The following is a 230,686-nucleotide window of genomic DNA, read 5'->3' as shown; positions in this document are numbered from 1 at the left end:
TAGATGAAGATCTTTTTGACGAGCTTTTTAATGTGTTGGTAAAAGGTTCTTTTTTTACAGTTCAACAAATGTTGCCATTGATGAAAAAAAACGGAAGCTCTGTCATCTTTAATACTTCTGTTGCAACAGAAATTGCAATGCCTAATTTTTCTATTTATTCGGCGGCAAAGTCAGCGGTACAGTCTTTTATCAATACGTTTGCAACTGAGCTCACGGAAAGAAGAATTCGTGTAAATGGTATCAGCCCGGGACACATCAAAACAAATATTTTCAACAATACAGGCCTGAATTCCGAACAAATTGATGAAGCTGTGAAGAATATTATTCCCACCATTCCTTTTAAAAGACAAGGCGATCCTTCAGAAATTGCTAATGCAGTGCTTTTCCTTGCTTCGGATGAAGCTTCCTATATTCACGGTACGGAAATAAAGGTTGATGCAGGGATTTCTGTTGTGAGATAGTTTATTATTTAATGATTCCGTCACTTCGATTTCTATGAAAGTAGGTCAATAAAATATTAGACATCGAAGTGACGAAATTAAGCCTCAAATAGATGAAGTTTTTTCCTGATCTGTTTCTACAGTTTCAACCTAACTTTTTATGTAATAGATATTTCTTATTGCGGGAAGTAGAATACTCTTTGCGGGTGCAAGGTTACTTTTTGCGGAATTAAAAATACTCTTTGCTGGAATCAAAAAACTGTTTGCGGTAATGAGAAAACTCTTTGGGGTGACAAGGTTACTGTTTGCGGTAGTGAAAAGACTGTTTGTAATAACAAGAATACCAATTGCGGTAAGAAGAAGACTTTTTGTAGTAATGAGAAAACTGTTTGCGGTAGCAAGATTTCTTTATAAAGCAAGCGAATTCTTTAGCGAAGTTTTGGTTATTTTAATCTTGGTGCACGAGCTTGGAAGCTCGCGAGGGCGGAGGGGGAACAAAACCCTTTTTAGAGTTAGCTCTGCTTTTCAGTCGATTATTTTTACTACATTATCTAAATTGCCAACCACTAACTTAAAAACAATTTTATTCTGTGGATATAATGATTGTAAGCTATCTTTTAATTCAATAAATGGTTGTAATGCTTGACTGTCGTTTGCAATACCGTCAATAGTAGAAAATGATAATTCAAAAGTATTGTTTACTTTTTCTACATAAACATATTTTGTGACTGTTTGGTCAAAAAAAGTAGTTCTAACTAATCCATCTGCAATTTTATCAACTTCTCTTTCTGTTATATTGCTACTGTCAAAGGCAATTTCATGTTTCATTATCCCATATGATTTGGCAGAAATTGGAGCATTAGCAATGTTATCAGACAAAATTGCAAAACCAAAAATTGGAATAATAGTAATTGCAAGTCCAATGATGCCGACTGCAATTGTTCTCCACCAACTAAATAATTGTCCACCTGAATTTATGTGTGACGAAATATTTTGCCCTTGAAAATGTTGAACAAGATAATATGCAATAGCAGTATATATTAATGGGATGATGTAATTTGGAATTTTAATGTTTTCTGGTATTATAAAAACACTACCAAAAACTATAATTGTTGTTAAGATTGCGTAAATCCAAGTTTTTTTGCTTTATCAGTTTCGTTAAATGCTTTGAAATTCTCAGCAATCAAATAGCCTGCCACCAAAGGTCCACCGAGAAAAGTCCCAACCCATATTGCTCTGTCTTTGTAAATTTTCTGTGTTGGTTTTTCAATGTCTAATGTTTGTTCCATCGTTGTAGTTTTTTAGAGTTAATTGCAAAGTTTATTCACCAATTGTGTAAATAAAACTTTTTACTAAAATAACATAATTTCCGATGAAAATAATTTAAATTATTGTGAAGAAGTTATAAATAAAAAATCTGTTTCAAAGAAACAGATTTATATAATTAAATTAACGATCTATCTTTCACAACCAGTTCCGCTTCAAAAACATCCGCAAAATGTTTTCTGATCTTCACTTTAATATCTTCCATTTCTTCAGAAGTCAATTCTCTTTCAAGTTCTCTTTTTAAAGAGGTCACCTGTTTATCTTTGATCCCGCAAGGAATAATATATTCAAAATAACGCATATCTGTATTTACATTCAACGCAAAACCGTGCAAAGTTACCCAACGTGAAGCTTTCACGCCCATTGCGCAGATTTTTCTGGCATAAGGTTTTCCGACATCCAGCCAGACTCCTGTTTCGCCTGGCGAACGTTCGCCTTTTAAGCCGTATTCGGCGATGGTTCTGATGATGACTTCTTCAAGATTCCGCATATATTTGTGAATATCTGTAAAGAAATTTTCAAGGTCTAAAATAGGGTAGCCAACAATTTGACCGTAACCGTGATAAGTGATATCTCCACCACGGTTTACTTTCACAAACGTAGCGTCAATTTCCTTTAGTTTATCAATTCCGGCCAGCATATTTTCTTCATGTCCGCTCTTTCCCAAAGTATAAACGTGAGGATGCTCGACTAAAAGAAAATGATTGGAAGTTGTAATGTGCTGTTCAGCAGCGAGATCACGATTTTTGATTTTGGTATCGATAATATCTTTCATCAGTTTTTCCTGATAATCCCAGGAAGGCTGATATTCTTTTACGCCCAGATCTTCGAATTCGACTACTTTATTTTGATGTGTGTTCATACCTTTTGTTGAGATACAAATTTAGTGAATTTTAAGCTTTTATGGAATTTATAAAATCTATGGCTTTTTTCTTCCAATCTTTATTCTGCAGCAAAATATTGACGAATGCCGTTCCGATGATTCCGCCGTCTGCTTTTTCGGTAACGTTTTCAAAGTCTTCTTTTGATTTGATTCCAAAGCCGATCATTACAGGATTTTTCAAAGGTAAAGAAGCTAATCTTGAAAGGTAAGTTTCGTTTTTTAAAACTGTATTTTCTTTTCCTGTTGTGGAAGATGAGCTTACTGCATACAAAAATCCTGAACTTAAGGAATCTAAATATAAAATCCTTTCATCAGAAGTTTCGGGAGTTACCAAAAACGTGAAATTCAAATTGTATTTTTCTAAAATTTTCTGATAATTTTTTTCAAATTCTATAGGCGGAAGATCAGGAATGATCAATCCTGAAACGCCACTTTCCGAACATTCTCTACAGAAATTGTCAAATCCAAAACTTAAAACAGGATTAATATATCCCATCAAAATCACCGGAATTTTAATTTCGTGTTTAATTGATTTCAACTGAGAAAAAAGTGTTGAAATCGTCATTCCGTTTTTCAAAGCCAGTTCGTGTGCTTTTTGAATGACAGGACCATCCGCAACGGGGTCGGAATAAGGCATTCCGATTTCCATCATATCGGCTCCGGAATCCTGAATTGTTTTTATGATTTCAGCAGTATCTTCCAATTGTGGAATTCCTGCTGTGAAGTATATGTTCAGTTGTTTTTTAGGCTGGATGTTGGAAGCTGGAAGCTCGAAGTTATTGTTGTTCATAGATTTAAATTGAATTTAAGTTAACAAATTTTCGTTTTTATTACTGAATTAAATTTCCATCTTTAATCTTTCATCTTCCGACTTCCATCTTCCAGCACTTTCAAATACGTTTCCATATCCTTGTCGCCACGACCGCTTAAGCAAATCACAACAATATCTGTTTCGTTAAATATCTTTTTATCTAAAACCGCTAAAGCATGCGCGCTTTCCAAAGCAGGAATAATGCCTTCTAATTTTGTCAGTTCAAACGCAGATTGTAAAGCATCATCATCATTAATACTAAAAAATTCTGCACGTTTTTCTTTAAATAAATTAGCGTGAAAAGGCCCGATTCCGGGATAATCCAAACCTGCAGAAATAGAGTGAGGTTCGATAACCTGGCCGTCTTTTGTCTGCATTACCAAACTTTTGCTTCCGTGCAAAATACCTAAAGTTCCCAAAAAAGTGGTCGCTGCCGATTTTCCTGAATCAACACCAAAACCTCCGGCTTCAGCGGCAATGAGTTTTACGTTTTCATCATCTACAAAATGATAAAATGTTCCTGCCGCATTACTTCCGCCGCCAACACAAGCAATCACATAATCAGGATTTTGTCTTCCGATTTGTTCCTGAAGCTGTTCTTTAATTTCCTTTGAAATAATACTTTGAAATCTCGCCACCAAATCCGGAAACGGATGCGGACCAACCACACTTCCAATTACATAATGTGTTGTATTTGAATTGTTGATCCAATCTCTTAATGCTTCATTTACAGCATCTTTCAAGGTTTTTGAACCTGAAGTTGCAGGAATAACTTCTGCGCCCAACATTTTCATTCTTGCAACATTTGGAGCCTGTCTTGAAATATCGATTTCGCCCATGTAAACGATGCATTCCAAACCTAATAAAGCGCAGGCTGTAGCTGTTGCGACACCGTGTTGTCCGGCTCCGGTTTCGGCAATTATTCTGTTTTTCCCAAGACGTGTTGCTAATAAAACCTGCCCCAAAGCATTGTTGATCTTATGCGCTCCGGTGTGATTAAGGTCTTCTCTTTTTAAGTATATTTTGGTATTGTATTTTTCGCTTAAATTTTTCGCAAAATAAAGTGGAGTAGCACGCCCAACGTAGTTTTTCAGTAAATCATGATATTCATTTTGAAAATCTTCAGATTCTATGATTTCGAGATAATTTTTCTGTAATTCTTCTACATTCGGATACAGCATTTCAGGGATGAATGCACCTCCGAATTCACCATAATATCCGTTTTTATCTGGGTTTTTATAATCCATAAGTTTATTTTTTAAATTGTGAAGAGTCCCGAAGGGACGATTTAATAAAGGATTGGATATAATCCAATTGCAACGTATTGTAGTAAATTAATCCCATAAATATTTCTCATCATAATTAATTTTATGTTTTTCCAATATTCCAATCAATTCATTTTCAAAGTTTTCATTTTGATGATGTTGACGTTGATTCTTTATATAATTGATTGTTGGGTAAATATTTTTTTGACTCACAGAAAAGGCACCATAACCATCTTGCCAGAAAAAATTTTCATATTTACTTCCTTTTGTTTTTATCCATTTTGATGAATGAGCTTTAACTTTCTGAACCAATTTCATCAAAGCAATTTTCTTTGAAAGTAAACAAAGAATGTGTATGTGATTATCTGTGCCTCCGATTTGTAATGCAGTACTTTCAGAATCTTTGCATATTGCAGCAATGTACGAGAAGAGTTCTTTTTCTATGCTTTGATCGATAAAATCTTCCCTATGTTTTGTACTAAAAATAACATGGATGTAGTTTTTCACCAATGATTGTGACATTTTTTGTGTTTATTTATAAATTTAATTTTAATTGGACTGCATCCAATTCTCTGTTAAATCGTCCTTTCAGGACTCATTCATTATTAAAGCTTTAGACTTTTTTATTTTTTCTACATCTTTATTTCCGGGTTCAATTTCAAATTTTGAATTGATATCGAGAGCAAATGGTTGATGATTGATAATTGAAAGATGAATGTTTTCCAAAGAAATTCCGCCGCTTAAAAAATAGGGAATTGGGATTTCAATTTCATTTAAAATTTTCCAATCAAAGGTTTCCCCTGTTCCGCCAAATGCTTTTGAATCGGTGTCGAATAAGAGATAGTTGATGGTTGATAGATGATGGTTGATGGTTTTTTGCAATTCGTTGGAAGATTGGTTTCCGACTCTTATTACTTTAATAATTCCGATTTTAGAATCTAACTTTTTTCTTAATTCTGAAATAAAATTTTCATTTTCATCACCGTGAAGCTGGATGAAATTCAAATCTGCATTTTCTGCTATTTCTATTATTTTATTTACATTTTCATTGACAAAAACTCCAATTTTACCTGTATGCGGAATATTTGAAATTTCCCTTAAATTCAAATGATTCAAAACAAATCGTGGAGATTTTTCATAAAAAATAAAACCAAGAAAATCTATTTTCATGGAAATAAGCTCATTAACCTGATCTATTTTTGTTAAACCGCAGACTTTGAGTTTCATAAAGTGTTTTTTGTAAATTCTTCAAAAGCTTTTGCGGGATTTTCATTTTTCATAAAATATTCGCCCATTAAAAATCCGTCAAAACCTTTTTCTTTTAAAAATTTGAAGTCTTCAATATTGTAAATTCCGCTTTCGGCAACAGATAAAACGTCTTTTGGAAGGAGGTTTTTTAAGTTTACGGAATGATGCAAATCAACCTTAAAGTCTTTTAAATTCCTGTTATTTATTCCAACCAAATCGATTTTTGAATTGTAATGTTTTAATTCTTCTTCAGTATGGATTTCTAGTAAAACCTCCAAATCTAATTCATGAGAAAGCTCGGTAAATTCCTGAACCTGAGCCGGCGAAAGACAAGCTGCAATCAATAAAATGACATCGGCTCCAATTGATTTTGCTTCATAAAACTGATATTCATCGATCATAAAATCTTTTCTCAGAATCGGAATATTTATTTGATTTCTCACATTTAAAATATCATCAAAACTTCCACCGAAAAAGTCTTTATCCGTAAGAATTGAAATTCCGCTTGCCCTAAATTCTTCATAGGCTGAAACCACTTTCAAAGGCGAAATGTTATTATTTATGATTCCTCTCGACGGTGATTGCCTTTTGAATTCTGCAATAATTCCGTTTTTATTTTTTAACGATTTCTTTAATGAAATCGTTTTTCGATCAAAAAATTCTGAATCTTTTAATTGAGACAAAGGAACTTTAGATTTTGCAAACGCAATTTCTTCTGCTTTTCTTTTGATAATTTTATCTAAAATGGTCATTCTATTTGGTTGTTTTATGTCTGTCATTCAGAACGAAACGAAGTGTAGTGAAGAATCTCTTAGTAGATTTCTCACTTCGTTTTATTCATTCGAAATGACATTGTTTATCATTCAAAACGAAATGCGGTTCAAAAACCTATTCAATTTTTCATTCAGAAAATCCCAATTTGGATTACATTTATTAATCAAATTCTCTTTCTTCATTCTTGAATAACCTTTAATTTGTTTTTCTCTGGCAATTGCTTGTTCTACATATTGAAAATGTTCATAATAAACAAGATTAAAACATTTATACTTTGTTGTAAAATGAAGTTTATTTTCTGCGGATGGATTTTTATGATAATATATTCTTGTTTTTAAATCATTTGTTATACCTGCATAAAGAACTGTTTTAGTGTAATTTGTTAATATATAAACATAATAATTATGCGTTCCTAATGTTTTCATCAGATTATGTTTTAGTTTAGATTCTTCACTTCACTACGTTTCGTTCTGAATGACAAATAAAAAATTTAATCGTTTAATCCAATAACAATTCAAGACTTTTTAATGCCTTTCCGCTTTCCAGACTTTCTTTGGCGAGTAAAAGGCAATCTTGATAACTGCCGAATTTATGCGTGTAATAAAGCGCAACTGCTGCATTTGCCAAAACAACAGAGCTTTGCTCGGCTGTACCTTTTCCCTCAAGGATATTTCTGAAAATTTTCGCAGATTCATAAGGAGTTTCACCGGCTTTTATACTTTCCGGACTTAAAGTTTGAAAACCTAAATCTTTAGTTGTATAAATTTCTTCAGAACTTTTTGTAATTATTTTACTGTCGCTCGTTAAGCTTATTTCGTCGTATCCGTCTAATCCATGAATGATTGTAAACTCGCGATTGTCTTTTTGCAAAAGATATTGATATATTCTTGCGATTTCCAAATTGTAAACTCCAATTACCGAAAATTGTGGTTTAACAGGATTTACAAGCGGCCCCAAAAGATTGAAGAAAGTACGCAAACCCAAAGATTTTCTTAAGGCACCGACAGATTGCAAAGCCGGATGAAAATACGGAGCGTGTAAAAAACAAATATTTGCTTTTTCCAAATCTCTATTCAGACTTTCAGAATCATTCCTAAACTGATAACCCAATTCTTCTAAAACATTGGATGATCCGGTAATCGTTGATGCTCCGTAATTGCCGTGTTTTGTTACTTTTTGTCCGGCTCCTGCAATTACAAAGCTTGCCAAAGTAGAAATATTAATGGTGTTTTTTCCGTCACCGCCCGTTCCTACAATATCTAAAGCATCATTTGCCTCAATTTCTACAGAAACTGCCATTTTCAACAATGCTTGTCTGAAGCCGTCAAGCTCATTTAAAGTAATATTACGCATCAGGAAAACACTAATAAAAGCGGTGACTTCTGCAGTATTAAATTTATTTTGAGCAATCTCAATCATAATCGCTTTCGCTTCAGACTTTGATAATGTATGATGTGTAAAAAGATATTCTAAAATTTCTTTCATTGATTTGTTTTTTTGTTTTAATGCTTTTAAATATGCTTAGTTTAAAAGAAAGTTTCGCATAATTGCATTTCCTTCAGGCGTCAAAATACTTTCCGGATGAAACTGAACACCATGAACGTCATATTTTTTATGCTGCAAAGCCATGATCATTCCGTCTTTATCAACTGCCGTGATTTCCAATTCTTGTGGAAAATTTTCACTATTTACGGCCCAACTGTGATATCTTCCTACTTCCAATTCTTCCGATAAATTTTTGAATAGCTTGGTGTTTTCTTTAATGGTTTTTGATGTTGTCGCCACTCCGTGAAAAATCTCCGAAAGATTAATAAGATTCCCACCGAAAGCTTCTGCAATAGCTTGCTGACCAAGACAAACACCCAAAATACTTTTTGTCGGAGCATATTCTTTAATTAAATCTAAAAGAATTCCGGCTTCTTCAGGAATTCCCGGTCCGGGTGAAAGTATAATTTTATCATATTTTGCAATTTCTTCGAGTGTGATTTCGTCATTCCTGAACACATCTACTTTTTCACTAATGATTTTTTCAATCATCTGAACCAAATTGTAAGTAAAACTGTCGTAATTATCAAAAACTAAAATTTTCATTAATTTTATTTTAAATATATTATTTGTGGTTGATAATGAGTCAACTATATAGGTTGTGTTTTTTTGAAATTTTGTTTGTCAACCCATTATCAAAATATCAGCATATTTGCTTTATTTATACCACTATTATTTTATTGTTGTTGCTTTTTGTACTGCTTTTTTTAAGGCATTCAATTTATTATTTACTTCTTGCAATTCGTTTTCGGCGATCGATTTTGCGACCAATCCGGCGCCGGCCTGATAATAAAGTGTGTTGTTCTTGCTTAAAAAAGTTCTGATCATAATTGCATGATTGCAGCTGCCGTTTAGCCCGATCATTCCGATGCATCCGCCATAATATCCCCGCGAATCTTTTTCATATTTATTTATTAACTGAAGTGCTTTATGTTTTGGAGCACCACTTAAAGTTCCTTGCGGAAAGGTTGCAGAAACCATTTTGAAAGGGCTTGTGTTTTCAGGCAAATCAGCGGTAACTTCACTCACCATGTGAATTACATGTGAAAAGAGCTGAATTTCTTTAAGCTTGGTCACGGTTATATTTGTGCCAATTTTTCCTAAATCATTTCGGGCCAAATCAACCAGCATTGTGTGTTCTGCATTTTCTTTAGCATCATTTTTTAAGCTTTCTACGGACTGCATATCTTCATCAAAATGGCCTGTTCTTTTAAAAGTTCCGGCAATAGGATGTATAATCGCTTTGTTGTTTTTAATAATTAGTTGACTTTCAGGGCTTGAACCGAATAATTTGTAATTTCCATAATCAAAAAAGAAAAGATAAGGAGATGGATTGATGTTTCTCAAGGCCCGATAAACATTGAATTCGTCACCTCTAAATTTTTGCTGAAATCTTCTGCTCAAAACCAACTGAAATACATCACCACGCATACAATGCTTTTTGGCTGTTTCCACAAGCTCAAGGTATTCTTCATCGGTAAGATTGGAAGTTTCTTCCTCTTTTTTCTCAAATGGAAAAATGACAGAATTTTTATTTTTGATTAGATTTTCTAAAGTATATGCTTCAGATTTTACGCCATCAATATGGTTTTCAATCAAATGCATTTCGTCATTATAATGATTGATTGCAATCACGTATTGATACAATCTGTATCGAAGAATAGGAATTTCAACTTCAGAAGTCTGCGCCTTAAGCTCAATATTTTCAAAAAACTGAACAGCTTCAAAACTTGTGTAACCAAAAAGGCTTTGAGCCGTTTCTTCTACCGAATCCGATGGTTTTTCGCATATAAATATTTTAGAAAATTGATCAAGAAGATCGGTTACATTTAGATCAGTTAAAGACCTTTTTTCAGGATTTTCATTGGGAAGTTTTATTTCAAATTCGTTAAGATTTTTAATTTCAATTCCGGCAATTGCGTTGATAGCAATAAATGAAAAATTGTTGTCAATATTCTTAATATCCGAACTTTCCAGAAGAATGGTGTCACGGAATTTGTCTCGAATCTGAAGATAAATATTCATCGGCGTTTGAAGATCGCCTAAAGATTTTCTGGATGTGGTTTGTATGTTAATAGTTTTGCTAAACATTGTGTTTATTTAAATTGTGAACAAAAAAAAGACCTCAACGGAATCCGTCAAAGTCTATATATTTTCTATAATATTCTAGTTGTGGTTTAACAACAGGATAATAGCTTCAGACCCGACGAAGAGTTTGAATGCCACCACCAAAAATTTTTACTTGTGTTAAACATGTGACAAATGTATATAATTTTTTTTAATACAAAACATAAAAATCATGAAAAATTGAAATTTATTTTTGCAAACGCTGTAATTCTTTTTTCAGCTCAATAATTTTTATTCTATAATCTTCATTCTCATAAATCTCTAAATAACCTTCCAGGGCCGAAATATATTCTTTGATAAATTCTTCATTGGTACTATCTGCTTCATATTTTATTTTTGCTGAAGTCACCGGACGTTGCTTTTCATAATGCTGAAGATTTCTTCCTTCCTCGGATTGATAATAAAGAATAACAATGTTTTTTTCATATCCCGGAATATATTTTACAGGAAAGGGCTCGTCAATCTGCGGAATTCTTATTGAATTTTCAATCGGATAAATAGCTGCCGAAGTTGTAGAGAAATAAGTGTCGACATACTTTCCATCCTTTTTCTTTACAATAGCTTCATAATCATGGATGTAGTGATCATTCAAGGTTGAATTGGTCTGAACATCGGAAGTTATAATTGCGCTGCTTTCGACGCCATATTTATTAAGAAACCAGGCGTTCAAAAACTGGCTTGCAAAACCGTTTGCTATTGATAAAGGAAGGATGAAAATAAGCAGCCAAGCCTTTTTTGTGATTTTTGCAAGCAATCCGAACAAAAAAATAATGATAAGTACGGTGTAAAAACCGTGATGGCTGACAAAAAACAAAATTTTTGAAATCAAGACCATAATTTCTGCTTTAAAATTACACTTTAAATATAATCATTTTTCAATTGCAGAATAATATTAAAATTTGCTTTAAAAAACGATTGGAAACCTCTTATCTAAAAGTTTATTTTTATATTTTTGCTTCATATTAGAAACAATTAAATCGCTTTGATGTTAAATTTAAATATCTTAATTATATGCGGTTTATTTAATTTGAAAAAATAGATAATTTATGAAAAAAGTAGTAGCAATTGCATTCATCGGAAGTTTATTTGTTGTAAACTGTTCAAAAAAAACTGACAAATCATTACAAGACAGCAATATCATGCTTGAAGAGCCTGCAGCACCTGTGGTTTCGGATTCTGCAGTTAAAACGGATAGCACGCCTGCTGCTGCAATTCCAAATCCTTCTCCTTCAACAGATTCTACAGCTACAAAATAGATGAAAAAACTGTTTTTAGCAGGAAGTTTTGCTTTATTAATCGTTTCCTGTTCAAAAAAAGAAAATCCAGAAGTTCAGTCTACAGATTCCACGGATATTTCAACGCCTGTTGCTTCCAATGTTTCGGGAAAAGAGCTGATTGAAGCATCCGACTGTATGGCTTGTCATAATGCTGATGAAAGAATGATAGGACCTTCTTATAAAGAAATAGCAGAAAAATATTCTGAAAAGGATATCGAATTGCTGGCTTCAAAAATCATAGAAGGCGGAAGCGGAGTTTGGGGAAGTGTTCCGATGCAGCCTCATCCGCAAGTGTCAAAAGCTGACGCAAAAAAAATGGTAGAATATATTTTGAGTCAGAAAAAATAAAAATGACTACTGAAAAATCAAACCTGCACGCAAGAAATCTGCATCGCAATCCGTATGATTTTGAACAGCTTATTTCTTGTGTGCCGGAATTGAAGCAGCATGTTTTTTTGAATTCTTATCAAAATTTAACCATTAACTTCAGTATTCCAAAAGCCGTAAAATTGCTGAATAAAGCTTTATTGTTAAAGTTTTATGATGTGAAAAATTGGGATATTCCTGAAAATAATCTCTGTCCGCCAATTCCGGGAAGGGCAGATTATGTACATTATATTGCTGATTTGCTGGCCGAAGAACATAATAAAGTTCCAACAGGAAATTCTGTGAAAGGCCTGGATATCGGAACCGGAGCAAACCTTGTTTATCCTTTAATTGCCCACAAATCTTACGGCTGGGAAATGTTGGGAACGGATATCAATAAAGATTCTTTGGAAAATGCTCAGAAAATATTAGATCATAATCCTGATTTTTCGTCTTCTGTTCAATTAAAATTACAGCCAAACGCAGACAATATTTTTAAAAACATCATTAATTCTGAAGACCATTTTGCCTTTTCTATGTGCAATCCGCCTTTTCATGATTCTGAAGAATCTGCAATGAAAGGAAATCTCAGAAAAACAAAAAATCTTAATCAATCGAAGGTCACAAAAAACAATCTCAATTTTGGGGGACAACAATCTGAATTGTGGTGTGAAGGCGGGGAATTGGCTTTCATCTCAAGAATGATCGAAGAAAGCATTTTGTATTCTTCACAAGTGCTTTGGTTTACGTGTCTGGTTTCCAAAAAAGATAATTTATATAAGCTTACAAATCAATTAAAAAAAGTAAAATCAATAGAATTCAGAACGATCGACATGGCGCAAGGCCAGAAAATCAGCAGAATTTTAGCATGGACTTATATTCCTAAAAATATGAGAAAAGATTGGTTTTGATTAATTTGATATAAATATTTTGTTTTGAGATTTAAACCATTAAGATTTATTTAGTTATTAAGTTTCATTAAGATTTAAATAAATTTAAAATTTAGCACAGCACTTAAAAAATATCTTTAGATATCTTTTTAATAATTCTTAACTCCTGAATAAAACCTTAATGGTTTAAAATTAAATCTTCAAGGTAATTTTTAAAAGAATTTAAGTCAGAAAATTTAAGTTTCATAAACACTTAAAATTCACTATTTTTGCAAATCGAAAAATTGAATTACAATGCAATTATCAGAACAGGAAATCATTAGAAGAGAAAAGCTGAATAAGCTTGTTGAAATGGGAATCAACGCATTCCCGGCAGAAGAATACACGATTACAGATACTACAGAATCTATAAAGCAGAATTTTTCTGAAAGTAAACAGGTGAAGATTGCAGGAAGATTGATGTCGCGCAGGATTCAGGGGAAAGCTTCTTTTGCTGAATTGCAGGATTCCACAGGAAAAATTCAAGTCTATTTTAATCGTGACGAAATCTGTACCGGAGAAGACAAAACTTTATATAACGACGTTTACAAGCACCTTTTAGACATTGGTGATATCATCGGAATCGAAGGAGAATTGTTCACAACTCAGGTTGGTGAAATGACTGTTTTGGTAAAAAACTTTACGTTGCTTACTAAATCTCTCCGCCCACTTCCACAAGCAAAAACTGATGAAAATGGAGTCGTGCATGATGCATTCAACGATCCGGAAATGCGATACAGACAACGTTATGTAGATTTAACGGTAAATCCGCAGGTGAAAGAAATTTTCGTGAAAAGAACAAAATTGTTCAATGCGATGAGAACTTTCTTCAATGATGCAGGATATTTTGAAGTTGAAACTCCGATTTTACAGTCAATTCCCGGTGGAGCTGCGGCTAGACCATTTATTACGCATCACAACGCTTTAGATATTCCTTTATATTTAAGAATTGCAAACGAATTGTATCTGAAAAGATTGATCGTTGGTGGTTTTGACGGTGTTTACGAATTCTCAAAAAACTTCAGAAATGAAGGGATGGACAGAACGCACAATCCTGAATTTACGGCAATGGAAATTTATGTAGCCTACAAAGACTACAATTGGATGATGGATTTCACCGAGAAATTATTGGAATTCTGTGCAACTCAGGTTAACGGAAATTCAGAATCAACTTTTGGCGAATATACAATCAGCTGGAAAGCGCCATATCCAAGAGTTTCGATGACGGAAGCTATTCAAAAATATACAGGTTTCGACATTACAGGAAAAACAGAGCAGGAACTGTTTGATTTTGCTAAATCAATAGGAATTGATGTAAACGAAACGATGGGTAAAGGAAAATTAATTGATGAGATTTTTGGCGAAAAATGTGAAGGAAACTTCATTCAGCCGACTTTTATTACCGATTATCCGATTGAAATGTCGCCTTTGACGAAGAAACACAGAAGCAAAGAAGGTTTGACCGAGCGTTTTGAATTAATGGTTTGCGGTAAAGAAATTGCAAACGCTTATTCAGAACTAAATGACCCGATTGACCAAAGAGAGCGTTTCGAAGAGCAATTGAAATTAGCTGAGAAAGGTGATGATGAGGCGGGACAATTCATTGACGAAGACTTCTTAAGAGCTTTGGAATATGGGATGCCGCCAACTTCAGGTTTAGGAATCGGAATGGACAGATTGATTATGTTTTTGACCAATAATCCATCAATTCAGGAAGTATTGTTCTTCCCGCAAATGAGACCTGAAAAAACCGTTCCGCAAGTTGAATTGGGAGAAGATGAAAAAGTAATTTTAGAGATTTTAAATTCTCAGGAAGAAGCATTTTCTTTAGCCGAAGTCAAAGAAAGAAGCCAGCTTTCAGGTAAAAAATGGGACAAAGCATCAAAAGTTTTAACTAAAAATAATTTGGTGAAAGTTGAAAAAATTGATGAAAATGTTTTAATGAAATTGGTTTAAAAACTTAACTACAAATAAATATAGGAATTCCTGAAAAAACAATTTTCAGGAATTTTTTTATACAGATAAACTACAAATAAATATTTCTCGTTATAAAGAAAAAACTAATGAAAACTCTTATATTTTCACTTTTGTTTTTCATTTCGATTACAATGAATTCCCAAATGATGAGTTCCATTTATTTTAAAAGCAACAGTCACGAACTTGATCAGGAATCTAAAAAGAAACTCGACAGTTTGGCACAATTAAAAGCTAAGCTTACATTCAGAATTTTCGGAAATTGTGATCCTTCAGGAAACCGAGATTATAATAAATCGTTGTCGGAAAATCGCGCAAACACAGTTAATAATTATTTGCAGACAAAAATTGGGAACAATATAAAATTAGAAAGCACAGTTGGTTTAGGAATAGAAAAACAAATCAATGATAACAGCACAGAAGAATTGCGCGGTAAAAACAGAAGAGTAGATGTGTTTATTGAAAAGACATTTGTTTCCGGAGAAAAAATTTCCAGGAAAAAACTTCCAAGCTTTTTAAATACGAAAACTTCTGAAATGAAAGTAAAAGATACTTTTGCACTTCCGGATGTCAATTTTATCGGAGGCCGTCATGTCTGGCTTTCGCAAGGTAATTCAACACTTGTGCGGCTTTTAAAAATACTAAAAGATAATCCGGATTTTGAGATTGAATTACAAGGCCATATTTGCTGCGATTACGAAAATTTCGATGGTGAAGATATTGATTTGGGAACTTTTAACCTTTCGTGGACAAGAGCCAATGAGATTAAAGAATTTTTGCAAAAACAGGGAATAAATCCGTCGCGAATAAAAACAAAAGGATTGGGTCATCTTAATCCAGTCGTTTATCCTGAATTGACGGAAAAAGACCGAAGCACAAATAGAAGAGTAGAATTGGTTTTACTTAAAAAATAGAAATTTATCTCTTTTTATTGATTCACTTTTACATATCTCCGTTTATATTCTTCATCATAACAATAATAAGAAAATATTCCTGCGATTTTTTCAAGCCCGGAATTTCCTTCTTTTTCATATAAAGAAATTTCTTTTTCATTAAGCTTTACCCAAACCTGCCAAATTCCGTGCATTCCGCAGGTTACTTCCAATAAAAATACATTTTGATTATCTTTAAAAAGTTGGTAGACATAAGGTTCAAAAGTTATTAATTCAAAATCTTTCAAATGATATTCTTTATTTAAATCCATTTTAAAACTTAATGAAATTGAAAATTAAATTTACTTTCTCTGCTTGCTAAACGAAAACATGAGATAAAACAAAAACGGCAAAATAAATATTGAACCCAACATCAAAGCCCACGCTAAAGCTGAAATTGTTTTCGAAGCTGCCACATGTTCCAATAATGAAAGATGCTGTCCGTTTGCGAGTAAAATAATGTCAGGATAATGCTGATATGTGGCCGCAACCAAAATCATAATTACCTGAAATCCCGCCAAAGCACGAACAGGAAGTAGCTTTCGGTTGTGCATTGCGCGCAGAATCAAGCCCAATGCAATAGTTGCAAAAGCAGTCGCCATAATTCCTAAAGATTTGGAGAAAACCCATGTTACTAAAGGAATGTCAGAAAGATAAGCAGTAAAAAACACCAATATTCCTGTAATAACCACAAAAATCATGGTTTGTTTTGACTTTTTGATCATTAAAGTTAATTCCGTTTGATCTTTTGTTTCTCTTAAGGAAAAAATAGAGGCAAGATAAGCGCAAAGAGCAACCGTGAAAAAACCTACCGCAATCCCGAAACCATTAAGCCAGCTAAAAATATATAAATCTAAAAATGTTTTCGCCTCCGGATCGATTGAATGAGAAACCGTTGCAGCAGCTATTAATCCTAAAAAAAAAGGCGTTAAAAGACTTGCATAATAGAAAATCTGAGTATATAAAACCTGCCAGTTGTCTTTCACCGCGTCGTAATGCCTGAAGGTAAAAGCTGTTCCTCTTGCAATAATTCCTACAAGCATCAAAACCAGCGGAATATGAAGATAAGTAGACATTGTCGTATAAATTTCGGGAAAGCCGACAAACAGAATTACAATTGCAATAATCAACCACATGTGATTGGCTTCCCAAACAGGCGCAATTGATTCGTACATTATTTTTTCGGTGTATTTCCGTTCTTTCTTTTTGGTCATTAATTCTACAATTCCGGCTCCGAAATCTGCACCGCCTAAAATCACATACAGACAGACTGAAACCCATAAAAAGCCTATTACAACGTAGATCATGATTTCTTGTTTTTAGAATTATACTGAATATCGGTTGGATCGTAAAGCTTCGGAACCATTTGTATTTGCCTTCTTAAAAGGAAAATAATAATTAAAGATAAAGACACAAAAATTGCAGTGAAAAAATAAAAAGAATACTGAATTCCCGGCATTGGTGTAACAGCGTCTGCCGTTCTCATAATTCCGTAAATAATCCACGGCTGGCGACCGACTTCGGTGACCGTCCAGCCCGCTTCCAAGGCAATGTATCCGAAAGGCGTGGCGATCATAAAAGTTTTTAGCAGCCAGCTTTTTGTAAGCCATTCTTTTTTGAAAAATACGGCGTATAAATAAACTGTTCCTATAATAATCATCACAACACCAAAAAATATCATAATCTGAAAAGCATAATGTACAACTGCGATTGGCGGCCATTCATCTCTCGGAAAATCATTCAGGCCTTTTACTTCAGCATTAAAATCATTGCTTACCAAAAAGCTCAGCACTTTTGGAATTTTTAATGCATATTTTACTTCACCTTTTTCTTCGTCAGGAATTCCTCCCAGAATAAATGAAGCGCCTTTTTCGGTTTCAAAATGCGCTTCCATTGCAGCTAATTTGATAGGCTGTCTTTCTGCAACAGACTTTGCGGCAACATCACCGCTCAATGGCGCTCCGAAAGCACCAATCAATGCAAAACCGGCTGCAATTTTAAATGCTTTTGTATGAAATTCTACATTTTTCTTTTTCATGATTAAATAAGCATGAACCCCAGCTACCGCAAATCCTGTCGCGCAAAAAGCAGCAACCGTCATATGCAACGCCTGCGGAAACCATGCATCATTGAACATGGCTTTGATTGGATCTATATTCACATATTGTCCATTGATATAATCAAATCCTGAAGGAGAATTCATCCACGCATTGGCTGCGACAACCAGAATTCCTGAAGCTAAACCGCTTAAACCCACTAAAAATCCGCAAAACCAATGAAACCATTTATTGAATTTGTCCCATCCGTAAAGAAAAAATCCGATGGCGATCGCTTCAATAAAAAAAGCAGTTCCTTCAAGAGAAAATGGCATTCCGAAGATCGGGCCTGCGTGCTTCATAAATCCGGGCCAAAGAAGTCCCAATTCAAAAGAAAGCATCGTTCCGGTAACGGCGCCTGTTGCAAATAAGATGGCAACTCCTTTACTCCAGGCTTTTGTGAGGCCTTTGTAAATTTCATTTCCGGTTTTTAGATACTTCCAGTGTGCAAAAGCCATAAGAAACGGCATCACCATTCCTACACAGGCAAATATGATGTGAAAGCCTAGTGAAAGTGCCATTTGAGCACGGGCAGCCATGAAATCGTCCATACAGATAAATTTTTCAGTTTAAAGTTATGGATAAATTGTTGACATTAAACATGATTTAAAACAGTGATCTTGAAATCGGAATGTTTTAACTTTAATACTTTTTGTTGATAAAAAAGTGGTATATTCATCACTGAAAAAAAACATTAAAAACACAATTATGAAAAATATTTTTTTTTAATTACTCTATGTATTTACAATGGAGTTTATTCTCAAGTGACTTTGACTAAAGACACTTCTTATGGTAATAACGGAACGGTAGATTTCCCCGTAAATGATGAACTCAATTATAATAGATATTTTATTACATCCAATAATTATCTTACAACGTGTATGACGGATTTCAATGTTACCTATGCACGTTATATAAACTATGATGCTAATGGAAATTTAATACATACCGTAACGATACCTAATATGGGTGGTATCATGTCTTTGCTATATGCGGATAATTCTAATGTTTTCCTGTTATTGACGGCAAGCTGTACAAATACTCTTGGAACGGAAATAAAGATGCTTCATTTGGAAATAATGGTGAGTTGCAAGTAGGAGACAATTTTTCTGCAACTAACTATTTACCGGCATCCTATTTATCTGAAGATAAAATTTTAGTAAGAAACCAAAACAGTTTTATGCGATATAATCCTAACGGAACTCTCAATACTACTTACGGAAACAACGGAATAGTAAACGTTTCAGCATCTACGGACCCTTTTGTTCTTCTTGCTGAAAGAATTGATATTAATTATTTCTTTGAATATTCTAATGGGAGAAGAAAGATTAATGCCTCTACAGGAGCTTTGGATTTATCATATGGAAATAATGGATATTCTGATTCAAATATTCCGGGTTTTGCATCTTTTGACCTTGGAGTTATGACTGATAATCATGAAATTATTACTTTGCTTTATAATGCAAGTTCATCATTTGATTATGCTCTTTCCAAAACAAAAACAGATGGCAATTTGGATACAACTTTCGGAGTTGCCGGAAAATTAGATTTATCTGAAACATACAACAGCAAAGTACTTTATTACGGATTGACATTGAGTATGGCTTTTTGGAACAATAAATTTTTTATTCCATTAATAATAAGAATTCAGCAGGGAAATGATACCGACTCCAAAGTAGGTATTTTATCTTATTCTGCAAATGGAAATCTCGTTTTAATCAATGCGGGAAATGTTTTTGAATCTGATATCGAAGGTAACGGAAATAATGTAAGTATAGAAATTAAAGGAAATTATTTATATGTATTTAAATTAACTTCTGTAACCCGATATATTATAAGTGAAGCAAATTTAAATATAAATGAAGCTAAAATTAATAATCAAATCAGCTTTAATAATCCATTTTCTGAAGAACTCAATTTTAACTCAAAGGAAAGAATAAAAAAAGTTGAAATTTTTGATGAAAGTGGACGTTTAATAATCACTGAAAACGCAAAAAATAGTATTAATGCTTCATACTTAATAAAGGAATCTATTTCATAAAAATAACTACTGATTCCAACAAAATAATCACTAAAAAAGCCCTGAAAAACTAATTGAAAAAATAGAAACAATTATGTTCAGTAATTTGCTTTTTTGACACTTTTTAACTTTCATAAGTCGAAAAAAATCACGATATTTGTGGGTCTTTGCATTAAGCAAATTCTAAAATTTTATATGAGTCAAAAACAATATACAGCTAGTAGTATCCAGGCTTTGGAAGGCATGGAGCACGTTCGATTAAGACCATCTATGTACATTGGTGATGTAGGAGTAAGAGGTCTTCATCATTTGGTTTATGAAGTAGTAGATAACTCTATTGATGAGGCTTTAGCAGGGCATTGTGATACCATTTTGGTAAAAATTCTTAAAGGAGAAGCTATCTCTGTAAAAGATAATGGTAGAGGGATCCCTGTAGATTTCCACGAAAAAGAACAAAAATCTGCTCTTGAAGTTGTAATGACAAAGATCGGAGCAGGAGGAAAATTTGATAAAGATTCTTACAAGGTATCCGGAGGTCTTCACGGAGTTGGGGTTTCTTGTGTAAATGCACTTTCAACTTTATTGGTTGCAACGGTAAGCCTTAACGGGAAACTTTATCAGCAAAAATATTCGGAAGGTAAAGCCTTAACTGAAGTTGAAGTAATCGGAACGACAGAAGAAAGAGGAACGGAAGTTTTCTTCCAGCCCGATGGTACTATTTTTCAGGAATTGGTTTATAATTATGATACGCTTGCATCGAGATTGCGTGAATTGTCTTTTCTTAATAAAGGAATTACTATCACTCTTGTTGACGAAAGAGAGCCGAACGAAGATGGATCTTTCCCTACAGAAATTTTCCATTCTGAAGGTGGATTAAAAGAATTTGTTGAATTCATCGATGGAAACCGTGAATCAATCATGGAAAGCGTGATTTTCATGGAAGGCGACAGAGATGACATTCCGGTGGAAGTTGCGATGCGTTACAATACATCTTTCAGCGAAAATCTTCACTCTTATGTAAACAATATCAATACTCATGAAGGGGGAACTCACTTGGCGGGTTTCAGACGTGCTTTGACGAGAACTTTGAAGAAATATGCTGATGATTTGGGTATTCCTGCAAAAGAAAAAGTAGAAATTACCGGAGATGATTTCCGTGAAGGTTTGACGGCCGTGATTTCTGTAAAAGTAATGGAGCCGCAGTTTGAAGGACAAACTAAAACTAAACTTGGTAACTCTGAAGTTTCCGGTGCTGTTGATAAAATTGTAGGGGAAATGTTGACTAATTTCCTTGAAGAAAACCCGAACGAAGCAAAAATTATCGTTCAGAAAGTTGTTTTAGCAGCAAAAGCCAGACAGGCAGCGAAAAAAGCCCGTGAAATGGTTCAGAGAAAATCTCCGATGGGAGGTTCAGGACTTCCGGGAAAATTATCTGACTGTTCATCAAAGGATCCCGCAGAATCTGAACTTTTCTTAGTTGAGGGAGATTCGGCAGGTGGAACTGCAAAGCAAGGAAGAGACAGACATTTTCAAGCTATTTTACCATTAAGAGGTAAGATTTTGAATGTTGAAAAATCCATGCTTCACAAGGTTTATGATAACGAAGAAATAAAAAATATTTATACCGCACTGGGTGTTTCTGTAGGAACTGAAGAAGACAGCAAAGCCTTAAATATGGCGAAGTTAAGATACCATAAAGTAGTAATCATGACCGATGCCGATATTGATGGTTCTCACATTTCGACTTTGATCCTTACATTCTTCTTTAGATTTATGAAAGAATTGATCGAAAACGGATATGTTTACATTGCTCAGCCGCCTTTATATTTATTGAAGAAAGGAAATAAAAAAGTATATGCATACAACGAAAAAGAGCGTGAAGAGTTTACTTTAGAAATGGCTCCGGATGGAAAAGGTGTTGAAGTTCAGCGTTATAAAGGTCTTGGGGAAATGAATCCTGAGCAGCTTTGGGAAACAACTTTGAATCCTGATCACAGAATGCTGAAACAGGTAAACATTGATAATGCAGTAGAAGCAGATAATGTTTTCTCAATGTTGATGGGTGATGAGGTACCGCCGAGAAGAGAATTTATCGAAAAGAATGCAAAATATGCTAAAATTGATGTTTAAACTTTTTATTTAGTATAAAATTTACAAAGGCTTCATATTTTTATGAGGCCTTTTTTTATTTTTAATATTTTAATGATAATATTTTAACATTTTATTAAGATTTTTCCTATTTTTGGCAAAAATTAATAACGATGATGAAAATACTAAGTATTGGAGCTCTTTCCTTAGCTTCCTTATACTATTCTCAGAATTATCCCGTCTCTGAAATCAGCGAAAACTTAAAGAAAAATGCAAGTGCTGTCATTCGTAACGAAAATACGCTTGTCGAGATCAATAAAATTGATGAAATTGTTTATAAAAACATTTCTGTAATCACTGTTTTAAATAAAGATGCTGTAACGTATTCCATTCCAAGGATTTTTTATGAGAAAGGTGATGCAATATCAAATGTGAAAGTCACGGTTTATGATGAAAAAGGAAGTAAACTTAAAAGCTTTTCAAAAAGTGATTTTTCAGATATAGCGGCCAATTCTCAAGGCACATTTTATTCGGACAGCCGAATGATGATTTTGCCGTATACGCCAACAACTTTTCCTTACACGGTAGAATTCAGTTATGATCATAAGGATCAGAATACTGTTTTTATTCCTGATTTTGTGCCTTTTAATTTTTACAATATTTCTTTAGAGAAAAGCAGCTTTAAAATCATCAATAAATCAGGAATCAACCTTCGTTCAAAGATATACGAATCACCATTTAATTATGCATCGGCGCAGGTAAACGAAAATACTTATTCGTATCAAAATATTCCTGCAATCGATAATGCGGAATTGGTTCCGAGCCCGGAAAAAATCTTACCGAAAGTCAGTTTTTCTTTGGATCAGTTCAGTTTGGTTGGCAAGCAGGGAAATATTACTTCGTGGAAAGATTTCGGACTTTGGTATTATAAGGATTTGTTGACACCGGTTTCCGTTTCAACACCTCAGATAAAATCTGAAATTGCTGCTCTCAATCTTTCAGGCACAACCGAAGAAAAAGTAAAAAAAATATATCAATACATGCAAAGCAAAACCAGATATATTTTTGTGGCGTTGGGAATTGGTGGCTGGCAGCCAATGATGCCGGATGAGGTGCAGAAAAAAGGATACGGAGATTGTAAAGGGCTCAGCAATTATATGAAAATTTTGTTGGATGAGGCAGGAATTCCATCGTATTATGCAATTATTAATTCAAATTCTTCACCGTTGAGTTTTGATGAAAGTTTCCCTAAAATGGCTGGTAACCATGTGATTTTAGTGGTTCCAACAGAAAAAGGGAATATTTGGCTCGAAAACACTTCGCAGGATATGGCTTTTAATCATTTGAGCTACAGCACGACAGACAGAAATGTTTTAGTGGTAAAACCGACGGGAATTGAACTTATCGAAACGCCAAGCTATTCTTCCAAGGAAAGTAAAGAAAAACAGATTATAAATATTCAAATCAATCCGGATAAAACAATTTCAGGAAAAGGAAAATTTTCTTACACAGGAAATCAATATGATTTTAATTTGAATTATGTTGTTCTTTCACAAAAAGAAAAAAACGACGCCGTAAAATCCAGATTTTCAAGCCTGAATTTTGAAAATGCTGAAATGACCAACTTTAAAAACAATAAAGATCTTGCAGCTATCAATTTCGATCTGGATTTTAAAGCGACCAATTATTCAAAAATGATGGGCGACAGCTATATTTTCAGAGCGGTTCCTATTTATTCGGCCGGCTTTTATCATGAAGATGAAAACAGATCATTACCTTTTGAAAACAGGTTTGCGTACGAAGATGAATATGAAATTACATACCAACTTCCGGCTGGCTACACAATAGAAGAAATGCCGCAAAACGGAATTTTGGCTTCAGATTTCGGCATTTACAATATTTCGTTTGAAAAGAAAGAAGATCAGCTGATTGTAAAACGATTGATAAGCATTAAAAAAGGTATTTATTCTAAAGAAAAATACAACGATTATGTCAATTTCAGAAAAAAAATAATGAATGCTGATAATTCTAAAATTCTAATTTCCAAGAAATCTTAAAATGAAAAAACTAATTTCCTTTGTATTCCTGATTTTGCTGTGCATAAAAATGTATTCACAAAAACAGGATTTTCTTAAAATGCCAAAATTCGACATTGAAGATCTAAAGAAAACAAAATCAAATATTGACGAGAAAGCTCCTGCGGAGATTCTTTACCGCTCGGTTCATTACCGCGTTGATATTTCGTCGGGCATTCTTGTGAAGAAATATGCGTACAGAATTAAGATTTATGATAAAGACAAAGTAGATGAATGGTTGAATTTGGAAGTTTCTTTATACGATAATAATTCCGGAAGCCGCGAAACGCTGAATTCTATGAAAGCGTATGTTTATAACCTTGAAGACGGAAAAATAGGTGAAACGAAAGTTGATAAAAGCTCAAAATTTAAATCAAAAGAAAATAAATATACAACCGTAAACAAATATGCTTTTCCCAACATAAAAAATGGCTCTGTCATTGAATATCAATACGAAGTTTCTTCGCCATTTATGTATGAAATTCCTTTAATCTATATCGAATTGGATATTCCGTCGGTGTATACGGAATATGTTTTAGATTCGCCTACCAATATGTCTTATCATGTTGATTACACGGGAAGCCTTGCACCAAAATACAAGAAACTTGCTAATGAAATGCTTTACGGTGTAGATACGAAAACATACAGATTTGGATACGAAAATCTTAAGCCTTTTAAACAGGAAAAATTTGTAAAAAATAACGACAATTACAGAACAAAAATCAGGGCTGAGCTGCATTCTACTTTTTTTAATAATGGCTTGAAAACTTATACATCGACTTGGGAAGATATCAGAAAAAAACTTTGGGATCATGAAGAATTTGGTCTTCAATATAAAAGAGACAGATTGGTGAAAGATCTGATTCCAAAAAGTATTTCGGAAGAACAAGATGAAATGACAAAAGCCAATGCTATTTTTGATCTTGTGAAAAAAACATATACCTGGAATGAAACCAATGGTTTCTACACAGAAAATGGTATTAAGGAATTAGCAAAAACTAAAACCGGAAATACAGGTGATATCAATCTGATGTTGATTAATATGTTGCGCAGTGAAAAGATAAATGCCTATCCGATTTTAATTTCGACTGTGAAAAACGGATATGTAAACCTTACATTTCCAAACTTAGGAAACTTCAATTATGTAATTGCAGCTGTAGAAATAGGCAAGAATGTATACCTTTTTGATGCTACTTCAAAGCAGGCAAAAGAAGGCATTCTTCCGGGCAGAGTTTGGAATAGCAACGGACTTTTTTTAAAAGATGATAAAGCAGAGTTGATTTCTCTCAATAATATTAAAATGAGCCATTCTTCACACACAACAAAGGCAAAAATAAATCCAGACGGTACCGTAACAGGACAATATCAAGATCAGGATGAAGGTTTGTTAGCTTTAAACGCAAAAGAAAATTTCGACGAAAACCCGGATAAATATGCAAAACAATATAAGGAAAACTTTTCAGTAGATTTTTCTAATATCAATTCAAGAGTTTTGGATAATGGAGAATTTAGATCTACAATGAACTTTGCATCGAGTAATATGATAGATGATTTTGGAAAAAGAAAAATTATCAATCCACTTTTATTTTTACATCAGACATCAAATGATTTTGATCAGCAAGAGGAGAGAAAATATATGATTGATTTTATTTCGCCAATAAGTAAAACAAAAATTGTAGAAATAGAAATTCCTGAAGGATACGATGTTGCTGATTTACCAAAAAGCAAAAAAATTGTAACTGAAGATAAAGAAATAAGCTATTCCTATACCGTAGAAAAGAAAGAAAATAAGATCATTACAGTTTCTAAATTTGAGATAAAAAGTGCAGATTATCCGAAAGAATATTATCCTGCTTTCAAACAGATCTGGAAAGTGATTTCGGACAGTGAAAATCAGGTAATAAGCTTAATTAAAAAATAATAAGATGAAAATTAAAAATACTATTTTACTTTTATGTGCAGTAATTTCAAATTTGATCTTTTCTCAAAACCATAAATTTCTTTCACCACCAAGTTTTAATGAAGCTGATTTGATAAAAAAGAATTCATTAATTGAAAAAAATGCTCCTGCCGAAATACTTTATAGTAGCGTAAGATATAATATTACAGGTGCTTCTGCTGAAAAAACATACTATTCTAAAATTAAAATATATGATAAAAAACGATCTGAAGAATGGTTAAATATTGAAATTCCGGTAATGATGGGCGAAAGCTTGTCTGATTTTGAGGTAAATGTATATAATTATTTGAATAGTAAAGTAGAAAAAATAACTCTTAATAAAAAAGATCAGCTTAAGGAGAATTTTATAAAAGGGTTGATATTTTATAAGCTAGCCATTCCAAATATTACGGATGGCTCAATAATAGAATATTCTTATAAGCTGGATACGGGGATTTTTAATATGACTTACAATTTGCAATATACTATTCCTGTTATATATCAAGAATACAATCTGGAAGCTCCTGATTCAATTACATATTTATTTAATAATGTAGGAAGTCTGCTTAAACCTCAATATTATGTTTCTACGTCAGAAGATCGTTTAAGGGTGAAATACAATATTTATAGATTCGGTTTTGATAATATGAAATCTATTCAAAACGAAGAACATGTAAAAAATATTGATAAGTACAGACTTAGAATAAAACCAGAACTAAAGAGATTTTTCGCCTTTGAAGCAGCAGGAAATTGGAGTAAAATTGCTAAAGGACTGAATCAAAATGAAAGTTTTGGAGGCTTTCTAAATGGTAAGGTGAAAGACGTGCTGCCCGAAAACATAAAGACATTTTATAATCCTCTCGAAAGAGCAAATAAAATTTTTGATTTTGTAAAATCTAATTATAAATGGAATAGACAAACAGGATTTACTACAAGCCAAAGTTTGAGACAGTTATTGAAAGAAAAATCCGGTAATGCAGCTGATATTAATTTGTTTTTGATTTCACTTTTTAGAGATGCAAAACTCGAAGCTAATCCTCTTTTAATTTCTACAGTTGATAATGGAATATTAAATATCATTTCACCAAATTTAAATAATTTGAATTTTGTCATAGCCACCGTTAAAATTAATAATGAAAGCTATTTCTACGATGCTACTTCCTTTAATTCTAAGGTAAATATGCTTCCTGAAAGAGATTGGAATGATTTCGGAATATTATTAGATGAAGATAAAGCAACGGATATATTGTTTTCAAACACCAACGTGAGCAAAAAAGAATTAATAATTAAAGCAAAACTTGATGCAGAGAACTCGGAAATTAATGGAAGTTTTTCTAAAAAAGAAAGCGGTTTATACGCGATTGAATCTTATGATGCTTATGATCTTAACAAAGATAAATTCAATCAGTCTTTTAAAACAGAATTTAATTCAGATATACAAAATGTAGAATCTAAATTGCATGATAACACGGATTTTGAATCTCAAATGAATTTTTCAAGTAATACGATGATAGATGTAGTAGGAAATAAGATTATTTTCAATCCTTTATTATTTCTTAATGGTGGAAATGAAAAATTTGACCAAACTGACGAAAGGAAAAATGAGATAGATTTTATTTCTGCATTTATAAAAGAAAAAAATGTTGAAATCTCTATTCCTGAAGGTTATGAGGTTTCTGAACTTCCAAAATCAAAAAAAATTAGCACAGATGATAAACAGATATCATATAATTATGAAGCTTATGTTGTGAACAATAAGCTTTCTATAATTTCTAAAGTGAGCGTTGCAAGTCATCAGTATCCTAAAGAATATTATACGATATTCAAAAAAATTTGGAAAGTGATTTCGGACAGCGAAAACCAGGTAATAAGTTTAGTTAAAAAATAAAATTCGATAATTTTAATAAAAGAAATTAAAAACCATTCATCTTTTGAATGGTTTTTGCATTGCAAATCAAAATAATAAACAATTATGAAGAACACAATTGCAATTCTCGCATTTTCGACTCTTTTTGCTGTTTCAGCATGTAAAAAAACTGATTCGGCGAAACAAACCAATGTTGAAAGCAATATCCCTCCAAAATTCAGCATAGATTCTGTACAGGTAAATGATTCCGTTAAACTCAACAATTTCCTTTCGGTAAAATATGCATCTAAAATGCTTGTATTGCCCGACATTAAAGATAAAGCTTTGCTCGACAGTATTTATTTTCATCATAAAGGAATTACAGATTTTTCTAAAAAAGGCCTGCAGGAATACTTGGAAAAAGATAAAAACGAATATTTTTCTTCAATAAAAAACGACACCAAAGGCTGGGCGGCAGATCTACAAAGAGAGCAAACGTGGGATTCGGCTTCTAAAATGAGCCTTAAATCTAATAACAATGATTTTTTGCATGTTCAATATTTATTCAGTTCTTATGAAGGTGGCGCGCATAGTAATTATGGTTTTAACGAAAGAGTTTTTGACCTTAAAAACAATAAAAAATTAGAGTTAAAAGATATTACCACAATTCTAAAAGCAGATCTTGAAAATTTGTTAAAGAAAAATATCGACAAAATGCCAAGCGGAACTACAGATTCGCAGGGCCAGGTGAAAAATTCAGATATGCTTTTAGTAGATGTGATTCCGGCAAATGACAACTTTTATTTTGATGAAAAAAACCTGTATTTCCATTACAGTCCTTACGAGATTGCAGCTTTTGCGGCGGGAGATATCATCATTCCGGTTTCTTGGGAAGAGCTGAAAGGAACAATTAATCCGCAATTTAAAGAAAGAATCAAAATTAAGTAATATTAATGCTTCCAAATCAGGAAGCATTTTTTATTTTTGTGGCAATGGAAAAAGTCGCTTTCATCATTAATCCTTTCTCAGCCAAAAAAAATTATCAGCCTTTTTTGGAAGAGCTTAAATCGAAGGTTGAAAACCCTTTGTATTACATTTCAGAATCAATTTTTGGAACCGACGAATTTATCCAGAAATATTTCCACCAAATTGACGTTTTTGTTGCAATAGGCGGCGATGGTACCATTTCTACCGTAGCAAAAAATATCATCAATACGGATAAAATTTTAGCAATTTTCCCGGCCGGATCTGGAAATGGCTTTTCGAATGAGACGCAATTTAGTAAAAATCTCAGCGAATTATTAGATAAATTAAAGCTTGGAAAATCCAGAAAAATTGATACTTTTACCGTAAATGGCAGGCTTTCGATCAACGTTTCAGGAACTGGATTTGATGGAAAAGTGGTTAAAGAATTTGAAAAAACAAGCCGAGGATTCAAAAACTATATCAAAGTTTCCTTAAAGACATTTTTCAGTTACAAGCCAATCAAGCTTAAATTTTTTGATGAAAACTACCAAAAATATAACGGAAAATATTTGATGGTGAATATTGCCAATACGAGGCAATTTGGCAACAATGCTTACATTGCTCCGATGGCGAGCAAAAGTGATGGCTTGGTCGACATGGTTTTGGTAAAGAAATTTCCGATTACTTATTCTCCGCTTTTCGCATTCAGAATGTTTACAAAAAAGCTGAAAGAAGACGATTATATCACGTATCTTCCTGTTTCGGAAATCGAATTTAAGGTCAATACAAAAAATTGGCATTTGGATGGCGAATTCAACAAAATAAAATCACCGATTCACATCAAAGTACAGCCTTCGAGCCTGAATATTTTAATTTAAGCCTAAATCAAACTTCAAGTTTTTCCTCAATTTTATTCGGATTATCCAAAGAATATTGTAATTGATTTTTATCTAATTGCTTTTCCCAGTTCGCCACAACAACCGTTGCTACAGAATTTCCTATAACATTTGTTAAAGCTCTGCATTCACTCATAAATTTATCTATTCCTAAAATTAAAGTCATTCCCGCGATCGGAATTTCGGGTACGACAGCCAAAGTCGCCGCCAATGTCACGAATCCTGCTCCGGTAACTCCAGCCGCACCTTTTGAACTCAACATTGCCACCAGAAGAAGCATCAATTGTTTTTCTAAAGAAAGATCGATATTTAAAGCCTGCGCAATAAAAAGGGAGGCCAAAGTCATGTAAATGTTGGTTCCGTCGAGATTAAAAGAATATCCTGTCGGCACCACCAAACCTACAATTGCTTTTGAGCAGCCGGCTTTTTCGAGTTTATCCATTAATCCCGGAAGTGCCGATTCTGATGAACTTGTACCTAAAACTAAAAGAAGTTCTTCTTTCAGGTAATACATTAATTTAAAAATGTTAAAACCATTATACCAGGCAACAGCTCCCAAAATCAAAACAACAAATAAAATAGATGTAATATAAAATGTGCCTACCAGAAAAATTAAATTCAGAACAGAAGCTAAGCCGTATTTTCCTATTGTAAAAGCCATTGCACCGAATGCACCAATCGGGGCCAGCTTCATCAGCATGTGTACAATTTTGAAAATTGGAGTAGCTAAATCCTGTAAAAAATCTGTAATTCGCTGGCTTTTTTCTTTTGTTAAAACTAAAGCAATTCCCATTAAAATAGCGACGAGAAGAACCTGAAGAATATTGTCACCAACCAACGGACTGAATAATGTTTCGGGAATAATATTCATGATAAAGCCTGTAAGCGTCGTGTCATGAGCTTTCTGCTGATATTGCGAAACATCACCCGAAAGACTTGCAGGATCAATATTCAGGCCCGATCCCGGCTGTAATAAATTTCCAACAATCAATCCGATGATTAAGGCCAAAGTTGAGAAAGTAAAGAAATATATCATTGCTTTTACAGCAATACGTCCTACTTTTTTGAGATCTGTCATGTGCGCAATTCCCAAAGTAAGCGTAATGAAAATCACAGGTGCGATGATCATTTTGACCAACTTGATAAATCCGTCACCTAGAGGTTTCATTTTTTCGCCAAGTTCAGGATAGAATTTACCTAAAAGAATACCTGCAATAATGGCAACAATTACTTGAAAGTAAAGCTGTTGATAAAATTTTTTTGCTTTCAAAGAAGAATTTTTTAAGATTTTGAGACCGGAAAATTATGAAAATTTATTTTAAATATGACAAAAGTCATAAAAAGTTTCGGCGGGCTGAAAGCCCGCCGAAACTAAAGATTAATTATTTTTTTATTCTAAGATGTTTTAGCAAACTCAAGCTTGATATTGCTGATATTTTCTGTTATTTAGTCAATTTTTTAGCGATGTCAGGCTGAGCGGAGTCGAAGCCTTTAATTATTTAGATTCTTTGAATAATAAAAGTATGTTTAATAATTTAAAATCATTCCACCGCCACAGAATCATCTCCGCGGCCATCTGCAACCGCATGAATATTTCCATTGTCATCAATTAAAATCATTTCCGTTCTTCCAAGCTGACTCCATCGCTCTGTTTTATAGCCTAATTTTTCTAAATCTTTAATAGTTGTTTCAGTAAAGTTTTTTTCAAAAGCAACTGTTTCAGGAAGCCATTGATGGTGAAATTTTGGAGAATTGACAGCAATATTTGCATTTAATTTAAAATCAATCACATTCACAATTGACTGATAAACAGATGTTGGAATGGTTGTTCCACCCGGAGTTCCCACGATAATGTAAGGTTTTCCGTTTTTTAAAACAATGGTCGGAGTCATTGACGAAAGCATTCTTTTATTCGGCTGAATCGAATTGGCTTCACCGCCCACCGCGCCAAACATATTCGGAACACCGGGCTTCACGGAAAAATCATCCATTTCGTTATTTAGGAAAAATCCGGCTCCCGAAACGATCACTTTACTGCCGTACAATCCGTTGAGAGTTGTTGTTACTGCTGCTGCATTTCCGTCTTTATCAATGATGGAAATATGCGTGGTTTCTGTAGATTCTTTAGCTTGATTAATGATTTTTCCGACTTCAGAACTTGGTGTGGCTTTATTGAAACTAAAGCTTTTCCATCTTTTTCTCAGATATTCTTCTGAAATCAAATCATTGGTTTTATCTTCAATAAAGTCGGGATCGCCCATATATTCGGCTCTGTCGGCGAAAGCTCTTCTTTCTGCTTCTACCATAATCTGAACCCCCTGCGTTGAATTTTGCTGATATTGCTCTAAATTTTCAAAACCCGACATTTTCAGCATTTGAGCTAAAAGAATCCCGCCGCTGGAAGGTAAAGGCATCGAAACAATCTTATTTCCTTTATAATCAAATTCCAATGCTTTTCTTTCAACAACTTTGTAATTTTTAAGATCTTCAAAAGTAATGATGCCGTTTCCTTTTTTCATTTCCGAAACAATAAGTTCGGCAGTTTTTCTTTCATAAAAGCCTTTTAAGCCTGATTTCTGAATTAATTTTAAAGTTTCTGCCAATTCTTTCTGTATTAAAATATCACCGATTTTCCAGTTGTCGTTTTTTACGAAAGAATTGGGAGTTGTGTTGTATTTCTGAAAATATTCTTTGCTTGAATTCAATAAATTAGCTTCCTGTTGAGTAATTGCAAATCCTTTTTCAGCTAAATCAATTGCAGGCTGAATCAGTTTTTCCATCGGAAGGTTGCAGTATTTTAAAGTCGCAAAAAATCCGGCCACACTTCCGGGAATACCAACCGCCAATCTTCCGTTTTGGGATAAATCTGTATTGGCATTTCCTTTTTTATCGAGATACATATCTCTTGAAGCGCTTTTAGGAGCTGTTTCTCTGTAATCTAATGCGAATTTTTCTCCATTATTCTTTACACCGACAAGAAATCCGCCTCCTCCGATATTTCCTGCTTGAGGATAAACAACAGCCAAAGCATATTGCGTTGCAACAATGGCGTCATAAGCATTTCCGCCCATTCTCATTACTTTTGCGCCGGCTTCGCTTGCCAACGGATGTGCAGAGACGACAACACCTTTATTTTTTACCTTTACTTCTTTTACAATATTAATGTTGGTGTATTGCGCTGAAAGTGTATTTGAAATAATAAACAGTATCAGTAAAATCTTTTTCATGATAAAAATTATAACCTAATTTACAATTTTGTTTTCTTATAGTATGCAAAATATTTACTTTTGCTTCGAATCAACTAATAATAAATAAATATGGAGTCCTTCACGGAAAAAATATTGATTACCGGAGCTTTAGGTCAAATCGGGACCGAGCTTACCAACAGACTTGTAGAAATTCACGGTGCTGATAATGTGGTCGCTTCGGGCCTGGACAGATGGCAAAAGGGAATTACTTCTGCAGGCTATTACGAAAGAATGGATGTTACCAATACTCAACTGGTAAAGCAGGTCATCAAAGATTACGAAATCACAACGGTTTATCATTTGGCATCTCTTTTATCGGGAACTTCAGAAAAGCAGCCGATTTTTGCATGGAAACTAAATCTTGAACCTTTACTTCAGTTTTGCGAAATGGCTAAAGAAGGTCTTCTTAAAAAGATTTTCTGGCCAAGCTCAATTGCCGTTTTCGGGAAAGGAATTCCAAAAGAAAATGTAGGTCAGGATGTCGTTTTAAACCCTACAACAGTGTATGGTATTTCTAAAATGGCAGGTGAAAAATGGTGCGAATATTATTTTGATAAATATGGAGTTGATGTAAGAAGCATCAGGTATCCGGGATTGATTTCATGGAAAACTCCGGCAGGTGGAGGAACTACAGATTACGCCGTTGAGATTTTTTACGAAGCGGTGGAAGAGGGGAAATATACAAGCTTTATTTCTGAAGATACGGCAATGCCAATGTTGTACATGGACGATGCCATCAATGCAACTTTGAAATTAATGGAGGCTCCGAAAGAAAATTTAACGGTTCATTCATCATATAATTTAGGTGGAATGTCTTTCACTCCAAAAGAATTGGCGCAGGAAATTAAGAAAGAAATTCCTGAATTTGAGATTGATTATCAACCTGATTTCAGACAGGCAATTGCAGATTCCTGGCCTTCATCAATTGACGATTCTGTGGCAAAAAAAGACTGGGGTTTGACTTATGATTTCGGAATTTCTGAAATGTCAAAAGACATGATCAAGAATTTAAAAGTAAAATTGAATAAAAATTAATTATCTAAAGTTTAACTTTAATTAAATTGCGTTTTAATATTTGATTTTTAATTACTTATATGTTTTATATAAAATTTAGTTTAAATGATTTTATTAACCTTTAACATTATAAATATTGAAGCGGACGCCAAAAACGGTGTTCAAATCAATGATGATGAAAGGTTAAAAATTACAGAATCGAATGTGAAATCAATTTTGAGAATTTTAGATATTCATGAAATAAAAGCAAGTTTTTTTATTGAAATTTCGATTGTAGAAAAACTGCAAAATCTAATAAAAGCAATTTCTGCTCAAGGGCACGAAATTGCTTTTTACAATAAAAATTCTTCAGCCTTTCAAATTGAAGAAACAAAAAAGTTTTCTGAAAATTTTCTCAAAAAACAAATACGCGGCATTCGACAAAAAGAATTCAAAATTGCTGATGCCGATCTGAAATTGATGGGTTTCAACTTTATTTCAAATATTGACAATGCTGATATTTTGTTTCCTTTTAAACGTCTGAAAAGAGATTCTGACATTTCAGAAGAAAATGGAATCAGCATCGTTCCGGAAAGTATTTCACCTTACAGCCAGCTTCCGTATAATGATTTTGTGTTTCAGGTTTTGCCTATGAAATATTATCAGAATATGGTTTTTGAAACCTTAAAAAGCGATGAATTTGTGCTTGTTTATTTAGAATCCTGGCAATTTACCGATGTTAAAAAATACAAGTTTAAAGTTCCGTTTTACCGAAGCTATAATTCCGGCAAAAAAATGGAGGATAAACTGGAGGCTTTTCTTTCTTGGATTAATGAAAAAGAACTGGCAACTTCGAGGATGAAAGATTATATATTTTAAGTTAACATTCAAAATTTAGGTGTTTTGAGACTAACAAAACCTCGAACGTAAAACCTTAAACTAACTTAATTCCAAAAGTGTAATTTCAGGCAAAACACCAACTCTACCCGGATAACCTAAAACCCCAAAACCTCTGTTGACATACAGTAATTTGCCTTCGCTTTCGTACAGATCTGCCCATTTTGGATAACGATATTGTACAGGAGACCATTTTATATTTTTCAGATCCAAACCAAACTGCATTCCGTGCGTATGTCCTGAAAGCGTAAGGGCTATGTTTGCGGGATGTTTTTTTACCACATAATCAAAATGTGTAGGATCGTGGCTCATTAATATTTTTGCGGCAGTTTGAGGGATGTTTTTTAAAGCTTTTTCTAAATCACCAAATTGCGGAAATGGTTTTAGCCCCCAATTTTCAACGCCCAAAATGTATAGTTTTTCGCCGTTTTTTTCGATAGCGTGATTTTCATTTCTCAACATTTCGAAGCCTGCTTGTTTTTCATAAGCAATAAGTGTATCAAGATTTTGTTTTTTAGCATTGATAGAAGGCCATGTGACGTAATCGCCGTAATCGTGGTTTCCCAATACGGCAAACTTACCGTCTTTAGCTTTAATTTTAGAAAAAAGAGGAATAAACGGCTTAAATTCGTCCGAAACATTATTCACCATATCTCCGGTAAAAAGTACCAAATCAGGATCTTGTTCGTTTATAAGATCAATTGCATGCGCCAATTTATCAGGATCTGAAAAACTTCCGCTGTGAACGTCGGATATCTGAATGATTTTGTATCCTTTGAAGCTTTTTGGAAGATTAGCTATTTTTACTTTTACTTTTCGCACTTTGTGGCGGTATCTTCCGAAAGTAATTCCGTCGATAAATAATGCCGAAAGCACTCCGCCCAAACCTAATCCGATTAAGCTTAAAAATTTTCTTCGCTCCGGGAAAAAGTTTTCTTCAGACGAAAAAAGTCCTGCAAAATAAGCTCCTGTTCTGAAAATATCGTCAATCAACAAGAATAAAACAATAAATATTTTAGGCAAAATAAAGATTAGAAAAAGACTGATAAGCAACTGCGGCCTTCCGTCTCTGTCCGTTCGCTGGAAATGTGATAATTCGTAGACGAACAATCCGTATACAGATAATGATAAAACCCAATAAGCGAGCCTTATCCAGAAATTGTCGGTTAAGGTTCTTATTGCCTGATAAATGTAGATCTCCAAAAACAAGAAGATTGCAGTAATAATCAAAAAGTTTCTTTGCATAGCCAAGTTTAAAAAAAGCACAAAAGAAAATCCCTTGTGCTTTTATATTTTAAATTATTTAGTCTTAAGGAAATTTATAAACGATAGCATTGATGTTCATTCCGGCGCCAACCGAAGCCATTACAACATTACCTTTATCTTTAAACGAATGACCATCCATTTTTCCTTTAATTATTAAATCAAACATGGTAGGAATGGTAGCAACTGAAGAATTTCCAAATTGCTGAATCGTCATCGGAGCGATCGAATGATCATATTCTTTGATGTCATACAACTTGTGAAGCCTGTCGATCATTGCATAATCCATCTTGGCATTTGCCTGGTGAATCAATATTTTGTCTACATCTGCAATAGAAAGACCTGCGCCGTCAATAGTTTCTTTAATGGCTACAGGAACGTTTTTCAGGGCATATTCGTAAATCTTTCTTCCCAACATTCTGATATAAAAAATCTTTTGATCAGCTTCTTTATTTAGCGAGGTTGCGCTTACTAAATATTCCAACTCCGGACCATTGTCACAAATCGTATTGTGAGCAATGATGCCGACATTTTCTTCGTCAGTAGCCTCAACTACAACTGCGCCAGCTCCGTCTGCAAAGATCATTTTATTTCTGTCGTAAGGATCTGTAACGCGGCTCAGGGTTTCGCTTCCGACTACAAGAATAGTCTTGGCAACTTTGGCTTTTATTAAATTATCTGCCAAAATCATGGCTTCAACCCAACCCGGACATCCGAAAATCATATCGTAAGTGATACATTTCCTGTTTTTTATGCCTAAATGATTCTTTACTCTTGCCGCCATATTGGGCATGAAATTCACAAGGCCTGCCGTGCTTACTTCACCAAAATTGCTTGCATATATTATATAATCCAATTCTTCGCCATCTACTTTTGCGTCTTCCAAAGCTATTTTAGCGGCTTCATATCCGATCTTTGAGTTTGAATTGTCTTCCTCAATATATCTCCTGTTTTCAATTTCTGTAATTTCTACAAATTTTGAAATGATTTCTTCTGTCGGCTTGTCTATCTTGTCACCTTCATCTGTGTAGAATTCAGAATTTATAAAATAATCTCTACCAATAAGTCTGTTTGGGATGTAAGATCCTGAGCCAATAATGATCGTATTCGGCATTCGTTTAAATAATTTTTTAAAGAGGCAAAGTTAATAATTAATATTAATAAGAAAGAATTAAAAATATTATTAAATTTGCAAAACTTGTTGTTAAAAATCTATGAAAAACAATCCATCTTTAAAGGGCTTACTTATTGCTGTTGCGGTTTTTATTCTTGCCTTTGGGGTTTACTTCTTTCTTTTGGCCAAGAAAAATTATTACTTGGTAGATAATCCGACTCCGAATACGTATTATTATAAGATCAACAATGATGATGAAGGGATTATCTCTGCGGGGCAATACGTCAAAGTAGACCTTAAACAGGGAAAAAATTCGATAAAAGTTTTTGACCAAAACAAGAAAATGCTCTATGATTCTGCTTTTGAAGTAAATAAAGTAAGAGGGCTTTTGAACATCGCACACGAAGATTATTATATCAATCGTCAATTTTATGGGTACAATCTTAAAAAAGATTCATTACTTTTGGCGTTGGATAAAACTATTATAGACGGAAAACCTTATTTTGGCGGTGCTAAACACTTCAATAAGCTTTATACAGAAGATTTTTATTATAATGTAGATGAAGATTATGATAAATTGATTAAGAATATTGATAAAGTAGAATCCCGTACAAAGATTTTCAGAAAGCAAGATTATCTTAACTATTATAAAGAATATTACAAGTTTTGACAAACGATATCAACAAAATAACTCCTTACAATTCTGAGGCTACGAAAAAAAGCCAGGTAGAGGACATGTTCGACAATATAGCTCCAAAATACGATTTGCTAAACCATGCTTTATCTATGAAAATAGATGTTTTGTGGAGAAATAAGCTCGTAAAAATGATGAAGGAAGATGCGCCGCAGGAAGTGCTGGATGTGGCTACAGGAACGGGAGATCTCGCGATTGCAGTAGAAAAAGGAACCGGTGCAAAAGTAGTTGGTTTAGATTTATCGCAACAAATGTTAAATGTTGGCGTTATTAAAATAAAAAAACTTAATTTAGACGGCAAAATTTCCATGCAGAAAGGAGATGCAGAAAATTTACCTTTCGAGGACAATAGATTTGATGCTGTTTCCGTTGCATTTGGAGTGAGGAATTTTGAAAACCTTACCAAAGGTTTGGCAGAGCTGAGAAGAGTAGTAAAAGAAAACAAGAGCGTTTATATTCTTGAGTTTTCAAAAGTAGAAGGTTTTTTAGGACCGTTTTATATGTTTTATTTCAAAAATATATTACCGGCAATCGGAAGATTGATTTCTAAAGATGACAGGGCGTACACCTATCTTCCGGATTCTGTAAATGCTTTTCCGTTTGGAGAAAAAATGAGACAAATACTTTTAGATACAGGATTTAAAAAAGTAGAATATAAAAAATTAAGTTTAGGTATAGCCACAATTTATAAAGCAACAAAATAACCTATGAATAAATTTCTATTAAAAGCTCTGGTTTTAGCCTCAGTGAATATTGCAATTTTTGCAGATGCTCAATTTAGAACCCGTAACAGGATGGATAAGCTGGAAGATTTTGACCAGCAGAAATTCAGTTGGGGATTTTATTTGAACGGAAATATGCTAGACTATCATACCGTACTTAATGCTACCTATGGAATGAACGGGAATAAGAACCTTGTTACTGCCAAAGAAAGTATTAGTTTCGGTGCCGGTCTTATTGCAAAATTCAGGTTGAATGATTATCTGGATGTGAGAGTAGAGCCAGGTTTACAGTTTGCTCAAAGACAATTGACGTTCAATACCCAATCCAATGATTTTTACAAAGATGGAAGCTTAACCAATCCGCCTTTTATCCCGATCGCATTGACGGAGAATGACAAAGTAAGAGAAATAAAATCTACTTTGGTTGACATTCCTGTGTTATTGGAACTGCATGGCGAAAGATGGTACAATTCAAGACCTTATGTGGCGGCTGGGGTAAATTATATTGTTAATTTACAGTCAAATTCCGACTCGGAAGATGATAACTTGCAGCAGGTTTTCAGATCTACAACGCACAATTTTGCATGGTCTGCAGAGATGGGAGTTCAGTTTTATTTTAATAAATTTAAATTGACACCCGCGATCAGAGGAACATTCTTTATGAACAACGAAATTGTAGCCGATAATGCTACCACGCCGCCTTATTGGACGGCTGCGGTTTCCACCTTACAGACAAGAGCAATCATGTTTGTTTTGAAATTTGAATAATATAACAATAAATTAATATTTAAAGGAGGTGCATGGCATCTCCTTTTTTTGTTTTAGCAAAATATAGAAGGTTTTATTTTTGTTAGTCTTAATATTTTCATATTTTTGCTAATAGTTAGAATATTATTAAACCTGAAATGCTTCAAGACTTAGAAAACAATTTTTCAGAGCTGGAAAAAAAGATTTTGAATCTTCATAAAAGCTATCAAAGTCTTTCTGAAAAATTTTTAGAATTAAATAAAGAGCATGAAGAGCTGAAGATGAAATATGATGAAGAAAGAAAAAAAAATCAGGTATTAGCAGAAGAAAAGAAAAATATAAAATTGTATTCAGCAATATCAGGGAATCCTGAGCACAACAGACTCATGAAAAACCATATCAACAGATTGGTAAAAGAAGTAGACTTTTGTATTGCGCAGCTTCAAAACACTGGATTATAATGGAGGTAAGGAGAATAACCATCAATATTGCAGGAAGAGTATATCCGCTGAATGTACCCGCAGCAGAGGAAGAAACTCTGCGCAAAGTGGGGAAGCAGATTGAAAATATGATTAAAGATTTTGAACAAAATTTCGATGTGAGAGATAAACAAGATGCTTTGGCAATGTGCGCCCTTAAATTAGGAACCAATGCAGAAGTTGTAAATCTGAACTACGAAAAAAATATAAATTCTACCAACGAAAGATTAGTAAACATAAATCAGACGTTGAATGAATTTGGGAAGTAAATTTCCCGGAAAAACTGCCTACAGTAATTCTAACACATTAAGGTAAACTCAACACTAAACAATTAATGTTCGAAAGTCTTTTCAATGGCGTGCTGCATTACGCAGATTACAGAGAGAAGGAATCAGATCAAATCGTGGAGATCAGGAGTTTACTCTAAATCACTGAATTATTGTAGGTTTTTTTATTTTAAATTTAGACAATTAAAACTCAATATATATATGACAACAACCGCTATTATTATAGGCGTGATTTGCTTGGTATTAGGTGCTGTTTTAGGAATGGTTTTTTCTAAAAGCTCGTTGAATACCAAAGCCAAATTTATTATAGACGATGCCAAAAAAAATGCAGAAAACCTTATAGAAAAAGCCAACGTACAGGCTGAATCAATAAAGAAAGAGAAAAATCTTCAGGCTAAAGAAAAGTTTTTGGAGCTCAAATCTCAGCATGATGCAGACATTCAGGTTCGTGAAAAGAAAATGCAGGAAGCCGAGAAAAGAGTAAAAGACAAAGAAAATAAACTGAATGACGAACTTAGCAAAGCAGGAAAATTAGAAAAAGATCTTGACAAACAAATTGCCGATTATGCTAAGAAAAACGAAATCTTAGAGAAAAAACAAAGTGATTTGGATACAGCAACAGCAAGAAAAGTTGAAATGCTGGAGAAAATCTCAAATTACACCGCTGAAGAAGCTAAAGCAGAATTGGTGGAAACCATGAAAGCAGAAGCCAAAACAAGAGCTCAGGCGCACGTTCAGAGCATTATGGAAGAGGCTCAACTGAATGCCAAAAGTGAAGCGAGAAAAATCGTTGTACAAACCATTCAGAGAATTGGAACGGAACAGGCGATTGAAAATTCAGTTTCCGTTTTCAATATTGAATCTGACGAAGTAAAAGGTAGAATTATCGGTAGAGAAGGTAGAAATATCCGTGCATTGGAAGCGATGACAGGTGTAGAAATCATCGTTGATGATACTCCGGAAGCTATTCTTCTTTCATGTTTCGATCCGGTAAGAAGAGAAATTGCAAGATTATCACTTCACAGATTGGTAACAGACGGTAGAATTCACCCGGCAAGAATCGAAGAAGTTGTTGAGAAAACAAAAAAAATGATCGAAGAAGAGATCATTGAAGTTGGTAAAAGAACCATCATCGATCTTGGAATCCACGGTTTACATCCGGAATTGGTGAAAATTGTCGGTAGAATGAAGTACCGTTCGTCTTACGGACAAAACCTTCTTCAGCACTCAAGAGAAGTAGCAAATATCGCTGCGACGATGGCTGCGGAATTAGGATTAAACGTAAAGTTAGCGAAAAGGGCAGGACTTTTACACGATATAGGTAAAGTTCCTGAACAGGAATCTGAACTTCCGCACGCTTTATTGGGAATGCAATGGGCTGAAAAATTTGGAGAAAATCCAGAAGTAATCAATGCGATCGGTGCTCACCACGACGAGGTGGAAATGACATCATTACTATCTCCGATTATTCAGGTTGCCGATGCAATTTCAGGAGCAAGACCGGGAGCAAGACGTCAGGTTTTGGAATCATATATCCAGAGATTAAAAGATCTTGAAGCTGCAGCATTAAGTTTTGAAGGTGTTTCAAGTGCTTATGCAATTCAGGCTGGTAGAGAATTGAGGGTAATGGTAGAAAGCGGAAAAGTAAATGACGAAATCGCTTCTCAGCTTTCTTACGACATCTCAGAGAAAATTCAGAATGAACTGACTTATCCTGGACAAGTAAGAGTTACAGTAATCAGAGAAACAAGAGCTGTAAATATCGCAAGATAAATAAAGCTTAAAAAATAAATAGTAAACCTTTCAATTTATTGGAAGGTTTTTTTGTGAAAGGTAAATTTAATAAAAATCTGAAACCTTCCAGCATAATTGTATTATGAACTATTTTAGAATAAATCAAATTATGTATGAAAATTTAATAATATTTGTTGTTGATTTGCGTTATATTTATAAATAATTCTTTAAATTTGATCTTAATCAAACTAGATATTGTTTAATAAAAAAATCAAATCACATGTCAAACAACATTTTAAAGAACGCGAAAAAATTAAAAAAAGATGATCTTAGAAACATCATCGGAGGAGTAGCAATAATTGAAAACCCGGACTTATCATTATGTGGCTGCAGTTGCTCAGGATCTGTAACAGGACCTAAATATTGCATAAATTATATCGCCTGTCCGCAAGTTTATACTTGTGATAATGCGGCTATATAATAATTTAAAATTGTTCTAAAATTTATATTAATATTCATTTAAAACCAAATCATTATGTCAAACAACATTTTAAAAAACGCTAAAAAATTAAGAAAAGATGATCTTAAAAACATCGTCGGAGGAGTAGGAAAAATAGGAACACCCGATTTGTCACTTTGCGGCTGTAGCTGCACGGGAGCTGTTACAGGGCCTTTATATTGTTCACAATTTATGGGTTGCCCGCAAGTGTATAATTGCAAGGATTAAAATATTTAAACCTTCCGGATTTTCGGAAGGTTTTTATTTTTATGTAAAGAAAAAATGTTTTTTAAGAATATAATTCCTACTCATTTCTATACTTTTAAAAATATCTTTATCGCTGGAATCCTGTTCTACAAACCAGTATTTAAGGCCTGCTTTTTCTCTCTCGGCAAAAATCCTTTCAAAATCAATTGTTCCGTTTCCTACTTCCGCAAAATCTTTTGTTCCGGTTTTCATGTCTTTTACATGCCACAATGGGAAACGTAGAGGATGCTTCTCAAAATAATCTAAAGGATCAAGGCCTGCTTTTGAAATCCAATACAGATCGAGCTCCATTTTCACAAGATCTGAAGAAGCTTGATGTAAAATAAAATCATAAATATTTTGATTATCATCAAATTTTTCAAACTCGAAATCGTGATTATGATACGCAAACTGAATTCCTGCTTTCTTTGTAAGCTCACCTGATTTTTCCAGTAATTGCGGAAGCTTTTTATATTTTTCAATTGATCTTTCTTCGGGAAGAAGATAAGAACAAACCATAAATTCTGTACCTATAAAATGGAGATCCTCAACAGATTTTTCCCAGTTATTGGTCAAAGTTCCAGCTTCATTTTTAATAACTCCGGTTTGATGGTGCGAACTTATAACTTTTAAGCCTGTATTATTTAAAACAGACAAAAATTCATTTTTGCTTTTGCCAAAGAAATTGCCGTTGTAGCCATATATTTCCAGTTCTGTAAAGCCAAGAGAAGCCAGCTTTTCCAATGCTTTTTCCAAATTATCCGATACTGCATCGCGAACTGTATATAATTGTATTGCTAAAGGCCTTCTGATACTTTTCACATTAGAAATTCCACAAGAATATAAACCTAAAAACCCTAATGAAGAAAGTAGTATAAAATCTTTTCTAAGCATTGAAATAAGTTATAAAAATGGCTTCATCTCGTTTTCGATCTGGGATCTCAGATTCATCAGTCTTTGAGCGTACATTTCCTGTTGTTTTTCTTCTTCCGTTTCCGGAATCCATTTTGGAACAGGCAATTTTTTTCCGTTTTCATCAACAGCTACAAAAACAATAATGCAGTGTGTTTTTTTGTCAAAAGTGGGCTGCTTCAAATTTCTTGAAAAGACGTTAATCGAAATATGCATACTTGATGAACCTGTATAAATCACCTGCGCTTCCACTTTTACAATTTCACCAATCTTGATGGGCTCATAAAAACGGATTCCGCCAACATAAACCGTTACAGAATAATTTCCGCTCCATGTCGTTGCGCATGCATAACCTGCTTGATCGATCCATTTCATCACACTTCCTCCATGTACGTTCCCGCCATAATTCACATCCGAAGGCTCAGAAATAAACTGAAAAGTAATAGGTTTGTTGTCCATTTTTATAAATTTTGACTAAAGATATTTAATAATTTTTAAAAAGTCGGATTAAATTCTTTTTTTGAGCAATTAAAGTCTTATATTGTCAAAATGTTCAATTTGGGGACATTAATGTTAAATTAATAAATATATTTATATAGATGAAAAAAGTGTTTTATCTTAATAGTTGTGACACCTGCAGGAAAATATTAGCAAAATTTGATCTCAGAGACTGGGAACTTCGCGAAATTAAAAAAGAGCCTATTACCGAAGATGAAGTGGAGGCAATGTATAAAATCACCAATTCTTATGAAGATTTGTTCAGCAAAAAATCTACTCAGATAAAATTGAGAGAGCTTGATTTGAAAACAATGGGAGAAGATGATTTTAAAGAATTGCTTTTGGATCATTATACTTTTTTAAAGCGTCCGGTTTTCCTTACAGATAAAGAGATATTTATAGGAAACGACAAGAAAAATATTGAGGCTCTAAGAGCGCATTTCAACGGAAATTAATCCTTAGACTTTTCAGGAAAATAAAAAACCACAGAAACAACTTCTGTGGTTTTTTATCATTAAAAACAATTTGATTATTGTACAAAAGGCATTTTCACCACTTTTGCAGGAATGTTTTTATTTCTTACCTGAATGAAAATTTCAGAACCCAGCTTGAAATGCGGTTTATCAACATAAGCAATTCCCAAACCGATCTTTTTCATCGGAGACTGCGTTCCGGAAGTTACTTTACCAATTACATTTCCTTCCGCATCTACCACAGGATAATCGTGTCTTGGAACTCCTTTATCCTGCAATTCAAAACCGACCAATTTTCTGGTAACACCTTCTTCTTTTTGTTTTGCAAAAATTTCTTTAGAAACAAAATCTTTATCAAATTTGGTGATCCAGCCCAATCCTGCTTCAATTGGCGAAGTCGTATCATCAATATCCATTCCGTATAAGCAGAAACCTTTTTCAAGCCTCAAAGTATCTCTGGCAGCCAATCCGCAAGGAATAATGCCTTCACTTTCTCCAGCTTCAATGATTGCATCCCAAAGTTGTACTGCATTGTCGTTTTTAAAATAAATTTCAAAACCACCGCTTCCTGTGTAACCAGTGTTTGAAATAATCACATCACTTACTCCAGCCACCGAACCAACGGTAAAATGGTAATAAGGAATTTCTGATAAATTGGTTTCAGTTATCTTTTGAAGAATTTCAGTAGCTTTCGGTCCCTGAACTGCCAAAAGAGACATTTCATCCGACGCATTTGTCATTTTAGCACCGAAAGTGTTGTATTTTGAAATGTGATTCCAGTCTTTTTCGATGTTTGAAGCATTTACAACGACAAAATATTTATTATCTTCCATTTTGTAAACAATAAGGTCGTCTACAATCCCGCCGTTTTCGTTCGGAAGGCAAGAATATTGAGCTTTTCCGTTTTCCAAAGCGTCTACATTGTTGGTTGTCACATATTGTAAAAGATCTTTTGCGCCTTCACCTTCGATGAAAAACTGTCCCATGTGAGATACGTCAAATAATCCCGCTTTTTCTCTTACTGCAAAATGCTCTTCCGTAACACCGGAATATTGTACAGGCATTTCAAATCCTGCAAAAGGTACTATTTTCGCTCCCAAAGAAACGTGTTTGTCGTACAAGGCTGTTTTCTTCATGTTTATTTTTATTTCTTAATTTTAAAACTGTTGAAAGTCTCATTAAAAACCTTCATATAATTTCCATTCCAGTATTTTTGCTGGCAATTGATGCTCAAAAGATATAAATCTTTATCTTTTTGAAATACTTTTGTGATCCAGAAAAGATTTTCTTTATCATCAAAGTATTCATAATGATATTCTGTATATCCTTTTTTACTGCTTCCGCTTTTTATTTTTTTCTCGTCATCTTTAGAATTGTAAAGCGCAAGAATAAATTTTTTGGTTTGGTCTTTTGGCAAATCAAGGCCGTGATATTCGGAAATAGTAATGGCGCCAATTTGGTTGGTTGGGAAAATATTTACAATTCCGTCGTCATTGGTTGCTTTCCAGGTATCGGGAATTGTGATCGAATAATTTTCGCTGTCAAAAACTTCAGTATCAAATTTTTGTGAAAAAGCCCATAAACTGATTAAAAAAGCGAACAAAAAGAGTGTTTTTTTCATTATTTGCTAAAAGTGGTGTTTGTATTCTTCTAAAATGATTTTAAACCATTCTGTAAATTTTTCAGGATTTTCAGACATTTCTTTATCTAGATTTTCCATAGAAATGTAGCGCACTTCTTCTACTTCGCTTTTATTCAGATCAAAATCAGAATTATAATATCCTGTGAAAACATGGTCCAACTCGTGTTCCCAAAGTCCGCCACCGACATCGGCTTTATAAATGAAATCAAATTTTTCGGAAAGTTCAACTTCAATTCCCAATTCTTCCTTCAGCCTTCTTTTGCCTCCTTCAAGATAGGTTTCGCCATCACGCGGATGCGAGCAAACGGCATTCGTCCATTGATTTGGCGAATGATATTTTTGTGAAGCGCGCTTTTGCAGAAGCATTTCGCCTTTATCATTAAATAAAAACACAGAAAATGCACGATGAAGCAAACCGTTGATATGAGCCTGCTGTTTTTCCATCAAACCCAAAACTTCATCATCAGGATTTACTAAAACTACATATTCTTCCATTCCTACAAATTTAAGTTTAAATCATGATTTTGTAAAATATTTGTTTAAATTTTTTAATATTTAAGAAATATAGTCGAAAATAATAAAGAAAAAAATCAACTATATTTATGAATAATACACGGCTTTAGATGAAATTGTTTTGAAAAAGCCATTTTCATGGTTAAAATTTTAACATAAACTAAGATTAATGTAAAGGTTTGTGTGATAAGCCGTAACTTTGCCATTCAAAATTTTGCAATGGAATTAGAATATAAAGAACATATCAGCCCTATCCTGAAGGACGGTGTAAAGAATTATCTGATAGATATTGACGGAACTATTACAGACGATGTTCCCAACGAAGAGCCGGAAAGAATGGTAACCTGCGAACCTTATCCGGATGCTTTGGAAACTATCAACAAATGGTATGACGAAGGCCATCAAATCTGCTTTTTCACTTCAAGAACTGAAAATCTAAAGCAAATCACAATAGATTGGTTGGATAAGCACGGCTTCAAATATCACAGTGTATTATGTGGAAAACCAAGAGGCGGAAATTATCATTGGATTGATAATCACTTGGTAAGAGCTACGCGATACAAAGGTAAATTTACCGATTTGGTTGAAAAACAAGTAACCATTGAGGTTTTTAAAGATTAAAAAAATCAATTGAAAAGATTTAGAAGTTGGAATATTTAAGCAGTTTAAATTCTTTAATTTTTTAAATCTTTAATTTTTAAAATATAAAAATATTTATGAAAGTTTTAGCAAACGACGGCTTAGACCAATCTGGAATTGATGCATTGTCTGGGAAAGGATTTGAAGTGATTACTACAAAAGTTCCGCAGGAGCTTTTGGTTGATTATATTAATGAGCACAAAATCAGAACGATTTTGGTACGAAGCGCAACACAGGTAAGAAAAGATATTATAGACAATTGTCCGTCGATCGAAATCATTGGAAGAGGTGGAGTAGGAATGGATAATATCGATGTAGATTACGCCAGAGAAAAAGGAATTCATGTGATCAATACACCTTCAGCTTCTTCAGAATCTGTTGCTGAGCTGGTTTTTGCGCATTTATTTTCAGGCGCAAGATTTTTGCAGGACTCGAACAGAAAAATGCCTTTAGTTGGTGAAACAGAATTTGCTAATCTTAAAAAATCTTATGCAAAAGGTATTGAATTGAGAGGTAAAACCATCGGAATCGTTGGAATGGGAAGAATCGGACAGGAAGTAGCAAGGATTGCTTTAGGTCTGGGAATGAGAGTTGTCGCTGCTGATAATAATGTAGGAAGAGCAAGCATTAAAGTGACGTTTTACAACAATCAGTTTATTAATGTTGATATTGAAACAGAGCCTTTGCAGGATGTTTTGAAGCATTCAGATTTTATCACACTTCACGTTCCGGCGCAAAAAGAAGGCTTTATGATTGGGAAAAACGAATTTGGAATCATGAAAGACGGCGTAGCAATCGTAAACTGTTCAAGAGGCGGAGTAATCGATGAAGCAGCTTTGATTCAGGCTTTGGATTCAGGAAAAGTGAAGTTTGCCGGTCTTGATGTTTTCATCAACGAACCGACTCCTTCAAAAGAGATTTTAAATCATCCTAAAATTTCCTTGACTCCGCATACAGGAGCTTCAACTTTGGAAGCTCAAGACAGAATTGGTCTTTCTTTAGCAGAACAGATTTCAAGTATTTTGCAGATACAATAAGTTTTTAGTTAAACTTTAAATAAAAAATGCCGCAATACTGCGGCATTTTATTTTATATATTGTTTTTACTTTTCAGCAAATCCCGGATTTCCATTAATAGTTTTTGATCTTCAGTCGGGCCTGCTGGAGCCGCTGCAACTTCTTCTTTTCTGCTCAATTTATTGGCTCCTTTGATAACCCAGAAGAGAACCATTGCAATACACAAAAAGCTGATCACTGCTGAAAGGAAATTGCCATATTTGACTCCGTTCCAGGTAAGTGTAGCAATATTTTCTGCACCCGCCGCTTTAAGGGCCGGGTTTAATAATAGAGGCGTGATCACGTCTTCAACCAAAGATGATACAATTTTTCCGAAAGCAGCCCCGATGATAACACCGACAGCCAAATCAAGTACATTTCCTTTGAAAGCAAAGGCTTTGAACTCACTTACAAATCCCATAATTTATATTTTTAATTGTTTATTACAAAAGTATAATTTAAAAATAATAATCTTTACTGTTTTCGTAATTATTTTATCGTTAATGTGGCATAATTTTTAAATTATAATGATTAAATTTAATAAAAACTTGCTATATGAAAATTTTTGAAACTGAAAAGATTCGATCTGCAGATGAATTTACGATTAAAAACGAACCGGTTTCTTCTATTTTATTAATGGAAAGAGCTGCAATTGCCTGTGTAAACTGGATTTCTCTGTACTGTAAAAACCATACTAAATTTGCAGTTTTTTGTGGAAACGGAAACAATGGAGGAGATGGCTTTGCGATTGCAAGATTACTTTACCTGAAAGGTTTTGACGTTGATGTTTTTATTAATCAATCAAATAAAAAGTTTTCAGATAATACTCAGCAGAATTATAAAAGATTGAAAGAGATATCTGGAATTTCTTTAAAAGATTATAGTGAAATCGAAAAATATAATTTTGACGAAAAAACAATCATTATAGATGCGCTTTTCGGAACGGGTTTATCAAGAAAGCTTGAAGGAATTTATAAGAAATTAATTGAAAGCTTAAATTCAAAAAATAGTCCGAAAATCTCGATCGATATTCCATCCGGAATGTTTGCAGATAAGCTGAATAAGGCCAATGACATTCTGTTTAAAACAGATTTTACTTTAACTTTCCAGTTTTGGAAAAAGGCTTTTCTTCATCCCGAAACCGGAAAATTTTCCGGAAAAGTAATTGTTTTGGATATTGAATTAAGCAAGGAATTTATCGATAAAACTTCGACTGATGATTTTGTGATTGATGATGATGAGATTTTAAAAATTTTTAAACCTCGGGAAAGTTTTACGCACAAAGGAACTTACGGAAAAACAATAATTGTTGCTGGAAGCTACGGTAAAATCGGTGCAGCGGTTTTGGCCGCAAAATCTGCATTGAAAGTTGGTTCCGGGCTTACGTTTGTACATTCTCCGGCTTGCGGTTATGAGATTCTTCAGACCAGTGTTCCTGAAGCAATGTTCATTTCCGGCGGAGAAAAATGTATCGAAAATATAGAAATTCAAAAGGATTCAACGTATGGAATTGGCTCAGGATTGGGAACGGAACCTTTGACTGAAAAAGCTCTTTTACATTTTTTAAAACAAGCTTCTGAGCCTTTAGTTTTGGATGCGGATGCTTTAAATATTATTTCTAAAAGTAAAGAAAACTTAAAACTGATTCCAAAAAATTCAATTATAACTCCGCATCCAAAAGAGTTTGAAAGGCTTTTTGGCAAAACAGAAAATTCTTTCGAAAGATTAAATTTAGCCAAAATAAAATCCCAAGAATTAAACATTTATATTGTTTTAAAAGACCATCATACGCAAGTCGTAACCCCAAACGGACAGGTTTTTTATAACATTACAGGAAATTCGGGATTGTCGAAAGGAGGAAGCGGCGATATTCTTACAGGAATTATCACATCGCTTTTAGCTCAGAAATATTCAGAACAGGAAGCTGCTGTTTTTGGAGTTTGGCTCCACGGAAAAGCGGCTGATTTTGCTGCTGAAAAAATATCAAAAGAAGCGATGCAACCGACAGATGTGATTGATGAACTGGGAAGTGTTTTCCTTGAATTAAACAAAAAAGCCACAATTCAATTGTGACTTTCTGATTTGTATTTTAGAATTAAATTATTCAGGTTTGGCATTTTCTGCTTCCGTAATTTTAAACTTTTTGGAAATGAACATGATCACAACTCCGGCAAGCATAAACGGAATAGAAAGAACTTGTCCCGTATTTAATCCTGCAAAAGAAATGAACTCGTCTCCTTGCGGCTCCTTTAAGAATTCTACAAAGAATCTGATTGCCCAAAGAATAATAAAAAACAATCCAAACAACCAACCTTGCTGATATTTTTTATTAGTTTTTCTGTACAAAATCCAAAGCAGAACAAAAAGAGCAACGTATCCTGCGGCTTCAAATAACTGGGTCGGATAACGTGGCACAGTCACACCATATTCGCTGCTTTGCTGAGGAAAAAGTAAAGCGAAAGGTGAATTTGGATCTGCCGGTTTTCCGATGATTTCAGAATTGAAAAAGTTACCCAATCTTACAAATGCTCCGCCTAAAGAAACCACGATTCCTAATCTGTCGTATACCCAAAACGGATTTTTCTTAATGATTTTGAATGAATAATATAAAGTTGTCAAGATCAAAGCAATGGTTGCTCCGTGGCTTGCCAGTCCTGAAAATCCTGTGAATTTGAATCCATTTTTTGTGCTGATTGGTAAAAATACGCTCCAGAAATCTTCTTTAAACAATTCCGGCTGATAAAAAATAACGTGCCCCATTCTTGCGCCAAGAATAGTTCCGATTAGTGTCCATGTAAAAAGTGGCTCAAGATATTTTTGGTTAATGTTATCTATAGTAAAAATTCTTGTCATTAAAACATAACCCAACCCAAAAGCCAAAATGAACATTAAGCTATAAAAATGTAATGTCAAGGGCCCTAACTGAATTCCTGTTGAAGGATCCCAGATTTTAAAAGGAGTTTCCAATTCAACCTGATCCGAAGACTTGATAGGATTTGGAGTTTTTATGGCATATTTTAGTGTTTCAATGTTGTCTTCAGTAATTTTGACACCTTCAATTAATTTCAGGTTTTCATCAAAAAACTGATAATTTCCGTTTTTATATTTATCTAAAATCATTGCGTTGTTGACAAAATACGCAGGTTCAAGATTTGTTTTGTTTAAGATGACCAAAACACTTTTGTTCGCTTTATTGTCTGCAAAAGAAATTAAATCTACAGGCTCAGTTGTTGAAAATATTTTTACTGGAATTTCCGAAGAATTTACTTTTAAAGTACCGTCAGACAATCCATCCGGATAATTTTGTGCAAAGAAACATTGTGTGATCAATGCGAATGCTGCAAGGTAAATTCTAAAAAATAGAGTATTCATTTTTAATTTTTTAATAGTTCGTTTTTTGAATTTTTTCCTTTTTTGGTGGAACAGGATCGTAACCGCTTCCGCCCCAAGGATGACATTTTGCTATTCTTTTTAATCCGAGCCAGAATCCCTTAAAAATACCGTGAACCTGAAGAGATTCTACCATATAATGCGAACATGTAGGCTCGTAACGGCAGTTTTTTGGAAGTAAAGGCGAGATAAACCATTGGTAAAATCTGATTAAAATTACCAATGGCGATGTAATGATTTTATTGAATGTAAGTTTCAAAACAATGCAAAAATAGGCTAAAAAATTGAAAATTAGTTTAAATTTGTTGGAAGTTTCAGCAAGTCGATATGATTGGTTTTGCTGAAAATTTATAAAAGAAAATAAAAAATCTGAACAATTTTGAGCAGCAATATTCCTTTAGCAGAAAGATTGAGACCTAAAAATCTGGACGAAGTTTTGGGGCAGGAGCATCTTACCGGCGAAAAAGGGACGATTCGGAAAATGCTGGAAAATGATGCTTTAAATTCCCTGATTCTTTGGGGACCTCCCGGAACAGGAAAAACAACGTTGGCGGAAATTATTTCGGAAAAATCTGGAAGGAAATTTTTCAAACTTTCAGCGGTTTCATCGGGTGTGAAAGATGTGCGCGATGTAATTGAAGAAGCCAAAAAGCAAAATCTTTTTTCAGGGAAATCACCAATTCTTTTTATCGATGAGATCCACCGTTTCAACAAATCACAACAAGATTCGTTGCTTCATGCCGTAGAAAAAGGATGGATAATTTTAATCGGTGCAACAACGGAAAACCCGAGCTTTGAAGTGGTTTCGGCTTTGCTTTCGAGAAGCCAGGTTTATATTTTGAAAGCCTTGACTTATGAAAAACTTGAAGAATTAATTGATATTGCCCTTGAAAGATTTAATAAAGAAGAAAAAACCGATTTCAGCATTAAAGATAAGCAGGCATTTATTCAATATTCAGGTGGCGACGGCAGAAAGCTGATCAATTCTGTCGAATTGGTTTTGAATCAGTTTAAAAATTCTGACAATAAAGAAATTTCCAATGAAGATGTGATGTCTGTTCTTCAGGAAACGATGGCGCTTTATGATAAAAATGGCGAGCAGCATTATGACATTATTTCCGCTTTTATAAAATCTATGCGGGGAAGTGATCCGAATGGTGCTGTTTATTGGCTCGCAAGAATGATTGCCGGCGGTGAAGATATCAAATTTATTGCACGAAGAATGCTTATTTTGGCTTCCGAAGATGTTGGTTTGGCCAATCCTAATGCTTTGGTGATTGCCAATAATTGTTTTCAGGCGATCAATGTAATAGGAAATCCGGAAGCGAGGATTTTATTAAGTGAAACCGCTATTTATCTTGCCGTTTCTCCAAAAAGCAATTCGGCTTATGCTGCAATCAACGATGCGTTGGCTTATGTGAAAAAGACCGGAAATCTGCCTGTTCCGTTACATTTGAGAAATGCTCCGACAAAGCTGATGAAAGATCTTGATTACGGAAAAGAATATAAATATGCACATTCTTTTGAAGGTAATTTTGTGAATCAGGATTTTTTACCGGAAGAAATAAAAGATGTGAAATTCTACGAACCCGGAAATAATGCTACCGAAAAGAAAATCTACGAAGAACTTAAGAAAAAGTGGAATAATAAATACTAAAAAAACGGATATTCAGCTGAATATCCGTTTTTTGAATTATAATCTTAATGTAATTATTTTTTAATGGTCGTAATCACTAAAGCTTTTTTGCCATCCACAAGACCTACTCTGTAATCAGACATCATATCTGCAAAAATAATTGTGTCTGTATTGCTGAATTCGTAACCTTCAATAAATACGGGTGATTCCTTTGGAAGGCCATTCTGAATATTAAGCTGGCCAAGCGATATAATATCTAAAGTGCCAACATCTTTTTTGAATTTTACTTCAGCTAATCCGTTTTCAGCTAAGTAATCGTATTTCTTCAGATTTTGTGGAAGATTTGCTTTTGGCTTAAATATATTAACGCTTTGAACATAATCTTTTCTTGCCTCAAACATGTCAACAGTGCCGACAGCGTCGTTACAAATTGCAAATTTTACGCTGGTATTTTTCTGAGCAAACAATGTTGCCGAAGCAAAAATAAGTAAAGAGTATAGGATTTTTTTCATAGTCAAAAATATAAGTATTAAAAACTTGATAAATATACTTATTTTTTACAAATAGTCAACAAAAAAATAAAATAAATTATAAATTGTTGATGAATAATGACTTTTATTGATTTTTTATTCGTTGTTTGATGATTTATCTTCTTTTTTGTCGACAAGGCTTTTAATCATATTTTTAAATCTTTGGAACATAAAAGAACTCAGCAGCAAAATAACGCCCAATATGATAAATGCAATGATTCTGGATATATTATCCATTTGCCAAATGTCATAAACATATAATTTTAGAATCATGATCCCAAGTAATGTGAAACCTATTTTGTTATAAACGGACATGTTTTTTTTCAGTCCAAAATAGATGAAAATACATGACAAAACAGCCCAGATTATTGGCAGATACAAAATGCTGAAATGGTTTTTTAAAGAATCAATACCAGTAAAGCCATTTGCGTTGAGCAATAAATAAGTACGAAAAAATTCTAAGCTAAAGCATAAAACAATCACGAAAGAAATCAGCCAATGTGAAAGCTTCGTTTTAATAAAGTCTGATTTTGGAATATTTCTTAATAAAAGGAAAATAAAAGGTAAAAGATATACAAGATGCACAACGAAAGAGCCGGATTCCACTTTGTTGCCGATGATTTCTGTTGCAATCTGCGATGATGAAATATGAAGAATGATTAAAAACAAAAAGAGATAAATCATGCCCGTTTCAAAGTCTTTGCTGATTCCAAGTTTTCTGCCGAACAAAAGCAATAAAAAGACATAATAAATACTGAATAAAAAGCCAATCGCGGCAATAATGACTAAAGGCTGAGCTGAAATATGATAAATTATTTCAAACAAAACCGACAAATAAATAATTCCGAAACATAAAATTTTCAGCAGGTTTTCATAAAATTCATTTTCAGTTTTATGCTCTTCTGAATCTTTTTTCAGCAAAATCAAATTCATCAAAACGCTTCCAATCACAACCAAACTCGTAATAAAAACCGGATTGAAAACTATTTGCAAAGGCGCCGGATCAAAATATTTTGCCCAAGTCATCATTTGAGAAATAAAAACCAGCGGAAACAAAATGTAAAAGAAAGTTTTAAAGATTTTATGATCGGTTTTTTTCCAGATATAAAGAAGAAGGCTTGCTTCAATTGCCCAAACGCTGGTAATAAGATGTGTTTTGAATTCGAGTGCCAAAGCCAAAGTGATAAGACTGATCGTAATGCCCGCAAATACTGAATAATCGATCCCGAAATTTTTCTTTTGAAATTCTCTGTAAAGACCGACAGAATTGATGATTGCGAAAATAACAGGAAATAAAGCCGCCGGAGCAAGCTTTAGTTCATTGGAAATATAAACCAATCCTGCAACGCTGGAAAAATTAATCAGGACAAGCATTAAAATATCCGGTTTCAGAAGCGAATTTCTTTTAATATAATTCTGAAGTGCAAAAGCATAAAAAATAACGTATGTGATTATATAAAAAGTAATGCTTGAAATTTGTGGTTTTTCAACAGTCCAGAAAAATAGATAAATGCCTGTAAATATGAAAGATATCCATCCGATGCTTTTCCATTGTTTCAGATAAGCGATGAGAAGCATTCCGCAATTGAGCACAGAAATATAAGTGAAGAGGAAAAGATAATTGCTTTGTCCGGTACTGATCATCAAAGGGGCCAGAAAGCCGCCGAATAAAGAAAATAGAATTAAAATTTCACTTTTATAAAGATAAGAAAGAGCAATTGAAAGAACGGTAATTGCGCAGGTAATCGCAAAAGCGGTATTTTGAGTAAAAAGATGGTATTCCCGAAATGCAATCGTTGTCGTAAAATAAAGAACAGCAACGCCGCCACCCGTAATAATAGAAGAGAAAACCGTATAATTTTTTCTCAGAAAATGACCAATTATAATGATAATTGTACCAACCAAAAAGCCAATTCCGGCTCTAGAAGTTTCACCGATCCAGTTTTTATCGATTGCATATTTTACAAAATAGCCGATTCCTAAAACCAATGTAAAAATACCAATAATTGTAAGCGCATTCTGCTTTAAAAAATCAAAAACAGGAGCCAGTAAGTCTTTCTGCGGCTTGGTTTCTTGGAATTCCGGTGTTGAAACTTCCGGCGTTTTGGAAATAAAATCCTGACTGACGATATCTGTAACAGGTTCAGGCTGATTTTCCTGAGTAATATTTTCTTTATCAGTTTCTTTTTTAGACAAATCGGAAACCTGTTTTTCTAAAACCTGAATTTTTTGGTTGAGTCTGGTATAAACCCAACAGATAGCTCCAATTAGTATAAAAATTAAAACTGATAAAGTCATTGATTCTATTTGTGATCAAAGATAGGAAATTGAAAACAGGTTTAAAAAAATCTATTTTATAGTTTTTTGCATATTATTATTTTTATTCTTTCCAGTTTTCTTTGATGAGCTGCATCAAAATTTCGGGGCATTTAATAATTTTATTGGTGCTGGCTTCCAAAAAGAATAGAGTGGTACGGGCTTCTGTGATTTTTATTTTTTCTTCGTTGTAAATTTCATATTCAAATTCTATCCTCACTCCGGGGATTTTTTTTAAAAAAGTATGAATTTCTAATTTTTGATCGTACAAAGCTGGTTTTAAATACTTAATATTGTATTCGGAAACAGGAAGCCAAATTCCCGACTTTTCGATCTCGTCATATGATATTCCTATGCTTCGGAAAAGCTCAACTCTTCCAAGTTCAAAATATTCAGCATAGTTGCCGTAATATACATATTTCATTGGGTCTGTTTCTGCGTAACGTACTCTTATTGAGTGAGTTGTATGTATCATTTTAAGTTCTGAATTATACATACAAATATATTTTTAAATAATCAATACCCGCAATATTTTTTTTTAAAAATAAAAAATGTGACCTTTGTCTTCCTAATAAAATTAACTAACCAAAGAATTAATCAGGGCATAAAATGGATGAAAATTTAGTAATGATATGGCAGAATTGCCTTCAGTTTATGCGAGACAACCTAAACGCGGCTGAAGATAATTCTGATCTTAAAAAACTTGAAAAATCTTTTGATTTACTGTTTGATAAAGTACAGCCGATTTCGTTGGTTGACAATAATCTTACATTAATGGTTCCAAGTGATTTTTATAAAGAATATATTGAAGATAATTACTTATCGTTGCTTTCTGCTGCCCTGAAGAAAAACATCGGTAAAGGAGTGAAACTTTGGTATTCGGTAATGGAAAATAAGCCAAGCGGTTTAGAAAAGCCCGTTACGATGAATATGAAAGGTAAAACGGTTCCGACTCCAAAAATGCAGGAAACAATGCCTCAGGGTTTTTCGTCCAATATTGTCAATCCTTTTGTAGTTCCGGGAATCAAAAAAGTAAATATAGATTCAAACCTTAAAGCAGATTTTTCTTTTGACAATTATGTGGAAGGTGAAAGCAATAAATTTGCGTCAACGGTGGCAAGATCTATTGCCAAAAGACCTGGAGCAACGGCTTTCAACCCATTATTTTTATACGGAGGTTACGGTGTAGGAAAAACCCACCTTGGGCAAGCGGTTGGTCTGGAAGTGAAAAGCCAGTTTCCCGATAAAGTCGTTCTTTATTTGTCTTCAGAGAAGTTTATCCAACAATTTATTTCTTCGGCTAAAGCTCATAAACAGACAGAATTTGCCAATTTTTATCAAATGGTAGATGTTCTGATCATTGACGATATTCAGTTTCTTTCGGGTAAATCTGCAACGCAGGATAGTTTCTTCCATATTTTTGATTATTTGCATCAAAACGGAAAGCAGATCATTCTTACTTCAGATAAAGCTCCGGTTGACATTATGGATATTCAGGACAGAATTGTTTCCCGATTCAAATGGGGACTTTCTGCGGAAATTAAATCTCCGGATCTGGAAACCCGTAAAAAAATTATCGTTGACAAGCTTAGCCGTGACGGAATTGTCTTGACAGACGATATGCTGGATTTCCTTGCTGCTGAAGCTAAAACTAACGTAAGAGAACTGATCGGGGTCATCAATTCGGTGATTGCTTATTCTACAATTTATAAATCAGATTTAAGTCTTGAATTATTAAAAGAAACGATCAATAAAATTGCTGCCAATCAGAAAAAAATCATCAATATTCCTTATATTCAGGAGGTTGTTTGTGATTATTTCGGGATTAAAAGAGAGCAGCTTTTATCTAAAACTAGAAAAAGAGAAATTGCGCTTCCGAGACAGTTGGCCATGTATTTTGCGAAAGAATTTACCAATGCAACTTTCACGAAAATTGGCGAAGAAATGGGCGGAAAAGACCATTCAACCGTAATGTACGCCTGTGAAACCATAAAAGATGTTTCGAAGATCGATAAGGAAGTTAAAAAATACGTAAAAGAGCTTACCGAAAAAATTAAGCATTAATTTAATTACGCATAAAATCAAAATGGAGAATAGGATTATTCTTCATTTTTTATTTAGTTTTGTCAACCGAATATTAATTAAATCTTTAATCAGAAAATATGAAAATATTAATGGTCTGTTTGGGAAATATTTGCAGAAGCCCTTTAGCAGAAGGTATTTTGAAGACGAAGCTTTCTGATAAATTTTTCGTCGATTCTGTAGGAACAATTTCTCAACATGAAGGCGAAAATCCCGACAAAAGAGCCATAAAAACAGCTTTAAAGCATGATATTGATATTTCAAATCAAAAATCGAGGCCGATCAACAATTCGGATCTTGAGAATTTTGATAAGATTTATTGTATGGATATTGATGTTTACGAAGATGTGATTTCAAAAGCTAAAAATGAAGAGCAGCGGCAAAAGATCAGTTTGTTTCTAGAATCGGCCGGAAATCATCAGAATGTTGAAGTTCCGGATCCTTATTGGGGCGATATGCAGGATTTTGAAAATGTTTATCAGCTTTTGGATGATGCCTGCAATAAGATTGCCCACAAATTGGAACAACAAATGATTACCGAGAAAAATTAAAATAAAGAATAATTATCAAGATATGCTTTTTTTACTTCCTGCTTATTTATCTGAAAACACGCCAATCAGTCATTTTTCACCTGTTTTGAAAGAATTTATCATGCAGACCAATTACTTTTTTGTGGAAAATGAAAAAACGGGAAGAAAAATAATTAAATTTTTTGCTCCGGAAAAAAAACAGGCCGATCTGAAGCTTTTTCTTCTTGATAAATACACAGAAAATGCCGATATAAAAGAAGCTCAGGACAGAATGTTGAATGGCCAGGATTTTTGTTTACTTTCCGAAGCCGGACTTCCTTGTATTGCCGATCCCGGAAATTTGATTGTAAAATGGTGTCATGAGAAAAACATCAGAGTAATTCCTGTTTCGGGACCTTCGTCTATTATTTTGGCTTTAATTTCCAGTGGTTTTAATGGGCAAGAATTTACCTTTCACGGTTATCTTCCGATTGATAAAAGTGAAAAGAAAAAACAAATTCTGCAACTGGAAGCTTTAGTTCAAAAGACGGGCTATTCGCAGATTTTTATGGAAACACCATACAGAAACAATCAGCTTTTGGAAGATTTGTGCAAATTTCTTTCACCGAATACCAAGCTCTGTATTGCCGCCAATATCAACGATTCCGAACATGAATTTATTAAAACTTTAAGTATCAAAGACTGGCAGAAAAATAAGCCCGAACTTCATAAAATTCCTGCAGTTTTTGTTTTGGGAAAATAATTTTAACAATCATTAACGTAAACTTTGCATTGTTTTTGCCTATTTTAAAACATAACTTAATAAAATAAATAAATTATGTCAGAAAAAAAATTAGCAGGACTTTGGATAGATTCTGAAAAAGCAATTGTAGTAAAAAATCATGATGCTCAACATGCATTTAAATTCTTTCTTTGCAGCCCTGTAAAAGCAGAAATACAACACGGAAATTCAAGTGAAAATGCAGGGAATAATGCAGAAAGAACCAATAAAATAAAATTTTTCAAGGAAGTTGAGAATTTATTGACCAATTCTCAGGAAGTTTATATTACCGGACCCGGAAATATTCAGGAAGAGCTGAAACATTATCTTCATGATACCGCTCAATTTAAAAACTTGAAAATCACTTTAGATACTTCACAGCAAATGTCTGAAGAGAAAGTTTTAGAAACAGTTAAAGAACATTTTAATGCTTAAAAAGTAAACTTAAAAATCCGAATATCAGATTTGATATTCGGATTTTTTTATTTTTTTCTCCTATTTTTCCACTTTCTCCAAGCAAAAACAATTAATGGAATCAACAATAAAAATGGCCAAAATGAAATAAGACCCAATACAAAACTCACAAAAATATTCCAACCTTCAGTAACAGAATCTCCGAAACGGCTTCCAAAACCGATTTTTGAAGTTGCTGAACTTCTTATTTTTTCTTTGTATAAACTTAAATTTAAAGTACTGTAATTGACTTTGTCATCAATAAATCTCAACCGTCCTTCCGAAACATCTATTTCATCTTCCAGCTCGCGTATGTTTTCCTGAATTTCCAGAATATCTTTCGTTGTGGCCGCATTTTTCAGCATTTCTCTATATTTTTCAAGATAGATCTTTTTATTAGCCAGTTTGATAGCGACATCGGTATATTCTTCGGTTACATCGTCTGAAGATATATTTTTAGACAAAACAGAGCCAACTCCATTTGAAAAAGAATTGATAAGATCATCAAAATTTTTATGTGGAACACGTATAATAAATTCTAAATTTTCCTCTGTATCACTGTTTCTGAAACGTTCAGTTTGTATGTAAGCGTTATTTTTCTTTATAATTTCATTGACCTGATTTTGAGCTTTTTTAATATCTCCAACATGAATGGCCATTTCACCATTTTTTATAATTTTTTTGGAAATTGTATCGGTCTTTTTAGAAGATTCTGTCTTGTTATTATTACTTGTAACAGAAGAAACTATTTTCTCACTTATTTGCGGTGGAGGCGGAGGCATATTTTTATCTGCCGAAACAGCGTCTTCAATTAAATCCATGTGTACTGCTTCCTGGCTTTCAGATTTATTACAATTCATGAGAACAAGGAAAGGTAAAAACAAAATAATTCTTTTCATATAGTTATTGCTTTTTCTCAAAATTAAAAATTAATTATCATTCTTGAGTGATTTTATGTTTATTATTTCAGATTTCGTTTTAATTAAAGTCAATTTATTTCTTATTTTTATTGAATGAAAAAAAATCTTTTAGCAATTATATTTTTTCCTGCTTTATTTTTTGCTCAAGAAGCTCCGAAATTGACGCACGAAATGGCATTAAAATTATCAGAAAAACCTCTTCATTGCATCAATCAGGAATATCCGAACAAAACAGCTCATATTATAAATAATGAAAAAGAAGTTCCTTTAAGTCCGAAAGTTTTGCATCCGAGTTTTTACGGATGTTTCGACTGGCACAGTTCTGTTCATGGACATTGGATGCTCGTAAGGCTTTTAAAAACCAAACCAAATCTTGCTAATGCCAAAGAAATTGAAAAAATTCTTGATGAATCTTTCCAAAAGGAAAAACTGCAGTCCGAAGCAGATTATTTTATAAAATATCAGTTAACTACAACATTTGAAAGAACTTACGGTTGGGCTTGGTTGCTCAAGCTGGACGAAGAAATGGCAACTTGGAATCATCCTAAAGCAAAAATCTGGCATCAGAATTTAAAACCTTTGACGGATAAAATTTTAATTGCCTGGAAAAAATATTTACCCAAGCAAACGTATCCCAACAGAACCGGCGTTCACCCCAATACCGCTTTTGCAATGGCATTTGCAATTGACTGGGCAAGAGCAAATAATGATAAAGAATTTGAAAATCAATTAATAGACAAAGCGAAATATTTTTACTTAAAAGACGAGAACACGCCTGCTTATTTGGAGCCGGACGGTTCGGATTTCTTTTCACCAAGTTTAGAAATTGCAGATTTGATGAGAAGAGTTCTTCCACAAAAAGAATTTGTAAAATGGATTAATAAATTCTATGAAAAACGAAGTTTAGAAAATATTGAGAAAATCCCTGTGGTAAGTGATTTAAGCGATTATCAAACGGTTCATTTGGTTGGTTTGTCGTTTTCTAAAGCATGGTGCATGAAAGGAATTGCAAAATCACTTCCCGAAAAACATCCGCTAAAAAAAGATTTTCAGAAGACAGCAGATAAATTTTTAGTCAACGGATTACCTTTACTGTTTCAGGGAAATTACGGCGGCGACCATTGGCTGGCGAGTTTTGCAGTTTATGCCTTGGAAGATTAATATCTGATTCCTGTTTTTTTCAGGATAAAGCTTAAAAGCCAGATCGGCCCTATCAAAAGAAACTGAAGGTCTTTCAGGAAAGATGGCTTTTTACCTTCAATTTTATGGCCTACAAACTGTAAAATCCAAGTGATGATAAAAATGCCGGCATAGATCATCCACGATTTTTTGCCAAAATTAATATTTATAGCATACGCAAAATGTTCCATTAATAGCATTATAATAATCATAAGAAAGCTTATAAGCAGAGAAAGTCGTGCATAAAAAATAGTAACCAAAACTATAGCAATGATGCTTATAAGACTTATACAACCAAAATAGGAAGCGCAAAAATGAGGTGCCGGAATCAGTGAGATAAAGCCTAAAATTGTCCAGAAAATCAATGGAACACAAATCCAGTGTATCAGTTTATTGGTTGAATTTCTATGACTTTCTGCGTATTCTGCGAAAAGTAAATCAATCTTTCTCATATAAATAATTTGGTTTACGAAAATAATAAATTTTCAAACAGAAATAATGACTTTAAAATAAAATCCTTCGGCAATGCGAAGGATTTATAGTTTTATTATGATTAAATTACAGAATCAGAGTATAAATTTAGTTACGCAAATATTGACCAATATCCGCAGAATCAAAAGTATAAGCGTTAGAATTTTCAGATTTGTCTAATTTTTTACTGATTGTCAAAGCCCATAAAACCAATTCTTTACAGAAGTTTTTATCTTCTTCACTTAATTCTGAAGCGTTTTCTTCAATTACAGTTGTCAGAGGCGTAATGCTGTTCAGTTTACTGTAGAATTCTTCGTCGGTATCGGTATAATTAAGTTCAAGATGATTTTTATTGAACCAATTAATTAAATCAGTGTAGGGGGTTTTAATGCCTTCTTTTTCAAGTTTAGAAATTCTTGGGAAAATACTTTCAAACTGGATCATCACGGCTTTATCGATTAATATTTTCGCCACATAATCTGCACCTTCCTGTTCGCCTTCGTACACCAACTCAATTTTCCCGGTAATTGAAGGGATAATCGACATAAAATCTAATAAACGAACGGTGGTTTTTGAAGCATTTGTTTCTATCAAACGTAATTTTGCTGCGGCGACCAAGTTTTCCATGGCACTGATCGTCAATCTTGCACTTACACCACTTTTGGCATCCACATATTCGCTGTCACGGGCTGCAAAAGCGACTTCTTCCAAAAGATTTTTCGCTAAATGAGGAATTTGAATCTGTGCTTTATCTTCTGATGAAATTTGTGCTTCCTGTTCGGTAATATGTTTTGCTAATTCAATTGTTTTCGGATAATGCGTGAAAATCTGCGACCCGATTCTGTCTTTCAAAGGAGTAACAATGCTTCCACGATTGGTATAATCCTCTGGGTTTGCGGTAAACACAAACTGAATATCCAAAGGCATTCTCAACTGAAATCCACGAATCTGAATATCACCTTCCTGCAAAATATTAAACAGAGAAACCTGAATTCTTGCCTGCAAATCGGGCAATTCATTCAAAACAAATATCGAACGGTTGGCACGAGGAATCATTCCGTAATGCAGAACACGTTCATCAGAATAAGGAAGTTTCAAAGTTGCGGCTTTGATCGGGTCGATGTCGCCAATTAAATCCGCAACATTCACATCCGGAGTCGCTAATTTTTCAAAGAAACGATTGGAACGGTGAACCCATGAAATAGGAGTTTTGTCGCCTAATTCTGCAATCAGATCTCTTGCAAATTTTGAAATTGGCTGAAACGGACTGTCATTGATTTCAGAACCTTTTACAATCGGCATATATTCATCCAAAAGATTGACCATGCTTCTTGCTATTCGGGTTTTTGCCTGGCCACGCAAACCTAATAAATTAATATGGTGTCCCGCCAAAATCGCTTTTTTCAACTGTGGAACTACAGAATCTTCATAACCCCAAAGTCCTTCAAAAACGGGTTCTTTCGCTTTAATTTTCGCAATCAAATTCGCCTGAATTTCCTGATTAATGGTTTTATTGGTATATCCTGATTGTTTTAATTCTTTAAATGTTGTATCGTTTTTCATTTGTAATGATGTACTTTTTTGTTTTGAATAAGTGTGTTTGCGAAAAATATTTTAACGCAAAGTCCGCTAAGATTTTTTTACTACTAACTGTTTTATTTTCCGTTCGCAAAGGCGTTTGACTGCGTCGAATCTTTGATTTCACTCAGCAAAGGAGATTTTAATTATTGATGGAAAGGAATGTTCATGTTGATTTTTGACTAATTTAAAAATGACTTAGGAAGCGGAGGCTTTAAGAAATTTTAAAAAATTTCCGTTAAGAAATTTCCACTGTTTGAGCGTGCAAAAATTTTAAATCATAGGTCAAATCTTCTATCGCGCGAGTTTTGGAAATTTCAGGAAATTATTTAAAATTTTAGCAGTAGTTTCCAGTCTTGTCCCGAAGCTTCGGGATTGGCTCTTTTGTTTGACTACGTCGAATCTTTCGATTTCAAGACAAAAGAACATAACTAAATTCTTTTTATCCTATTCTTCTCGTAATCCTCAAAGATCATCTGTCCCAAACCTGAAAGTCCGGTCAGAAAAGCTTTTCCCTTATTTTGCGCAGTAAAAGCATTCACAAACTGACGCAGATAAGGATCCTGAGCGATCATAAATGTGGTGATTGGAATTTTAAGTTTCCTTGCCTGAGCGGCTTTATTCAAACATTCGCTTACGATTCTTTGGTCGAGCCCGACACTGTTCATATAATATTCTCCATTTGGAAGTTTCAGACAGCTCGGTTTTCCGTCAGTAATCATGAAAATCTGCTTGTTGGTATTTCTTTTTCTGCGGAGAATATCCATCGCTAATTCCAATCCAGCAACCGTGTTCGTGTGATACGGACCAACCTGTAAATAAGGTAAATCTTTTATCTTAATCGGCCATGCTTCGTTTCCAAAAACGATAATGTCTATGGAATCTTTCGGATATTTTCGCTTAATGAGTTCTACCAAAGCCATTGCTACTTTTTTGGCAGGAGTGATACGGTCTTCGCCGTACAAAATCATTGAGTGACTGATGTCGATCATTAAAACTGTACTCATTTGTGCTTTGTGCTTGGTTTCTTCCACGATGAGGTCGTCTTCGGTCATTCGGAGGTCTGCAATTCCGTTGTTAATCTGGGCATTTTTCAGACTTTCGGTCATGTTTACCGTCGATAAATCGTCGCCGTATTGGAAGTTTCGGTTTTCGCCATCACGTTCGTCGCCGACTCCGGATTTGTTGGTTCGGTGATTTCCGATACCACTTTTTTTAAGCTTCCCGAAAATCTGGTCTAAAGCATATTCGCGCAAAGCTGCTTCGAGTTTGGCGGTCAGAATATTTTTGCCTTTTCCGGTTCCTGTATTGCCATCTTCGGAATCTTCTTCTTTTTTAATGTAACCTCGCTTTCTGAGGTCTTCTTCAAAATCTTCAAGCGTATATTCGTCGGTAAAAATATCGTATTCTTTATCGAGCATATCAAGCCACTCAAAAGCTTCTTCAATATCGCCGGAAGTGTGGGTCAGCAAGTCTTTGAACACATCAAAAACTCGGTCGAAATGCGATATTTCTTCTGGAACGTGTTTGCTAAATGTAAACCCCTGTTGAAAATTAAATTGTTTATCTGTCATGAGATGAATCTCGTTTTTAGAAAAGACAAGTTAGGAAAATTTTGCAGGAGTAGAATGGTTTAAAAAATAGAAAATGTTGATGATGGTGATTTGTAAATGAGAATTAGTTTATCTTAATTTTGATCGAAATCATATAAGTTATCGCTTACTTTTGTCACTTTGTAAAATAGCATTGATTTTTTCTGAAATTTCAGCGACTTTTCCATTGTAATTATTACTCAACAAAATAATAGTTATCTTTTTTTCTATATCTGAAAATATTATAGCCTCAAAGCTCCCGGCTCTACCATCGTGAATGTGTTCTATCAGTTTTTTATTTTTAAATTTTGCGTTTCCTAATGCCGATTGACTTTCGGGAATATTAAAATTTTTTCCTAACTCATACAGCGAATTTTTGTTTACAATTTTTTTAGAATGAAGACTGTTTGTCCATTTTAATAAATCGAAAGTTGTAGTGTAAGTTCCACCTATGATAGGTATTTCTACAGCATCTTGCGTTAAATTATTTTTAAAACCTTTGGTGATATTTTTCTCATTCTCAAAAGGAGTCATTACTGAAGAATTCATTTCTAAAGGCTTGAAAATAAACTTTTCAGTATGATTTTTAAATGGAATTCCGGATAATCGTTCAATGATAAACTGTCTTAAAAAAAGATTATTATTATTGTAATCGTAATCGGTTCCGGGTTTGAAATCCAATTTTTCAACAGACATTAATCCATCAAAAATATCCTGATCATTTTTAATTTTTTTCCAGTTGACGTTTGGAATTCCGCTTGTGTATTGTAGCAAATCTTTAATGGTGACTTCGTTCGCCCAATTGGGAAGTTCCGGTATAAATTTAGAAACGTTATCTGATAATTTTAATTTACCTTTTTCTTCTAATTGGAGTAATGCTACAGCACTAAATTCTTTGGTGATTGATCCTAAATGAAATTTAGATTCTTTAGTTAGTTTTTCTTTCTTAGAAGCATCAGTAAAACCAAATGATGCACTATAAATGATTTTATTGTTTTTTGAAACAAGAACATTACCATTAAATATACCAATTGAATTTGAATGTTTTATAAGTGAATCAATCTCCTTTATTTCTTTTAATTGGGCAAAAATATTATGAGTTAGAAAAATGAAAAGTGCTGTAATGAATGAAACTTGCTTATTGTAATTCATAAATAATTGTAGAGACCTTTGTTAAGCCTCAAATATACAAACAAATTGTTCCTTATATATGTTTAAAATTAAAACGTTTTTATATTAAATTTTATTGAATGAGTTTTTAATTTTTTGTAATTAGGAGAATTCTGTCATGCGGATTTCTCGCTTAAACCTCTATCTTTGCACCATTAAAATTCAGCATGAAAGACTTAATGGGACGCGCAATCTGGGATTATTTTCACAATGAAAACCCTGAAGATTTGCAGACTGAAACTTCAATTTCCGAACTCGATGAGCTTCCGGTAGAATATCTTTTCAGAGATTTTGAAGAGATGAACAAAATCGAACAAAAAGCTTTGAAATTATCTCAAGGAAAAGTTCTCGACATTGGAGCAGGAGCGGGTTCGCATTCGCTGTATCTTCAAAATGAAAGAAATTTGGATGTTACCGCTTTAGATGTTTCACCAAAATCAATTGAAGTTTGCCAATTGAGAGGAATTCAGAAAACAGTTGCTCAGAATATGCTTGAATTTTCGGAGGAAACTTTCGACACGATTCTTCTGTTAATGAACGGAACCGGAATTTTCCAAAGTCTGAATGTGATTGATGTTTACCTTCAAAAACTTCATTCTTTATTAAATAAAAACGGACAAATCCTGATTGACAGCACGGATATTTTGTATATGTTCGACACTGATGATGACGGAGGTGTTTTGATTCCGGCAAATGGATATTATGGAGAACTAGATTATGTGGTTTACTATAAAAACGAGTCTGAAGACCCGATCAAATGGCTGTATCTTGATTTTAATACGCTACAAAATGCGGCAGTAAATAATGGTTTTAAAATTGAAATGATTTTGCAGGATGAGGATTCTTATCTGGCAAGACTGACTAAAAATTGAAGCGCTTGTCATTGCGAGCATAGCGAAGCAATCTCTAAAAATTTGAAGTTCTTAAATATTTACTGTTACAATCTTTTTTTAACCATTAAGGTCATTAAGGATTTAAGAAAAGTTCAGTTTAACTTCGTTTTAAGTCAGTTAAATGATGGTCTACTATTCACGAAATTCTACTCTAAAATCTCATTAAAAAGTAGTTTGAAAATAACCCGTAATAATTGTTGAAAATCAGAAACAACATAAAAGCTGCAAAAATGATAGGGAATAGGAAAGATTGAGGTCTGTAGACTATTCTTTTCGGCATTGTAGTTACCCAAATTAGAATTAAAATCAAAGGGCCCGCAATAATTGGTAAATTTTTTAAGCTATATCTCGATGCGGTCACCAAATGGTTGTCAACTAAAAAATTGTAAGCATAATATTGTAATGGAACATAGATAATTCCAAACAGCAAAGTGAAAGTTGCGGGAACGTATTTTTTTAATTTAATAAAATTTAAACTTAATAAAACTGCTCCAAAAAATGTTCCCAAAAAAAAGCTTGAAACCAAAATCAATGTTCTTGAATAGAGTTTGACAGCAGATGGATCAGTCGTCATATGATCTTTCCAGTCTTCTGTTTCTTCGTGCTTTTTTGTGGCTTCAGTTTGTTTTTTATGTTGAATACTATTCTGAATGTTGATTTTTTCTGCTTCAGTGAAAACCCGTCCCCTTTCTTCAAGGATTTCAAACGCCATCTGAACAGCTTCAGGAACGAAGCGGTTTTCGGGGTTTAAATAATTTTCTAGTTCCTTATTGGAAAGTTTACTTAAAACATTTTTTTTGACCATTATTCAGAAAAAAATGGGCATCAGAAAATGCCCATTGATATATTTAAGATTTAAAAATTATCCAATCTCAATACCGTTTTCTACCGTTTCATCCGGCGTTACAAAAGATAATTTTCCGTCAGCTTTTGTTGTCAGCAACAACATTCCCTGAGATTCAATTCCTCTGATTTTTCTCTGAGCAAGATTTAATAAAATCATCACTTGTTTTCCGATTACTTCTTCAGCAGTAAAGCTTTCCGCAATTCCTGAAACTACAGTTCTCACGTCAACACCTGTATCAACTGTCAATTTTAACAATTTATCTGCTTTTTCTACTTTTTCAGCAGTTAAAATTGTTGCTGTTCTTAAGTCGATTTTTGTAAAATCATCAAACTGTATTTCGTCTTTCATTGGGTTGGCGTTAGGGTTTGTTTTTTTATTGCTTTGTTTTGTGTTTTCTAATTTTTGTATTTGAAAATCAATCACATCATCTTCAATTTTTGAGAAAAGAAGAGATGATTCGTTGATCTGATGCCCTGTTTCAATTAAAACAGATTTTGTTTCAACATCATTCCAGCTTAATTTTTGAACATTAAACATATTCAATAATTTCTCTGAACTGAAAGGCATAAACGGCTCACACAACTGCGCTAAACCAACTGCAATCTGCGCTCCAACAAATAGAGATTGTGCCGCTTTTTCGGGATTGTCTTTAATGGTTTTCCAAGGTTCTTCAGCCTGAAGATATTGATTTCCAAAACGAGCCAAATTCATTAAAGCCGTCAGAGAATTTCTGAATTCATAATTTTCTAAGAATCCTGAAATTTCTTTCGCTGATTTATTGATTTCCTGTAATTCAGGGGTATTTACATCACCTGCTGGAACAATTCCATCATAATATTTATGAATTAAAACCGCAACTCGGTTGATAAAGTTTCCGAAAATTCCAACTAATTCCGAATTATTTTTCGTCTGAAAATCTTTCCATGTAAAATTATTATCCTTTGTTTCCGGAGCAGATGAAAGAAGAGCGTATCTCAACACATCCTGCTGTCCAGGGAATTCTTCTACATATTCGTGTGCCCAAACCGCCCAGTTTCTTGAAGTTGAAATTTTATCGTTTTCAAGATTTAAAAATTCGAAAGCGGGAACATTTTTCGGCATTTTGAAATCTCCGTGAGCCTTCATCATCGCAGGGAAAATAATACAGTGGAACACAATATTGTCTTTTCCGATAAAATGAACCAAATCAGATTCTTCACTTTGCCAGTAATCTTTCCAGTCTTTTCCGTTTTTCGCTGCCCATTCTTTGGTGAAAGAAATATATCCGATTGGTGCATCAAACCAAACATAAAGTACTTTTCCTTCTGCATTTGGAAGAGGAACTGGAACACCCCAGTTCAGATCTCTGGTCATTGCACGAGGTTTTAAACCATCTGTTAACCAGGATTTTACCTGTCCGTAAACATTAGGTTTCCAGTCGTCTTTATGACCTTCAATAATCCATTCATTTAAGAAATCTTCATATTCATTTAAAGGTAAATACCAGTTTTTTGTTTCTTTTTTAATTGGAATATTTCCGCTCAACATTGATTTCGGATTGATCAATTCTGATGGCGAAAGGGTAGAACCACATCTTTCACACTGATCTCCGTAAGCATTTTCGTTACCACAATTGGGGCAAGTTCCAACGATGTAACGATCTGCTAAAAATTCATTTGCCTGTTCGTCAAAATACTGTTCAGACATTTCTTCTGTGAACTTTCCTTTTTCGTAAAGCACTTTAAAGAAATCCTGACTTGTTTCTCGGTGATTATCCGATGTTGTTCTAGAATATTCATCAAAAGAAATTCCTAAATCTGCGAAAGATTTTTTGATGATTTCATGATATTTATCGACAATATCCTGTGGGGTAACTCCTTCTTTTTTAGCTCTTATGGTGATAGGAATTCCGTGCTCATCTGATCCACAGATAAAAGCAACATCTTTTCCCGATCTTCTCTGAAATCTTGCATAAACATCTGCAGGAATATAAACTCCCGCCAAATGCCCAATATGAACCGGTCCGTTTGCATAAGGCAAAGCCGCCGTAATCATCTTTCTGTTTGACATTTATAGTATAGTTTTAAGTCTGCAAAGATAAAAAATAAATTGTTGACTTTATTTGAATGTTTTAATTCTCCAAAATGGTGATGTAAATTTTAATTGTTAAACAATTGTTTAATTTTAATGATACCTTATATGAATGTTATGTAATGAATAACTCAATCTAAGCTTCTCATTATTAATATGATAAATAATTTAAGTGTATTAATTTACATAAATAAAGTTAAATTTTGTATAATTTTATGATAATTATATTTTTTTTATAAATTGCAAGTCTGTTAATATTTACTTAATAAACGAAACTATATAAAAACAATATTGTGAAAAATTTTACAACGGTATTAAAAATTGCGCCCGCATTTTTATTGGCTAGTTCAATGATGCATGCGCAGACACAAGACTCAACAACAAAAGAGAAAGCTATTGAAGAAGTTGTGCTGATTGGGTATGGAAAGCAAAAGAAAACTGATTTGACAGGTTCTATTACTGCTATTTCAGCGAAAGATTTCAATGAGGGAAGTATAAATTCTCCTGAGCAACTTATACAAGGTAAAACGTCAGGCATCCAGATTACTACTAATGGAGGTGCTCCTGGTTCAGGATCAACCATTAGAATTCGTGGCGGAGCATCACTTAATGCTTTAAATGATCCTTTAATTGTAATTGATGGTGTTCCTGTAGATACTAATGGTATTAGCGGAGCTGCAAATCCTTTAGCACTAGTAAATCCTAATGATATTGAAAGCTTCAGTATTTTAAAAGATGCATCCGCTGCTGCAATTTATGGAAGCCGAGCATCAAATGGTGTTGTAATTATTACTACAAAAAGAGGCAGTTCTGGGAAATTTAGGGCAACTTACACTACTACTACATCAGTTTACAAAAAGATGGGTAATATTGATATGTTGTCGGCAGATGACTTCCGTAAAGTTGTAAAAGAAAAAGCTACTGCACCTTATCAATCTTTATTAGGAAACTCTGATACAAATTGGCAAAACCAAATTTATCAAACTGCTCTCGGTGTAGATAATACAGTTGCTTTATCAGGAGGTGTTAAAGGACTTCCTTATCGCTTATCTTTAGGTTATTTGAATCAAGAAGGTATTATTAGAACAAATACTATTGAAAGAACTACCGGATCATTAAACTTAAATCCTAAATTTTTTAATAAGCATTTGGATGTCAGCTTTAATTTGAAGGGAACCTACGTTGAAAACAGATTCAAAGATGATGGTGCAATTGGTTCTGCTGTTGTATTTGATCCTACACAGTCTGTTTATGACTCATCTTTTGGAGAGTTTGGCGGTTATTGGGAGTGGCTTGATCCGCAAACAGGTAAACCCAATACAAACGGGACAAAAAATCCGGTATCTATGCTTAACCAAAAACGTGATTTGTCTTATGTCAAAAGATTGTTAGGAAATGTGCAATTTGATTATAAATTTCATTTCTTGCCAGACCTTAGAGCTAATTTGAATTTGGGCTACGATTACAGTGATTCAAATGGAAATACTACTGTTTTGCCTACTGCTGCGATTGCTTATTATAATGGAGGTACTTATAGAAGGTATTCTCAAGAGAAGAAGAATAAATTATTAGATTTTTATTTTAATTATCTGAAAACTGTTGAATCTATTAAGTCCACCATTGATCTTACTGCAGGATACTCTTACCAAGATTGGCAGCGATCTGAGCCATTTGCTCCAACTTACAGAGGTGATGGAACTTTAGATCCTGAAACAGGAAATGATTTCTTCACTCAAAATACCATTATATCGTATTTTGGAAGATTAAATTATACATTTAATAATAAATATTTACTAACTGCATCCTTAAGAAGAGATGCTTCTTCAAGATTCAGCAAAGATAACAGAGTGGGGTATTTTCCTTCTGTGGCTTTGGCTTGGAGAATTGACCAGGAAAATTTTTTAAAAGACTCTAAAACTATTTCTACATTAAAGTTAAGAGCAGGATGGGGGGAAACCGGACAGCAGGAAATCAGCAATAATGATTATCCTTATTTAGCTCGCTATATATTATCAAACAGTGGAGCTCAGTATCAATTGGGCGATACTTTTTACAATACTTTAAGAGCACAGGGATATGATAAAAATATTAAATGGGAGACTACAACTACAAAAAATTTAGGTCTTGACTTTGGTTTTTTAAATGATAAAATTAGTGGGACTCTAGATGTTTACGAAAAAGAATCAAAAGATTTGATCAGTTTTGTTCCTGTCCCAGCTTTATCAAACCTTACAAATTACTTACTTACCAATGTCGGGAATATGAGAAATAGAGGGATTGAAGCAAATGTAAATGTTAAGGCAGTAGATACCGAAAGTTTTAAGTGGGAATTTAATGTTAACGCAACACATTTTAGATCTGAGGTAACCAATCTAAATTCTAATCAGCTTCTAATAAATTCGATCGGAGGAGCAACGGGAACAACTATTCAAGTGCATACTGAAGGATATCAGCCAAATTCTTTCTATGTTTATCAGCAGGTTTATGATAATAACGGAAGACCAATTGAAGGTGTTTATGTAGACAGAAATGCTGATGGGATTATAAATACAGATGATTTATATAGATATAAGTCTCCAGCACCAGACGTATTATTGGGCTTTTCGTCTAAATTTAATTATAAAAATTGGGATTTAGGATTTACTATGAGAGCAAGTTTTGGTAACTATGTGTATAATAACGTTGCGTCTCAATATGGTACAGAGCAGGCATTTGGACTTAACAATTATTTACAAAACATTCATACAAGTTATTTAGATACAGGATTTAAGCGTACGCAGCTTTTATCAGATTACTATGTTGAAAATGCATCATTTGTAAGAATGGATAATATTAATCTTGGATATAATTTCCCAAAATTTATTAAAGATTCTAAACTAAGAATTTTTGGCTCTGTTCAAAATGCATTTATTATAACTAAATATAGTGGTTTAGATCCTGAAGTTTTCAATGGTATAGATAATAATTTATATCAAAGACCAAGAGTTTATTCATTAGGCTTTAATTTTCAATTTTAATTAAAAGAAATCATGACATTTAAATATATCAATAAAACAATATTTGCTGCAAGTCTTACAGCAGTATTATTTCTTACATCATGTGAGAACGATCTGGATAGGTTGCCACAAACAGAAGTTACTTCAGCTTCTGTATATGCGGATTTTAACAATTACAAAGGTGTTTTGGCTAAAATATATTCCGGGTTGGCTATGAGTGGCCAAAATGGAGGTGATGGTGATCCTGATATTAGTGGTATTGATGGTGGTACATCAAATTATATCAGACAATACTTTCAATTACAGGAGTTACCAACTGATGAAGCGGTAATTGCTTGGGGAGACGGATCGCTACCAGATCTTCATAGTATGACTTGGTCTGCTAGTAATGAATTTATTGCTGCACTTTATTACAGAATTTATTATCAGGTTGGGCTTGCAAATGAATTTATCAGAGAAACAACAGATGAAAAATTAGCATCTAGAAATATTGCGGGTACTAATGCTGAGGAAGCGAAAATGTTTAGAAATGAAGCTCGTTTTATGAGAGCGCTTAGTTATTCCCATGCAATAGATCTTTTTGGTAATGGTCCTTTTGCTACAGAGGCTGACGAAGTAGGCACAACTCCGCCTCAAAGGATTGACAGGCAAGGACTTTTTAATTATGTGGAAGCAGAATTAAAGGACTTAGAAGGATTACTGAAAGATCCAAAAACAAATGAGTATGGCCGTGCAGATAAAGCAGCAGTTTGGATGCTACTGGCAAAGCTATATCTAAATGCAGAAGTTTATACTGGTCAGCCAAGATATTCTGATGCAAGAATTTATGCTGAAAAAGTCATCAATGGAGGATATTCTTTAAAAGCAAATTATGGAGAATTATTTTTAGCAGATAATAATTTAGATAATAATGAGACAATTTTCTCCGTAAATTATGATGGTACACACACAAGAACATTTGGTGGAACTACTTATATTATCCACGCAGGTACGGGAGGATCTATGAATCCTGCTAACTTTGGAATCAATAGTGGCTGGGGAGGTTTAAGAAGTACTAAAAATATTGCAATGTTATTCCCTGCAACTGATGGTTCTATTGATAAAAGAGGGAATTTCCATACTGATGGACAGAATTTAGAAATTAATAACGTGGCGACTTTCACAGATGGTTACCCAATAATAAAGTTTAAAAACCTAAAAAGAAACGGTCAACCAGGTTCGGATACGGCAGGAGATTTTGTTGATACAGATTTCCCGATGTTCAGACTAGCAGAAGCATATTTAATATATGCAGAAGCGGTATTACGCGGCGGCGGCGGTAGCAATGCAACTGCAATCCAGTATATCAATTTATTAAGACAAAGAGCTTATGGTAATACTTCGGGGAATGTAACATCTATTAATTTAGATTTTATACTGGATGAAAGAGCTCGGGAATTATCTTGGGAAGCAGTTAGAAGAACCGACCTTATAAGATTTAATAGATTTACATCCGGAAATTATTTATGGCCATTCAAAGGAGGTGTAAAGGATGGTAAAGCTGTTGAGGATTTTAGAAAATTATATCCTATTCCAGCAAGTGATCTAAATGCAAATCCTAATTTAACCCAAAATCCAGGATATTAACAAAAAACACGATTAAAATGAAACATTTATTTAAAATATTAACAATAGCTTTTATAGGACTTTGTGTTATTTCATGTGAAAAAGATGAAGATCAGGCAATATTGGGAGAAGGAACAAAACCTTCTTTATCAGCAGATGCTACGACAGTGGTTTTATTAAAAGATAATGAAGCTGATAAAGCTGTAAAATTTGACTGGAAAAACCCTGTTTTTGATAGTCAGGTAGCTTTGAATAATTCTTTAGAATTTGCTAAAGCAGGAACAAATTTTCAAGATTCAAAGTCGGCTGATATTACAGCAAAAAATCTGTCGGTAACTTATAATGTTGCGGATTTTAACAAGATCATGCTAGATGCCGGCTTTATTCCGGGTGTTGCTACACAGATTGAAGTAAGAATGAAATCTTCAGTTGGAAATGTAATATTATATTCTAATACTGTTGCAATGACCGTAACTCCATATCTCACAGAATTTCCATCTTTTTACATTGTAGGAGATGCCTCTGCGGTAGGCTGGAATGCAGGAACGGCTCAAATGTTATATAAGAAAGATAATTTCTCGACCATATATACATATTTGGAAAATGGTAAATCATTTAGATTTTTAGGACAGCAGGCTTGGGATGGATTAAATTACAGTTTAGATGTTGCAGGAATGAATGCCGGAAACAGATATTTCAAGACATGGTCTACAAATTTGGCTCCATCAACTCCGGAAAATATTCAGTTTAATGGCGTTTCAGGAATGTACAAAATTTTCATTGATGCTGAAGCTACTCAAAAAACAATCAACGTTTCTGCTTCTCCGGTTGCTACATGGAATCCGGCTAATTTATATTTAGTCGGAACAATTAATGGATGGAATTCAGCTGCTGCAATACCAATGACGAATCTAGGAAATGGAAAGTTTGAACATACTATTATTTTACCAGCTGCATCTGAATTTAAGTTTTTAGGTCAGCAAAGTTGGGGCGATTTGGATTGGGGAAATATTGAAGGTGACGGAAATGCAGGATATCTTGGACCAAAAGGCAGTAATGGAAATATTAAATTTGATGGAACTGGAGGAAGTTATAAGATTTCTGTTGATATAAAATTGGGAATATATAAAATACAGCCATTATAATATTAAATTAATCTGAATTTACATAGCAAACTGTTGCTTTTCGGCAGCAGTTTTTTTATTTTTAAAGTTTATAATAATCAATATGAAGAAAATGACAATCGGGGCACTTTTGCTCTCTATGATGTTTGCAGGTGTGAATGCACAATCTTTGAAATCACCGGACGGAAAGTTTGAAATGAACTTCCAGCTGAAAGATGGAATACCTTATTACAACCTTAAATATAATGGAAATGTAGTCGTTGAAGATTCCAAATTGGGGTTGAGGTTATTTAAAGATACTTCTATAAAATTCGCCTCCGAAATTGCAAAACCTGAAGATGCAAAGTTTGATTTGAACAATGGTTTTACAAAAACAGACGAAAAAAGAGATTCTAAAAATGAAACCTGGCAGCCTGTTCTTGGCGAAAAGAAAAATTATATCAATCATTACAATGAGTTGGCGGTAACGCTGAATCAGGCTTCTACGGATAGAAATATTATTGTAAAATTCAGATTGTTTAATGATGGTTTGGGATTCAGGTATGAATTTCCGCAACAGAAAAATCTGAATTATTTTGTGATCAGAGAAGAAGATTCTGAAATCGATTTCCCGACAGACATGAAAGCTTGGTGGATGGTTGCAGATTACGATTCTCAGGAATACCAATATCAGGAAACAAAAATCTCTGAAATTCCGGGAAGATGGGGCAAGGCTTACGATGCCAATGCTTCACAAACATTAGTTAAAAATGCGGTTCAGTCGCCTTTGATGTTAAAAAAAGAAGGGAAGAATCCTTTATATATCAATGTTGCAGAAGCTGCGGTTTTAGATTATCCTGCTTCACATTTAGAAGTTGATGCTCAGAATTTTAAATTTAAAACACATCTTACTGCCGACCGACAAGGCGCAAAAGGATATATTCAAACAGCTTCAACAACGCCTTGGAGAACGATTATTGTTTCGCCAAAAGCAGAGGAAGTGATGGATTCGAAAATGATTTTTAATCTTAACGAACCGACAAAATATACCGACACATCATACATCCATCCGACAAAATATATGGGAGTTTGGTGGGAAATGATTATTGGAAAGTCTCAATGGGCTTATTCTACCGAAACAAATGTTCATTTAGATAAAACAGATTTTTCAAAATTAACTCCAAACGGAAAACACGCAGCCAACAACACAAAAGTTAAAGAATATATCGACTTTGCTGCTGAAAACGGTTTTCAAGGATTATTGATTGAAGGCTGGAATATCGGTTGGGAAGATTGGTTTGGTCATTCAAAAGAATATGTTTTTGATTTTATCACGCCTTATCCGGATTTTGACATTAAAATGTTGAATGAATATGCACATTCTAAAGGAATTAAGCTAATCATGCATCACGAAACTTCAGGTTCGGCAACGAATTATGAAAGATGGGCAGATAAAGCTTTCAAATTAATGAATAAATATGGTTACGATGCGGTAAAAACTGGTTATGTTGGCGACATTATTCCAAGAGGTGAACATCATTATTCTCAATGGACGGTTAATCATTATTACAGAATTGCCGAAAAAGCGAACGAATATAAAATCATGATTAACTCTCATGAATCCGTGCGTCCAACGGGAGAAAGCCGTACGTATCCGAACTGGATTTCTGCTGAAGCAGCTCGCGGAACAGAATACGAAGCTTTTGGAGGAAACAATCCGGATCATCAGACGATTCTTCCGTTTACACGATGGATGGGAGGCTCGATGGATTATACGCCGGGAATTTTCCAGACAAAACTTGATTATTACTTCCCTGGAGATACTCGATTTGTGAAAACCACTTTAGCAAAGCAATTGGCGCTTTATGTGACGATGTATATGCCGCTTCAGATGGCTGCGGATTTGCCGGAAAACTACAAAAAACACATGGATGCTTTTCAGTTTATCAAAGATGTGGCGGCAGATTGGGATGATACAAAAATCTTGTCGGCTGAGCCTGGAGATTATGTAATCACGGCAAGAAAAGCAAAAGGTACAGAAAACTGGTTTGTGGGCGGAATTACCGATGAAAACAAGCGTGAGTACACCGTAGATTTTTCTTTCCTGGATAAAGGTAAAAAGTATGAAGCGACCATTTATGAAGATGGAAAAGATGCAGATTACATCAACAATCCGCAAAGCTATCATATTTACAAAAAACAGATTACAAGCAAGTCTAAAATCAATTTCAAAATGGCAAGAAGTGGAGGATTTGCCATTTCAATTAAGCCTCTGTAATTATATACAATCAACTTTGTCAAAGTTTTCGATCTTTGACAAAGTTTTTTAATTTTTTAGGAGCTATTTCCCGCTATTCGCTAATACTCCTCGTTTCGCCGCTCCGTTTCACTTCGCGGCTTCACTGTGGGGTAACCGCTTCTATCGGGGCTAAGAAAACTGTATACAATCAACTTTGTTAATAAAAAGATTCGACGTAGCCCAAGTTCGAGCTTTGATCTGACAAAGTTTTTTAAAACTTAGAAATGAAAAAATTATACACCATTTTCGCACTTTCGGCGGCTTCAATAGCTTTTTCACAAATTCAGAAAGTAGAACCTGCTTTTTGGTGGAAAGGAATGAAAAACCCCGAACTTCAGATATTAGTTTACGGAAAAAATATTGCCAAAAATGAAATTGAACTTTCAGACGGAATTCAGGTAAAAGAGATTCAGAAAGTTGAAAATCCAAATTATGTTTTTGTAACAGTTAATACCAACGAAATCAACGTTCTAAAGTTTAAAATAAATATTAAAAACGGTAAAAAGAATATTGATTCTTATACTTACGAACTAAAGCAAAGAAATCCAAATTCCGCAAACAGAGAATCTTTTACGTCAAAAGATGTGATGTACTTGATCATGCCCGATCGTTTTGCAAACGGTGACGAAAAGAATGATTCAAGTCCGAATTTAATAGAAAAATCAAACCGAACTTTACCAAACGGCCGCCACGGAGGAGATTTGCGTGGAATCATCAACAATCTTGATTATATTCAAAATTTGGGAGCAACCGCAGTTTGGTTAACGCCCGTGAATGAAGATAACGAAAAAGTGTATTCGTATCACGGCTATGCCCAAACCGATTTATACAAAATTGACGAACGGTACGGAACCAACGAAGAATATCGTGAACTTTCCCAAAAACTGAACAAAAGAAACATGAAACTCGTGATGGATTACGTCACCAATCATTGGGGGATTTCACATTGGATGATCAAAGATTTGCCTACAAAAGACTGGATTCATTGGTTCAGCGATGGTGAAAACGGTTTCAAACGTTCCAATTACAAAACGACAGCCCAATTTGATACAAATGCCTCTGAAATTGATAAAAAATTGGCTTTGGATGGATGGTTTGATACGACAATGCCCGATATTAATCAAAAAAATCCCTTGGTTTTAAAATATTTAACCCAAAATGCAATTTGGTGGATTGAATATGCAGAATTGGGAGGTTTCCGTGTTGATACATATCCTTACAACGATAAAGAAGCGATGGCAAAATGGGCAAAAGCGATCACCGATGAATATCCGAAATTCAATATTGTAGGAGAAGCCTGGCTGTACACATCTGCGCATATATCTGCTTGGCAAAAAGATTCAAAAATAGGTGAAGCAGCCAATTACAACTCCAATTTACCGTCGGTAATGGATTTTACACTGTATTCTGAAATGCCGAAAGCTTTAAAGGAAAAAGAAGGTTGGGATACCGGAATGAACCGCATTTATAACAGCTTTACCAGCGATTTTCTTTATCCGGACATCAATAATGTAATGGTTTTTTTTGAAAATCACGACACAGAAAGATGGAACGAAATTTTTAATGATGATCCCAAAGCCTATAAATTAGCTTTAACATTGATCTCAACCGTTCGTGGAATTCCGCAAATTTATTACGGTTCAGAAGTCGGAATGCGTGGCGATAAAAATAAAGGTGGTGACGCAGATATCCGAAGAGATTTTCCGGGAGGCTGGAAATCTGACAAACAAAATGCACTGAATCCTTCAACTCAAACTCATGAACAAAAAGAATTTTATCAGTTCACCCAAAAAGTATTAAACTGGAGAAAAGGAAAAGAAGTGATTCATACAGGAAAAACTAAAAATTTCGTTCCCCAGAATAATGTTTTTGTGTATTTTAGATATAACGAAAAAGAATCTGTAATGATTGTTCTGAATAATAATGAAAAGGATGAAAATTTGGATTTAAAACGTTTTGCAGAATCTCTGAACGGATTTTCAAAAGGAAAGGATGTGATTTCTGATAAAGAATTTTCATTGCAAAATTCATTAACAATTCCGGCGAAAGCTTCGGTGATCATTGAACTGAAGAAATAAATTTTGAACATTAAACCAAGCAGACTTCAAAAAACTGTTTAATTTTATAATAATTAATTATGAAAAAAACTACCATATTTTTTGCCTTAATACTTTTTGTATCAAGTTTTACAACATTTTCGGCTCAGTCAAAATTTGAAAAAGAGAAAATAGAAATCGGCAAAATGCTTGACGACTTCAATATTGCCGCAGCAAAATCTGATTATGCCGGTTATTTCAATTATTTCGCTGACGAATCTACTTTTATCGGAACGGACGCTACAGAAGTTTGGAATAAAAAAGAATTCATGGTTTGGGCAAAACCTTATTTTGATAAAAAGCAAACCTGGAATTTTACATCTCTGAAAAGAAATATTTATTTCAGTAAAGACGGAAAACTGGCTTGGTTTGATGAATTATTGGATACCCAAATGAAAATCTGTCGCGGCTCAGGAGTTGTGGAAAAGATCAACGGAGAATGGAAAGTGAAGCAATATGTGCTTTCAATGACTGTGCCTAATGAAATTGTAGATAAAGTAGTTGATGAAAAGACAGAAATTGAAGACAAATTAATCCAAAAATTAAAAATAAAATAATGGAGCCACCGCATAGTTCACTTTCAAGAAAGAAAAAGCCCAATCTTTCTATGTCTCAAATCATTAATATGAGTATGGGTTTCTTGGGAATTCAGATGGCTTTTGGATTACAAAACGGAAATGCGAGCAGAATTTTGGCCAATTTCGGTGCAGACGTTCACGAATTGTCCTGGTTCTGGTTGGTTGCGCCGGTCACAGGATTGATCGTTCAGCCGATTATCGGTCACATGGGCGACAATACATGGAGCCCGCTCGGAAGAAGAAAGCCCTACTTTTTGATCGGAGCGGTTTTATGTGCGATTGGCTTGGTTTTGCTTCCAAATGCTGCTTCCGCAACACAATTGATGGCTGCAAATGTTTTATTGTTGGCAGTGATTTTTCTTGCGATGATGGATGCTTCAATCAATGTTGCAATGGAACCTTTCCGGGCTTTGGTGGGAGATATGTTGCCAAAACATCAGGGAACGATTGGTTTCTCTGTTCAGACTATTTTAATCGGAATCGGAGCGGTTATTGGTTCTTATTTACCGGATTGGTTAACGAAATTAGGCGTTTCCAATGTTGCTCCTGCCGGATTTGTTGCAGATAATGTGATATATGCTTTTTATTGCGGAGCGGGGATTTTATTGCTGACCATTCTTTACACGATTTTCACTACAAAAGAATATTCACCAAAAGAGTTTGCAGAATTTGAGGGTGGAAAAGAAATAGTTGAAAAACCTTCAAAATTCAGCGATATTTTCAATGATTTTGCTAAAATTCCTCTACTAATGAAAAAATTAGGATTGGTACAATTCTTTTCATGGTTTTCATTATTTACGATGTGGGTTTTTACAACAAGTGCTTTGGCGACTCATCATTTCGGCCTTTCTCCGGACGATACGCATTCAGTTGATTTCAATAAAGCAGGAGATTTGACAGGAAAATTATTTGGAATGTATAATCTTTGGGCAATTCCTTTTGCATTTTTGTTAACACCAATTGCTAAATTGATTGGTAAAAAACAGACTCACGCCTTGGCTCTTCTTTGTGGCGGATTGGGATTGATTTCGATGTATTTTATTAAAGATACCAATCACCTTTGGATTTCAATGGTCGGACTAGGTTTTGCTTGGGCAAGTATTTTGGCAATGCCTTATGCGATGTTGATTGATGCTATTCCGCAAAATAAAATGGGGATTTTCATGGGGATTTTCAATTTCTTTATTGTAATTCCACAAATTATCAACGGACTTTTTGGAGGGCCGATCGTGAAAGGAGCTTTTGAAAATTATGCGATGGATTATGTCGTTGTCGGAGGAATTTCTATGCTTTTAGCTGCTTTTCTGACAATGATTTTAATAAAGACCAATGATAACGAAACTCCCGAAGAAATAGAAGAAGAAATTCAGCAAGTACATTTTTAAAATGAAATTTCAATATCAATAAAACGGGCTTCGGTTCGTTTTTTATTTAACATTGAAAGTTTTGTTCAGTGGACAATTTCATTATAAATCTTAATACCGATGCTTTATTAAAAGAAATAAATTTTAAAAACAGGATCTTTCAAAAGAAAATACAAAATATTCCGTTTAATTCTTAAATTTGACTAATGCGAAAGAATCTTTATCTCATCATTATATCATTTTCTCTTGTGAGTTGCTATACCTATCAGGCTAAAAAACAAGTGGATCCAACAATCGATAATAAGCAAGAATCTAAAAAGAGTACAGCTCTTGCTAGTGGTACTCCTACACAATCGAAAAATATAACAGCAGAATCCCAAAGTCTGAATTCACAACAAGCACCTGTCCCGATCAATATTCAGCAGAAACTTGCACCTAATAAAAATGTAAGAATTGACGTTGAAGGCAAAACCTATAAAGTAATAGTTGACCGTTGGGAAAGTGACAGTCTTGTGGCGCACCCGGTTCATAATCCTAAAAAAATCCTGAAATTCCATAAGAACCAGATCAATGGCGAGAAAATTGCTGAAAAACGCTTTTCACAACCTATAGCCGATATCATTACTGTTGTTGCTTATACCGGTATTGGTGTTGCAATTTGGGCTCTTTTGAATTAATTTTTCTAAACTAAACACCTGTTTTCCTTTCTTATCCTACGTCAATATTTCCAAAGTTTGCATCATGTAAATTTGTATCATAAATAAAAAGATATGAAAACAGTATATCACAAAGCAGATTCAAGAGGTCATGCAGATCACGGTTGGTTAAGTTCTTATCATACATTTAGCTTTGCCAATTATCAAAATCCTGAAAGATCAAATTTTGGAGTTTTAAGAGTTTTGAATGACGATACCGTTTCGCAAGGAATGGGCTTCGGAACGCATCCTCACAGAGACATGGAAATTATTTCAATTCCGTTGGAAGGCGATTTGGAACATAAAGATTCAATGGGAACAACTGCCGTTATTAAAAAAGGGGAAATTCAGGTCATGAGCGCAGGAACAGGTGTAATGCACAGCGAATACAACAAAAATAAAGATGAAGCGGTAAAATTCCTGCAAATCTGGGTTTTCCCAAGAGAAATTGGCGTTGAACCAAGATATGATCAAAAAAGTATTAAAGAAGGGGAAAAAATCAACGGTTTTAAGCAAATTTTGTCACCAAACAAAAATGATGACGGAGTTTGGATTCATCAGGATGCGTGGTTCAATTTAGCGAATTTTACCAAAGGAAACGGCAAAAACTATATGTTCAACAAAAAAGGAAACGGGGTTTATGCTTTCGTTTTAAAAGGAAGCGCAAAAGTAGGTGACAGGATTTTAAACGAAAGAGACGGATTAGGAATCTGGGATACTCAAAGCTTCAACATCGAAGCCGTTGAAGATACAGAAATCCTTTTAATGGAAGTCCCAATGGAATTACCTTCTTATCTTAAATAATAATACATTTGTAGCTTTAATCAGGAAAAAATAATGAAAATTTTAGCAATAGCAGGAAGCAATTCCGAAGTCTCAATAAACAAACAATTAGTAACTTATGCCTCGACGCTATTCGAAAATGCACAAGTGGAAATCGTTGATATGAACGATTTTGAAATGCCGATTTATAAGCATCAAATAGAGTTATCGGACGGAATTCCTCAAAAGGCAAAAGACTTTGCAGCAAAAATTGACAATGCAAACATATTGCTGATTTCTTTATCGGAACACAACGGAACGTATTCAACGGCGTTCAAAAATGTGTTCGATTGGGTTTCAAGAATCAAAGAAAGAGCGGTTTGGAACGAAGTGCCGATGTTGCTGATGTCTACTTCTCCCGGAGGAAGAGGCGGAGCGGGAGTTTTGGAAGCTGCATCAAAGCGTTTTCCGCTTCACGGTGGAAATATTGTAGATACTTTTTCATTACCTTTCTTTAATGATAATTTTGATAAAGCTGTACAGAAAATTTCTAATGAAGAGAAAGACAGTGAATTAAAAGAAAAAGTCAAGAAGATTTCAGCCGTTGAATCGATCCTTGAAAAATAGATTTGAATATTAATTTAAAATTAATATCTTTGCAAAAAGAAAAAAGAATGAAATTTCAGTCCACTTTCAAAGAATGTTTCTCTATAAAAGGAAAAACTGTGGGCGCTGAAATTCTGAGATAAAATAACGGCCGATAATCTACCAAGATTGTCGGCTTTTTTGTTTTCTAAATTTGAATAAAAAGTAATTAAAAGATAAAAGACACCAGATGCCAGATATTAGATTTACAAATAGTCTGTAATCTGAAATCTCACATCTAAAAATCTGAATAAAGCATGAGCAACACGTACAAATCAGCAGGAGTAGACAAAGAGGAAGGATATAAAACCGTTGACAAAATTAAAAAAGCAGTTGGCGAAACTCACAATTCCAATGTTTTGAATCATTTGGGAAGTTTTGGTGCTTTCTATGAAATCGGAGGATACAAAAATCCTGTTTTGGTTTCAGGAACGGATGGAGTGGGAACGAAGCTGAAAGTAGCTTTAGACTCAAAAAAATACGATTCTATTGGTGTAGATTGTTTTGCGATGTGTGCGAATGATATTCTTTGCCACGGCGCAAAACCATTGTTCTTTTTAGATTATTTGGCTTGTGGAAAATTGGATTCCGAAATTGCTGCCGAAATTGTTTTGGGAATGGTTGCAGCCTGCAAAGACAACAATTGTGCTTTGATTGGTGGCGAAACTGCCGAAATGCCCGGAATGTATAAGCCCGGAGATTATGATGTTGCAGGTTTTTGTGTAGGAATTGTTGAAAAAGATCAGATCATTGACGGATCCAAAATCAAGGCAGGAAACAAAATTATCGCTTTGCCAAGTTCTGGATTCCATTCAAATGGTTTTTCTTTAGTAAGAAAAGTTTTCCCGGATTTTAACGAAGAATTTGAAGGAAAACCTTTATACGAAACGCTTTTGGTTCCGACAAGATTATATTATAAAGATATTCATAAAGTTCTTGAAGAAGTAAAAGTTTCAGGAATTGCTCACATTACAGGCGGTGGTTTATACGAAAATATTCCGAGAATTATCGGTGAAGGATTGTGTGCTACAATTGATGCTTCAAAAATCAAAATTCCAAGCATCATGCTTGAATTAGAGAAAAGAGGCGGTGTCGCTCGTGAAGAAATGTTCGGAACGTTCAATATGGGCGTCGGGATGATCGTTGTGGTTGATGCAGAACATGCCGAAAAAGTATTGCACCTTCTTGACGATGCTTACGAAATCGGAGAAATTACAGAAGGAAGCGAAAAGATAGATTTAAAATTCTAAAAGACATGAGATTTAAGATATCAGATACTAGACTTTAGTCTAAAATCTAGTATCTGATATCTAATATCTAAATTAATGAAAAATATAGTCATTTTAGTTTCAGGTTCAGGAACCAATCTTCAAAGAATTATCGATACGATTGATAGTGGAGAAATCCAGAATGCAAAAATATCTTTGGTGGTTGCAGACAGAGAATGTTACGGGCTGGAAAGAGCCAAAAACCACAATTTAGAAAACGTGTTGATTCCGAGAGGAAAAAGCTTCAGCAGCGAATTGAGCAAAATTATCCCTGAAAATACAGATCTTATCGTATTGGCAGGATTTTTATCAATCTTAAAACCTGAATTTTGCGAGAACTGGAACGGTAAAATAATCAATATTCATCCGGCTTTGCTTCCGAAATTTGGAGGAAAAGGAATGTGGGGACATCATGTTCATAATGCGGTAATTGAGGCTAAAGAAAAAGAAAGCGGAGCAACCGTACATTTTGTAACGGTGGGAATTGACGAAGGAGAAGCGATTCTTCAAAAATCATTCGAAGTCACAGAAAATGATACTTCGGAAACGTTGGCAGAAAAAGTTCATCATATTGAATATGAAATTTTTCCAAAAGCCATTAATAAAGTTTTAGGAAATTAAAATAACACAAAAAAATACACAATGATGCGTTTTCTTACCTTTTTTTTAATGATGCTAATCACATTTTCATGTAAGCCAAATCCTGAAAAAAATGTTGTTTCCACCACAGAATTTTTCAATTATGGTGATTCAATCGAATCGGGTGGCGTGAGAATGATTCCTATCAATACTCCAAAAGGTAAGTTTAATGTTTGGACGAAGCGCTTCGGAAACAATCCAAAAATAAAAATATTGCTGTTACACGGCGGTCCGGCTATGACCCACGAATACATGGAATGTTTTGAAACATTTTTTGGAAGAGAAGGTTTTGAGTTTTACGAATATGACCAATTGGGTTCTTATTACAGCGATCAGCCGAAAGATAACAGCCTTTGGACGACGGAAAGATTTGTAGAAGAAGTGGAGCAGGTGCGTAAAGCAATTGGCGCAGACAATTCCAATTTTTATATTTTAGGGAATTCTTGGGGTGGAATTTTGGCAATGGAATATGCCTTAAAATACCAAAAAAACTTAAAAGGTCTTCTGGTTTCAAATATGATGGCAAGCGCACCGGAATACGGGAAATATGCTGAAAAGGTGCTTGCAAAACAAATGAAACCCGAAATATTAGCGGAAATAAAAGCTTTGGAAGCTAAAAAAGATTTTAACAATCCTCGATATATGGAATTGCTTATTCCCAACTTTTATCACGAGCATGTTTGCCGTTTAAAAGAATGGCCGGATGCGCTTAGCCGTTCTTTGAAGCATACAAATGGAGAAATTTATACTTTGATGCAGGGACCAAGTGAGTTTGGAGTAAGCGGTCGTCTTGAAAACTGGGACATCAAAAACCGTTTGAAAGAAATAACAGTTCCTACATTGATGATCGGAGCCAAATATGATACAATGGATCCAAAAGCAATGGAAGAACAAAGCAAACTGGTGAAAAACGGAAGCTATCTTTATTGTCCGAACGGAAGCCATTTGGCAATGTGGGACGATCAAAAAGTTTTCATGGACGGTGTTATCAAATTTATAAAAGATGTAGATTCTGAAAAGATTAAAAACAATTAATAAAGTTAAAGAAGCAGTATTTATTAGCTGTCACGTTGAAGCATCTTCAAAATAAAAAAGACAAATAGACTTTAAACTTAGGAAAAAATATTTCGAAAAAATTTAAAAAATCTAAGTAAATAAAAGTAATTCCGGAGGTGAAAGAACCGGAATACAGTTTGAAATAGCTGTAAAAAGTAAAAAATTGAAAATAAAAAGTCCTGAAGGGACGATTTAAACAAGCATAGGAGGAAATCCTATGAAAAAAATTGAAATTAAAATGAGTAAAAAGAGAGTTTTAATCAGTGTTTCTGACAAAAGCGGATTGACAGAATTTGCACAGTTTTTAGAATCCCAAAATTATGAATTGATTTCTACAGGAGGAACGTTCAAGCATTTGAAAGAAGCTGGTTTAAATCCAATTCAGATTGATGAGGTGACTAATTTTCCTGAAATGTTGGACGGAAGAGTGAAAACTTTGCATCCGAAAGTACATGGCGGATTATTGGCTGTTCGTTCCAATGAAGAGCACATGAAAACTGTTCAGGAGCACGGAATTGGCTTGATCGACATGGTGATCGTGAATCTTTATCCGTTTTTCGAAAATGTGAATAAAGACATTTCTTTACACGAAAAAGTAGAATTCATCGACATCGGTGGCCCTTCAATGCTTCGTTCGGCGGCTAAAAACTTTGATTCTGTGACGGTAATTACTGATGTTGAAGATTACGCAGCAGTAAAAATCGAAATGGAACAAAACGGTGACACCTACATCGAAACTCGTAAAAAATTAGCCGGAAAAGTATTCAATCTTACTTCGGCTTACGATGCGGCAATTTCAAGAATGCTTTTAGAAGAAGATTATCCTACTTATCTTAATGCCTCTTACAAAAAAGTTTCTGACTTAAGATATGGCGAAAACCCTCATCAAACGGCAGCTTATTATGTTTCTACTTTCGAAAATGGTGCAATGAAAGATTTTGAGCAGTTGGGAGGTAAAGAATTGTCTTTCAACAACCTTCGCGATATGGATCTTTGCTGGAAAGTGGTGAATGAATTTAAAGACGAAATGGCATGTTGCGCTGTAAAACATTCTACACCTTGTGGAGTTGCGATCGGAACTTCAGCTTTAGAAACTTATAAAAAGACTTTCGAATGTGATCCGGTTTCTATTTTCGGCGGAATCGTTGCTGCCAATTTCAAAATTGATGCTGCAACTGCTGAAGAATTAAACAAAACTTTCCTTGAAATTGTAATGGCGCCTGATTTTGATGAAGATGCTTTAGAAATTTTAAGAAAAAAGAAAAATTTAAGAATTATAAAAATAGTTAATCCTGTTTCCGACAAGCAAACTTGGGTGAAGGTTGACGGTGGAATATTGGTTCAGGACAACGACAGTATTTTCTCAGACGATATTAAAGTAGTTACTGAAACTCAGCCTACAGACGAGCAGAAAAAAGCATTATTGTTCTCTCAGAGAGTGGTAAAATATGTGAAATCCAACGCAATCGTCGTTTCAAACGGGATTCAGGCTTTCGGAATCGGCGGCGGCCAGGTGAATAGAATCTGGGCGACTCAACAGGCCATCGAAAGAGCAAAAGAAAAGTTTTCGGGAGAATTGGTTTTGGCTTCTGATGCATTTTTCCCTTTCCGCGATGTGGTAGATTTCTGCGCTCAGGAAGGAATCACAGCAATCATCCAGCCGGGAGGAAGTGTGAAAGATCAGGATAGTATTGAAGCGGCAAATGAACACAAAATTCCGATGATGTTCACGGGTGTTAGACATTTTTTCCATTAATTAAAATAGAATTAAAATCATATTTTGAGATTGTATTTATAGCATTCAAAATTATATATTTGTAAATTATAGACTTGTTAATTAAATAAAGTATGAGAATATTAATCATAGGTGAAGGTGGAAGAGAATCTGCACTGGCAGCTAAGCTTCAAAAAGACGCAAGAGTTACTAAAATGTTTTTTGCCAACGGAAACGCATCTACGGACGCAATCGGGCAGAATGTTCATTTGTCGGAGATTAAAGAATTGAGGGATTTTGCTATAAAAGAAAAAGTAGATCTTACGATTGTAGGTCCTGAAGCTCCTTTGGTAGCCGGCTTAAAGGATGAATTTAAAAAGCACGATCTTAAAGTTTTCGGTCCCAACCAGAAAGTTGCAAGCCTTGAAGGAAGTAAAGCTTTCTCCAAGAGATTTATGCAGACCTATGATATCAAAACAGCAAAAGCTGTGGTATTTGATTCTTATAATGAGGCAAAAGAATACGTTAAAACACAGGAATATCCTTTGGTAGTGAAGGCGAGTGGCTTGGCAGGCGGAAAGGGTGTTGTAATTTGCGATACTCTTGAAGAGGCTGAAGCTACGATTCATGACTTTATGATCCGTAGAATTTACGGTGATGCAGGAATTCGTTTGGTAATTGAGGAATATTTACATGGTTTTGAGGCATCAATCATTGCATTCTCGAACGGTGAAAAATTGTTTCCTTGTATTGCTGCAAAAGATTATAAAAAAGCAGGAAACGGCGATACAGGACCAAATACAGGAGGTATGGGTTCGGTAGCACCAAGTCCGGAATTTACAGCAGAACATCAGGCAGATTTCGAAAAAAATATTTTAGAACCAACTATTAAAGGTCTTAAAGCGGAAGGTTTCAGCTTTAAAGGAATTATTTTCTTCGGATTGATGGTCACTAAAAACGGAACTTATCTTTTAGAATACAACATGAGATTCGGAGATCCTGAAACTCAGGTTTTAATGGCTTTAATGGAGAATAATCTGTTAGACGTTATCAACGATTGTATGAACGGAAAAGATATCGAGCTTAAATTTAAAGACGAAAAAGCAGTTTGTCTTGTCATGTGTTCGGGAGGTTATCCAAGAAATATCGAAACCGGTTTTGAGATTGTAGGAGAAGACAAGGTAAAACACAGCCAGTTATTATATGCTGGAGCTGTCAGAAAAGGAAAGAAAGTAGTTTCCAACGGTGGAAGAGTGCTGAATATCGTTGCAACAGGTGCTACTTACGAAGAGGCTCGCAAGAAAGTTTATGAAGATGCGCTTCCGGTTCACTTTGATTACAGCTTCTACAGAGAAGACATCGGAAAATTTTAAATAAATCATAAAAAAAAGATTTGGAAATTCCCAAGTCTTTTTTTGTAAAACAGTTAATATTAGAAATAAGATTTTAGATGCTAGATTCCAGAATTAGACCAAAAATCTGAAATCTTATGTCTGAAATTTTTCAAAAAAATCAATTATAATAATGAATAACGGTATTATCATATTAGATTTCGGATCACAATACAATCAGCTTATCGGAAGAAGAATCCGTGAGATGGGTGTATATTCTGAAATTTTACCTTTCAATACACCTTTAGAAACAATATTAGAAAGACAGCCAAGAGGAATTATCCTTTCCGGCGGACCAAGTTCTGTGAATGCAGAAAACGCTCATCTGGTTGAAAAAGAATTGTACGAAGAGGGAATTCCGGTATTGGGAATTTGCTACGGAATGCAGCTTACCGCGCATCTTTTAGGCGGAAAAGTGCATAAAGGTGTAAAAGGTGAATACGGAAAAGCTCATTTAGACATTGTTAAGGAAAGTTCTTTATTAAAAGGCGTTACAAACAATTCTATCGTTTGGATGAGTCATTTTGACGAAGTGGGAGAGTTGCCTGCAGGTTTTGAGTTAAATGCAAAATCCGGTGTCATTGCTTCGATTTCTAATGAAGAAAGAAAAATCTATTGTGTACAGTTTCACCCTGAAGTTTCCCATACTGAAGAAGGCGGAAAGATGCTTGAAAATTTTGTTTTCGCAATCTGTGATGCAGAAAAGAACTGGAAACTGACTAATTATATAGAAAAAACAGTTGAAGAAATCAAAGAAAGAGTAGGAGATAACAAAGTTATTCTTGGCCTTTCAGGTGGTGTAGATTCTTCTGTTGCCGCGGTTTTGATTCACAAGGCGATTGGTGATCAGCTTCAGTGTATTTTTGTAGACACGGGACTTCTTAGAAAAGATGAAGACGTAAAAGTAATGGAAAATTATGGAGAACATTTCCATATGAACATTAAGTTGGTTGATGCTAAAGAAAGATTTTTATCAAAATTAGCAGGAATAGACGATCCTGAACAAAAAAGAAAAATTATCGGAAACGAATTCGTTCATGTTTTTGATGAAGAATCACATAAAATTGAAGGTGCTAAATTCTTAGCTCAAGGAACAATCTATCCGGACGTAATCGAAAGTCAGTCGGTAAACGGACCTTCTGCCGTGATCAAATCACATCACAATGTTGGCGGACTTCCCGAAGAAATGGAATTTGAATTGTTGGAACCTTTAAGAGAATTGTTTAAAGATGAAGTAAGAAAAGTCGGTGAAGAATTAGGAATTCCTCATCATTTGGTACACAGACATCCTTTTCCGGGACCGGGTTTGGGAATCAGGATTTTGGGTGCTGTAGATGCAGAAAAAGTAAAAATCTTGCAGGATGCAGATGATATTTTCATCGAAGAATTGTATAAAAATGATTTGTATGAGAAAGTTTCTCAGGCTTTTGTAGTTTTACTTCCGGTGAAATCTGTTGGAGTAATGGGAGACGAAAGAACCTATGAATATACCGCTGTTGTGCGTTCAGCCAACACGATCGATTTTATGACTGCAACTTGGAGCAAGTTACCTTACGAGTTTTTGGAAACTGTTTCAAACAGGATCATCAACGAAGTAAGAGGAATCAACAGGGTTGCTTATGATATTTCAAGCAAACCACCTGCGACGATAGAATGGGAATAATGTCTCATTTTAGATAAATAAAGATTAATTTTTTTTATTTTATGACTTAAGTCATGAATTTGTAATTTTTTTGATCTTACCTTTATCGAAGAATTAACGATATTATTAAATAAAAGATATAATTTTTTTTTCATCATTTGTGTTTTTGACCTCCCTTCTGGGGAGGTTTTGTTTTTTTTAATTCAATTTTTACTTAATTTTTTTACTTTTGCTGTATGAAAATAGCATTTCTTGGCCCGCAGGCCAGCTTTACACAATTGGCTGCGTCGCAGATTTTCCCTGATGAAGATCTTATTCCCCAGTCGAGTATTTTAGATTGCTTCAATGCGGTTAAAAACGGTGAAGTAGATAAAGCCGTCGTTCCTTTGGAAAACTCAATTGAAGGGACTGTGTCGATGACTTTAGATTATTTATATGATTTTGAAGTGTTTATAGAGACCGAACTGGTAATGCCGATCGCACATCATCTGATGATACATCCGGATAATTCGTCTTTTGAAAAAATTATTTCTCATCCGCAGGCTTTAGCGCAGACTTTCCATTTCAGATATGAAAATTATAAAAATGTACCTTCACAGGATTACAGCTCCACGGCCGCATCCGCAAAAATGGTTTCAGAAAACCCGCATGAGAAATGGGCTGCTGTGGCCAATCGGTATTCTGCAAAATTGTATGGCTTAAAAATTATTCATCAAAATATTCAGGATTTTGAGCAGAATCATACCAAATTTATTGTCGTTTCAAAAGTAAAATCAGCCTTAAAGCTTGATTTGCCAAAAACTTCCGAAAAAACTTCCCTGATCATTACTTTACCTGAAGATCACGCTGGTGGCTTGCATCAGGTACTTTCCGTTTTTGCATGGCGAAAAATGAATCTCTCAAAAATTGAAAGCAGAACCCTGAAAACCGGTTTGGGAAACTATTTCTTCTTCATCAATGTTGCCAGTGAATGGCATCCTGTATTATCGCAAAATGCAATTGATGAAATTATTTCTATTGGCTCCAATGTAAAGTTTCTCGGGCATTATGATGAATATGTTTTTGAAGAATAAAGCAGAGTTATTTCATGTAATTTACTTCCAAAAGTAAATTTTCAAAACTGCATTTGAAATTGCCAGACTTTTACCAAAGCAAATTGTTCTTCTGTTCAATCTTTTTAAGCGGGTTCTTATATTTAGGTTTTTTCTTTCAATAGAGTTGGTTCCAAATCTTTTGTTTACATGAATCTTTTTTGGAATTAAATATTGATAATTTCTCAGCTTATCGGTATAGATTTTCTCAGGATTTGAATAGATTAAAGTTTTGATAACTGTATTTAAAGTTCGATTTGTTCTTTTGCCAATGCAGAAACTCACAACATCTTTAGTGTTTTTATTAATAGCATAAACAAGCCACATCGGATTTGCTTTATTCTTGATGAAAAACCTCATTTCGTCTAATTCGTAAGTTTGATGAAAAGATATTGTAGGCTGAATTATGCCTTCTACAATGCTAATAATTCTTCTAAGTAAAGTTGTTGTTGAAATTTGTAATATCCTTGCTATGCTTCTTATTCCCAAACCTTCTTTGGTTAATTGAATTATTTTTGAATTGATATCAGCTTCATAAGCTTTATAAGTATAAAATTCAATAAATCTTTTATGGCAGTTTTTACAGATATATTGCTGTTTTCTATTTTTTGTAGTTCCGTTTTTGATGATATTTTTTGAATAGCATTTACAGCAAATTCCTGTATCACTAACTCTGATACATGAGGAATGATTCTCAGTCATTTGGATATGTTTTTTTCAACAAAAATAAACAAGAATAGGGAATACCTACTCTTGTTTTGAATTATTTTATTATCCACTTTTGTTGATTTTCAGCAAGTTAAGTGGTTGAATGATTCTCATCACTAAATCTGAAACATGACCATATCCTTCTGCCATGCCACATCCTGAGAATACAATACGGCAGAAGTGCATATAAGAAATGCACTCATGTAGAGTTTTTTCATCTATTTTGTGTATTTAAGGTTAATATTTAGTTTTTTATGAATATTTATTTCGCAAATTTAACATTTTTTAGCATTCATTAAGCTGTTTATATGAAATTTAATATGAATATTTTCAATTGTTTAAATTATATATGTTATAAAGCAAAACTACTGCTGCAAAACGTCAAAACCTGACGCATAATATTATTAAATATATTAAAAAAAATGAACATGAGTAACTGGTAAATAAATAAAAAAATTAATTGTATTATATGTATTTAAATAATTTATACATTTGTTTTAATAATGATAATAAAAAAATACAAAATGACTTTAATCACTAAAAAATCAGTAAGCGAAACTGGGCATACTAAAAATGCTGCCAGTTTTCAGTCTCTCATTTCTTTTTGTTCAGGATTCGGAGAGGCTTACAATCCGACCAAAGAAGCACTTAAAGTTCCGCAATTAAAAGCACTTTTACAGGCAGCACAGGATAGTATGGATAGTACCAGAGCCAAAAAAACATCTTTTGACAATGCGACCAACAGCCGGAAAAATGTTTTTGCAGACCTGAAACCTCTTTCTACAAAGATTGTCAAATGCATTTTCTGTTTCCGGTGTTGATCCATTGGGAATTAATAATTTAAAATCAGTCAATAAAAAAATACAGGATGCATCTTCTAAAAAAACGGATACATCATCAAATGATCTGGAGCCTCAACCGATAAAAACCATTTCCACCTCGCAGCAGTCTTACGATAAAATGATAGAGCATTTTTCGGGGATGATTGAAGTCTTGGTCCAGCATCCTGCTTATGATCCTAATGAAGGCGATTTGAAGGTAGCTGCATTACAAACCAAGCTGGCAGACATGCAGACAAAAAATTCCGATCTTATCAATTCTTACACACAATACAGCAATGCGATGGCAGACAGAAATCTGGTGATGTACAATCCGCTTTCAGGTCTCGTACAGACAGCAAAAGAAGTAAAGCAGTATGTAAAAAGCGTCTTCGGTGCATCAAGCACGCAGTATAAGCAGATCAACGGCATAGAATTTAAAACGTATAAAGGAGCTTAAAAAGTAAGCACCTGATGTTGTAAATCAAGCAATTGATATTATAAAACAGGCACCGTAAAAGATATAACAAGCGACGCCGGCAATAAAACTTTTAAAGTCTCATTCATAATAAGCAATGTCATTCATAAAGTTTGCATCGGAGAAGATAATCTTAGCGTCGGCAAGTATATAACAGGCGTTGTCTGTAACAAAACTTCTGATGTCTTGTATAAAGTAAGCAATGTCATTCATAAATTTCATATCGAATAGAATAATGTAAGCGTCGGAAAATATAGAACAGGCGATGTCTATAACAAAACTTCTGATGTCTTGTATAAAGTAAGCAACATCATTTATAAAGTTCTCACAAGAAGAGATAATCTTAGCACCGTAAAGTATAAAACAAGCATTGTAAGTGATAATATTACTACAAAGCATTTTAAAATAAAGGCTGTAAACAAAAAAGAACAGGCTTTCACCTGTTCTTATTCATTGTTGCATTCGCTGTATTACATATATTGCGGGCAAACCACCGCCGGGCAAATTAGTCCCGGGCATCTTGGTCTTCCGTCTGTCGGGCAGCATTGGTTGGAGCAGTTGCGGATCAGTCCGGCACCCGAAATGTTCTTCAATTCTTCTCTTGAAAGCGATTTTTTGTTTAGTAATTTTTTCATTGTATAATATTTTATTGGTTAATAATGAGCAATAAAGATAGAAAAAACTCTTGAACCAAGCCATAAATAATTCCAATCTTTTCACATATAACACCAAATATTCAAAATATTTTTATTTAAAAAGCCTGAATTCGTGTTTAAGTAATAATATAATCTATTTATTATGAGATTTACGCAAAGGTGAATTCCATTTGCTTATATAAAGGCTTCCGCTCAAGCTTAGCAAAGCAAATTGAGCTGCCTTTGCTTTCTAAAATATAAAGTTTAATTATAAATCTTTGCGTTTAATGATTTTAAAACTATCATCTTTCATCTCTTATCCCAGCAAGGTTAAATAGTTTATACGAATAAAAAAGAATAGGAATAATTTTTGAAGTAAATTGCAGCTACTTACTTTATCAATATGTTTGACAAGCAACAGCGAAAACTGAAAAGATCTGCCCGGCTGATTTCCGTACTGAGTAAATACGGATTTAAAGATATGCTGGCAAGAATGAACGGCGGCAAAAAACCGGAAGACAATTCTGAAAACCCCGACGAATTGGTTTCCAAAGGCACCGTCTACGAAAGAATAAGGCTGGTCTTGGAAGAATTGGGACCTACTTTTGTAAAACTTGGTCAGACATTCAGCAATCGTGAAGACCTGCTTCCTCCGGAGATGATTCAGGAGCTGCAAAAATTACAAGACAGGGTAGAAGTGATTGAAATGAATGTAGAGGAAATCCTGGAAAATGAATTTAATATTTCCGTTAAAGATCATTTTTTGAACATTAATTCCATTCCTTTGGCCACCGCTTCCATCGCCCAGGTTTACCGAGCTACGTTAAACAACGGTGAAGAAGTGATCTTAAAGATCAAAAAACCTGATGTGCTTACCGTGATCGAAGACGACCTGCTTCTTATAAAAGATTTGGTAAAGCTGATTTCCACCTATTCCGAAATAGGATCAAAACTAAACCTGAAACAGGCAATTGCCACCTTTGAGAAATCTTTGCTGGAAGAGGTTTCACTGGTGAATGAAAGAAACAATATTCAGCAGTTTGCCTTAAACTTTAAAAACAGCAAAGAAACGTATGTTCCGGTAGTGTATGACGAATTTTCAAACAACAATGTACTTTGTATGGAATTCATAGACGGAATGAAAGTCACCGATAAAGCAGAGCTTTTAAATCATAATATAAGTCCGGTAACGGTTTCTGAAGTAGGTTTGAGGCTTTTTGTTTCACAGATTTTAGATTACGGATTTTTCCATGCAGATCCTCATGCCGGGAATATTTTGGTGAAAAGAGACGGGAAAGTTGTTTTTATAGATTTTGGTGCGGTAGGAAAAATTCAGCCCAATGATAAGGAAATTCTTGAAAGTTTAATTGTTGCTTTTGTAGCTAAAAATTCACACAAAATCGTTCGTTATCTCAAGAAAATGGCGGTCAGTTATGAGATTCCTGACGAAAGAAGATTTGAAAATGATGTAGAAGAAGTTTTGAATTTTGTACACAGCACGTCCTTAAAAAACATAGATCCTCATCTGATTATCAATAAAATGAAAGATGTTTTAAAAGATAATCAGCTTTATATGCCGGATTATTTTTACCTTTTATTTAAAGGAATCGGCTTGATAGAAGGTGTTGGAAGAACTATAAATCCTGAGCTTGATATTGTAAAAAGCCTTCATCCGTACACCAAGAAAATATTAGCTAAAAAAATAAGTCCCAAAAATCTCCTGAAAAACGGAATGGACCGGATGATGAATTTTACCGACAATATCGATGAAATTCCGAAAGAACTTCGTTCGGTTCTGCAAAAATTGGATGATAATAAATTTACGATTTCCAGTGAAATAAAAAATATAGAAAAGACCAACAATATTATAAAATCAAGCATTGTGAATCTTATTTTAGCCATGATTTTGGGTGCTAATATGATTGCAACAGCTATTGTTTTTGTCTCCGAATCCGGCCCGCGAATTGGCGAAATGTCTTTAATGGCTGTTTTAGGCTTTCTATTTTCTGTTTTATTGATAATCATTCTATTGTTGAGAGTTACCAGAAAGTAATTTTCACAAGTTCCCAGATATAAATATTTCTTTTTGTCATTCTGACGAAGGAAGAATCTAACAATATAAAGAGATTCTTCATTCCGCTCTGCTACATTCAGAATGACAAGGTTAGCTCCGGAATTTATCAAAATCTTCACACTTCCAACATCCATCTTCTAGCCTAAAAAACACAAAAATTAATTGCTATCTTTGCAAAATGGAAAAGCTCACTTTTGCAGATTTTGACCTGCCTGTTAAGATTCTTGATGTTTTGGCAGATTTAGAATTATTTGAACCTACACCGATTCAGGAAAAAAGTATCGGGCCAATACTTTCCGGAAGAGACGTAATGGGAATTGCGCAGACGGGAACTGGAAAAACATTAGCCTATCTTTTGCCTGTGCTTAAAACATGGAAGTATAACAAAAACGGAAATCCAACCGTTTTGGTGCTTGTTCCTACAAGAGAATTGGTCGTTCAGGTTACTGAAATCCTTGAAAAATTAACAGAGAATATTACGGCAAGAGTGATCGGAATTTACGGTGGCAAAAACATCAATACCCAAAAGCTTTTGTTCAACGACGGTTGCGATATTTTAGTAGGAACTCCGGGAAGAGTAATGGATCTTGCGATTGATAATGCAATTTCACTGAAAGAAGTTCAGAAACTGATTATTGATGAGTTTGACGAAATGCTTAATTTAGGTTTCAGACCGCAATTGACTCATATTTTCGAAATGATGAAGGAGAAAAGACAAAACATTCTTTTTTCTGCAACCATGACCGAAGCGGTTGACGAGATGCTGGATCAGTATTTTTCGGGGCCTATTGAGATTTCATTGGCAAAATCCGGAACTCCGCTTGAGAAAATTGAGCAGACCGCTTATAAAGTCGAAAACTTTAATACGAAAATCAATTTGCTTGAGCATTTACTGAAAACAAATGCAGAAATGTCTAAAGTCTTGATTTTTACCAACAATAAAAAGAATTCAGACTTATTGTTTACCAAAATAAACGAACTTTTCCCTGAACAGTTTGATGTGATCCATTCCAACAAATCTCAAAACTACAGATTGAAAGCCATGAAAAGCTTTGAAAATGAAGAAATAAGAGGCTTGATTACAACCGACGTAATGGCGAGAGGTTTGGATATCTCCAATATTACTCACGTTATCAATTTTGAAACGCCTGAAGTTCCGGAACAGTATATTCACAGAATCGGTAGAACGGGTAGAGCCGATAAAGACGGTAAAGCGATCACTTTTGTGACTAAAAGAGAAGAGCCTTCAATTCTTGATATCGAATTATTAATGGATAAAGATTTAAAATTCATTGATTTCCCCGAAACAGTACAGATCAATCCAAAGAAAATCGCTTCTGAAGAAGATCAGATCATCATGAAAAACCCTGCTCAGGCAAAATTATATGAAGGCGGTGGTGCATTTCACGAGAAAAAAGATAAAAACAAGAAGGAAAACTGGGGCGGACCAACAAAAAGAAAAACTCCAAAAAAATTCGGAGCCAACAGAGCGCAACAGAAAGCAATATCGAAGTCTAAAAGAAAGAAATAAAAAAAAACGATTCCTAAATTGGAATCGTTTTTTGCTTTATAGGAATTTGTCATTCTGAAAGAATCTATATAATGTTTTAGAGTTATGTTGTTTGTATTCTTTCAGAACGACAAAATAAATTATTTCATATAAGGTTTCATCACCTTCGTCCAAAGTTTATATCCTTCAGGAGTCATGTGAAGCATATCTTCTACAAATAGGTCCTTTCTGATATTTCCGTTGGTATCGTTCATAACATTCGTAATATCAATGAATTCTGCATTATTTTCTTTCTTCATAAATCTGGCAATCTTTTTATTTGCCTTTTTCATTTGTGGCCAAAGATGTTCTCTGCTCGGCGAGTATTTTATCGAAATATAATCAACCTCAATATTCGGGAATTTCTCACGGATTTTGGTATAGAAAGTTTTAAAACGTTCAACAACAATATCAGCTTTTAGTTTAGCATCATCGGCAAAGTCATTTTCGCCGCAGTAAATAATAATTTGTTTAGGCTGATAAGGACTTAATAAATCTTCGGAATAATAGTTTAAGTCTGTTAATCTCGAACCGCCGAAACCTCTGTTGATAATTGTTTTTCCAGGAAAATAATCCGAAACATCCTGCCATTTTCTAAAAGATGAGCTTCCGATTAAAAGAATTGCATCTTTCGGTGGTGCTGTTTCCTGATCCGTTTTTTTGAAATCTTGAATGTCCTGCCAAAACATTGGCTTTTTTTCCTGTGAAAAAATAAGCGCAAAAGTCAGCAATAGAAATGCTGATAAGATCTTCTTCATTGTTTTCTTTTGTATTATTAAACATAAAAAACTCCCGTGTTTTCCGGGAGTTCTTATTATTTTTACCTTTTGAAGGAAATGTACGTGGTATCAATAACCTGATCTCCGTCGATATCGATATTATCAAACATCTGCTTCATTTTCAATTCTGAACTGCTCAAAATTACAATCTTATACTTCATGTCACTATAGTTGTCATATTTTATGACCAACTCTTTATTTTCAGTATTATAATCAAATTTACCTTCCATTTTGGTGCTTGTACAATCTGCTCCGACTCCTGAATAAGCAGTGTAGGCTGCATAATAATCGGTTCTGAATTCTGTTATACTTTTCGCATCACATCCTGTTGGGATGTAGGTTTGTATTGCAGTAGAATTGTCTGCACCGGAAATAACTTCTTGTTTGGCGGTCTTCCATTCACCCTTTAGCATGTCCAATTCATAATTTTGAATATCATCTTCACATGATGTAAGCGCTAACGCAGAAAAGGCAAATAAAAGTAAGTATTTTTTCATTTTCACAAATTTAAGAATATGCTAAAATATAAATAAATTTCAAATATTTATAATGAAATTCAGGTTTTTTAAACAAATGTTTGTAAAAAAGATAATTTTTAAGCTGGAAGAAAGGAAGTAGGAAGATGGGAGTCTAAAAGTTCAAAGATTATTGATTAAGGTCTTCAAAAATTCAGGCTTCCAACTTCCATCTTCCCAATTTTTTAGTAACTCATTTCCACGATTTTGTAAGCATCTTGTGGAGTCAGTTTTCTATATTCACCTAAGCCAAGCCAGTTTCTTTCGGTAAAAGCTTTTTCAACTCTTTCAGCAGTTCCTTTGAAGTCTTCTGTATATTCAGAAAGTTTGGTTTTAATATTCAAGCTATGGAAAAATTCTTCCATTTTCTTAATTCCCAATTCGGCTTTCTCTTCAATGGTTCCGTCTTTTATTCCCCAAACTCTTTCTGCATATTGTGCCAATTTTCCTTTTTTATCATCAAAATTGTAACGATAATGCGATGGAGCGATAACCGCCAAAGTTCTTGCATGATCGATTCCGTAATAAGCCGTTAACTCGTGTCCCATCGCATGAACAGCCCAATCGGTAATCACACCTTTCTGAATCAAACCATTCAAGGCCATTGTGCAGCACCACATAAAATTTCCTGCAGCTTCGTAATCGAAATCATCTGCCAAAACTTTCGGAGCCGTTTCCTGTAAACTGATCAAAATGCTTTCTGCAATTCTTTCCTGCAAATCTGCGGACGAAGGCGCGGTCATATATTGTTCCAAAACATGCGTGTAAGCATCCGTAATCCCATTCACAATCTGGTTTTTAGGAATTGATCTTACCACTTCAGGATCTAAAACAGAAAATTGAGGGAAAAGTCCGGGGCCACCGGAAGACAATTTTTCGTTGGTTTCTCTTCTTGAGATCACATATCCGGAATTCATTTCGGAGCCTGTTGCAGGCAAAGTTAAAATTGTTCCGAAAGGCATTCCTTCACCTTCAAAAGTACGGACAGGTTTTTTCAGGATTTCCCAAGGTTCACCGACATAATTTGCAGCTGCGGAAAGAAATTTTGTTCCGTCGATTACAGAACCGCCGCCAACAGCCAAAAGATAAGTGATGCCTTTTTCTTTAATGAAACTTAAAGCATTTACCAAAACTTCATATTCCGGATTGGCAGGCACTCCGCCAAATTCATGTAATTCATGATCTTTTAAAGCTTCTTTTACCTGATCGTAAACACCGTTGCTTTTGATGCTTCCGCCGCCGAAAATCATTAAAATCTTAGCATCTTGAGGGATTTCTTTTGTGATCTTAGCGATTTCACCTTTCCCGAAAAGTATTTTTGTTGGGTTTTTAAACTCGAAATTAAGCATTGTTCTAAATTTATTTTAGATCAAATTTACGCATTGAAGTTCGAAATTTCTGCTAATGAAAGCTTAAATTTTAAATGATTCAGTTTTATTTAAACTATTGAAGTTTTTTGGTTATATCGACGAGAAGGAAATCGCGATACAGCCAGTTTATTTCATTTCTTTGATCTTTTTCTCCATCACAATATATGCGGTTCTTACTTTAATTTCGTCTTTAATTTTTTTCAGATTAATTAAACTAAAAATACAGATCGGAATGAAAAATAAAGGTAAAATTGTAAAAACGCTAAAGCCGTTTGTGATCGTAAGATAAATTGAAGTTCCAATCAGAATACAAAGTAAAAGGATTTGGAGTTTTATGATTGAAGATTGTTTTTTTTTGGTATATTTTAGTTCTTTAAGACTTTGATCAGAAAGTATTTTCTTTTGCATTTGTGTTGTTATTAAGGGCTGCAAAACTACGAAAAATCATATAATTTACCAATGAAAATTCCCTTATAAAGGAAAAATTTTATAAAATAAATATTTATGTATCTGTAATTCAATTTGTTATGATGTTTATAAAATTAATAATTCAAAGCAAAAGGATATTAGATGTAGCTCCTTTAAAATTTTGATTATTCCAAGACAATTTTATAGTATCCTTTTTCATCTGTTGCGACTACATTTTTAAATGTTAATTTACTGATCTGATAACCATCGCAACCTCCTTTAAATTCAGACGATTCAATTGAAAAATCGAAAATTTTAACTGCTGAATAGAATGTGTAATTTTTCGTACCATTATAAGCACCAACATTTTCAAGAACGACTTTATCGTCATCCGTTTTAGTGAGCTGTACTCCGATTTGATTTTCGTCACTAATTGAAAAAGTGTTTAAAGTTCCGTTCGTGATCAGATTTTCGTCATTGGAATCAACGAACTCAAAAACGATCTGTTGAGGAGCATTATAGCAATCGTCGCCACATGAGATAAATAAGAGGATGATTGAAAAAAAGAAAAAGATCTTTTTAAGCATATATTAATATTTTGAAATTTGGTTCCGCAAAAATAAAGAAATATTTATTTAGAATTCTTACAATTATCGAATAAATATTAAGAAATTATTTTTATAATGTATTATTTTATCACTTTAATTGAATGTAATTTTTTTGTATCTAAATCATTAATAGTAAGTATATATAATCCTTTTTCTTTGATCAGATTCCCTAAATTGATAGTTTGTTGGTGAGTATATTTCTTTTGGAAAATTAATTGACCGTTACCATTAACTATTCTTAACTCTAAATTTTTTACTGCTTTATCAACTTTCAGGACAGAAGATTCTATGATTGGATTTGGATAAATAATAATATCAGGTTTATTTTCAAGATCTTGAGTATTTAGTAAAATGGGAAAACCTCTGCATTCAATTGTAGAGATAGAATTATTTGAATTTGAAATTATCGAGTAAATATCTGTACTAGAATGAATACTTACGACGTTTTGTAAAAAAGGAGATTGAGCTGTAGGAAAAGATTTAGAAACAGAAATTATATCATTATTTAGTGTATTTAAATTATTTGAAGAAAAATAAGAAGTAGCATAATTTATAAAATCTGACTTGTTAAAATTATTATTCACATTCGCAATATTATCAATTTTCGCATAATATTGATATTAGCCATTATTTTGTTGATAACAATTTAATTGTGTAAAATAAAGATTAAACATGAAAAACAATGATAGAATAGATAATTTTTTTTCAAAATAAATGGTTTTTGGTTAATAAAACTTTAATTTATAACCAAATGTAAGTGAAAATCTGAAACTATTAATCATTTAAATCAATTAATTTAAATAGAAATACCCTTAATTAAAATCAAAAATCTCCTACATTTGTTATATGAAACACGACCAACGCGCAGAAAAGTTCAGGCAGATTGTAGAGAATAAATTTCAGATCTACAATTCATTATTTATGAGTCTGCCTTATGATAAAATGACGAATATCGGGATGTTGCTTCCGTTTTTGTATGAAGAAAGCAAAGACGGTTATAATGCAGGCAAAACTCCGGAAGATATCGTTGAAGAATTTTTTAAAAACCATACCGATTTACAAACGGAAGAGCAAAAGCTTGAGCTTCTTTTCAAGATCATTCAATATATTGAAAGACAGGTTGTTTTGTTTGATAGTATTGAAGATGCTGCCTTTCCAAACCTTCATTCTGAAAGCGACAGCGGAACGATCACCAATTTATTCGAGCGTTCTTTACAGGATCATAAGCTTGAAAAAGTTCGTCAAAAATTAAAAGATTTTAGTGTAAAAGTAGTTTTCACGGCGCATCCGACTCAGTTTTATCCAAGCTCGGTTCAGCGTATTCTTCACGATTTGAGAAAAGCGATTACCACAGATTCGATTACCAATATCGATATGCTTTTGCAGCAACTGGGCAAAACGCCTTTTGTAAACAAAGAAAAACCGACGCCCATTGATGAAGCATTAAGTATTATCCATTATTTGAGATATGTTTATTATGATACAATTGGTGAGTTGTTTACAAATATTCGTAAGACATTTGGTAACGGTCATGCTCATCTTCATGAAGATATTATTCAGCTTGGCTTCTGGCCGGGCGGAGACAGAGATGGCAATCCGTTTGTGACGGCCGATGTTACCAAAAGAGTGTCTGAAGAATTGCGTTCAGCCATTTTAAAATCTTATTACAGCCATCTGAAAGATTTGAGGAGAAGACTGAGTTTCAGAGGAGTTTCGGAAATTTTAGGATTGCTAAGCAACGAATTGTACGGAGCAATTTTCAGAAATGAAAAAATAACTTCGGAAGATATTATTAAAAGACTTGATGAGGCAGAAAATATATTGATCAGCCAGCACAATTCTCTGTTTTTAGATTTGCTTGAAAACTTCAGAGATCGTGTAAAAATCTTCGGAACTCACTTTGCGACATTGGATATAAGACAAGACAGCAGAATTCATCAGAAAGTGATTGATGAGGTTTTTGCGAAAGTATTTGGAAGTGTTGAAGTAAGCAACGAAGAGAAATTCAATCAATTAATTCAGATTTCAGAAAAAGTAAATACTGATGATTTTGAAGATATTGTAAAAGATACTTTGTTTACGGTTTCGCAAATTGCGGAAATCCAGCAAGAAAACGGTTCGAGAGGAATGAATCGTTATATAATTTCAAATTCCGATGCTGTAAAAGATGTGATGAATGTTTATGCATTCTTCAAAATTTGCGGTTACAAAGATGAAGAGGTTAATATAGATATTGTTCCGCTTTTTGAAACAATGGAAGGTCTTTCTAATGCCGAAAATGTAATGAAAGAATTGTATCAAAATCCTGTTTACAAAAAGCATCTGAAAAAAAGAGGAAATCAGCAGACCATAATGCTTGGTTTTTCAGACGGAACGAAGGATGGCGGTTATCTGAAAGCCAATTGGGAAATTTATAAAGCTAAAGAAATCCTGACCAGACTTTCCGAAGAAAGCGGAATTAAAGTGATTTTCTTTGACGGCAGAGGCGGACCTCCCGCAAGAGGTGGCGGCAAAACCCATGATTTCTACGCATCTCAAGGAAATACAATCGCAAATAATAAAATTGAATTAACGATTCAGGGACAAACAATTACAAGTATTTTCGGAAATAAGGAACAGGCAAAATACAATTTTGAACAACTTTTGACGGCCGGAGTTGAAAATGATGTTTTTAAGAATTCTAAAAAAGATTTAACCGAAAAAGAAAGAAAATTAATTACTGAATTAGCCAATATAAGCTATAAAAAATATTCGGATTTGAAGGCTCATCCGATGTTTGTGCCTTATTTACAGGAAATGAGCACGCTCGAATTTTACGGAAAAACCAATATTGGAAGCCGTCCGTCAAAACGTGGCGGCGACAGCGAACTGAGATTTGAAGATTTAAGGGCGATTCCGTTTGTGGGATCTTGGTCACAATTGAAACAGAATGTTCCCGGATTCTTTGGTTTCGGTTTTGCGATGGAAGAAATGAAAAAACAGGGTAGATTTGAAGAAGTGAGAGAATTATACAAAGGTTCGGATTTCTTTAAAACTTTAGTTTTAAACTCGATGATGAGCATGAACAAATCTTATTTTCCGCTGACTTATTATATTAAAAACAATCCTAAATTCGGCGAATTCTGGAATATATTGTTTGATGAATTTAATCTTTCAAAAAATATCATGCTTGAGTTGACGGGCTTCAAAATTTTACAGGAAGAAGATCCGCTTTCAAGAAAATCCGTTAAAATCCGTGAGAAAATTGTTCTTCCGTTGTTAAGTATTCAGCAATATGCTTTAATGAAAATTCAAAAAGGAGAAGGCAATAAAGAAGCTTACGAAAAGCTTGTGACACGTTCTTTATTCGGAAATATTAATGCGAGCAGGAATTCGGCTTAAAAGCTTAAAAATAATTAACAAAAAGTATCAGGAAAAATTCTGATACTTTTTTTATACATTTGCCGAAAACACAGAAATGATCAAAAAAATGATTTTACCTGCTTTTGCAGCTTCTTTAGTGTGTTGTGAAAGTTGTGAACGCGCCAAGGCCGAACAGAAAATTTTCGCAGATATAAATAATGTTTTTAAACAAGATAAGGCTGCCGAATTAAAAGAAACTACGACAAAATTTCCAACAAACAATACACCTGAAGACTTTTTACCAACAGGATTTAAAATTTATGAAAAAACTCATGGAGATTTAAATAATGACGGTCTGGAAGATTGTGTACTTATCATTCAAAGCGCAGATAAAAAAGAATTTACCAAATATCGCGGAAAAATTGACCGTAATCACAAAGGAATTATAGTTCTCCTGAATAAAGAAGAAAATTATGAATTGGTGGCCAAAAACACAAAATGTTTTTCATCTGAAAATGAAAACGGCATTGTTTATTTCGCACCGGAACTGGGCGTTTCCATAGATAAAGGAAATATTTATGTCGATTATTCTCACGGAGAATACGGATATTGGAGGTATACTTTTAAGTTTAAAAATTCTGATATCGTTTTGATTGGCTATGATTCTGGAGACATGACCGACAATAAAGTCATTAATAATGATTTTGGAACAGATGAATGCTGATCTGGAGACAGAAAACACTGATAAAAATGTACTTAAAAATAAATTTAAAACATATAAATTATAGGCTTTTAAACGTTAAAATTATTCTTTTATAAATTTTTCGTAATACACTTTATCTTTTGTCTGAATTTTCAGATAATAAGTCCCTTTTGGGAAATCTTCAACCTGTACAGATTTTTGATTTTTAGCTTTAGTAATTGATCTCCCTAAATTGTCAAAAATTTCTAAAGATAAAACGTTACTTTCTGAAACAATATTTAAAATAGATTTTACGGGATTTGGGAAAATAGCAAACTTATCTTTTTTTACCAGTTCCGAAGTATTCAAAACCGAATTATACAAATTCCCGAAATTTAAAATCCCAAAGCCCATTTGATCGGTATGATTTGGAAATAAAGAAGCCGTTTGTCTTAATTTTGTCCGCATCAGATCACGATTCATTGTTGGAAAAGCTTCAATTAAACAGGCAACTCCGCCTGCAGCAATTGGTGTTGCGATGGAAGTTCCGGAAACCGTTGTTAAAGAATTATTATTTACCGTTGAGGAAGAAGTTCCCCTCGCGCTTGCATCCGGTTTTACTATTCCTGACGAATTGGGACCGTATGATGAAAATGATGAAGAATTTCCTGTAGAAGTTACGGCTCCGATGCTGAAAACTTTTTCATTGTCGGAAGGCGTCGTAATATAATGCCAGGTTTGCTCACCTGAATTTCCTGCTGCAATCAAAACAAAAATGCCTTTGTTCACGGCAATTTCGCTTCCTCTTGCGATAAAAGAGGTGGTTCCGTTCATATTGGCGTAGGTGTAATTGTATTTCGGATCATCAAATACATTGTAGCCCAAAGATGTTGTAATGATATCAACGCCTTTTCTGTCGGCTTCTTCAGCGGCTTCAATCCAGTACAGTTCTTCTTCGGGAATTTCTACGGCTGCGTTTTCACTTCGGTAAAGATAAACATCCGCATCCGGTGCCGAACCAACAAAACTGTCTTGTATATATCCGCCAATTGCCCCTAAAACCACAGTTCCGTGATTGTTTAAAGAAGTATTGTAAACATCTGTATTTTTAGTCACAAAATCGTAAACATCTTTTATTTTATTACTGTTTCGTAATCTTGAAAATGCTGAACCTGTATTTACGGAAGGAAAACCTGTATCGATTACGGCAATTGAAACACCGTTTCCTGTAAATCCGGCAAGATGAAGCGGTCTGAGATTAATCTGATCAATTTGTTCAGATCCTGAACCATAATCAAATACTGTTAAATTTTTTTGAGCCTCTTCAAAATTTTCCCACTTATTTGTGTTTTGGGTTTTTAAGACAAGAGAAGAATTTTTGGCGAAACTTTCTATTGACTGTACAAAAGGCTGTGTTTTTATCAGATTTACCTGTGCCTGATTTGCATTCACAGCAACACCATTCAACCATTTTGAATAATCGGTAATGGTAAAGCCTAAATTTTGAAGATTCTGAATATAAGATTGTTCGATCGGAGCGTCCTGATCATTTAATGCAATACCCAATGCAGCTCTTCGGTCAAGCGATTTTTGAGACAATTCTGATAAAGGATTTGCATAAAAAGCAGCTTTGTTTGGCTTATCATTAAAATATACAAAAACAAGCTCCGTTTGAGCTGAGACAATAGAATAACCAAATAAAAATAGAAATAATAGAATTTTTTTCATGTGTTTATTTTTGATAAAGATAAACAAAATCAATAAATTTTTTTGACAGGATTTTAAATTCCTTATTTTTACGGAAATATTTGTTTATGAAATCGCATGCAACTATTTTGCATAAAGAAAACTTTAATAAAGCGGTAACAAATAACTTTTAAAAAATAAGATTTACATATGAAAAAAATACAGATGGTTGACTTGCAAAGTCAGTATTACAAGATAAAGAGCGATGTAGATAATGCAGTTTTGAATGTGATGGATTCTGCAGCTTTTATTAATGGTCCTGAAGTAAAATCTTTCCAGAATGAGCTTGAGGCTTATCTCGATGTAAACCATGTGATTCCTTGCGCAAATGGTACAGATGCTTTGCAGATTGCTTTAATGGCTTTAGATTTAAAAGAAGGCGATGAAGTAATTACCTCTGATTTTACCTTTGCGGCAACGGTAGAAGTTATTCATTTGCTTAAGCTGAAATCTGTTTTGGTAGATGTAGATTATGATACTTTTACGATTTCGACCGAGCAGATCAAAAAAGCAATCACTCCTAAAACAAAAGCAATTATTCCGGTACATCTTTTCGGGCAATGTGCCAATATGGAAGAAATCCTGAAAATTGCAGAAGAGCATAATTTATTTGTCATTGAAGACAATGCGCAGGCCATCGGTGCTGAATTTACTTTTTCGGACGGAACTGTAAAAAAAGCCGGTACGATGTCAACTGTAGGAACAACTTCCTTTTTTCCGTCTAAAAATTTAGGCTGTTATGGTGACGGTGGAGCAATTTTTACCAATAATGAAGATCTGGCGCACCGTTTAAGAGGAATTGTAAACCACGGAATGTACAAAAGATATTATCATGATGAGGTTGGTGTAAACTCAAGATTAGACAGTATTCAGGCAGCGGTTTTAAGAAAAAAGCTTCCACATCTGGATTCTTATAATGAAGCGAGAAGAAAAGCAGCGGATTATTATGACGAAGCTTTTGCAGGCAATGAAAATATTTTAACACCAAAAAGAGCCGAAAATTCAAGTCACGTTTTTCATCAATATACTTTAAGAATTCTGAACGGAAAGCGTAACGAATTGCAGAAGTTCTTAACCGAAAAAGATATTCCGGCAATGATTTATTATCCGGTTGCTTTAAGGAAACAAAAAGCATATTATCAGGAAAGCAACGATGCCGATTTTGTGAATACAGACAAACTTTTGGATCAGGTAATTTCTCTTCCGATGCATACAGAATTGGATGAAGAGCAGCTGAAATTTATTACGGATGCTGTTTTGGAATTTATGGGATAACACTTTGTCAAAGTTGAAAATCTTTGACAAAGTTTAAAAAATCACACTGATGAGAATAAGGGAAAACCATTTAGAAACTGATAGATTTTATCATATTTTTAATCGTGGAGTCAATTCTAGGTTAGTATTTTTGAATAATGAAAATTTTAATTTTTTTCTTCGGAAGGCAAAAACTTATTTAATTCCTTATTTTGATATTTATGCTTATTGTTTAATGCCAAATCATTTTCATTTTATTTTGAAGGTCAAATCAGAAATTGATGTCTCTGTCAATTTTAAAGAAAATGGCTTGCATTCAAAAGACTGCTTTTTCAGCAAAGAAGTTAGTAAATTAATAAGCAGTTATACTCAATCTTTTAATAAAGTTTATCAGCGTACCGGACCAGTTTTTGAATCACCTTTCAAAAGAGTCCTTATCGATTCAGAAAATTATCTTAGAAATTTGATTGTGTATATTCATCAAAACCCTGAAAATTATCAGGAATACAAATTCTCATCTTACCATGCAATAATTTCGAACTTGCAAACTAATATTCAACGCAATGATGTGTTAGAATTATTTGATGATCGTGAAAATTTTATTGAATGTCATAAAAAAGAAAATTTTAACTTAAACTTTGTCAAAGATTTAGAACTTTGACAAAGTAAAAAAATAAACAATGGCAATACTTGTAACAGGAGGACTTGGATACATTGGCTCACACACCGTTGTGGAGCTCATAAACAATAGCTATGAAGTGGTTATTGTAGACGATCTATCCAATTCAGAAAAATTTATATTAAATAATATTGAGGAAATTACAGGTAAACGACCTATTTTTTATCCTTTTGACCTTAAAAGAAAAGAGCTTCTCAATCAGGTTTTTGATGCTCACAATATTGAAGGCTGTATTCATTTTGCAGCATCAAAGGCGGTGGGAGAAAGTCAGGAAAAGCCGATTGATTATTATGAAAATAATTTGTTTTCGCTAATCAATATTTTGCAGGAATTTAAAAACAGAAATGTTTCCAATTTTATTTTCAGTTCGTCATGCACTGTTTACGGACAGGCTGATGAAATGCCAATTAATGAAAATACACCGCTAAAAATGCCTGAAAGCGTTTATGGCAAAACAAAACAGATGGGCGAAGAAATTTTAAAAGATTTTGCTCAGGCTTATAAAAGCAAGGTTTCTCTTTTACGATATTTTAATCCAATTGGTGCGCATCCATCGGCGCTTTTGGGTGAATTGCCAATCGGAATTCCAAATAACCTGATTCCTTATGTAATGCAGACAGCAGCCGGAATCCGCGAAAAATTAAGTATTTGGGGGAATGATTATGAAACGGAAGATGGGACGCCGATTCGTGATTATATTTATGTTGTAGACTTGGCAAAAGCACATGTTGCAGCATTACAAAGCTTAATCAATAACCAGTTGGAAGGCACTATTATTGATATTTATAATTTAGGAACCGGAAAAGGATCTTCTGTATTGGAAGTCGTAAAAGCATTTGAAATTGCAAATGATGTTGAGGTTCCTTATCAGATTTGCGATAGGAGAGAAGGTGATATTACGATTGCATACGCCAATGCAGATAAAGCAGAAAAGGAATTGAACTGGAAGTCTGAAACATCTTTGGAAGAAGCCTTAAAAACCGTTTGGGAATGGCAAAAGTATTTAGAATCAAGAAAAAATTAACTTAAATCATTAACATAATATGAAAACCGAAAGAATAGGCATTACATTTTCTTCATTTGACTTACTCCATGCAGGTCATATTAAGATGCTGGAAGAAGCCAAAACGGTATGCGATTACTTAATTGTTGGTTTACAGATCGATCCGTCCCACGATCGTCCAAACAAGAATAAACCGACACAGACCATTGTTGAAAGATATATTCAGCTAAAAGCGGTAAACGCAGTAGATGAGATTATTCCGTATTACACGGAACAGGATTTGGAAGATATTTTAAAATCTTTTGTGATTGACGTAAGAATTATAGGCGACGATTATATGGACAAAGATTTTACCGGTAAAAAATATTGCGAAGAAAAAGGCATTGAAATTTTCTACAATAAACGGGACCATAGATTTTCGTCAAGTGATTTGAGAAAAAGAATTTATGAAGCTGAAAAAGCAAAAGCTTCAGAATAAAAAAAGTCCCGAAAATTTTAATTTTCGGGACTTTTTATTAGCTATGTAATAATTACATTGGAGCTTGTTGGTCATCACCTGCCGCATTGGCATTCACATCTTTTTTCCTTTTTGGCTGCTCGATTTTTTCACCTTGCTTAAATCTGTATGTTAAAGAAACAGCAAACTGTCTTGGCTGCCATTGCATGTAAGATTCTCTTGTGAAGTTCTCACCAAAAGTTGTTGATCTCATCGCTCTGGTATTGAAGATATCCTGAATATTGAATGATAGTGTACCATTTCCATTCCAGATGGTTTTTGAGGCTCCAAAATTTAAAGCATACATATCTTTTCGATCCTGATATGCTGTTTTTTGTGCACCTCTGTAGAATCCTTGCAATTGAAAGCTGAATGTTTTATCTATTTTGAATGTAGAAGTTAATCTTGCTCTTGTAGAAAAACCACTACCATTGAAATTTGCTGTTGCTACAATTGGGTTTCCGTCGTTGTCTAATGTATTATAAAGAACGCTACCTTTAGTCTTGTAACCAAATAAATCAACATTTCCTAAGAATTTCAGCCAGCTTGTTGCGTCCCAATTAAAATTAAAATCTAAACCAAAACGGTCATCAGATCCTAAATTGATAGGTTTTGTATGAAAAACAATTCTTTCTTCTTTTTCTTCGTCAGGCAAATCTGGAAATTCAGGATCATCAATTAATACTTTTTCATTATAGACAAGCATTTTTGTATCGTCAGTTTGGCGTCTGTAATAAATAGTTGGATTAAAAGTAAATTTCTTTTTCGAAATACTATATCCAAACTCAAACGAATCTACATAAGAAGGGTTTAAATCTATATTACCATCAAAAATATTTTGATTATCATTATAATTAGGATTCGGAATCAAAAAGAAAGATCTTGGACGGTCTATTCTTCTTGTATAATTAAGCAATAATTGATTATCTTTTGCAAACTCATAACTTAAATACACACTTGGAAATAGGTTGTTGTAGCTTTTCTTATTTCTTAAGGCAGCTTCATCCGGCACAAGATTGGCATAGTTGATGTCAATATTGGAATATTCATTTCTTACACCTAATTGATAGCTGACATTTCCAATTTTACTTTTAAACTGTATATATCCTGCATTGAAAATCTCCTTGTATGTGGCATCATAAGTATACAAAGGTAAAAAGCTTAAAGTTGTATTATTTACTGTGCTTTCTCTCACATCATTATTGTAATCGTTTTGATTAACATCTATTCTGTAGCCTGCTTCTATCTTCGAGATTTCACCTATTGGAAGTTCATAATCCGCCTTACCTATCAATGTTTTGTTTCTGGTAGTTTGATTAATGATATTCTTCAACTCAAAATTTCCGTTTTTTGTTTCGTCAATATTAGTATCATTGTACGATCTATTACTTTGAAGGCTTAAGGATAATGAAATGTTTTGCCCTTTATCATCAAATTTATGGTCTAAACCTAAATCTCCTTGAAATGCGAGATTATTGTTAAAACCATTTGTTATTCTGTTTCTGAAAGTATTTGCGACGTTAAAGAGCTTATTATCATACGTTACGCTACCGTTACTTTCACTGTCAAAAGTTCTTACAGTTCCGGATGCGTTGATAGAAGTCTTGTCAGTAATATCATATACTATACCGGCAGAAGCATTGTAGTTTTTATTCTGGCTCTCGCTGATATTCTCCTGATTGCTTTGTAAGGTTGCTCCGTCTTTAGAAACATTGGTAAAATAATTATCTGTTCTGTTGGTGTTTTTAGATTCACGGTATCCACCGCCGCCATTTAGAAACCATGTAACATCTCCTTTTCTCCAGCTTAGATTTGTATTTAGATTGGTTTGAGGAAGGTATCCTAAAGTCCCGATAATACTTCCGTTGAAGCCTGTTTTCTTGGTTTTCTTTAAAATAATATTTAAAATACCCGCAGTTCCGCTAGCTTCAAATTTTGATGAGGGATTGGTGATTACCTCAATTCTTTCAATTTGATCTGCAGGAATACTCTGTAATGCATTTGCACCGTCGTCAATTCCTAATAAAGCGGATGGTTTTCCATTAATCAAAAATCTTACATTGGAGCTTCCTCGCATAGAAACCGTTCCATCTGTATCTACAGAAACCGAGGGCACATTTGAAAGCACATCCTGAAGATTTCCACCTTTACTTACAATATCTTGCGAAGGATCATAAGTTCTTTTATCCAGCTCCACTTTGTACGGCTTGGTCGAAGGCGCGCTTATGACAATACCTTGAATATCCTGAGTTTTTAAATTCGTTGAAGTTGTTTCTGCTTCTATTGATAGAGCTCCAATATTACCCCCTGTTGAAATTTGCTTGTTGATGACACTTTTTTTGTAATCGATTGCCTCAACGGTAACATCGTAGTTTCCCGGAACCAGTTGAAGTGTATATTGGCCTTTTTCATCAGTAAGTACAGCGTCGCTGAAAAGTTTATTTTCTTTGTGGCTGAAAGTAACTGAAGCGTAAGGTAAAGGCTGATTGCTTTTGTCTACAATTGTACCTGTTACACCTACTTTTTCCTGGGCAAATGCAAATGCTGCCGCAGATAATACAAAAGTAAGTCCTAAGGTTTTTTTTGTGAAAATGCTTATTATTTCCGTCTGATTCATAAGGTATTCTTTATATGGAATAATGAAAAATGTTTTTAAATTTTATGAATTTATTAAACTTAAAATTCCATTGTTCCAAGATTCGTTTATTATTTCTAGTCAATATGTCGCTTTCTAATGCGAAATGTTAATTATTAAATTGTTAAATAAAAGTTAATATGATTGTTGTTATTTAATATTCTTTGAATTGAGCCAATCCTGATATTCTTTCGCATTGATTACATGCTGTTCTGCACTTGCCGTAAACTTATGATAACCTGGTTTCCGAGGATCTGCACACATAAAAATATAAGAGTTGTTTTCTGCATCCAAAACTGCATCTACAGAATTTTTGTCTACCACACAGATCGGCCCCGGCGGAATACCTGCATTAGCATACGTATTGTAAGGCGATGGTGTTGCAAGGTGCTTGTAAAAAACTCTTTTTATAGATTCCTTAAAATTGGTCTGCTTATTCATTGCATAAATTACGGTAGGATCAGATTGAAGCTTCATGCCTTTTCTGTAGCGGTTGAGATACAATCCTGCAATCGTTTTCATTTCATCGGGCTTGCCTCCGGATTCTTTATAAACAATAGATGCCAAAGCATAAATCTGCTCTCTTGTAAGTCCGGATTGCTGTTCTTTTGCTTTTCTGTCGCTTGTCCAGAAATCATTGTATTGATTTTCAAACTTTTTAAAGAACTCTTTTGGAGTGACCGTCCAGAAAAAATTATAGGTATCGATAAAAAAATATTTTTTAAGATCTTCCGCATTATTATATCCTTTTTCTACGGCAATTTCATTGAGATCTTTTACGAATTGTAATGAATCTAGCTCAGTTTTTTTTGTTACTCTTCCCACCATTTGATAAATATCTCCGAAATCCCCGATTCTGAAAGAGTTTTCGGTCTGGTTTCCTGCTTTTATCATATTGACAAGGCTTGTGTTGCTTGCGCCACTTTTAAAATGATAGCGACCCGCTTTGAAATTTTGCTCAAGACCTTTATCTTTGGCTACAATTTCAAAAGATTCTTTATTTTTAATATATGGACTGATAGAATCTAGAATTTGCTTAAAATCTGCTTTATGCGGAATCAAAACATAGCCTTCTTTTTCTACATTGTTTCCGTAATATTTATTGTAGAATTTCAAACCAAAAAATCCTGCCACAGCAAGAATAAGGATGATGATAATGAGAATAGCTTTTTTCATTATAAAATTGATTAAAAGTTGTTTTTTTAAAGAAGATCTATTTTACCTCTAAAAACCTGCTTTGCGGGACCTTCAAGCCAAATTTTGTGGAAAGAATTTCCATTTTTTTCAGCATATACTTTCAGGTTTCCACCCAAAGTCTGAACTTTTATGGAGTTTAGATTATTCTTTTGAAGAAAAGTTAAAGCAGAAGCTGTAACTCCTGTTCCGCAACTGAAAGTTTCATCCTCAACTCCTCGTTCATAGGTTCTTACAAAAATTTCATCATCATTTATTTTTTCAACAAAATTTACATTGATACCGTTTGCTCTGTAAGTTTCAGAATTTCGGATGCTGTTTCCTTCTGCAAAAACGTTGAAACCTGCAATATCTTCAACATATTTTACATAATGAGGCGATCCTGTATTTAAAACCGAATCTTCTCCATCATTGGAAATGCTGTCAACATCTATCATTTTTAATTTTACAATACCGTTGTGAATTTCGGCTTCATGTTCTCCGTCAATTGCGATGAAAGTACATTTGTTTTCAAAAATATCCAGGAAAAAAGCAAAAGCCACAAGGCATCTTCCGCCGTTTCCACACATCGTGCTTTCTCCGCCGTCGGAATTATAATAGACCATTTTAAAATCATACTTTTCGTCATTTTCCAAAAGAATAAGTCCGTCTGCACCTATTCCGAAACGTCTGTCGCACAATTTTGAGATGATCGTTTTGTCTTTAGGAAACTGCAGATCGCGATTATCGATCATTACAAAGTCGTTTCCTGTTCCTTGATATTTATAAAATTCCATATATTTTTTCTAAAAAATTGACCTGCAAAATTACTACAATTAAAACGAAAAACGAACAGTGTAAGCTGCTCGTTTAGTTATTTAGAATTATTATATTAATTTCTGAATCCGCCTGATCTCGTTGAGTTATTCTGCGAATTGTTTTGGCTGTTGTTTTGAGAATTATTTCTCGTTCCGCTGTTATTGTTGCTATTATTGCTTTTATTTTCGTTGGAATTGTTTCGGAAGCCACTGTTGCTGTTTGATCTCGGCGTGCTTTGCTTTTGATTTCGCTGCCCGTTGTTGTTGTTGTTGTTGTTGTTGGTTCCCTGATTTCTAAAACCGTTATTGCTTCGGGTATTATTGCTATTACTTCTGGTATTTCTCGGATTTGTATAATTTCCGTTGTTATTATTCGGTGTATCTCTAAAACCGTTTGGTCTCTGGGACGTAGTATTTCGTCTTTCGATATAAACTTTGGTTCTGTTATTTCCATAATAATAAGGTACGCCGTTATCGTAATAATATCTCATATCATTTCGATAATAATATCCGTCGTTACCGTAATATCCACCGCCGCCATAATATCCTGAAGGCGCGTAATAATATCCGTCGTTATAATACGGATCTCCGTAAGTATCGGCATATCCATTATTATAAGATAAACATGAAGACATACTTAAAGAAAGTAATATGCCGAATGTTATTTTTATTAAATTTTTCATGACTTTTTTGTACATTTTTGTTTAAAACTTTTTTTCCAGTTGACGTATCCAATGATCGCCATTATTGTAAATACCAAATATTGAACCGAAGTGATGCCAAGACCCTTATAAATCATCATTGGCATGCAAATAATATCTCCAATGATCCAAAAGATCCAGTTTTCGATGCGTTGTTTGGCCATAAACCACATTCCGACCAAAAATAGGGAAGTCGTGATCACATCAAGCCAGTTTGCCCAATCCAAATGATACAAACCCAAGCTTGCACCTCCCAGTGAAAATTTATTATCGATGAAAGGCTTGTAATAATAAATAAGCGTGACCAAAATTAAGCTTATAATAAATAGAAACGAAGCAAATATCCATTCTTTTTTTGTCGCCCAGGAAACTTCTACATGAATGTGGTCTTCAGAATTTTTTGACCACAAAATCCAGCCGTAAACACTCATTGCGGTATAATATACATTAATCATACAATCTCCAAGTAACCCGAAATTATAAAGAATGTAAACATATATTAAAGTCGAGATAATTCCGGTGGGATAGACCCATATATTTTTTTTGATAGAGAAAAAAACGCTCAGAATTCCGAAGAAGGTTCCGGCCATTTCCAGAAGAATTTGCAAATCCGTGTAAGATTCATACGGTTTTACAAAAAGTTCATATAGATTCATGTGGTCAAAAATAAACAAAATTACAAACATTTAAAAATGCTTTAAAATAGGTGTAAATCAGTTTTTTATCTTTCAAAATTTAAATTAAATCACGAAAGTTTATTAATAAATGTTAAGATCTCCAAAATTTTTATATTTTCGTAAATCTTTAATAAACAAAAAAATATGTCTAATATTTGGAAAACAAAACCACTGAAGCAGCTTTTGGCAGATGCCGATGATAATGAAAAAGGTTTAAAAAGAACACTTTCTGCCACTTCATTGGTTGCATTAGGAATCGGGGCCATCATTGGTGCCGGGCTTTTTTCTCTTACAGGAATTGCGGCAGCAGATAACGCTGGCCCTGCTGTAGTTTATTCTTTTATTTTAGCAGCTGTAGGCTGTGCATTTGCAGGTTTGTGTTATGCAGAATTTGCCTCAATGATTCCTGTTGCAGGAAGTGCTTATACGTATTCTTACGCCACAATGGGAGAATTTATAGCATGGATAATCGGTTGGGATTTAGTTTTGGAATACGCTTTGGGAGCGGCAACTGTAGCGGTAAGCTGGTCGCAATATGTAGCAAAATTTTTACATTCTATTGGGATAGATCTGCCCACATCATTACTTCACAGCCCTTGGGATGAAGTAAGTGGAGTTGTCAATTTGCCCGCAATCCTTATTGTTTGTCTGTTATCATTGCTTTTAATAAGAGGAACTAAAGAATCTGCTTTACTGAATAATATTCTTGTAATTTTAAAAGTGACTGTTGTTCTTGTTTTTATTGCATTAGGATGGGGTTTTATAGATTCTGCGAATCACACACCTTTTATTCCAGTGAATGAAGGTGAAGTATTGATGAATTCTGGTAAAATGTCTTTTCTGGAATTTTTTGGAAGTGATTATTTCGGACATTACGGATGGAGCGGTATTTTAAGAGGAGCGGGAGTTGTATTCTTTGCTTTTATTGGATTTGACGCAGTTTCTACGGCTGCACAGGAAGCCAAAAACCCACAAAAAGGGATGCCGATCGGAATCATCGGTTCTTTGGTGATCTGTACTATATTATATGTTTTGTTTGCGTTTGTATTGACAGGATTAGAAAATTATCTAAACTTCAAGGGCGATGCAAGTCCGGTGACAACAGCTTTTGCAAAAACAGGGTATACTTTCCTTAATTCTGCGCTTACTATTGCTATCATTGCGGGTTACACTTCTGTAATGCTGGTAATGTTGATGGGACAAAGCCGTGTATTTTACAGTATGAGTATTGACGGTCTTTTACCAAAAACCTTTAGTGATCTGCACAAGAAAAACAAAACTCCTTGGAAAACCAATCTTATCTTTATGGTTTTTGTGAGCATTTTTGCAGGTTTTGTGCCTGTTTCAGATTTGGGTCACATGGTAAGTATCGGAACATTGTTTGCGTTTGCGCTAGTTTGTGTAGGTGTTATGATGATGAGAAAAAGCAATCCGGATGCGGTAAGAGGATTCCGTGTTCCATTGGTTCCGTTGATTCCAATTTTAGGAATTATTATTTGTGTTGCTTTAATGGCTGGTTTACCAATAGAAAGTTGGGAGCGATTAGGTATTTGGCTGGCTTTAGGACTGATAATTTATTTCTTCTACGGTAAAAAACATTCAAAGCTCAATAAAAATTAATTTCAAAATAATATTATTTAAATCCTATCTTTATGGTAGGATTTTTTTTTTGTTAAAACTTTTAAAATGAAAAGACTTTTTATATTCACTCTTCTATTTTTTTATTCTTCAATTTATTTTGCACAAAATGTAAGCTCCAAAACTTTATTAAACGATAAAATAAGTATTCGGGCAATTGAAATATGGAACGGCAAAGTTTGGTACAGCGGAACAGATTCAAAATTCGGATATGTAGATTTAAAAAACCTTGAAAACAAAAAACAAATAAAATTATCGGATAAAAAGCTTCAATTCAGGACTTTGGCTCAAAACAAAAAATCATTTTTTGCAATTAATATTGAAAGTCCGGCTTACTTTTTTAAAACTGATAAGAAAACTTTAAAATCTCAGATCGTATTTACGGATACTTTAAAAACAGCATTTTACGATGCATTACATTTTGTTGATAATGATTTAGCTTATGCTTTTAGTGATTCCGATAAGCAAAATAATTTACGACTTGCAGTTTTCAATTCGAAAGGAAGCAACAAATGGCAAACAATTGAGAATAATTTTAAATTAAACGAAGGAGAAGCAGCTTTTGCTGCAAGTAACACAAACATCGCTTCGTCAAAAAAATATTTATGGATTGCAACCGGCGGAAAAGCTTCAAGAATTTTAAGATTAAATTTTCAAAATGAAAAAATTGAAGTTTTCAACACACCTTTCATTCAGGGCGAATCTTCGCAAGGCATTTATTCTATTGATTTTGTTGACGATAAATTTGGCATCGCAGTCGGTGGAGATTACACAAAACAGGAAGCAAACATCAACAATATCGCAACTACAAACGATGGCGGAAAAACCTGGAATATTCAGGCTTCAGGCGAAAATGCAGGTTACACGACTTGCGTGAAAATAAAACCGGGCTCAAAAGGAAAAGAAATTATTTCCGTTGGCGATCAGCACATCAGCTATTCTTCGGATTTTGGGAAAACTTGGAAGAAAATTTCGGATGAAAAAGGCCTTTATGTTTTTGAATGGATTGATAAAAGTACAATAGTTTTGGCAGGAAAAGACAGAATTGTAAAAATGAAATTAAGTTTTAATAACAAATAAGGAAACTGAAGTATTTAGATTAATTATAAAAACAGAACCTAATATATTTCATGACTGGAAATTCATCAGTAATGGTTAATTTTGCAGTACGGAAATTCATGTTGGGATTCCGATTTATAAATTCTCTAAATGAACTCTTTAATAGATAAATATAATATTCCCGGGCCTCGTTACACATCTTATCCTACCGTTCCGTATTGGGATGAAAGCACTTTTTCGCCTGAAAAATGGAAGCAGAGTGTGATAAGATCTTTTAACGAAAGCAATTCAGAAGAAGGGATTTCGATATACATTCATTTGCCTTTTTGTGAGGCTTTATGTACGTTTTGTGCATGTCACAAACGTATCACCAAACAACACAGCGTAGAAATTCCTTATCTTGAAAGTGTTTTGAAAGAATGGAAACTCTATCTTAAGCTTTTTAATGAAAAACCAAAGCTTAAAGAACTTCATTTAGGAGGTGGAACACCTACTTTTTTCTCGCCGAAAAATTTAAAAACCTTATTGGAAGGAATCTTTGAAACTGTAGAAATTGCAGAACATCCCGAGTTTTCTTTTGAAGGGCATCCGAATAATACGACCAGAGAACATCTTCAGACTTTATATGATTTAGGATTCCGAAGAGTAAGTTTTGGTGTTCAGGATTATGATCCGAAAGTGCAGAAAGCAATCAACAGGATTCAGCCTTTTGAAAAAGTAAAAGAAGTTACGGAGTTGGCAAGAGAAATCGGCTACAGAGGGATCAGCCATGATCTGGTTTTTGGGCTTCCGCATCAGCATTGGGATGCGATGGAACATACCATTCGCAAAACTTTGGAATTGAAGCCGGACAGATTGGCTTTCTATTCTTATGCACACGTTCCGTGGGTAAAAGGTGTTGGACAAAGAGGTTTTGATGAAAATGACTTGCCGAGCGGTGAAGAAAAACGTCGTTTGTATGAAGACGGAAAAAAACTTTTAGAAGATTTAGGTTACATCGAAGTTGGAATGGATCATTTTTCTCTTGAGCATGATGATTTGTATCAGTCTTTGATTCAGAAAAAGCTTCACAGGAATTTTATGGGCTATACTTCGAGTAAGACCCAATTGATGGTTGGTCTTGGTATGTCGTCAATTTCAGATTCTTGGTATGCTTTTGCTCAAAATGTAAAAACGGTTGAAGAATATCAGAAAATTGTTGAAGAAGGCGAAATCCCTGTTGTGAAGGGCCATATTTTAAATGAAGAAGATCTGATTGTAAGAAGACATATTTTAAATTTAATGTGCCAGCTTGAAACCACTTTTGAACCACAAACTTCTTTTCCTGAACTTGAAAATGCTTTTGAAATGCTGAAAGAAATGGAAAAAGACGAATTGGTAGAAATCAATCATAATCAAATTAAAATCACAGAAAAAGGAAGAGCTTTCACAAGAAATGTAGCGATGGTTTTTGATCTCAGAATGATGAGAAACAAACCTGAAACCCGTATTTTTTCAATGACAATATAAACAAAAGCGATTCAATTTGAATCGCTTTTTTGTTTTAACCTGAGTTCAGGATAAGGATTATTTTAAATGGTTGATTATTTGAATCTTATTTTAATAGCAAAGGCAAACAAATGTTTTTTTAATATCACATTCTCTATTTTTAAACTAAACAAAGCCGCTTTGCTTATGAAGTAAAACAAAAAATAGTGTTTCATTGTTAAGTGAAACGCCTTTGTTTAACTTTAAATATTGAAAAACATATTGTTAAATCTTTTTGTTTGTCTTTGCGATTAGAAAATCTTATCCTGAATTCAGGTTGTTTAATATGTTTTGTGAACATTCGTTCGTAAACTTTCAGTTTATACACAACGCTACAATCAACATTTAGTATTAGAAATGTCATGCTGAGCCTGTCGAAGCATCTAAACCTTACTTTTTGTTGAAATAAACCATTAAGATTAATTTAAGTATTAAGGTAAATTAAGACTCTATAAATCTGAATTAAATATTCACATTTAATAAATAATCCGTCTTCATATTCTTAACAACTTAATCAAATCTTAATGGTTCAAGAATTTAATTTTAAGCTATTTAATAATCAATTTTTGGCTGTACGCTTTCAAATCTCCGGATTTAATATTGATATAATAAACTCCGGCGGGAATTCCTGTGATATCAACGCTGTTTTCGCTGTCGAGTTTTATTTCTTCCAAAACCTTTCTGCCTTCGGTGCTGATGAGCTCAATTGTCGAATTTGGCTCGATCAATCCGTCGATGAAAACTCTTTCAGAAGCAGGATTCGGATGTATTCTTATTTCATTAAAATTGTTTTCCTGAGTTCCTAATGTAGAAGTTGTGATTTTATAAATCTTACCGTTATTTACGGCAGCGACATACAACTGTTTCAAGTTATCTTCTCCAAAAGTTGAAAAGCTGTTTCCTGTAAATGGAGTAGTCCATGTGATTGCATTATTTCCGTCTAAAGTTCCGATCTGCTGCGAACAGAAATCTGCAAAGAAATATTTGCCCTGAAGGCTCGGATATTGATTTCCTCTGTAAACATAGCCGCCGGTAATCGAGCATTTTCCACCGGAATGATCATAAACCGCAACCGGAAAAGTCATTGTTGACGCCGCCGCGCAGCCAGCTGTATTGAAAGCGTCATTACCTTCATAGCAACGCCATCCGTAATTTACGCCTGCAGTCGCTATCGGCACTCTGTTGATTTCTTCAATTAAGCCTTGACCAACATCCGCAATCATTGCATTTCCTGTTGTAAGATCAAAAGACCATTTCCAGGCATTCCGAAGTCCGTAAGCCCAAACTTCATCTGCACCGTCTACACCTACAAAAGGGTTTCCTGCAGGAATATTATACGCTCCTGTTGCATTCACATCTATTCGAAGCATTTTTCCCAAAAGAGAATTTTTGTTTTGTCCATTATTGTTTGGGTCGCCACCACTTCCGCCGTCACCTGTCACGATCCACAAGTTTCCGTCCGGTGCAAAATGTATGCTTCCGCCGTTGTGATTATCGAAAGGCTTGGGAATATTCAGTAAAATCTTTTCGGTAGCAGGATCTGCAACATTCGGATTGGTGGAGCTTACCGTATATCTTGCTACAATGATGTTCCCCGCAGTATTGTTATAATAAACAAAAAAATACCCGTTCGTCGAGTATTGCGGATGAAAAGCTAAACCTAAAAGACCTTGTTCGCCATTGAAAGTGACTTTGTTGCCAATGTTCAGGAAATCAGCTGCGTTTACACTTCCGTTGGGCTGGATTATTTTAATGATTCCATTCTGCTGTACAACAAACAAACGGCTGTCATTGGCATTTGTAATTTCGACGGGCGCAGTAAGTCCGGTAGCAAATTCTTCCAAAACAAAACTTTGAGAATTAAGGATTAAGGAAGAAAAAACGGATAATGAAAATAGTAGTTTTTTCATAATATTTTGATATTTAGTGGTTTGAAAGTTGAAATGAAAATTTCATACCAAAGAACTTTAAAAAAATCATTAATATAATCTTTAAAAATTATTAAATCTTTAATTCATCATGCAAAGCCGATATATCTGAAAATAAACCATTTCTGCTCTTAAAAATTCATAAAATTCAATAAAATGCTTATATTTGCCGACTTAATTTAACGTAGTTATAACAAAATGCAAGGAAAAGGACTTATTACAATTGTTGCTATTGTACTAGGGTTAATTTGCTTAAATGAGCTATTACCAACATGGTACGCCAGCAAAATTGAAAGGCAGGCAACTGCTATTGCAGGAGACAATCCGGAAAAGTATCAGAAAGAAATCGCAAGACTTTCTAAGGATACACTTAATCTAGGTTTTACGGAACTTTATTACACCAAAGCGAAAGACAAAGAAATGAAACTTGGTCTTGACCTTAAAGGAGGTATCAACGTTCTTTTGGAGATCAACCAGAGAGATCTTGTGAATGATTTAACCAATTATTCTACAAATCCAATCCTGATTGAGGCTCTGAATAAGACCGATGAAGTGCAGAAAAACTCCACAAAATCGTATATTGATAACTTTTTTGTTCAGTTTGATGCTGTAAACAAAGCAAAAGGTGCCAACCTGAAGCTTGCAGATCCTGAGATTTTTGGAAATACCAATCTTTCAGAGATTAAGTTTAACACGACAGACGAGCAGGTGCAAAGCATCGTTAAAAGAAGAATTGATCTTTCTGTAGGTACTGCTTTTGAGGTAATCAGAACCAGAATCGATAAGATGGGGGCTATTCAGCCAAATGTACAGAGAGTTCCTGGTACAGCTAGGATTTCTGTGGAAATGCCCGGAATGAAAGACATCGATAAGGTGAAGAAAATGCTTCAGACTTCTGCAAAGCTTCAGTTTTGGGAAGTACAGCAGTTTGGTGAGGTTGCACCTTATTTCCAGACATTGAGTACAATGGTTGCTGCAAAAGGCGATTCTATGGGAGTTTCTAAAAATGTGAACTTCCTAAACTTAATGCAGGGAGGAAAATCTGGAAGCCAAAGTTCTGTAGGAAGTGTAAAATTGTCTGATACAGCTGTTGTTAATAAGATTTTAAACAGCAAAGTTGCTCAGTCATTACGTCCTGCCAATATAAAATATACCCAGTTTATGTGGGGCTACAAACCTGAATCTTCAGATACAGAAAGTCTTGTTCTGTATGCAGTAAGAGGGAATGTAAACCAAAAAGCTCCGGTTGACGGTGCAGTAGAAACAGCCAGTATCGGTTATGATGATCTTAGTCGTGTAGTGGTTGATATGCAGATGGATTCTAAAGGCGCAAAGGACTGGAAAACTTTAACGGAGAAAAACGTTGGAAAACCGGTTGCAGTAACTTTAGATAACAGAGTATATACAGCTCCGAATGTTGTAAACGCCATTCCAAACGGAAGAACGCAGATCTCAGGTAACTTCTCACAAGAAGAAGCTAAAGAGCTGGTAGATGTTTTGGGAGCAGGTAAATTGCCGGCAGGCGCCAAAGTTGTTCAGGCTACGCAGGTTGGTCCGTCTTTAGGGGAGGAATCTATCAACGCGGGAATGATTTCTTTTGGTATTGCATTTTTAATAATTATAGTTTATATCATTTTCTATTACGGTGGTGCAGGAGTGTACGCGGTAATTGCGATGATCATCAACTTATTCTATATTTTCGGAATTATGGATTCCGGAGACTTTACATTGACGCTTCCGGGTATTGCCGGTATGGTACTTACAATGGCAATGGCCGTCGATACCAATGTAATTATTTACGAAAGAACCAAGGAAGAGCTATTCGCAGGGAAAAACATCCTTGAAGCTTATAGAGATGGTTTCAAGCATGCTTTAAATGCAATTATTGATGGTCACCTTACGACTTTATTGACAGCTGTTGTATTATTTTTCTTCGGAACAGGGCCTATCAAAGGATTTGCATTGACGTTGATGATTGGTATCGTAATGACATTATTCACGTCGGTTGCTCTTTCAAGAGTGATGATCTTCTCGAGACTTGAGAAAGGAAAAGGACTTTCTGTATGGACGGCTCCTACAAAAAATCTTTTCAGAAATACATGGATCGATTTTATCGGAAAGAGAAAAATCGCTTACGGAATTTCTATTGTATTAACGATTATCAGTTTGGTTTCTATATTTACCAACGGCTTCAAATACGGAATTGATTTCACAGGAGGAAGAAACTATGTGGTAAGATTTGATAAAGACGTAAATGCTGAAGATATTGAACAAAAATTAGTAAAAATGTTCACAACACAGGATGGTAAAAACTCTTCTGTGGAAGCTAAGACTTTCGGAAACGACAGACAGCTGAAAATATCAACAGACTATCTTATCGATGACGAATCTCTAAAAGCAGACCAGACTGTAGAGCAAAAGCTATATGATGGCCTGAAAGCAGATTTACCGTCCAACATTAGTTTAAAAGATTTCAAAGCTGCCGATAAAGACCATGCAGGTATTATTTCTTCCGAGAAAGTAGGACCTACGGTTGCAGATGATATTCAGACACACGGTATTCTTGCAGTAGTTGCTGCATTGGCGGGTATCTTTATTTATATCTTGTTCAGGTTTAGAAAATGGCAGTTCTCTTTAGGAGCGGTTGCGGCACTTTTCCATGATGCTATCATTATTTTGGGAGCCTATTCTTTGCTGCACAAGTTTATGCCTTTCAATATGGAGATCAATCAGGATTTCGTAGCTGCAATCCTTACGGTATTGGGTTACTCGATCAATGATACGGTAATTATCTTCGACAGGATTAGAGAATATCTAAGAGAGAAAAAAGCACTTACATTGGCAGGTTTATTCGATGATTCTATTTCAAGTACTTTGGGTAGAACATTCAATACAACATTCACTGTATTATTGGTAATTCTTGCTATTTTCATCTTTGGTGGAGATAACCTGAGAGGGTTTATGTTTGCCTTGCTTATCGGTATTGGTTTTGGTGCTTATTCATCAGTCTTTATCGCATCGGCAATTGCGTACGACTTCCTGAAAACAGGAAAAGAGGAAGAAGTACACGGAAGATCTTCGACCGATAAAGAAGTTATTGCTTCAAAATAAGTTTAAACTACATTAAAAATAAATGGCTGCTTTCACTATTGGAAGCAGCCATTTTTTATGCTGTATAGCCGGTCAATTATTGACCTTAGCTTAAGTTAAGTAATAAGCAAACTATTCATTGTAGGTTTATTATATTTAGTGCAAAGATGAATCAACAAGTTGATGAAGCTTTTGCTCAAGCTTCGCGAAGCAAATTTATTTGCCTTTGCTTTCTAAAATATAAGTTTAAGTATAAAATCTTTGCGTTATATTTTTTAAAAACATAAAAAAAACACAAGCTTCGCTCAATGTGATAGGATTTTTGATTCTTCACAACTTTTACACATTCAATTTTATCGAAGATAAAATCCTTGCGCCTTTAAAAAAATTAAGAATAATTAATCTTAGCGCCTTTGCGAAAAACCAACAAAGCCTATTCACAACCGGGCATCAGCGATGTCATGCTGAACCTGTCGAAGCATCTCTATAATCCCGCAGCTGCTTGACCCGAAAACCTCCAACACCCCTGCAAGAGGTTTTCGGAGCTTCCCGAAAGCTCATTACTAGGGTGCGACAACCTTTCGGAGCTTCCCGAAAGTCTGTTGCAGGGGTGCGACAACCTTTCGGGAAAGGCAGAAAGCTATAGACTAGCCCTCGGCTTTGTTTTTCCAGTAGTCTACCTGATCTTTTAGCTCTTTGATACGTTCTTCGTATTGCTCGATCACAAAAGCATAAACTCCATTCTCAAATTTCTAGCTTCAAATTGCTAAAATAACTACTTTTGCATCATCATGGAAAAGTCAAAAAAGAAAGCAGCCATAGGCTTTATTTTTATCACCTTACTGATCGATATTACAGGCTGGGGAATCATCATCCCTGTAGTTCCGCAACTGATCAAAGAGCTGATACATGCAGACATCAGCGAAGCAGCAAAATATGGCGGATGGCTTGGTTTTGCGTATGCTTTTACCCAGTTTATTTTTTCACCGGTTGTTGGTAATCTTAGTGACAAATTTGGAAGGAGACCTATTATTTTGATCTCTCTTTTCGGTTTTGCGGTTGATTATATTCTTTTGGCATTGTCACCGACCATTGTCTGGCTTTTCATAGGAAGAGTTATTGCCGGAATTACGGGTGCAAGTATCACCACCGCGAGTGCTTATATTGCAGATATTTCGACAGATGAAGACCGTGCAAAAAACTTTGGTTTGATTGGTGCTGCGTTTGGTCTGGGGTTCATTATTGGACCTGTCATTGGTGGTGTTTTAGGACATTACGGAGCAAGAGTTCCGTTTTATGCAGCAGCAGTTTTATGCTTATTAAATTTCCTTTACGGGTATTTTATACTTCCCGAAAGTTTAGATAAAGATAAAAGAAGAGAATTTAGCTGGAGAAGAGCAAATCCGGTTGGTTCATTTAAGTTTCTGGGCAAGCATCCTGAAATTTCAGGGTTGATTGTTGCTTTAATTTTAATTTATATCGCGGGACATGCCGTACAAAGTAACTGGAGCTTTTTTACGATGTATGAATTTGACTGGACAGAGCGAATGGTTGGTATTTCCTTAGGAGTTGTCGGGCTTTTGGTTGGCTTGGTTCAGGGAGTTCTGATCCGTTGGACAACTCCGAAATTGGGCGAACAGAAAAGTATTTATTACGGTTTGTCGCTGTATGCGTTGGGTCTTTTGCTTTTTTCCTTTGCTTCAGAAGGATGGATGATGTTTGTCTTTCTGGTTCCTTATTGTTTGGGTGGAATCTGCGGTCCGGCTTTGCAGTCTGTCATTACCAAAAGTGTTCCCGGAAACGAACAAGGTGAACTTCAGGGAGCCTTAACGAGTTTGATGAGCGCCACAGCGATTATCGGGCCTCCGATGATGACCAATCTGTTTTACTTTTTCACTCACAGCGAAGCGCCGTTTAAGTTTTCCGGAGCGCCGTTTTTTTTAGCATTTATATTAATGGCAATCAGTGTTGTGATTACCTATTTTGCCTTTCAGAAAAAGAAGGCTTAAAATTTATTTAAAATTAAACATCAAAACATCTTTTTTATATAATCTTTTGTAATTTAGCATCATGGAATTAAGCATTGGAGAAATGGCGCTTGTTGCCATTGCAATTGTAGTATTATTCGGACCGGATAAGCTGCCTCAGATTGCCCGCGACCTTGGATCGGGAGTGAGAAAGATGCGTGGCGCAGTAGAAGATATCAAAACGGAAATCATGAAAGAAACAGACAATCCTGTATCTGAAATAAAACGTGAGATAGAAAAAGTGAAAGATGCTGCCAAAGATTTTGATCCTACAAAAAACATTCAGAAAGATATTCTTGCAGAGCCTTCTTCCGATGAAATTCCAAAACTAAAACCTTCCGAAGATGATACCTACGAAGGGCCGGTAAGCAGATAATATGGAAGAGATCATTCTGGAAGACAAAAAGGTATTTCTTTACCTTAATAATTTGGGAGATACGCCTTTTGACCAGTTTTGGATCATGATATCTTCAACCTGGATCTGGGTTCCGCTTTATATTATTTTCTTTTACTTTCTATATAAAAACTTTAAACTTAAATCTTTACTTTATATTCTTTTGTTTATTGCGATCGGCGTTACTATTTCGGATCAGGTTGCAGGAATTTTTAAATACGGCGTTGCCAGATTAAGGCCTTGCCACGATCCGGGCTTACAAAGCTACATGAGAATTGTAAAGTGTGGCGGGCAGTTTGGTTTTTATTCTGCACATGCTTCCAATACTTTTTTTTTAGCAAGCTATTTAAGTTTTTTATTAAAAGATAAGCTCAAATGGTTCCCATATATTATATTTATTTGGGCTATAATAGTAGCATATAGCCGTATTTATTTAGGCGTGCATTTTCCGATAGACATTTTAATGGGTGCTTTTGTTGGAATTTTGCTGGGAAGCTTTTTTGCCTTCCTTGCTAAGAAAGTGATCAGGAAACAAGCCTTTAATGACAATCAATCATTATGATAAGGTTTTCCCTGTAAAATCTGATCAGCTCTATATAATTGCTCAACAATAAATAAACGGATCATTTGGTGCGTGAAAGTCATTTTAGATAAAGACATTTTTTCATTGGCTCTGTTATAGACTTCGTCTGAGAAACCATAAGCTCCACCAATCAAAATATGAATCTTTTTTACTGAAGAATTCATCCAGTTGTCTATTTTCTGAGAAAATTCTCTGCTTGTGAATTGTTTTCCTTTTTCATCTAAAATAGCAACCCAGTCGTTTTTATCAATATGATTTAAAAATAATTTGGCTTCTTCTTTTTTTAAAAGATCAGGAGAAAGGTTTTTGGCATTTTTAATATCAGGGATTTCAACGATTTCAAAATTCCAGTGTTTTGGAAGACGGTTGAGATAATAATTGATGAGAGAAGTGATTTCTTTGTCATCTGTTTTCCCGATGCAGACTAAATTGATACGCATTTCTTATATTTGCTATGCACAAATATAGTTTATGAATGTGAAAACGCCCAACTTCATTATAAAAATTCAGGAATTCTTTGACGATATACACCTTCCGGTGTTGGGAATATCGCTTTGGCAACTTTTTCAGATTTATATTTCGGGAATTTTTAAAGGGAATATCGGACGAAAGGCAGCAAGTATTTCATGGAGCTTTACTTTGAGTCTTTTTCCATTCCTTTTGTTTTTACTGTCTGTGATTCCGTATATGCCGCATTACGATAAGCTTCAGTTTTATATTTTTGAGGTTTTGATGCACAATATTTTCCCATCCAATATTGAAGGCGATGTGAGAGATTATATTGAAACCAATATTATCCCAAACATGAAGGGAATCAGTAATTTAACGATTCTTATTGCCTTGGTTTTTGCCACCAACGGAACCTTTTCCATCATCAGTGGATTTAATGAAAATTCTGAAGAAAAATTAACGGATGTAAAAGAGTTTATTCTTTCTTTTTTTATTACAATAGGCTTTGTTACGATTGTTTTTTTAGCCCTTTTTGGTGTTTATTATTCTGAGGTTGTGCTCAAGCTTTTTACGCCGTCTTACAATATTTCGTGGCTCGTCAATAACCTTTCAAAGATCATTGGTTTTGTATCTTTTCCACTATTTTTCTTCCTGCTTTTGGCGTTGTTTTATTGGTTGGGAACGGTGAAAATCATCAGATTCAGACAAGCAGTTCCTGGCGCTATTCTTACAACGATTTTGTTCATCGTTACGACTTATTTCTTTACGCTTTACGTTAAAAATATTGCACGTTACAACGTTTTGTATGGCTCCATCGGAAGCATGATTTTATTGATGATTTGGGTAAATGTAAATGTATATCTTCTTCTTTTTGGTAATGAATTGAATATGGCTTTACGAAAGTTGCGGATCGAAAAGCTGCTTTCAGATGAAATTAAAAAAGAGGCTTCTCATTATCATTCTGAGAATTCAGAGCCCAATCTTGAAGGTGATGAAGAGCACATGCGCAAAATAGAAATTGAAAAAAAGAAAGATGATACTTAAAAGATCAATACTTTTTAAGTTTTAATTCAAATTCCAGCCGCTAATCTTGATAATATAGTTAATAAAAAAAGCCTAAAAAGTTGTTTAAACTTATTAAGCTTTGATTTGTTTAAATTATACAATTAAAATATTACTTATCTTCAGCAAGACTTTTATTTTTTGAAGAATTTCGGTTTAAAATAATATATCCTAAAATAGCTGCTAAAAACGAAGCAATCAATATCGCAAATTTAGCTTCATCCTGAATTAGGATTTCACCTTTGAATGAAAGCAAAGCAATGAAAATAGACATTGTAAAGCCAATTCCGGCTAAAAGGCCGACCCCAATCATTTGGGTCCATGAGCTGTTGTGAGGGAGCGAACTTACCCTTAATTTAATAGCTACAAATGAAAACAGGTTGATGCCAATCAGCTTTCCTAAAACCAATCCACAAATAATTCCCAGTCCCAAATTGCTGAATAAACCGTCTACCATTCCGTTGGTGAAGGTAATATTGGTATTGGTAAGCGCAAACAAAGGCATAATTAAAAAGCTGACCGGATAATGCAGCTGATGTTCCAGCTTTTCCAAAGGTGATATTTCTATTTTTGAAGAATTGGTCGGAATGGAAAACGCAAGTATAACGCCTGCAATCGTCGCATGAATACCGGAATGATGCAAAAAATACCAAAGAAATAATCCCGGAATAATGTAAAAAGCAATCCTGGTAACTTTGAAGTAATTTAAGAGAAATAATAAAGCTGTAATACCCAAAGAAAGGAATATGTAAAGCCAATGGATCTGGTCTGTATAAAAGATCGCAATGACTAAAATTGCACCCAAATCATCAACAATAGCCAAGGCTGCAAGAAATATTTTTATAGAGTTTGGGATTTTACTTCCAAGCATAGAAATGATCGCCAGAGAAAAAGCAATATCAGTGGCCATGGGAATTCCCCAGCCGTTGCTGTAATCTGTACCGTAGTTGAAAAAAGCAAATATCAGTGCCGGAACCACCATCCCGCCAATTGCTGCGAAAATAGGAAGCGAGGCATTCTCGAAAGATGAAAGCTCACCTTCCACGATTTCTCTTTTGATTTCTAGCCCCACCAAAAGGAAGAAAACTGCCATCAAACCGTCGTTGATCCAAATATGCAAAGGATATTTAAGATGCAAAAGTTCTGATCCTATTTCCTTATCCAAAAAAAGCTGAAAAGTTTCAGCTAATGAAGAATTGGCAATGCCCAACGCCAGTGCTACACAAAAGATAAGTAAAATCCCTGATGACTGGTTGCTGTTAAAAAATTTTAAAAAATACCTGCTTAAATTCATATTCTTACTACTTTTGATACTCCGTTTATTCCTTTTAATTTTTTAAATGTTTCATCAAGCTGGCCTCTGTTTTTTACTTCAAGATTGATGTTTCCGGTAAAAACACCATTGTTTGATTCGATCGACATACTTTTCATATCCATTCCCATTGCGCCGCTTATTACAGCCGTAATATCATTAATCATGCCCATTCTGTCGAGTCCTTCGATCTCAATTTTTATACGGTTTTTGAAGCTTTCTTCATTCACCCATTTTGCAGGAATCACCCGGTAATCGTATTGCGCTCTCAAATTGATCGCATTGGGGCAATTATCACTGTGAACTTTTATCCCTTCCGAAATCGTAATAAAGCCAAATATTTTATCACCCGGAATTACCGTACAACATTTTGCATAACTGTAATTAAGCTTTTCTTCATCTTTTCCGAAAACAATCATGTCGAGATTGATCTCTTTCGGTTCTTCGTAATGTTGATTTTTGTTGGTCGTTCTTTTGAATCTCGAAAGTAAATTGTTGAATACATTTTTACTTTCAATATATTTTCTTAAACTGCTTGCATCCAGCTCGTTTGTCTGGAATTTTAAAAACAGCTCTTGTGAAGTTTTAAGGTTGAAAAATTTCTGAAGCTTATTGATTTCTTCATCATTAAAATTAATTTTTGCATGACGAAGCTTTCTCTGAAGTATCTCTTTTCCTTCTTCTACAAGCGAGTTTTTCTCAGAATTTAAATAGCTTTTTATTTTAGATTTCGCTTTTGAAGTCACTACAAAATCCAACCAGTCAAACTTCGGTTTTTGGTTTTGAGATGAAAGAATGTCAACCTGATCTCCGTTTTGAAGAATATAAGATATAGGAACCAGCTTCCCGTTGATTTTTGCACCCAAACATTTCATTCCCAAATCGGAATGTACCGCAAAAGCAAAATCGAGTGCTGTTGCGTTGGTTGGGAGAATTTTGATTTCGCCTTTTGGAGTAAATACAAAAACTTCTTTTGAATATAAATTAAGCTTAATATTATCTAAAAGTTCAGAAGTCGTAAGATTTTGCTGCTGTTCCAGAATATCACGGATTTCGGTTACCCATTTTTCGAAATTTCTGTCGTCGCTGCTTTGTTTATAGCCTTCTTTGTATTTGTAATGGGCTGCAACACCTTTTTCTGCGATATCATCCATCCGTTCAGAGCGAATTTGTACTTCAATCCATTTTTTATCAGGTCCGAGAACCGTTAAATGCAGACTTTCATATCCTGTTGAACGTGGTTGAGTGATCCAATCGCGCATTCGGGAAGGATTGCTGTGATAAACATCTGTTACGATAGAATAGATTTTCCAGGCCAGGAATTTTTCGTTTTTCGCATCAGATTTATAAATAATTCTGATCGCATAATTGTCAAAAACCTCTTCAAAAGAAACGCCTTGCTTTAGTATTTTCCTGTAAATGGAAGAGATCGCCTTTGCGCGACCCTTTATTGTTACATTTAATCCTTCATCTTTTAACCTGTCAGAAACTTCCCGTTTAAATTCTTCAATATATTTTTCGCGACTTTCTTTGGCTAATTCTAGTTTTTCGGTAATTTCGTTGAAAACTTCGGGATTATTATATTTCAGCGAAAGATCTTCAAGCTCAGACTTTATGTTGTACAAACCCAGTCGGTGAGCCATCGGAGCATAAATATAAACCGTTTCGGAAGCGATCTTTTTCTGTTTATCGGGAGCCATGCTTTCCAGCGTTCTCATGTTGTGGAGACGGTCTGCAATTTTTATCAGAATCACCCTGAAATCTTCTGAAAGTGTCAACAAAAGCTTTCTGTAATTTTCAGACTGTACCGAGATATTCTGATGATTCATGATGGAAATCTTTGTCAATCCATTCACAATCGAAGCTATTCTTTCACCAAAAATCTTTTTCAGATCTTCATAGGTGTAATCCGAATCTTCAATCACATCATGCAATAAAGCGCAGGCAATAGACATTGCGCCAAGCCCGATTTCTTTTGCAACAATTTTTGCAACAGCAATAGGGTGGTAGATATAAGGTTCGCCGGATTTTCTTCGCTGATCTTTGTGTGCATCCAGTGCAATATCAAAAGCCTTTCGGATGAGTTTATTATTCTCTTCATCCAAAGTTCTGTATGTATTAGAAATCAGGTCTTTATACCTTGCTGAGATTTCTTTATTTTCTTGTTCTATGTCGTAACTCATCTGTGTAAAGGCTTTATTTGAACGAAAATACGAAAAATAATAGTATATGTCAAGGCAAAATAAAAATCCGTAGAATAGTTCCTACGGATTTCGGTTATAAGTTTTTATGATTTTTAGAATTTTACTTCAGAGTCTATTCCATTATGTTGAGCTTTCTTCCTGACATCGGGGCTGTTATGGATTTCAGCTCTGCTTCTCACGTCAATATATTTTTTTAAATTGCTGTACGATGCCTGATTAATACTCATATTTTCAAATAGATATGTTTTTAAAACAGAATTTTGGCCAAAAATATTTTTTGCCGTTTCTGCCTGTTCGTTATCTTTTATTTCAACGCTTGCCATATATTGCGAGTTGTTGCGCTCTTCTGTAAGATAAACAATGTAATCTGAGTTTTCAAATCCAGAAGTTTCCAATTCGTTCTCCAGTCGTTTATAATCACTGTGCTTTTCAAATACACCTGTTAAAATCTTAGTCATAATAATATGGTTTTAATTTGGTTGTTTAAAGATAGTAAATTTTCTTTATTGTTTCTAAAAAATTAATAAAAATATTTAAATTTTATTTTATCTATAACAAATTAATATTATTTATGATATTTCTATTGAATGAAATTAATGAATTTCAAGCATTAAATGTAACTTTTTTAAATGTAGAACTTACCTGATCTTTAACTTAATCTTTCATTTTTAATTTCATCAACAATTTCGGGATTCAATAAAGTTGAAATATCTCCGAAATTACTAAAATCACCTTCCGCGATTTTTCTCAAAATCCGACGCATTATTTTCCCTGAACGAGTCTTCGGAAGCCCTGAAACAAACTGAATTTTATCCAGTTTTGCAATGGGACCAATCTGGTCGGAAATCAATTGATTAATTTCTTTTTTTAGATTGTCTTTTTGACGGCTTTCTCCACTTTCTTTTAAAATTACAAATCCGTAAAGTGCATTTCCTTTAATATCATGCGGATAACCAACAATTGCAGATTCCGCTACCGCAGGATGTTCGTTGATACTGTCTTCGATAGGTGCTGTTCCAAGATTGTGGCCCGAAACAATTACAACATCATCCACACGTCCCGTGATTCTGTAATAGCCAACTTCGTCTCTCAAAGCACCGTCACCCGTAAAATATTTTCCCGGAAAAGCCGTAAAATAGGTTTCTTTATATCTTTGGTGGTCGCCCCAAATCGTTCTTGCAATTCCCGGCCATGGAAAACGGATGCAAAGATTTCCTGTAACTTGATTTCCGGTAATTTCGTTACGTTTATCATCCATCAAAACAGGCTGTATTCCCGGCAAAGGGAGAGTTGCATAAGTTGGTTTTGTAGGAGTGATAAAAGGAAGCGGAGAAATCATAATTCCGCCGGTTTCCGTTTGCCACCAAGTATCTACAATCGGGCATTTTTTTCTTCCGACGTGATCGTTGAACCAATGCCACGCTTCATCATTAATAGGTTCGCCAACAGAACCGATTACTTTTAATGAACTTAAATCGTGCTTATCAACCCATTCCGCACTTTCTTTCGCCAAAGAACGGATTGCAGTTGGAGCGGTATAGAATTGTGTAATTTTATGTTTTTCAATAACTTCCCAAAAACGATCCGGCTCGGGGTAAGTCGGAACTCCTTCAAAAATAACGGTTGTTGCGCCATTCAAAAGCGGTCCGTAAAGAATATAAGAATGTCCTGTTATCCAGCCAATATCTGCGGTACACCAATAAATGTCGTTTTCCTTATAATTAAAAACATTTTTAAAAGTATATGCGGTATAAACCATATAGCCGGCACAAGTATGGAGCATTCCTTTTGGCTTACCCGTTGATCCTGAAGTATATAAAATGAAAAGTGGATCTTCCGCATCCATAATTACGGTAACGAAATCCGGCGATGCTTTTTCATATAAATCTGCCATCCAATGATCTCTTCCTTCTTTCATTTTGATTTCGTTGTTGGTTCTTTTTACAACCAAAACATTTTCAACGGTCGGAGTTTTTTCAAGAGCTTCATCAACAATACTTTTTAGATCTAAAACTTTGTTTCCTCTGTAGCTTCCGTCTGAAGTAATTACCATTTTTGCACCGCAGTCATTCACTCTTGAAGCAACTGCAGACGCAGAAAATCCTGCAAAAATTACGGAATGAACGGCGCCTAATTTTGCGCAAGCCAGCATCGTAATCGCCAGTTCGGGAATCATCGGAAGATAAATACAGACTCTGTCGCCTTTTTCAATGCCCATTTCGCGCAAAATGTTTGCAGTTTTATTTACTCTTGTATAAAGTTCGTTGTATGAAATATGTTGTGGTTTTTCTTTCGGATCATTTGGTTCCCAGATTATTGCAGTCTTTTCGCCTCTGACCGAAAGATGCTTGTCGATACAATTTTTTGTGATATTTAATTTCGCATTTTTAAACCATGTGATTTTTGCTTCATTCATATCGTATTTTACGACCTTGCTCCATCTTTGATACCATACAAAATTTTGATCGGCTATTTTATCCCAGAATTTTTTAGGGTTTTTAATAGATTTTTTATATTCTTTAAAATAGTGTGGCAAATCTTCTATCAGGTAATTTCTCATATTTCTTTTCTGATTTATGGATACTAAATTAATATTTAATTTCCGGTTTATTCTTTTATCTGCACGTTTTTTTTGTGTTTATATAATTTATTTATTTTCCAATCACTTTAAAATATTCTGATAAATAACCATTTAAATTTAATCTGAATTTAACACTTATTTAAGATTAAATTACCTGTTTTAATTTATTGAACAAAAATAATATCTTTATAATTTGGTTTGTAAAGATACTATGCTTTAAATTTGCCGAAAATTCAGATAAATAAATGGAAATAGAAATTTCCTCATGCAAACATTTAGTATTTGTAAATGAAATACAGCAGGAAATGTATGATTCTGCACAGCGACGAGGAACCGGAATTGCAAAACGGTCAATTGAATATTTAAGCAAAAAGATTTCGGAAGGCAATGCCGTAATAGCAACTGAAAACGGAAAATGGGTAGGCTTCTGTTATATAGAAACCTGGTCGCACGGTAGGTTTGTGGCAAACTCGGGATTAATTGTTTCACCTGAATTTAGGCACAAAGGCACAGCTACTTTAATAAAAGAAAAGGTATTTGAACTTTCAAGGGAGAAATTTCCGGAGGCAAAAATATTTGGTTTGACGACAGGTCTTGCTGTAATGAAAATCAATAGCGATTTAGGTTACAAACCCGTAATTTATTCTGAATTAACGCAGGATGAAGAATTCTGGAGCGGCTGTAAAAGCTGTGTGAATTATGATATTTTAATGAAAAAAGAACGTAAAAACTGCCTTTGCACGGCAATGCTTTTCGTTCCTGATAATAATAAAATAAGTGAGGTTGATTATAAACAACCTGAAAATCAATATAAAAATGAGCAAGAAAGTAATCTTAGCGTTTAGCGGAGGTCTCGATACCTCTTACTGTGCCAAATATTTGAGTGAAACACTTGGATATGAGGTGTATGCAGGCACTGTAAATACCGGAGGTTTTTCTAAGGAAGAGGAAAAAGAACTGGAGAAAAAAGCCTTTGATCTTGGGGTAAAAGAATACAGGTGTGTTGATGCTCAGGAGGATTATTACAATTCTTGCGTAAAATATTTGATCTTTGGTAATGTCTTGAAAAACAATACGTATCCATTGTCTGTAAGTGCTGAACGTACGATTCAGGCGCAGGAAATTGCAAAATACGCCATTGAAATTGGTGCTGATGCGATTGCTCACGGAAGTACAGGTGCTGGAAATGACCAAGTCCGTTTTGATTTAATTTTTCAGGTAATGTGCCCAAATGTAGAAATTATTACGCCAATTCGTGATATGTCTTTATCCCGTGAAGAAGAAATAAAATTTTTGAAAAGCCACGGCTACGAAATGGAATTCGAAAAAGCACAATATTCTGTGAATAAAGGACTTTGGGGAACTTCAGTCGGAGGAAAAGAGACGTTAACTTCAAGAAATTATCTTCCGGAAGAGGCTTTTCCTTCTCAAATTAAAGAAACTCAGCCTTCAGAACTGGAAATTGAGTTCAAAAATGGTGAAGTTGTAGCGGTAAACGGAGAAAATTTTGAACATTCGGTGTATGCGATTCAAAAAATTGAAGAATTGGCTTCTGCTTATGGAATCGGTCGTGATATTCATGTTGGAGATACGATTGTTGGAATTAAAGGAAGAGTAGGATTTGAAGCGGCAGCGGCGTCTGTGATTATCAAAGCGCACCATTTATTGGAAAAACATACGCTTTCAAAATATCAGCAGATGATGAAATCTCAATTGTCTGACTGGTACGGAAACTGGCTTCACGAAGCACTTTTCTTAGATCCTGTGATGAGAAATATCGAGTCATTCTTAAATGATTCTCAAAAAACGGTAAGCGGAAAAGTTTTTGTGACCCTTCATCCATACAGATTTATCTTAAATGGAATTGAATCTAAACATGATCTAATGTCCGATAAATTCGGAAGCTATGGCGAAGCAAATAGGGCTTGGACAGGCGAAGATGTGAAAGGCTACACAAAAATCGTAAGCAATTCTTTAAATATATATCATCAGATTAATCAAAATATAAATTAATTCAACGAGAAGTCCCGAAGGGACGACTTAACAGAGGATAGGATGAAATCCTATCTAAACCAAAATAGAAATGATTGAGATTAATCAAAAAGAAATAAAAACAGCAGGAATCATCGGAGCCAACGGTTACACAGGAAGCGAATTGGTTCGTCTGCTGGCTTTTCATCCCCATGTGACTTTGAGTTTTTTATATAGTCGCTCAAATTCGGGGACAAAGATTTCAGATTTGTACCCGGATTTAGCGACGGTTTGTGAGATGGTTTTAACAGATAAGCCTGAAGATGTAGATATTTTATTTTTATGTCTTCCTCACAAAGAAAGCCAGAACTGGCTGACTCAAAATAATATTAAAGATGAAACGTTGGTCATCGATTTAGGAAATGATTTTCGTTTAGATGGTAATTTAGGAAACAGAAATTTTATCTACGGTTTGCCTGAAATCAACAAAAAACAACTTTTAGGAGCAAAAAGTATTGCCAATCCGGGATGTTTTGCGACAGCGATTCAACTGGCTTTGCTTCCATTAGCTCAAAAAGGATTGTTGAATGAGGTTTACACAACGGGAATTACAGGTTCAACAGGTGCCGGTCAGTCTTTGCAGCCAACTACGCATTTTACCTGGAGAAACGATAATATTTCAGCATATAAAACTTTGACACATCAGCATGTAGATGAGATTTTACAACAATTAGTTTCTTTTAATACGAATGAAATCAGTCTGAATTTTGTTCCATGGAGAGGGGATTTTGCGAGAGGGATTTTTACGAGTTCCACGGTGAAAACAGATTTAGAAATTTCAGGTATCAATCAATTGTATCATGATTTTTATGCAGATGAGCCTTTTCTAAAGGTAAGTGAGAAAGCAATTGATTTAAAACAGGTTGTCAACACCAATCGCTGTGTGATTCATATAGAAAAGAGTGGAAATGTTGCAGTTATTCACTCAGCGATTGACAATTTGTTGAAAGGAGCTTCCGGACAGGCTGTTCAAAACATGAACATTGCAATGGGTTGGGAAGAAAATTTAGGATTGAATTTAAAGCCGATTGCATTTTAAATGTGAATAGTCAATAAGTCAATCGTTAATTTTAAAACTCAAAGTAAAAACAGACCTAGGAAAATGGAGCGTTAAGAAAATTGAAATTTAATCCGTTAAAAAATTTCCACTGTTCAAAGCGCGAGACAATTTTTGAAATGAAAACAAATCTTCAATTCGCGCAAGTTTTGGAAATTTTAGGATTAAATTTTAATTTTTAGTGAAATTTTCCAGTCTTGAACTTTTGTTTCTTTTGCTTCAAGGCAAAAGAAATTAATTAAAACAAAAAAAATGAATTTATTCAACGTATATCCATTATTCAACATAAATCCGGTAAAAGCCCAAGGATCATTTCTTTGGGACGATAAAGGAGAAAAATATCTTGATTTTTATGGAGGTCATGCGGTAATTTCTATCGGGCACAACCATCCGCATTATCAAAGTCAATTAAAAAACCAACTAGATAAAATATCTTTCTATTCAAACTCGGTTCAGAATGAATTACAAATAGAATTGGCTGAAAAATTAGGAAAACTTTCAGGCTTGGAAGATTATAATTTATTTTTATGTAATTCAGGAGCTGAAGCAAATGAAAATGCTTTAAAACTGGCTTCTTTCCACAATGGAAAAAGCAAAGTGCTGTATTTTTCAGGTTCATTTCATGGAAGAACTTCAGCAGCGGTTTCTGTGACTGATAATCCTAAAATTGTAGCTCCGGTCAATTATGATGGAAGATTCATCAAATCTGAATGGAATAATATCGAACAACTTGAAGCAGTTTTTCAAAAACAAGGAGATGAAATTTCATCTGTAATTATCGAAGGGATCCAAGGTGTTGGAGGAATTATGATTCCAACGGTTGAATTTTTAACTAAAATCAAAGAATTGTGTGAAAAACATGATGCAGTTTTGATTTTAGATGAAGTTCAGTCAGGTTATGGAAGAAGCGGATATTTCTTTGCACATCAGGAATTTGGAATTGAAGCAGACATTATCACAACAGCAAAAGGAATGGGGAATGGTTTCCCGATTGGCGGTGTTTTAATTCACCCAAAATTTCAGGCAAGCAACGGTTTGCTGGGGACAACTTTTGGAGGAAATCACTTAGCTTGTGTCGCTGCGATTGCTGTCTTAGACGTTATGAAAGATGAAAATCTTATCGAAAATGCTCAGGGAATGGGTGAATATATTGAAAACGAAATTAAAGATTTTCCACATATTAAAGTAATCCGAAGGAAAGGCCTGATGATTGGAATTGAACTTGACAGGGATTGCTCGGAAGTGAGGAACAGCCTGTTGTACAATCATCATATTTTCACAGGAAACTCCAATGACAAGGCTGTGTTGAGGATTCTACCGGCGCTTAACATTAAAAAAGAAGAAACCGATTTATTTATTAATGCTTTGAAAGAAGTATTGGAGAATATTTAAATATGAAAATATGCAGTCTGTCATTCTGAATGAAACGAAGTGGAGTGAAGAATCTCCTTTTATAATATTAATAGATTCTTCCTTCGTCAGAATGACAAGCGTAACTTCCAATTGCTGAGTGAAATCGAAGATTCGACGTAGTCAAACGCCCTTGCGAACAAAAAAGTTTAGTAGTTAAAAAAAACTTTGCGACCATAGCGTTAAAAGCCCCAAAAAATATGTAAGATAAAAAATCTTTAAAATCAATTCAAAATGAAATGGATATTCCATTTGTCCATTGAAAAAATAAAAATTCTCAAATGAAAAAATTCACCTCTGTAAGTGACGTTGAAAACTTACAGGAAATTATAAAAAAAGCTTTACAAATTAAAGAAACTCCTCTTTCGGAAACCGAGAAAGGAAAAGGAAAAACAATCGGACTTGTATTTTTAAATTCAAGTTTAAGAACACGCTTAAGCAGTCAGATTGCAGCTCAGAATTTAGGCTTAAATGTATTAATATTAAATGCTGCTCAGGAAGCCTGGAACTTAGAATTCGCAGACGGAGCCGTAATGAATGGTGATACCGTAGAACATATCAAAGATGCCATTGAAGTGTTGAATCAATATTGTGACATTATTGCAGTTCGCTGTTTTGCTGGAATGAAAAGCAAGGAAGAAGATGTTAACGAAAGTATTTTAAGTCAGTTCGAGCAACACGCAAAAGTTCCGGTTATTTCTCTAGAATCTGCGACACGTCATCCTTTACAAAGTCTGGCGGATTGTATTACGATTACCGAAAACTGGCACTTTGATAAGCGTAAACCTAAAGTGGTTTTAACTTGGGCACCTCACATCAAGCCGATTGCTCATGCTGTTGGAAACTCTTTCGCAGAATGGATGCAGGAAATGGACGTTGAGTTCGTGATCGCTAATCCTGAAGGTTATGATTTAGATAAAAATTTCACAAAAGATGTAAAAGTAATTCACAATCAGAATGAAGCATTGAAAGATGCTGATTTTGTTTATGTGAAAAATTGGTCGTCTTTTGATGATTATGCAGCAATGCCTGAAGTGAAAGAAAACTGGATGTTGACGAATGAAAAACTAGTCAATACCAATCAGGGAAAAGTGATGCACTGTCTTCCGGTTCGTCGTAATGTAGAACTGAGTGATGAGGTGATGGATGGTGAAAATTCAATCATTTACCAACAGGCAAAAAACCGAATTTTCTCTGCACAAGCTGTTTTTTCCGAAATTTTGGATGAATTGAATTCTAAATATAATAAAACCTAACGGGTTTTCAAAACCCGTTAGGTTTAAAATCTCCTTAACTAATTGAGTTCAATAAGGAAGTCCCAAAGGGACGATTTAATAGAGGATAGGATAGAATCCTATCAATAATAAAATGAAAGAAAAACTATACATTATAAAAATCGGCGGAGCATTAATCGATGATGAGGAATTATTGAATGAATTTCTGGGACAATTTTCTGAAATCAAGGAAAGGAAGATTCTTGTTCATGGCGGCGGGAAATCAGCAACAATTTTAGCAGATAAATTAGGTGTTGAACAGAAAATGGTCAACGGACGAAGAATCACGGATAAAGATACGTTGGATATTGTGGCGATGGTCTATGCAGGAGGAATCAATAAAAATATTGTGGCAAAACTTCAGCAGAAAAAATGTAAAGCCATAGGTTTTTCGGGAGCTGACGCGAACTTAATTAAAGCTAAAAAAAGAGAACACGCAGAAATAGATTTTGGATTTGTAGGAGATATTGAGAAGAAAAGCGTGAACAGGAAATTGATTTCAAAATTAATTAAACTTAAACTCGTTCCGGTATTTTCAGCAATCACTCACGACAAAAAAGGTAACCTTTTCAATACCAATGCGGATACGATTGCTTCGGTGATTGCTCAAGCACTGTCTTCAAAATATGATGTTGAATTGTTGTATTGTTTTGATAAAGAAGGTGTTTTGGAGGATGTCGAAAATCCTGAATCTGTTATAAAAAATATTTCTGAACAAGAATTCTCTGTTTTAAAAAATAAAGGAAAGCTTCATAAAGGAATTTTACCAAAGTTAGAAAATGCTCTTGGAGCCATAAAAAATAATGTAAATAAGGTATTCTTAATTAAAGAAACCGAATTGAAAAATCATATAGAAAATCATCATGCAGGAACTGAAATCTGTTTATAGTAAAGAAGAATTACTGAATAATGCAGTTGATTTGTTGAAAAAACTGATTGAAATTCCGTCATTCAGCAAGGATGAATTTAATACGTCTGTGGAGATTGAAAACTTTTTTAAAAAGAACAATATTCCGACAAAACGTTTTAAAAATAACATCTGGGCGATGAACAAAAATTTCGATGTTTTCAAACCGTCCATTTTGCTGAATACACATCATGACACTGTAAAACCGAATAAAGCTTACACTTTAGATCCGTTTTTAGCGATTGAAAAGGACGGGAAGTTGTTTGGATTGGGAAGTAATGATGCGGGGGCTTCTCTGGTTTCCATGGCGCAGGTTTTTTTGCATTTTTATGATAAAGAAAATTTAAAATACAATGTAGTTATTGCTTTAACAGCGGAGGAGGAGATTTCAGGTTTTGACGGAATTGAAGCTTTATTTCCTCAACTACCCAATATCGAGCTCGCCATTGTAGGAGAACCAACGCAGATGAATCTGGCGATCGCGGAAAAAGGACTTTTGGTCATTGACGGGGAAATGAAAGGTACTCCTTCTCACGCTGCTCATCCGAATAAAGATAACTCAATTGTGAAATGTATGGAAGATGTACAGCAAATTTTAAGCTTTAAATTTCCAAAAGTTTCAGATTATTTGGGTGAAGTTAAAATTACCTTGTCGGGAATTCATGCGGGAGTTCAGCATAATGTTGTTCCCGAATCGTGCCAATTTACTTTGGATGTAAGAGTTACGGATGAATATTCTAACAAAGAAGCATTTGAAATCATTCAAGCACAGATGAAATCAACTTTGACGGCAAGATCTTTCAGGCTAAATTCTTCAAAAATCGAAATGGATCATCCTTTTGTACAGGCAGGTTTGGAAATTGGAAGGACAACTTACGGTTCGCCAACTTCATCCGATCAGGCAATTATTCCATGTACATCAGTGAAAATCGGTCCCGGCGATAGTAGGCGTTCTCACACAGCGGATGAGTACATATATATAAATGAAATAAAAGAAGGGATTGATATTTATATTCAAATCCTTGAAAAAGTTTTATAAAACGACTTAGGAAAATGGAGCGTTAAGAAAAATAGTTTTATGAACGTTAAGAAAATCCCACTGTTTGAGTGCGAGACAAATATCGAATTGAAGAACCAATATTCAATTCGCACGAGTATTGGGATTTTTAGAGAATGAAAATATTTTTTAGCGGAAGTTTCCAGTCTTGAATTTTTGTTTCTTTTGTTTCAAGACAAAAGAAAAAGGTCACAATAAAAATATTCTGATTGTCATTCTGAAAGGAACGAAGTGGATTGAAGAATCTAATTTTTTCAGAGAGATTCCTCCTTTGTCGGAATGACAAAATATGGTTTAAATTAAATAAAAGTAAGAAGATAAAGCAGTTGGTAATAAACTTCCAGTACTAAGCTTCCATCTTCCAACAAAAAAGAAAAATATGAAAAAAATATGGCAAAAAGATGACAATGCCACGAATATATTAGTCAACAAATTTACAGTCGGGAAAGATCTTGATTTTGATGAACGTTTGGCAAAATACGATGTCAAAGGTTCTATGGCGCATTGTAAAATGTTGGCAGAAGTTGGAATTATTTCCAATGAAGAATCAACGCAGATGTTGTCTGTTTTGGAAGAGATTTTGGAAGATATCGACAATGGTACTTTTGAAATCGATAAGGAAGCGGAAGATATTCATTCTCAGATTGAATCTATTTTAATTGAAAAGTTAGGTGATACAGGAAAAAAAATTCATACGGCTCGTTCCAGAAATGATCAGGTTTTATTGGATATTAAATTGTATTTATTAGATGAAATCCGTGAAATTACAGTTCTAACAGACGAATTCTTTCAAATTTTAATCAAATTTGCAGATCAGCATAAAAATGTTCTGCTTCCGGGATATACGCATTTACAAATCGCTATGCCTTCATCGTTTGGATTATGGTTTGGAGCTTATGCAGAAGCACTGCTGGATGATGTTGAGATGCTTTTTTCGGTTAAAAATATCATTAATAAAAATCCATTGGGTTCGGCGGCAGGTTATGGTTCGTCTTTTCCGATTGATCGTGAAAGTACAACCTATAATTTAGGTTTTCAATCGATGAATTATAATTCAGTTTACGCTCAGATGACGCGTGGAAAATCAGAGAAAATGTTGTCTATGGCGATGGCGACTTTGGCGGGAACGCTTGGGAAATTTGCGTATGATGTTTGTTTATATTTAAGTCAGAATTTTGATTTTATAAGCTTTCCGAAAGAGTTTACGACAGGAAGCAGCATTATGCCACACAAGAAAAATCCCGATATTTTTGAGTTGGTTCGTGCGCGTTGCAACAGAATCCAGTCGCTGCCGAATGAGTTTATTTTGTTGACGAATAATCTTCCTTCAGGCTATCACCGAGATATGCAGTTGACGAAAGAGATTCTTTTCCCGGCGATTGATTCTTTGAAAGAATGTCTGGAGATTTTAAGCTATACATTACCAAATATTCAGGTGAAAGATGGAATTCTGGAAGATGAAAAGTATAAATATCTTTTCAGCGTAGAAAAAATCAATGAAGAAGTGAAAAACGGAAGCTCGTTCCGTGATGCTTATGTAAAAGTAGGGCAGGAGATTGAAAATAATGAGTTTGATTTTGAAATAGGAAATCTAAATCATACTCATCAGGGAAGCTTGGGAAATCTCTGTCTGGATAAAATAGAATATCAGTTTAATAAATTGAAAAATAAACTATTGGGTTGATTTAATTAGGTAAAGAATTAGCCTTTATTAAAAATTAATAAAGGCTAATTTCTTTTTCTCTAAATATTAAAATAATGACAGTTGATGCTCAATTTTTGGGTGAAAAGTACCAATTATCATAAATGGATTTTTCGCAGTTAAATGATGTAGCTTGGAAGTGCCTAAAAATAGATGTAAATCCTTCGTTTTAGCAAAATTTTCAAAATACATATTTTTTACATCTTTTACAGCTTTCGTTTCATCTCCCTCATGTTTTGCTAAACAATTCCAATAAAGCTGTCCAATTTCCCAATCTTCAATCATCATTTTACTTCGTTTTCCATTACAATCTTTTAATACGTATGAAAATTTGTAAGGCAGTTTTCTTACGACTTCAAAGATTGCTTCCTCTTGAGCAAATAAGTTACTTCTCCTGTCCTGTTCCAATCTCGCCAGTTTGTTTTTATCCCACTCTCTTTCAACAGCTTCAATAGTAAAATCTAAAATTTCTGTTGGTTTGAATGTTGCTAAAGAAGTCATTACTTTCCTATCTTTTGCTTCTGCTATTAATTTATCAATATCAGTGTATATTTTATTTTTCAGGACTATATCCTTTCTTAATAACCAATTTCCTTTTGTGTCAATATGATCTAAAATTTTAATCTCGGTTTCATAAGAAACAGGACGATAGCTTTCAAATCTATAATCACTTTCATTTTTGACTAAATCAATCTCTATCCAGTCATATTTTTTATATTGCTCTCCAAAAGTTTTTTTGCGAAATTGTACAGGATATATTCTAATCCAAGTACCATCTTCACAAAACCCAGCAGTGCAAACTAATTCATCATATTTATTTGAGATTGCTGGATAGGTTTTGACTGTTATTAAAACTTTTGTTTTTGCCATATCAAATGTGTTTTAATTCATATATGAAATTTGGATTTTCAGTAATTGCTTCTGCTAAATGCTTCCGATGACATTGACAAATATCAGATTCAAAACAAGTTAATGCTATCCTTTTCTTTTCAATAAGCAAGTTTAATATTTTTTCTTGAATATTCAGAGTATTTGGTAAATTATTATTTTTATAATTTTCAAATAAAATATCATAATCGTTTTGACAATTTAATTCTTGCCTTGCGTCTGAATGTATTCCGACTTCTGGAAAATGAATATATTCAATTCCTAAAGCATTACAGAATTTTAATAATGAAGATTTACTAAACCCATATTTCATACTTAACGGATTTCTTCTAACATCTACTAAAATTTTTACATCATTTTTAATTAATCTGATAAAATATTCTTCTAAAGAAATTCCCTCATATCCAATAGTGAATAAAATTGTGTCATTATTAATAGGGATTGCATTTAATACTCTTTGATATAAGGTTGGATTTAAAATGTTTTTAGCTTTTACACTCTTTATCGCCCAAAAAGGATAGTTGATATATGTATGTTTCATTAATGAATTAGCATCCATTTCACCATAGAGTTTTTTTAATTCTTCTATTTTTTTTCTATCTAAGATTTTTAACGATTGTAGGTAGTCAGTTTCGTCATTTTTTTTATAACTAGATTCTGAATCTACTAACATGCCTTTTTTAACCATAGCATTTAAGTCAGCATTTGCCGAAAATGAGAAACAACCATACTTGTAGGGAACAAAGTCGTATTCTGGATTTTGCTTATGTTTTGTATATAAAAAAAGTAGTTTTTGAAGTCGAATTTTATCTAATTCGTTTTCGAAAACCTGCAACAAAGCTAAAAGTATTTTTCTTCTATAAAACATTTTGCAAAGGTAGTGATTTTACTACTTTGGTATTTTATTAGAATCAATTTAAAAAAAAGTAGAAGTTGTTATTATCCCAAGTCAATCTTAAACTTAGTCGACTTTTTCACCTCATGAAGCACTATAGAGCTGTGATATTGCCCGATATTTGGAATATTTGAAATTACATTTACGGCAAATTCATTGTATGAATTAATGTCTTTTGCGATAATCTTCAACATATAATCATATTCGCCAGAAAGGCTGATAATTTCCTGAACTTCATCATATTTTCCGATGTTTTTCTCAAATGTTTCAAGAACTTTTTGAGATTGTTCCTTGAGACGGATATTGCAGTAAACAACAATATTTAAGCCTAATTTTTCCCGGTTCAAAAGACCAACATATTTCTCAATAATGCCTTGTTTTTCCAGCTGTTTGATACGCTCATAAGTCGGAGTAAAAGTAAGGCCGATTTTTTCCGAAATTTCTTTTACAGAATAGGTAGAATCTTCCTGAATAATACTGAGAATCATCCTGTCTTTTAAATCCATATAAATAAAATTTGAGTTTTAACAAAAATAGTATTTAATAATGAAAATATAGAAACAATAAAGTTTTAGTTTAATTAAATTTTGATTTTGTCAGTTAACAAAATTGTTATATCTTTGCACCTAATGAATAACACAGTATTTATATCATTAGAATTACCGGGCGTAGACGCCCTTTACGATATTTATTTATTTTAAGCGAAGATATTTTCTTCGCTTTTTTTTTGTAAAAATTTGAGATTTATGTTTACGATTACAGAATTAAGTACCGAGAGAATCAACAATATACTGACAGAAGCGATAGCTTTTGCCGATGGAAAAACCACTCAAGTTGAAGGAGAAGTTTTTTGTTCAAATCTTTTCTTTGAAGACAGTACCAGAACGAAAACAAGCTTTGATATTGCCGAAAGGAAATTGGGCTTGCAGGTTGTACCTTTCGATGCATCTCACAGTTCTGTAAACAAAGGCGAAAGTTTGTATGACACCGTAAAAACGATCGAAAGTTTAGGAGTAAATTTAGTCGTGATCAGAGACAAAAAAGATAGATATTTTGATGAATTAAAGAATATAAAGATTCCTGTCATCAATGGAGGAGACGGAACGGGAAATCATCCGTCACAATGTATGTTGGATTTAATGACGATTTATCAGGAATTCGGAAAATTTGAAGGCTTAAAAATAGGAATTGTAGGCGATGTAAAACACAGCCGAGTTGCCAATTCAAATGCAGAAGCATTAAGAAGATTAGGTGCAAAAGTGTATTTTTCAGGACCTGAGCAATGGTTTGATGAAGGAGCTATAATTAACGGAACCTATTTATCTGTTGATGAATTAATTAAAGAAGTTGATGTTTTAATGTTGTTAAGAATTCAACACGAAAGACATGATGCAAAGATGAGTTTTTCCGCTTCGGAATACCACAAAAAATATGGTTTAACGAAAGAACGAGAAAAAGTCATGAAAAAAGAAGCAATTATCATGCATCCGGCTCCAATCAACAGAGGTGTTGAGATTGATACAGATTTGGTTGAATGTGAGCGCTCAAGAGTTTTCAAACAAATGCAAAACGGTGTTTTTGCTAGAATGGCAATTTTAAAAGAAGCCTTGGAAGGACAAGGATTTAAGTTTAAATAAATATAAAAAGTAAAAAGTATTCATAAATACATAAATATGTGAATACATTTTACAATAATAGAAAAGTAAAAGAATAAAGAGATAAAGAAAATGAAGAAAAAATTAATACTGGAGTCCGGTGAAGTATTTCATGGAGAAGGTTTCGGAGCAGAATTGGAAACTGCAGGAGAAGTGGTTTTCAATACAGGAATGACGGGTTATCAGGAGCTGATTTCCGACCCGTCATACTGCGGTCAGATTGTTTGCATGACGTATCCTCTTATCGGAAACTATGGGATTAATAGAGATGATTATGAGAGTATTGAGCCGGCAATAAAAGGACTTATTGTAAAAGAAATTTGCGATTTGCCTTCGAATTTCCGTACTCAGATTACTTTGAATGAATTATTCAAAAAGAAAAACCTTTCAGGAATTTCGGGAATTGACACAAGAAGACTGACAAGAATTCTTCGTAATTCCGGAGTGGTGAAAGGAAAAATCGTCAACGGTGATACAGACGAAAATACAGTGGTTGAAGAATTAAAATCAACAACTTTCCCGACAGATCAGGTAGCAACAGTTTCTACAAAAACACCTTACGCAAATCCGGGAAGAGGTTTCAAGGTTGTTTTGGTAGATTTTGGATCTAAATTGGGGATTATCAGAGAATTATCTCAAAGAAACTGCGACATTATTGTTGTTTCGCATGATACAACTGCAGAAGATATTTTATTAATGGATCCGGACGGAATCATGCTGTCAAACGGTCCCGGAGACCCTGAAGATAATCAAAAGGCTTTAGAAATGATTCGTGGATTGTTGGGAAAAGTTCCAATCTTCGGAATTTGTTTAGGACACCAATTAATAGGTTTGGCTTGTGGAGCGAAAACTTTCAAGTTAAAATTCGGACACAGAGGAGGAAATCACCCTGTTTTAGATTTAGAGAAAAATAAAGTAGCAATTACTTCTCAAAATCACGGTTACGCGGTCGATCAGGAAAGTATTAAAGGAACAGATTTAATTGAAACACACATCGCATTAAACGACAGAACAAACGAAGGTCTGAAACACAAAATTCACCCTTGTTTCTCAGTTCAATATCACCCGGAAGCAAGCCCGGGCCCGGAAGATGCGAACTACTTATTCGATGATTTCATTAATTTAATGGAAAACTTCAAAAAGTAAGACAAGTTTTGTCATTCAGAACGGAGCGAAAGCAAAGTGAAGAATCTAAATAATTAGAAAAATAGATTCCTCGATTCCTCGGAATGACAACATGTAAAATTAAATCTAAATAAAAATTAATGCTAAAAGTCTGAAATCTGACATCTAGCATCTCATATCTAAATTAGAAAATGGCAAAACGTACAGATATAAAAACAATTTTAGTAATCGGTTCAGGACCAATCATCATCGGTCAGGCGGCGGAATTCGATTACGCAGGAACGCAGGCTTGCCTGTCTTTGAGAGAAGAAGGCTACAAAGTGATTTTGATCAATTCAAACCCTGCAACGATCATGACAGATGTTGAAATCGCTGACAAAGTATATATCGAGCCGATTTCACTTCAGTTTGTGAGTCACATCATTAGAAAAGAGCGTCCGGATGCACTTTTACCGACTCTTGGTGGACAAACAGGTCTGAACATGGCAGTAGAATTGGAAAAATCAGGAATTCTTGATGAATGTAAAGTTGAAGTTTTAGGAACTAAACTTTCAGCGATCAACAGAGCGGAAGACAGAGATCTTTTCCGTGAATTGATGAGGGAATTAAACGAACCCGTTCCGGAATCTGATATCGTAAACACAGTTGAAGGAGCATTACGTTTTGCTGATTCAATCGGTTATCCGGTAATTGTTCGTCCTGCTTTCACGATGGGTGGAACAGGTGGCGGAATCGCTTCCAACGAAATTGAATTGAAGGAAATTGCAGAATTAGGTTTGAAATACAGCCCGGTTACACAATGTCTTATCGAAAAATCAATTGCAGGTTTCAAAGAAATTGAATACGAAGTAATGCGTGATGCAAACGACAACGCAATTGTGGTTTGTAACATGGAAAATATAGATCCGGTTGGAGTTCACACAGGTGACTCAATCGTTGTGGCGCCTTCTCAAACGCTTTCTGACAGAGAATATCAGTTGTTGAGAAATGCTTCACTGAAAATCATCAGAGCTTTAGGAATTGAAGGCGGATGTAATGTACAGCTGGCTTTAGACCCACATTCATTCGAATATTATATCATCGAAGTAAATCCGAGAGTTTCCCGTTCATCAGCTTTGGCAAGTAAGGCAACAGGCTATCCGATCGCTAAAATTGCTGCAAAAATCGCGGTTGGATTAACTTTAGATGAAATTATGAATCCGGTTACAGGCAAAACTTACGCTTGTTTTGAGCCGGCTTTGGATTATGTGGTAACTAAATTCCCGAGATTCCCGTTTGATAAATTTGAGACTGCTGATAGAAGATTGTCTACTCAAATGAAAGCAACGGGAGAAGTAATGGCAATCGGAAGAAATTTCGAAGAATCTTTACAAAAAGCAGTTCGTTCTTTGGAAACAGGATTGAGACATTTAGGTTTAAAAACAAAACAGGCTGCGGCTTTAACGGACGAAGATATCGAAAGAAGAATCAGAGTTTGTGATGACGAAAGATTGTTCATTATTTGTGATGCTTTAAGAAGAGGTTACGATTGGGAACAAATCGTAGAATGGAGTAAAATCGATAAATTCTTCATCTGGAAATTAAAAAAATTAATTGATTTCGAAAAAGTAATTGCCAACCATAAATTCGACAAAGAAATTTTAATTCAATCTAAAAAATTAGGTTTCTCCGATCAGAATATTGCTCACTTATGGGAATCTACTCAAAGAGAAGTTTATAATTTCAGAAAAGAAAATGGCGTAATTCCGGTTTACAAAATGGTAGACACTTGCGCCGCAGAATTTGAAAGTGAAACGCCATATTTCTACGGAACTTATGAAGAAGAAAACGAAAGTGTAGTTTCGGATAAACAAAAAGTGATCGTTTTAGGTTCAGGACCAATCAGAATCGGGCAGGGAGTTGAGTTTGATTATGCAACGGTTCACTCGGTTTGGGCGATCAAAGAGATGGGTTATGAAGCGATTATCATCAACAACAATCCTGAAACAGTTTCTACAGACTTCTCAATTTCGGATAAATTATACTTCGAACCTTTAACTGAAGAAGATGTGATGAGCATCATCGATCTTGAAAAACCAATGGGAGTTGTGGTTCAGTTTGGAGGCCAGACAGCCATCAACTTAGCCGATAAACTGGCAAGTTACGGAGTGAAAATTCTTGGAACTTCATTGGAAGATCTTGACAGAGCCGAAAACAGGGATAAATTTGAAAAAGCTCTTCAGGAAATGGGAATTCCTCAACCATTAGGAAAAACATCAACGTCAAAAGAAGAAGCGATAAAAATTGCCAATGAAATAGGTTATCCGGTTTTGGTTCGTCCAAGCTATGTCTTGGGTGGAAGAGCAATGGAAATTGTTTATACCGAAGCCGAACTTTCTCATTACATGGAATTTGCGGTGGATGCAAGTCCGGATCAGCCGGTTTTGGTTGACCGATATATCACCGGAAAAGAAGTTGAGGTTGATGCAATTTGCGATGGTGAAATGGTAATTATTCCCGGAATTATGGAGCATATCGAAAGAGCCGGAGTTCACTCAGGAGATTCAATCGCAGTTTATCCTCCACAAAATGTTTCTCAAGCGGAAATCGATACTTTGGTTGACTACACAGAAAGATTAGCTAAAGGATTGAATGTGATCGGATTAATGAATATCCAATATGTTTTACTTGATGGTAATGTTTATGTAATCGAGGTAAATCCACGTTCGTCAAGAACGGTTCCTTTCTTATCTAAAATCACGGAAGTTCCGATGGCTAACTTAGCTACGAAAGCAATTTTAGGTCAAAAGCTAAAAGATTTAGGCTACAAAAACGGATTGGTTCCCAAAAAAGAAGGAGTTTTCGTAAAAGTTCCTGTATTTTCTTTCTCAAAATTAACGAAAGTTGACATTTCTTTAGGACCGGAAATGAAATCCACAGGAGAAGTAATGGGTAAAGATACGACACTTGAAAAAGCACTTTACAAAGGTTTAATCGCAGCAGGAAGAAAAGTTCCGATGCATGGTTCCATTTTGTTCACAGTTGCGGATAAGCACAAGCAGGAAGCAGCTGATTTGGCGGCGAGATTCCATGAAGTTGGTTTCAGAATCTGGGCAACGGAAGGAACGGCTAAATTCTTCGAAGAAAAAGGAATTCCTTGCAAAATAGGATACAAAATAGGAGAAGATGATGTAAACCTGATCGATCTGATCCAAAAAGGGAAAGTACAATATGTTGTCAACACCATGACAAAAGGAAAACAATCTGAAAGAGACGGTTTCCAAATCAGAAGAATGAGCGTGGAAAACGGTGTTCCTTGTCTGACGTCAATGGATACAGTTGAAGCAATTTTGAAAGTGATTGAAAGCATGAGTTTCAAAATGGAAACGATGTAAATTTTCAAAGAAAATATATTTAAACCTCGTAAGTTTTCTTGCGGGGTTTTTTGTTTAATAAGTAGGTTAAATTTATACTAATTAGAGAATAGATTAGATACTTAAAAATAAATTTTAATAATTTATTCAATTTAATGGATCAAGAATTTAGATGACGTTCTAAGTTATTAAATTCTCTTTATTTATGGATGCAAAAGAAATATTAACGATTATAAAAATACTTGTCCATTTTTCGGTTGTTTATCAATTGCTTAAAAGGTTAATTTTATCAAAAAAATAGAATGACAAATATTGAAGTTTTTAAAAAACTACATAAAAACAACGAGCCATTATTACTGGGAAATGTTTGGAATCCACAAAGCGCTAAAGCATATGAGAAATTAGGCTATAAAGCACTGGCAACTTCAAGTTCGGCGGTTGCCCATAGTTTGGGTTATGAAGATGGCGAAAATATGAGTTTTGATGAATATCTTTATATTATTGAAAGAATTTTAAGATCAATATCAATTCCATTAACGGTAGATCTGGAAAGCGGATATGGGGAAATTTCTGATCAAATTGTCGCAAATATTTCTAAACTTGCTGCAATAGGAGTAGTTGGTATTAATATAGAAGACAGTGTTATTGCTAATGGAATCAGAACAATTTTGGATAAAGAAGTTTTTTTTGAAAAGCTAAAATTAGTTATATCAAAACTGAATGAAGAAAAAGTTGAAATTTTTATCAACGTAAGAACGGATACATTTTTGTTAGGACTGGAAAATCCTGTACAAGAAACGTTACAAAGAATCAAATTGTTTGAAGAAATTGGAATTGATGGAATTTTTGTTCCCTGTATTACTTCTGGAAAAGATATTAAAGTTATCGTAAACTCAACAAAACTTCCTGTGAATGTAATGTGCATGCCCGAATTATCAGATTTTAAAACCCTTAAAGAAATAGGCATAAAAAGAATATCGTCGGGTAATTTTCTAAATGAATATATTTATAAAAATTTAGAAGAAAAAGGCAGTGAAATTATGAAAAAACAAAGTTTTTCAACAATTTTTAAATAATAATGAGACTTACAGCGGAAAGAATGTATCAGGCATCGTTAGATAAAGATTCTTCATTCGAAGGAACATATTGGATGGCTGTAAAGACTACCGGTATATTTTGTCGGCCAACCTGCTCTGCAAGAAAACCTAAAAAAGAAAACGTAGAATTCTTTCTAAGTACAGAAGAAGCTGTTGAAAAAGGATACAGAGCGTGTAAAATCTGTAAACCTCTTGAAAAATTAAATGAAACTCCTCAATATATTCAGGAAGTATTGGCTGAGCTGACGAAAAATGAATCTCTGAAAATTAAAGATGCCGATCTTCTGAAAAGAAATATTGAACCGGTAACGATTCGTCGCTGGTTTCTAAAAAATCATAAAATGACTTTTCAGACTTTTCAAAGACAATTCAGGATGAATACTGCCTTCAAAAAGATAAAGAATGGTGAAAGCATTTTAGAAACGGCTTTAGATTCAGGGTATGAAAGCTTGAGTGGATTTAATGAAAGTTTTAAAAATATTCTCGGAGTTTCTCCTAAAAACAGCAGAATGCAAATGATAATTGATCTTAAAAGAATTGAAACTCCTCTCGGAACTATGTTTGCATGTGCCGTCGAAGAAGGAATCTGTCTGCTCGAATTCACAGACCGGAAAAATATGGAAAAGCAATTCCTTTCATTATCTAAAGCTTTAAATTCAGAAATCGTGCAAGGTGAAAACAAACATTTCAAACAGTTGGAAGATGAATTAAAAGAATATTTTGAAGGTAAAAGACAACAATTTGAGGTTCCGTTATATATTACAGGAACAGAATTTCAGGGAAAAGTATGGCAATTATTGCGAGAAATTCCATTGGGTGAAACCAGAACTTATAAACAACAATCTGAAAGATTAGGAAATCTAAAAGCAATCCGCGCAGTCGGAACAGCAAACGGAATCAATAAAATTGCGATTTTAATTCCCTGTCACCGTGTGATCGGTTCAAACGGCGATTTGGTAGGCTATGCAGGAGGAATTTGGAGAAAACAAAAATTATTGGAATTGGAGAACGCTATTTTGTTTTGATTTCGTATTTTTAAACAAAAATTTACACGTGAAAAAGTTACTATTTGCACTTTGCATATCAGCTTCAACATTCAGTTTTGCTCAGGAATATATTGTACCGGCAGCGAGTCCGCGCCAGAAAGTAGAGCAGCAGTTTTCAATGTCTAAAATCACGGTCGATTACGGAAGACCGGGCGTGAAAGGACGCAAGATCTTCGGCGAATTGGTTCCTTACGGACAAGTTTGGAGAGCCGGAGCCAACTCATCTACAAAAGTTACATTCGGACAATCAGTTAATTTTGGCGGAAAAATTGTTCCGGCCGGAACTTATGGTTTGTTTATCGTTCCTACGGAAAAAGAATGGAAAGTGATTTTAAATAAAGATTTCCAACAATGGGGCGCTTACACTTACGATCCGAAGCAAGATGTTGTAGACGTTACAGTTCCGGTTAATAAATTGGCTGAAAAACAGGAATGGTTTGAGATTACTTTAAACCCAACTGATGAAAATTCTGCAAATTTAGTTTTGAAGTGGGACACGGCTCAGGCTGAAGTTCCTTTAAAACCGGCAAAACCTGAAGCAGTTACAAAAATTGCTGAAAAATTAAAAGAAATCAAAAAAATTGAGTCAGACGCTGCAAAAGCAAAAAGCTAAGCAAACGTTTAGTTTTATCTGGCTTTAAAATTTATATACAGATGAATTTTTCTATTCAAAAAGTTTTAGAAAATCACGAATATCAATTAATCCCCTTACAGCAAGGGGATTTTGAGTCTTTATACGAAGTGGCTTCCGATCCGAAAATCTGGGAACAGCATCCGAATAAAGACCGATACAAAAGAGAAGTTTTTGAAAACTTTTTCAAAGGTGCGTTGGAAAGTAAAGGTGCTTTTAAGATTATTGATAAAAGTTCGGGAAATTTTTTGGGAAGCACGCGCTTTTATGATTTTGATGAAGGTAAAAACAGTATTTTCATCGGATATACTTTTTACGGAACAAATTCTTGGGGAAAAGGGATTAATCCGAAGATTAAAAAATTAATGATGGATTATATTTTCCAGTTTGTTGATAAAGTATATTTTCATATTGGAAAAGAGAATTTTCGCTCTCAAACTTCTCTGGAAAGACTTGGCGGACAAAAGGTTGCCGAAGAAGAAATTGCTTATTTTGGTGAACCGACAAGAACAAATTTTGTATATGAAATCAAAAAAGATAATTGGTCATGAAAAAGTTTAAAATCCAAAAAACACCATTTGTAGTTCCCACAACAGACGGAAAATTGATCGAAGAACATTGGGGAAATTCTACGCAAAATTCAGATATTTCGATTGCTCACATGGTTGCGCCGCCAGATTGGAGCGAGCCATATCAAACGCCTGAATTTGATGAATTTACATTAATAATTTCAGGGAAAAAGCAGTTTGAAATTGATGGAGAAACCGTTGTTTTAGAAAAAGGACAAAGCATTATGATTGAAAAAAGGGCAAGAATTCGTTACAGCAATCCGTTTCCGGAAGCTTGCGAATATGTTTCGATCTGTCTTCCTGCATTTTCTATGGAATCTGTGAATCGGGAAGTGGAAGGTGTAGATTGACGAAATTTAAAAGCCTTTTGTCATTCTGACGATAGGAAGAATCTCTACTGTTATTTTTAACAGTTAAGTTCTTTTAAAAAAGTTAAGACAAATTCTTCAATTCGCTTTGCTACTTTCAGAATGACAAAAGACTGTTTTATTCAATTACTTCAAAACCTCATTCAAGAACATCAATGTGTGGTTCCAGGCTCTTTTTGCCATAACCGGATTGTAATCTGCTGATTTTGGATCTGTAAAAGTATGTTTTGAGTTGGAATAGGTGATAATCTGCCAATCAGCATTTCCTTCATTCATTTCTTTTATTAAATTGTTATAATCTTCGGGAGTGACTCCTTGATCATCCGCAGGATTTTCAACTAAAATTTTAGTCGAAATCGGTCCGTTTTTTCTGGCTTGGTCTTTTCCAAGGCTTCCATGAATGGAAACAACACCAGCTACAGGAAGATTTCCTCTTGCAGATTCCAAGGCTCCTGTTCCGCCGAAGCAATAGCCGATCACGGCGACTTTTTCAGCGATTGCACCGTTTTTCTTTAATTGTTCTAAAGCCAACGAAATCCTTTTCTGATAAGCTTCATAATTCTTTTTGTAATATCCTGAAGTTTTTGCCGCTGAATCATTATCAGCCGGAATATTTCCTTCACCGTAAATATCTGCAATAAAAGCAATGTAACCTTGTTTTTCAAGATCTTCGGCAGCGGTTTTTGCTTCATCATCAATGCCTTTCCAGGCTGGTAAAATCAAAACTCCCGGAAGCTTTTTTCCGGCATTTGAAGTTATCAAACCATTTAGTTTTTGAGAACCGTCCTGATAAGAAACAGTTTTAAGATTTTGACTGAAAATTGTTCCCGATGTCATAAGAAATGCTGTTAATAAGATTGAACGTATCATATTTTGTAATTTAATTCTCATCTAAATTAATAAAATAACTTACAATGAAAACATATAAAATATTATAAATTAAAAATTAGAACTGTACACCTAAATTATTCAGTTCCGTTTCTAAGTTTGTGTCTGGCTTTACATGGATTGTATGGAAATCCAATGATTGCGCCATTTCAATATTCTTAAAATTATCGTCAATAAAAACAGATTCTTCGGCCTTAATATTAAATCTTTCCAGCAAGACATGCCATATTTTAGGATCAGGCTTGATTAATTTTTCTGTCCCTGAAACCACAATTTTCCCTTCAAATAATTTAAAAAAATCATAATTTTCCAATGCATAAGGAAAAGTTTCTTCCGACCAGTTTGTTAATCCAAACAATTGATAATCAGTTTTTTCAAGCTTTTTTAAAACTTCAACATTATGCGGAATGTCGCTTTTCAGCATGGTTGTCCAGTTGTCATAATATGCCCTGATTTCTTTTTCCCATTCCGGAAACTTTTTCACCTGTATTTCTGTTCCTTCCGACAAAAGTCTTCCTCTGTCCTGCTCGATATTCCATTCGTCTTGAGCTACATTTTCAAGAAAATATTCCATTTTTTCATCGTCATTGAAATAGCTTTTAAAAAAGTATCTCGGATTCCAATCCATTAAAACACCGCCAAAATCGAATATTATGTTTTTAATTTTCATACTAAATTTTACTATGTTTTTTATTAATTTTAATTATACTAAATTGTCAGTTTCTTTGTCATTCTGACGAAGGAAGAATCTCAATAATTACTGTAGATTCTTCACTCCACTTTGTTTCGTTCAGAATGACAAGCCGATTATTATCACTTATAAAATTGATATTGTTCGTTTTCGTAATAAGCATTGATATGCTGCAAACCATTGGTCAAAATAATTTCTTTCGCTCCGATAATGGAGTTGTATCTCGCCGTTTGTTCAAACGTTTTTTCCGTTAATTTAATATGTGGCGCTTTGCATTCTATTAAAATTATTGGTTCTGTTTTTTCTGTAATTAAAAGGTCAATTCTTTTGGTTAAACCATTCAAAACAATTTTTTTTTCGGTAATTAAAGCAGAAGCGGAATAGGCTTTTACGGTGAGATAATAATGCACCCAATGCTGCCGCACCCATTCTTCAGGCGTGAGCAAAAGGTAAGCTTTACGAACCAAATCATAAATAAAAAACTTATCTTTGTCTTTCTTGAATTTAAAATCAAAAGTTTCCTGAAAATTGAGTTTTGGAAGTTCCATTAATATAAGATGAAAGAATTAGATTTAATCCTCAAAAATATTAAAAATAAAGAAGTTTTACCGATTTATTTTTTCCACGGAGACGAACCTTACTTTATCGATCTTGCCGTAAAAGCCTTTGAACACGATTTTTTGACTGAAGATGAAAAAGCTTTCAATCAAACTGTTGTCTACGGAAAAGATACTTCTTATCAGGAAATTCTTTCATTGGCGAGACAATTTCCGATGATGGGCGACAAGCAGGTAATTATCGTAAAAGAAGCGCAGGATTTAAAATTAACGGAAAGCGAAAGCAACGCTTTAGAAATGTATGTTCAAAATCCTGTTCCGTCGACGGTTTTAGTTTTTGGACACAAACACAAGAAACTGGACAGCCGGAAAAAGGTTACAAAATCTTTAGACAAAGCCAATGCATTGTTTTTAAGCGAATCCATAAAAGAAAATAATCTTCCCAAATGGATTGCAGACGAATGTATTAAATTAAGCATCAAAACAGCCCCGAATATCTCACATTTATTAGCAGAATATCTTGGAAATGACCTTTCCAGAATTGCCAATGAACTGAATAAATTAAAAATTATCCTCAAACAAGGCGAAATTCTTGACGGAACAATTGTAGAAAACCACATCGGAATCAGCAAAGAATACAATGTTTTTGAACTGCAAAAAGCTTTAGGTACAAAAAACGCAAATGCAGCATTTAAAATTGCTCATTTTATGGGCAAAAACCCTAAAAACAATCCTTTTGTGATGATGTTGTCGAGTTTGTATAATTATTTTTCGAATGTGATTATTTATAACACGATGATTGGTCAGCCGCCGCAGGTTATTGCTTCCCAAATGGGCGTTAATCCTTATTTTATTAAAGATTATGCAGAATCGGCGAGGCTTTATCCGTTAAAACATGCGACAAGAGTGATCTCGATTTTAAGGGAATTTGATATGAAAGGAAAAGGTTTGGGAGCCGTGAACATGAGCGAAGCGGAATTAATTAAAGAATTGGTTTATAAAATTATCAATGTAGATCAAATTAAGATGAAAGTGTAGAAAGTGAATTGTCATACGTTTTACTTGCAATTTATAGTATAAAAATTCACTATTGACCATTGACTTATTGATAAATAATATAATCGAAAAGTAACATCTTAAATATTGACAAGTATCATTAAAATAACTTTAATAAGATATTTAAAATTACGAAATTAGCGGACTTTAATTTCAATCTTTTTTGAACAAGTAAATTATGGAAAAAAATATTTTAGATTGTGTGATCGTTGGGTCTGGACCTTCAGGTTTCACAGCGGCTATCTATGCGGCAAGAGCGGACTTAAAACCTGAATTATATACGGGTTTGGAGCCGGGCGGACAATTAACTACAACGACTGAAGTTGATAACTTTCCAGGATATCCGGCAGGAATTACAGGTCCTGAAATGATGATGGATTTGCAAAAGCAGGCAGAAAGATTTGATACGAAAGTTCATTATGAAATGATTACCAAGGCTGAATTTTCTAAAGAAGTTGGTGGAGTTCACAAATTATATGCAGGAAATAAAGAAATTTTTGCTAAATCAGTGATTATCTCAACGGGTGCGACGGCAAAATATTTAGGACTTGATGATGAAAAAAAATATAATGGAGGAGGAGTTTCGGCTTGTGCAACTTGCGACGGTTTTTTCTATAAAGGAAAAGATGTTGTAGTTGTAGGAGCAGGAGATACGGCGGCGGAAGAAGCAACTTATCTTGCAAAATTGGTAAATAAAGTGACAATGCTTGTAAGAAAAGATGAATTCAGAGCTTCGAAAGCAATGATACACAGAGTTGAAAATACACCGAATATTGAAGTGAAATTTCACCATGAATTGATTGGTATTGAAGGAGAAAATAATTTGGTAGAAAGAGCAGTTGTCATCAACAATCAGACTCAGGAAAAATCGACAATTGATGTTCACGGAATTTTTATCGCAATTGGTCACAAACCAAATACTGATATTTTTGCAGGACAGATTGATTTGGACGAAAACGGATATATTCAAACCGAAAAAGGTTCTACAAGAACCAATCTTCCGGGAGTTTTTGCTGCAGGAGATGTTCAGGATCATATTTACAGACAAGCAATTACAGCTGCAGGAAGCGGTTGTATGGCAGCGATGGATGCCGAAAAATATCTGGCAGAATTACATTAAAAGCTAATCAATAAAATAAAAAACGCATCTTTTGGTGCGTTTTTTATATATTTAAGCATGAGAAATTTAGTCTACATATTTCTTGGCGGCGGATTGGGAAGCGTTGCGCGATATTTGATTTCCAGCTTTACACAAAAGATCTGGAATGTGAATTCCATTCCTTTAGGCACTTTTTTGGTGAATATTATTGGGTGTTTTATTATCGGATTTTTTGTTTCCTATTTTGCTAAAAATGATAATTCGCTAAAATATTTGCTCATTGCAGGCTTTTGCGGTGGTTTTACGACATTTTCTACTTTTTCTGTGGAAAATTATACTTTATGGCAAAATCAGCAGTATGGGATTTTATCTTTGTATGTTTTGTTAAGCGTTATTTTAGGTTTCGGAGCTGTTATTTTGGGAATAAAAATCCAAACATCGCTTTGATGATTAAAAATAATTAATCTGATTATTAGCTAATTATTATATTTATTAAAATTTATATTAAAATTATTTTGATAAAAACTAAAAACATTCTATATTTGCACCACTGAAAACAACGATACAATCGGAGTTTTTGGAGAGATGGCAGAGTGGTCGATTGCGATAGTCTTGAAAACTATTGACTGTAACAGGTCCGGGGGTTCGAATCCCTCTCTCTCCGCGGAGTAGGAAAAGCAAACTTTTCAAAAACACTCAAAAATCTATTAAAAGGCTGTAATTTAGTTAATTACAGCCTTTTTCATGTTTTATTGATACGCAAAGTTTTTAAAAGCGCTCATAATTATTATGGCAAAATCGTGGCAGTTTATATAGGCAAAAAAAAACTGCCACAGAATTAGAGTAAAAATATTGGTTATCAACTAGTAAGCGTAATTAACATCTTGATTTGTGAACAATTTAATTCGAATTTTATTAATCAAAACTTTCGAATTATGTTAGAAAAAAGTTTTGGCGTAACATTTTTTTTAAAGACGCCATGGAAAAAAGGAGACAGTCAAAGATTTGTCTATGTAAGAGTTATTGTAGATGGTATCCCGAAAGAGATATCAACCAAACGAAAATGGGATGTTAATCGTTGGAACCCTCACTTAGGAAGAGCCAAAGGCAATAAAGAAGATGCTAGAGCAATCAATCACATTCTTGAATCGTTATCGGCTAAAATCATCAATGAGAAAATTTCCTTAGCCAACAATGGTGAAAAAATAACTTCACAACGAATTATAAATCGATTATTAGGTAGCACCACTCATGATCAAGTTATGGTTTTAAAAGAATTTCAAAATCATAATGATGAAATGAAAGCTTTAGTTGAAAGAGGCGAGTTTGCAATAGGCACTTATGACCGATATGTTACAGCACGTTCGCATGTCAAGGAATTTATTTTACATAAATATATGGTTAATGACCTTGACTTCAGTGAACTCAATTACAGTTTTGTGAAAGATTATGAATTTTACTTAAAAACCGTACGAAAATGTTCCAACAACACAACCTTAAAGTATATAGCCAACTTTAAAAAGATTGTTCTGCGTGCAGTAGCTAAGGAGATTATCACCCAAGATCCATTTAAACTATTTAAATCTAAGAAAACAAAACTCCAAAAAGATCCTTTAAGTTCAGCTGAGCTTCATGTTTTGGAAAATAAAATCTTTAAAACTGACCGGTTAAATGTGATTAGAGATATTTTTATTTTTCAATGTTATACAGGACTGGCGTATATTGATGTCAAGCAGTTAAGATCTTCTGATATCAAAGTAGGCTTAGATGGAAAACTTTGGATTATGTCTCAACGACATAAGACAAAATCTCGTACAGATATTCCGCTCCTGCCAAAAGCTTTAGAGATTATTAGCTCCTATAAGGATCATCCGTATTGTATAGAAAAAAAGCTTGTACTTCCTGTAAGGTCAAATCAGAAAATGAACGAATACTTAAAAGAAATCTGTGTTTTGTGTGAAATTGATGGTCAGCTCAATACACACAGAGCGAGACGTACGTTTGCAAGTACCGTCACACTTAAAAACGGAGTTCCGATTCATGTTGTAAAAGAAATGCTGGGACACCATTCAGTTACACAAACCGAACAATATGCGATTACCACACAGGAACTTATAAATAAGGAAATGGATAAATTAAAAAATAAGCTTGAGCTTACATCAGATACGCCAAGCCAGATTACTGATTTTCCAGATTATCTCTCTGACGATGACCGTAAAATTATTAGGGATTATGAAAGATTGAAAAGTAAGTTTGGAAAGGATTAAAAAAATGAAGAACTATTTGAATAGTTCTTCATTTTTATTAATATCTTGTCTAATAAAATATTTCTACAAAACTTTTTGCGCAGGGATGATAAGAAGGAGTGTACTTTGTATAACCTAACTTTTGTAATTCTTTAAAATATTTATGGTACGTTGGTATTGTTTTTATATGAGATATTTTCATCAACCTACTTCTGCTGACTATGATTTTCTTTTTTTGATTTTGATCGATTCCTACTTGCATAATAGCAACCAGTAGTGACAAGTGCCATACATTGAGCCTGTGATCAGCACATATTTCTCGCAAATAACATTTCCAGTAGTTACTCATCATCGTCTGATTTAAATAGTAAATCGAGATCACTTTTACAGTAATAATATGATCCCAAAATTTTTGTGTATTTTATCTTCCCGGAAATTCTTAAGTTTTGCAGTGTTGCCGGTGAAATTTCCATAATTTTTCTAACAGCTTTACTCCTAAGCCATTTGGCTTCACACTTTTTATCATCAAATTTCTGTTCAATGAGGTTTTTAATGCTTGTCAAAAGACTGCTTTGAAATTTTTGTAGATCTTCCTTTGTAACGTAATTCATAATTCTTTTTTTCTAAAGTAAAAAAAAGCAGTATGTAGCCAATATATTAATGATATCTGAGGCAGCTAAAGGCATAACGTTACTCTGTAAACCTAATGCTTAATTTGACATAAACAATCAATGAGTTGTGATGTGAACTTTAGGTTCGGTAGACATATAGAACCTTATTATGTATGAGAAAATATCCCGTCTTATACACACAACAGAAGAAATATCGAAACATTTGGTGGAAGATTTAGAACGATTTTAGAATTATAAGCCTGGATAATCCAGTAGCAATCCTGATGCTAGAGAACCTAAAGATAGACGAAAGAAAAGAACATTCATATTCTCTTATTTATTAATGTAGCTTACAATATTGTAAACAAATACATCACACAGTTTATTCCCCACATAGAACAACTGTTTTTTCTTTGTGCTCCAACAGACTTCTGATTCCCATCATGATCAGTGCAAGAATACCAAAAACTAAACCAATCCAGGGATTGAATTCAATTCCTTTTGTAATGATCATCCATCCGCCCACTGTTGTTCCGATAGTAACCCCTAAATTACCAAATGAAGTTGCCAGACTGTTTGCAAATTCCAGCGATTGAGGAACTGAAGAAATCATGTAGGTAGAGGCATTAAGAAAACTAGGAGAATATAGAAAGCCCCATATTCCAATCACGACAATAGTTGCCATTAAATTTCCACTTGAATAATATAATAAAACGGGCACTAAAATAGTTCCGGAAAGGAAAAAAGCAGTGGTTCGTGCGACATTTTTATTCAACATTTTTCCGGCGATCCAATTGGCAAAGACCCCGATAATTCCAAATAAAAAAAGCATATAGCTGATCATTGTGTTATCCATTCCTTTTGCTTTATTCAGATAATCTGCAAAATAGCTGTAGGTGGAAAACCAGGCAGTGATCATAAAAAAGTTCATTAAAGTGCTGATGATAAAAGTAGGCTGTGTTAGTATTTTCAACTGGCTCCCATAGGATTTCTTTTCTTTTACAGGCATAGGAGGAAGTAAATAGATGCCCGCTAAAGCAATAACACTTACAACAGACTGCACAATAAAAGAAGATTCCCAGGACCAAATACTGGAAAGCCATGTAGCGAAAGGAACTGTAGTTACCATTGCCAGCGCAACGCCGCTGAATACAATTCCCATTAATTCATTACTATGCTTTTTATCAGCTGCGGATACAGCAACAGATAAGGCACTTGCAATATAAACAGGCTGTAAAAATGCAGGCAGAACCCTCACCAACATCAAAAGCCAGAAAGGGGGCGAAAAAGAGGAAACCACTCCTGTGATCAGAAACATGAATATCGCCACAAACATTACTTTTTTACGGTCAAACCCCGACATTAATAAAGTCATGAAAGGACCTGTAAGTGCTATGATCAATGCAAAAGCACTTAATAAATAGCCGGCTTTATCAATACTGATCTTATAGTGTTCTGCTATTTGCGGTAAAATTCCGATAACACCAAATTCAGTTGTAATAACGGCAAGAAAGCCTAAACATCCTATATATGCGAATTTTTTCATTTTCTATTATTTTTCTAAATTTTTGGTTGCGAATGCTGCAATCTCTTCAATGGCAGTTTGTGTTTCATCGAGAATAATTCCCATATGCATAAAACCATGGACCATACCTTTGTAAAGACTTTTTTTTACTGAAATTCCTGATTTTTTCATGTTTTGAGCTAATTGTTCGCCTTCATCCCGCAAGGGATCGTGTTCTGCCAATATGACCAGTGTGGGCGGAGTCTTTTTAAAGTCTTTTATTAATAGGGGAACTGCCGACGGATTGTTTCTGTCTTCTTCAGCAGCCAGGTACCAGTTCCAGGCCTGTATTCCCCATTCTTTGTTAAGTACCGGGCCATCTTTATAAGTTTCCCAGGACTTCGTATTGAGTCTATAATCAGCTGCGGGATAAATTAATACCTGAAATTTTAATTGATCTCCCAATTGGGTTCCTAGAGTTGTTGCCAATGCTGCTCCTGCACTGTCGCCGATAATTCCGATCTTTTGGCGATCGATCCCTAATTTTTCAGCATTTTGAATGAACCATTCCACTGCCTCTTTACAATCATTTAACCCTGCAGGAAAAGGATGTTCGGGAGCAAGACGATAATCAACAAACAAAATTACTGCTCCTGTTGCATTAGCTAGTTTTCTGACTATTGTATCATGGGTTTCATAACCTCCGGAAATAAACCAGCCACCGTGGATATAGATGATCGCTGGTGATTTTGAGATGTTTCCTTTCGGGCTGTATATCCTGACCGGTATTTGGTGATTTTCTGAGGGAATATTCAGTTCCTGTATCAATGCAACGGATTCTTTTTTACCGCTCAATTGCACAGCCATGGTTTCATAATTTTTTCGGCTGATATCCAGAGGATCCCGGCCATCAAATACTTCTATTTTTTGGAAATGGGTTAAAACTTTGGTCATTTTTGATGTTAACTGCATCTCTGTTTGATTTGTGGTATTGCTGATGTTTTTGCAGGAAATAGTTCCCAGAATAATGAGTGTTGTGTATAGTAATTTTTGCACGTTTATATATTTTAAGGGAACAAAATTAAATGACAAGTCTTAAATTTGCACTGTATACAGTTAATTGTATGGTACTAACAAATTTGTAAGTAATGGGAAAGAAAAAAGAAAGTTCTACGAATAGCATTAATGCACAATATCTTACGGAATGTGATCTAACGTATGCTGTTTGTAAAATTGGCGGAAGATGGAAGCTGTTGATATTATGCAAGCTTGAAGATGGAAAGTTGCGCTTCAGTGAACTCAGAGACCGGATCTCGGGAATAACAGAAAGGATGCTTGCCCTTCAGTTGAGAGAGATGGAAAAAGAAGGATTACTCAAAAGAACTGTTCATGCACAAGTCCCCCCAAGGGTAGATTATGAATTAACTGAAATAGCTGAAGAACTAATTCCTATCTGGAAACAGCTAGAGGATTGGGGAAGAAAACATAGAAAATCAATACAGGAACAGGTATTGGTAGTTGAAAACTCTAATGGAAATTGATAGAATATCTCAACTCAATGGATATTAGAGTTATGTATTGTTTCAGTCGGTAGTGCAAGAATACATCAATAACTATCAGTATCTTTCGTAAGGTTATTTCATATTAAAATAAAAGGAGTACATTGATGTTGCACTCCTTTTCTTTTTTTATGGCTCGAGTCCGGGGCCACCGCAGGAATTATAAGGAACGCATGTTAACTTATCATTTACAAAACATAGCCTGATACAATTTGCGCCTCCAACAATTGTTTTTAATTCTGCTTTTTGAAGCTTTTTTAAATTTTTCATATTTAATATATTTTATGATTGTAGAGCAAATGTCAAAAATATTTATTAGATAATAGTGAAATTAACAAATTTTAACTTTGAAAAAACTATATGTTATTTTTCATTGTTGTCGATAAACAAGAAGCCGAGTTATTCCTTATTTATCAGTCTCGACATAAGAAACGATCAGCTTTATTACTCCTGATAGTAGCTATCAGCACAGGTAAAGTAGAATTATTGCGATGCCCATCATCAGACCTGAGTGATATTTCCTTTAACCAAATATGCAGTTGCTGAATAAGTCCATTTAATTATTGTCTATTGAAGGTTATATTTCTGAGGTAGTTGATCCAAATTTTTGTTTAAAGGAAAAATAGAAATGTGACAAGTTCTCAAATCCTAAATCTAAATAGATATCAGCAAGTTTTTGTTTCTTGTGTTTGATCCGATAAAATGCTTCATCAAGCCGCTTTTCCCGTAACCATTGTTTTGGAGTAGTACTGAATGTTTTAGCGAAATCCCTCTAAATCCCGAGAGACTCCGCCCTGTGAGTTTCTGTTTGCCATCGTAACGCTTTTTTATCAACATTTTATTTTCAAGTGCATATTGTTGTAAGATGGTTTTATCCCGCGTAATGGAAATAAACTGGTACTTTCCGGATTTTGAAGGATACTTAACCGCCCTTATTAATTGATTTTTGCTAACCAATACAACAGTATTTTCAGGGATAAAGAGAAATATTTTGTTTTTATTCTTAAAAAAATAAATATATTTACTTCTTCTTATCGATTAGCTCAAAAGCCTTCAGCAACAGAAGATCTTCTTTATTTCTGATACTTTCAACGGTCGGACGCTTGATACCGATTCGCTGGGTTTCTCCGCCATCCGGATAATAGATTCCCAATCCTGAAAAAACAAGTTTGTTCCCGTTTGTCAGTTTAATAGAGGTTTTATTGCCATCGGCACCTGCGGTCTGGCTTCCGATAAAAATGACACCCGGGATTTTCTTAAAAATCATCGCCCATAATTCTGATGCACTTTGTGTGTGATCATTGATCAGAACAACCACCTGCCCTTTGTAAGAATTGGGGTTACTCTTACCGACAAATTTATAAGCTTTGTCAATAATGTTGTCTACAAAGCAGAACTTACCCGGCTGGCTGAAATCAGCCTGGGTCTTAATTCCGAAATGCTCCGGTTTACTCAACAGATTGTCAAAGATTTTTATTAATGAACCGTCATCAGTATAACTGCGAAGATCGAACACCAATCCTTTTGTATTTTTATACATTTCCATCAATGCAGGAATCTCTGATGCTTTTAATGAAGAAAACTCAAAGTAAACCTTATCGTCAACCTGAAAACTCGGATTGAGGCGGCTTTCTTTCTCATTATACGTCAGGTAAGTATATGCTTTGCCCCTGTAAACCAATTGATAACTGGGAATCCCATCTTTGTCCCACTCATTATTAAAGATCCGTTCTGTTCTCTCCATGGTAGTTTTGAACGCCTTTCCGTTCTTTTTTACTCCCCTTAATACCATGGTCGGTTCATCACTGCTGAAAAGATAGCTGTACGCCTCACGCAGTTTTACTGATTCATTGGAATAGGCAAAATATACGGATTTGTCATTTATACTTTTGAGAATGGTCTTGCCGTTAATTTTTGTAATAAGATCTCCGACTTCAAGATTGGCTTTCTTCATTTTAGCTTCATCTTTAATCCCGGTGATCACAACTTTGTCATCAACGATTTGAAAAATAAAGGGTGATGACAGTTTACCAACTACATTATATTGCAATGTCTTTTCTATGCCGACATGCGTGTCCTGCAGTTCAGCCGCAAGCCGCATTACTGCAGAATGGTAGTCCTTTTCGTTTTTGATACTTCTGAATATGGGAATATATTTTTTTAAAACATCATCCCACTGATGATCTAAAAGATATTTATAGGGATAAAAATACTCAACAGCATTCCATATCCTGAAAAGTTCCAGCATTTTAATTTCTACTGAAAATTTGTCGTACACTTTTTCATTGCTGCTGCTGAAACGAATGCTATTTTCGACTGGATTGGAATAAAATGAGCCCACATTTTTCGGCTGAGAGGCCATATTGAGTAAAAGCGCTTTACTTTCGGGACGTATTTTCCTTAATTTTTTGATCCACGAAATATCAAAATTGCGAAGGGTTATGCTGTCACAATCATAATCCTTTTTGGCCAGATTATCAAATTTGCTCTGCTCTGCCGTACTCAGCCATTGATTTATCATTTCACCTGCAGCTGACTTAGATTCATCTTCCAATGACTGCAGCAAAACAGCGTCCCAATCTACTTTTCCCTGAGATACTGCGGGATGATAATATTTCATCAAGCCCCAGATTTTCCCTAGTTCGTATAAATCATGGTCAGAAAATTTGCTCACCTGAGCTGAAAGGGTAGATGTTAAAAAGATTGAAAAAAAGACAATGTGTTTCATTCTATATTTTGATAAAGCTAACAAATTTAAAAAAATTAATATATTCAGTTTTAGATTTTCCTACAAAGTTATAGATTCAGCTAGGAAAAATTCAGGTATTGAGAGAACAAAACAGATTGGTTGTACCAAAAGTGTCGCATCCACTGTTAGAAAACGATATTGCTGAATTTCTAAAACGAATGGGATTTGTCTAAAAATGAGGAGTTTCAATATTTATAGAGTAGTGTAATTCTGTAATCAGAGACTCTTGTGGAGGTGTATTCTCACTGCAGCTGCAAAAAAGAAAGCCATTATTGTCATTGTAAAGATGAAAATAAGTATCTTCATTTGGTAATAAATGATAAAATGGCATTTCGACTTATAACGCTCATGTTGGGCTTTTCATTGTTCTCCTGCTTTAAAGTAAAGCCTGTGGACAGGACAAAGTCCAACTCATACTTTATTCAGAACGGCAAGTATTATTATATGCAGGACGGGAATCGTCTCTCCCACGGCAAGAATATGCTGAAAAATGTTTCAGGCCCATTAACAATTCTATCTGAAAACCTTGCCATGGATGATAAAACAGTTTATTACAAAAGTTACCCCCAGCCTGTAGTAGACAGAAACAGCTTTGAGATATACAATTTTGTTAAGAAAGACAAAAGTCATGTTTATGATTGGGACTTCTTCAGATTGATAGCAGTGCCTGAGGCTGATCCCGAAACATTTCGATATGTAGTAATTGATTCTGCCAATTGGTCAACATGGGCGCGAGACGCAAATCGCTATTTTGCATCACACCATGTGGTTAATGTGGATTACAATTCTTTTCAAATACTCAATATAACATTGGCATACGATGCCCAAGGGGTATATGTTAAAAATGGAGCCCGGCTTATAAAGATGGCAGACCTCGCTGGTGATTCTAAAAAGCTGACAAAACACTTTTTAGCTGATCAGAGTTTTGTCTATTATTATTCAATGAAGAATGGTTTTCAAAAGATACCGTTAACCCCGGAATCTAAAATTACTATCCTTAAAGAGGATGAGATTAAAATTGGCGACACGATTATTTCCGCATACCGTTGATCTAACAATTCATTTGAGACTGTCGTATCGGGCAATGCGATTATGGCGTGTTTAATAAGAATGGCTCGTTTGTAGAGAAATCCAGGTACGTGTTTGTTTCCAGGTCGGCCGTTAGCTGAAAAAAGCAGTTTCCACCGTCATCAACCTGTACCAGCCTTTTTTTCCAATCGTCAATGTCATGAATACAGAAGCAGTTGATATAGACTTTCTTTCCTTCGGCACTTTTGTAGGGGATATACTGCCTTTTGTAATTTTTCAGGTCAATATATTCCGGGAACTTTTTGATGCTGTTTTGTTCCCGGTTATACTTATTTATACATTCTGTAAGAAGACGATCAATATTTCGGAGTTCCTGATGGCTAGGATTAAGAGATAGAGATGCCGTGTCTTTTAAAAGCCAGCGTATATCCTTTGCTATAGGCAGTATGGCAATGGTGTTTGTATCAAGAATGAAGGGAGGATCTCTTTTAACATCTACAGTGTCTTTAAGAGGGTCCTGATTTTGATTACTGTCTTTTTGTACACACGCATATATAAAGATACAACATAAGAGAACAAGGGTAATTAACTTGGTCATGTCAGATTGGTTTTAAATAAATTTTTCTGCTGGGCCATTTATTATAACCTCTTCGGCTACTTTCCAAAAACTTTATTGATTGCTTCGGTTTTATTATCCACCTGCAGTTTTTTGTACATATTGTAGATATGGCGTTTAAGGGTATTGATGGAAATGCCTAATTTATCTGCCACTTCTTTATAAAAAAATCCTTGCGAAAGCAACTCTAAAATTTCTTTTTCCCTTGGGGTAATAATTGTCAGCGCAACGGCATGTTTATTGTCTTTTTGCTGAAAATGCTGTACCAGTTTACGTGCAATATCGGGGCTCATGGGGCTGCCGCCGTCATGCACCTCCCGAATAGATTGTAATAAAAATTCAGGTTTACTTCTTTTTAGGATGTATGAAGACGCTCCATATTCCAAAGCCTGATACACTTTTTCATCTTCATCGTACACGGTACATATCATAAATTCTGTGCGTGGGCAGGTGGGTTTTAATTGCTTTACACAGTCAATTCCATTAATCCCCGGCAGCCCGATATCCATCAGCACCACATCAGGCTGTAATTCCGGAATTCCCTTGAGTGCATCTTCCCCGTTTTGAAATACGCCTGCACATAAGTAATCGTCTTCCATCGCAATGGTCGATTCCAGCAGTTCCCGAATAGATGCATTGTCTTCTACAATCGCTATGGTGATTAATCTTTTCATTAGGATAGGGTTTTCAAATGGTAGGTAACAGTAATGACAGTACCCCTCCCGGGTTCATTCATCCATACAATATTGCCACCGATGGTTTGCATATTGGCTTTCATATTGCGCAGGCCATTACCCAAAACAACCCCTTCTTTCTTTTCGGTCATGCCTATTCCGTTGTCGGCTATGTACATGATTAACTGGCCGGTTTGGGTAATGGTCAACGTCATGGTTACTTCTGTGGCCTGAGCATGTTTTACAATATTATTCAGCGCCTCTTTCATGGTAAGAAAAAGATTCCGGCGTACACTGCCATCCAGCATGTGCTCGGAAATAGGTTGTGGTACGTGCATTACAAAGTGAATGCCGGCATCATTCATAAACTCTGTTGCAAACTTGCGAATGTAAGCCAGCAGGCTTTGAAGCGTATCATTGTTATTATTCAGCGTCCATACAATCTGGTTCATTTTATCTACCAGCTGAGTAGAGTTGTCCGCTATAATGTTTATTTCCCTTGCATCCAGTTGAGGATGTTTTCTTTTCAGCAATTCAGTGCTCATAGAAATGGAAGTAAGAGATGCTCCCAGGTCGTCATGCAATTCTTGTGCAATGCGGTTGCGTTCCAAGAGCTGCATTTCCAGTACAGCTTTACTCTGTTTCCATTGCTGCTCTTTTTCCAGCAACTCAAAACGGCTTTTCTCCATTTGTATTTTTCTGCGGTAGCTGATCAAAAAACCGAATCCCGCCAGGGCAAGCAAAATGGCACTCACTATGATAATAGTAATGGTATTGTTTTTCCGGGTCAACTGCAGGTCTTTGTTAAGCAATACATTTTCCTGCATTACTTTTTTGCGATCTATTTCATATTTTTCCAGGTCTTTATTTATTTCCTGCTCCCGTAGTTCGCCGGCAAGACGGTAAGCGTGTTCCAGGGCAATTTGTGCCAGGTTCTTGTTGCCCGTCATTTTAAGCATTTTGTAATAACCGTCGAGAGCATTTTTACGTGCGGCAAGAGATAACAGATCTTCATCTAAAAGTTGTTGCATGGGAAATCCCCGCCTAAGTATGGTTGCTGCATACGCCGTATCCTTAGCCTGGTAAGCTATTTCCATCATCTGGGTTAAGGTTTCAAAATATCCGGATGTGTTGATATCGGTATTTACTTTTAATAACTGATCAGAAATGTATTTTGCAGAATCATAATTCTTACTGCTTTTGTACATTGCTACCAGTAACCAATTAACCATTTCTTCCTTTGATTTGTCAGCATACGCTTGCTGCAATGCCTGTGCTTTTCTTGTTGTATTAAAAAAATTAATAGTGTCGTTTGCCTGGTAGTATGCGTTGCCCATCGTTTGATAAGCCAGTATCATTCTTGCAGTATCCTTCAAAGGTGCGTAGTGATTTAAAAACTTGTTCGCATTTTCAACGGCGAGTTTATAGTTGCCCAGCTGTGTATGTAATACAGCCAGGTTATTGTACAGCGGAAAATTCTTCAAACTATCCGGGGCCTTGTCCTGCTGCAGATATTGAAGTGCAGTTGTACTTGCGTCTGCAGCTTCGTTCAGTTTGCCGGCTACGTTGTAAGCGATTGCCCTTGAGGCGTACAGGTCACAATAGGCATTAGGGTCATTTATTTTTTTTGCCAGTATAAGGGATGAATCAGAAAGTTTTATTGCGCGGTTAAAATCATTCTTGTAGGCGCTATAATAATACACCAATAGGCGGTAACTCTGCACCTGTGCTACTTCATCATTGTGTAGTTTCGCTGCAGCAAGCGCCTTTTCATAAAGAGGAATACAGGCATCGGGGTCTTCCTTTTCTTTATTGATGGCCGCATTCATTACCGGTTTTACCGCAGCGCTCACCTTACGTTTGTAAAAAGGAACATCGTCCGCAGATTTTTGGACGCAAGCACACAGGAATACCATTGCAAAAAGCAATAGATGAACACCTGAAAGTGCCTGATCACAAAAATATTTTTGATATAACCGCATATAGTTTAACCACTCGGGATAAAAAGTTTACAGATATACAAATGTAAACAAAATGAATATTGCGCAGGAATAATACAAAAGTGTTATTATTACTCTTGTCGGGACCAGGATTTTTGGTTGAAATATAACTTATAAAGTGGTTGATGAATACTTTATAAAACGGTAATAGCTTTAGTACGTTACATTTTTTAAATAATCGCCCCGTATGATAATGCGGTTATCCTGATCATACGAAATGCTAAAATAAGTTCCATCATGGGATTGTAATTCGAGCTCTTCAAACGGTTTGATGCCTTGAGATTTCATTTCCTTAAGCGTTATAGCCGAAGATTCCTGTAGCTGCATAAACCTGGTATTAAGCAAAGCGTTTAATCCACTGGTCTCGTCAACTTGCTGTTTTTTTTGTATCCGTAATTATCTGCTGGGTTTTTGAAACTGGCTTAGCTATACGCAATTGCCTTTCTGCTTCAATAAAGGCATCTCTGATTTGTTTGTATTGAAATAGTAGGCTTTTTAAGTCCATCATTATATTCATTAATTCTTTGCAGGTTGAATTCAAAATACAGCTTTAGACTCTGATTTAGTATAAGAATCATTGTTGACCGATAAAATTAAAAAAAGTAAATTGGTTTTTGCTGAGTTTTATGTGATACAAAAGTGTTATTGCAAAGCTTATTGATATCACGCACCTTTGGTTAAAATTTAACTATGAAAAAAGTAATTCTTACATCGTGCATCTTTCTAATCACAACTTCCAGTTTGCTCGCACAAAACAAAACGGACCTTGTGGACAGACTGAGCGAAACCAGTGGCTGGCTTGATGGCTATGTGGTGGAAAAGACCATTACACTCAATCTTTCGGAAAGCATGTGGAAGCTGATGGCTGATGAAACGAAAACGCCACAGGGCTATCGTACCTGTGGAAGAATGGCTGACGCTTTTGTGGTCCTTTCAGATTTGTATGGAGGAACACACCTTGAACAAAAATGCGGTTTTAGCGTAAGTAAAGAAGGCGTTAACGACAATAAAGAAGGCTGTAAATCGGTAATTGACGGGTGGAACGGGAAGTACACGCTCACTGTAAACGCAGGTGGGCTGCCGGGTTCAAAAGATGGCTTCCATTTGATAAACGGATACATCATGGCGGTAGCATCCTTTATACATGGAGCAAACAGCTATGGCTATGCGCCCAAAACAGCTAAACAAAATATCATCATCAACGCAGATAATAAATACAAGGATGTAAGCGTAAGCTGGAGTGCCGATGGCAGTACCGCTACCATTAATGCCCCCGGCGATGTAGAGGTAAACGAATGGGACACCAAAATTACAAAACCGTTTAAAAAAGCGTGGACGAAGTAGTGTAAGATTGTGAACAAAAAACATTAAATCTATCTATATGACATCTCTAAGGAATTTTATGCTTATCTGTGTATTATCAGTGCTGGGAAATACTGCGCTGGCACAAACGGAACCCAATCGTTTTAAAATCGATCTGGTAATTGAATATCCAGGTAATAAACTGGCAACTACATTAAGTTCCGTAAACTTATCGCTGAGCAGATATGATGAACACCAACCTGAATCAGAATCTGCCAATGACTCCTCCCAAAAGGCTGTTGCTGCTTCAGCAAGCTATACAAACAGTTTTTATTTGACTATGGACAGCAAAATGGTCAATGATGACTTGCTGCGTGTTATTTCAAAGAAAAGTAGCCGTCTCAAAGGCATCATCACCATCAAAGATACTGACGGCAAGCTCCCTGACCGTACTTTTAAGTTCGCTCAGGCCTCCATATCCAACTTCAGCGACCAATATACCGCTGCGAGCTATGGGGATTATATGGGCGGTTTTGTTTTTACCATTACCTGTAAAGAAATGTCCATAAATGGAATACCTATTGAGCAATAAAACATTGAAATATATGAAAGAGTGGTTTAAAACCCAATGGACAACAGATGTAAACAGCGTTAAAATCTACCCATACCGGATCTTTTATATTCTTTCCGGTGTGCTGGCGCTCGCTTTTGCTGCCTTAATAATTGTTTACCTATATTACGAGCATAAAACAATCTTGCAGTCGTTGCCAGTAATCGTTTTGGCACTACTTGCAGTTGTTTTATTTTGGAGCAATGGCAATACCTACATACATTTCGATAACACCAAAGGTATCATGCGAAAAATGCTCTTTGGTTTTATTCCGGGACGCAGAATCAAGTTTATTAATTTGCTGAATATAGAGATAGTAAACAATATGTCAGGTGGTTATAGGTACCTTCTGTTCCGTAAAAAAGCAAAATTTGGCAAGGGGATCATCATATCGTCACGCTATACAAGAAATGATGATCCCAATGCAGTGATCTTAGCAACCAGGATCATACCTATTATTCATGGTTTTTTTGAGGCGCATGATCTACCTGCTGCAAAACCTGCTGAAGCTTTTGCAGGGTATAAATATTTTAGCATTGAGCAACAGAATTATACGGTCAAAAAAAGAAAAGTGGTAATGCTGATTATAGGTTTTGTTATGCTCACTTTCGGAGTCCATGAATTGACACTTAATCCATGGATTGAAGATGCCAGTCTGCTCATCAAAATCTGCATACTTCTCACTTTCAACATTGGTGGCCTCATGACGATCATTTCGGCATTTACTGCGATAACTATTACACCCGCCAGCCAAACCATTACACGTACAAATCCCTTTGGTTTGGGAAACAAGACCTGGATATTGAAAGACATTGTCGGCATTCAAACGGTCCGCAGTTCAGTTAACTTTATTTATTCAGGAACAGATATTCAAATATATTTTCAAGCGCCAGGTACCAACAAGCGGGAAGTCTTGATTATAAAAAGCTTAAGAAAAAGCGCCAGCATTGAGCGATTTGTACAGGAATTAAATCAGATTCTCGAATTAAAAAGCAGTAGTATGCCGGTACCTTCTTTGACTTAAATGGTTATTCAAAATATTGTGATAACAAAAGCCTCATAATAAAAGAAACAGTTTAACGGACCTCGATATAATTCATTTTTAACAAAATAGAAGTAAAAATCCTCAGTATTGTTTGAAAGAATCCTAAGAAAAAGTAAAAAAGCAAAAGAATGAAGTATAAATCCCTCCCTGTAAAATTGTGATGGGATTTTTTTTGTTCAAGATTTAATATAAATATTTCTAAGAAATTTTAAAATTAAAATATAATTTGATGATGTTGATGCTCAAAATTAACGCCGTGATACAACATCAATTTACAAACACAAATTAAAAACATTTTACTGGTATGCGTTAAGTCATAATTTACTCGTGATGATATTGATAACTTTGAATACACCAATAAGAAATAAATATGAAATTAATTATCACAACAGTAATTGTTCTGGCTTTTACAGTGAGCGGCTGCAAAAAAGATTCATCGACAGACAGTTCAAATAATGCAGATTCAGTATCTGCTTATGAGAACAACAACAACAGCATGGACGCTAATAACTCTTCGGAAATATCAACAGATAGTCTGAATACCGAATCGCAGAATGCATCATTACAGAATGCTCCATCTAAAAGTTCATCACAAAATGCTCAAGGCGATTCATCTGGAACAGGAGGAAGACAAAATTAAGCCATATAACGAGTACGTATTTAATATAAAAATATTTAAGTTATATAGGTTATCGACTTCTAACTATACAGCTACACCTGATAAGACCAGAGTCTTTTAATTTGATACAATATTAAAATACAATCGTTTCGAATTCTTATCTACTAAGCGAAGTAATACACCTTTTTGTTAATTCTGTTATAAACCTTCAAAAAATATTTATTCTAATAATTACCATTAATATGATTGCAAATGAGATCAGAATCATGCGGGGACCAAACATGTGGTCATGCACTCACCACCACCTTATTGTCATCAAATACGATCCTTTTACAATTTCGGAAACAGACCCTGAAAAGCAGCAGTTGATCAGGGATTATTTTCGTTCAAATTTTCAATTTGAATCTTTACATGATGAGTTTAGGCTTCGTGTGCTAGACTATAGTTTACACCTGGCTTCGATTTTACAAGGATCATCTTATTATAATATAGTTTCATCGGCGCCCGGGATATTTTACGGAATATTGGAATATGAGGTTGAAGAAGCCGGTCTGGAATCGCTGAAACTGGCGTCAGAAATTATACAGTCACTCTCTGATAATGAAACTCCTATAACTTTCAGCGAAGCTCAGCAACAGGTTATGACTGTTCACCGTAAGTATGGTGAAGGACCTACAACTACTATGATCATCGAGTCTGCGAGAAAACGGAATATACCTGTAAGTGTAGGACCTGCCGGATTTACCATTTTGGGGTATGGAAAAAATCAAAAAAGGATAAGCGCTGCCATTTCCCAACACACTTCTTGCATTTCCGTAGATATTGCCTGTGACAAAGATTACACGAAGAAATTTTTAGAAAGTGCCTATCTGCCGATTGCTGATGGTAGATTAGCAAGGGATGAAAGTGAACTCTTACTGATCGCAGAAAATTTAAGATATCCATTAGTTACGAAGCCCTTTAACGGTAATCAAGGAAGAAATGTGACTTGTAACATTAAAAATTTTGAAGAACTTCTCATTGGATTTCGGTGTGCGGCAGAAATTTCAAAACCTGTGATTGTTGAAAAAGAAATTATGGGGTACGATTACCGGATTTTAGTGATCGGAAATAAGTTTATTGCGGCCTCATTACGGCAGCCTGCTTCTGTTGTTGGCGACGGCTTTTCAACCATTTCAGAACTGGTAGAAACCGAAAATCTCAATCCTTTGCGGGGAGATGGTCATGAGAATGTCTTGACAAAAATCAGCCTAGATTCTGTTACAGAACTGCATCTTCAAAAACACGGACTGCAATTGCATTCTGTTCCTGCAAAAGGGCAGCAAATATTTTTAAGAGCTACAGCTAATTTAAGCACAGGCGGTACTGCGGAAGATGTCACAGACATCGTACATCCGTCCAATATAATAATGGCAGAAAAAGTATCAAGAGTTATTGGTCTGGATATCTGCGGTATAGATGTCGTAAGCCCGGATATCACCCAGCCTCTTTTGGAAAATGGCGGTGCGATTATCGAAGTAAATGCAGCCCCGGGACTAAGAATGCATAAATATCCTACAAAAGGAGAATCACGTGAAGTCGGTGAGCCAATAGTAGATTTAATGTTTCCAGAGGGAGATGATGGCAGAATTCCTATCGTTGCAATTACCGGAACAAACGGCAAAACAACCACGACCAGACTAATGGCGTATGTAGCGGCTTTTGCAGGATATACCGTGGGATTCAGTTCAACTGACGGTATTTATGTGGGAGATGAGAGGATTAAAATAGGTGATTGTTCCGGTCCACAAAGTGCACGTACGATATTACAAGATACAGCTGTTGATTTTGCGGTGCTTGAATGTGCACGCGGTGGGATTATCAGGTCAGGTCTCGGATTCGACCAGTGCGATATTGCCATTGTCACAAATGTTGCCGCTGATCATTTGGGATTAAAAGATATTTATACGGTAGAGGATCTTGCCAAAGTAAAAGCAGTGGTTCCGTGTGCGGTAAAGAAAGATGGCTGGGCTATTTTAAATGCAGGAAATGAACATGCATATGGAATGAAAGACAGGGTAAGATGTAATGTTGCTCTGTTTTGTTCCACAGAAAACAATACTCGCCTTCAGGAACATATGAAAAATGGAGGACGTGCAGTATATGCAGACCGCCACCTTAATGTTTTCATTTACAGTGGTACCCATAAAATTTTTGTTTTTAATCTGACCGATGCACCCATCACCCGTAATGGGAAAGCAGAATTTATGATTGAGAATTTACTGCCCGTCGTTTTAGCAGCCTATTTTTCAGGAATTCAGACTGAGCAGATCGCTCTCGCATTAAAGGGTTTTATTCCTAATGCAGAACAAACTCCCGGACGGATCAATGAATTCGAAATCAATGGCTTAAATGTCATAGTAGACTATGCCCACAATCCTCACGGCCTGAGAGCACTCGCAGGATATCTTAAGCATATTGCCGGAAAAAAAATCGGGGTTATTACTGTACCAGGTGACCGTCGCGATAATGATATTATTGAGTTCGGGCAGATTGCAGCCTCAATGTATGATGATATTATTATCAGGTTTGATCGTGATACGAGAGGAAGAAGCGAGGAATCGATCGTCGAACTTTTAGCAAAGGGAATTCAAGATATAAAGCCTGATTTAGAATATAAGGTCATTGCAGATACACAATCTGCTATTCATTTTGCTATTGATACGGCAGAAAAGGGAAGCTATGTTGTTATTTGTGCAGACAATGCCATACAGACGCTGAAGATCACGCAGAACGTAGCTCAGCTTTATCAACATTAAATCTTAGGCAGTGGCTAGAATAAGGCTTTCATCAACAAACAACAGCCAATCGACAGCACACAGCACACATATTAACTAGAAATAATCTGATAATTCATACAAATAAGACCGTCTGATTTAGGAGGTTTTATTATTAGGGAGAATCAATTCGAAGTTGCTTCTCATTTTACAATATTTTCTAATAATCAACAGTCTTTAGTAAATTATGCCACATATGACCCCTAATCATTTTTATTCTACCTGTGAGCTGACACCTTTGATTCAAACGTTTTTAAGCATTGAGCGATTTGTACAGGAATTAAATAAGATTCTCGAATTAAAAGCAGTAGTATGCCGGTACCTTCTTTGACTTAAATGGTTATTCAAAATATTGCGATTAAAACGAGCTAATAATTTGGCATGACGGTACATTCCATTTGTATCAGATACTTTAGTAAAAAATAAGTTAAACGGACTTTGATATAATAAAGCTAAACCTGTTTTATATTTCTCTTAATCGGACAAACAATTCAACGATATAAAATCGTAAATTTACATTTTACAGGTTTTATTTTATCAATGAGAGATTATAGATACAGCATATTCACTTCCGAAATTGAATCAAAAATCACTAAAGGGATTTTAAAGTCAGGTAGCAAATTGCCTTCCGTTAGGAGTATAAAAAAGGAATATAACTTAAGTACAAGTTCTGTACAGAGCGGATATGATTACCTTGTGTTCAAAGGTCTGGTGACAAGCATTCCACGTTCAGGCTATGTAGTAGCTGCACTGACCAAAAAGATAAATGAAGTGCCAGAAATTGATTTGCCACCTATACCAAGAGACCCTTTATTTAAAGAAAATGTTGTCCTTACTTCCGTAAAGCAACATGTTTCATTTGCATCCCTAAACGCTGCAACACCGTCCGACTTTTTTGTACCACAAAAGTTGGTTCTGAGAACTATGCAGCAGGTAATCCGTGAAAAGGGGGCGGCTCTTCTACGTTATTACCCGACCACCGGTACAGATGAACTTAGGGAATTGCTTGCCGAACGTTTGGCAAGACATGGTGCACAGGTTCAGCCTGAGGAACTGCTGATTACAGACGGGGCATTACAGGCATTGTATATTGCACTCGCTATAACCACAGTTCCGAACGACATTATAGCGGTGGAAAGTCCCTGCGTATTCTCTGTTTTAGAGGTTGTCGCCAGCCTTCGCTTAAAGATAATTGAAATCCCCGTTAGGTACAATGAAGGCTTTGATACGGATTACCTCAAAAGTGTATGCAGCAAAAATGTTGTTAAAGCAATCGTGCTAACACCTAACTTTCATAATCCTACCGGAATATTGATGACGGATGAACGGAAGAAAGAGGTTCTTGCCATTGCATTGTACCATAATATCCCTATTATAGAAAACGATATCTATGGTGATCTTTACTTTCATAATTCCCGACCGTCCAACATCCGGAATTTCGATATCAGTGGCTCAGTCATTACTTTTTCTTCGTTTTCGAAAACCATCGCCCCTGGCATCCGTCTGGGGTGGATGGCGCCAGGCCGCTTTTTTTCTAAAGCCGAGGATAAAGTTCTCGTTGGGGAGGTCAGTATCACCTATTAATCAAGAGATCATTACCAAGTTACTAAGAACATCCAGTTATGACAGGCATCTGAGGATATTCCGCCACCATTTAGAGCGGCAGGCCTCTCAACTTGCAATACAATTCAGCACCTATTATCCGGAAAATACATGTATTCAGGTTCCACATGGAGGGTATTCCATTTGGAACAAACTACCTGAGAATACTGATATGCAGGGATTTTATAAAACTTGCGAGGCATTTGGCATCCACCTTACTCCGGGTACAACTTTTTCACTTACGGATTCCTATGATCATTGTTTCCGAGCAATATTTTCGCAACATATTACACCCGCCAGTCTTGAGGCGATTAAAACAATAGGTCTCTCATTAAACCCTTAATTGTACCGATCTGTTTTTGTATATCTGTATCGTATACTGATTTACTTGTGCCCCTATATTTGTTTTAAATTAATTAAATGATGGGAATAGTGTCGAAATTTACCATAGCATCGGATGAGGGATTGCATAATCTTTTCCTGCTAAAAGAGGCCCAGATTAGGGAAATGTACAACAGTTCTGTGTCGGAAGAACAGTTAGACGAATATATTCAACAACAGCTTTCTGAAAAGGATGCCGTGAATGACTTGAACAACCTCAGTACCCAAATGATAACCGTTTTTGTAGAGGATATCCCTGTGGGATATGCCATTATGCGGCAATCATTGAGTAAGCTTGAAATATTGGCAAACCAAAAAGCTATACATTGCGGTTCTTTCTATATAACGGCAGAACATAACAATGCTGAAACAAGAGCATCTTTATGGAATAAATGTCTATCGGTAACCCGTAGTTATGATGCCATATGGTTAGAGTTGCTCCAATCTGACCCACTGATTCCGTTTTTGACAGACTGTGGATTTAAAATACAACAGGAATCGGAAATGAATCCTTTCAACAAGCCTTCTTATATTTTGATACGGCTTAACATTGAAAATTAGGAAGGTTCGTCTTACTTTTCGCATGATTTTCAATCAGTTTTAAAAATTATTGCCGAAGCTATAAGTTTTTAGGGCTACAGTAACAATCAGTAAGTTGTGGTTTTTAGGTTATTTTATTAATAGAAAACATTAATCCATTTAATATCTTCGGCACAGTAAGTAAGGAATTGGTCATTTTTTCCTTCAGCCAAAGCTTTATTTGCCTTTATAAAAATATCCTCGTTATTCATAATTAACTGTTATTTACGAATGAGTTAACTATCGATTTGTACACCAATCTTTCCATAGAAATCAGGATCACTATCTCTGAACTCAAGCAGGCTGTGTGCTTTATCTATTTCTGATAAAGGGAAAACTTTGTTTAACACAGGCTTTAATTTTCCGGATTCTATTAGCTTTGTAAGTTCGTCTAATTTATTTCTGTTTTGTCTGGTAAATACAAAATGGTACGTGGCATTTTTACCCCATGCATGAATCAGGTTTTGGGGAATTTCAATATCAACTAATGTTACAACCTGTCCCATTTGATCTAAAACTTTTCCGCTATCCGAAAGGGTAGTACCGCCAATTGTATCAATGACAACGTCTACGCCTTTACCGTTTGTCAGCTCTAAAACTGCATCAATATAATTTTCTTTTTTATAGTCAATGGTATGATCTGCTCCTAATTCTTTAAGGAATTCATGGTGAACGGTTCTCGCTGTCGTATAAACAGTTGCACCCATTGCCTTTGCCAGTTGAATAGTAGGTATTCCTACACCTCCTGCACCACCGTGTATTAAGATCGTTTGATTGATCTTAAGCTGTGCTCTTGTGTAAAGCATTTCCCAAGCGGTTCCTGCTGCTAAGGGAAATGTAGCGGCTTCTAAATGACTGATGTTTTTCGGCTTGATACCGATGATCGATTCCTTAGCGACATGATATTCTGCATAGCTTCCATATCCATTAAAAATTTCAGGAGTATAATATACTTCGTCCCCGACTTTAAAGTTTTTGACACCTGTACCAATCTCCACAATCACGCCTGAGACATCATGCCCTGTAATTACCGGAAGTTGTAACTCGTTTCTATAATCTCCTCTGCGAACCTGAAAATCCAAGGGATTCACTGATGTCGCCATTACTTTTACTAATACTTCTTGAACTCCCGGTTTTGGGACTGGAACATCTAATATTTCAAATTTTTCTACCGAACCAAACTCGTTTAACACTGCTGCTTTCATAATGATTTTATTTAGTTATTTATATATTTACCTATTTAGGTAAAATTCTAATTATACAATTAAGTTTTTTAAGTTTTTATTTTGAGCTGATTCATTCTTTTATTGACACGGCATCCTTGTGATTATAAACACAATATGACTTGTTAATAAAATTTCTACGAATTTTTTTACGATACAAATTTATATCACTGGTAAGAAATAGACGTAGACAAATGTCTATATGTAGAAATTACGCAACGCTCAATGGATGAAAATTTATATAGAACGAAAATATTTCACCCCTCTACTAATGCTTAGGTAATTAGGATAATAGCTAAATATTAAATTAAAATTTTTTACAATTCTTCTTTAATAAGTCTTGCTAATTCCTGAATTGATTTTTCATTTCTTTTATAATACGTCCACTGCCCTTTTCTTGTTCCGATCAGAATTTTGGCAGTCGACATTGTTTTTAAGTAATCAGAAACAGTAGGAACCGACATTCCGGCTTTCTGTGCAATGTCTGATACACAGACTCCTAATTCAGGATTATAATTGTTTAATTCTTCCTCAGGAAAATGTTCAAAAGGATCTTTTAACCACGTAAGGATATTGAGCCGTGTTTCGTTTGATAATGATTTAATTACTCCTAATAATTTCATACTTCAGATTTGTTTTACAAATTTAGGTAATTTCTGGGCAGAAAGACAAACTTGTATTGCTTTAGGAACTGCGCTGATAGCAGCAGCCAATGCAAAAGTAGATGCCACACCAATGGAAGGTTTTGATGCGCAACTGTTTGATGAAGTTTTGGCTCTCCATGAAAAAGACCTGCACAGTATCGTGATATTATCTTTAGGATATCTGAATGAGGCTAGTGATTACTTAGTTAATACTCCTAAAGTGAGAGTACCTTTAGAAGAAATGGTAACAAAAATAGGTTAGTATACGACCGCAGTTTTTAAAGCTCTGGTTGGTATATTCAAAAATTAATAATAATACTAAAATCATTTTAGAATATTAATCCTGAATTGTGGTGAAAGAAAACATTTTATCATTGTAATTGATGTTTTATGGTACACAATCCAATATTGTAATGGTGAATTAAAAATATTTTAGTAATTTTGACCAAACTGATAACAAGATTTCAAGTGTAGCGATCTGATTTTTCAGGGACAACTGAGAAAAAGCTACTACAAGAATGTTAACTCCTTAGTTATGCATCCGCTATTTCATTATATCAACCGCTACGCTATAATCTCTGAAGAAGATTTTCAAGATATCAAAAGCCATTTTATTGAGCATAAGCTCAGTAGAAAACAATATCTACTGCAGGAAGGGGAAATTTGTAAATATTTAGGTTTTGTTGTCAAAGGAGCGATGCGTAAATATTATACAGATGAAAAGGGAGTAGAACATATCGTTAGTTTATTTGTTGAAAATTGGTGGGCAGGGGACAGAGAAAGTTTTGTTATGCAAACCCCAAGTACATATATTGTAGATGCGTGGGAAGATTGTGAATTGTTTCTCATTTCCAGAGAAAGTGCTTTACAGCTACGCAATGAATGTCCTGCTTTTAATGAATTAACATTGAAGCTTGATGAGCAAAGTACAATCTCTGCTCAAAAAAGAATAACTTCTTCCATAAGTCTTACAGCAGAAAAACGCTATGAAGATTTCGTCGAACGTTATCCTGATTTCGTTAAGCGTTTTCCGCAGCATATTATCGCTTCTTATCTCGGTATTACCAAGGATACCCTAAGTCGTGTACGTAAAAATGCACTAAAAAGGTAATCAGCACATTTCTTAAACTTTTGATCAACAGCTTTTTCTGTTTTATTTCGTCATTTGTCTACGTTATTTCTTTTCTGTCGATTTATTTTTGTTTTATGAAAATGAATAAAAATGAAACACATCAGACACCTGTTACTAGCGATTTAGTCTTTGTACCATTTATTTTGAGGAATTTTGAAAATGTGGTAGGTGTTTCTGTGTAATAGAGTGCATTCTTATCACACTGTAAAAAAATAATAACCCATCCTATTATTCATCCCATTCGCATGTATCAATTATTCCATTATATAAATAAATATTCTTCCACGGCAATTTCCAAAGAAGATTTTAAGAATATCAAAAGCCATTTTGTGCGCAAAAAATTCAAAAAAAAACAGTTTCTGTTGGAGAAAGGAGAGATATGTATGTACTTCGCTTTTATTATAAAAGGTGCTTTAAGGCAATATTATAAGAATGAGAAGGGTGTTCAGTACACTGTTAACTTATCTATTGAAAACTGGTGGGCAGGAGACCGTGAGAGTTTTGTTATGCTTACTCCAAGTATGTATAATATTGATGCATGGGAAGATAGCGAAGTACTCCTTATTACTAGAGCAAACGCCTTACAATTGTGTCGCCAATATTCCTCTTTTAATGAATTGTTATTAAAACTCAATGAACAACATAGTATTGCATTACAAAAAAGGATTGCCTCGATCAGTTTTACTGCAATAAAACGCTATAAATGTTTTGTTGAGAATTATGCTTTTTTTATTGATCGCTTTCCTCAACATATTATAGCATCTTATATTGGTGTTACAAAAGATACGCTAAGCCGATTAAGACGCCAGATCGAAAAATAGTATTAACTTTTTATTAAAAATATTAATACTTGCATCTCATTATATTTTATTTAAAATTGTTAACTTCTTATAGAAAAAAGAGCTCGGTTCAATATACGAGCTCTTTTTTAAACTTTTTGGAACAATCTGACGGATCTCCTTTTATATCGTAAACTGGCGTTATACCAAAAGCTCTTCCATGCCAAAAGCAGTCATTCCTTTTTCGAATTGTACCTGAACCGCATCATTTGCAGTTTTAACATATTCTCCGGTCGTTGGATCGACTACCGTTCTGAGTGGTCGTTGTCCTTTTGGTTGCTTAATAAGGTTTACCACTGCATCGGCAACATCCTGCGGATTTGGATTGGTGCTTGAAAATAATTGGCTAATTGCGGTCATCATTTTTTCAGGATAAGCCGATATCGCTTCATATTCTGCATTAATAGCAATATCAGAGGCTGCCCTTGATTTTTGCGACATTTCAGTCGGAAAAGCCCCGGGTTGTAGAATGGCCACATCAATTCCTAATGGTCTTACTTCATAATGTAAGCCTTCACTTAATCCTTCAAGCCCAAACTTTGAAGCACTATACACTGTTGAAAAAGGAAAAGAAAAGGTACCGAAACCACTGGTTACGTTAATAATTAAACCATCGCTTTGTTTTCTCATGACCGGCAATACCAGTTTTATTAGCTGCCACGGTGCAAAAACATTCACATTAAACATCTCCTGTACATCGGCAGTGGTATAACTTTCAGCTACTCCAGTCATTCCTATGCCGGCATTATTTACCAAAACATCAACCTTTCCTTCTTGAGAAATAATATTGTTAATGGCATTTTGTACACTCGCTTCATCAGTAAGTGTAACATCCAAAACGGTAACATTTTCTATCTGTGACAACTGATCAGCTTTCTCTTTATTTTTCCCTTCGGTATTTCTCATTGCTGCATACACTTTATGTCCCAGTGCTGCGACGCTGTGTGCAGTAAGCCAACCAAAGCCACTATTGGTTCCTGTAATTAATACAACTTTTTTGTTCATTATTTATTCATTTAAATTAATGATACAAAGTTCGCTGCTTAGAAAAGAAAATTATTTACCATTTGGTAAAAAGTAGTGTTAGCGTATGTTTTTTCGTATTCGGCTTAACGACTGCTGGGTGATACCTAAATAAGAAGCTATGTAAGAAAGCGGGGTGCGGTTCACTAAATTTGGAAATTGTTCGATAAAAGACAGATAACGGGTAGTGGCATCTTCCGATACTAAAGGGCTTCTCTTTTCAATTGAATTCAGTAGGCACTTACGCTCGATTTTAGAAGCAATTACGTCCCAACCGATGATTGTGTTGGAAATTTCATCCCAATCCTTTTTAGAAAAAACCAGCACCTTGCAGTCGGTAACCGCTTGTATATATTCCGATGCGAATGCTTGCAACTCAAACCTCGGATAATCGGAAACAAAATTATATTCATCTACAAAATAATGCGTTATTTCCTCGCCTTTATTATCATAATAACAAAAGCGGAAAATCCCTTCTAAAACAAAACCTACATATTTTGGAACCTTTCCGGCCTCTGAAAAATATTCACCTTTTTGAAGTTCTATATCTTTACGCTTGCTTAGAATAAACTCAAGCTGTTGTTTGTTAAGACTGCCAAATTGGAGAATGTACTCAGAAAATTCTTTCATGTGTGAAAGATAGTACTTATTTAAAATTGTTTATTTACCATATGATAAATAAATTAAGTCCGCCGACTGGATCATTTTAAGAAATCAAATAAAGAAATCTTAGCTGCTTTATCGTATCAAAAATATTCTTTTATTTATGAGTATGCAATCTTTTATTTTTGAATTCCGATTCATCCATCCACTGTTCAAAATCAGTTAGTTTTGGCATCCAGGTACCTGTAAATTCGTAACCGATAGGATCATAACAGGATATCACGTAGTATTTGCTGACTCAGCATGCTCAGGGAATTGGAATGTCTTGAATACACTGATTGAATTTGGACTATCTAACCGTAAAGAGGTGATCAAGTCATTATTGGATTGATAAAAAATTAGTATGCATCAAAAAAAATCAATTTGTTACCAACGGCACATCTTACAATGAATTTGTGAAACAAACAAACTTGTAATCTGTTACAGTTTGATATTCAGAAGTTACTGGGAAACCTTTTATGTTTGCCGAATCACCTATTATTTATAGATATTATACATATTTCACTTGTAATATTCATACTTACTTCATTTTCATTTGTAGACATTTGTCTACAATTTTTTCTTTCCATTTGATGCAACTTTGAGTTATTAACTTTACATCAACAAAAAATGGAAAAATCACCTTCAATTAGTTGGTTAGCTGTGGTTTCAGAATGGCAACCCCATTGGGTTCGTTTTGAAACAGCATTTCAATTGGGATCAATTCTACTTGACCATGGAGGAGATGGTGTTGCTTCAGCCTTGGAATGGTAGCTGCTGGCTACAATACCTCCACAAGAAACATAATGTAGGACTTCATCTATAGTACAAAACTTACAGACTGTCTCAAATTTTGTGTGGCCTTTGGTATCTATCTAATGATTTCTGTACACAAAAATATTAACCACAAAATATGATTATATGAAAAATCATTTACTCCTTCTGATGGAAGAAAATTTAGCTTGGGTATGGAGTGAAAGGAATGCTACCAATAGAATAGAGTCTATAAAGATGTTTTATACTGCAGAAAGCACATTAAATCATGTAGGCAATCAGGTGACCGGGTATGATGCTATTAATGAAAGTGTAAGTAAGGTTCTGGCTGATATACCTGCGGAATTTACCTTTTTTAAACTGAAGCCAGTTGTTATCAACAATAATATAGGTAGGCTAAATTGGGGAATAGGCCCTAATATAAAATCTATTGTTGCTATTGGAATGGATATCGTGGTTTTTGAAGGGGGTAAAATAAAAATCATTATATGTATTTCTTGATTAAACCAACAAATGAAAAAGTAGAACGGTATACAAAGCCCATGGTAGAAGATGGTCCTTTGTTATGAACAGTCCTGTTGAAATAGCAGAGGTTTATTGTGACTTTTATATCGGAAAATATGGTACATAGAACATAAAAAAATGCTAATAAAAACCAATATTATGAAAACCTTAATTATTATTGCAGCAGTATTTATCTTTAATATAAAGGCAAATGCGCAATCTAAACAACAATTAATTGGTGCAGATTTAATTGTATTCAATGCTAAAATTACAACTGGAAGCCTTACCAAAGCTGAAGCTTCTGCTTTAGCTGTAAAAAGAGGAAGAATTTATGCTGTTGGTTCTGATTCTGAAATATTAGAATTGAAGGACAACAGTACGAAGGTTATCAATGCAGATGGCCGCCGCCTTATACCCGGTATCAATGATGCGCATACACATCTATTAAATGAACGCAACTATAACTATAACGTTAGGTGGGAAGGCGTACCAACATTGTCGCGTGCTTTAGAAATGTTGCGAGAGCAGACAAAACGAACCCCGGAAGGACAATGGGTGAAAGTAATTGGTGGCTGGTCTCCATATCAGTTCAAAGAAAACAGATTACCAACGATTGAAGAAATAAAAAAGGCAGTTCCCAATAGACCTGTGATTGTACAGTATGCTTACAACCGTGCCTATTTAAATGAATTGGCTATGAAAGCTTTTGGAGTGGGAACGGATCGCTTTCCGGCCTCCCCGGATATTATATTCGAAAAAGACAAAAAAGGAAATTACACAGGTGTTGTCCATGCGTATACATTCACATTTGCATCACTTGAATTAATGGTACCACAACCCTCAGAGCAGGAGCAGCTTAGTTCAATTATTAATGCTGTAAATGACATGAACCGTTTCGGTGTAACTACAGCTGTTGACGCAGCAAGTATTTATGGTTATCCACACGGACATGCACCGATACAGCAACTTGCAAAAGAAAATCGTCTTAATCTTAGGATGCCGTTCATAGATCTTCAGTTTGGTGACACTCAAAGTCCCAGTTTGGTAGATGCAGAAATAAACATGGTAACCAGAAAATCTCCTATAAGTGCAGGGGAGAATATGCATCCGACTATGGCACATGGTCATGAATATGAAGGTACAGGAGAAATACTGAGATTAGAAATACATGATCATGAAAATTTTGACAGACCTGCAGTGATTATTGACAAAGAGGTAATGAGCCGTTATATCCAGGAGGATATTACAAAGCTTGTAAATAAAGGAATCCCTTTTCGATTGCATATTAGTTATAATGAAAATATTACATCTTTTCTGGATGTTTTGGAAGCTATAAACGAAAAAACTCCCTTGGACGGCTTGCGCTGGAGTATTGAGCATGCGGAAACTATTTCTCCGGAAAATATTGCCAGAGTAAAAAAACTGGGAGGCGGTATAGCTCTGGATATGAAAATGGCAATGCATGGTGACGGGTTCATAAAAACACATGGGCTTGAAAAAGCTCTACAAACTCCAAGATTGAGACAGCTAGTTGACAGTGGGATTCCACTAGCGATTACAACGGATGCTTTTAGGGCTTCATCTTATAATCCATGGATTGGTATCAGTTGGATGATCACAGGAAAATCGGTGTCGGGATCCGAAATACTCGCAAAAAATAACCGACTGACAAGAAAAGAAGCATTAAAATTAGTTACAGTTGGACCAACTTGGTTTGAAAATCAAGAGGGCGAAATGGGCAAAATCATTCCAGGAAATTTAGCCGATTTTGCATTGCTTAATAAAGATTATTTTACCATAGCAGATGAAGAAATAAAAACCATCTCATCTGTATTAACTGTAGTTGACGGTAGGGTGGTCTTTGGTGCAGAAAACTATAGCGCTCTGTCGCCGAAATTGCCGGAAACTCTTCCGGCATGGTCGCCTGTAAAATATTTTGGAGGCTACTATAATACTAAAGATTAGAACTACGGAAGTTGCATAGTCGATAGCGTATGCCCAAATGCCGGTGTTGGAAAAGACTGTTGCAGCCACTCAAAGTATTGATGATGGGATTCTATCAGAATATTGCAGATCGAATAGCTTGAAACGGTAATTGGTAACGTACGCTTTGGCGAAGAGGAGAGCGGGCTGAGCCACGTATTGTACAAGTGCAATTTCAAAATATTGAGAGCAATGACATTGAGACTTTTAAAGACATTCGTATTCAAGAGGTGGTTCAACCTTCGGAATATGCATTTGGTTCATTGATACACCCATATCATCCATAGTCCCAAAGATTTTGAAAAGGCATTGATATTTAAAATTATTAAACTAAAAAGAGAGTTAGTTATGGAAGAACACGAATATCCAAACGGAGAAATTACCATTCTTTGGAAACCAAAATTATGTATTCATGCAGCAGTTTGCGTAAAGACATTATCGAAAGTATATAATCCGAAGGATCGTCCTTGGATAAAGACTGAGAATGCAACTACACAAGAGCTTATTGATCAGATTGCAAAATGCCCGTCAGGAGCATTGAGTATAAAGAAATAATAAAAAAAATCAATCATGGAAAGTACAAAAGTAGTTTTTAGAGACGCCGGTGTTTATGGTGAAGTTCAATTATTTTCAGATGAAAATAAAGCCGGTAAGATGGATATCTCCGTTTCAGATGGAAAGCTGAGGGTATACCACACAGAGGTAAATGCTGAGCACGAAGGAAAAGGTTTTGCGAAAATACTGTTAAATCAATTGGTAAGTTATGCTATAGAAAATCATCTCAAAATTATACCACTTTGTCCTTACGTTTTAGCGCAATTTAAGCGTCACCCGGAACAATATGAAGAGGTATGGAAACAAAAGAGAGATAACTGATAATTAAAAAAGATCAGATGAAGTATATCTTAGAAAACCCTGTAAAAGGAAGAATAGGTATTCAGAAATACAAAACATCCATCCACTGGAGAAATGGAGTGCTGATTGCCGATGAGCCAGAAAAACTGGGAGGGAAGGACATTGGGCCAGACCCTCATACACTATTACTATCTTCTTTGGTAACCTGTACCTTGGCAACACTTCGAATGTATATTGATCATAAAGGTCTGACAATACCTGAAATAGAGGTGGAAGCCAATATATTTCACAGAATAGAAAATGAGGAAACAACAACGCAGATTGAACGGAAGATATTTTTTAGCGCTCAAGTTGATTCTGAATTGCAAAAACGATTGTTAAGAATTGCTGAGCAGTGTCCGATTTCAAAAATTTTTAAAGGAAATATCAAAATTTCCACAGAAATAATAGAATGATTACAGCTTTTATCCTGTAACTGCTGATAATAAATATCATAACAACCACTTCAAAAAATTGATATAAGTATGGCTCATTTACCCGAGTTAATGATGTGGTTTGGCTGGTAGGAGATATGCACCGGATAGAATATTTTTTGAAAGAACATACAGCTGATTTCTTAGAAGTATAGCCGTTGCTCATCAAACAAATAAAAGCCTTATGATTTTACTCCTTAACATTAAAAACAGTACATATGCTTGATATCATTATAGATTCGAGACCCGCAGAAATCTCCCAGGGTTTTACGGTGAAGCGCATTCTTCCTTACAGGCTTCATAGAATGATCGGACCATTCATATTTATGGATCATGGCGGTCCGGTGAATATACCCGTTGCATCTGCTAATAACCTGGATGTTTTGCCACATCCCCATATTGGTTTATCTACAGTCAGTTACCTGTTTAGCGGTAAGGTTACCCATAGGGATAGTCTTGGGGTGGAGCAGGTCATAAAGCCGGGAGAGGTTAACTGGATGACAGCCGGAAAAGGTATTTCACACAGTGAACGGTTCGAAGATCCGGCTATGCTGACCGGAGGCGAACTGGAAATGATACAGACATGGGTAGCGCTTCCTGAAAAGGATGAAGAAAGCGACCCGTCGTTTGATAATTATAAACCCGAACAACTGCCAGTTTTTACGGATACAGGTATTTGGATGCGTTTGATTGCTGGAGAAGCTTACGGATTAAAAAGCAATGTAAAGACACATTCTCCATTATTCTATGTACATGTTACCTTAGAGCCAGGTATTCATTTTGGTCTTCCTGTAGGACATAGTGAAAGAGGGGTTTATATTGTTAAGGGTAGTGTTGAGGTAAATGGATTTGTTTACAAACCAGGACAGCTCATGGTGTTTACAAAGGGAGTAGATCCGTTAATCATAGCAAAAGAACCGTGTACATTAATGATGCTGGGTGGGGAACACCTTGGTGACCGCTACATCTGGTGGAATTTTGTGTCCAGCAGAAAAGAAAGAATTGAGCAGGCCAAAGAAGATTGGAAACAAGGACGTATCATTTTACCGCCATCGGATAATGAAGAATATGTGCCTTTACCAGACGATAAAAGCAAACCGGCAGGCGGACCTCCTCCCAATGCTCTTTCGTAATTTTATTAAGAACCGAAAGGATAATATTTAAAGTTAGAACATATGGAAATAGGAATTGATAGTTTTGCATCTGCGATGTACGGCAGTAAAACTTTAAGTGGTGTTGATGCAATGGAGCAGTTATTGGATAGAATCGTAAAAGCTGATGAATCAGGACTTGCTATCTATGGTATCGGTGAACATCACAAGAAAGAGTTTCTGGATTCGGCACCTGCAGTGATTCTTGCAGCTGCCGCAGCAAGGACAAAAAATATTCGTTTAACAAGTGCAGTTACTGTTCTCAGTACCTCTGATCCTGTACGTGTTTACCAAAGTTTTGCCACTTTGGATCTTATATCCAAAGGCCGGGCTGAAGTTGTTGTTGGGCGAGGCTCTGCAATAGAGGCTTATCCGCTTTTTGGATTTGATTTAAAAAATTATGATGCATTGTTTAAGGAAAAGTTGGAACTCCTTTTACAAATACGCGAGCAGGAATTTATAACGTGGTCAGGAAAATTTAGACCGGTGTTGAACAATCAACCTGTTTACCCAAGAGCTGTTCAGGAAAAAATACCAGTTTGGTTGGGTGTCGGTGGAACTCCGGAATCTTTTATCAGAGCCGGAAGTTTAGGACTGCCTTTAATGGTGGCAGTTATTGGCGGCGAAACAGCAAATTTTCGTCCTCTGATCGATTTATACCGGGAATCAGGAGAACTCGCTGGATTTCGACCCGAACAGCTAAAAGTGGGTTTACATTCACCAGGTTATGTTGCTGCCAGCAATGAAAAAGCTGTTTCAGATTACTATCCGGGATATGCTGAGTTATGGACTAAAGCGGGTAAAGAAAGAGGGTGGCCTCCTGTAACCAGAGAGAAGTTTAATGCTTCAATTGCGCCTAAAGGTGTGCTGGTAGTAGGTGATCCTGAACAGGTAGCAGAAAAATTATTAAGACACAGTGAGGCACTAGGAGGCATTAACCGTTTCACTTTTCAGATGGATAATGCAGGGCTCACGCATGAGCAGTTGCTACGTTCTATAGAATTAATTGGTGAGAAGGTTATTCCATTGGTAAACCAAGGGTTGCGCTAGTTTTTTTATTATTGAGTTTCTATCACAGTAAGACAAATAAATTAGAGAATACAGTTATAATGCATTTCAATCACTGATTGTCCTAATCAGGCATGCACAATTATACTTAATCAGGCTAGGATAAGGTAGATATAGTTCCGGCGAACATCAAAAATATGAGTCCATACTTCTTGAAGTAAAATCAATTGGTCACTGTAAAGTATTTCGGAAGTTAACAAAAGAATTAATCTTTAATATAAGCATATGAAGTCAAAGATTGCTTTGCTTTCAGTATTTTTAACACAGCAGTTTTATCATGCACAGAATTTTAAACTCATGCGGTATGATGAAGATTATCATCTTTTAAAAGACAGCACAAAAACATTTTACAACAGGATAAAATACATGCCTCTTTCACCAGAAGGTAATATTTATCTTTCGATAGGAGGTGAGGTCAGAGGAGAGCTGGACTATGCAGTCAATGAAGATTGGGGAAAAATGAATACCGGTACCGATATTTTTGTACTTCAACGATATCATCTTCACGCTGATTTGCATGTGGGCAACCGGATTCGTATTTTTGGGCAGCTACGTAGCGGTTTAGAATACGGACGTAAGAATGGTCCCCGTAGAATTGATGAAGACCAACTGAATATCCAAAATCTTTTTGTGGATATTATACCTTATAAAAGTTATGATAAAAGCATTACGTTGCGCATGGGTCGGCAGGAAATTGAATATGGCAGTGGTCGTCTGATTGATGTACGTGAAGGTCCCAATCTGCGCATATATTTTGACGGGATTAAAGTCGCTCTTGCATCCCCTAAACTCAAGATTGATGCATTTGTAATGGCGGATGCAATTATAAATACTGGGACTTTCGATAATACATCAACAAAAAAAGCCAACCTCTGGGGAGTTTACAGTACTTATTATTCTTCGAAAATGAATAATTATGATTTTTATTACCTCGGAATTAACCGTGCTGGCGGAATTTTTGATGAAGGCGTGAAGGAAGAATCCAGACACACTTTCGGAGCCAGAGCCTGGAGGAACGGTGATGGGTTTGTTTACAATTTCGAAGTAGCTTATCAATTTGGAAAATTCGGTACGGGAAACATCAATGCTTTTGGTATTTCCTCTGAAATTTGCTATCGATTTAGCAATGTGAAGGGAAATCCAGCAGTGAAGCTGAAGAATGATTATATTTCAGGAGATAAAATAAAAGGTGATGCTAAATTGGGAACTTCTAATGCTATATATCCGAATGGTGGATATTTCGGAATAAATCCTCAGGCAGGTCCGGCGAATTTGATTTCTATTCATCCTAATCTGACGTGGAATCTTACCAGAAATATAACAATAACCGGGGCAGTCGTGTTTAACTGGCGCAGCACCCTGCAGGATGGGGTGTATGATCCAAATGGCTCGTTAAGATTGTCATCATCTGATTCAAGAAAAAGATATATCGGTACGGCTTATACCACTAGTTTTTCATGGAAAATAGATGATTTTTTGACTTATAGTACCGGTATACAATATTTTCAAACAGGTAGCTTTGTTAACGATGTAATACCAAATCATCTTGATGGATTCTTTGTAGGATCGGTATTAGGTTGCAAGTTTTAAGTGGTTTATATCCTTCCTGTAAAAATGTCACTTTCCTAAATACCGGTAATTCAGCTATAGCTTTTATAGTTTACTCAAGATTTTACGGTCTATATAAAATGTTCCGAACGGTATAAAGCAAGCCGCAATAATTTTCCAGGTTGTCGTTTTAAATTTCCAATTCTGTTCAACACCAAGGCTTAAAGTATTGAAAAGAAATAATAAAAATATTGAGCCATGAATTGGGCCTAATGTTTTGCTAAAACTGGGATCGTGGAAATAATATTTCATAGGAACAGCAAAGAAGATGAGTATTAATAATGAAATACCTTCAAGAAATCCAATAATTCGTAATCTTCCGATTTTAGTTTTAAATAAATTGATCATATTATCTTAAATAAGGTCTGATTGCTAGTGGTGAAAATGGCCAGGGAATGGCAATGAAAATAATAAATAGAGAGATGGTAAACCAAACCAACATGGTTTTGAATTTTTCTTTGTCCGTTTGTTTTCTTTTTGCTAATGCTGAGCCTATCGTAACAAGTATTATTGCTGTTAGCATCAAAATAATATGTATTAACCCAAAGAAAACCATTTCAATGTTTTGAACTGCATCTGTAAAGTTTGACCAAAAATATTTGATAACAGGACTTTGAGTATAAACAATAATTCCAATGACCAATTGGATATGGGCAATGGTTGCGGTCCAGTGCCTGATAAGATTATCTGTTTTGCTAAAACTAAGATTTGATGCATATCCTTTGTACGCTCTGTATACAGCAAACATTATACTTGCCAGTACAAGCCAGCGGATGAGCGAATGGTAAAATAGTAGCGTTTGATACATTATAATTAATCTAATGCAAAGATAAATAAAAAACATACTGATTAGTATGTTTTTTATTAAAAAAATTATTTCAATGAGTTTAAATAATTTTTAAGTTCTTTTAAATAAGATAGATAAACTTTTTTACTGTTTTCTAATTTGCCAAAATTCCTTATCCCCCAGTATCCGGACAGTACAAACATCGTTACTTGTTCAGTTTTCACTTCTTTACGTACAAATCCGCTATCCTTTCCTTTTTCAATGGTTGTGGTCATTACTTTTGTCCATTGTTGGGTCAATTCATTTAGAGCATTGTTAAAGTCGGTATTCCATGGGGTCATTTCTTGCGTAAGATTTGAGGCAGGACAACCATATTCAACTTTCAGAAATTCATTTTCCATTAATAGATTATACATTAAGTTGTAAATGGCATCCAAAGGATCTTGTTCTCTGTGTAAAGGTTGTATAAAGCTGTTTGTAAGCGTAGGCTTGAGAATTTCATTGATTATGGCGAGGCCCATTTCGTCTTTTGTTTTAAAATGATAGTAAAACGCACCTTTAGTTACTTGTGTAGTCGCAATAATTTCATCAATGCTTGTTGCCTGATAACCACTAACATAAATAAGTTCAAATGCTTTTTGTAGAATTGTCAGCCGTGTTGCTTCTGCTTTTTTCATAACAAACCACTTAGTATTTGCAAAGAAACGAAAAAAAGAAGAACTTATAGAAGGCTACAGATATGCATACAGCAACGTTTCTTTGAACTTCATTTTTAAAATTAGTAAAGTTTGTAGAATTTGCTAAGATCTGTACTTATAGGTCTAATATTTGTATTTACAATAGTGGTACAACCACTTAAATCTATTAATATGAAAAAGACAGACAACCAAAATCAGACTGCAGGCAAAGTTGCAGCAAAATCTTCTGCAGCCGAAGGACTTAAAGAATTGTTCATCGATGAGCTTAAGGACATTATTTATGCAGAAAGAGCATTGGTAAAAGCTTTACCGAAAATGGCGAACAACTCAAGTGAACCAAAACTTATTGCTGCTATTGAACAGCATATAACAGTAACGAAAAATCAGGTCGAGAGACTGGAGGAGATTTTTGATATACTGGGAGAATCCGATCGAGGAAAAAAATGTGATGCCATGGAAGGTTTGATTAAAGAAGGTGAAAGTATTATGGAGGAGACAGAACCGGGCCCTGTGCGCGATGCCGGAATTATCTCCGCTTCACAAAAAATCGAACATTACGAGATAGCGTCGTACGGGACTTTAGCTGCCTTTGCCAAAACATTAGGTGAAAATGAAATAGCCTCGCTTCTGGAAGCTACGCTTGCAGAAGAGAAAGAGGCCGATGCACTGTTGACAGATTCTGCATACAATTCCATCAACTTTGAAGCTGCGAATGCTGATCAGGAATAAATTAACCATTATCAGGCTGCATTATGCAGCCTGATTCTTTTAAAGTCGATGATATGCGGTAAACAATGTTTAAATATGTACCAAGAATGATATGTGTTGTAGCAATGAGTTCAAGCGTACATAATCATATGAAATGACAAATGTTCTATTGTCTGATTGCGATTGGCTGCTTAATCTGATCACTGCCATAAGCTTGCAACGTGTTTTATTAATTTAGTATTCGTTAGAACTGCAGCTATAATGATGTATAATTATTTGCAATACCTAGAGAGAGATATTTATGATTATTAATGAAAAGTTACTTATAGAATTCGGAGCTCAACTAATAACATTACAAAAAGATGAGTATCTTTTTGTAAGTAATCATTATCCAGAAAACTATTTTCAAGTTAAAAATGGCAGTTTTAAGATCATTGGTGATCATGGGCCTACTGAATTTATTTATGATCTTCCAGGCAAAGGAGACCCTGTAGGCGAAATATTTTTATTTTCTGAAAGTCTTTACAGCACCAGTGCAATAGCTTTGAGCCATAGTACAGTTTATGTTTTAGGCAAAGCTAAATTCCACCGGCTTGCAGAGGTTTATCCCGAAATAATTACTCATTTATATGAAAACTCTTGTAAATATATTCATTACATGATGCTGTTAATGATTAAAATAGCATACGGCGAATCACAAACAAGGATCATTGCTGTGTTAGATCACTTAAAAAATAAAAATAAACAGTTTAAGCCCTTTCAATACAAAATTCCGTATACTAGAAAGCAGCTGGCTTACTTGACCGGCCTACGGATAGAAACAGTGATTCGAACAATTAAAACGATGGAGCATGATAAAGTAGTTAAGATCAAGAATGGTAAGGTATTTTATTAGAAAAAGTATATCCAAGAATGTTGTCATCCTATCAATATTTTAAGTGCAAGAGAAGAACGATGCAGGTTGTGATGAACAGTTGTCAAATACAATCGTGAAATGAAATCGATTAAAGAAAGTATGAGTTCGATGACAAGTAAAAATATCAAAGAGTAATCAACAATACTTCATGTTCGCTTTTATACCCTGCATTTCCCAACAAATGATAGTTTGTGATCGTTTTGTAAATAGGATCTGAATCATGGGATAGAATTAATAAAATATTTTACTTTTTTCCAATTTCAGTATTTTTTCACTTTCCATTTTCTTGATTGTTCTTATTACGGTTTCGATTCTCAAACCTGTAATTGATGCCATTTGTTTTCTAGTTAAATAAACTTCAAATGAATATTGAGTTTGATTTTTGCTATAACTTTTAAAATAATTGAGAACACCTAAAAGACGAACCTCTGGACGGAGCGAGAGGTTATTTTGCATCATAATGAATTTTTGATAGAGTCTTTGAGATAAAAATTTGTTAATATCTGATGAAACATCCGGATGTTCATAGAGCAAATTAAAGAAATTTTCTTTTGATAACTTGATAATTTTGCAAGGTGCTAAAGTTTCTGCATTTACAGGATATTTTTCATTGATAAAAAGCAATAATTCACAGACACTTTGGCCGGGAAAAAGTACACTTTGTATAATTTCTTTACCATCTTCGTCAAAATGGTTTAATTTGATTCTGCCATCTATTATCTGATAATAATACTGTGGAGTATCACCCTCTTGAAATATAGTTTCGAGAGAACCAATATCTGATGTTTCTGCTCCATAGGAGATTAGTAATTCGTCGTGGATGAGCATAATTATTATATAGTTACTAAAAATATTTTGATCATATCTGATATTTCCACATTTGAGACTAAAATTTAGGAAGCATCATATTTATTCTATAATTTTAATCGCAATTACCCAACTCAAAATGGATCTTATCATTAATAGTAAATATATTGAATATTATTGAATTACAAAATGTTTCATTAGCTTTTACTTTCTGGCTTATTTTAATTGATAAGTAAATTTTAATTCAATACAATTGTTACCAAAAAAGCCTATCAATCTATAACAATCAGTGATGGTGACATTTTGATTTAATCGTTCTTTCGCATAGTTTCGGTAGACACTATTATTGAAGGTAGATTACTGATGCGCGGTGATCTTAATATAAAATTTTACGATTTTTAATACGAAGCATGCCTTCACATTCCATTTTCTTAATCGTCCTAATAGTGGTCTCTACACACAGGCCCGTAAGTGAAGCTAATTGTTGCCTCGTTACAGGAATTTCAAATGAGAAAGGTGTCTGATTTTCCTGCTCCTTCTTCATTATTTGCATAATCTCTTGTAACCTATCAGATGCTTTGGAGCTTGATATCTTTTGTATCAGAGTGTATTTGTTGTATAAACGAGTAGCCAAGGATTTACAAATCTCAATGTACAGGTGGGTATTCTGGCCAAGCATCTTCATAAAAGTGTTGCGACAAACCTTTAGTAAGGAACATTTCGTTAGAGCTACAGCATTAACAGGATGTAACTTATCTAAAAAAAGCATTGATGATCCTACTGAATCCGGGGAATAAAGAATATTTTGAATAAACTCTTTACCGTCAACATTATAATTGTTGAGCTTAACGACACCTGTTAGTAACTGATAATAAAATACGGGAGCAGCTCTTTCTTGGAAAATGTAATCTCCTGGATTATAATGTTCTTCTGTAGCTCCGATAGAGTACAGAAGACTTTCTTTTATAGTCATAATATAATTTTTATTGTTGATAAACGAACGTCATCATCCATATTGCAAATGAGCAGTAATTATGTTTGCTGTTCGTAATTTAAGTTGTTTTGCAATAACAGCAATTGGCTGAATTGCAGAATAGCACATGAAGAAAGCGTGTATTGCCTCTTTGCTTGTATTTAGAGACGACTCCGTAGAATAAAACTGACGATTATTGTGTAGTAGAAATCATGTTAACCAGCCAGCAATAAACAAAGCTACGCTAAACTATCTAATAATCAGTATGATTTGAATCATATTTCTTGTATTTTATATATAATAGATCTTCAAACTTCTGTAACAAATGACTGCTTTATGTCAAATATTAAGAAATCATGTTCTTAATTCAATGGTGTGACCATTAGCTGAAATTGTTTGCTTATAATGTATTAAATTAGCCTTAAAATTTCGATAATTACACTAATCGTGTTTATGTGATTGTAATCATAATAATTAATGGCCAGTTTAATTAAATTGTACACAATTAAATCACAAAACAATGCAATATTTATTATGTTTCAGCCATTTATCGTGGAATTTTGTTTATCAACGGCCACAACACCTGTTGACAAGGTTTTCTAAGCGATATCAGGTATTTTATTTCGAGGAGCCAAAAATAGGTGATTCCGATATGTATATTGTTAATTTCCAAGATGGTATTTATATTGTTGAACTGTTGGTTGCGCAGTATGATGAGAGCTGCAATGACAGAATCAATAGTCTACTTATCCGGCTCTTGAAAGAATATGATATAGAAGATTATATCAGCTGGTACTATACTCCAATGGCACTCCAGTTTACGGCCGACCTCAACCCTAAGAAGATAGTGTATGACTCGATGGATGAGCTCTCTGCTTTTAGGTTTGCTCCGCCAAAACTTTTAGAATTGGAAGATAAACTATTCAGTAAAGCGGATATTGTTTTTACCGGTGGCAACTCACTTTTCGAAGCAAAGAAAAATCGGCATCCCAATATTCATGCAATGCCGAGCAGTATTGACAAATCTCATTTTGAAAAAGCCAGAAGCTTGCAGCAAGACCCCGAAGATCAGTCATCAATCGCTTTTCCAAGATTTGGTTTTTTTGGAGTCGTGGATGAAAGATTTGATATTGAACTTTTACGTAAAGCTTCTGCAAACCGTCCGGACTGGCAGTTCGTGATCATAGGTCCGGTCGTGAAAATCAATCCAGATGATTTACCAAAGGCGCCCAATATTCATTATTTAGGTTCAAAAGCCTACTCTGAATTGCCACAGTACATCTCTCATTGGGATATCGCGCTGATTTTATTTGCTTTAAATGAGTCAACAGAGTTTATCAGTCCTACCAAGACGCCAGAGTATCTGGCAGCGGGGAAGCCGGTGATCTCAACTGCGATCAGAGATGTTGTGCAACCTTACGGGAATTTCGGGCTAGTACAAATTATCACAGATGTGGACTCCTTTCTTTCAGCAGCAGAAAAAATTCTAAGTGATACCGAGAAAGATCACTGGCTGCGGGCTGTTGATCATTTCCTGGCAGATGACTCTTGGGATCATACTTTTGATAAAATGAATAATTTAATCAATAGCATACAAGCTGATAACGTAAAAGAGATTAACCATGTATGATTTTTTAATTGTTGGCTGTGGTTTTGCTGGAGCAGTTTTAGCTGAGCGTCTTGCTCAAGAAGGAAAAAAAATATTAATTGTTGATAAAAGAGACCATATCGCTGGGAATGCATATGATTTTTACAATGAGGAGGGTATACTTATTCATAAGTACGGCCCGCATATCTTTCATACGAATTCAGAAGACGTCTTTAATTATTTAAGTGGTTTTACGGAGTGGAGACCTTACGAGCATCGTGTGCTGGGAAGCGTCGATGGATTACTTGTACCTATTCCGATTAACTTAACTACGATTAACGAGCTTTACGGAAAGAGCTTGACTTCTGATGAAGTCAGCGACTTTTTAGCATCTAGAGCAGAAAAAAGATCTTCTGTGCTTACTTCTGAAGATGTTGTTATGAATGCGGTAGGAAAAGAACTGTACGAAAAATTTTTCAAAGGGTATACAAAAAAACAATGGGATCTTGATCCTTCAGAACTTGATGCCTCTGTAACTGCTCGTGTTCCCACAAGAATCAATAAAGATGACCGGTATTTTACCGATATTTTTCAGGCAATGCCTAAATTCGGCTACACCGAAATGTTTAGAAAAATGTTGTCGCATAAAAATATCAATATTATGCTGCAAACGGATTATAAAGACATTGTAGACATTATTCCTTTTAATATATTGATTTATACAGGGCCAATTGATTCTTATTTTGATTACTGTTATGGAAAATTACCCTACCGTTCCATCGATTTTAAGTTTGAAACCTTCCATCAGGAAAAGTACCAAATTACCGGAACGGTTAATTACCCAACCTCTAATCTTTATACAAGAATTACCGAATTTAAATATTTGACAGGACAGCAAAACGCCAAAACTACCATTGTTTATGAATATCCAAGCGCTGAGGGAGATCCCTATTATCCTATACCGAGAAAACAGAATCAGGATATCTACAATAAATATAAAAGACTTGCTGAGGATGATCCTAGAGTGTTTTTCACAGGCAGGCTGGGAACATACAAATATTATAATATGGATCAGGTTGTTGCGCAATCACTCGCACTTTTCCGCAAATTAAAAAGCCAGGCTGCAAATGTTTAATAATGAATATCTAATTTACAATTCAAATCCCTTAAAAAGTTTTTTGATGGGTGGATTCGAATGTGCTGACCATGTCAACGCATTCGGAAACAGAGTGAATCTCTATAAAGAAAGCGGACACGACCGTTATCTTGATGAAGATTACGAAAAGTTAAGTGATATGGGAATTAAAACTATTCGCGAAGGAATACAGTGGAGTACAGTTGAACGCCGGCCTTACACCTACGACTGGACGGAAGTCGAACGCATGATCAAAAGCTCTCAGGAAAAAAACATACAGGTTGTCTGGGACATTTGTCATTTCGGGTTTCCTGATGACCTCACCCCTTTGCATCCAATGTTTGCCAGAAGGTTTAGTTATCTGTGCCGTGAATTTGTCCGTACCTACAGGAGCTTGGTCCCCGGAGGAGCATTAATCGTGACTCCTATTAATGAAGTAAGTTTCTTGTCATGGCTTGGCGGTGATGTAAGAGGAACGTCCCCATATTGCACTAATAACGGCTGGGAGGTGAAATATGCTCTTGTGAAAGCCTATATTGAGGGTATAGAGGGGATGAAAGAAATTGATCCTAGTATAAGAATCATGGTTACTGAACCTCTTGTCAGCATCGTTACCAATGACGAGAGTAATATTATATCTCATTTAGCCGCTGAAAAAAAGCATTATGAACAATTCCAGGTCCATGATATGCTTTCCGGAGCCATTTGCCCGGAGCTTAGGGGCAGACCTGCATATCTGGATCTAATCGGTGTTAACTATTATTATAATAATCAATGGATTAACGAGACCCATGAATTTTTACCTTGGGCAGATGATCCTTACCACCCCTTGTTTCGGCCCTTACATTCTCTCATTGAAACTGTCTTTATAAGGTATGGACGACCCATAGTAATTTCAGAAACAAGCCATCCCGGAAGAGACCGGGCGAAATGGATACGTTCAATAACCAATGAATGTGTTGCTCTTTTAAATGCCGGGATTCCACTTTTCGGATGTTGTTTTTATCCGGTTGTTGACCGTCCGGATTGGGATGATTTGAGTAACTGGCATCACAGTGGGCTGTGGGACATATTTGACACCATTTCTCTGGAACGGGAATGTGATGACGATAGTATAAACGCTGTATTGGAATTCAAGAAACAAATTGCAATGATCGATCTCGAATAGATAGCGTACAATATGATTTGACTCATCTTTTAAAATGCTGTTATAGAGTTAACTTTGGAATAAACATTTATTCAAAGTAATGATTACAAACGTTCACACCGGCTCTTTTGGTCTTGCGAATTTAAAAAGGTCCACAGCGGACTGTCGGAATGAAAAAAGTTGTGTGTTTACCTACATTATTCAGCTATTTTTAAAGTATATTTATATCGACGTACTACACATTGTACAGCTCCCCTCATAATAGCGGTACTGGCCAGGGGATTTAAACTGGCGCAGCTTTGATAAATGATGGATAATCGTGCAGTTACAATTCATTAATATGTCGATATAGTACCTATTTTAAAGTAACAATATTAATCACTAACAAAATTTATTATGAAAAAAGAAAATTTAGGAGCAGACAGCAAGATTGATCAGCTTCGAAATGCAACAACAGATAATTCAGGGGAATTTCTGACTACCAACCAAGGATTGAAAATCAACAATAATCAGGATTCTTTAAAAGCTGGTGAACGTGGACCGTCGCTTCTTGAAGATTTTATTCTGAGGGAAAAAATTACACACTTTGACCATGAGAGAATTCCTGAAAGAGTTGTGCATGCCAGAGGAACGGGGGCACATGGTGTTTTCAAATTAAACACAAGTCTCTCAGCTTACACTAAGGCAAAATTTTTAAATAATGTAGAGCAGGAAACTCCTGTATTTGTAAGATTTTCAACAGTAGCAGGAAGCAGAGGCAGCACCGACCTACCGAGGGATGTTAGAGGCTTCGCTGTTAAATTTTACACCGAAGAAGGGAATTATGATTTGGTTGCCAATAATATTCCTGTATTTTTCATTCAAGATGCAATTAAGTTTCCGGATCTTGTGCACGCAGTGAAACCTGAACCGGATAATGAAATTCCGCAAGCTTCATCAGCTCACAATACTTTTTGGGATTTTATTTCATTAATGCCAGAAAGTACACATATGATTATGTGGCTGATGAGTGATCGTGCCATTCCGCGAAGTTACAGAATGATGGAAGGCTTTGGTGTGCACTCATTTAAATTTATCAATGAGGAAGGCGAGGTCCATTTTGTTAAATTCCATTTTAAACCGAGGCTTGGGGTACATTCTGTTGCATGGCCTGAAGCTCAGAAAATTTCTGGTAACGATCCTGATTTTCACCGACGCGATCTTTGGGAAGCTATCGAAAACGGCGCATTCCCGGAATGGGACTTTGGTGTACAAATTATTCCTGAAGCTCATGAGCACGATTTTGATTTTGACCTTTTAGATCCGACAAAAATCGTCCCTGAAGAACTAGTCCCCGTTCAACTCGTTGGAACTCTAACTTTAAACAAAAATCCTGATAATTTTTTTGCTGAAACAGAGCAGGTTGCGTTCCATCCGGGTCATATAGTTCCCGGAATCGACTTCAGTAATGACCCACTTTTACAGGGTAGGCTTTTCTCCTATACGGATACGCAGCTTACCAGATTAGGATCTCCTAATTTTCACGAAATTCCGATCAACAGATCCATTAATACTGTGCATAATAATCAACGTGACGGTCATATGCGTCAACAAATTGCTAAAGGCAAGGTTAGTTATGAGCCGAATACGATGGGTGGTGGGTGTCCGTTCCAAGCCATGATGAAAGATGGTGGTTTTGCATCTCAGGAAGAAAGGATAGAAGGCCATAAAGTACGGGCAAGAAGCCAAAGTTTTGTCGATCATTATTCTCAAGCCAAACTATTTTACAACAGTCAATCAACCTATGAAAAAACTCATTTACAAAATGCATTGGTTTTTGAACTTTCCAAAGTCAGTATTCCGTCGATCAGAGAAAGAATGGTGGGACAACTCACATTTGTAGATAAGGATTTAGCAAAAGATGTAGCGGCTAGGTTAGGAGTTGAGATAAAAGTTCTCGAACAGCCTAATCAGAGTATCCCCGCTGATACCGACCCCAAAATCCTTCAAAGTGTAGAAATTGAGCCCAAAATAACATTCTCCGCGGCATTGAGTATGGCGAATACAGTGAAGGATACCATTGAGAGCCGCATTATCGGATTTATGATGACAACAGGTTTTGATGCGGTTGCAACTGACCGATTAATTGAAAAACTAGAGGGTCAGGGTGCTGTAGTTCAATATATTGCAGATTCCGTTGCTCCCGTAAAATCTTCAGACGGACAGGTTTTTATGCCTGATCATGCATTGTCAACTACATCAAGTGTATGCTTTGATGCTTTGTACATTTGCGGTGGTACCCAATCTGCAGAAGGTTTTATAAAGCCCGGAAATAAAAATATGACTGTTGATTTTATCAACGAAGCATATCGTCATTGTAAAGCAATTTATTTTGGACAAGATACAGAGAAGCTTAAGATCCTCACTGATATAGCAATAATGAAACATAAGGATCCGGCAATAATATCTGCTGGGGATTCTGATCCTGATGAATTATTTATTCAAGCGATAGCCAATCATAGAATATGGGAATTTGAAAACGAAAGAAATGGAATGACCAAATAATATTTCAGCATATCAAGCCTTACGTGGGATAATGTTACAAAAGAATCCTAAATCTTCATAAACAGGCGACCCTGCAGAAATAGTCATAGACTTTTGAAACTAATAATTGATTCGAAGACTAAATACTATGTTATCAGTTAGCCTCTCATCGAGAGGCTAACTTTTATTAATACTTAAGCAAATTTTTAGCTTATTCGTTGAACAGCAGACTATTTTGTCACTGCAATGTTCCAAGTCCTTAATTAAATGGAATACTGAGAACTCATTTAAGCAACGCAGAAATGAAGTTCCTAGAAATGAATTTACACATAGAAGCTCTTATAGTTTACAAAAAAAATGATGCGAGGAATCGCATCATATAGCCAAACCACAAAAACTCTACTTTTTGTGAAGCTCAAATATAATTAATTTTACTTAATCTTTATTATTAGTAAGTACTTATTCTAAAAGAAACCTCACTTATAAAAAGTGAGATTCCTTAACACACCATATAAAATATCGATTCAAAATTAATAATTTTTTTTGAAATAGACTCTCTATTCATTAACACTTCTGATTGTTAATTAACGAAGAATTATATAAATACGCAGCCGCTTCACAAAGTTTCAAAAACAAGAATATATTTTCAAAGAAGGCGATCAACCAAAAAACTATTACCAGGTCATCGAAGGCAAAGTAAAGTTACCTCTGAACAGCGAAGAAGGAAAAGAATTTATTCAAATGATAACAAATGGGCAGAGAATCTGCGAGTACTTTTTATTGGTTGCAACTATCGCGGTAGCCCTGTTGAACTGGAAAAAAGCACGATTTTGAAGTTATCAAAGCTTAATTTTGAAAAACTATTGGACGAACATTCTAGAATTCTCACGATATTTTATGTTTTACTGAGATTATATGTAAAAAAAAGGTCGTAAATTTTTATTGGAATGGGCCTGTTCCGATACACAGCGCAATGATTACGAATAAGAACAGTTTGCCAACAAATGAAGAAAATGAAGAAAATGAAGAAAATGAAGAAGAACAGGAGGTTGTAAAGCAATTATTCTCTTTCACTTTTGGACAAATGTTGGCGTAAATATGTTGCTGTAATTGAAACATTATCTTTCAATAAATCAGTAACGGTTCCCGTAAATACAACATTTCCACCATACTTACCAGCTCCAGGTCCAATATCTATAACCCAATCTGCTTGAGCAATTACATCAAGGTTATGCTCTACAACAATGAGAGTATTATTATTGTCAACCAAATTATTTATAAAATCTAATAGCTTTTCAGTATCACTTGGATGTAAGCCTGTGCTTGGCTCATCCAGGACAATTATTTTATTGGATTTCTTCAATTCCTTAGTCAATTTTAGGCGTTGTCTTTCCCCACCAGAAAAACTATCTAACCTTTGCCCCAAAGTAAGATACCCCAAGCCTAATTTAAGCAAAATATCAAAGGATTTTTGATACAATTTATCGGGGAAAAAATCAGCTGCTTCTTTTACGCTCATATCCATTATTCCAACAATATTTTTATTATTATAATGGTATTGTAAGACCTGTGACTTAAAGCCAGAGCCTCCGCAAACTTCGCACGATTGCTCAATATCATCCATAAATGCCAAATCAATTTTTTCCACACCAGTACCCTTACAGCGTTCGCAGGCTCCCTCACTATTTCTACTAAAAAGTTTGTCGGATACATTACTTGCTTTTGAATACAGTTTTCTTATATCATCAGATAATCCCAGATAAGTCAACAGATTTGAGCGTATGCTTGTTGCAAATAGCGATTGGTTGATTATGGTGGTTTCAGGGTAAAATTTAAGAAGGACTTTGCTGATCAGTGTGCTTTTGCCTGAACCTGCAACTCCTGTAACAACAGTCAGCACGTTTTGAGGAATTTCTACATTGATATTTTTAAGATTATACAGATTAGCATTCCTTATTTCTAAATATCCTTTTGCAGATCTTGGATTGTTATTGATTTCAGGAGCTTTTGCAAAGTAAAGACCGGTTTTACCTTTTGAATTTTTCAATCCCTCTAATGTGCCTTCATAGGTAATCTCTCCACCTTTTTTTCCAGATTGAGGCCCCATGTCAATGACCCAGTCAGCTATTTTAATTAAATCAGGGTCGTGTTCAACAATTAAGACTGTATTCCCTTTATCACGTATCTTTTTTATAATTGAAGAAATATTTTGCAAATCCTTTGGATGAAGTCCTATGCTCGGCTCGTCAAAAATATAGAGTAAATCCGTAAGGTTGTTACCAAGGTTTCTTACCATTTTTACTCTTTGACTTTCCCCGCCTGATAGAGTGTCTGTTCTTCTGTCCAATGTCAAATACTGTAAGCCTATATCGACGACATTTTGAAGTTTCTTTTTCAGTTCTGCAAGAACTATATCAAAAGTCTGGGATTGCAAAAAACCAATAAATTCTAAAAGCTCATCTACCGATAGAGATCTACAGTCTGCAATATTTTTGCCATTTATTTTACAGGATAAAATTTTATCATTCAGCCTTTGCCCGTTGCATACAGAACAAGCTTTGGTAATAGCAATATTTTTTAAAGCTTCTTTTCGCATACTGTTTTCCTTTGACTGTTTCTTTAGGAAAGCTTTTTCAATTCGGGGGATTATACCCTCATATTTTACCGTTTTCCCCCATTCTTTATTCGGGTTCTTCGGTTTGTGTTCTGCAACATTCAAAAGCATATCCCATTCTTCCGTAGTATAATCTTTGAGCTTTTTATCACTGTCAAAATAACCTGATAATGTGTATCTTGTTAAACGCCAGCCACCAGGTTGAAAAGTTGGAAACACTATCGCACCCTCGTTCAGAGACTTTTGCTTATCTATAAGCGCATCTATATCAACGGTCTGCACAAAACCAAGTCCTTCACATTCTTTACACATGCCTAAAGGGTTATTAAATGAAAAAACATTGGAATATCCTACAAATAGCTTTCCCATTCGGGAAAAGAGTAGTCTCAAGGAAGCATCTATATCGGTGGCTGTTCCAACTGTTGACCTTGCATTTCCACCTAATCTTTTTTGATTGATAATAATAGGGACATTCAAGTTATCTATTTTATCCACGTCCGCTACGCCTATATGTTGCAGGCGGTTTCGGATAAAACTCCCCTGCGTTTCGTTGAATTGTCTTTGTGCTTCAGCTCCAATTGTTTCAAAAACTAAAGACGATTTACCCGAACCTGAAACGCCTGTAAAAACAGTAATCCTATTTTTAGGCACCTGTACAGAAATATTTTTCAGGTTATTTTGTCGTGCATTTGTGATGGTAATATGTTTCATATTTGTTAACTTTGATAACAATTAACAAAGTTAATTATTTATAGCATATGAATAAAAGCGAAAGGGAATTTTATGAAGTATTTACAGATTTGCAATGCTTCATTTTAGCGAATATGGACCGGGGCGATATAAATGGAGTATCAGCCACCCATTATAATATTATCGAATACATTTACCGAAATGACAAATGCACAGGAAAGCAAATTGCTACAGCGTTTAATATAAGTTCCGCTGCCATTTCCAAACAGCTTAAATTTTTGATTGAAAATCATTTAATTGAACAGCAACAGTCATCACTTGATCGTAGAATTTTCAATTTGAGTGTAATGGATAACGGTAAATCTATTATTGATAACTCTGAAAATTTTAGGGAAAAAGTGGCTAAAAAAGTTTCTAAAACCTTGACCAGTGATGATTTAAAAAATCTAACGGAATTACTTTATAAAGTGGTGACAGAGGTAATAAAATAGAACGAGTATCAATGATTTTGAGATTTAAGTAGACTACTCGAGCCCAATGGTACTCTAATGTTTGCCGTAACATTATATATAAATAGTATACTTTAAATAATGCCTGTTCAGAGGTATAGAACTTATTTAAATCTGATCTCATAGAAGAGGATACAATCTATGAAGTACTTTGGATTGTACATACACCTAATAATAAAATTCAGTCTATATTTTTATACATTTGTAACAGAACAACAATAAGCAAAATGGAAAACCAAAGCGGGATCGGGCAATTAACGACTAGTGAAGATGAGATAATTCAGCTAAAAAAACAAGTTGCAGCACTTGAGGATTTTATAGAGAAAGGTGCAGTGCCACTCCATAGGGTAGATGGTGATGGTATTATTCTCTGGGCTAACCAGGCTGAGCTTAATTTATTGGGCTATAGCAAAGAGGAATATATTGGTTCTCCCATCCAAAACTTTCACGCCGATGCAGATGCAATTCAACAGATCCTTCAACGTTTGGCCAATAATGAAATCGTGAGTGACTCACCCGCGAAACTCATTTGTAAAAATGGTACTATAAAACACGTCACCATCAGCTCTAGTGCCCTTATTGAAAATGGAAAATTTATCCATTCGCGTTGCTTCACCAAAGACATAACGCATATGGTCGACGAAGAAGAAAAGAAAAAGAAGTTGTTGTTTTTATTAGAAGAAAGTGAAGAAAGGTCAAGGTTGGCAATAAAAGCTACAGATTTAGGGACATGGGACTGGAGTTTCGAAACCAATACAATACATTTTTCCCCTAAAGCGCAGCAAGTCTTAGATATTCCCAGTGATGTACAGAGTTATCATTCAGTGTTGGATTCAATACACCCTGATGATCGGGAGCACATCGGTTCAACAATAAATGAATTAAAAGGTAGTAATTCTAATGGCCACTTTGCTTTTGTTTGCAGAATTTTCAAATCTGACAAGATCACCACCGCTTGGGTCAAAGTTCAGGGATCCGCTCATTTTAGCAATAGTAAAAAATCGCGGCGGATCATTGGCACTGTTAATGATATTACAGAGCTAAAAATATCTGAGAAGAAGAATGCTGAACTGGTTGCCATCGTCAATTCTTCATATGACGCAATTATTGGAAAAACCTTAGATGGGGTTGTTACCAGCTGGAATGATTCAGCTAAGCAAATATTTGGTTTTGCCTCTGATGAAATGATCGGGCAACCTATCCTAAAGCTGATACCGCATGATCGGCAACATGAAGAAGATTATATCTTAGAGCGATTACGGTCAGGTAAAACCATTGAACACTTTGAAACAAAACGACAAACTAAGAGCGGAAAACTTCTGGATGTGTCCCTGACAATTTCACCGATTAAGGACGATGAAGGTAAAATTATAGGTGTTTCCAAAATTGCGAGAGATATCACTGAAAGAAAACAAGAAGAACAGCGTAAAAATGATTTTGTTTCGATGGTAAGCCACGAATTGAAAACACCAGTGACTTCTATTTTGCTTTACGCGCAAGTGATCCAAAGAAAATATAGTGAAAAAAATGATGAACAGGCAGTCCAGTTCGGCTCAAGAATTGAAAATCAAGCAAAAAAAATGAATACAATGGTTGGCGATTTTCTAAGTTTAGCAAGGATTGAAGAGGGTAAATTGCAAATTCGTAAAGAGGTTTTTCGGCTTGATCAACTTCTGGAGGAATTGGCTGAGGAAACAAGTCTCATCAGTATAAAACATGAAATTGCGATTAAAAACCCCGGTATTATCAGTGTGTTCGCAGACAGAAATAAACTCGCTCAGGTTCTGACTAACCTTATAAGTAATGCTATAAAATATTCACCAGCGGGCGGAACCGTTACTATCGGATGCGAGAAAAGTGATGGAAAGATCAAAGTTTACGTCCAGGACCAGGGCGTAGGTATAAGTCCCAGTCATCAGAAAAAATTATTTGAACGCTTTTATCGGGTGGATAATGATGAAGTTGCAAATGTTTCCGGCTTTGGAATAGGCCTTTACATTGTTGCCGAAATTCTTCGATATCATGATTCCAACATCGAGGTTGAAAGTGAGCTCGGAGCCGGTTCAATATTTACATTTTTTCTAACGGAATCTACTTAATCAAGAGCAATATCAATAGATTGGAATGTTGTACCTTTTAGAGTGCACATATCATTGCCAAAAAACAATAATCCGATAGTTTAATGACAATCTAAAATCAATCATATAATCAGTTTATTGCTAATGCGGTCTAGAAGAAAATAAAAATATCCACTAAGAACCTAAGTTCTTAGTGGATCAATATATAACAAATATAATTCTAATTTGAAGTTTTGTATATGTAGAAACTACCCACACTGGAACCCAGTAATCCTACATTTAATGCAGACGAACCTGTGAGCCCAAAAGAGATCTTATCTCCTGCCTGTAAAGTATAAAGTGAATTTATACTGGTTTCTGAAATAGTCAAACTTAGCAGTATGAGGTTAGCACCGCTAAAAGAACGACTGTCTATTAATGTGGAAACACCTGCTCTTGTTCTGACAATTCCAGCTCCAGGAGCATTTGCAAGTATCGCTGCTTGCAAACCTGTACCATAACGGAAACTAAAACCAATCTGGTACACTCCATTGGAGGGTACTGTATAAGTATTATCCAAATCGGAAAAAAGTGCAGCGGCACCAACCGTTCTCTCAGAAGATAAAAAGTTAACGGCTCTAAAGCCTGCAGGAAATAACCCTAAGCTCAATAAACTGATCCCAGCTGTTTTTTTTGCGGCATATACACTCGGGTTAGAATTAAAAAGAGAAAGATCAATCGCACTGACTTCGTGGGTGGCAGTATTAATTCCTAATACATTGTATCCCGTAAGGGTACTTGTTGTAGGGACCTGTCTTATTTTTGTATTTCCATTAACATCCAGAACGGCTGTTGGTGTGTCTGTATTAATTCCTACATTACCGATCTGTGCTGACCCTAATGTGAAGAGACCCATTAGGGCTATTGAGTAGATTTTGTTTTTCATATTAAATATTTTTATAATTAACTATTTAAGATACTGTAAATATAAGTATAATAAATTGAGATTATGTAAAATTTAATAAATTATAATAAATAACAATATGACCATATTGGAATTATGCTAAATATTTTTTAATATCTATCTCCATATAGTTATCAAGCTCATCGGAATCTCGCAGAAATATGAAGAATAATAGTCTAATAGCAGATTGGTAAAGAAATTGTATAGGTTATATCAACAAGGTCACTTCTAAAATCAAAGACATGAATATTTCTTACTACGATTTCAAAAATTTATCAGATAAATGTCAGTCTGAAATTGTTATAAACCATGGCCTTATGATGAATGAGACCATAATCAATACTTTAAAGTATGTACTTTATGAGGTTTCCAGCTTTTCTGTTGAGATTATTTTTGACACAACTCGCGATAAAATGGTAGGCCTAAACATCTTTCAGAACAAAGCAGCTTATAGCAACTAATTTCCGACCAAATCAATTGAATTAAGTGACAGTAATATAAAAATCAATATTATCATGTAATCAACGGCTTATTGTTGACTCTGGACATCAGAAAAAAAATATCCGTTGATAAGATCGACAATCAGTAATCTGGAAAACAGTATTCTTAGATTGGATCATCATAAAAAAACTTCCCCGAAGGGAAGTTAAAAACACAAATGATGAAAAAAAAATAACCTCATAAATAAGGTTATTGTAAATATAAGAATTAAATTGAAAAAGTGAGCCAACTGAGTTTATTTGACGCAGAAGAATTTTATGAATTTCCAAAAGACCTTTTGGAATACAGGGAGCATTTTCTAAGCCTGGAAGAAGCTGACCTGCTGAAGGCTCAATTATTACATAGCGCTCCCTGGAAACAGCATACCCAAAAGATGTATGATAAGGTGGTGCTCACGCCACGCTTAACAGCATGGTATGGCGAGGTAAAATCTTATGAATCAGAGGATCATCAACCGGATATAAATCCATGGACTCCTGAGCTGTTATCTTTAAAAGAAAGAATAGAACAGCAATTTGGATATCAGTTTAACGGTGTGCTGTTAAACCTTTACCGTAATCAAAATGATTCAGTTACCTGGCACCGGGATAAAGAAAACCGGTACGGGAAACGCCCGGTTATTGCGTCCATCAGCCTTGGCCAAACCAGAAACTTTGATTTCAGAAACAGGGATCATCATCAAAGTAAATACAGCCTGCCGCTTCCTCATGGTTCACTCCTCATTATGAAAGGTGGCCTGCAGGAACACTGGGAGCATAGGATTGCTAAATCCACTATGCCAATGAAAGAGCGAATTAATCTCACCTTTCGATTGGTGAATGAAAGTCGGCTCTAATTGGTAATCTGTACATTATGATGATTTACCTTTAATGATAATGCATATTTAAGCATAATCATAAAAGTAATATAATTTTTATGAAATTCATCGCATAAAATCAATATGTTTAGTTATTTTTGAAACATAAAATAATATGTATTTGATAAACAACTATGAAATTTTCAAATTGTAAACGTATTCGTATCTACTCTTATATTTTATCAGCTATAATACTCGCAACCCTTTCTCTTATTTTTTTATCTCATAAGATGTTATTGGAAGGATTGAGCATTATCATCTGTATAACTTGTTTGATCATCATTGCAAAGATCAGGTGTATAAGTATTGAATTGGCAGGGGGATGTGTGACTATCAGAAAATTTCACCCGTGGAATATGAACAAATATGTTCATCCTTTTTTTGAGGTTCCGTTCGAAAAGCTTTTAAAGGTTCAGTCTAAAAGTTCAATAGGCTTAAATAAATTATCAATCAATATCAATACAAAGAATAGGAAAAGTTTTAAAATTGATATTTTTTTAATAGGTTTTAAACTTTCACAAAAGGATAAGATTATAAAAAGTTTGAAAAACGCAATCAAATAATATCATATATGAATATTAGCAAACCGACACTACAACGGCGAACTAATACCATTTGTTAAAACTCAAATAGAAAATCCTTTTCCAAGAATCGGACATCATCAGGGTGTGGATGATAATAAGTATCAGCGTTAACAATTAAGAGTGCGTCAAATTATATTGATCAATAAACACAGCCCATTGGTTAAAAAGTAGGCTGATTTCCGCTGTGTTTGTCGTTATATTAAGGTTAATAAAAAGCCAATTAATGAACCTCCTAAAACCACAAAAGCACTATTTAGCTTTTTATACCCCAATGCGATTACTATACTTAAAGCTGTAATCAAAATTGTCCGCCAATCTGTAATGGTGTCTCTGCCCATATCAATACAGACTGCTACAATTATTGCGATTGATGCTACATTTACAGCGTCCAAAAACGCAGAAAATAGTTTTGAGTTCCGCATTTTCTTCACGATCGGATTTAGCAATGCGACAAATACAAATGATGGTAAAAATATGGCGATTGTCGAAACGAATGCTCCTGTTAAACCGTTGATTTGATAGCCGATAAAGGTTACCGAAGAAAAAACGGGGCCAGGTGTGAATTGTCCCACAGCAATTGCATCAATTAATTGTTGTCTTGTTAAAAGTCCTGTTGAAACTAATTCTGTGTCGAGAAATGCAAACAAAACATAACCACTTCCGTAAAATATTGCACCTATTTTCAGGAAAATCCAAAACAGGTTTGCGTTAGTTGCAGAAAGTATTGTTGTATTCGTAGTTTGCAGTAAAGTTAATGGTATGAAACTGTTGAAGTTGTTTTGCTTATTATTTCGAACATATGCTAAATGCAAAGCAAAAAATCCTGCTCCAAACATCAAATAGATTTCGTTAAAGTTGAGCAACGAACCACCCAAGACAAGCAATCCAATAATTATTAGTTCCGTAGACTTTAAAGATTTTTTGCCAATTGAAAAATTGCACCAAGAATTATGGCGATAATGGCAGGTTTAATTCCATATACAAAGGGTTGTACTTCGGGAAGTTTTCCGTATTGTTTATAGAGATAAGCAAAAATTCCTGTAATAAAAACGGCAGGTAAAATGAAACAAAGACCTGCCACTATCAAGCCTTTCCAACCTCCTTTTTCATGTCCGATATGGATTGCCATTTCTGTGCTGTTAGGTCCAGGAATCAAATTTGTTGCACCAATTAAGTCAAGGAAATGTTGTTCAGTTAGCCATTTTTTTTTCGTAACAACTTCGTCCTGCATCATTGCAATATGTGCAGCAGGACCACCAAAACCAATAATGCCAAGTTTCAGAAAAAGTTTGGCAATATCTTTTATATCCGCTTTATGCTCCATTTTTCATCAAAGTTTTGTCCACCGACCAAAAGCCGCCACCCGTAATGAATAAAAAAATGCATCCCAAAAGCATTGCCCAGTCCGTTCTGCTTCCGTGCATCATTTCCCAAAAACTTTTTTCGGCTAAAACTTCCGATTTGGTTGTCGCAATGGCTACCAGCATAATAATGATTAGGGGAATACTTGCAAGTCTTGTAAAAAAGCCTAAAAGAATAAGTATTCCGCAAACTATTTCAAAACTGCCGACAAAACTGCCCAAAAACTCAGGCGAAGGCAAACCAATTTTCTCAAATCGTCCTGCTCCAACCTTGTCAGCAAATAAAAATTTCTGAATTCCTTCAGAAAGAAACACAACTCCAATCATTAGCCTGATTAAGATTGTCGTTCTTGAATCGTCTGTATTTAATATTCGGTTTTTCATTTTGGCTTTGGGATATTTTAAAATCTATTTTCCCACGGAATGTCTTCTAAGTCGCAGATCGGCGCAAATTGTTCGTTTTAATTTTTTGTAAATATTTTATATATCCAACAACAGCTAAATTACAAAAAAAGCCAATGCATTGACTTTTTGAATTGCTTTATCGGTTTCAGAGTTGGACAGTGAATGAACACTTCATGCTCTTAATTTTTCAAGACTTTCTGCATCTCCTTTCCGACTTTCTCATTGAATATTATGGAAATCTGTGTGGCAATATTAAGCCAACATTACTCAAACTTTCTAGCGGAACGTTCTTGCATAAAAAACAGGATGGCAGATGTATTGGGTGCCAAATGAAAGGTTATTTCTCTTCTTTAAGACATTCAATTCGTTAGAATATTCTTGTTACAAGCTGTCATTTACCATTTTGTGGTTACAGGAAATACCTTTCCGTTCTTTGCAAATCAGGGTATTTCTCAATAATCATTTTAGGAATATCCAAAAGATTACATTGGACGATGTAGCATAAAGACTGCTTCATAACAAGCAGTCTTTAATATGGATTATGTTTAAAATAATATTTAAAGTTACTTACAGTAATCTATGTTCTGTGCTGAAAAATATAAGTAACTGAACAATTATAATGTGACTTTATTATTCTGATAATGTGAAAATAAATTCGTTTCTCGAATCCTTTTTATAAGCGTATTTTTGGCTACTTGGCGAAATGCCAAATAGGGGAGAGTAAGTTTTTACTTTTACCGTTTTATTATCAGGATAGAACTCAATAATTCTCAGCCAGCCATCACCTCCATTGCCGTCACGGTGACCACCGCCTTCACTCTGCATATCAAAAAGCATCTGATTCACATTTTTACCGTAACTGTTAGTATCTACGCGGAAACCTTCTCCCGAGATATGACCGCTTAATACCAACTGAAGATTCTGAGACTGCTGTATGAGTTTTTGCCAGATTTGTTCTCCATTGTTGGATTCTGGAAGTACGATGGTTTTGGATTTTTGCGGAACATTATTAATTAAAAAAGGCTCGTACATGAACCATGAATTTTCTTTATTAGTTCTCTTGTCTTTATCATTCAAAAATGCATGAGTTATTAAAATCGATTTATGGTTTTTATATTGAGGCATATTCAACACATTTTTAGCCCATTCCAACGTTTTATTTCTTGGCGCAAATTCAAGGCTGAGAAATAAATAGTCAACACCATTTAATCCTTTCAATTCCAAGACAGAGTTTTCCATACTTGGAGCACCGGCATCATTAAAAAAATTCTGTGCTAAATATTGTTGATTTAAACGATTAAAATTGGACGGAAAAAACTCGTTATAACGCGAAAATCTTCTGCCTTCCTCATTGATGCTGAAGTCATGATTTCCTGTTGCAGCGACGTAAGGTACTTTGCCATTGAGCCTTCCCAGAATCGATTGTACAGATTTCCATTGGTCATCTGCACTTTGATCTCCATCATATCCTTGATTTAAAATATTATTATGTTCTACCAAGTCACCAACCTGACAAACCATTTTAATATTAAGCGGAGAAATATTATCCTCAATCCATCGTACCATCAAATCTAAAACAGGCTGATTTTTGTTCCATTTCACATAGTTTTGTGTATCCGGGATCAGAATGATGCTCCACGATTTTTCATTGTCCAATTTTGGAGTCTGAAATTTTTCCTGCGCAAAAAACACTACAGACAGCAGTAACAACAATAGTGATATATTCTTTTTCATATATTCTCTTTATAAATTAATATCCGGGGTTTTGTTTTAAATTAGGGTTTGCATCCATTTCCGATTGGGGTATCGGCCAGTATTCATCTTTATTAATTTTGTAAACCACTTGCTGTGTTGAGAAAGATGCTGAAGCCTGTGAATGATTATAGATAGGATTTGCGCTTTCATCAAAGCCTGTTACTACCGATTTTGTCCAGTTGTTTGCGTTACGGTTTAGATATAGATATCCATTCATCACATTGTTTGCAATTCCCCAACGTCTTATATCGTACCACCTTAATCCGTCATTGGCCAATTCTACTTTTCTTTCATATCGAAGTGCCTTTCTTAATTGAGCTTGTGACATTCCGTTATTTAAAGGAGGCATTTTGGCACGTGCTCTAATCTGGTTAATCATATCATAGACGGAATTGTCTAACTGATTCAACTCAATTTTTGCTTCCGCATGAATTAACATTAATTCTGGCAATCTAAAAATTCCAACATTTAAATCTGAATTTCCACTTACTGAAGTTGAATTAAAATCTGCAATATCAACGACTTTTCTCCATAAATAACCACTGAATGATCGGTAAGCATTGGTCGCATCGGCATTGGTTACTTGCGTTGGTGCTCCGGCTGACCAATAGTTATTTACTTTTGTGAAAGAAGTGTGCGGCTCAAATTGATATCCTAAATACCTTGAGTGCGGCCTCACGGCGTACATATCCAAACGAGGGTCTCTGTTTTTAAAAGGGTTTGCATTATCGTATAGTGGAGATTCTAGTATTGAAAGACCATCTGTCATTTCATAAGAATCGATAAGGTTTTGAGTAGGTCCCCAATAGCAAACTCCTTTTCCCAAACGAGATGCTGCATAATATTGCTGATTATGAAGATATCCCGGAACATTTATATTAAATTCTGCCACCCAGATCCATTCTTTACTGGTCGAAAAACCATTATGTCCAAAAATATTGCTCGGATCCGGCTCTCCAACGGTATGATCTTTACCAACGTAATTCACAGAAGCATTGAAAGGTGTCAAGCTATAAACACCTGCTGCTGCGTCTAAGGCCTGTTTTGAAGTAACGGCTGCTGCTGCGTATTGTTTAGAATAAAGTTCAACTCTGGCTTTTAGCATTAAAGCTGCGATACGGGATGCACGTACATTTCCAAACTGCGCTTGTGATATCGGAAGTTGAGGCGCGATAGCTCCCAGTTCTGTTATAATAAACTGCTGAATTTCTGTAACAGACGTTCTGGCTACATTAGCATTGTCAAGTGTCACAGCTGATTTTATCAATGGAATATCACCGTATAGTTCAATCAATTGAGAATAAGCGTAAGCACGGATAAATCTCAATTCTGAACCAAGCTCCGACTTTTGCGCATCGGTAAGTCCTGGAATTCCATCCATTTTATCGAGTACTGCGTGACATCTTGCAATTGTTTTATAATGAACCTCCCAAGGCTTTATGGCTAATGCATTGGTCGTAGTAATAGAACTTGTGATGGGTGACGTATAATTGGTTCCCGGCCTTGCATATCCAATATCCGTAATATTATCCATCACGTGCCAGATCGGGGTACTCGCAGCATCGATTGTACTTAAGTTTCTGTAAGCTGCAAAAAGACCCATCTTTCCTTCATCATAAGAAGCTGGGAAAGTTCCGGATGTTGGCCCGTTAAGAGGTTCTAAATCCATATCGCTTGAGCAAGAAGTGAATATGGCCAATAAAAATATTTTTAAAAAGTTTTTCATTTTTTTATCATTAAAATTTAACATCAATACCAAATGAGAATGTTTTTACCTGTGGATAATAATTTCCGCCACCCAAAGCAACACCGTCGGAACTCCCAAGATTGTAATTAATTTCCGGGTCATATCCTTCATAAAAATCTGTGAAAGTCAGGAGGTTTTGTCCGTTTAGGTAGAGGTAAATACTCTCCAAAAATGTATTATCTGTAAAAGATTTAGGTAATTCATATCCGATCTGTACATTTTTAAGACGCATGTAAGCTGCACTTTTCATCCACTTGGTCGAGTTTTGTGTATTGTTTGTAGATGTCAGAGAAACTCGGGGAAATTCAGCATCGGTATTCTCAGGAGTCCAGTAATCGAGTTGCCAAGGTTTCACGGCACTTGAATTGACTGCAGGAATGACATAATGTGAATCCAGATAACCGTCAACTTTCCCGACACCCTGTATCAATGCTGATAACTTGAAACCTTTATAAGAAAAGCCCATATTAAAACCGTAAGTGTATCTTGGAACTGTACTTCCGATAATAGTTCTGTCAGCATCTGTTATTTTTCCGTCTCCAATTGGATTTCCATTTACATCAAAAGCTCCGGCAATATCCTTATATCTGATATCTCCTGGTTTTAAAGTTCCGAATTGTGTAGGACCAGCATTAATTTCTTCCTGACTTTGATAGAGTCCGTCAGCGATAAATCCATAAATAGAGTTCACTGAAGAACCAACCTGCTGACGAAGAAGTGTTCCGGAAGACTGACCTTTCATGTCAACAATTTCGTTTTTGACGTCAGAAAGATTAAAGCCAATATTCATTTTAAAATCTCCCCATCTTTCATTATACTGTGCACCGATTTCCCAACCTTTATTGCTTACCGTTGCCGCGTTTTGAACAGGCGCTTCCAAACCTGTCAGCTGAGAGGTATTTAATCTTAAAAGGATTCCGTCGGTTTTTTTATTATATAGATCGAAAGTCAGGTCTAACTTTCTCCATAAAGACAAATCGACTCCTACGCCTGACATCGTTGTTTCTTCCCACTTCAAATCAGGGTTTGACATGATCAACTGCTGGATCGTTTGATAGACAACTCCGTTCATAGAAGTACTTCCCAATGATAAAGGTTCTGAAAAAGGGTAGTACGACGAACTGATATTTTGATTCCCTAATTTACCCCAAGAACCTCTAAACTTTAAAAAGCTGATTGTTTCTCTTAAATTTTCGAAAAGGTTTTCTTTTGAAACCACCCAACCCGCAGAAAATGATGGGAAAACTGCCCAACGGTTTTTACCGATAAACCTTGAAGTACCATCGTATCTTACATTGGCTTCAAACAAATATTTTTGATCGTAATTATAATTGAATCTTCCAAAAGCAGAAACCAGCAGCCACTCATATTCTGCACCTCCGTTATCTTTGGTTTCATTATCAGCTCCGGCATCGATCACTTCGTAATTGTCATAGAGGAAATCCCTTCGGTATCCGGATAATATTTTTTCGTTATACGTTTCTCTTGAAGCTCCGGCAAGAAGTTCAAAACTGTGCTTGCCAAATTCTTTTTTTGCATCTGCCTGAAACTGATAGGTTCCGTAAAACTGACGTCTTGCAGATTCTGTAAGTTCAGTGAAAGTATTCGCAGAACCTGCTTCAGTTCCATCTTCGTAGTAGGTAGGGACACTTTTTCTGAAAAGATGAATGTTGGTGGTAAGATAACGTGGAGCTACCATTCCTTTTAAGGTTAACCAATCGGTAGGCTTGTAAGAAATATTCATGTTTCCTATAAATTCCAAATTATTTTGCTTACGGTTTCCGCCATTTTCAATATAACCCACAGGATTAATTTTTACCCATCCGTCAGAATAGTTTTCACTATAATAAATGGGGATATTTGTAGGCATTCTGCCAAGGTAATTCCACACGGTACCTTCATCAGCAATCTGTGTTCTGTCTTTGTTTAAGAATGACATATCCAGTCTGATATTCCATTGATCATTTGGTGTAATATCCATATTATTACGGAAAACAAACCTCGTAAAGTCAGTATTTTTAATAATACCTTCCTGTTTTGAATATCCAAACGATGGCGACACACTTATAATTCCGGATTTTGCTGATAATGAAAAATAATGATCCTGCAAAAATCCGCTTCCCTGAAGAATCGCTTTTTGCCAGTCGTAATTGCTTGGATTTTTGTTGTATTCGTTTCTGAAATCATTAATGGCTTCGTCACTGTAGATCTTTGTACCATTGTCATTCATACTGGCATCATTGAATACCTTCATGTAGGTAAGACCATCGGTAACTTTGGGTATTGCTGTAGCTCTCTGCCAACCTGTATACATTCGATATTGAGCGGTCAGTTTATTACCTTTCGCACGTTTTGTGGTAACAAGAATAACTCCGCCTGCTGCTCTGGAACCATATATTGCAGCAGAAGCAGCATCTTTCAGAACAGAAATAGACTCGATCATATTTACATAAACATCATTGATATTCCCTGCAACACCGTCAATAATCACCAAAGGATTACTGTCTGAACCTCCAAAGCTGTTGATGCCCCTGATTCTGATATTCCCGGCATCCCCTCCCGGTGCACCAGTTTGTGTAGTCACTGTAACACCCGGTGCAAGACCCTGTAAAGCATTTCCGGCTGAAAGCACCGGTTGTCCTTCTGCTGTTGAGCCTTTCACTACAGATACTGAACCTGTAATAATGGATTTCTTTTGTGTACCGTAACCGACAACTACAACTTCTTCTATTTGTTTTTCCTGTTGGTTTAAAGTGTCTTTTTTCGGTTCTATCACATTTTCAGCAAAAGAATCAGTAGAAGATAGCTTTCTAAGACTCACTGTGTTGTTCTGGATCTGATAATCTAAAGGAACACTTTTTTTCAAATAATGTAAACTTTGCTGTAATGATGAATAGTTGATTTTGCTTTCATCCACCCAAATGTTTTTAAAATCTGAGGCAGAATAAAAAAATTTTGTTTTGGTAGATTTTTCTAATTTTTTAAGTATTTTAACTAATGATACCTGACCTTGACTGTTTGTGACAGGCATATTGGTCTGGGTTTGCGCATAATTATGCACAGGTAGTCCCATAGCGACGAGTAAAGCAATAGAAATTGCAGTTTTTTTCATAAATTTGAAGAGTTAATTTATTATTCTTAAGCGAGTTTTGAATTAAATACAAGCACTGATAACGCCACATTATTGGTGCTGTTTTTTTTAATAGAGAATTATTTCATTTTCATTTTTGAAACTAGTTTTTAGATTAAATGGATAATTTATAATAGATAGAACTTCTTTCAAATTTCCTGAGAATGAGCCTGATACCTGGTTTTTAGCAATATGTTTGGGATAAGTGATTTTAGTTCCGTACGTATTTTCTATCTCAGATATAGCATCCCCGAACGTTGTATTTTCAAAAGTGAAAGTTTTTACGGCAGTTACTGCATAATAATGATAATCATTATTTGTAGGAGAGGTGCTCCAGTTTTCATTGGGTAGGAGATAGGTCAGTTTGCCATTGTGATCTATTCTTACTTTTCCTTCAAACAGTTTTACCTTTTTTTCTTCTGATTTCTGATCAACCGAAAATTTTGTTCCCAAAACTTCAACACTGAAACCGCCTGCGTCTACGATAAAAGGTTTAGATCGATCTTTTGCAATCGAGAAAAAACCTTTCCCCTGAAATTTCACATTTCTGTATTTCTTTCCAAAATCTTTATTGATGGATAATTTACTGTAAGGTTCTAAGGTGATAACACTATTATCGGATAATCTGAATGTTTTAGAAACTTTAGTGGTTTGCAATACAATTGCTGATAAACTGTTTTTCGTTTCTTTTGGCTCAAAATCTTTATAAAAAAATAAAATTCCGAATAAAGGAATCAAAATAGCCGCAGCCATCCAATAATATTTTCGCTTATTATTTTGCTTAATTCTCCCATTTATTCCTTTCCAGATTCTGGAATCGGTTGCAGAATCCATTTCCTGTTTTTCTTCGGAAACCTTTGTCCAAATTTTTTCAAAATGTTTTTGAGAATCTTTCATACAAATACAATTACGCAGCAAAATAAAAATATCCACCTCGAAGAGATGGATTTAATAATTTGTTTAAACTGGTTAATATTTCGTTAAAACAGATTTAGATTTGCCTTTATGTGTCGGATGACTTTATTGACTTGCTTTTCTACGGCTGTTTTTGAGATATTATTTTCTTTGGCGATTTGAGAATAGCTTATTTTCTCTAATTTGTTTTTATAGAAAAAAGCTTTGCTCCTTTCAGGAACTTCTTCAAGAAGGTTTTGTATTTTTTGTAATTGTTCTTCTTTAAATTCAACATCATCTTTTTCTGAATCGGCTTCATCTTTTATCAAACTTTCATCCGAAAAAGTGAAAAGCATTTTGTTTTTTCTGTAAAAATTAGAAACTTCCTGTTGAGATGTTTTGAAAATTACAGATTCTAAAGTTTGGGGATTTTTGAGAGCCACAGAATGTTTCAAAAGATGTACAAAGATCTCCTGCACAACGTCTTCCACATCTTCTTTATTTGAAATAAACTTTTTGACAAAAAAGTATACTTGATGTTTGTAATCTAAATATATTTTTTTTAAATCCTGCATTATAAGAACCACATTGTTTCAATGCACGGCAAAAATAATCAATTCGTGTCAAGCTAATATCAAGCATATATTAAATAATAAAGTTGTTGTTGTTAATTAAGGCCATTGACTTATTGCTGCTCAAATATCATTACCGTTTTTTAAGATAACTATTTCGGATCTATGAACGACAAGCAATAATTTTTTACATTTGTATCAGACCCGTAATATTAAGTGTATTTTTTGTAGGGCAAAGAATATAACTGCTTGAAAGCAAAATTTATAATAAAATATTTCTTTTCGTGAACAATAGTGATATGGTCTGATGACAATTGAGAGATGAAGATGAAGGCTGAAAGGAGTTTTAATATTCTTGAAAGATTGCGTTTTTGTTCTTAAACTGGTTTAAGTTTTTTTTAGACAAATACCACTAACTTTGCTATTATAAAAAATTACACTCATGGCCACAAAATTTATTCAATTATTTGCTCGCATTTCAGTTGCAACAGCATTTTTGTCGGCAGTTGCTGATCGTCTAGGTTATTGGGGCGAACCAGGACAAGTAAACGTCACATGGGGGAATTGGGAAAATTTTTTATTATATTCCAATGAGCTTAATTTTTTTGTTCCAGGGTATGTGGGTTCGTTTTTGGCTTTATCTGCTACTTTTTTAGAGGTTCTCTTAGGAATATTGCTGCTAATTGGGTATAAAACACGCATCAGT

General features: G+C 34.9%; 215 protein-coding genes, 1 tRNA gene and 2 pseudogenes (2 of these 218 running past the window's edge). 125 read left to right on the top strand and 93 right to left on the bottom strand.

From position 1 onward, the window contains the following. A protein-coding gene (locus AC6CHK_RS10115) for an SDR family oxidoreductase (RefSeq protein WP_498095707.1) crosses the window boundary here: on the top strand, nucleotides 1–461 show its 3' portion. It extends 295 nt beyond the left edge of the window; 461 of the gene's 756 nt are visible here — the last part of the coding sequence; its start codon lies off the left edge, out of view; its stop codon occupies nucleotides 459–461. Nucleotides 462–965: 504 nt separating this feature from the next. On the opposite strand, the gene AC6CHK_RS10110 is transcribed toward AC6CHK_RS10115, so the two are convergent. The 13 genes from AC6CHK_RS10110 to AC6CHK_RS10050 all read right to left on the bottom strand — a co-directional run bounded on the left by AC6CHK_RS10110 (nucleotide 966) and on the right by AC6CHK_RS10050 (nucleotide 11,254). After that, entirely contained in the window at nucleotides 966–1,268 is a 303-nt protein-coding gene (locus tag AC6CHK_RS10110) for a hypothetical protein (RefSeq protein WP_498095705.1), read from the bottom strand. 287 nt (nucleotides 1,269–1,555) lie between these two features. Then, the gene (locus AC6CHK_RS10105) at nucleotides 1,556–1,729 is read right to left on the bottom strand and encodes a hypothetical protein (RefSeq protein ID WP_498095703.1); all 174 of its coding nucleotides are present in this window, start codon (nucleotides 1,727–1,729) and stop codon (nucleotides 1,556–1,558) included. 155 nt (nucleotides 1,730–1,884) lie between these two features. Further along, the gene (gene lipB / locus AC6CHK_RS10100) at nucleotides 1,885–2,628 is read right to left on the bottom strand and encodes a lipoyl(octanoyl) transferase LipB (RefSeq protein WP_498095701.1); all 744 of its coding nucleotides are present in this window, start codon (nucleotides 2,626–2,628) and stop codon (nucleotides 1,885–1,887) included. A 31-nt stretch (nucleotides 2,629–2,659) separates the two neighbouring features. Continuing rightward, nucleotides 2,660–3,439, bottom strand: a complete 780-nt coding sequence (trpA, locus tag AC6CHK_RS10095) for a tryptophan synthase subunit alpha (RefSeq protein WP_498095699.1) — start codon at nucleotides 3,437–3,439, stop codon at nucleotides 2,660–2,662. 62 nt (nucleotides 3,440–3,501) lie between these two features. Beyond that, nucleotides 3,502–4,707, bottom strand: coding sequence for a tryptophan synthase subunit beta (gene trpB, locus AC6CHK_RS10090; RefSeq protein ID WP_498095697.1), 1,206 nt, complete (start codon nucleotides 4,705–4,707; stop codon nucleotides 3,502–3,504). A gap of 87 nt (nucleotides 4,708–4,794) precedes the next feature. Continuing rightward, nucleotides 4,795–5,247 carry an IS200/IS605 family transposase gene (gene tnpA / locus AC6CHK_RS10085; RefSeq protein WP_498095695.1) on the bottom strand — a complete coding sequence of 151 codons (453 nt, stop codon included), beginning with the start codon at nucleotides 5,245–5,247 and terminating at the stop codon, nucleotides 4,795–4,797. Between the two features lie 66 nt (nucleotides 5,248–5,313). Next, complete coding sequence (locus AC6CHK_RS10080; protein WP_498095693.1) at nucleotides 5,314–5,952, bottom strand: phosphoribosylanthranilate isomerase; 639 nt, start codon at nucleotides 5,950–5,952, stop codon at nucleotides 5,314–5,316. Then, on the bottom strand, nucleotides 5,949–6,725 hold the full coding sequence (gene trpC / locus AC6CHK_RS10075) for an indole-3-glycerol phosphate synthase TrpC (protein ID WP_498096226.1): 777 nt from the start codon (nucleotides 6,723–6,725) through the stop codon (nucleotides 5,949–5,951). Before trpC ends, AC6CHK_RS10080 begins: the two co-directional genes overlap by 4 nt. Nucleotides 6,726–6,836: 111 nt before the next feature. After that, the gene (locus AC6CHK_RS10070; RefSeq protein ID WP_498095692.1) at nucleotides 6,837–7,172 is read right to left on the bottom strand and encodes a GIY-YIG nuclease family protein; all 336 of its coding nucleotides are present in this window, start codon (nucleotides 7,170–7,172) and stop codon (nucleotides 6,837–6,839) included. A gap of 73 nt (nucleotides 7,173–7,245) precedes the next feature. Beyond that, complete coding sequence (gene trpD, locus AC6CHK_RS10065) at nucleotides 7,246–8,232, bottom strand: anthranilate phosphoribosyltransferase (protein ID WP_498095691.1); 987 nt, start codon at nucleotides 8,230–8,232, stop codon at nucleotides 7,246–7,248. A gap of 36 nt (nucleotides 8,233–8,268) precedes the next feature. Further along, nucleotides 8,269–8,838 (bottom strand): anthranilate synthase component II, encoded by a 570-nt coding sequence (locus AC6CHK_RS10060; protein WP_498095689.1) that lies wholly within the window; start codon nucleotides 8,836–8,838, stop codon nucleotides 8,269–8,271. Between the two features lie 126 nt (nucleotides 8,839–8,964). Further along, on the bottom strand, nucleotides 8,965–10,383 hold the full coding sequence (locus tag AC6CHK_RS10055) for an anthranilate synthase component I family protein (protein ID WP_498095687.1): 1,419 nt from the start codon (nucleotides 10,381–10,383) through the stop codon (nucleotides 8,965–8,967). 223 nt (nucleotides 10,384–10,606) lie between these two features. Then, the gene (locus AC6CHK_RS10050) at nucleotides 10,607–11,254 is read right to left on the bottom strand and encodes a hypothetical protein (RefSeq protein WP_498095685.1); all 648 of its coding nucleotides are present in this window, start codon (nucleotides 11,252–11,254) and stop codon (nucleotides 10,607–10,609) included. A 211-nt stretch (nucleotides 11,255–11,465) separates the two neighbouring features. Here AC6CHK_RS10050 and AC6CHK_RS10045 point away from each other — a divergent pair, with 211 nt between their 5' ends. The 5 genes from AC6CHK_RS10045 (at nucleotide 11,466) to AC6CHK_RS10025 (ending at nucleotide 15,879) form a co-directional block, all read left to right on the top strand. Next, nucleotides 11,466–11,675 (top strand): hypothetical protein, encoded by a 210-nt coding sequence (locus AC6CHK_RS10045; RefSeq protein ID WP_498095683.1) that lies wholly within the window; start codon nucleotides 11,466–11,468, stop codon nucleotides 11,673–11,675. Further along, nucleotides 11,676–12,044, top strand: a complete 369-nt coding sequence (locus AC6CHK_RS10040; protein WP_498095681.1) for a c-type cytochrome — start codon at nucleotides 11,676–11,678, stop codon at nucleotides 12,042–12,044. It begins immediately after the preceding gene. Between the two features lie 2 nt (nucleotides 12,045–12,046). Continuing rightward, nucleotides 12,047–12,973, top strand: a complete 927-nt coding sequence (rlmF, locus tag AC6CHK_RS10035) for a 23S rRNA (adenine(1618)-N(6))-methyltransferase RlmF (protein WP_498095679.1) — start codon at nucleotides 12,047–12,049, stop codon at nucleotides 12,971–12,973. Between the two features lie 273 nt (nucleotides 12,974–13,246). After that, entirely contained in the window at nucleotides 13,247–14,947 is a 1,701-nt protein-coding gene (gene lysS / locus AC6CHK_RS10030) for a lysine--tRNA ligase (protein WP_498095677.1), read from the top strand. Between the two features lie 107 nt (nucleotides 14,948–15,054). Further along, on the top strand, nucleotides 15,055–15,879 hold the full coding sequence (locus tag AC6CHK_RS10025; protein WP_498095675.1) for an OmpA family protein: 825 nt from the start codon (nucleotides 15,055–15,057) through the stop codon (nucleotides 15,877–15,879). A 14-nt stretch (nucleotides 15,880–15,893) separates the two neighbouring features. On the opposite strand, the gene AC6CHK_RS10020 is transcribed toward AC6CHK_RS10025, so the two are convergent. Genes AC6CHK_RS10020 through AC6CHK_RS10010 form a run of 3 tightly spaced genes read right to left on the bottom strand, consistent with a single transcriptional unit; the run spans nucleotide 15,894 to nucleotide 18,544 of the window. Continuing rightward, the gene (locus tag AC6CHK_RS10020) at nucleotides 15,894–16,169 is read right to left on the bottom strand and encodes a hypothetical protein (RefSeq protein WP_498095674.1); all 276 of its coding nucleotides are present in this window, start codon (nucleotides 16,167–16,169) and stop codon (nucleotides 15,894–15,896) included. 30 nt (nucleotides 16,170–16,199) lie between these two features. Beyond that, nucleotides 16,200–17,204 (bottom strand): cytochrome d ubiquinol oxidase subunit II, encoded by a 1,005-nt coding sequence (locus AC6CHK_RS10015; protein ID WP_498095672.1) that lies wholly within the window; start codon nucleotides 17,202–17,204, stop codon nucleotides 16,200–16,202. Then, nucleotides 17,201–18,544: a cytochrome ubiquinol oxidase subunit I gene (locus tag AC6CHK_RS10010; protein WP_498095670.1), complete on the bottom strand. Its 1,344-nt coding sequence runs from the start codon at nucleotides 18,542–18,544 to the stop codon at nucleotides 17,201–17,203. The genes AC6CHK_RS10015 and AC6CHK_RS10010 overlap by 4 nt, the downstream gene beginning before the upstream one ends. Before the next feature lie 213 nt (nucleotides 18,545–18,757). Here AC6CHK_RS10010 and AC6CHK_RS10005 point away from each other — a divergent pair, with 213 nt between their 5' ends. The 9 genes from AC6CHK_RS10005 (at nucleotide 18,758) to AC6CHK_RS09965 (ending at nucleotide 29,805) form a co-directional block, all read left to right on the top strand. Continuing rightward, nucleotides 18,758–19,090 (top strand): hypothetical protein, encoded by a 333-nt coding sequence (locus AC6CHK_RS10005; protein WP_498095668.1) that lies wholly within the window; start codon nucleotides 18,758–18,760, stop codon nucleotides 19,088–19,090. Nucleotides 19,091–19,173: 83 nt separating this feature from the next. Next, nucleotides 19,174–20,034, top strand: coding sequence for a hypothetical protein (locus AC6CHK_RS10000; protein WP_498095666.1), 861 nt, complete (start codon nucleotides 19,174–19,176; stop codon nucleotides 20,032–20,034). Beyond that, a complete protein-coding gene (locus AC6CHK_RS09995) occupies nucleotides 20,007–20,087 on the top strand; it encodes a T9SS type A sorting domain-containing protein (RefSeq protein WP_498096224.1) in 81 nt (26 codons plus the stop codon). The genes AC6CHK_RS10000 and AC6CHK_RS09995 overlap by 28 nt, the downstream gene beginning before the upstream one ends. Before the next feature lie 121 nt (nucleotides 20,088–20,208). Further along, on the top strand, nucleotides 20,209–22,143 hold the full coding sequence (gene gyrB, locus AC6CHK_RS09990) for a DNA topoisomerase (ATP-hydrolyzing) subunit B (RefSeq protein WP_498095664.1): 1,935 nt from the start codon (nucleotides 20,209–20,211) through the stop codon (nucleotides 22,141–22,143). A gap of 131 nt (nucleotides 22,144–22,274) precedes the next feature. Then, complete coding sequence (locus AC6CHK_RS09985) at nucleotides 22,275–24,158, top strand: DUF3858 domain-containing protein (RefSeq protein WP_498095662.1); 1,884 nt, start codon at nucleotides 22,275–22,277, stop codon at nucleotides 24,156–24,158. Nucleotide 24,159: 1 nt separating this feature from the next. Further along, complete coding sequence (locus AC6CHK_RS09980) at nucleotides 24,160–26,097, top strand: DUF3858 domain-containing protein (protein ID WP_498095660.1); 1,938 nt, start codon at nucleotides 24,160–24,162, stop codon at nucleotides 26,095–26,097. 4 nt (nucleotides 26,098–26,101) lie between these two features. Beyond that, the gene (locus AC6CHK_RS09975; protein ID WP_498095658.1) at nucleotides 26,102–28,003 is read left to right on the top strand and encodes a DUF3858 domain-containing protein; all 1,902 of its coding nucleotides are present in this window, start codon (nucleotides 26,102–26,104) and stop codon (nucleotides 28,001–28,003) included. Nucleotides 28,004–28,087: 84 nt separating this feature from the next. Further along, entirely contained in the window at nucleotides 28,088–28,909 is an 822-nt protein-coding gene (locus AC6CHK_RS09970; RefSeq protein WP_498095656.1) for an RsiV family protein, read from the top strand. A 5-nt stretch (nucleotides 28,910–28,914) separates the two neighbouring features. Next, entirely contained in the window at nucleotides 28,915–29,805 is an 891-nt protein-coding gene (locus tag AC6CHK_RS09965; RefSeq protein WP_498095654.1) for a diacylglycerol/lipid kinase family protein, read from the top strand. Nucleotides 29,806–29,812: 7 nt separating this feature from the next. On the opposite strand, the gene AC6CHK_RS09960 is transcribed toward AC6CHK_RS09965, so the two are convergent. Together AC6CHK_RS09960 and ggt are read right to left on the bottom strand one after the other, a co-directional pair. Beyond that, nucleotides 29,813–31,093 (bottom strand): dicarboxylate/amino acid:cation symporter, encoded by a 1,281-nt coding sequence (locus AC6CHK_RS09960; protein WP_498095652.1) that lies wholly within the window; start codon nucleotides 31,091–31,093, stop codon nucleotides 29,813–29,815. Between the two features lie 271 nt (nucleotides 31,094–31,364). Then, nucleotides 31,365–33,050, bottom strand: coding sequence for a gamma-glutamyltransferase (gene ggt / locus AC6CHK_RS09955; protein ID WP_498095650.1), 1,686 nt, complete (start codon nucleotides 33,048–33,050; stop codon nucleotides 31,365–31,367). 90 nt (nucleotides 33,051–33,140) lie between these two features. Here ggt and AC6CHK_RS09950 point away from each other — a divergent pair, with 90 nt between their 5' ends. Both AC6CHK_RS09950 and AC6CHK_RS09945 read left to right on the top strand, forming a co-directional pair. After that, entirely contained in the window at nucleotides 33,141–34,106 is a 966-nt protein-coding gene (locus tag AC6CHK_RS09950; RefSeq protein WP_498095648.1) for an NAD-dependent epimerase/dehydratase family protein, read from the top strand. Between the two features lie 84 nt (nucleotides 34,107–34,190). Further along, the gene (locus AC6CHK_RS09945; RefSeq protein ID WP_498095646.1) at nucleotides 34,191–34,943 is read left to right on the top strand and encodes a polysaccharide deacetylase family protein; all 753 of its coding nucleotides are present in this window, start codon (nucleotides 34,191–34,193) and stop codon (nucleotides 34,941–34,943) included. Between the two features lie 60 nt (nucleotides 34,944–35,003). On the opposite strand, the gene AC6CHK_RS09940 is transcribed toward AC6CHK_RS09945, so the two are convergent. Further along, on the bottom strand, nucleotides 35,004–36,206 hold the full coding sequence (locus AC6CHK_RS09940) for a metallophosphoesterase (protein WP_498095644.1): 1,203 nt from the start codon (nucleotides 36,204–36,206) through the stop codon (nucleotides 35,004–35,006). Between the two features lie 64 nt (nucleotides 36,207–36,270). Beyond that, the gene (locus tag AC6CHK_RS09935) at nucleotides 36,271–37,338 is read right to left on the bottom strand and encodes a 3-oxoacyl-ACP synthase III family protein (RefSeq protein ID WP_498095642.1); all 1,068 of its coding nucleotides are present in this window, start codon (nucleotides 37,336–37,338) and stop codon (nucleotides 36,271–36,273) included. Nucleotides 37,339–37,438: 100 nt separating this feature from the next. Here AC6CHK_RS09935 and AC6CHK_RS09930 point away from each other — a divergent pair, with 100 nt between their 5' ends. From AC6CHK_RS09930 to AC6CHK_RS09895, 8 genes are all read left to right on the top strand, one after another. Beyond that, nucleotides 37,439–38,008: a hypothetical protein gene (locus AC6CHK_RS09930; protein ID WP_498095641.1), complete on the top strand. Its 570-nt coding sequence runs from the start codon at nucleotides 37,439–37,441 to the stop codon at nucleotides 38,006–38,008. Beyond that, nucleotides 38,005–38,736: a bifunctional demethylmenaquinone methyltransferase/2-methoxy-6-polyprenyl-1,4-benzoquinol methylase UbiE gene (gene ubiE, locus AC6CHK_RS09925; protein WP_498095640.1), complete on the top strand. Its 732-nt coding sequence runs from the start codon at nucleotides 38,005–38,007 to the stop codon at nucleotides 38,734–38,736. The genes AC6CHK_RS09930 and ubiE overlap by 4 nt, the downstream gene beginning before the upstream one ends. 3 nt (nucleotides 38,737–38,739) lie before the next feature. Then, a complete protein-coding gene (gene porT / locus AC6CHK_RS09920; RefSeq protein ID WP_498095638.1) occupies nucleotides 38,740–39,522 on the top strand; it encodes a type IX secretion/gliding motility protein PorT/SprT in 783 nt (260 codons plus the stop codon). Nucleotides 39,523–39,659: 137 nt separating this feature from the next. Next, on the top strand, nucleotides 39,660–39,962 hold the full coding sequence (locus AC6CHK_RS09915; RefSeq protein WP_498095636.1) for a hypothetical protein: 303 nt from the start codon (nucleotides 39,660–39,662) through the stop codon (nucleotides 39,960–39,962). Next, nucleotides 39,962–40,249, top strand: a complete 288-nt coding sequence (locus tag AC6CHK_RS09910) for a cell division protein ZapA (RefSeq protein WP_498095634.1) — start codon at nucleotides 39,962–39,964, stop codon at nucleotides 40,247–40,249. The genes AC6CHK_RS09915 and AC6CHK_RS09910 overlap by 1 nt, the downstream gene beginning before the upstream one ends. 219 nt (nucleotides 40,250–40,468) lie before the next feature. Further along, complete coding sequence (gene rny / locus AC6CHK_RS09905) at nucleotides 40,469–42,040, top strand: ribonuclease Y (RefSeq protein WP_498095632.1); 1,572 nt, start codon at nucleotides 40,469–40,471, stop codon at nucleotides 42,038–42,040. A 241-nt stretch (nucleotides 42,041–42,281) separates the two neighbouring features. Next, a complete protein-coding gene (locus tag AC6CHK_RS09900; protein WP_498095630.1) occupies nucleotides 42,282–42,482 on the top strand; it encodes a hypothetical protein in 201 nt (66 codons plus the stop codon). 54 nt (nucleotides 42,483–42,536) lie between these two features. Further along, complete coding sequence (locus tag AC6CHK_RS09895) at nucleotides 42,537–42,728, top strand: hypothetical protein (RefSeq protein ID WP_498095628.1); 192 nt, start codon at nucleotides 42,537–42,539, stop codon at nucleotides 42,726–42,728. 39 nt (nucleotides 42,729–42,767) lie between these two features. Here the strand turns inward: AC6CHK_RS09895 and AC6CHK_RS09890 are convergent, their stop codons facing one another. Then, a complete protein-coding gene (locus tag AC6CHK_RS09890; protein WP_498095626.1) occupies nucleotides 42,768–43,640 on the bottom strand; it encodes a sugar phosphate isomerase/epimerase family protein in 873 nt (290 codons plus the stop codon). A gap of 9 nt (nucleotides 43,641–43,649) precedes the next feature. Next, nucleotides 43,650–44,117 (bottom strand): acyl-CoA thioesterase, encoded by a 468-nt coding sequence (locus AC6CHK_RS09885; RefSeq protein WP_498095624.1) that lies wholly within the window; start codon nucleotides 44,115–44,117, stop codon nucleotides 43,650–43,652. Between the two features lie 140 nt (nucleotides 44,118–44,257). On the opposite strand from AC6CHK_RS09885, the gene AC6CHK_RS09880 reads away from it, so the two are divergent. Next, the gene (locus AC6CHK_RS09880; protein ID WP_498095622.1) at nucleotides 44,258–44,611 is read left to right on the top strand and encodes an arsenate reductase family protein; all 354 of its coding nucleotides are present in this window, start codon (nucleotides 44,258–44,260) and stop codon (nucleotides 44,609–44,611) included. A gap of 74 nt (nucleotides 44,612–44,685) precedes the next feature. On the opposite strand, the gene gcvT is transcribed toward AC6CHK_RS09880, so the two are convergent. From gcvT to idi, 3 genes are read right to left on the bottom strand one after another with little or no spacing between them, the layout of a single operon-like run. After that, nucleotides 44,686–45,765: a glycine cleavage system aminomethyltransferase GcvT gene (gene gcvT, locus AC6CHK_RS09875; RefSeq protein ID WP_498095620.1), complete on the bottom strand. Its 1,080-nt coding sequence runs from the start codon at nucleotides 45,763–45,765 to the stop codon at nucleotides 44,686–44,688. 8 nt (nucleotides 45,766–45,773) lie between these two features. Then, complete coding sequence (locus AC6CHK_RS09870) at nucleotides 45,774–46,250, bottom strand: hypothetical protein (RefSeq protein ID WP_498095618.1); 477 nt, start codon at nucleotides 46,248–46,250, stop codon at nucleotides 45,774–45,776. Nucleotides 46,251–46,256: 6 nt separating this feature from the next. After that, on the bottom strand, nucleotides 46,257–46,766 hold the full coding sequence (gene idi / locus AC6CHK_RS09865) for an isopentenyl-diphosphate Delta-isomerase (protein WP_498095616.1): 510 nt from the start codon (nucleotides 46,764–46,766) through the stop codon (nucleotides 46,257–46,259). Between the two features lie 237 nt (nucleotides 46,767–47,003). Between idi and AC6CHK_RS09860 the strand changes: the two genes are divergently transcribed. Together AC6CHK_RS09860 and AC6CHK_RS09855 are read left to right on the top strand one after the other, a co-directional pair. Next, nucleotides 47,004–47,405 (top strand): LNS2 domain-containing protein, encoded by a 402-nt coding sequence (locus AC6CHK_RS09860; RefSeq protein WP_184162295.1) that lies wholly within the window; start codon nucleotides 47,004–47,006, stop codon nucleotides 47,403–47,405. 95 nt (nucleotides 47,406–47,500) lie between these two features. Then, complete coding sequence (locus AC6CHK_RS09855; RefSeq protein WP_498095614.1) at nucleotides 47,501–48,460, top strand: D-2-hydroxyacid dehydrogenase; 960 nt, start codon at nucleotides 47,501–47,503, stop codon at nucleotides 48,458–48,460. A 52-nt stretch (nucleotides 48,461–48,512) separates the two neighbouring features. Here AC6CHK_RS09855 and mscL read toward each other — a convergent pair whose 3' ends face one another. Then, on the bottom strand, nucleotides 48,513–48,899 hold the full coding sequence (gene mscL, locus AC6CHK_RS09850) for a large conductance mechanosensitive channel protein MscL (RefSeq protein ID WP_498095612.1): 387 nt from the start codon (nucleotides 48,897–48,899) through the stop codon (nucleotides 48,513–48,515). A 134-nt stretch (nucleotides 48,900–49,033) separates the two neighbouring features. Between mscL and AC6CHK_RS09845 the strand changes: the two genes are divergently transcribed. Then, nucleotides 49,034–50,551 (top strand): NAD(P)H-hydrate dehydratase, encoded by a 1,518-nt coding sequence (locus tag AC6CHK_RS09845; RefSeq protein WP_498095610.1) that lies wholly within the window; start codon nucleotides 49,034–49,036, stop codon nucleotides 50,549–50,551. 27 nt (nucleotides 50,552–50,578) lie between these two features. On the opposite strand, the gene lgt is transcribed toward AC6CHK_RS09845, so the two are convergent. Next, on the bottom strand, nucleotides 50,579–51,445 hold the full coding sequence (gene lgt, locus AC6CHK_RS09840) for a prolipoprotein diacylglyceryl transferase (RefSeq protein ID WP_498096222.1): 867 nt from the start codon (nucleotides 51,443–51,445) through the stop codon (nucleotides 50,579–50,581). A gap of 415 nt (nucleotides 51,446–51,860) precedes the next feature. Then, the gene (yidD, locus tag AC6CHK_RS09835) at nucleotides 51,861–52,127 is read right to left on the bottom strand and encodes a membrane protein insertion efficiency factor YidD (protein WP_498095608.1); all 267 of its coding nucleotides are present in this window, start codon (nucleotides 52,125–52,127) and stop codon (nucleotides 51,861–51,863) included. A gap of 120 nt (nucleotides 52,128–52,247) precedes the next feature. Between yidD and AC6CHK_RS09830 the strand changes: the two genes are divergently transcribed. After that, entirely contained in the window at nucleotides 52,248–53,525 is a 1,278-nt protein-coding gene (locus tag AC6CHK_RS09830) for a replication-associated recombination protein A (protein WP_498095606.1), read from the top strand. A gap of 53 nt (nucleotides 53,526–53,578) precedes the next feature. On the opposite strand, the gene AC6CHK_RS09825 is transcribed toward AC6CHK_RS09830, so the two are convergent. From AC6CHK_RS09825 to AC6CHK_RS09815, 3 genes are all read right to left on the bottom strand, one after another. Next, nucleotides 53,579–54,016 (bottom strand): hypothetical protein, encoded by a 438-nt coding sequence (locus AC6CHK_RS09825; protein WP_498095604.1) that lies wholly within the window; start codon nucleotides 54,014–54,016, stop codon nucleotides 53,579–53,581. Between the two features lie 114 nt (nucleotides 54,017–54,130). Beyond that, nucleotides 54,131–56,332 (bottom strand): DUF2339 domain-containing protein, encoded by a 2,202-nt coding sequence (locus AC6CHK_RS09820; protein ID WP_498095602.1) that lies wholly within the window; start codon nucleotides 56,330–56,332, stop codon nucleotides 54,131–54,133. Nucleotides 56,333–56,414: 82 nt separating this feature from the next. After that, entirely contained in the window at nucleotides 56,415–56,825 is a 411-nt protein-coding gene (locus AC6CHK_RS09815) for an acyl-CoA thioesterase (protein ID WP_498096220.1), read from the bottom strand. Nucleotides 56,826–56,959: 134 nt separating this feature from the next. Here AC6CHK_RS09815 and dnaA point away from each other — a divergent pair, with 134 nt between their 5' ends. The 4 genes from dnaA to AC6CHK_RS09795 all read left to right on the top strand — a co-directional run bounded on the left by dnaA (nucleotide 56,960) and on the right by AC6CHK_RS09795 (nucleotide 60,157). Next, nucleotides 56,960–58,414: a chromosomal replication initiator protein DnaA gene (gene dnaA / locus AC6CHK_RS09810; protein WP_498095600.1), complete on the top strand. Its 1,455-nt coding sequence runs from the start codon at nucleotides 56,960–56,962 to the stop codon at nucleotides 58,412–58,414. Nucleotides 58,415–58,512: 98 nt separating this feature from the next. Further along, nucleotides 58,513–58,983 (top strand): low molecular weight protein-tyrosine-phosphatase, encoded by a 471-nt coding sequence (locus AC6CHK_RS09805; protein ID WP_498095598.1) that lies wholly within the window; start codon nucleotides 58,513–58,515, stop codon nucleotides 58,981–58,983. A 22-nt stretch (nucleotides 58,984–59,005) separates the two neighbouring features. Next, nucleotides 59,006–59,704, top strand: a complete 699-nt coding sequence (locus tag AC6CHK_RS09800; protein WP_498095596.1) for an SAM-dependent methyltransferase — start codon at nucleotides 59,006–59,008, stop codon at nucleotides 59,702–59,704. Nucleotides 59,705–59,779: 75 nt separating this feature from the next. Then, the gene (locus AC6CHK_RS09795; RefSeq protein ID WP_498095594.1) at nucleotides 59,780–60,157 is read left to right on the top strand and encodes a hypothetical protein; all 378 of its coding nucleotides are present in this window, start codon (nucleotides 59,780–59,782) and stop codon (nucleotides 60,155–60,157) included. A gap of 47 nt (nucleotides 60,158–60,204) precedes the next feature. Here AC6CHK_RS09795 and AC6CHK_RS09790 read toward each other — a convergent pair whose 3' ends face one another. Then, on the bottom strand, nucleotides 60,205–61,074 hold the full coding sequence (locus tag AC6CHK_RS09790; RefSeq protein ID WP_498095592.1) for a DUF4349 domain-containing protein: 870 nt from the start codon (nucleotides 61,072–61,074) through the stop codon (nucleotides 60,205–60,207). Nucleotides 61,075–61,188: 114 nt separating this feature from the next. On the opposite strand from AC6CHK_RS09790, the gene AC6CHK_RS09785 reads away from it, so the two are divergent. Next, on the top strand, nucleotides 61,189–62,256 hold the full coding sequence (locus tag AC6CHK_RS09785) for a DUF2891 domain-containing protein (RefSeq protein WP_498095590.1): 1,068 nt from the start codon (nucleotides 61,189–61,191) through the stop codon (nucleotides 62,254–62,256). Here AC6CHK_RS09785 and AC6CHK_RS09780 read toward each other — a convergent pair. The 4 genes from AC6CHK_RS09780 to AC6CHK_RS09765 form a co-directional block, all read right to left on the bottom strand. Beyond that, a complete protein-coding gene (locus AC6CHK_RS09780) occupies nucleotides 62,253–62,726 on the bottom strand; it encodes an Mpo1 family 2-hydroxy fatty acid dioxygenase (protein WP_498095588.1) in 474 nt (157 codons plus the stop codon). The genes AC6CHK_RS09785 and AC6CHK_RS09780 overlap by 4 nt on opposite strands. A 127-nt stretch (nucleotides 62,727–62,853) precedes the next feature. Further along, complete coding sequence (locus tag AC6CHK_RS09775; RefSeq protein WP_498095586.1) at nucleotides 62,854–64,308, bottom strand: sigma 54-interacting transcriptional regulator; 1,455 nt, start codon at nucleotides 64,306–64,308, stop codon at nucleotides 62,854–62,856. A 446-nt stretch (nucleotides 64,309–64,754) separates the two neighbouring features. Next, complete coding sequence (locus tag AC6CHK_RS09770; protein ID WP_498095584.1) at nucleotides 64,755–65,897, bottom strand: vWA domain-containing protein; 1,143 nt, start codon at nucleotides 65,895–65,897, stop codon at nucleotides 64,755–64,757. A 138-nt stretch (nucleotides 65,898–66,035) separates the two neighbouring features. Beyond that, complete coding sequence (locus tag AC6CHK_RS09765) at nucleotides 66,036–67,067, bottom strand: serine hydrolase domain-containing protein (protein ID WP_498095582.1); 1,032 nt, start codon at nucleotides 67,065–67,067, stop codon at nucleotides 66,036–66,038. A gap of 185 nt (nucleotides 67,068–67,252) precedes the next feature. On the opposite strand from AC6CHK_RS09765, the gene AC6CHK_RS09760 reads away from it, so the two are divergent. Beyond that, nucleotides 67,253–67,957, top strand: coding sequence for a class I SAM-dependent methyltransferase (locus AC6CHK_RS09760; RefSeq protein WP_498095580.1), 705 nt, complete (start codon nucleotides 67,253–67,255; stop codon nucleotides 67,955–67,957). Nucleotides 67,958–68,129: 172 nt separating this feature from the next. On the opposite strand, the gene AC6CHK_RS09755 is transcribed toward AC6CHK_RS09760, so the two are convergent. Both AC6CHK_RS09755 and metG read right to left on the bottom strand, forming a co-directional pair. Beyond that, complete coding sequence (locus tag AC6CHK_RS09755) at nucleotides 68,130–68,783, bottom strand: hypothetical protein (RefSeq protein ID WP_498095578.1); 654 nt, start codon at nucleotides 68,781–68,783, stop codon at nucleotides 68,130–68,132. Nucleotides 68,784–68,840: 57 nt separating this feature from the next. Beyond that, nucleotides 68,841–70,874, bottom strand: coding sequence for a methionine--tRNA ligase (gene metG, locus AC6CHK_RS09750; protein ID WP_498095576.1), 2,034 nt, complete (start codon nucleotides 70,872–70,874; stop codon nucleotides 68,841–68,843). A gap of 314 nt (nucleotides 70,875–71,188) precedes the next feature. Between metG and AC6CHK_RS09745 the strand changes: the two genes are divergently transcribed. The 17 genes from AC6CHK_RS09745 (at nucleotide 71,189) to pheA (ending at nucleotide 93,821) form a co-directional block, all read left to right on the top strand. Beyond that, the gene (locus AC6CHK_RS09745) at nucleotides 71,189–73,912 is read left to right on the top strand and encodes a SusC/RagA family TonB-linked outer membrane protein (protein WP_498095574.1); all 2,724 of its coding nucleotides are present in this window, start codon (nucleotides 71,189–71,191) and stop codon (nucleotides 73,910–73,912) included. Between the two features lie 12 nt (nucleotides 73,913–73,924). Then, complete coding sequence (locus AC6CHK_RS09740) at nucleotides 73,925–75,517, top strand: RagB/SusD family nutrient uptake outer membrane protein (protein WP_498095573.1); 1,593 nt, start codon at nucleotides 73,925–73,927, stop codon at nucleotides 75,515–75,517. A gap of 17 nt (nucleotides 75,518–75,534) precedes the next feature. After that, entirely contained in the window at nucleotides 75,535–76,641 is a 1,107-nt protein-coding gene (locus AC6CHK_RS09735) for a SusE domain-containing protein (protein WP_498095571.1), read from the top strand. A gap of 82 nt (nucleotides 76,642–76,723) precedes the next feature. After that, nucleotides 76,724–78,877: a glycoside hydrolase family 97 protein gene (locus AC6CHK_RS09730; RefSeq protein WP_498095569.1), complete on the top strand. Its 2,154-nt coding sequence runs from the start codon at nucleotides 76,724–76,726 to the stop codon at nucleotides 78,875–78,877. Nucleotides 78,878–79,122: 245 nt separating this feature from the next. After that, complete coding sequence (locus AC6CHK_RS09725; protein ID WP_498095567.1) at nucleotides 79,123–80,976, top strand: glycoside hydrolase family 13 protein; 1,854 nt, start codon at nucleotides 79,123–79,125, stop codon at nucleotides 80,974–80,976. A 59-nt stretch (nucleotides 80,977–81,035) separates the two neighbouring features. After that, nucleotides 81,036–81,551, top strand: a complete 516-nt coding sequence (locus tag AC6CHK_RS09720; protein ID WP_498095565.1) for a nuclear transport factor 2 family protein — start codon at nucleotides 81,036–81,038, stop codon at nucleotides 81,549–81,551. Further along, entirely contained in the window at nucleotides 81,551–82,957 is a 1,407-nt protein-coding gene (locus AC6CHK_RS09715) for an MFS transporter (RefSeq protein ID WP_498095563.1), read from the top strand. The genes AC6CHK_RS09720 and AC6CHK_RS09715 overlap by 1 nt, the downstream gene beginning before the upstream one ends. A gap of 185 nt (nucleotides 82,958–83,142) precedes the next feature. Beyond that, nucleotides 83,143–83,613 (top strand): hypothetical protein, encoded by a 471-nt coding sequence (locus tag AC6CHK_RS09710; RefSeq protein ID WP_498095561.1) that lies wholly within the window; start codon nucleotides 83,143–83,145, stop codon nucleotides 83,611–83,613. A 93-nt stretch (nucleotides 83,614–83,706) separates the two neighbouring features. Next, a complete protein-coding gene (locus AC6CHK_RS09705) occupies nucleotides 83,707–84,435 on the top strand; it encodes a pirin family protein (RefSeq protein ID WP_498095560.1) in 729 nt (242 codons plus the stop codon). Between the two features lie 33 nt (nucleotides 84,436–84,468). Beyond that, on the top strand, nucleotides 84,469–85,020 hold the full coding sequence (locus AC6CHK_RS09700) for an NADPH-dependent FMN reductase (protein WP_498095558.1): 552 nt from the start codon (nucleotides 84,469–84,471) through the stop codon (nucleotides 85,018–85,020). A 275-nt stretch (nucleotides 85,021–85,295) separates the two neighbouring features. Beyond that, complete coding sequence (gene purM, locus AC6CHK_RS09695; protein WP_498095557.1) at nucleotides 85,296–86,288, top strand: phosphoribosylformylglycinamidine cyclo-ligase; 993 nt, start codon at nucleotides 85,296–85,298, stop codon at nucleotides 86,286–86,288. A gap of 75 nt (nucleotides 86,289–86,363) precedes the next feature. Continuing rightward, entirely contained in the window at nucleotides 86,364–86,927 is a 564-nt protein-coding gene (purN, locus tag AC6CHK_RS09690) for a phosphoribosylglycinamide formyltransferase (protein ID WP_498095555.1), read from the top strand. 24 nt (nucleotides 86,928–86,951) lie between these two features. Further along, nucleotides 86,952–87,980 (top strand): proline-specific peptidase family protein, encoded by a 1,029-nt coding sequence (locus AC6CHK_RS09685; protein WP_498096218.1) that lies wholly within the window; start codon nucleotides 86,952–86,954, stop codon nucleotides 87,978–87,980. A 259-nt stretch (nucleotides 87,981–88,239) separates the two neighbouring features. Beyond that, complete coding sequence (gene purH / locus AC6CHK_RS09680) at nucleotides 88,240–89,757, top strand: bifunctional phosphoribosylaminoimidazolecarboxamide formyltransferase/IMP cyclohydrolase (protein WP_498095553.1); 1,518 nt, start codon at nucleotides 88,240–88,242, stop codon at nucleotides 89,755–89,757. A gap of 92 nt (nucleotides 89,758–89,849) precedes the next feature. Next, nucleotides 89,850–91,088 (top strand): phosphoribosylamine--glycine ligase, encoded by a 1,239-nt coding sequence (gene purD / locus AC6CHK_RS09675; protein ID WP_498095552.1) that lies wholly within the window; start codon nucleotides 89,850–89,852, stop codon nucleotides 91,086–91,088. A gap of 151 nt (nucleotides 91,089–91,239) precedes the next feature. Then, the gene (gene guaA / locus AC6CHK_RS09670) at nucleotides 91,240–92,769 is read left to right on the top strand and encodes a glutamine-hydrolyzing GMP synthase (RefSeq protein ID WP_498095550.1); all 1,530 of its coding nucleotides are present in this window, start codon (nucleotides 91,240–91,242) and stop codon (nucleotides 92,767–92,769) included. Nucleotides 92,770–92,984: 215 nt separating this feature from the next. After that, the gene (gene pheA / locus AC6CHK_RS09665; RefSeq protein ID WP_498095549.1) at nucleotides 92,985–93,821 is read left to right on the top strand and encodes a prephenate dehydratase; all 837 of its coding nucleotides are present in this window, start codon (nucleotides 92,985–92,987) and stop codon (nucleotides 93,819–93,821) included. A 21-nt stretch (nucleotides 93,822–93,842) separates the two neighbouring features. On the opposite strand, the gene AC6CHK_RS09660 is transcribed toward pheA, so the two are convergent. After that, nucleotides 93,843–94,541 carry an IS1 family transposase gene (locus AC6CHK_RS09660; RefSeq protein WP_498095547.1) on the bottom strand — a complete coding sequence of 233 codons (699 nt, stop codon included), beginning with the start codon at nucleotides 94,539–94,541 and terminating at the stop codon, nucleotides 93,843–93,845. Nucleotides 94,542–95,071: 530 nt separating this feature from the next. Between AC6CHK_RS09660 and AC6CHK_RS09655 the strand changes: the two genes are divergently transcribed. Together AC6CHK_RS09655 and AC6CHK_RS09650 are read left to right on the top strand one after the other, a co-directional pair. Further along, on the top strand, nucleotides 95,072–95,368 hold the full coding sequence (locus AC6CHK_RS09655; protein WP_498095545.1) for a hypothetical protein: 297 nt from the start codon (nucleotides 95,072–95,074) through the stop codon (nucleotides 95,366–95,368). Further along, on the top strand, nucleotides 95,337–95,825 hold the full coding sequence (locus AC6CHK_RS09650; protein ID WP_498095543.1) for a hypothetical protein: 489 nt from the start codon (nucleotides 95,337–95,339) through the stop codon (nucleotides 95,823–95,825). Before AC6CHK_RS09655 ends, AC6CHK_RS09650 begins: the two co-directional genes overlap by 32 nt. 99 nt (nucleotides 95,826–95,924) lie before the next feature. Here AC6CHK_RS09650 and AC6CHK_RS09645 read toward each other — a convergent pair whose 3' ends face one another. After that, on the bottom strand, nucleotides 95,925–96,242 hold the full coding sequence (locus AC6CHK_RS09645; protein ID WP_498095542.1) for a hypothetical protein: 318 nt from the start codon (nucleotides 96,240–96,242) through the stop codon (nucleotides 95,925–95,927). Between the two features lie 71 nt (nucleotides 96,243–96,313). Further along, nucleotides 96,314–96,478 carry a hypothetical protein gene (locus AC6CHK_RS09640; RefSeq protein WP_498095540.1) on the bottom strand — a complete coding sequence of 55 codons (165 nt, stop codon included), beginning with the start codon at nucleotides 96,476–96,478 and terminating at the stop codon, nucleotides 96,314–96,316. Between the two features lie 403 nt (nucleotides 96,479–96,881). Here AC6CHK_RS09640 and AC6CHK_RS09635 point away from each other — a divergent pair, with 403 nt between their 5' ends. Together AC6CHK_RS09635 and AC6CHK_RS09630 are read left to right on the top strand one after the other, a co-directional pair. Continuing rightward, complete coding sequence (locus AC6CHK_RS09635) at nucleotides 96,882–98,531, top strand: ABC1 kinase family protein (protein WP_498095538.1); 1,650 nt, start codon at nucleotides 96,882–96,884, stop codon at nucleotides 98,529–98,531. A 199-nt stretch (nucleotides 98,532–98,730) separates the two neighbouring features. Continuing rightward, nucleotides 98,731–100,083: a DEAD/DEAH box helicase gene (locus AC6CHK_RS09630; RefSeq protein WP_498095536.1), complete on the top strand. Its 1,353-nt coding sequence runs from the start codon at nucleotides 98,731–98,733 to the stop codon at nucleotides 100,081–100,083. A gap of 119 nt (nucleotides 100,084–100,202) precedes the next feature. Here the strand turns inward: AC6CHK_RS09630 and AC6CHK_RS09625 are convergent, their stop codons facing one another. The 6 genes from AC6CHK_RS09625 to AC6CHK_RS09600 form a co-directional block, all read right to left on the bottom strand. Next, nucleotides 100,203–100,859 (bottom strand): GDSL-type esterase/lipase family protein, encoded by a 657-nt coding sequence (locus AC6CHK_RS09625; protein WP_498095534.1) that lies wholly within the window; start codon nucleotides 100,857–100,859, stop codon nucleotides 100,203–100,205. A 62-nt stretch (nucleotides 100,860–100,921) separates the two neighbouring features. After that, nucleotides 100,922–101,377 (bottom strand): lipocalin-like domain-containing protein, encoded by a 456-nt coding sequence (locus tag AC6CHK_RS09620; protein ID WP_498095532.1) that lies wholly within the window; start codon nucleotides 101,375–101,377, stop codon nucleotides 100,922–100,924. Between the two features lie 203 nt (nucleotides 101,378–101,580). After that, nucleotides 101,581–102,744 (bottom strand): iron-containing alcohol dehydrogenase, encoded by a 1,164-nt coding sequence (locus AC6CHK_RS09615; protein WP_498095530.1) that lies wholly within the window; start codon nucleotides 102,742–102,744, stop codon nucleotides 101,581–101,583. A 147-nt stretch (nucleotides 102,745–102,891) separates the two neighbouring features. Then, nucleotides 102,892–103,173, bottom strand: coding sequence for a hypothetical protein (locus AC6CHK_RS09610; RefSeq protein ID WP_498095528.1), 282 nt, complete (start codon nucleotides 103,171–103,173; stop codon nucleotides 102,892–102,894). Between the two features lie 185 nt (nucleotides 103,174–103,358). After that, complete coding sequence (locus tag AC6CHK_RS09605) at nucleotides 103,359–103,760, bottom strand: hypothetical protein (protein ID WP_498095526.1); 402 nt, start codon at nucleotides 103,758–103,760, stop codon at nucleotides 103,359–103,361. A 101-nt stretch (nucleotides 103,761–103,861) separates the two neighbouring features. Further along, complete coding sequence (locus AC6CHK_RS09600) at nucleotides 103,862–104,365, bottom strand: T9SS type A sorting domain-containing protein (RefSeq protein WP_498095524.1); 504 nt, start codon at nucleotides 104,363–104,365, stop codon at nucleotides 103,862–103,864. A gap of 262 nt (nucleotides 104,366–104,627) precedes the next feature. On the opposite strand from AC6CHK_RS09600, the gene AC6CHK_RS09595 reads away from it, so the two are divergent. Both AC6CHK_RS09595 and AC6CHK_RS09590 read left to right on the top strand, forming a co-directional pair. Then, the gene (locus tag AC6CHK_RS09595) at nucleotides 104,628–107,162 is read left to right on the top strand and encodes a phosphoenolpyruvate carboxylase (protein ID WP_498095522.1); all 2,535 of its coding nucleotides are present in this window, start codon (nucleotides 104,628–104,630) and stop codon (nucleotides 107,160–107,162) included. Between the two features lie 76 nt (nucleotides 107,163–107,238). Then, on the top strand, nucleotides 107,239–107,847 hold the full coding sequence (locus AC6CHK_RS09590; protein ID WP_498095520.1) for a hypothetical protein: 609 nt from the start codon (nucleotides 107,239–107,241) through the stop codon (nucleotides 107,845–107,847). A gap of 81 nt (nucleotides 107,848–107,928) precedes the next feature. Here AC6CHK_RS09590 and AC6CHK_RS09585 read toward each other — a convergent pair whose 3' ends face one another. After that, nucleotides 107,929–109,533 (bottom strand): S8 family peptidase, encoded by a 1,605-nt coding sequence (locus tag AC6CHK_RS09585; RefSeq protein WP_498095518.1) that lies wholly within the window; start codon nucleotides 109,531–109,533, stop codon nucleotides 107,929–107,931. Between the two features lie 168 nt (nucleotides 109,534–109,701). Between AC6CHK_RS09585 and AC6CHK_RS09580 the strand changes: the two genes are divergently transcribed. Genes AC6CHK_RS09580 through AC6CHK_RS09565 form a run of 4 tightly spaced genes read left to right on the top strand, consistent with a single transcriptional unit; the run spans nucleotide 109,702 to nucleotide 112,965 of the window. After that, nucleotides 109,702–110,826 (top strand): DegT/DnrJ/EryC1/StrS family aminotransferase, encoded by a 1,125-nt coding sequence (locus tag AC6CHK_RS09580; RefSeq protein ID WP_498095516.1) that lies wholly within the window; start codon nucleotides 109,702–109,704, stop codon nucleotides 110,824–110,826. A 49-nt stretch (nucleotides 110,827–110,875) separates the two neighbouring features. After that, nucleotides 110,876–111,466 (top strand): transposase, encoded by a 591-nt coding sequence (locus AC6CHK_RS09575; protein WP_498095514.1) that lies wholly within the window; start codon nucleotides 110,876–110,878, stop codon nucleotides 111,464–111,466. A 19-nt stretch (nucleotides 111,467–111,485) separates the two neighbouring features. Then, on the top strand, nucleotides 111,486–112,508 hold the full coding sequence (galE, locus tag AC6CHK_RS09570; RefSeq protein ID WP_498095512.1) for a UDP-glucose 4-epimerase GalE: 1,023 nt from the start codon (nucleotides 111,486–111,488) through the stop codon (nucleotides 112,506–112,508). A 19-nt stretch (nucleotides 112,509–112,527) separates the two neighbouring features. Beyond that, the gene (locus tag AC6CHK_RS09565) at nucleotides 112,528–112,965 is read left to right on the top strand and encodes an adenylyltransferase/cytidyltransferase family protein (RefSeq protein WP_498095510.1); all 438 of its coding nucleotides are present in this window, start codon (nucleotides 112,528–112,530) and stop codon (nucleotides 112,963–112,965) included. 52 nt (nucleotides 112,966–113,017) lie between these two features. Here AC6CHK_RS09565 and AC6CHK_RS09560 read toward each other — a convergent pair whose 3' ends face one another. From AC6CHK_RS09560 to pnuC, 5 genes are all read right to left on the bottom strand, one after another. Continuing rightward, entirely contained in the window at nucleotides 113,018–115,600 is a 2,583-nt protein-coding gene (locus AC6CHK_RS09560) for a TonB-dependent receptor domain-containing protein (RefSeq protein WP_498095508.1), read from the bottom strand. A 168-nt stretch (nucleotides 115,601–115,768) separates the two neighbouring features. Continuing rightward, nucleotides 115,769–116,794 (bottom strand): endolytic transglycosylase MltG, encoded by a 1,026-nt coding sequence (gene mltG, locus AC6CHK_RS09555; protein ID WP_498095506.1) that lies wholly within the window; start codon nucleotides 116,792–116,794, stop codon nucleotides 115,769–115,771. A 26-nt stretch (nucleotides 116,795–116,820) separates the two neighbouring features. Further along, on the bottom strand, nucleotides 116,821–117,588 hold the full coding sequence (dapF, locus tag AC6CHK_RS09550; RefSeq protein WP_498095504.1) for a diaminopimelate epimerase: 768 nt from the start codon (nucleotides 117,586–117,588) through the stop codon (nucleotides 116,821–116,823). Nucleotides 117,589–117,683: 95 nt separating this feature from the next. Continuing rightward, complete coding sequence (locus AC6CHK_RS09545) at nucleotides 117,684–118,292, bottom strand: hypothetical protein (protein WP_498095503.1); 609 nt, start codon at nucleotides 118,290–118,292, stop codon at nucleotides 117,684–117,686. Beyond that, on the bottom strand, nucleotides 118,289–118,966 hold the full coding sequence (gene pnuC, locus AC6CHK_RS09540; protein WP_498096216.1) for a nicotinamide riboside transporter PnuC: 678 nt from the start codon (nucleotides 118,964–118,966) through the stop codon (nucleotides 118,289–118,291). The genes AC6CHK_RS09545 and pnuC overlap by 4 nt, the downstream gene beginning before the upstream one ends. Before the next feature lie 165 nt (nucleotides 118,967–119,131). Between pnuC and AC6CHK_RS09535 the strand changes: the two genes are divergently transcribed. From AC6CHK_RS09535 to hemN, 3 genes are all read left to right on the top strand, one after another. Beyond that, nucleotides 119,132–120,607: an amino acid permease gene (locus AC6CHK_RS09535; RefSeq protein ID WP_498095502.1), complete on the top strand. Its 1,476-nt coding sequence runs from the start codon at nucleotides 119,132–119,134 to the stop codon at nucleotides 120,605–120,607. A 66-nt stretch (nucleotides 120,608–120,673) separates the two neighbouring features. Next, nucleotides 120,674–121,705, top strand: a complete 1,032-nt coding sequence (locus tag AC6CHK_RS09530; RefSeq protein ID WP_498095500.1) for a WD40/YVTN/BNR-like repeat-containing protein — start codon at nucleotides 120,674–120,676, stop codon at nucleotides 121,703–121,705. A gap of 129 nt (nucleotides 121,706–121,834) precedes the next feature. Beyond that, on the top strand, nucleotides 121,835–123,193 hold the full coding sequence (hemN, locus tag AC6CHK_RS09525) for an oxygen-independent coproporphyrinogen III oxidase (protein WP_498095498.1): 1,359 nt from the start codon (nucleotides 121,835–121,837) through the stop codon (nucleotides 123,191–123,193). Nucleotides 123,194–123,759: 566 nt separating this feature from the next. On the opposite strand, the gene AC6CHK_RS09520 is transcribed toward hemN, so the two are convergent. After that, a complete protein-coding gene (locus AC6CHK_RS09520) occupies nucleotides 123,760–125,121 on the bottom strand; it encodes a PQQ-dependent sugar dehydrogenase (protein WP_498095496.1) in 1,362 nt (453 codons plus the stop codon). 216 nt (nucleotides 125,122–125,337) lie between these two features. On the opposite strand from AC6CHK_RS09520, the gene secD reads away from it, so the two are divergent. From secD to AC6CHK_RS09500, 4 genes are all read left to right on the top strand, one after another. Continuing rightward, nucleotides 125,338–128,250 carry a protein translocase subunit SecD gene (gene secD, locus AC6CHK_RS09515; protein WP_498095494.1) on the top strand — a complete coding sequence of 971 codons (2,913 nt, stop codon included), beginning with the start codon at nucleotides 125,338–125,340 and terminating at the stop codon, nucleotides 128,248–128,250. 770 nt (nucleotides 128,251–129,020) lie between these two features. Next, nucleotides 129,021–130,238, top strand: coding sequence for a TCR/Tet family MFS transporter (locus tag AC6CHK_RS09510; RefSeq protein WP_498095492.1), 1,218 nt, complete (start codon nucleotides 129,021–129,023; stop codon nucleotides 130,236–130,238). A 61-nt stretch (nucleotides 130,239–130,299) separates the two neighbouring features. Continuing rightward, on the top strand, nucleotides 130,300–130,632 hold the full coding sequence (locus AC6CHK_RS09505) for a Sec-independent protein translocase subunit TatA/TatB (protein ID WP_498095490.1): 333 nt from the start codon (nucleotides 130,300–130,302) through the stop codon (nucleotides 130,630–130,632). A 1-nt stretch (nucleotide 130,633) separates the two neighbouring features. After that, the gene (locus AC6CHK_RS09500; protein WP_498095488.1) at nucleotides 130,634–131,212 is read left to right on the top strand and encodes a phosphatase PAP2 family protein; all 579 of its coding nucleotides are present in this window, start codon (nucleotides 130,634–130,636) and stop codon (nucleotides 131,210–131,212) included. Here AC6CHK_RS09500 and AC6CHK_RS09495 read toward each other — a convergent pair. Next, complete coding sequence (locus AC6CHK_RS09495) at nucleotides 131,200–131,673, bottom strand: 23S rRNA (pseudouridine(1915)-N(3))-methyltransferase RlmH (RefSeq protein ID WP_498095486.1); 474 nt, start codon at nucleotides 131,671–131,673, stop codon at nucleotides 131,200–131,202. The genes AC6CHK_RS09500 and AC6CHK_RS09495 overlap by 13 nt on opposite strands. Before the next feature lie 31 nt (nucleotides 131,674–131,704). On the opposite strand from AC6CHK_RS09495, the gene AC6CHK_RS09490 reads away from it, so the two are divergent. Next, nucleotides 131,705–132,727, top strand: a complete 1,023-nt coding sequence (locus AC6CHK_RS09490; RefSeq protein WP_498095484.1) for a YihY/virulence factor BrkB family protein — start codon at nucleotides 131,705–131,707, stop codon at nucleotides 132,725–132,727. Between the two features lie 130 nt (nucleotides 132,728–132,857). Here AC6CHK_RS09490 and nhaA read toward each other — a convergent pair whose 3' ends face one another. The 4 genes from nhaA to acs form a co-directional block, all read right to left on the bottom strand. Next, complete coding sequence (nhaA, locus tag AC6CHK_RS09485) at nucleotides 132,858–134,039, bottom strand: Na+/H+ antiporter NhaA (RefSeq protein ID WP_498095482.1); 1,182 nt, start codon at nucleotides 134,037–134,039, stop codon at nucleotides 132,858–132,860. Further along, a complete protein-coding gene (locus tag AC6CHK_RS09480) occupies nucleotides 134,036–136,240 on the bottom strand; it encodes a RelA/SpoT family protein (protein ID WP_498095480.1) in 2,205 nt (734 codons plus the stop codon). The genes nhaA and AC6CHK_RS09480 overlap by 4 nt, the downstream gene beginning before the upstream one ends. Before the next feature lie 113 nt (nucleotides 136,241–136,353). After that, a complete protein-coding gene (locus AC6CHK_RS09475) occupies nucleotides 136,354–136,719 on the bottom strand; it encodes a hypothetical protein (protein WP_498095478.1) in 366 nt (121 codons plus the stop codon). 191 nt (nucleotides 136,720–136,910) lie between these two features. Beyond that, a complete protein-coding gene (gene acs, locus AC6CHK_RS09470) occupies nucleotides 136,911–138,821 on the bottom strand; it encodes an acetate--CoA ligase (RefSeq protein ID WP_498095476.1) in 1,911 nt (636 codons plus the stop codon). Nucleotides 138,822–139,087: 266 nt separating this feature from the next. On the opposite strand from acs, the gene AC6CHK_RS09465 reads away from it, so the two are divergent. The 8 genes from AC6CHK_RS09465 to argH all read left to right on the top strand — a co-directional run bounded on the left by AC6CHK_RS09465 (nucleotide 139,088) and on the right by argH (nucleotide 148,262). Next, nucleotides 139,088–139,687 carry a GNAT family N-acetyltransferase gene (locus AC6CHK_RS09465; RefSeq protein ID WP_498095474.1) on the top strand — a complete coding sequence of 200 codons (600 nt, stop codon included), beginning with the start codon at nucleotides 139,088–139,090 and terminating at the stop codon, nucleotides 139,685–139,687. Continuing rightward, complete coding sequence (locus AC6CHK_RS09460; protein ID WP_498095472.1) at nucleotides 139,659–140,855, top strand: argininosuccinate synthase; 1,197 nt, start codon at nucleotides 139,659–139,661, stop codon at nucleotides 140,853–140,855. Before AC6CHK_RS09465 ends, AC6CHK_RS09460 begins: the two co-directional genes overlap by 29 nt. 70 nt (nucleotides 140,856–140,925) lie before the next feature. Next, nucleotides 140,926–141,912: an N-acetyl-gamma-glutamyl-phosphate reductase gene (gene argC, locus AC6CHK_RS09455; protein WP_498095470.1), complete on the top strand. Its 987-nt coding sequence runs from the start codon at nucleotides 140,926–140,928 to the stop codon at nucleotides 141,910–141,912. Nucleotides 141,913–142,182: 270 nt separating this feature from the next. Next, entirely contained in the window at nucleotides 142,183–143,322 is a 1,140-nt protein-coding gene (locus AC6CHK_RS09450; RefSeq protein ID WP_498095468.1) for an aspartate aminotransferase family protein, read from the top strand. Between the two features lie 299 nt (nucleotides 143,323–143,621). After that, nucleotides 143,622–144,596 (top strand): N-acetylornithine carbamoyltransferase, encoded by a 975-nt coding sequence (locus AC6CHK_RS09445; protein WP_498095466.1) that lies wholly within the window; start codon nucleotides 143,622–143,624, stop codon nucleotides 144,594–144,596. A gap of 112 nt (nucleotides 144,597–144,708) precedes the next feature. After that, the gene (argB, locus tag AC6CHK_RS09440) at nucleotides 144,709–145,503 is read left to right on the top strand and encodes an acetylglutamate kinase (protein WP_498095464.1); all 795 of its coding nucleotides are present in this window, start codon (nucleotides 144,709–144,711) and stop codon (nucleotides 145,501–145,503) included. Beyond that, entirely contained in the window at nucleotides 145,478–146,560 is a 1,083-nt protein-coding gene (locus AC6CHK_RS09435) for a M20 family metallo-hydrolase (RefSeq protein WP_498095462.1), read from the top strand. The genes argB and AC6CHK_RS09435 overlap by 26 nt, the downstream gene beginning before the upstream one ends. Nucleotides 146,561–146,957: 397 nt before the next feature. Further along, nucleotides 146,958–148,262, top strand: a complete 1,305-nt coding sequence (gene argH / locus AC6CHK_RS09430; protein ID WP_498095460.1) for an argininosuccinate lyase — start codon at nucleotides 146,958–146,960, stop codon at nucleotides 148,260–148,262. A gap of 66 nt (nucleotides 148,263–148,328) precedes the next feature. On the opposite strand, the gene AC6CHK_RS09425 is transcribed toward argH, so the two are convergent. From AC6CHK_RS09425 to AC6CHK_RS09415, 3 genes are all read right to left on the bottom strand, one after another. Next, nucleotides 148,329–149,150, bottom strand: a complete 822-nt coding sequence (locus tag AC6CHK_RS09425; protein WP_498095458.1) for a DUF8758 domain-containing protein — start codon at nucleotides 149,148–149,150, stop codon at nucleotides 148,329–148,331. Between the two features lies 1 nt (nucleotide 149,151). Further along, nucleotides 149,152–150,036 (bottom strand): DUF488 domain-containing protein, encoded by an 885-nt coding sequence (locus AC6CHK_RS09420; RefSeq protein ID WP_498095456.1) that lies wholly within the window; start codon nucleotides 150,034–150,036, stop codon nucleotides 149,152–149,154. Nucleotides 150,037–150,107: 71 nt separating this feature from the next. After that, complete coding sequence (locus AC6CHK_RS09415) at nucleotides 150,108–150,569, bottom strand: Lrp/AsnC family transcriptional regulator (RefSeq protein WP_498095454.1); 462 nt, start codon at nucleotides 150,567–150,569, stop codon at nucleotides 150,108–150,110. A gap of 240 nt (nucleotides 150,570–150,809) precedes the next feature. Between AC6CHK_RS09415 and AC6CHK_RS09410 the strand changes: the two genes are divergently transcribed. The 8 genes from AC6CHK_RS09410 (at nucleotide 150,810) to AC6CHK_RS09375 (ending at nucleotide 159,889) form a co-directional block, all read left to right on the top strand. Then, entirely contained in the window at nucleotides 150,810–151,700 is an 891-nt protein-coding gene (locus AC6CHK_RS09410) for an aspartate carbamoyltransferase catalytic subunit (RefSeq protein ID WP_498095452.1), read from the top strand. Between the two features lie 90 nt (nucleotides 151,701–151,790). After that, a complete protein-coding gene (locus AC6CHK_RS09405; RefSeq protein WP_498095450.1) occupies nucleotides 151,791–152,864 on the top strand; it encodes a carbamoyl phosphate synthase small subunit in 1,074 nt (357 codons plus the stop codon). 170 nt (nucleotides 152,865–153,034) lie between these two features. Next, on the top strand, nucleotides 153,035–156,217 hold the full coding sequence (gene carB, locus AC6CHK_RS09400) for a carbamoyl-phosphate synthase large subunit (RefSeq protein WP_498095448.1): 3,183 nt from the start codon (nucleotides 153,035–153,037) through the stop codon (nucleotides 156,215–156,217). A gap of 281 nt (nucleotides 156,218–156,498) precedes the next feature. Beyond that, a complete protein-coding gene (locus AC6CHK_RS09395; protein ID WP_498095446.1) occupies nucleotides 156,499–157,272 on the top strand; it encodes an isocitrate lyase/PEP mutase family protein in 774 nt (257 codons plus the stop codon). A gap of 2 nt (nucleotides 157,273–157,274) precedes the next feature. Beyond that, nucleotides 157,275–158,318 carry a bifunctional transcriptional activator/DNA repair enzyme AdaA gene (locus tag AC6CHK_RS09390; RefSeq protein ID WP_498095445.1) on the top strand — a complete coding sequence of 348 codons (1,044 nt, stop codon included), beginning with the start codon at nucleotides 157,275–157,277 and terminating at the stop codon, nucleotides 158,316–158,318. 28 nt (nucleotides 158,319–158,346) lie between these two features. Beyond that, nucleotides 158,347–158,952, top strand: coding sequence for a DUF2911 domain-containing protein (locus AC6CHK_RS09385; protein WP_498095443.1), 606 nt, complete (start codon nucleotides 158,347–158,349; stop codon nucleotides 158,950–158,952). Between the two features lie 41 nt (nucleotides 158,953–158,993). Beyond that, nucleotides 158,994–159,521 (top strand): GNAT family N-acetyltransferase, encoded by a 528-nt coding sequence (locus AC6CHK_RS09380; protein WP_498095441.1) that lies wholly within the window; start codon nucleotides 158,994–158,996, stop codon nucleotides 159,519–159,521. Further along, nucleotides 159,518–159,889, top strand: coding sequence for a cupin domain-containing protein (locus AC6CHK_RS09375; RefSeq protein ID WP_498095439.1), 372 nt, complete (start codon nucleotides 159,518–159,520; stop codon nucleotides 159,887–159,889). Before AC6CHK_RS09380 ends, AC6CHK_RS09375 begins: the two co-directional genes overlap by 4 nt. Before the next feature lie 144 nt (nucleotides 159,890–160,033). Here AC6CHK_RS09375 and AC6CHK_RS09370 read toward each other — a convergent pair whose 3' ends face one another. The 3 genes from AC6CHK_RS09370 to AC6CHK_RS09360 form a co-directional block, all read right to left on the bottom strand. Further along, nucleotides 160,034–160,777, bottom strand: a complete 744-nt coding sequence (locus AC6CHK_RS09370; RefSeq protein WP_498095437.1) for a dienelactone hydrolase family protein — start codon at nucleotides 160,775–160,777, stop codon at nucleotides 160,034–160,036. 76 nt (nucleotides 160,778–160,853) lie between these two features. After that, on the bottom strand, nucleotides 160,854–161,465 hold the full coding sequence (locus AC6CHK_RS09365; RefSeq protein WP_498095435.1) for an HAD family hydrolase: 612 nt from the start codon (nucleotides 161,463–161,465) through the stop codon (nucleotides 160,854–160,856). Nucleotides 161,466–161,608: 143 nt separating this feature from the next. Further along, a complete protein-coding gene (locus tag AC6CHK_RS09360) occupies nucleotides 161,609–162,034 on the bottom strand; it encodes a type I restriction enzyme HsdR N-terminal domain-containing protein (protein WP_498095433.1) in 426 nt (141 codons plus the stop codon). A 9-nt stretch (nucleotides 162,035–162,043) separates the two neighbouring features. On the opposite strand from AC6CHK_RS09360, the gene holA reads away from it, so the two are divergent. The 5 genes from holA to AC6CHK_RS09335 all read left to right on the top strand — a co-directional run bounded on the left by holA (nucleotide 162,044) and on the right by AC6CHK_RS09335 (nucleotide 166,465). Beyond that, the gene (gene holA / locus AC6CHK_RS09355; RefSeq protein ID WP_498095431.1) at nucleotides 162,044–163,081 is read left to right on the top strand and encodes a DNA polymerase III subunit delta; all 1,038 of its coding nucleotides are present in this window, start codon (nucleotides 162,044–162,046) and stop codon (nucleotides 163,079–163,081) included. Nucleotides 163,082–163,277: 196 nt separating this feature from the next. Continuing rightward, nucleotides 163,278–164,219 (top strand): thioredoxin-disulfide reductase, encoded by a 942-nt coding sequence (trxB, locus tag AC6CHK_RS09350; protein WP_498095430.1) that lies wholly within the window; start codon nucleotides 163,278–163,280, stop codon nucleotides 164,217–164,219. A gap of 57 nt (nucleotides 164,220–164,276) precedes the next feature. Further along, entirely contained in the window at nucleotides 164,277–164,645 is a 369-nt protein-coding gene (crcB, locus tag AC6CHK_RS09345) for a fluoride efflux transporter CrcB (RefSeq protein WP_498095428.1), read from the top strand. A 132-nt stretch (nucleotides 164,646–164,777) separates the two neighbouring features. Further along, nucleotides 164,778–164,862 (top strand) — tRNA-Ser (locus AC6CHK_RS09340). Nucleotides 164,863–165,133: 271 nt separating this feature from the next. After that, entirely contained in the window at nucleotides 165,134–166,465 is a 1,332-nt protein-coding gene (locus tag AC6CHK_RS09335) for a site-specific integrase (RefSeq protein WP_498095426.1), read from the top strand. 320 nt (nucleotides 166,466–166,785) lie between these two features. Here AC6CHK_RS09335 and AC6CHK_RS09330 read toward each other — a convergent pair whose 3' ends face one another. From AC6CHK_RS09330 to AC6CHK_RS09320, 3 genes are all read right to left on the bottom strand, one after another. Beyond that, nucleotides 166,786–167,055 carry a helix-turn-helix domain-containing protein gene (locus tag AC6CHK_RS09330; protein ID WP_498095424.1) on the bottom strand — a complete coding sequence of 90 codons (270 nt, stop codon included), beginning with the start codon at nucleotides 167,053–167,055 and terminating at the stop codon, nucleotides 166,786–166,788. A gap of 382 nt (nucleotides 167,056–167,437) precedes the next feature. Continuing rightward, complete coding sequence (locus tag AC6CHK_RS09325) at nucleotides 167,438–168,601, bottom strand: MFS transporter (RefSeq protein ID WP_498095422.1); 1,164 nt, start codon at nucleotides 168,599–168,601, stop codon at nucleotides 167,438–167,440. A 6-nt stretch (nucleotides 168,602–168,607) separates the two neighbouring features. Beyond that, nucleotides 168,608–169,426, bottom strand: coding sequence for an alpha/beta hydrolase (locus AC6CHK_RS09320; RefSeq protein ID WP_498095420.1), 819 nt, complete (start codon nucleotides 169,424–169,426; stop codon nucleotides 168,608–168,610). Between the two features lie 281 nt (nucleotides 169,427–169,707). Here AC6CHK_RS09320 and AC6CHK_RS09315 point away from each other — a divergent pair, with 281 nt between their 5' ends. Beyond that, on the top strand, nucleotides 169,708–170,100 hold the full coding sequence (locus AC6CHK_RS09315; RefSeq protein ID WP_498095418.1) for a winged helix-turn-helix transcriptional regulator: 393 nt from the start codon (nucleotides 169,708–169,710) through the stop codon (nucleotides 170,098–170,100). A gap of 147 nt (nucleotides 170,101–170,247) precedes the next feature. On the opposite strand, the gene AC6CHK_RS09310 is transcribed toward AC6CHK_RS09315, so the two are convergent. The 3 genes and pseudogenes from AC6CHK_RS09310 to AC6CHK_RS09300 form a co-directional block, all read right to left on the bottom strand. Continuing rightward, nucleotides 170,248–170,388 (bottom strand): bacteriocin-like protein, encoded by a 141-nt coding sequence (locus tag AC6CHK_RS09310; RefSeq protein ID WP_498095417.1) that lies wholly within the window; start codon nucleotides 170,386–170,388, stop codon nucleotides 170,248–170,250. Nucleotides 170,389–170,695: 307 nt separating this feature from the next. Then, nucleotides 170,696–170,830 (bottom strand): annotated as a pseudogene (locus AC6CHK_RS09305) (AraC family transcriptional regulator); the annotation flags it as partial. A gap of 309 nt (nucleotides 170,831–171,139) precedes the next feature. After that, nucleotides 171,140–172,846, bottom strand: a complete 1,707-nt coding sequence (locus AC6CHK_RS09300) for a S41 family peptidase (protein WP_498095415.1) — start codon at nucleotides 172,844–172,846, stop codon at nucleotides 171,140–171,142. Between the two features lie 345 nt (nucleotides 172,847–173,191). On the opposite strand from AC6CHK_RS09300, the gene AC6CHK_RS09295 reads away from it, so the two are divergent. Then, nucleotides 173,192–173,917, top strand: coding sequence for a DKNYY domain-containing protein (locus AC6CHK_RS09295; RefSeq protein ID WP_498095413.1), 726 nt, complete (start codon nucleotides 173,192–173,194; stop codon nucleotides 173,915–173,917). Nucleotides 173,918–173,957: 40 nt separating this feature from the next. Here the strand turns inward: AC6CHK_RS09295 and AC6CHK_RS09290 are convergent, their stop codons facing one another. From AC6CHK_RS09290 to AC6CHK_RS09275, 4 genes are all read right to left on the bottom strand, one after another. After that, nucleotides 173,958–174,494 (bottom strand): hypothetical protein, encoded by a 537-nt coding sequence (locus AC6CHK_RS09290; protein WP_498095411.1) that lies wholly within the window; start codon nucleotides 174,492–174,494, stop codon nucleotides 173,958–173,960. A gap of 56 nt (nucleotides 174,495–174,550) precedes the next feature. Beyond that, nucleotides 174,551–175,186, bottom strand: a complete 636-nt coding sequence (locus tag AC6CHK_RS09285; protein ID WP_498095409.1) for a response regulator — start codon at nucleotides 175,184–175,186, stop codon at nucleotides 174,551–174,553. Next, nucleotides 175,186–177,168: a tetratricopeptide repeat-containing sensor histidine kinase gene (locus AC6CHK_RS09280; protein ID WP_498095407.1), complete on the bottom strand. Its 1,983-nt coding sequence runs from the start codon at nucleotides 177,166–177,168 to the stop codon at nucleotides 175,186–175,188. Before AC6CHK_RS09280 ends, AC6CHK_RS09285 begins: the two co-directional genes overlap by 1 nt. A gap of 171 nt (nucleotides 177,169–177,339) precedes the next feature. Further along, nucleotides 177,340–177,513: a hypothetical protein gene (locus AC6CHK_RS09275; RefSeq protein ID WP_498095405.1), complete on the bottom strand. Its 174-nt coding sequence runs from the start codon at nucleotides 177,511–177,513 to the stop codon at nucleotides 177,340–177,342. 597 nt (nucleotides 177,514–178,110) lie between these two features. Between AC6CHK_RS09275 and AC6CHK_RS09270 the strand changes: the two genes are divergently transcribed. From AC6CHK_RS09270 to AC6CHK_RS09240, 7 genes are all read left to right on the top strand, one after another. Continuing rightward, complete coding sequence (locus AC6CHK_RS09270; RefSeq protein WP_498095403.1) at nucleotides 178,111–178,530, top strand: hypothetical protein; 420 nt, start codon at nucleotides 178,111–178,113, stop codon at nucleotides 178,528–178,530. Nucleotides 178,531–178,567: 37 nt separating this feature from the next. Beyond that, entirely contained in the window at nucleotides 178,568–179,080 is a 513-nt protein-coding gene (locus tag AC6CHK_RS09265; protein WP_498095401.1) for a hypothetical protein, read from the top strand. 13 nt (nucleotides 179,081–179,093) lie between these two features. Continuing rightward, complete coding sequence (locus AC6CHK_RS09260) at nucleotides 179,094–180,122, top strand: hypothetical protein (protein WP_498095399.1); 1,029 nt, start codon at nucleotides 179,094–179,096, stop codon at nucleotides 180,120–180,122. 391 nt (nucleotides 180,123–180,513) lie between these two features. Then, nucleotides 180,514–180,783, top strand: coding sequence for a hypothetical protein (locus tag AC6CHK_RS09255; RefSeq protein ID WP_498095397.1), 270 nt, complete (start codon nucleotides 180,514–180,516; stop codon nucleotides 180,781–180,783). Between the two features lie 221 nt (nucleotides 180,784–181,004). Beyond that, nucleotides 181,005–183,560 carry a cyanophycin synthetase gene (gene cphA, locus AC6CHK_RS09250; protein ID WP_498095395.1) on the top strand — a complete coding sequence of 852 codons (2,556 nt, stop codon included), beginning with the start codon at nucleotides 181,005–181,007 and terminating at the stop codon, nucleotides 183,558–183,560. Between the two features lie 558 nt (nucleotides 183,561–184,118). After that, nucleotides 184,119–185,162: an aminotransferase-like domain-containing protein gene (locus AC6CHK_RS09245; protein ID WP_498095393.1), complete on the top strand. Its 1,044-nt coding sequence runs from the start codon at nucleotides 184,119–184,121 to the stop codon at nucleotides 185,160–185,162. Nucleotides 185,163–185,600: 438 nt separating this feature from the next. Further along, entirely contained in the window at nucleotides 185,601–186,122 is a 522-nt protein-coding gene (locus AC6CHK_RS09240; protein WP_498095391.1) for a hypothetical protein, read from the top strand. A gap of 254 nt (nucleotides 186,123–186,376) precedes the next feature. Here AC6CHK_RS09240 and AC6CHK_RS09235 read toward each other — a convergent pair whose 3' ends face one another. Both AC6CHK_RS09235 and AC6CHK_RS09230 read right to left on the bottom strand, forming a co-directional pair. Beyond that, nucleotides 186,377–187,345, bottom strand: coding sequence for a zinc-dependent alcohol dehydrogenase family protein (locus tag AC6CHK_RS09235; protein ID WP_498095389.1), 969 nt, complete (start codon nucleotides 187,343–187,345; stop codon nucleotides 186,377–186,379). A 335-nt stretch (nucleotides 187,346–187,680) separates the two neighbouring features. Next, nucleotides 187,681–187,986 (bottom strand): ArsR/SmtB family transcription factor, encoded by a 306-nt coding sequence (locus AC6CHK_RS09230; RefSeq protein WP_498095387.1) that lies wholly within the window; start codon nucleotides 187,984–187,986, stop codon nucleotides 187,681–187,683. On the opposite strand from AC6CHK_RS09230, the gene AC6CHK_RS09225 reads away from it, so the two are divergent. From AC6CHK_RS09225 to AC6CHK_RS09215, 3 genes are all read left to right on the top strand, one after another. Beyond that, entirely contained in the window at nucleotides 187,937–188,269 is a 333-nt protein-coding gene (locus AC6CHK_RS09225; protein WP_498095385.1) for a nitroreductase family protein, read from the top strand. The two genes, AC6CHK_RS09230 and AC6CHK_RS09225, sit on opposite strands and share 50 nt — an antisense overlap. Nucleotides 188,270–188,542: 273 nt before the next feature. Continuing rightward, nucleotides 188,543–189,118, top strand: coding sequence for a Crp/Fnr family transcriptional regulator (locus AC6CHK_RS09220; protein WP_498095383.1), 576 nt, complete (start codon nucleotides 188,543–188,545; stop codon nucleotides 189,116–189,118). Nucleotides 189,119–189,384: 266 nt separating this feature from the next. Next, nucleotides 189,385–189,960 carry a Crp/Fnr family transcriptional regulator gene (locus AC6CHK_RS09215; RefSeq protein ID WP_498095381.1) on the top strand — a complete coding sequence of 192 codons (576 nt, stop codon included), beginning with the start codon at nucleotides 189,385–189,387 and terminating at the stop codon, nucleotides 189,958–189,960. A 159-nt stretch (nucleotides 189,961–190,119) separates the two neighbouring features. Here the strand turns inward: AC6CHK_RS09215 and AC6CHK_RS09210 are convergent, their stop codons facing one another. Both AC6CHK_RS09210 and AC6CHK_RS09205 read right to left on the bottom strand, forming a co-directional pair. Continuing rightward, nucleotides 190,120–190,983, bottom strand: coding sequence for an SDR family oxidoreductase (locus AC6CHK_RS09210; RefSeq protein WP_498095379.1), 864 nt, complete (start codon nucleotides 190,981–190,983; stop codon nucleotides 190,120–190,122). A gap of 78 nt (nucleotides 190,984–191,061) precedes the next feature. Beyond that, entirely contained in the window at nucleotides 191,062–191,631 is a 570-nt protein-coding gene (locus tag AC6CHK_RS09205) for a Crp/Fnr family transcriptional regulator (protein ID WP_498095377.1), read from the bottom strand. A 642-nt stretch (nucleotides 191,632–192,273) separates the two neighbouring features. On the opposite strand from AC6CHK_RS09205, the gene AC6CHK_RS09200 reads away from it, so the two are divergent. From AC6CHK_RS09200 to AC6CHK_RS09160, 9 genes are all read left to right on the top strand, one after another. Further along, nucleotides 192,274–192,417, top strand: a complete 144-nt coding sequence (locus AC6CHK_RS09200) for a hypothetical protein (RefSeq protein WP_498095375.1) — start codon at nucleotides 192,274–192,276, stop codon at nucleotides 192,415–192,417. 147 nt (nucleotides 192,418–192,564) lie between these two features. Then, nucleotides 192,565–192,918 carry a hypothetical protein gene (locus AC6CHK_RS09195; RefSeq protein WP_498095373.1) on the top strand — a complete coding sequence of 118 codons (354 nt, stop codon included), beginning with the start codon at nucleotides 192,565–192,567 and terminating at the stop codon, nucleotides 192,916–192,918. Between the two features lie 141 nt (nucleotides 192,919–193,059). Beyond that, entirely contained in the window at nucleotides 193,060–194,886 is a 1,827-nt protein-coding gene (locus tag AC6CHK_RS09190; RefSeq protein WP_498095371.1) for an amidohydrolase, read from the top strand. Nucleotides 194,887–195,252: 366 nt separating this feature from the next. After that, complete coding sequence (locus tag AC6CHK_RS09185) at nucleotides 195,253–195,459, top strand: (4Fe-4S)-binding protein (RefSeq protein WP_498095369.1); 207 nt, start codon at nucleotides 195,253–195,255, stop codon at nucleotides 195,457–195,459. 15 nt (nucleotides 195,460–195,474) lie between these two features. Next, entirely contained in the window at nucleotides 195,475–195,780 is a 306-nt protein-coding gene (locus AC6CHK_RS09180) for a GNAT family N-acetyltransferase (protein WP_498095367.1), read from the top strand. Nucleotides 195,781–195,797: 17 nt separating this feature from the next. Then, entirely contained in the window at nucleotides 195,798–196,214 is a 417-nt protein-coding gene (locus AC6CHK_RS09175) for an OsmC family protein (protein WP_498095365.1), read from the top strand. 236 nt (nucleotides 196,215–196,450) lie between these two features. After that, nucleotides 196,451–197,365, top strand: coding sequence for a pirin family protein (locus tag AC6CHK_RS09170; RefSeq protein WP_498095363.1), 915 nt, complete (start codon nucleotides 196,451–196,453; stop codon nucleotides 197,363–197,365). A gap of 42 nt (nucleotides 197,366–197,407) precedes the next feature. Next, nucleotides 197,408–198,433, top strand: a complete 1,026-nt coding sequence (locus tag AC6CHK_RS09165; RefSeq protein ID WP_498095361.1) for an Atu2307/SP_0267 family LLM class monooxygenase — start codon at nucleotides 197,408–197,410, stop codon at nucleotides 198,431–198,433. A 243-nt stretch (nucleotides 198,434–198,676) separates the two neighbouring features. Then, on the top strand, nucleotides 198,677–200,041 hold the full coding sequence (locus tag AC6CHK_RS09160) for an alginate export family protein (protein ID WP_498095359.1): 1,365 nt from the start codon (nucleotides 198,677–198,679) through the stop codon (nucleotides 200,039–200,041). A gap of 63 nt (nucleotides 200,042–200,104) precedes the next feature. Here AC6CHK_RS09160 and AC6CHK_RS09155 read toward each other — a convergent pair whose 3' ends face one another. The 3 genes from AC6CHK_RS09155 to AC6CHK_RS09145 all read right to left on the bottom strand — a co-directional run bounded on the left by AC6CHK_RS09155 (nucleotide 200,105) and on the right by AC6CHK_RS09145 (nucleotide 201,523). After that, nucleotides 200,105–200,407 (bottom strand): DUF3817 domain-containing protein, encoded by a 303-nt coding sequence (locus AC6CHK_RS09155; protein ID WP_498095357.1) that lies wholly within the window; start codon nucleotides 200,405–200,407, stop codon nucleotides 200,105–200,107. 1 nt (nucleotide 200,408) lies between these two features. Continuing rightward, the gene (locus AC6CHK_RS09150; RefSeq protein ID WP_498095355.1) at nucleotides 200,409–200,867 is read right to left on the bottom strand and encodes a hypothetical protein; all 459 of its coding nucleotides are present in this window, start codon (nucleotides 200,865–200,867) and stop codon (nucleotides 200,409–200,411) included. A 65-nt stretch (nucleotides 200,868–200,932) separates the two neighbouring features. Next, complete coding sequence (locus AC6CHK_RS09145) at nucleotides 200,933–201,523, bottom strand: TetR family transcriptional regulator (protein WP_498095353.1); 591 nt, start codon at nucleotides 201,521–201,523, stop codon at nucleotides 200,933–200,935. Between the two features lie 192 nt (nucleotides 201,524–201,715). Between AC6CHK_RS09145 and AC6CHK_RS09140 the strand changes: the two genes are divergently transcribed. Both AC6CHK_RS09140 and AC6CHK_RS09135 read left to right on the top strand, forming a co-directional pair. Further along, nucleotides 201,716–202,273: a YciE/YciF ferroxidase family protein gene (locus AC6CHK_RS09140; protein ID WP_498095351.1), complete on the top strand. Its 558-nt coding sequence runs from the start codon at nucleotides 201,716–201,718 to the stop codon at nucleotides 202,271–202,273. Between the two features lie 280 nt (nucleotides 202,274–202,553). Further along, on the top strand, nucleotides 202,554–203,147 hold the full coding sequence (locus tag AC6CHK_RS09135) for a Crp/Fnr family transcriptional regulator (protein ID WP_498095349.1): 594 nt from the start codon (nucleotides 202,554–202,556) through the stop codon (nucleotides 203,145–203,147). 252 nt (nucleotides 203,148–203,399) lie between these two features. On the opposite strand, the gene AC6CHK_RS09130 is transcribed toward AC6CHK_RS09135, so the two are convergent. Both AC6CHK_RS09130 and AC6CHK_RS09125 read right to left on the bottom strand, forming a co-directional pair. Beyond that, entirely contained in the window at nucleotides 203,400–203,996 is a 597-nt protein-coding gene (locus tag AC6CHK_RS09130; RefSeq protein WP_498095347.1) for a Crp/Fnr family transcriptional regulator, read from the bottom strand. Nucleotides 203,997–204,351: 355 nt separating this feature from the next. After that, nucleotides 204,352–204,948, bottom strand: coding sequence for a Crp/Fnr family transcriptional regulator (locus AC6CHK_RS09125; protein ID WP_498095345.1), 597 nt, complete (start codon nucleotides 204,946–204,948; stop codon nucleotides 204,352–204,354). A gap of 520 nt (nucleotides 204,949–205,468) precedes the next feature. On the opposite strand from AC6CHK_RS09125, the gene AC6CHK_RS09120 reads away from it, so the two are divergent. The 6 genes from AC6CHK_RS09120 to AC6CHK_RS09095 all read left to right on the top strand — a co-directional run bounded on the left by AC6CHK_RS09120 (nucleotide 205,469) and on the right by AC6CHK_RS09095 (nucleotide 212,437). Further along, entirely contained in the window at nucleotides 205,469–206,578 is a 1,110-nt protein-coding gene (locus AC6CHK_RS09120) for a glycosyltransferase (protein WP_498095343.1), read from the top strand. Further along, nucleotides 206,571–207,671, top strand: a complete 1,101-nt coding sequence (glf, locus tag AC6CHK_RS09115) for a UDP-galactopyranose mutase (protein WP_498095341.1) — start codon at nucleotides 206,571–206,573, stop codon at nucleotides 207,669–207,671. The genes AC6CHK_RS09120 and glf overlap by 8 nt, the downstream gene beginning before the upstream one ends. A 46-nt stretch (nucleotides 207,672–207,717) precedes the next feature. After that, entirely contained in the window at nucleotides 207,718–208,839 is a 1,122-nt protein-coding gene (locus AC6CHK_RS09110; RefSeq protein ID WP_498095339.1) for an alpha-crystallin domain-containing protein, read from the top strand. A 375-nt stretch (nucleotides 208,840–209,214) separates the two neighbouring features. Further along, nucleotides 209,215–211,362, top strand: coding sequence for a catalase (locus AC6CHK_RS09105; protein ID WP_498095337.1), 2,148 nt, complete (start codon nucleotides 209,215–209,217; stop codon nucleotides 211,360–211,362). A gap of 582 nt (nucleotides 211,363–211,944) precedes the next feature. Continuing rightward, nucleotides 211,945–212,175: a cyclic nucleotide-binding domain-containing protein gene (locus tag AC6CHK_RS09100; RefSeq protein WP_498096214.1), complete on the top strand. Its 231-nt coding sequence runs from the start codon at nucleotides 211,945–211,947 to the stop codon at nucleotides 212,173–212,175. A gap of 139 nt (nucleotides 212,176–212,314) precedes the next feature. After that, on the top strand, nucleotides 212,315–212,437 hold the full coding sequence (locus AC6CHK_RS09095; protein WP_498095335.1) for a hypothetical protein: 123 nt from the start codon (nucleotides 212,315–212,317) through the stop codon (nucleotides 212,435–212,437). Here AC6CHK_RS09095 and AC6CHK_RS09090 read toward each other — a convergent pair. Then, nucleotides 212,402–214,666 (bottom strand): ATP-binding cassette domain-containing protein, encoded by a 2,265-nt coding sequence (locus AC6CHK_RS09090; protein ID WP_498095334.1) that lies wholly within the window; start codon nucleotides 214,664–214,666, stop codon nucleotides 212,402–212,404. The two genes, AC6CHK_RS09095 and AC6CHK_RS09090, sit on opposite strands and share 36 nt — an antisense overlap. A 47-nt stretch (nucleotides 214,667–214,713) precedes the next feature. On the opposite strand from AC6CHK_RS09090, the gene AC6CHK_RS09085 reads away from it, so the two are divergent. Both AC6CHK_RS09085 and AC6CHK_RS09080 read left to right on the top strand, forming a co-directional pair. Next, complete coding sequence (locus AC6CHK_RS09085) at nucleotides 214,714–215,136, top strand: MarR family winged helix-turn-helix transcriptional regulator (protein WP_498095333.1); 423 nt, start codon at nucleotides 214,714–214,716, stop codon at nucleotides 215,134–215,136. Between the two features lie 245 nt (nucleotides 215,137–215,381). Then, on the top strand, nucleotides 215,382–217,253 hold the full coding sequence (locus AC6CHK_RS09080; RefSeq protein WP_498095332.1) for a PAS domain-containing sensor histidine kinase: 1,872 nt from the start codon (nucleotides 215,382–215,384) through the stop codon (nucleotides 217,251–217,253). Nucleotides 217,254–217,452: 199 nt separating this feature from the next. On the opposite strand, the gene AC6CHK_RS09075 is transcribed toward AC6CHK_RS09080, so the two are convergent. After that, nucleotides 217,453–218,157 carry a hypothetical protein gene (locus AC6CHK_RS09075; protein WP_498095331.1) on the bottom strand — a complete coding sequence of 235 codons (705 nt, stop codon included), beginning with the start codon at nucleotides 218,155–218,157 and terminating at the stop codon, nucleotides 217,453–217,455. 739 nt (nucleotides 218,158–218,896) lie between these two features. Between AC6CHK_RS09075 and AC6CHK_RS09070 the strand changes: the two genes are divergently transcribed. After that, entirely contained in the window at nucleotides 218,897–219,511 is a 615-nt protein-coding gene (locus AC6CHK_RS09070) for an alpha-ketoglutarate-dependent dioxygenase AlkB family protein (RefSeq protein ID WP_498095330.1), read from the top strand. 799 nt (nucleotides 219,512–220,310) lie between these two features. On the opposite strand, the pseudogene chrA reads toward AC6CHK_RS09070, so the two are convergent. The 7 genes and pseudogenes from chrA to AC6CHK_RS09035 all read right to left on the bottom strand — a co-directional run bounded on the left by chrA (nucleotide 220,311) and on the right by AC6CHK_RS09035 (nucleotide 229,983). Then, a pseudogene (gene chrA, locus AC6CHK_RS09065) lies at nucleotides 220,311–221,440 on the bottom strand (chromate efflux transporter). Further along, complete coding sequence (locus AC6CHK_RS09060; protein ID WP_498095329.1) at nucleotides 221,430–221,861, bottom strand: DoxX family protein; 432 nt, start codon at nucleotides 221,859–221,861, stop codon at nucleotides 221,430–221,432. Before AC6CHK_RS09060 ends, chrA begins: the two are co-directional and overlap by 11 nt. A 651-nt stretch (nucleotides 221,862–222,512) precedes the next feature. Further along, nucleotides 222,513–223,616: a metallophosphoesterase gene (locus tag AC6CHK_RS09055; protein ID WP_498095328.1), complete on the bottom strand. Its 1,104-nt coding sequence runs from the start codon at nucleotides 223,614–223,616 to the stop codon at nucleotides 222,513–222,515. A 16-nt stretch (nucleotides 223,617–223,632) separates the two neighbouring features. Then, the gene (locus AC6CHK_RS09050) at nucleotides 223,633–225,363 is read right to left on the bottom strand and encodes a RagB/SusD family nutrient uptake outer membrane protein (protein WP_498095327.1); all 1,731 of its coding nucleotides are present in this window, start codon (nucleotides 225,361–225,363) and stop codon (nucleotides 223,633–223,635) included. Between the two features lie 10 nt (nucleotides 225,364–225,373). Then, nucleotides 225,374–228,496, bottom strand: a complete 3,123-nt coding sequence (locus tag AC6CHK_RS09045; RefSeq protein ID WP_498095326.1) for a SusC/RagA family TonB-linked outer membrane protein — start codon at nucleotides 228,494–228,496, stop codon at nucleotides 225,374–225,376. Nucleotides 228,497–228,583: 87 nt separating this feature from the next. Next, nucleotides 228,584–229,411 (bottom strand): FecR family protein, encoded by an 828-nt coding sequence (locus tag AC6CHK_RS09040; protein WP_498095325.1) that lies wholly within the window; start codon nucleotides 229,409–229,411, stop codon nucleotides 228,584–228,586. 83 nt (nucleotides 229,412–229,494) lie between these two features. Continuing rightward, complete coding sequence (locus tag AC6CHK_RS09035; RefSeq protein ID WP_498095324.1) at nucleotides 229,495–229,983, bottom strand: RNA polymerase sigma factor; 489 nt, start codon at nucleotides 229,981–229,983, stop codon at nucleotides 229,495–229,497. Between the two features lie 439 nt (nucleotides 229,984–230,422). Here AC6CHK_RS09035 and AC6CHK_RS09030 point away from each other — a divergent pair, with 439 nt between their 5' ends. Continuing rightward, nucleotides 230,423–230,686 carry the 5' portion of a DoxX family membrane protein gene (locus AC6CHK_RS09030; protein ID WP_498095323.1) on the top strand. 177 nt of this gene lie beyond the right edge of the window, so the window shows 264 of its 441 coding nt (coding positions 1–264); its start codon is at nucleotides 230,423–230,425; its stop codon lies off the right edge, out of view.

This window comes from Chryseobacterium sp. GQ58 (assembly GCF_059758895.1).
This window is presented reverse-complemented; position numbering and strand designations above follow the sequence as displayed.

Excerpts from the sequence above, each read along its gene's own strand:
- AC6CHK_RS10110 (WP_498095705.1), bottom strand. The coding sequence starts at position 1,268 with ATGAAACATGAAATTGCCTTTGACAGTAGCAATATAACAGAAAGAGAA.
- AC6CHK_RS10105 (WP_498095703.1), bottom strand. The coding sequence starts at position 1,729 with ATGGAACAAACATTAGACATTGAAAAACCAACACAGAAAATTTACAAA.
- lipB (WP_498095701.1), bottom strand. The coding sequence starts at position 2,628 with ATGAACACACATCAAAATAAAGTAGTCGAATTCGAAGATCTGGGCGTA.
- trpA (WP_498095699.1), bottom strand. The coding sequence starts at position 3,439 with ATGAACAACAATAACTTCGAGCTTCCAGCTTCCAACATCCAGCCTAAA.
- trpB (WP_498095697.1), bottom strand. The coding sequence starts at position 4,707 with ATGGATTATAAAAACCCAGATAAAAACGGATATTATGGTGAATTCGGA.
- tnpA (WP_498095695.1), bottom strand. The coding sequence starts at position 5,247 with ATGTCACAATCATTGGTGAAAAACTACATCCATGTTATTTTTAGTACA.
- AC6CHK_RS10080 (WP_498095693.1), bottom strand. The coding sequence starts at position 5,952 with ATGAAACTCAAAGTCTGCGGTTTAACAAAAATAGATCAGGTTAATGAG.
- trpC (WP_498096226.1), bottom strand. The coding sequence starts at position 6,725 with ATGACCATTTTAGATAAAATTATCAAAAGAAAAGCAGAAGAAATTGCG.
- AC6CHK_RS10070 (WP_498095692.1), bottom strand. The coding sequence starts at position 7,172 with ATGAAAACATTAGGAACGCATAATTATTATGTTTATATATTAACAAAT.
- trpD (WP_498095691.1), bottom strand. The coding sequence starts at position 8,232 with ATGAAAGAAATTTTAGAATATCTTTTTACACATCATACATTATCAAAG.
- AC6CHK_RS10060 (WP_498095689.1), bottom strand. The coding sequence starts at position 8,838 with ATGAAAATTTTAGTTTTTGATAATTACGACAGTTTTACTTACAATTTG.
- AC6CHK_RS10055 (WP_498095687.1), bottom strand. The coding sequence starts at position 10,383 with ATGTTTAGCAAAACTATTAACATACAAACCACATCCAGAAAATCTTTA.
- AC6CHK_RS10050 (WP_498095685.1), bottom strand. The coding sequence starts at position 11,254 with ATGGTCTTGATTTCAAAAATTTTGTTTTTTGTCAGCCATCACGGTTTT.
- AC6CHK_RS10045 (WP_498095683.1), top strand. The coding sequence starts at position 11,466 with ATGAAAAAAGTAGTAGCAATTGCATTCATCGGAAGTTTATTTGTTGTA.
- AC6CHK_RS10040 (WP_498095681.1), top strand. The coding sequence starts at position 11,676 with ATGAAAAAACTGTTTTTAGCAGGAAGTTTTGCTTTATTAATCGTTTCC.
- rlmF (WP_498095679.1), top strand. The coding sequence starts at position 12,047 with ATGACTACTGAAAAATCAAACCTGCACGCAAGAAATCTGCATCGCAAT.
- lysS (WP_498095677.1), top strand. The coding sequence starts at position 13,247 with ATGCAATTATCAGAACAGGAAATCATTAGAAGAGAAAAGCTGAATAAG.
- AC6CHK_RS10025 (WP_498095675.1), top strand. The coding sequence starts at position 15,055 with ATGAAAACTCTTATATTTTCACTTTTGTTTTTCATTTCGATTACAATG.
- AC6CHK_RS10020 (WP_498095674.1), bottom strand. The coding sequence starts at position 16,169 with ATGGATTTAAATAAAGAATATCATTTGAAAGATTTTGAATTAATAACT.
- AC6CHK_RS10015 (WP_498095672.1), bottom strand. The coding sequence starts at position 17,204 with ATGATCTACGTTGTAATAGGCTTTTTATGGGTTTCAGTCTGTCTGTAT.
- AC6CHK_RS10010 (WP_498095670.1), bottom strand. The coding sequence starts at position 18,544 with ATGGACGATTTCATGGCTGCCCGTGCTCAAATGGCACTTTCACTAGGC.
- AC6CHK_RS10000 (WP_498095666.1), top strand. The coding sequence starts at position 19,174 with ATGCGATATAATCCTAACGGAACTCTCAATACTACTTACGGAAACAAC.
- gyrB (WP_498095664.1), top strand. The coding sequence starts at position 20,209 with ATGAGTCAAAAACAATATACAGCTAGTAGTATCCAGGCTTTGGAAGGC.
- AC6CHK_RS09985 (WP_498095662.1), top strand. The coding sequence starts at position 22,275 with ATGATGAAAATACTAAGTATTGGAGCTCTTTCCTTAGCTTCCTTATAC.
- AC6CHK_RS09980 (WP_498095660.1), top strand. The coding sequence starts at position 24,160 with ATGAAAAAACTAATTTCCTTTGTATTCCTGATTTTGCTGTGCATAAAA.
- AC6CHK_RS09975 (WP_498095658.1), top strand. The coding sequence starts at position 26,102 with ATGAAAATTAAAAATACTATTTTACTTTTATGTGCAGTAATTTCAAAT.
- AC6CHK_RS09970 (WP_498095656.1), top strand. The coding sequence starts at position 28,088 with ATGAAGAACACAATTGCAATTCTCGCATTTTCGACTCTTTTTGCTGTT.
- AC6CHK_RS09965 (WP_498095654.1), top strand. The coding sequence starts at position 28,915 with ATGCTTCCAAATCAGGAAGCATTTTTTATTTTTGTGGCAATGGAAAAA.
- ggt (WP_498095650.1), bottom strand. The coding sequence starts at position 33,050 with ATGAAAAAGATTTTACTGATACTGTTTATTATTTCAAATACACTTTCA.
- AC6CHK_RS09950 (WP_498095648.1), top strand. The coding sequence starts at position 33,141 with ATGGAGTCCTTCACGGAAAAAATATTGATTACCGGAGCTTTAGGTCAA.
- AC6CHK_RS09945 (WP_498095646.1), top strand. The coding sequence starts at position 34,191 with ATGATTTTATTAACCTTTAACATTATAAATATTGAAGCGGACGCCAAA.
- AC6CHK_RS09940 (WP_498095644.1), bottom strand. The coding sequence starts at position 36,206 with ATGCAAAGAAACTTTTTGATTATTACTGCAATCTTCTTGTTTTTGGAG.
- AC6CHK_RS09935 (WP_498095642.1), bottom strand. The coding sequence starts at position 37,338 with ATGCCGAATACGATCATTATTGGCTCAGGATCTTACATCCCAAACAGA.
- AC6CHK_RS09930 (WP_498095641.1), top strand. The coding sequence starts at position 37,439 with ATGAAAAACAATCCATCTTTAAAGGGCTTACTTATTGCTGTTGCGGTT.
- porT (WP_498095638.1), top strand. The coding sequence starts at position 38,740 with ATGAATAAATTTCTATTAAAAGCTCTGGTTTTAGCCTCAGTGAATATT.
- AC6CHK_RS09915 (WP_498095636.1), top strand. The coding sequence starts at position 39,660 with ATGCTTCAAGACTTAGAAAACAATTTTTCAGAGCTGGAAAAAAAGATT.
- AC6CHK_RS09910 (WP_498095634.1), top strand. The coding sequence starts at position 39,962 with ATGGAGGTAAGGAGAATAACCATCAATATTGCAGGAAGAGTATATCCG.
- rny (WP_498095632.1), top strand. The coding sequence starts at position 40,469 with ATGACAACAACCGCTATTATTATAGGCGTGATTTGCTTGGTATTAGGT.
- AC6CHK_RS09900 (WP_498095630.1), top strand. The coding sequence starts at position 42,282 with ATGTCAAACAACATTTTAAAGAACGCGAAAAAATTAAAAAAAGATGAT.
- AC6CHK_RS09895 (WP_498095628.1), top strand. The coding sequence starts at position 42,537 with ATGTCAAACAACATTTTAAAAAACGCTAAAAAATTAAGAAAAGATGAT.
- AC6CHK_RS09890 (WP_498095626.1), bottom strand. The coding sequence starts at position 43,640 with ATGCTTAGAAAAGATTTTATACTACTTTCTTCATTAGGGTTTTTAGGT.
- AC6CHK_RS09885 (WP_498095624.1), bottom strand. The coding sequence starts at position 44,117 with ATGGACAACAAACCTATTACTTTTCAGTTTATTTCTGAGCCTTCGGAT.
- AC6CHK_RS09880 (WP_498095622.1), top strand. The coding sequence starts at position 44,258 with ATGAAAAAAGTGTTTTATCTTAATAGTTGTGACACCTGCAGGAAAATA.
- gcvT (WP_498095620.1), bottom strand. The coding sequence starts at position 45,765 with ATGAAGAAAACAGCCTTGTACGACAAACACGTTTCTTTGGGAGCGAAA.
- AC6CHK_RS09870 (WP_498095618.1), bottom strand. The coding sequence starts at position 46,250 with ATGAAAAAAACACTCTTTTTGTTCGCTTTTTTAATCAGTTTATGGGCT.
- idi (WP_498095616.1), bottom strand. The coding sequence starts at position 46,766 with ATGGAAGAATATGTAGTTTTAGTAAATCCTGATGATGAAGTTTTGGGT.
- AC6CHK_RS09860 (WP_184162295.1), top strand. The coding sequence starts at position 47,004 with ATGGAATTAGAATATAAAGAACATATCAGCCCTATCCTGAAGGACGGT.
- AC6CHK_RS09855 (WP_498095614.1), top strand. The coding sequence starts at position 47,501 with ATGAAAGTTTTAGCAAACGACGGCTTAGACCAATCTGGAATTGATGCA.
- mscL (WP_498095612.1), bottom strand. The coding sequence starts at position 48,899 with ATGGGATTTGTAAGTGAGTTCAAAGCCTTTGCTTTCAAAGGAAATGTA.
- AC6CHK_RS09845 (WP_498095610.1), top strand. The coding sequence starts at position 49,034 with ATGAAAATTTTTGAAACTGAAAAGATTCGATCTGCAGATGAATTTACG.
- AC6CHK_RS09825 (WP_498095604.1), bottom strand. The coding sequence starts at position 54,016 with ATGAAAAAAATCCTATACTCTTTACTTATTTTTGCTTCGGCAACATTG.
- AC6CHK_RS09820 (WP_498095602.1), bottom strand. The coding sequence starts at position 56,332 with ATGACTTTATCAGTTTTAATTTTTATACTAATTGGAGCTATCTGTTGG.
- AC6CHK_RS09815 (WP_498096220.1), bottom strand. The coding sequence starts at position 56,825 with ATGATACATACAACTCACTCAATAAGAGTACGTTACGCAGAAACAGAC.
- dnaA (WP_498095600.1), top strand. The coding sequence starts at position 56,960 with ATGGATGAAAATTTAGTAATGATATGGCAGAATTGCCTTCAGTTTATG.
- AC6CHK_RS09805 (WP_498095598.1), top strand. The coding sequence starts at position 58,513 with ATGAAAATATTAATGGTCTGTTTGGGAAATATTTGCAGAAGCCCTTTA.
- AC6CHK_RS09800 (WP_498095596.1), top strand. The coding sequence starts at position 59,006 with ATGCTTTTTTTACTTCCTGCTTATTTATCTGAAAACACGCCAATCAGT.
- AC6CHK_RS09795 (WP_498095594.1), top strand. The coding sequence starts at position 59,780 with ATGTCAGAAAAAAAATTAGCAGGACTTTGGATAGATTCTGAAAAAGCA.
- AC6CHK_RS09790 (WP_498095592.1), bottom strand. The coding sequence starts at position 61,074 with ATGAAAAGAATTATTTTGTTTTTACCTTTCCTTGTTCTCATGAATTGT.
- AC6CHK_RS09785 (WP_498095590.1), top strand. The coding sequence starts at position 61,189 with ATGAAAAAAAATCTTTTAGCAATTATATTTTTTCCTGCTTTATTTTTT.
- AC6CHK_RS09780 (WP_498095588.1), bottom strand. The coding sequence starts at position 62,726 with ATGAGAAAGATTGATTTACTTTTCGCAGAATACGCAGAAAGTCATAGA.
- AC6CHK_RS09775 (WP_498095586.1), bottom strand. The coding sequence starts at position 64,308 with ATGAAAAACGATACAACATTTAAAGAATTAAAACAATCAGGATATACC.
- AC6CHK_RS09770 (WP_498095584.1), bottom strand. The coding sequence starts at position 65,897 with ATGACAGATAAACAATTTAATTTTCAACAGGGGTTTACATTTAGCAAA.
- AC6CHK_RS09765 (WP_498095582.1), bottom strand. The coding sequence starts at position 67,067 with ATGAATTACAATAAGCAAGTTTCATTCATTACAGCACTTTTCATTTTT.
- AC6CHK_RS09760 (WP_498095580.1), top strand. The coding sequence starts at position 67,253 with ATGAAAGACTTAATGGGACGCGCAATCTGGGATTATTTTCACAATGAA.
- AC6CHK_RS09755 (WP_498095578.1), bottom strand. The coding sequence starts at position 68,783 with ATGGTCAAAAAAAATGTTTTAAGTAAACTTTCCAATAAGGAACTAGAA.
- metG (WP_498095576.1), bottom strand. The coding sequence starts at position 70,874 with ATGTCAAACAGAAAGATGATTACGGCGGCTTTGCCTTATGCAAACGGA.
- AC6CHK_RS09740 (WP_498095573.1), top strand. The coding sequence starts at position 73,925 with ATGACATTTAAATATATCAATAAAACAATATTTGCTGCAAGTCTTACA.
- AC6CHK_RS09735 (WP_498095571.1), top strand. The coding sequence starts at position 75,535 with ATGAAACATTTATTTAAAATATTAACAATAGCTTTTATAGGACTTTGT.
- AC6CHK_RS09730 (WP_498095569.1), top strand. The coding sequence starts at position 76,724 with ATGAAGAAAATGACAATCGGGGCACTTTTGCTCTCTATGATGTTTGCA.
- AC6CHK_RS09725 (WP_498095567.1), top strand. The coding sequence starts at position 79,123 with ATGAAAAAATTATACACCATTTTCGCACTTTCGGCGGCTTCAATAGCT.
- AC6CHK_RS09720 (WP_498095565.1), top strand. The coding sequence starts at position 81,036 with ATGAAAAAAACTACCATATTTTTTGCCTTAATACTTTTTGTATCAAGT.
- AC6CHK_RS09715 (WP_498095563.1), top strand. The coding sequence starts at position 81,551 with ATGGAGCCACCGCATAGTTCACTTTCAAGAAAGAAAAAGCCCAATCTT.
- AC6CHK_RS09710 (WP_498095561.1), top strand. The coding sequence starts at position 83,143 with ATGCGAAAGAATCTTTATCTCATCATTATATCATTTTCTCTTGTGAGT.
- AC6CHK_RS09705 (WP_498095560.1), top strand. The coding sequence starts at position 83,707 with ATGAAAACAGTATATCACAAAGCAGATTCAAGAGGTCATGCAGATCAC.
- AC6CHK_RS09700 (WP_498095558.1), top strand. The coding sequence starts at position 84,469 with ATGAAAATTTTAGCAATAGCAGGAAGCAATTCCGAAGTCTCAATAAAC.
- purM (WP_498095557.1), top strand. The coding sequence starts at position 85,296 with ATGAGCAACACGTACAAATCAGCAGGAGTAGACAAAGAGGAAGGATAT.
- purN (WP_498095555.1), top strand. The coding sequence starts at position 86,364 with ATGAAAAATATAGTCATTTTAGTTTCAGGTTCAGGAACCAATCTTCAA.
- AC6CHK_RS09685 (WP_498096218.1), top strand. The coding sequence starts at position 86,952 with ATGCGTTTTCTTACCTTTTTTTTAATGATGCTAATCACATTTTCATGT.
- purH (WP_498095553.1), top strand. The coding sequence starts at position 88,240 with ATGAGTAAAAAGAGAGTTTTAATCAGTGTTTCTGACAAAAGCGGATTG.
- purD (WP_498095552.1), top strand. The coding sequence starts at position 89,850 with ATGAGAATATTAATCATAGGTGAAGGTGGAAGAGAATCTGCACTGGCA.
- guaA (WP_498095550.1), top strand. The coding sequence starts at position 91,240 with ATGAATAACGGTATTATCATATTAGATTTCGGATCACAATACAATCAG.
- pheA (WP_498095549.1), top strand. The coding sequence starts at position 92,985 with ATGAAAATAGCATTTCTTGGCCCGCAGGCCAGCTTTACACAATTGGCT.
- AC6CHK_RS09660 (WP_498095547.1), bottom strand. The coding sequence starts at position 94,541 with ATGACTGAGAATCATTCCTCATGTATCAGAGTTAGTGATACAGGAATT.
- AC6CHK_RS09655 (WP_498095545.1), top strand. The coding sequence starts at position 95,072 with ATGACTTTAATCACTAAAAAATCAGTAAGCGAAACTGGGCATACTAAA.
- AC6CHK_RS09645 (WP_498095542.1), bottom strand. The coding sequence starts at position 96,242 with ATGCTTTGTAGTAATATTATCACTTACAATGCTTGTTTTATACTTTAC.
- AC6CHK_RS09640 (WP_498095540.1), bottom strand. The coding sequence starts at position 96,478 with ATGAAAAAATTACTAAACAAAAAATCGCTTTCAAGAGAAGAATTGAAG.
- AC6CHK_RS09635 (WP_498095538.1), top strand. The coding sequence starts at position 96,882 with ATGTTTGACAAGCAACAGCGAAAACTGAAAAGATCTGCCCGGCTGATT.
- AC6CHK_RS09630 (WP_498095536.1), top strand. The coding sequence starts at position 98,731 with ATGGAAAAGCTCACTTTTGCAGATTTTGACCTGCCTGTTAAGATTCTT.
- AC6CHK_RS09625 (WP_498095534.1), bottom strand. The coding sequence starts at position 100,859 with ATGAAGAAGATCTTATCAGCATTTCTATTGCTGACTTTTGCGCTTATT.
- AC6CHK_RS09620 (WP_498095532.1), bottom strand. The coding sequence starts at position 101,377 with ATGAAAAAATACTTACTTTTATTTGCCTTTTCTGCGTTAGCGCTTACA.
- AC6CHK_RS09615 (WP_498095530.1), bottom strand. The coding sequence starts at position 102,744 with ATGCTTAATTTCGAGTTTAAAAACCCAACAAAAATACTTTTCGGGAAA.
- AC6CHK_RS09610 (WP_498095528.1), bottom strand. The coding sequence starts at position 103,173 with ATGCAAAAGAAAATACTTTCTGATCAAAGTCTTAAAGAACTAAAATAT.
- AC6CHK_RS09605 (WP_498095526.1), bottom strand. The coding sequence starts at position 103,760 with ATGCTTAAAAAGATCTTTTTCTTTTTTTCAATCATCCTCTTATTTATC.
- AC6CHK_RS09595 (WP_498095522.1), top strand. The coding sequence starts at position 104,628 with ATGAAACACGACCAACGCGCAGAAAAGTTCAGGCAGATTGTAGAGAAT.
- AC6CHK_RS09590 (WP_498095520.1), top strand. The coding sequence starts at position 107,239 with ATGATCAAAAAAATGATTTTACCTGCTTTTGCAGCTTCTTTAGTGTGT.
- AC6CHK_RS09585 (WP_498095518.1), bottom strand. The coding sequence starts at position 109,533 with ATGAAAAAAATTCTATTATTTCTATTTTTATTTGGTTATTCTATTGTC.
- AC6CHK_RS09580 (WP_498095516.1), top strand. The coding sequence starts at position 109,702 with ATGAAAAAAATACAGATGGTTGACTTGCAAAGTCAGTATTACAAGATA.
- AC6CHK_RS09575 (WP_498095514.1), top strand. The coding sequence starts at position 110,876 with ATGAGAATAAGGGAAAACCATTTAGAAACTGATAGATTTTATCATATT.
- galE (WP_498095512.1), top strand. The coding sequence starts at position 111,486 with ATGGCAATACTTGTAACAGGAGGACTTGGATACATTGGCTCACACACC.
- AC6CHK_RS09565 (WP_498095510.1), top strand. The coding sequence starts at position 112,528 with ATGAAAACCGAAAGAATAGGCATTACATTTTCTTCATTTGACTTACTC.
- AC6CHK_RS09560 (WP_498095508.1), bottom strand. The coding sequence starts at position 115,600 with ATGAATCAGACGGAAATAATAAGCATTTTCACAAAAAAAACCTTAGGA.
- mltG (WP_498095506.1), bottom strand. The coding sequence starts at position 116,794 with ATGAAAAAAGCTATTCTCATTATCATCATCCTTATTCTTGCTGTGGCA.
- dapF (WP_498095504.1), bottom strand. The coding sequence starts at position 117,588 with ATGGAATTTTATAAATATCAAGGAACAGGAAACGACTTTGTAATGATC.
- AC6CHK_RS09545 (WP_498095503.1), bottom strand. The coding sequence starts at position 118,292 with ATGAAAAATTTAATAAAAATAACATTCGGCATATTACTTTCTTTAAGT.
- pnuC (WP_498096216.1), bottom strand. The coding sequence starts at position 118,966 with ATGAATCTATATGAACTTTTTGTAAAACCGTATGAATCTTACACGGAT.
- AC6CHK_RS09535 (WP_498095502.1), top strand. The coding sequence starts at position 119,132 with ATGTCTAATATTTGGAAAACAAAACCACTGAAGCAGCTTTTGGCAGAT.
- AC6CHK_RS09530 (WP_498095500.1), top strand. The coding sequence starts at position 120,674 with ATGAAAAGACTTTTTATATTCACTCTTCTATTTTTTTATTCTTCAATT.
- hemN (WP_498095498.1), top strand. The coding sequence starts at position 121,835 with ATGAACTCTTTAATAGATAAATATAATATTCCCGGGCCTCGTTACACA.
- AC6CHK_RS09520 (WP_498095496.1), bottom strand. The coding sequence starts at position 125,121 with ATGAAAAAACTACTATTTTCATTATCCGTTTTTTCTTCCTTAATCCTT.
- secD (WP_498095494.1), top strand. The coding sequence starts at position 125,338 with ATGCAAGGAAAAGGACTTATTACAATTGTTGCTATTGTACTAGGGTTA.
- AC6CHK_RS09510 (WP_498095492.1), top strand. The coding sequence starts at position 129,021 with ATGGAAAAGTCAAAAAAGAAAGCAGCCATAGGCTTTATTTTTATCACC.
- AC6CHK_RS09505 (WP_498095490.1), top strand. The coding sequence starts at position 130,300 with ATGGAATTAAGCATTGGAGAAATGGCGCTTGTTGCCATTGCAATTGTA.
- AC6CHK_RS09500 (WP_498095488.1), top strand. The coding sequence starts at position 130,634 with ATGGAAGAGATCATTCTGGAAGACAAAAAGGTATTTCTTTACCTTAAT.
- AC6CHK_RS09495 (WP_498095486.1), bottom strand. The coding sequence starts at position 131,673 with ATGCGTATCAATTTAGTCTGCATCGGGAAAACAGATGACAAAGAAATC.
- AC6CHK_RS09490 (WP_498095484.1), top strand. The coding sequence starts at position 131,705 with ATGAATGTGAAAACGCCCAACTTCATTATAAAAATTCAGGAATTCTTT.
- nhaA (WP_498095482.1), bottom strand. The coding sequence starts at position 134,039 with ATGAATTTAAGCAGGTATTTTTTAAAATTTTTTAACAGCAACCAGTCA.
- AC6CHK_RS09480 (WP_498095480.1), bottom strand. The coding sequence starts at position 136,240 with ATGAGTTACGACATAGAACAAGAAAATAAAGAAATCTCAGCAAGGTAT.
- AC6CHK_RS09475 (WP_498095478.1), bottom strand. The coding sequence starts at position 136,719 with ATGACTAAGATTTTAACAGGTGTATTTGAAAAGCACAGTGATTATAAA.
- acs (WP_498095476.1), bottom strand. The coding sequence starts at position 138,821 with ATGAGAAATTACCTGATAGAAGATTTGCCACACTATTTTAAAGAATAT.
- AC6CHK_RS09465 (WP_498095474.1), top strand. The coding sequence starts at position 139,088 with ATGGAAATAGAAATTTCCTCATGCAAACATTTAGTATTTGTAAATGAA.
- AC6CHK_RS09460 (WP_498095472.1), top strand. The coding sequence starts at position 139,659 with ATGAGCAAGAAAGTAATCTTAGCGTTTAGCGGAGGTCTCGATACCTCT.
- argC (WP_498095470.1), top strand. The coding sequence starts at position 140,926 with ATGATTGAGATTAATCAAAAAGAAATAAAAACAGCAGGAATCATCGGA.
- AC6CHK_RS09450 (WP_498095468.1), top strand. The coding sequence starts at position 142,183 with ATGAATTTATTCAACGTATATCCATTATTCAACATAAATCCGGTAAAA.
- AC6CHK_RS09445 (WP_498095466.1), top strand. The coding sequence starts at position 143,622 with ATGAAAAAATTCACCTCTGTAAGTGACGTTGAAAACTTACAGGAAATT.
- argB (WP_498095464.1), top strand. The coding sequence starts at position 144,709 with ATGAAAGAAAAACTATACATTATAAAAATCGGCGGAGCATTAATCGAT.
- AC6CHK_RS09435 (WP_498095462.1), top strand. The coding sequence starts at position 145,478 with ATGCAGGAACTGAAATCTGTTTATAGTAAAGAAGAATTACTGAATAAT.
- argH (WP_498095460.1), top strand. The coding sequence starts at position 146,958 with ATGAAAAAAATATGGCAAAAAGATGACAATGCCACGAATATATTAGTC.
- AC6CHK_RS09425 (WP_498095458.1), bottom strand. The coding sequence starts at position 149,150 with ATGGCAAAAACAAAAGTTTTAATAACAGTCAAAACCTATCCAGCAATC.
- AC6CHK_RS09420 (WP_498095456.1), bottom strand. The coding sequence starts at position 150,036 with ATGTTTTATAGAAGAAAAATACTTTTAGCTTTGTTGCAGGTTTTCGAA.
- AC6CHK_RS09415 (WP_498095454.1), bottom strand. The coding sequence starts at position 150,569 with ATGGATTTAAAAGACAGGATGATTCTCAGTATTATTCAGGAAGATTCT.
- AC6CHK_RS09410 (WP_498095452.1), top strand. The coding sequence starts at position 150,810 with ATGTTTACGATTACAGAATTAAGTACCGAGAGAATCAACAATATACTG.
- AC6CHK_RS09405 (WP_498095450.1), top strand. The coding sequence starts at position 151,791 with ATGAAGAAAAAATTAATACTGGAGTCCGGTGAAGTATTTCATGGAGAA.
- carB (WP_498095448.1), top strand. The coding sequence starts at position 153,035 with ATGGCAAAACGTACAGATATAAAAACAATTTTAGTAATCGGTTCAGGA.
- AC6CHK_RS09395 (WP_498095446.1), top strand. The coding sequence starts at position 156,499 with ATGACAAATATTGAAGTTTTTAAAAAACTACATAAAAACAACGAGCCA.
- AC6CHK_RS09390 (WP_498095445.1), top strand. The coding sequence starts at position 157,275 with ATGAGACTTACAGCGGAAAGAATGTATCAGGCATCGTTAGATAAAGAT.
- AC6CHK_RS09380 (WP_498095441.1), top strand. The coding sequence starts at position 158,994 with ATGAATTTTTCTATTCAAAAAGTTTTAGAAAATCACGAATATCAATTA.
- AC6CHK_RS09375 (WP_498095439.1), top strand. The coding sequence starts at position 159,518 with ATGAAAAAGTTTAAAATCCAAAAAACACCATTTGTAGTTCCCACAACA.
- AC6CHK_RS09370 (WP_498095437.1), bottom strand. The coding sequence starts at position 160,777 with ATGATACGTTCAATCTTATTAACAGCATTTCTTATGACATCGGGAACA.
- AC6CHK_RS09365 (WP_498095435.1), bottom strand. The coding sequence starts at position 161,465 with ATGAAAATTAAAAACATAATATTCGATTTTGGCGGTGTTTTAATGGAT.
- AC6CHK_RS09360 (WP_498095433.1), bottom strand. The coding sequence starts at position 162,034 with ATGGAACTTCCAAAACTCAATTTTCAGGAAACTTTTGATTTTAAATTC.
- holA (WP_498095431.1), top strand. The coding sequence starts at position 162,044 with ATGAAAGAATTAGATTTAATCCTCAAAAATATTAAAAATAAAGAAGTT.
- trxB (WP_498095430.1), top strand. The coding sequence starts at position 163,278 with ATGGAAAAAAATATTTTAGATTGTGTGATCGTTGGGTCTGGACCTTCA.
- crcB (WP_498095428.1), top strand. The coding sequence starts at position 164,277 with ATGAGAAATTTAGTCTACATATTTCTTGGCGGCGGATTGGGAAGCGTT.
- AC6CHK_RS09335 (WP_498095426.1), top strand. The coding sequence starts at position 165,134 with ATGTTAGAAAAAAGTTTTGGCGTAACATTTTTTTTAAAGACGCCATGG.
- AC6CHK_RS09330 (WP_498095424.1), bottom strand. The coding sequence starts at position 167,055 with ATGAATTACGTTACAAAGGAAGATCTACAAAAATTTCAAAGCAGTCTT.
- AC6CHK_RS09325 (WP_498095422.1), bottom strand. The coding sequence starts at position 168,601 with ATGAAAAAATTCGCATATATAGGATGTTTAGGCTTTCTTGCCGTTATT.
- AC6CHK_RS09320 (WP_498095420.1), bottom strand. The coding sequence starts at position 169,426 with ATGGCTGTGCAATTGAGCGGTAAAAAAGAATCCGTTGCATTGATACAG.
- AC6CHK_RS09315 (WP_498095418.1), top strand. The coding sequence starts at position 169,708 with ATGGGAAAGAAAAAAGAAAGTTCTACGAATAGCATTAATGCACAATAT.
- AC6CHK_RS09310 (WP_498095417.1), bottom strand. The coding sequence starts at position 170,388 with ATGAAAAATTTAAAAAAGCTTCAAAAAGCAGAATTAAAAACAATTGTT.
- AC6CHK_RS09300 (WP_498095415.1), bottom strand. The coding sequence starts at position 172,846 with ATGAAACACATTGTCTTTTTTTCAATCTTTTTAACATCTACCCTTTCA.
- AC6CHK_RS09295 (WP_498095413.1), top strand. The coding sequence starts at position 173,192 with ATGGCATTTCGACTTATAACGCTCATGTTGGGCTTTTCATTGTTCTCC.
- AC6CHK_RS09290 (WP_498095411.1), bottom strand. The coding sequence starts at position 174,494 with ATGACCAAGTTAATTACCCTTGTTCTCTTATGTTGTATCTTTATATAT.
- AC6CHK_RS09285 (WP_498095409.1), bottom strand. The coding sequence starts at position 175,186 with ATGAAAAGATTAATCACCATAGCGATTGTAGAAGACAATGCATCTATT.
- AC6CHK_RS09280 (WP_498095407.1), bottom strand. The coding sequence starts at position 177,168 with ATGCGGTTATATCAAAAATATTTTTGTGATCAGGCACTTTCAGGTGTT.
- AC6CHK_RS09275 (WP_498095405.1), bottom strand. The coding sequence starts at position 177,513 with ATGCAGCTACAGGAATCTTCGGCTATAACGCTTAAGGAAATGAAATCT.
- AC6CHK_RS09265 (WP_498095401.1), top strand. The coding sequence starts at position 178,568 with ATGACATCTCTAAGGAATTTTATGCTTATCTGTGTATTATCAGTGCTG.
- AC6CHK_RS09260 (WP_498095399.1), top strand. The coding sequence starts at position 179,094 with ATGAAAGAGTGGTTTAAAACCCAATGGACAACAGATGTAAACAGCGTT.
- AC6CHK_RS09255 (WP_498095397.1), top strand. The coding sequence starts at position 180,514 with ATGAAATTAATTATCACAACAGTAATTGTTCTGGCTTTTACAGTGAGC.
- cphA (WP_498095395.1), top strand. The coding sequence starts at position 181,005 with ATGATTGCAAATGAGATCAGAATCATGCGGGGACCAAACATGTGGTCA.
- AC6CHK_RS09245 (WP_498095393.1), top strand. The coding sequence starts at position 184,119 with ATGAGAGATTATAGATACAGCATATTCACTTCCGAAATTGAATCAAAA.
- AC6CHK_RS09240 (WP_498095391.1), top strand. The coding sequence starts at position 185,601 with ATGATGGGAATAGTGTCGAAATTTACCATAGCATCGGATGAGGGATTG.
- AC6CHK_RS09235 (WP_498095389.1), bottom strand. The coding sequence starts at position 187,345 with ATGAAAGCAGCAGTGTTAAACGAGTTTGGTTCGGTAGAAAAATTTGAA.
- AC6CHK_RS09230 (WP_498095387.1), bottom strand. The coding sequence starts at position 187,986 with ATGAAATTATTAGGAGTAATTAAATCATTATCAAACGAAACACGGCTC.
- AC6CHK_RS09220 (WP_498095383.1), top strand. The coding sequence starts at position 188,543 with ATGCATCCGCTATTTCATTATATCAACCGCTACGCTATAATCTCTGAA.
- AC6CHK_RS09215 (WP_498095381.1), top strand. The coding sequence starts at position 189,385 with ATGTATCAATTATTCCATTATATAAATAAATATTCTTCCACGGCAATT.
- AC6CHK_RS09210 (WP_498095379.1), bottom strand. The coding sequence starts at position 190,983 with ATGAACAAAAAAGTTGTATTAATTACAGGAACCAATAGTGGCTTTGGT.
- AC6CHK_RS09205 (WP_498095377.1), bottom strand. The coding sequence starts at position 191,631 with ATGAAAGAATTTTCTGAGTACATTCTCCAATTTGGCAGTCTTAACAAA.
- AC6CHK_RS09200 (WP_498095375.1), top strand. The coding sequence starts at position 192,274 with ATGGAAAAATCACCTTCAATTAGTTGGTTAGCTGTGGTTTCAGAATGG.
- AC6CHK_RS09195 (WP_498095373.1), top strand. The coding sequence starts at position 192,565 with ATGAAAAATCATTTACTCCTTCTGATGGAAGAAAATTTAGCTTGGGTA.
- AC6CHK_RS09190 (WP_498095371.1), top strand. The coding sequence starts at position 193,060 with ATGCTAATAAAAACCAATATTATGAAAACCTTAATTATTATTGCAGCA.
- AC6CHK_RS09185 (WP_498095369.1), top strand. The coding sequence starts at position 195,253 with ATGGAAGAACACGAATATCCAAACGGAGAAATTACCATTCTTTGGAAA.
- AC6CHK_RS09180 (WP_498095367.1), top strand. The coding sequence starts at position 195,475 with ATGGAAAGTACAAAAGTAGTTTTTAGAGACGCCGGTGTTTATGGTGAA.
- AC6CHK_RS09175 (WP_498095365.1), top strand. The coding sequence starts at position 195,798 with ATGAAGTATATCTTAGAAAACCCTGTAAAAGGAAGAATAGGTATTCAG.
- AC6CHK_RS09170 (WP_498095363.1), top strand. The coding sequence starts at position 196,451 with ATGCTTGATATCATTATAGATTCGAGACCCGCAGAAATCTCCCAGGGT.
- AC6CHK_RS09165 (WP_498095361.1), top strand. The coding sequence starts at position 197,408 with ATGGAAATAGGAATTGATAGTTTTGCATCTGCGATGTACGGCAGTAAA.
- AC6CHK_RS09160 (WP_498095359.1), top strand. The coding sequence starts at position 198,677 with ATGAAGTCAAAGATTGCTTTGCTTTCAGTATTTTTAACACAGCAGTTT.
- AC6CHK_RS09155 (WP_498095357.1), bottom strand. The coding sequence starts at position 200,407 with ATGATCAATTTATTTAAAACTAAAATCGGAAGATTACGAATTATTGGA.
- AC6CHK_RS09150 (WP_498095355.1), bottom strand. The coding sequence starts at position 200,867 with ATGTATCAAACGCTACTATTTTACCATTCGCTCATCCGCTGGCTTGTA.
- AC6CHK_RS09145 (WP_498095353.1), bottom strand. The coding sequence starts at position 201,523 with ATGAAAAAAGCAGAAGCAACACGGCTGACAATTCTACAAAAAGCATTT.
- AC6CHK_RS09140 (WP_498095351.1), top strand. The coding sequence starts at position 201,716 with ATGAAAAAGACAGACAACCAAAATCAGACTGCAGGCAAAGTTGCAGCA.
- AC6CHK_RS09135 (WP_498095349.1), top strand. The coding sequence starts at position 202,554 with ATGATTATTAATGAAAAGTTACTTATAGAATTCGGAGCTCAACTAATA.
- AC6CHK_RS09130 (WP_498095347.1), bottom strand. The coding sequence starts at position 203,996 with ATGCTCATCCACGACGAATTACTAATCTCCTATGGAGCAGAAACATCA.
- AC6CHK_RS09125 (WP_498095345.1), bottom strand. The coding sequence starts at position 204,948 with ATGACTATAAAAGAAAGTCTTCTGTACTCTATCGGAGCTACAGAAGAA.
- AC6CHK_RS09120 (WP_498095343.1), top strand. The coding sequence starts at position 205,469 with ATGCAATATTTATTATGTTTCAGCCATTTATCGTGGAATTTTGTTTAT.
- glf (WP_498095341.1), top strand. The coding sequence starts at position 206,571 with ATGTATGATTTTTTAATTGTTGGCTGTGGTTTTGCTGGAGCAGTTTTA.
- AC6CHK_RS09110 (WP_498095339.1), top strand. The coding sequence starts at position 207,718 with ATGGGTGGATTCGAATGTGCTGACCATGTCAACGCATTCGGAAACAGA.
- AC6CHK_RS09105 (WP_498095337.1), top strand. The coding sequence starts at position 209,215 with ATGAAAAAAGAAAATTTAGGAGCAGACAGCAAGATTGATCAGCTTCGA.
- AC6CHK_RS09095 (WP_498095335.1), top strand. The coding sequence starts at position 212,315 with ATGATTACGAATAAGAACAGTTTGCCAACAAATGAAGAAAATGAAGAA.
- AC6CHK_RS09090 (WP_498095334.1), bottom strand. The coding sequence starts at position 214,666 with ATGAAACATATTACCATCACAAATGCACGACAAAATAACCTGAAAAAT.
- AC6CHK_RS09085 (WP_498095333.1), top strand. The coding sequence starts at position 214,714 with ATGAATAAAAGCGAAAGGGAATTTTATGAAGTATTTACAGATTTGCAA.
- AC6CHK_RS09080 (WP_498095332.1), top strand. The coding sequence starts at position 215,382 with ATGGAAAACCAAAGCGGGATCGGGCAATTAACGACTAGTGAAGATGAG.
- AC6CHK_RS09075 (WP_498095331.1), bottom strand. The coding sequence starts at position 218,157 with ATGAAAAACAAAATCTACTCAATAGCCCTAATGGGTCTCTTCACATTA.
- AC6CHK_RS09060 (WP_498095329.1), bottom strand. The coding sequence starts at position 221,861 with ATGAAAAACCGAATATTAAATACAGACGATTCAAGAACGACAATCTTA.
- AC6CHK_RS09055 (WP_498095328.1), bottom strand. The coding sequence starts at position 223,616 with ATGAAAAAGAATATATCACTATTGTTGTTACTGCTGTCTGTAGTGTTT.
- AC6CHK_RS09050 (WP_498095327.1), bottom strand. The coding sequence starts at position 225,363 with ATGAAAAACTTTTTAAAAATATTTTTATTGGCCATATTCACTTCTTGC.
- AC6CHK_RS09045 (WP_498095326.1), bottom strand. The coding sequence starts at position 228,496 with ATGAAAAAAACTGCAATTTCTATTGCTTTACTCGTCGCTATGGGACTA.
- AC6CHK_RS09040 (WP_498095325.1), bottom strand. The coding sequence starts at position 229,411 with ATGAAAGATTCTCAAAAACATTTTGAAAAAATTTGGACAAAGGTTTCC.
- AC6CHK_RS09035 (WP_498095324.1), bottom strand. The coding sequence starts at position 229,983 with ATGCAGGATTTAAAAAAAATATATTTAGATTACAAACATCAAGTATAC.